This is a genomic window from Dysgonomonas mossii DSM 22836, from assembly GCF_000213575.1.
Classification (GTDB): Bacteria; Bacteroidota; Bacteroidia; order Bacteroidales; family Dysgonomonadaceae; genus Dysgonomonas; species Dysgonomonas mossii.
In genome coordinates, this window is the sequence record NZ_GL892006.1 from 82,614 (window position 1) to 313,299 (window position 230,686).

At 37.1% G+C, this 230,686-nt stretch carries 190 protein-coding genes, 6 tRNA genes, 1 pseudogene and 3 riboswitches (1 of these 200 running past the window's edge); of the genes and pseudogenes, 122 read left to right on the forward strand and 75 right to left on the reverse strand.

From position 1 onward, the window contains the following. Positions 1-33: 33 nt before the first annotated feature. Positions 34-630: an outer membrane beta-barrel protein gene (locus tag HMPREF9456_RS07250; RefSeq protein ID WP_006842846.1), complete on the reverse strand. Its 597-nt coding sequence runs from the start codon at positions 628-630 to the stop codon at positions 34-36. A gap of 299 nt (positions 631-929) precedes the next feature. Between HMPREF9456_RS07250 and HMPREF9456_RS07255 the strand changes: the two genes are divergently transcribed. Further along, a complete protein-coding gene (locus tag HMPREF9456_RS07255) occupies positions 930-1,817 on the forward strand; it encodes a helix-turn-helix domain-containing protein (protein WP_006842847.1) in 888 nt (295 codons plus the stop codon). A gap of 68 nt (positions 1,818-1,885) precedes the next feature. Here HMPREF9456_RS07255 and HMPREF9456_RS07260 read toward each other — a convergent pair whose 3' ends face one another. Continuing rightward, positions 1,886-2,179, reverse strand: coding sequence for a hypothetical protein (locus HMPREF9456_RS07260; RefSeq protein WP_006842848.1), 294 nt, complete (start codon positions 2,177-2,179; stop codon positions 1,886-1,888). Positions 2,180-2,350: 171 nt separating this feature from the next. On the opposite strand from HMPREF9456_RS07260, the gene HMPREF9456_RS07265 reads away from it, so the two are divergent. Beyond that, positions 2,351-2,623 (forward strand): hypothetical protein, encoded by a 273-nt coding sequence (locus HMPREF9456_RS07265; RefSeq protein WP_006842849.1) that lies wholly within the window; start codon positions 2,351-2,353, stop codon positions 2,621-2,623. A gap of 81 nt (positions 2,624-2,704) precedes the next feature. Here the strand turns inward: HMPREF9456_RS07265 and HMPREF9456_RS07270 are convergent, their stop codons facing one another. From HMPREF9456_RS07270 to HMPREF9456_RS07290, 5 genes are all read right to left on the reverse strand, one after another. After that, positions 2,705-4,858, reverse strand: a complete 2,154-nt coding sequence (locus tag HMPREF9456_RS07270) for a S9 family peptidase (protein WP_006842850.1) — start codon at positions 4,856-4,858, stop codon at positions 2,705-2,707. 155 nt (positions 4,859-5,013) lie between these two features. Next, positions 5,014-6,885, reverse strand: coding sequence for an alpha-amylase family glycosyl hydrolase (locus tag HMPREF9456_RS07275; protein ID WP_006842851.1), 1,872 nt, complete (start codon positions 6,883-6,885; stop codon positions 5,014-5,016). Positions 6,886-7,148: 263 nt separating this feature from the next. Continuing rightward, a complete protein-coding gene (locus HMPREF9456_RS07280) occupies positions 7,149-8,294 on the reverse strand; it encodes an ABC transporter substrate-binding protein (protein WP_006842852.1) in 1,146 nt (381 codons plus the stop codon). Between the two features lie 8 nt (positions 8,295-8,302). After that, on the reverse strand, positions 8,303-9,421 hold the full coding sequence (locus tag HMPREF9456_RS07285) for a DUF5074 domain-containing protein (protein WP_006842853.1): 1,119 nt from the start codon (positions 9,419-9,421) through the stop codon (positions 8,303-8,305). A gap of 22 nt (positions 9,422-9,443) precedes the next feature. Continuing rightward, positions 9,444-11,450, reverse strand: coding sequence for a TonB-dependent receptor plug domain-containing protein (locus HMPREF9456_RS07290; protein WP_006842854.1), 2,007 nt, complete (start codon positions 11,448-11,450; stop codon positions 9,444-9,446). Between the two features lie 93 nt (positions 11,451-11,543). Then, a riboswitch (cobalamin riboswitch) is annotated at positions 11,544-11,725 on the reverse strand. 214 nt (positions 11,726-11,939) lie between these two features. Between HMPREF9456_RS07290 and HMPREF9456_RS07295 the strand changes: the two genes are divergently transcribed. The 4 genes from HMPREF9456_RS07295 (at position 11,940) to secDF (ending at position 18,401) form a co-directional block, all read left to right on the forward strand. Beyond that, on the forward strand, positions 11,940-12,881 hold the full coding sequence (locus HMPREF9456_RS07295; protein ID WP_006842855.1) for an RluA family pseudouridine synthase: 942 nt from the start codon (positions 11,940-11,942) through the stop codon (positions 12,879-12,881). Between the two features lie 12 nt (positions 12,882-12,893). Then, positions 12,894-13,448: a helix-turn-helix domain-containing protein gene (locus HMPREF9456_RS07300; protein ID WP_006842856.1), complete on the forward strand. Its 555-nt coding sequence runs from the start codon at positions 12,894-12,896 to the stop codon at positions 13,446-13,448. A gap of 42 nt (positions 13,449-13,490) precedes the next feature. Next, positions 13,491-15,146 (forward strand): AMP-binding protein, encoded by a 1,656-nt coding sequence (locus HMPREF9456_RS07305; RefSeq protein WP_006842857.1) that lies wholly within the window; start codon positions 13,491-13,493, stop codon positions 15,144-15,146. 264 nt (positions 15,147-15,410) lie between these two features. After that, positions 15,411-18,401, forward strand: a complete 2,991-nt coding sequence (gene secDF, locus HMPREF9456_RS07310) for a protein translocase subunit SecDF (protein ID WP_006842858.1) — start codon at positions 15,411-15,413, stop codon at positions 18,399-18,401. A 181-nt stretch (positions 18,402-18,582) separates the two neighbouring features. On the opposite strand, the gene dnaB is transcribed toward secDF, so the two are convergent. Both dnaB and gldB read right to left on the reverse strand, forming a co-directional pair. Beyond that, the gene (gene dnaB, locus HMPREF9456_RS07315; RefSeq protein WP_006842859.1) at positions 18,583-20,100 is read right to left on the reverse strand and encodes a replicative DNA helicase; all 1,518 of its coding nucleotides are present in this window, start codon (positions 20,098-20,100) and stop codon (positions 18,583-18,585) included. A gap of 97 nt (positions 20,101-20,197) precedes the next feature. Then, positions 20,198-21,187, reverse strand: a complete 990-nt coding sequence (gene gldB, locus HMPREF9456_RS07320) for a gliding motility lipoprotein GldB (RefSeq protein WP_006842860.1) — start codon at positions 21,185-21,187, stop codon at positions 20,198-20,200. A gap of 173 nt (positions 21,188-21,360) precedes the next feature. On the opposite strand from gldB, the gene tsaD reads away from it, so the two are divergent. Further along, a complete protein-coding gene (tsaD, locus tag HMPREF9456_RS07325) occupies positions 21,361-22,377 on the forward strand; it encodes a tRNA (adenosine(37)-N6)-threonylcarbamoyltransferase complex transferase subunit TsaD (RefSeq protein ID WP_006842861.1) in 1,017 nt (338 codons plus the stop codon). A gap of 51 nt (positions 22,378-22,428) precedes the next feature. On the opposite strand, the gene HMPREF9456_RS07330 is transcribed toward tsaD, so the two are convergent. From HMPREF9456_RS07330 to HMPREF9456_RS07345, 4 genes are all read right to left on the reverse strand, one after another. Next, positions 22,429-23,568: a hypothetical protein gene (locus HMPREF9456_RS07330; RefSeq protein WP_006842862.1), complete on the reverse strand. Its 1,140-nt coding sequence runs from the start codon at positions 23,566-23,568 to the stop codon at positions 22,429-22,431. 108 nt (positions 23,569-23,676) lie between these two features. Next, the gene (locus HMPREF9456_RS07335; RefSeq protein WP_006842863.1) at positions 23,677-24,234 is read right to left on the reverse strand and encodes a 5-formyltetrahydrofolate cyclo-ligase; all 558 of its coding nucleotides are present in this window, start codon (positions 24,232-24,234) and stop codon (positions 23,677-23,679) included. Between the two features lie 173 nt (positions 24,235-24,407). Continuing rightward, on the reverse strand, positions 24,408-26,129 hold the full coding sequence (locus HMPREF9456_RS07340) for a S41 family peptidase (RefSeq protein WP_006842864.1): 1,722 nt from the start codon (positions 26,127-26,129) through the stop codon (positions 24,408-24,410). Continuing rightward, entirely contained in the window at positions 26,130-26,579 is a 450-nt protein-coding gene (locus HMPREF9456_RS07345) for a deoxycytidylate deaminase (protein ID WP_006842865.1), read from the reverse strand. It abuts the gene before it with no gap. 561 nt (positions 26,580-27,140) lie between these two features. Between HMPREF9456_RS07345 and HMPREF9456_RS07350 the strand changes: the two genes are divergently transcribed. Continuing rightward, the gene (locus tag HMPREF9456_RS07350) at positions 27,141-27,764 is read left to right on the forward strand and encodes an inorganic pyrophosphatase (protein WP_006842866.1); all 624 of its coding nucleotides are present in this window, start codon (positions 27,141-27,143) and stop codon (positions 27,762-27,764) included. Then, positions 27,754-28,608: a metallophosphoesterase gene (locus HMPREF9456_RS07355; protein WP_006842867.1), complete on the forward strand. Its 855-nt coding sequence runs from the start codon at positions 27,754-27,756 to the stop codon at positions 28,606-28,608. The genes HMPREF9456_RS07350 and HMPREF9456_RS07355 overlap by 11 nt, the downstream gene beginning before the upstream one ends. A gap of 20 nt (positions 28,609-28,628) precedes the next feature. Here the strand turns inward: HMPREF9456_RS07355 and HMPREF9456_RS07360 are convergent, their stop codons facing one another. Both HMPREF9456_RS07360 and HMPREF9456_RS07365 read right to left on the reverse strand, forming a co-directional pair. After that, complete coding sequence (locus HMPREF9456_RS07360; RefSeq protein ID WP_006842868.1) at positions 28,629-29,345, reverse strand: DUF4276 family protein; 717 nt, start codon at positions 29,343-29,345, stop codon at positions 28,629-28,631. After that, complete coding sequence (locus tag HMPREF9456_RS07365) at positions 29,345-30,481, reverse strand: AAA family ATPase (protein WP_006842869.1); 1,137 nt, start codon at positions 30,479-30,481, stop codon at positions 29,345-29,347. The genes HMPREF9456_RS07360 and HMPREF9456_RS07365 overlap by 1 nt, the downstream gene beginning before the upstream one ends. Positions 30,482-30,739: 258 nt before the next feature. Here HMPREF9456_RS07365 and HMPREF9456_RS07370 point away from each other — a divergent pair, with 258 nt between their 5' ends. The 9 genes from HMPREF9456_RS07370 to HMPREF9456_RS07410 all read left to right on the forward strand — a co-directional run bounded on the left by HMPREF9456_RS07370 (position 30,740) and on the right by HMPREF9456_RS07410 (position 42,096). Continuing rightward, the gene (locus tag HMPREF9456_RS07370; protein WP_006842870.1) at positions 30,740-31,984 is read left to right on the forward strand and encodes an efflux RND transporter periplasmic adaptor subunit; all 1,245 of its coding nucleotides are present in this window, start codon (positions 30,740-30,742) and stop codon (positions 31,982-31,984) included. Positions 31,985-32,091: 107 nt separating this feature from the next. After that, complete coding sequence (locus HMPREF9456_RS07375) at positions 32,092-32,760, forward strand: ABC transporter ATP-binding protein (RefSeq protein ID WP_006842871.1); 669 nt, start codon at positions 32,092-32,094, stop codon at positions 32,758-32,760. 31 nt (positions 32,761-32,791) lie between these two features. Further along, the gene (locus tag HMPREF9456_RS07380) at positions 32,792-34,075 is read left to right on the forward strand and encodes an ABC transporter permease (protein ID WP_006842872.1); all 1,284 of its coding nucleotides are present in this window, start codon (positions 32,792-32,794) and stop codon (positions 34,073-34,075) included. Positions 34,076-34,079: 4 nt separating this feature from the next. Further along, on the forward strand, positions 34,080-35,333 hold the full coding sequence (locus HMPREF9456_RS07385; RefSeq protein WP_006842873.1) for an ABC transporter permease: 1,254 nt from the start codon (positions 34,080-34,082) through the stop codon (positions 35,331-35,333). 26 nt (positions 35,334-35,359) lie between these two features. Beyond that, complete coding sequence (locus HMPREF9456_RS07390; RefSeq protein WP_006842874.1) at positions 35,360-36,619, forward strand: ABC transporter permease; 1,260 nt, start codon at positions 35,360-35,362, stop codon at positions 36,617-36,619. A 4-nt stretch (positions 36,620-36,623) separates the two neighbouring features. Next, positions 36,624-37,880, forward strand: a complete 1,257-nt coding sequence (locus tag HMPREF9456_RS07395; protein ID WP_006842875.1) for an FtsX-like permease family protein — start codon at positions 36,624-36,626, stop codon at positions 37,878-37,880. 21 nt (positions 37,881-37,901) lie between these two features. Further along, on the forward strand, positions 37,902-39,383 hold the full coding sequence (locus HMPREF9456_RS07400; RefSeq protein WP_006842876.1) for a TolC family protein: 1,482 nt from the start codon (positions 37,902-37,904) through the stop codon (positions 39,381-39,383). 41 nt (positions 39,384-39,424) lie between these two features. Then, entirely contained in the window at positions 39,425-40,792 is a 1,368-nt protein-coding gene (locus tag HMPREF9456_RS07405; RefSeq protein ID WP_006842877.1) for a sigma-54-dependent transcriptional regulator, read from the forward strand. A 5-nt stretch (positions 40,793-40,797) separates the two neighbouring features. Further along, positions 40,798-42,096: a sensor histidine kinase gene (locus HMPREF9456_RS07410; RefSeq protein ID WP_006842878.1), complete on the forward strand. Its 1,299-nt coding sequence runs from the start codon at positions 40,798-40,800 to the stop codon at positions 42,094-42,096. Positions 42,097-42,131: 35 nt separating this feature from the next. On the opposite strand, the gene HMPREF9456_RS07415 is transcribed toward HMPREF9456_RS07410, so the two are convergent. Next, positions 42,132-42,875 carry an NUDIX hydrolase gene (locus HMPREF9456_RS07415; protein ID WP_006842879.1) on the reverse strand — a complete coding sequence of 248 codons (744 nt, stop codon included), beginning with the start codon at positions 42,873-42,875 and terminating at the stop codon, positions 42,132-42,134. A 210-nt stretch (positions 42,876-43,085) separates the two neighbouring features. On the opposite strand from HMPREF9456_RS07415, the gene HMPREF9456_RS07420 reads away from it, so the two are divergent. The 4 genes from HMPREF9456_RS07420 to HMPREF9456_RS07435 all read left to right on the forward strand — a co-directional run bounded on the left by HMPREF9456_RS07420 (position 43,086) and on the right by HMPREF9456_RS07435 (position 49,380). Then, positions 43,086-45,419, forward strand: a complete 2,334-nt coding sequence (locus tag HMPREF9456_RS07420) for a glycoside hydrolase family 3 protein (protein WP_006842880.1) — start codon at positions 43,086-43,088, stop codon at positions 45,417-45,419. Between the two features lie 71 nt (positions 45,420-45,490). Further along, the gene (locus HMPREF9456_RS07425; RefSeq protein WP_006842881.1) at positions 45,491-46,276 is read left to right on the forward strand and encodes a histidine phosphatase family protein; all 786 of its coding nucleotides are present in this window, start codon (positions 45,491-45,493) and stop codon (positions 46,274-46,276) included. Positions 46,277-46,306: 30 nt separating this feature from the next. Continuing rightward, positions 46,307-48,580: a TonB-dependent receptor gene (locus HMPREF9456_RS07430; protein ID WP_006842882.1), complete on the forward strand. Its 2,274-nt coding sequence runs from the start codon at positions 46,307-46,309 to the stop codon at positions 48,578-48,580. 20 nt (positions 48,581-48,600) lie between these two features. Continuing rightward, positions 48,601-49,380, forward strand: a complete 780-nt coding sequence (locus HMPREF9456_RS07435; protein WP_006842883.1) for an acid phosphatase — start codon at positions 48,601-48,603, stop codon at positions 49,378-49,380. Positions 49,381-49,737: 357 nt separating this feature from the next. On the opposite strand, the gene HMPREF9456_RS07440 is transcribed toward HMPREF9456_RS07435, so the two are convergent. Beyond that, complete coding sequence (locus HMPREF9456_RS07440; RefSeq protein ID WP_006842884.1) at positions 49,738-52,152, reverse strand: TonB-dependent receptor; 2,415 nt, start codon at positions 52,150-52,152, stop codon at positions 49,738-49,740. Positions 52,153-52,861: 709 nt separating this feature from the next. Here HMPREF9456_RS07440 and HMPREF9456_RS07445 point away from each other — a divergent pair. From HMPREF9456_RS07445 to HMPREF9456_RS07480, 8 genes are all read left to right on the forward strand, one after another. Continuing rightward, positions 52,862-53,434, forward strand: a complete 573-nt coding sequence (locus tag HMPREF9456_RS07445) for a hypothetical protein (protein ID WP_006842885.1) — start codon at positions 52,862-52,864, stop codon at positions 53,432-53,434. A 55-nt stretch (positions 53,435-53,489) separates the two neighbouring features. Next, positions 53,490-54,086: a LemA family protein gene (locus HMPREF9456_RS07450; RefSeq protein WP_006842886.1), complete on the forward strand. Its 597-nt coding sequence runs from the start codon at positions 53,490-53,492 to the stop codon at positions 54,084-54,086. Between the two features lie 14 nt (positions 54,087-54,100). Further along, positions 54,101-54,868 carry a TPM domain-containing protein gene (locus HMPREF9456_RS07455; protein WP_006842887.1) on the forward strand — a complete coding sequence of 256 codons (768 nt, stop codon included), beginning with the start codon at positions 54,101-54,103 and terminating at the stop codon, positions 54,866-54,868. Between the two features lie 23 nt (positions 54,869-54,891). Further along, positions 54,892-55,494 (forward strand): DUF4230 domain-containing protein, encoded by a 603-nt coding sequence (locus tag HMPREF9456_RS07460; protein ID WP_006842888.1) that lies wholly within the window; start codon positions 54,892-54,894, stop codon positions 55,492-55,494. A gap of 129 nt (positions 55,495-55,623) precedes the next feature. Beyond that, a complete protein-coding gene (locus HMPREF9456_RS07465) occupies positions 55,624-56,070 on the forward strand; it encodes a MarR family winged helix-turn-helix transcriptional regulator (RefSeq protein ID WP_006842889.1) in 447 nt (148 codons plus the stop codon). 36 nt (positions 56,071-56,106) lie between these two features. Next, complete coding sequence (locus HMPREF9456_RS07470; protein WP_006842890.1) at positions 56,107-56,742, forward strand: NAD(P)H-dependent oxidoreductase; 636 nt, start codon at positions 56,107-56,109, stop codon at positions 56,740-56,742. Positions 56,743-56,774: 32 nt separating this feature from the next. After that, the gene (gene tpx / locus HMPREF9456_RS07475; protein ID WP_006842891.1) at positions 56,775-57,278 is read left to right on the forward strand and encodes a thiol peroxidase; all 504 of its coding nucleotides are present in this window, start codon (positions 56,775-56,777) and stop codon (positions 57,276-57,278) included. A gap of 599 nt (positions 57,279-57,877) precedes the next feature. After that, entirely contained in the window at positions 57,878-59,479 is a 1,602-nt protein-coding gene (locus HMPREF9456_RS07480; protein WP_006842892.1) for an ABC-F family ATP-binding cassette domain-containing protein, read from the forward strand. 38 nt (positions 59,480-59,517) lie between these two features. On the opposite strand, the gene HMPREF9456_RS07485 is transcribed toward HMPREF9456_RS07480, so the two are convergent. The 4 genes from HMPREF9456_RS07485 to HMPREF9456_RS07500 all read right to left on the reverse strand — a co-directional run bounded on the left by HMPREF9456_RS07485 (position 59,518) and on the right by HMPREF9456_RS07500 (position 65,308). Then, the gene (locus HMPREF9456_RS07485) at positions 59,518-60,945 is read right to left on the reverse strand and encodes an alpha-L-fucosidase (RefSeq protein ID WP_006842893.1); all 1,428 of its coding nucleotides are present in this window, start codon (positions 60,943-60,945) and stop codon (positions 59,518-59,520) included. Positions 60,946-60,989: 44 nt separating this feature from the next. Beyond that, a complete protein-coding gene (locus HMPREF9456_RS07490) occupies positions 60,990-62,558 on the reverse strand; it encodes an NAD(P)/FAD-dependent oxidoreductase (RefSeq protein ID WP_018074852.1) in 1,569 nt (522 codons plus the stop codon). A gap of 197 nt (positions 62,559-62,755) precedes the next feature. Further along, positions 62,756-64,171: a DHA2 family efflux MFS transporter permease subunit gene (locus HMPREF9456_RS07495; RefSeq protein WP_006842895.1), complete on the reverse strand. Its 1,416-nt coding sequence runs from the start codon at positions 64,169-64,171 to the stop codon at positions 62,756-62,758. Positions 64,172-64,324: 153 nt separating this feature from the next. After that, a complete protein-coding gene (locus tag HMPREF9456_RS07500; protein ID WP_006842896.1) occupies positions 64,325-65,308 on the reverse strand; it encodes a cation diffusion facilitator family transporter in 984 nt (327 codons plus the stop codon). 187 nt (positions 65,309-65,495) lie between these two features. Here HMPREF9456_RS07500 and HMPREF9456_RS07505 point away from each other — a divergent pair, with 187 nt between their 5' ends. The 8 genes from HMPREF9456_RS07505 (at position 65,496) to HMPREF9456_RS07540 (ending at position 74,633) form a co-directional block, all read left to right on the forward strand. After that, a complete protein-coding gene (locus HMPREF9456_RS07505; RefSeq protein WP_006842897.1) occupies positions 65,496-66,824 on the forward strand; it encodes a deoxyguanosinetriphosphate triphosphohydrolase in 1,329 nt (442 codons plus the stop codon). A 798-nt stretch (positions 66,825-67,622) separates the two neighbouring features. After that, complete coding sequence (locus HMPREF9456_RS07510) at positions 67,623-69,350, forward strand: S41 family peptidase (RefSeq protein ID WP_006842898.1); 1,728 nt, start codon at positions 67,623-67,625, stop codon at positions 69,348-69,350. A gap of 92 nt (positions 69,351-69,442) precedes the next feature. Beyond that, positions 69,443-70,054, forward strand: coding sequence for a DUF4290 domain-containing protein (locus HMPREF9456_RS07515; protein WP_006842899.1), 612 nt, complete (start codon positions 69,443-69,445; stop codon positions 70,052-70,054). 13 nt (positions 70,055-70,067) lie between these two features. Then, positions 70,068-70,586, forward strand: coding sequence for a ribosome maturation factor RimM (rimM, locus tag HMPREF9456_RS07520; protein ID WP_006842900.1), 519 nt, complete (start codon positions 70,068-70,070; stop codon positions 70,584-70,586). Between the two features lie 281 nt (positions 70,587-70,867). Further along, positions 70,868-71,944: a glutamate 5-kinase gene (gene proB, locus HMPREF9456_RS07525; RefSeq protein WP_006842901.1), complete on the forward strand. Its 1,077-nt coding sequence runs from the start codon at positions 70,868-70,870 to the stop codon at positions 71,942-71,944. A gap of 2 nt (positions 71,945-71,946) precedes the next feature. Next, on the forward strand, positions 71,947-73,200 hold the full coding sequence (locus HMPREF9456_RS07530) for a glutamate-5-semialdehyde dehydrogenase (RefSeq protein WP_006842902.1): 1,254 nt from the start codon (positions 71,947-71,949) through the stop codon (positions 73,198-73,200). Positions 73,201-73,450: 250 nt separating this feature from the next. Further along, on the forward strand, positions 73,451-73,633 hold the full coding sequence (locus HMPREF9456_RS07535) for a hypothetical protein (protein WP_006842903.1): 183 nt from the start codon (positions 73,451-73,453) through the stop codon (positions 73,631-73,633). A gap of 46 nt (positions 73,634-73,679) precedes the next feature. Then, the gene (locus tag HMPREF9456_RS07540) at positions 73,680-74,633 is read left to right on the forward strand and encodes an N-acetylornithine carbamoyltransferase (protein WP_006842904.1); all 954 of its coding nucleotides are present in this window, start codon (positions 73,680-73,682) and stop codon (positions 74,631-74,633) included. A gap of 91 nt (positions 74,634-74,724) precedes the next feature. On the opposite strand, the gene HMPREF9456_RS07545 is transcribed toward HMPREF9456_RS07540, so the two are convergent. Then, positions 74,725-75,864, reverse strand: a complete 1,140-nt coding sequence (locus HMPREF9456_RS07545) for a helix-turn-helix transcriptional regulator (protein ID WP_006842905.1) — start codon at positions 75,862-75,864, stop codon at positions 74,725-74,727. A 699-nt stretch (positions 75,865-76,563) separates the two neighbouring features. On the opposite strand from HMPREF9456_RS07545, the gene HMPREF9456_RS07550 reads away from it, so the two are divergent. Beyond that, a complete protein-coding gene (locus HMPREF9456_RS07550) occupies positions 76,564-77,934 on the forward strand; it encodes a metallophosphoesterase (RefSeq protein ID WP_006842906.1) in 1,371 nt (456 codons plus the stop codon). A gap of 209 nt (positions 77,935-78,143) precedes the next feature. Further along, complete coding sequence (locus HMPREF9456_RS07555) at positions 78,144-79,487, forward strand: TIGR00341 family protein (protein WP_006842907.1); 1,344 nt, start codon at positions 78,144-78,146, stop codon at positions 79,485-79,487. A 95-nt stretch (positions 79,488-79,582) separates the two neighbouring features. Here HMPREF9456_RS07555 and HMPREF9456_RS07560 read toward each other — a convergent pair whose 3' ends face one another. From HMPREF9456_RS07560 to HMPREF9456_RS07575, 4 genes are all read right to left on the reverse strand, one after another. Beyond that, entirely contained in the window at positions 79,583-80,047 is a 465-nt protein-coding gene (locus HMPREF9456_RS07560; protein ID WP_006842908.1) for a hypothetical protein, read from the reverse strand. A 173-nt stretch (positions 80,048-80,220) separates the two neighbouring features. Beyond that, positions 80,221-80,332 (reverse strand) — tRNA-Phe (locus HMPREF9456_RS07565). A 161-nt stretch (positions 80,333-80,493) separates the two neighbouring features. Then, positions 80,494-81,240, reverse strand: a complete 747-nt coding sequence (locus tag HMPREF9456_RS07570; RefSeq protein ID WP_006842909.1) for a hypothetical protein — start codon at positions 81,238-81,240, stop codon at positions 80,494-80,496. Between the two features lie 5 nt (positions 81,241-81,245). Then, positions 81,246-81,614: a hypothetical protein gene (locus HMPREF9456_RS07575; protein WP_006842910.1), complete on the reverse strand. Its 369-nt coding sequence runs from the start codon at positions 81,612-81,614 to the stop codon at positions 81,246-81,248. A 759-nt stretch (positions 81,615-82,373) separates the two neighbouring features. Between HMPREF9456_RS07575 and HMPREF9456_RS07585 the strand changes: the two genes are divergently transcribed. Next, positions 82,374-83,546, forward strand: coding sequence for an ATP-binding protein (locus tag HMPREF9456_RS07585; RefSeq protein WP_006842912.1), 1,173 nt, complete (start codon positions 82,374-82,376; stop codon positions 83,544-83,546). A 47-nt stretch (positions 83,547-83,593) separates the two neighbouring features. On the opposite strand, the gene HMPREF9456_RS07590 is transcribed toward HMPREF9456_RS07585, so the two are convergent. Both HMPREF9456_RS07590 and HMPREF9456_RS07595 read right to left on the reverse strand, forming a co-directional pair. Beyond that, positions 83,594-84,289 carry a radical SAM protein gene (locus HMPREF9456_RS07590; protein WP_006842913.1) on the reverse strand — a complete coding sequence of 232 codons (696 nt, stop codon included), beginning with the start codon at positions 84,287-84,289 and terminating at the stop codon, positions 83,594-83,596. A gap of 4 nt (positions 84,290-84,293) precedes the next feature. After that, positions 84,294-86,165 (reverse strand): hypothetical protein, encoded by a 1,872-nt coding sequence (locus HMPREF9456_RS07595; protein ID WP_006842914.1) that lies wholly within the window; start codon positions 86,163-86,165, stop codon positions 84,294-84,296. An 845-nt stretch (positions 86,166-87,010) separates the two neighbouring features. Between HMPREF9456_RS07595 and HMPREF9456_RS07600 the strand changes: the two genes are divergently transcribed. From HMPREF9456_RS07600 to HMPREF9456_RS07610, 3 genes are all read left to right on the forward strand, one after another. After that, positions 87,011-87,568, forward strand: a complete 558-nt coding sequence (locus HMPREF9456_RS07600) for a hypothetical protein (RefSeq protein ID WP_006842915.1) — start codon at positions 87,011-87,013, stop codon at positions 87,566-87,568. Positions 87,569-87,663: 95 nt separating this feature from the next. Beyond that, on the forward strand, positions 87,664-89,088 hold the full coding sequence (locus HMPREF9456_RS07605) for an SEFIR domain-containing protein (RefSeq protein WP_006842916.1): 1,425 nt from the start codon (positions 87,664-87,666) through the stop codon (positions 89,086-89,088). Positions 89,089-89,094: 6 nt separating this feature from the next. After that, on the forward strand, positions 89,095-89,631 hold the full coding sequence (locus HMPREF9456_RS07610; RefSeq protein ID WP_006842917.1) for a HEPN family nuclease: 537 nt from the start codon (positions 89,095-89,097) through the stop codon (positions 89,629-89,631). Between the two features lie 30 nt (positions 89,632-89,661). Here HMPREF9456_RS07610 and HMPREF9456_RS07615 read toward each other — a convergent pair whose 3' ends face one another. From HMPREF9456_RS07615 to HMPREF9456_RS07630, 4 genes are all read right to left on the reverse strand, one after another. Further along, positions 89,662-90,867 carry a site-specific integrase gene (locus HMPREF9456_RS07615; protein WP_006842918.1) on the reverse strand — a complete coding sequence of 402 codons (1,206 nt, stop codon included), beginning with the start codon at positions 90,865-90,867 and terminating at the stop codon, positions 89,662-89,664. A 117-nt stretch (positions 90,868-90,984) separates the two neighbouring features. Further along, positions 90,985-91,057, reverse strand: a tRNA-Phe gene (locus tag HMPREF9456_RS07620). 264 nt (positions 91,058-91,321) lie between these two features. Continuing rightward, positions 91,322-91,648: a DMT family transporter gene (locus tag HMPREF9456_RS07625; RefSeq protein WP_006842919.1), complete on the reverse strand. Its 327-nt coding sequence runs from the start codon at positions 91,646-91,648 to the stop codon at positions 91,322-91,324. Positions 91,649-91,699: 51 nt separating this feature from the next. Then, a complete protein-coding gene (locus tag HMPREF9456_RS07630; RefSeq protein ID WP_006842920.1) occupies positions 91,700-92,305 on the reverse strand; it encodes a TetR/AcrR family transcriptional regulator in 606 nt (201 codons plus the stop codon). A 250-nt stretch (positions 92,306-92,555) separates the two neighbouring features. On the opposite strand from HMPREF9456_RS07630, the gene HMPREF9456_RS07635 reads away from it, so the two are divergent. Beyond that, entirely contained in the window at positions 92,556-93,233 is a 678-nt protein-coding gene (locus tag HMPREF9456_RS07635; RefSeq protein ID WP_006842921.1) for an RluA family pseudouridine synthase, read from the forward strand. Here HMPREF9456_RS07635 and HMPREF9456_RS07640 read toward each other — a convergent pair. After that, complete coding sequence (locus tag HMPREF9456_RS07640; protein WP_006842922.1) at positions 93,226-94,377, reverse strand: tetratricopeptide repeat protein; 1,152 nt, start codon at positions 94,375-94,377, stop codon at positions 93,226-93,228. The genes HMPREF9456_RS07635 and HMPREF9456_RS07640 overlap by 8 nt on opposite strands. A 21-nt stretch (positions 94,378-94,398) precedes the next feature. After that, complete coding sequence (gene corA, locus HMPREF9456_RS07645) at positions 94,399-95,475, reverse strand: magnesium/cobalt transporter CorA (RefSeq protein WP_006842923.1); 1,077 nt, start codon at positions 95,473-95,475, stop codon at positions 94,399-94,401. A 140-nt stretch (positions 95,476-95,615) separates the two neighbouring features. Between corA and HMPREF9456_RS07650 the strand changes: the two genes are divergently transcribed. Continuing rightward, positions 95,616-97,247: a sulfatase-like hydrolase/transferase gene (locus HMPREF9456_RS07650; protein ID WP_006842924.1), complete on the forward strand. Its 1,632-nt coding sequence runs from the start codon at positions 95,616-95,618 to the stop codon at positions 97,245-97,247. A 19-nt stretch (positions 97,248-97,266) separates the two neighbouring features. Here the strand turns inward: HMPREF9456_RS07650 and HMPREF9456_RS07655 are convergent, their stop codons facing one another. Together HMPREF9456_RS07655 and HMPREF9456_RS07660 are read right to left on the reverse strand one after the other, a co-directional pair. Further along, a complete protein-coding gene (locus HMPREF9456_RS07655) occupies positions 97,267-97,947 on the reverse strand; it encodes a response regulator transcription factor (RefSeq protein WP_006842925.1) in 681 nt (226 codons plus the stop codon). Then, positions 97,944-99,356 carry a sensor histidine kinase gene (locus HMPREF9456_RS07660; protein WP_006842926.1) on the reverse strand — a complete coding sequence of 471 codons (1,413 nt, stop codon included), beginning with the start codon at positions 99,354-99,356 and terminating at the stop codon, positions 97,944-97,946. Before HMPREF9456_RS07660 ends, HMPREF9456_RS07655 begins: the two co-directional genes overlap by 4 nt. A 376-nt stretch (positions 99,357-99,732) precedes the next feature. Here HMPREF9456_RS07660 and HMPREF9456_RS07665 point away from each other — a divergent pair, with 376 nt between their 5' ends. Further along, entirely contained in the window at positions 99,733-101,313 is a 1,581-nt protein-coding gene (locus tag HMPREF9456_RS07665; RefSeq protein ID WP_018074858.1) for a peptide chain release factor 3, read from the forward strand. A gap of 1 nt (position 101,314) precedes the next feature. Beyond that, positions 101,315-102,073, forward strand: a complete 759-nt coding sequence (locus HMPREF9456_RS07670; RefSeq protein ID WP_006842928.1) for a lipopolysaccharide kinase InaA family protein — start codon at positions 101,315-101,317, stop codon at positions 102,071-102,073. A gap of 18 nt (positions 102,074-102,091) precedes the next feature. Here the strand turns inward: HMPREF9456_RS07670 and HMPREF9456_RS07675 are convergent, their stop codons facing one another. From HMPREF9456_RS07675 to ileS, 6 genes are all read right to left on the reverse strand, one after another. Beyond that, the gene (locus HMPREF9456_RS07675; protein ID WP_006842929.1) at positions 102,092-102,892 is read right to left on the reverse strand and encodes a glycosyltransferase family 2 protein; all 801 of its coding nucleotides are present in this window, start codon (positions 102,890-102,892) and stop codon (positions 102,092-102,094) included. 15 nt (positions 102,893-102,907) lie between these two features. Next, entirely contained in the window at positions 102,908-103,201 is a 294-nt protein-coding gene (locus tag HMPREF9456_RS07680; RefSeq protein ID WP_006842930.1) for a hypothetical protein, read from the reverse strand. A gap of 34 nt (positions 103,202-103,235) precedes the next feature. Next, positions 103,236-104,051: a DUF4296 domain-containing protein gene (locus HMPREF9456_RS07685; RefSeq protein WP_006842931.1), complete on the reverse strand. Its 816-nt coding sequence runs from the start codon at positions 104,049-104,051 to the stop codon at positions 103,236-103,238. 2 nt (positions 104,052-104,053) lie between these two features. After that, positions 104,054-104,680 (reverse strand): lipoprotein signal peptidase, encoded by a 627-nt coding sequence (locus tag HMPREF9456_RS07690; RefSeq protein WP_006842932.1) that lies wholly within the window; start codon positions 104,678-104,680, stop codon positions 104,054-104,056. A 98-nt stretch (positions 104,681-104,778) separates the two neighbouring features. Next, the gene (locus tag HMPREF9456_RS07695; protein WP_006842933.1) at positions 104,779-105,159 is read right to left on the reverse strand and encodes a TraR/DksA family transcriptional regulator; all 381 of its coding nucleotides are present in this window, start codon (positions 105,157-105,159) and stop codon (positions 104,779-104,781) included. Between the two features lie 53 nt (positions 105,160-105,212). Then, the gene (ileS, locus tag HMPREF9456_RS07700) at positions 105,213-108,623 is read right to left on the reverse strand and encodes an isoleucine--tRNA ligase (protein ID WP_006842934.1); all 3,411 of its coding nucleotides are present in this window, start codon (positions 108,621-108,623) and stop codon (positions 105,213-105,215) included. A gap of 298 nt (positions 108,624-108,921) precedes the next feature. On the opposite strand from ileS, the pseudogene HMPREF9456_RS07710 reads away from it, so the two are divergent. Further along, positions 108,922-109,740 (forward strand): annotated as a pseudogene (locus HMPREF9456_RS07710) (transposase). Between the two features lie 30 nt (positions 109,741-109,770). Here HMPREF9456_RS07710 and HMPREF9456_RS07715 read toward each other — a convergent pair. Continuing rightward, a complete protein-coding gene (locus HMPREF9456_RS07715) occupies positions 109,771-110,178 on the reverse strand; it encodes a VOC family protein (RefSeq protein ID WP_006842937.1) in 408 nt (135 codons plus the stop codon). Positions 110,179-110,438: 260 nt separating this feature from the next. Next, positions 110,439-111,683 carry a dicarboxylate/amino acid:cation symporter gene (locus tag HMPREF9456_RS07720; protein WP_006842938.1) on the reverse strand — a complete coding sequence of 415 codons (1,245 nt, stop codon included), beginning with the start codon at positions 111,681-111,683 and terminating at the stop codon, positions 110,439-110,441. Positions 111,684-111,854: 171 nt separating this feature from the next. Here HMPREF9456_RS07720 and HMPREF9456_RS07725 point away from each other — a divergent pair. Together HMPREF9456_RS07725 and HMPREF9456_RS07730 are read left to right on the forward strand one after the other, a co-directional pair. Beyond that, positions 111,855-111,930 (forward strand) — tRNA-His (locus tag HMPREF9456_RS07725). A 478-nt stretch (positions 111,931-112,408) separates the two neighbouring features. Continuing rightward, positions 112,409-113,632: a hypothetical protein gene (locus HMPREF9456_RS07730; protein ID WP_006842939.1), complete on the forward strand. Its 1,224-nt coding sequence runs from the start codon at positions 112,409-112,411 to the stop codon at positions 113,630-113,632. A 239-nt stretch (positions 113,633-113,871) separates the two neighbouring features. Here HMPREF9456_RS07730 and HMPREF9456_RS07735 read toward each other — a convergent pair whose 3' ends face one another. After that, entirely contained in the window at positions 113,872-115,923 is a 2,052-nt protein-coding gene (locus tag HMPREF9456_RS07735; protein WP_018074859.1) for a M3 family metallopeptidase, read from the reverse strand. 468 nt (positions 115,924-116,391) lie between these two features. Between HMPREF9456_RS07735 and ruvA the strand changes: the two genes are divergently transcribed. From ruvA to HMPREF9456_RS07780, 9 genes are all read left to right on the forward strand, one after another. Further along, on the forward strand, positions 116,392-116,973 hold the full coding sequence (gene ruvA / locus HMPREF9456_RS07740) for a Holliday junction branch migration protein RuvA (RefSeq protein WP_006842941.1): 582 nt from the start codon (positions 116,392-116,394) through the stop codon (positions 116,971-116,973). A 32-nt stretch (positions 116,974-117,005) separates the two neighbouring features. Further along, a complete protein-coding gene (gene sov / locus HMPREF9456_RS07745) occupies positions 117,006-124,466 on the forward strand; it encodes a T9SS outer membrane translocon Sov/SprA (RefSeq protein WP_018074860.1) in 7,461 nt (2,486 codons plus the stop codon). A 170-nt stretch (positions 124,467-124,636) separates the two neighbouring features. Beyond that, positions 124,637-126,208: a sensor histidine kinase gene (locus tag HMPREF9456_RS07750; RefSeq protein WP_006842943.1), complete on the forward strand. Its 1,572-nt coding sequence runs from the start codon at positions 124,637-124,639 to the stop codon at positions 126,206-126,208. A gap of 31 nt (positions 126,209-126,239) precedes the next feature. Then, positions 126,240-126,953, forward strand: coding sequence for a response regulator transcription factor RprY (rprY, locus tag HMPREF9456_RS07755; protein ID WP_006842944.1), 714 nt, complete (start codon positions 126,240-126,242; stop codon positions 126,951-126,953). A gap of 277 nt (positions 126,954-127,230) precedes the next feature. Then, positions 127,231-128,130, forward strand: a complete 900-nt coding sequence (fabD, locus tag HMPREF9456_RS07760) for an ACP S-malonyltransferase (RefSeq protein ID WP_006842945.1) — start codon at positions 127,231-127,233, stop codon at positions 128,128-128,130. A gap of 15 nt (positions 128,131-128,145) precedes the next feature. Beyond that, a complete protein-coding gene (gene rfbD, locus HMPREF9456_RS07765) occupies positions 128,146-129,099 on the forward strand; it encodes a dTDP-4-dehydrorhamnose reductase (protein ID WP_006842946.1) in 954 nt (317 codons plus the stop codon). A gap of 36 nt (positions 129,100-129,135) precedes the next feature. Further along, positions 129,136-129,690, forward strand: a complete 555-nt coding sequence (locus tag HMPREF9456_RS07770) for a hypothetical protein (protein ID WP_006842947.1) — start codon at positions 129,136-129,138, stop codon at positions 129,688-129,690. 251 nt (positions 129,691-129,941) lie between these two features. After that, positions 129,942-130,733 (forward strand): DNA alkylation repair protein, encoded by a 792-nt coding sequence (locus tag HMPREF9456_RS07775; protein ID WP_006842948.1) that lies wholly within the window; start codon positions 129,942-129,944, stop codon positions 130,731-130,733. 10 nt (positions 130,734-130,743) lie between these two features. Then, a complete protein-coding gene (locus HMPREF9456_RS07780; protein ID WP_006842949.1) occupies positions 130,744-132,588 on the forward strand; it encodes a fused gamma-glutamyl-gamma-aminobutyrate hydrolase/peptidase in 1,845 nt (614 codons plus the stop codon). A 169-nt stretch (positions 132,589-132,757) separates the two neighbouring features. On the opposite strand, the gene HMPREF9456_RS07785 is transcribed toward HMPREF9456_RS07780, so the two are convergent. Together HMPREF9456_RS07785 and HMPREF9456_RS07790 are read right to left on the reverse strand one after the other, a co-directional pair. Further along, positions 132,758-133,339, reverse strand: a complete 582-nt coding sequence (locus HMPREF9456_RS07785) for a non-canonical purine NTP diphosphatase (protein ID WP_006842950.1) — start codon at positions 133,337-133,339, stop codon at positions 132,758-132,760. Next, entirely contained in the window at positions 133,336-134,538 is a 1,203-nt protein-coding gene (locus HMPREF9456_RS07790; protein ID WP_006842951.1) for a pyridoxal phosphate-dependent aminotransferase, read from the reverse strand. The genes HMPREF9456_RS07785 and HMPREF9456_RS07790 overlap by 4 nt, the downstream gene beginning before the upstream one ends. A 303-nt stretch (positions 134,539-134,841) precedes the next feature. Between HMPREF9456_RS07790 and HMPREF9456_RS07795 the strand changes: the two genes are divergently transcribed. From HMPREF9456_RS07795 to aroB, 21 genes are all read left to right on the forward strand, one after another. Then, complete coding sequence (locus HMPREF9456_RS07795) at positions 134,842-135,417, forward strand: RNA polymerase sigma-70 factor (protein ID WP_006842952.1); 576 nt, start codon at positions 134,842-134,844, stop codon at positions 135,415-135,417. Continuing rightward, complete coding sequence (locus HMPREF9456_RS07800) at positions 135,411-136,331, forward strand: FecR domain-containing protein (RefSeq protein WP_006842953.1); 921 nt, start codon at positions 135,411-135,413, stop codon at positions 136,329-136,331. The genes HMPREF9456_RS07795 and HMPREF9456_RS07800 overlap by 7 nt, the downstream gene beginning before the upstream one ends. Positions 136,332-136,354: 23 nt before the next feature. Next, the gene (locus HMPREF9456_RS07805) at positions 136,355-136,879 is read left to right on the forward strand and encodes an STN domain-containing protein (RefSeq protein ID WP_006842954.1); all 525 of its coding nucleotides are present in this window, start codon (positions 136,355-136,357) and stop codon (positions 136,877-136,879) included. 263 nt (positions 136,880-137,142) lie between these two features. After that, complete coding sequence (locus HMPREF9456_RS07810) at positions 137,143-139,491, forward strand: TonB-dependent receptor (RefSeq protein ID WP_018074862.1); 2,349 nt, start codon at positions 137,143-137,145, stop codon at positions 139,489-139,491. Between the two features lie 20 nt (positions 139,492-139,511). Next, positions 139,512-140,321, forward strand: a complete 810-nt coding sequence (locus HMPREF9456_RS07815; RefSeq protein ID WP_006842956.1) for a DUF4249 domain-containing protein — start codon at positions 139,512-139,514, stop codon at positions 140,319-140,321. Between the two features lie 253 nt (positions 140,322-140,574). Continuing rightward, positions 140,575-141,369 (forward strand): thymidylate synthase, encoded by a 795-nt coding sequence (locus HMPREF9456_RS07820; RefSeq protein ID WP_006842957.1) that lies wholly within the window; start codon positions 140,575-140,577, stop codon positions 141,367-141,369. Positions 141,370-141,383: 14 nt separating this feature from the next. Further along, positions 141,384-141,905, forward strand: coding sequence for a GNAT family N-acetyltransferase (locus HMPREF9456_RS07825; protein ID WP_006842958.1), 522 nt, complete (start codon positions 141,384-141,386; stop codon positions 141,903-141,905). A gap of 227 nt (positions 141,906-142,132) precedes the next feature. Beyond that, positions 142,133-142,588 (forward strand): 50S ribosomal protein L13, encoded by a 456-nt coding sequence (gene rplM, locus HMPREF9456_RS07830; RefSeq protein ID WP_006842959.1) that lies wholly within the window; start codon positions 142,133-142,135, stop codon positions 142,586-142,588. A gap of 6 nt (positions 142,589-142,594) precedes the next feature. Then, positions 142,595-142,981 carry a 30S ribosomal protein S9 gene (gene rpsI / locus HMPREF9456_RS07835; protein ID WP_006842960.1) on the forward strand — a complete coding sequence of 129 codons (387 nt, stop codon included), beginning with the start codon at positions 142,595-142,597 and terminating at the stop codon, positions 142,979-142,981. 195 nt (positions 142,982-143,176) lie between these two features. Then, positions 143,177-144,028, forward strand: coding sequence for a 30S ribosomal protein S2 (gene rpsB / locus HMPREF9456_RS07840; protein ID WP_006842961.1), 852 nt, complete (start codon positions 143,177-143,179; stop codon positions 144,026-144,028). Between the two features lie 117 nt (positions 144,029-144,145). Next, positions 144,146-144,970: a translation elongation factor Ts gene (gene tsf / locus HMPREF9456_RS07845; RefSeq protein ID WP_006842962.1), complete on the forward strand. Its 825-nt coding sequence runs from the start codon at positions 144,146-144,148 to the stop codon at positions 144,968-144,970. A gap of 155 nt (positions 144,971-145,125) precedes the next feature. Continuing rightward, positions 145,126-146,577: a lipopolysaccharide biosynthesis protein gene (locus HMPREF9456_RS07850; RefSeq protein WP_006842963.1), complete on the forward strand. Its 1,452-nt coding sequence runs from the start codon at positions 145,126-145,128 to the stop codon at positions 146,575-146,577. Further along, a complete protein-coding gene (locus tag HMPREF9456_RS07855; protein WP_006842964.1) occupies positions 146,574-147,455 on the forward strand; it encodes a glycosyltransferase family 2 protein in 882 nt (293 codons plus the stop codon). Before HMPREF9456_RS07850 ends, HMPREF9456_RS07855 begins: the two co-directional genes overlap by 4 nt. A gap of 92 nt (positions 147,456-147,547) precedes the next feature. Next, positions 147,548-148,309 carry a peroxide stress protein YaaA gene (yaaA, locus tag HMPREF9456_RS07860; protein WP_006842965.1) on the forward strand — a complete coding sequence of 254 codons (762 nt, stop codon included), beginning with the start codon at positions 147,548-147,550 and terminating at the stop codon, positions 148,307-148,309. A 75-nt stretch (positions 148,310-148,384) separates the two neighbouring features. Further along, complete coding sequence (gpmA, locus tag HMPREF9456_RS07865) at positions 148,385-149,131, forward strand: 2,3-diphosphoglycerate-dependent phosphoglycerate mutase (protein WP_006842966.1); 747 nt, start codon at positions 148,385-148,387, stop codon at positions 149,129-149,131. 184 nt (positions 149,132-149,315) lie between these two features. Beyond that, positions 149,316-151,112: a chloride channel protein gene (locus tag HMPREF9456_RS07870; protein ID WP_006842967.1), complete on the forward strand. Its 1,797-nt coding sequence runs from the start codon at positions 149,316-149,318 to the stop codon at positions 151,110-151,112. Positions 151,113-151,208: 96 nt separating this feature from the next. Then, on the forward strand, positions 151,209-151,439 hold the full coding sequence (locus HMPREF9456_RS07875) for a hypothetical protein (RefSeq protein WP_006842968.1): 231 nt from the start codon (positions 151,209-151,211) through the stop codon (positions 151,437-151,439). A 118-nt stretch (positions 151,440-151,557) separates the two neighbouring features. Continuing rightward, positions 151,558-152,529 (forward strand): methionyl-tRNA formyltransferase, encoded by a 972-nt coding sequence (fmt, locus tag HMPREF9456_RS07880; RefSeq protein WP_006842969.1) that lies wholly within the window; start codon positions 151,558-151,560, stop codon positions 152,527-152,529. A 9-nt stretch (positions 152,530-152,538) separates the two neighbouring features. Further along, the gene (locus HMPREF9456_RS07885) at positions 152,539-153,879 is read left to right on the forward strand and encodes a Fic family protein (protein WP_006842970.1); all 1,341 of its coding nucleotides are present in this window, start codon (positions 152,539-152,541) and stop codon (positions 153,877-153,879) included. A 103-nt stretch (positions 153,880-153,982) separates the two neighbouring features. Continuing rightward, entirely contained in the window at positions 153,983-154,717 is a 735-nt protein-coding gene (locus HMPREF9456_RS07890) for an alpha/beta hydrolase (RefSeq protein ID WP_006842971.1), read from the forward strand. Positions 154,718-154,832: 115 nt separating this feature from the next. Next, positions 154,833-155,888 (forward strand): 3-dehydroquinate synthase, encoded by a 1,056-nt coding sequence (aroB, locus tag HMPREF9456_RS07895; protein WP_006842972.1) that lies wholly within the window; start codon positions 154,833-154,835, stop codon positions 155,886-155,888. 65 nt (positions 155,889-155,953) lie between these two features. On the opposite strand, the gene HMPREF9456_RS07900 is transcribed toward aroB, so the two are convergent. Further along, positions 155,954-158,314, reverse strand: a complete 2,361-nt coding sequence (locus HMPREF9456_RS07900) for an outer membrane beta-barrel family protein (protein WP_006842973.1) — start codon at positions 158,312-158,314, stop codon at positions 155,954-155,956. Positions 158,315-158,520: 206 nt separating this feature from the next. Between HMPREF9456_RS07900 and HMPREF9456_RS07905 the strand changes: the two genes are divergently transcribed. The 8 genes from HMPREF9456_RS07905 (at position 158,521) to era (ending at position 166,724) form a co-directional block, all read left to right on the forward strand. Continuing rightward, the gene (locus HMPREF9456_RS07905) at positions 158,521-159,597 is read left to right on the forward strand and encodes a hypothetical protein (protein WP_006842974.1); all 1,077 of its coding nucleotides are present in this window, start codon (positions 158,521-158,523) and stop codon (positions 159,595-159,597) included. 218 nt (positions 159,598-159,815) lie between these two features. Then, positions 159,816-162,152 carry a type I DNA topoisomerase gene (topA, locus tag HMPREF9456_RS07915; RefSeq protein WP_006842975.1) on the forward strand — a complete coding sequence of 779 codons (2,337 nt, stop codon included), beginning with the start codon at positions 159,816-159,818 and terminating at the stop codon, positions 162,150-162,152. A 35-nt stretch (positions 162,153-162,187) separates the two neighbouring features. Next, positions 162,188-163,567 carry a sugar transferase gene (locus tag HMPREF9456_RS07920; protein ID WP_006842976.1) on the forward strand — a complete coding sequence of 460 codons (1,380 nt, stop codon included), beginning with the start codon at positions 162,188-162,190 and terminating at the stop codon, positions 163,565-163,567. A gap of 61 nt (positions 163,568-163,628) precedes the next feature. Continuing rightward, on the forward strand, positions 163,629-164,177 hold the full coding sequence (locus HMPREF9456_RS07925) for a nitroreductase family protein (RefSeq protein WP_006842977.1): 549 nt from the start codon (positions 163,629-163,631) through the stop codon (positions 164,175-164,177). 6 nt (positions 164,178-164,183) lie between these two features. Further along, positions 164,184-164,522 (forward strand): LiaF transmembrane domain-containing protein, encoded by a 339-nt coding sequence (locus HMPREF9456_RS07930; protein WP_006842978.1) that lies wholly within the window; start codon positions 164,184-164,186, stop codon positions 164,520-164,522. Next, entirely contained in the window at positions 164,522-165,292 is a 771-nt protein-coding gene (locus tag HMPREF9456_RS07935) for a Rossmann-like and DUF2520 domain-containing protein (protein ID WP_006842979.1), read from the forward strand. Before HMPREF9456_RS07930 ends, HMPREF9456_RS07935 begins: the two co-directional genes overlap by 1 nt. Then, positions 165,292-165,825: a KdsC family phosphatase gene (locus HMPREF9456_RS07940; RefSeq protein ID WP_006842980.1), complete on the forward strand. Its 534-nt coding sequence runs from the start codon at positions 165,292-165,294 to the stop codon at positions 165,823-165,825. Before HMPREF9456_RS07935 ends, HMPREF9456_RS07940 begins: the two co-directional genes overlap by 1 nt. 17 nt (positions 165,826-165,842) lie before the next feature. Next, the gene (gene era / locus HMPREF9456_RS07945) at positions 165,843-166,724 is read left to right on the forward strand and encodes a GTPase Era (RefSeq protein WP_006842981.1); all 882 of its coding nucleotides are present in this window, start codon (positions 165,843-165,845) and stop codon (positions 166,722-166,724) included. 4 nt (positions 166,725-166,728) lie between these two features. Here era and HMPREF9456_RS07950 read toward each other — a convergent pair whose 3' ends face one another. The 16 genes from HMPREF9456_RS07950 to HMPREF9456_RS08025 form a co-directional block, all read right to left on the reverse strand. Beyond that, positions 166,729-167,952 (reverse strand): 3-phosphoshikimate 1-carboxyvinyltransferase, encoded by a 1,224-nt coding sequence (locus HMPREF9456_RS07950; protein WP_006842982.1) that lies wholly within the window; start codon positions 167,950-167,952, stop codon positions 166,729-166,731. Positions 167,953-168,093: 141 nt separating this feature from the next. Further along, positions 168,094-170,724, reverse strand: a complete 2,631-nt coding sequence (gene ppc, locus HMPREF9456_RS07955) for a phosphoenolpyruvate carboxylase (protein ID WP_006842983.1) — start codon at positions 170,722-170,724, stop codon at positions 168,094-168,096. Between the two features lie 154 nt (positions 170,725-170,878). After that, complete coding sequence (locus HMPREF9456_RS07960; protein WP_006842984.1) at positions 170,879-172,612, reverse strand: phosphoenolpyruvate carboxykinase (ATP); 1,734 nt, start codon at positions 172,610-172,612, stop codon at positions 170,879-170,881. A 253-nt stretch (positions 172,613-172,865) separates the two neighbouring features. Then, positions 172,866-173,081: a cysteine-rich CWC family protein gene (locus HMPREF9456_RS17055; RefSeq protein WP_006842985.1), complete on the reverse strand. Its 216-nt coding sequence runs from the start codon at positions 173,079-173,081 to the stop codon at positions 172,866-172,868. Positions 173,082-173,268: 187 nt separating this feature from the next. Next, positions 173,269-173,472, reverse strand: a riboswitch (cobalamin riboswitch). A gap of 115 nt (positions 173,473-173,587) precedes the next feature. Next, complete coding sequence (locus HMPREF9456_RS07965) at positions 173,588-174,007, reverse strand: RNA-binding S4 domain-containing protein (protein ID WP_006842986.1); 420 nt, start codon at positions 174,005-174,007, stop codon at positions 173,588-173,590. Between the two features lie 110 nt (positions 174,008-174,117). Next, positions 174,118-174,681, reverse strand: coding sequence for an aminoacyl-tRNA hydrolase (gene pth / locus HMPREF9456_RS07970; protein WP_006842987.1), 564 nt, complete (start codon positions 174,679-174,681; stop codon positions 174,118-174,120). A 16-nt stretch (positions 174,682-174,697) separates the two neighbouring features. Continuing rightward, a complete protein-coding gene (locus HMPREF9456_RS07975) occupies positions 174,698-175,276 on the reverse strand; it encodes a 50S ribosomal protein L25/general stress protein Ctc (protein WP_006842988.1) in 579 nt (192 codons plus the stop codon). 189 nt (positions 175,277-175,465) lie between these two features. After that, positions 175,466-176,749 (reverse strand): metallophosphoesterase, encoded by a 1,284-nt coding sequence (locus HMPREF9456_RS07980; RefSeq protein WP_245531006.1) that lies wholly within the window; start codon positions 176,747-176,749, stop codon positions 175,466-175,468. 271 nt (positions 176,750-177,020) lie between these two features. After that, the gene (gene leuB, locus HMPREF9456_RS07985) at positions 177,021-178,091 is read right to left on the reverse strand and encodes a 3-isopropylmalate dehydrogenase (RefSeq protein ID WP_006842990.1); all 1,071 of its coding nucleotides are present in this window, start codon (positions 178,089-178,091) and stop codon (positions 177,021-177,023) included. A gap of 259 nt (positions 178,092-178,350) precedes the next feature. Continuing rightward, entirely contained in the window at positions 178,351-179,862 is a 1,512-nt protein-coding gene (locus HMPREF9456_RS07995; RefSeq protein WP_006842992.1) for an alpha-isopropylmalate synthase regulatory domain-containing protein, read from the reverse strand. 21 nt (positions 179,863-179,883) lie between these two features. Further along, complete coding sequence (locus tag HMPREF9456_RS08000) at positions 179,884-182,364, reverse strand: glycoside hydrolase family 127 protein (RefSeq protein WP_006842993.1); 2,481 nt, start codon at positions 182,362-182,364, stop codon at positions 179,884-179,886. 100 nt (positions 182,365-182,464) lie between these two features. Next, positions 182,465-183,055, reverse strand: coding sequence for a 3-isopropylmalate dehydratase small subunit (leuD, locus tag HMPREF9456_RS08005; RefSeq protein ID WP_006842994.1), 591 nt, complete (start codon positions 183,053-183,055; stop codon positions 182,465-182,467). A 107-nt stretch (positions 183,056-183,162) separates the two neighbouring features. Then, entirely contained in the window at positions 183,163-184,557 is a 1,395-nt protein-coding gene (gene leuC, locus HMPREF9456_RS08010) for a 3-isopropylmalate dehydratase large subunit (RefSeq protein ID WP_006842995.1), read from the reverse strand. Between the two features lie 9 nt (positions 184,558-184,566). Beyond that, a complete protein-coding gene (locus tag HMPREF9456_RS08015; RefSeq protein ID WP_006842996.1) occupies positions 184,567-184,926 on the reverse strand; it encodes a hypothetical protein in 360 nt (119 codons plus the stop codon). After that, positions 184,916-186,028 carry an acyltransferase family protein gene (locus tag HMPREF9456_RS08020; RefSeq protein WP_006842997.1) on the reverse strand — a complete coding sequence of 371 codons (1,113 nt, stop codon included), beginning with the start codon at positions 186,026-186,028 and terminating at the stop codon, positions 184,916-184,918. The genes HMPREF9456_RS08015 and HMPREF9456_RS08020 overlap by 11 nt, the downstream gene beginning before the upstream one ends. Before the next feature lie 26 nt (positions 186,029-186,054). Then, on the reverse strand, positions 186,055-187,545 hold the full coding sequence (locus tag HMPREF9456_RS08025; protein ID WP_006842998.1) for a 2-isopropylmalate synthase: 1,491 nt from the start codon (positions 187,543-187,545) through the stop codon (positions 186,055-186,057). A 326-nt stretch (positions 187,546-187,871) separates the two neighbouring features. Between HMPREF9456_RS08025 and HMPREF9456_RS08030 the strand changes: the two genes are divergently transcribed. The 8 genes from HMPREF9456_RS08030 (at position 187,872) to hisH (ending at position 195,169) form a co-directional block, all read left to right on the forward strand. Next, positions 187,872-188,603, forward strand: coding sequence for an inorganic diphosphatase (locus tag HMPREF9456_RS08030; protein WP_006842999.1), 732 nt, complete (start codon positions 187,872-187,874; stop codon positions 188,601-188,603). Positions 188,604-188,727: 124 nt separating this feature from the next. Beyond that, on the forward strand, positions 188,728-189,402 hold the full coding sequence (gene rsmI / locus HMPREF9456_RS08035; RefSeq protein ID WP_006843000.1) for a 16S rRNA (cytidine(1402)-2'-O)-methyltransferase: 675 nt from the start codon (positions 188,728-188,730) through the stop codon (positions 189,400-189,402). Between the two features lie 50 nt (positions 189,403-189,452). Continuing rightward, entirely contained in the window at positions 189,453-190,325 is an 873-nt protein-coding gene (locus tag HMPREF9456_RS08040) for a Cbp1 family collagen-binding glycoprotein adhesin (RefSeq protein ID WP_006843001.1), read from the forward strand. 302 nt (positions 190,326-190,627) lie between these two features. Continuing rightward, a complete protein-coding gene (gene metA / locus HMPREF9456_RS08045; protein ID WP_006843002.1) occupies positions 190,628-191,578 on the forward strand; it encodes a homoserine O-acetyltransferase MetA in 951 nt (316 codons plus the stop codon). Between the two features lie 133 nt (positions 191,579-191,711). Continuing rightward, positions 191,712-193,544, forward strand: coding sequence for a peptidase U32 family protein (locus tag HMPREF9456_RS08050; protein WP_006843003.1), 1,833 nt, complete (start codon positions 191,712-191,714; stop codon positions 193,542-193,544). Positions 193,545-193,583: 39 nt separating this feature from the next. Beyond that, a complete protein-coding gene (locus HMPREF9456_RS08055; protein ID WP_006843004.1) occupies positions 193,584-194,003 on the forward strand; it encodes a VanZ family protein in 420 nt (139 codons plus the stop codon). Next, positions 194,000-194,524 carry a TlpA family protein disulfide reductase gene (locus HMPREF9456_RS08060; RefSeq protein ID WP_006843005.1) on the forward strand — a complete coding sequence of 175 codons (525 nt, stop codon included), beginning with the start codon at positions 194,000-194,002 and terminating at the stop codon, positions 194,522-194,524. Before HMPREF9456_RS08055 ends, HMPREF9456_RS08060 begins: the two co-directional genes overlap by 4 nt. A gap of 51 nt (positions 194,525-194,575) precedes the next feature. Continuing rightward, on the forward strand, positions 194,576-195,169 hold the full coding sequence (gene hisH, locus HMPREF9456_RS08065; protein ID WP_006843006.1) for an imidazole glycerol phosphate synthase subunit HisH: 594 nt from the start codon (positions 194,576-194,578) through the stop codon (positions 195,167-195,169). A 50-nt stretch (positions 195,170-195,219) separates the two neighbouring features. Here hisH and HMPREF9456_RS08070 read toward each other — a convergent pair whose 3' ends face one another. Continuing rightward, on the reverse strand, positions 195,220-195,459 hold the full coding sequence (locus tag HMPREF9456_RS08070; RefSeq protein WP_006843007.1) for a hypothetical protein: 240 nt from the start codon (positions 195,457-195,459) through the stop codon (positions 195,220-195,222). Between the two features lie 201 nt (positions 195,460-195,660). Between HMPREF9456_RS08070 and HMPREF9456_RS08075 the strand changes: the two genes are divergently transcribed. The 17 genes from HMPREF9456_RS08075 to arsA all read left to right on the forward strand — a co-directional run bounded on the left by HMPREF9456_RS08075 (position 195,661) and on the right by arsA (position 209,106). After that, positions 195,661-195,733: transfer RNA gene (locus tag HMPREF9456_RS08075), tRNA-Gly, on the forward strand. Between the two features lie 39 nt (positions 195,734-195,772). Next, positions 195,773-195,856 (forward strand) — tRNA-Leu (locus HMPREF9456_RS08080). 371 nt (positions 195,857-196,227) lie between these two features. Next, positions 196,228-196,383, forward strand: a complete 156-nt coding sequence (locus tag HMPREF9456_RS17060; protein ID WP_276324763.1) for a conjugal transfer protein TraO — start codon at positions 196,228-196,230, stop codon at positions 196,381-196,383. Between the two features lie 303 nt (positions 196,384-196,686). After that, positions 196,687-198,015 carry a Na+/H+ antiporter NhaA gene (nhaA, locus tag HMPREF9456_RS08090; protein ID WP_006843008.1) on the forward strand — a complete coding sequence of 443 codons (1,329 nt, stop codon included), beginning with the start codon at positions 196,687-196,689 and terminating at the stop codon, positions 198,013-198,015. Beyond that, entirely contained in the window at positions 198,015-199,409 is a 1,395-nt protein-coding gene (locus HMPREF9456_RS08095) for a TrkH family potassium uptake protein (RefSeq protein ID WP_006843009.1), read from the forward strand. Before nhaA ends, HMPREF9456_RS08095 begins: the two co-directional genes overlap by 1 nt. A gap of 101 nt (positions 199,410-199,510) precedes the next feature. Continuing rightward, on the forward strand, positions 199,511-200,209 hold the full coding sequence (locus HMPREF9456_RS08100) for a potassium channel family protein (RefSeq protein ID WP_006843010.1): 699 nt from the start codon (positions 199,511-199,513) through the stop codon (positions 200,207-200,209). 44 nt (positions 200,210-200,253) lie between these two features. Next, a riboswitch (Fluoride riboswitch) is annotated at positions 200,254-200,322 on the forward strand. Between the two features lie 146 nt (positions 200,323-200,468). Continuing rightward, entirely contained in the window at positions 200,469-201,749 is a 1,281-nt protein-coding gene (eno, locus tag HMPREF9456_RS08105) for a phosphopyruvate hydratase (RefSeq protein ID WP_006843011.1), read from the forward strand. A gap of 99 nt (positions 201,750-201,848) precedes the next feature. Further along, entirely contained in the window at positions 201,849-203,099 is a 1,251-nt protein-coding gene (locus tag HMPREF9456_RS08110) for a voltage-gated chloride channel family protein (RefSeq protein WP_006843012.1), read from the forward strand. A 7-nt stretch (positions 203,100-203,106) separates the two neighbouring features. Then, positions 203,107-203,481, forward strand: coding sequence for a DUF190 domain-containing protein (locus tag HMPREF9456_RS08115; RefSeq protein WP_006843013.1), 375 nt, complete (start codon positions 203,107-203,109; stop codon positions 203,479-203,481). Positions 203,482-203,639: 158 nt separating this feature from the next. Continuing rightward, positions 203,640-203,966: an ArsR/SmtB family transcription factor gene (locus tag HMPREF9456_RS08120; protein ID WP_006843014.1), complete on the forward strand. Its 327-nt coding sequence runs from the start codon at positions 203,640-203,642 to the stop codon at positions 203,964-203,966. A 67-nt stretch (positions 203,967-204,033) separates the two neighbouring features. Beyond that, complete coding sequence (locus HMPREF9456_RS08125) at positions 204,034-204,483, forward strand: arsenate reductase ArsC (protein ID WP_006843015.1); 450 nt, start codon at positions 204,034-204,036, stop codon at positions 204,481-204,483. Beyond that, positions 204,452-205,501, forward strand: a complete 1,050-nt coding sequence (gene arsB / locus HMPREF9456_RS08130) for an ACR3 family arsenite efflux transporter (protein ID WP_006843016.1) — start codon at positions 204,452-204,454, stop codon at positions 205,499-205,501. Before HMPREF9456_RS08125 ends, arsB begins: the two co-directional genes overlap by 32 nt. Positions 205,502-205,513: 12 nt before the next feature. Next, the gene (locus HMPREF9456_RS08135) at positions 205,514-205,951 is read left to right on the forward strand and encodes a nitrophenyl compound nitroreductase subunit ArsF family protein (protein ID WP_006843017.1); all 438 of its coding nucleotides are present in this window, start codon (positions 205,514-205,516) and stop codon (positions 205,949-205,951) included. Continuing rightward, a complete protein-coding gene (locus HMPREF9456_RS08140; RefSeq protein WP_006843018.1) occupies positions 205,951-206,649 on the forward strand; it encodes an aromatic aminobenezylarsenical efflux permease ArsG family transporter in 699 nt (232 codons plus the stop codon). The genes HMPREF9456_RS08135 and HMPREF9456_RS08140 overlap by 1 nt, the downstream gene beginning before the upstream one ends. Before the next feature lie 46 nt (positions 206,650-206,695). After that, the gene (locus tag HMPREF9456_RS08145; RefSeq protein WP_006843019.1) at positions 206,696-206,926 is read left to right on the forward strand and encodes a thioredoxin family protein; all 231 of its coding nucleotides are present in this window, start codon (positions 206,696-206,698) and stop codon (positions 206,924-206,926) included. Between the two features lie 44 nt (positions 206,927-206,970). Further along, on the forward strand, positions 206,971-207,291 hold the full coding sequence (gene arsD / locus HMPREF9456_RS08150; protein WP_018074869.1) for an arsenite efflux transporter metallochaperone ArsD: 321 nt from the start codon (positions 206,971-206,973) through the stop codon (positions 207,289-207,291). Positions 207,292-207,387: 96 nt separating this feature from the next. Further along, the gene (gene arsA / locus HMPREF9456_RS08155) at positions 207,388-209,106 is read left to right on the forward strand and encodes an arsenical pump-driving ATPase (RefSeq protein WP_006843021.1); all 1,719 of its coding nucleotides are present in this window, start codon (positions 207,388-207,390) and stop codon (positions 209,104-209,106) included. 271 nt (positions 209,107-209,377) lie between these two features. Here arsA and HMPREF9456_RS08160 read toward each other — a convergent pair whose 3' ends face one another. The 5 genes from HMPREF9456_RS08160 to HMPREF9456_RS08180 all read right to left on the reverse strand — a co-directional run bounded on the left by HMPREF9456_RS08160 (position 209,378) and on the right by HMPREF9456_RS08180 (position 217,075). Then, the gene (locus tag HMPREF9456_RS08160; protein WP_006843022.1) at positions 209,378-210,784 is read right to left on the reverse strand and encodes an efflux transporter outer membrane subunit; all 1,407 of its coding nucleotides are present in this window, start codon (positions 210,782-210,784) and stop codon (positions 209,378-209,380) included. A 2-nt stretch (positions 210,785-210,786) separates the two neighbouring features. Next, complete coding sequence (locus HMPREF9456_RS08165; RefSeq protein ID WP_006843023.1) at positions 210,787-213,957, reverse strand: efflux RND transporter permease subunit; 3,171 nt, start codon at positions 213,955-213,957, stop codon at positions 210,787-210,789. Positions 213,958-213,989: 32 nt separating this feature from the next. Beyond that, complete coding sequence (locus tag HMPREF9456_RS08170) at positions 213,990-215,108, reverse strand: efflux RND transporter periplasmic adaptor subunit (protein ID WP_006843024.1); 1,119 nt, start codon at positions 215,106-215,108, stop codon at positions 213,990-213,992. Between the two features lie 13 nt (positions 215,109-215,121). Beyond that, on the reverse strand, positions 215,122-215,595 hold the full coding sequence (locus HMPREF9456_RS08175; protein ID WP_006843025.1) for a MarR family winged helix-turn-helix transcriptional regulator: 474 nt from the start codon (positions 215,593-215,595) through the stop codon (positions 215,122-215,124). Positions 215,596-215,779: 184 nt separating this feature from the next. Further along, positions 215,780-217,075: a mechanosensitive ion channel family protein gene (locus tag HMPREF9456_RS08180; protein WP_006843026.1), complete on the reverse strand. Its 1,296-nt coding sequence runs from the start codon at positions 217,073-217,075 to the stop codon at positions 215,780-215,782. Between the two features lie 442 nt (positions 217,076-217,517). On the opposite strand from HMPREF9456_RS08180, the gene HMPREF9456_RS08190 reads away from it, so the two are divergent. Both HMPREF9456_RS08190 and HMPREF9456_RS08195 read left to right on the forward strand, forming a co-directional pair. Next, positions 217,518-218,423: a sugar phosphate nucleotidyltransferase gene (locus HMPREF9456_RS08190; RefSeq protein ID WP_006843028.1), complete on the forward strand. Its 906-nt coding sequence runs from the start codon at positions 217,518-217,520 to the stop codon at positions 218,421-218,423. A gap of 171 nt (positions 218,424-218,594) precedes the next feature. After that, positions 218,595-219,593, forward strand: coding sequence for a class II fructose-bisphosphate aldolase (locus HMPREF9456_RS08195; RefSeq protein WP_006843029.1), 999 nt, complete (start codon positions 218,595-218,597; stop codon positions 219,591-219,593). Between the two features lie 318 nt (positions 219,594-219,911). Here the strand turns inward: HMPREF9456_RS08195 and HMPREF9456_RS08200 are convergent, their stop codons facing one another. Then, positions 219,912-220,460 carry a DNA-3-methyladenine glycosylase I gene (locus tag HMPREF9456_RS08200; protein ID WP_006843031.1) on the reverse strand — a complete coding sequence of 183 codons (549 nt, stop codon included), beginning with the start codon at positions 220,458-220,460 and terminating at the stop codon, positions 219,912-219,914. A 344-nt stretch (positions 220,461-220,804) separates the two neighbouring features. On the opposite strand from HMPREF9456_RS08200, the gene HMPREF9456_RS08205 reads away from it, so the two are divergent. Further along, positions 220,805-221,233: a GNAT family N-acetyltransferase gene (locus HMPREF9456_RS08205; RefSeq protein WP_006843032.1), complete on the forward strand. Its 429-nt coding sequence runs from the start codon at positions 220,805-220,807 to the stop codon at positions 221,231-221,233. A 164-nt stretch (positions 221,234-221,397) separates the two neighbouring features. Here the strand turns inward: HMPREF9456_RS08205 and HMPREF9456_RS08210 are convergent, their stop codons facing one another. Further along, positions 221,398-222,561: an acyltransferase family protein gene (locus HMPREF9456_RS08210; protein WP_006843033.1), complete on the reverse strand. Its 1,164-nt coding sequence runs from the start codon at positions 222,559-222,561 to the stop codon at positions 221,398-221,400. Between the two features lie 285 nt (positions 222,562-222,846). On the opposite strand from HMPREF9456_RS08210, the gene HMPREF9456_RS08215 reads away from it, so the two are divergent. Continuing rightward, the gene (locus HMPREF9456_RS08215) at positions 222,847-223,764 is read left to right on the forward strand and encodes an endonuclease/exonuclease/phosphatase family protein (RefSeq protein WP_006843034.1); all 918 of its coding nucleotides are present in this window, start codon (positions 222,847-222,849) and stop codon (positions 223,762-223,764) included. Here the strand turns inward: HMPREF9456_RS08215 and HMPREF9456_RS08220 are convergent. Further along, complete coding sequence (locus HMPREF9456_RS08220) at positions 223,757-224,656, reverse strand: AraC family transcriptional regulator (RefSeq protein WP_006843035.1); 900 nt, start codon at positions 224,654-224,656, stop codon at positions 223,757-223,759. The two genes, HMPREF9456_RS08215 and HMPREF9456_RS08220, sit on opposite strands and share 8 nt — an antisense overlap. Before the next feature lie 213 nt (positions 224,657-224,869). Here HMPREF9456_RS08220 and HMPREF9456_RS08225 point away from each other — a divergent pair, with 213 nt between their 5' ends. The 4 genes from HMPREF9456_RS08225 to HMPREF9456_RS08240 all read left to right on the forward strand — a co-directional run bounded on the left by HMPREF9456_RS08225 (position 224,870) and on the right by HMPREF9456_RS08240 (position 229,375). Next, on the forward strand, positions 224,870-226,063 hold the full coding sequence (locus HMPREF9456_RS08225) for a Gfo/Idh/MocA family protein (protein ID WP_006843036.1): 1,194 nt from the start codon (positions 224,870-224,872) through the stop codon (positions 226,061-226,063). A 72-nt stretch (positions 226,064-226,135) separates the two neighbouring features. Continuing rightward, a complete protein-coding gene (locus tag HMPREF9456_RS08230) occupies positions 226,136-226,921 on the forward strand; it encodes a 3-keto-disaccharide hydrolase (RefSeq protein WP_006843037.1) in 786 nt (261 codons plus the stop codon). An 11-nt stretch (positions 226,922-226,932) separates the two neighbouring features. After that, positions 226,933-228,411, forward strand: coding sequence for a Gfo/Idh/MocA family protein (locus HMPREF9456_RS08235; RefSeq protein WP_006843038.1), 1,479 nt, complete (start codon positions 226,933-226,935; stop codon positions 228,409-228,411). 148 nt (positions 228,412-228,559) lie between these two features. Next, positions 228,560-229,375: a sugar phosphate isomerase/epimerase family protein gene (locus HMPREF9456_RS08240; RefSeq protein ID WP_006843039.1), complete on the forward strand. Its 816-nt coding sequence runs from the start codon at positions 228,560-228,562 to the stop codon at positions 229,373-229,375. An 86-nt stretch (positions 229,376-229,461) separates the two neighbouring features. On the opposite strand, the gene HMPREF9456_RS08245 is transcribed toward HMPREF9456_RS08240, so the two are convergent. Together HMPREF9456_RS08245 and HMPREF9456_RS08250 are read right to left on the reverse strand one after the other, a co-directional pair. Beyond that, positions 229,462-229,532 (reverse strand) — tRNA-Gln (locus tag HMPREF9456_RS08245). 203 nt (positions 229,533-229,735) lie between these two features. Then, positions 229,736-230,686, reverse strand: partial view of a diphosphate--fructose-6-phosphate 1-phosphotransferase gene (locus tag HMPREF9456_RS08250; RefSeq protein ID WP_006843040.1) — the 3' portion only. It continues 696 nt past the right edge of the window; only the last 951 of its 1,647 coding nucleotides appear in the window; its start codon lies off the right edge, out of view — the gene reads right to left on this strand; the stop codon is at positions 229,736-229,738.

The window sequence follows — 230,686 nt, forward strand, 5'->3', positions numbered from 1 at the left end:
GCTTTTGTTTTATTATAGAATAAGTCTAAATTCTTAGAACACAAGGTTTACACCAATTTCTGTTTGGCTAAGATCGAAATCGAATCCGAAATTATCACCTTTGATTCCAGCGTATTTTGCATGTTGATAACCTAAGAATCCGAATTTACCGGTTAAAGTAATTTTATCTGTAACATTAACTGCTACACCCGGACGGAAACCAACTTCCCAAGCATTTAATTTATACTTTTCAGCGGTAGTCTGACCTGTAGCTACCATATAATCTGTTTTTCCATAAGTATATGCTACGCCACCATCAACAAACAGGCTACCCATAGTTCCTTTTAGGAATGACATACGTAGGAAAGGATTTACTGTAAACGCGTCTTTGAAAATAATATCGGAATTTACAGAACCGTTTAATGCTGGTTTATTGTGTGCATAACCCAATCTGATACCTACTCCCATATTATTAGTAAATGCATAACCTACTTCAGGAAGAATACGGTATGATGATACTCTATCGCCACCATCAATTTTAGTACTGTTGAAACCAACGCTACCACCAACCCATATTTGACCAACATCTTGTGCTGAAACTGTTGCTGTTAGACCTAACATAATTGCAAGTGTAAAAAATAACTTTTTCATAACTTTTAATTTTTGTTTTTAATTTACCTTTATTTAATTAACTCAATCTTTTAAGATATTCTCTTATTGATGAAGACAAAGGTCTAACAAAATAGATAACGACAAAAGGTCTATTTTGGCTTAAAGATGTTCTAAAATTCTTTTTAGGCATAACTTTGAAAAATTGTTGACAACAAAAACAGTCTAAAGTTCTTATTATATGTTCAAAAGTTCTTTTCGACTTTTTCTATATTTCAATGAAAATAGACTATGTTTGCATTCATCTTAATCGACTTTTTACACAAAAAGAATTCAAAATTATGAAATTGGCAAAAATCCAACTAGAGGATATTTCAGAACATATAGATCCTTTTGCAATCAAAAATTTTATTATATCCGATAAAGCAGTATTATTTCCTCCTCTGTCCTCCAATTTTCCGTTTATACTCGATGGCGTAGCTTTTGCCATTTGTATTAAAGGGAATGCTCGTATAAAAATAAATTTCAAAGAATATAATATAGAGAAAAACATGATTATTACAATCATGCCTCAGTTTGTCACAGAATTTATCACACGTAGTGAAGATCTGATGCTTGAGTTTTTAATTTTCTCTATAGATTTTCTCACAGAAATGCCCAATATATCGAACTTCGACATATCGAGAAGTATTATGCAAAACTCTTGTATAAAAATATCAGAAACGGAAGCCAACAAATATCTCGAGTTCCACTCCTTCATTGTTAAACAATACAAGCGCAGAGATCATCCATTTAGGAATGAAATGGCTAAAAGCCTCTTATATGCAATGCTAACCGAGATAGGTAATATATATTACAATCGGATCAAAGATGTAAGTGCGCACGAATGTGATAGCATGAATACATCTTCGCATCAGGATGAATTAATCTCACGCTTTTTTAATCTATTATTGCAATATCACAAAAAAGAACGATCGTTACAGTTCTATGCGAGTGAAATGTGTCTCACTCCAAAATACTTATCAACTATTGTAAAAAACAGAACAGGCAGAACAGCCTTTATGTGGATAAATGAAGCCTTAATTGCTTCAGCAAAACATTTACTAAAAACAACAACAAACACAATTTTACAGATATCGGACGAGCTTAATTTCCCCAATCCTTCTTTCTTCGGGCGATTTTTCAAGAAACATACAGGACTAACTCCCGTACAATACAGAGATACTTAAGACATTAGGGGGAAAGGATAGAATAAAACATAAATACAAGGAAAGGGTTTCGCGATAAAATCGAAATATCATGATATAAACTTCCTAAGCAACGGGTTCTTTTTCATATCATCATATTTGCGAACTACTACCCCCAGCCTCTCGAATAGTTGACGGATAAGCGGATCAATATCCATTACATACACCTCTTTGATTCGCTTTGTTAATAACCAAAGAGCCAAATAATTGACGTCCTTTTTTACTATAATGTCTTTTTCGATCTCCACGACTGTATTACTGTCGGTATGCAAAACAATTATAGGTATTGTGTCTATATCGGAATCGTCAATCTTATCGTTTTTAAGAAATAATGCTATTTTCATAAGATTAACTTTTAGGTAAAGTTGATAAATATATATGATCGTCAAAAGTCCTATAAAGCGGTATAAGTGTCCTAAATATCGTAAATTACTATTATTTGAACAAAGTATGTCTTCGTTATGTTTAAAATAAAGAGTATACTACACATTAATATTAAATAAAAAAGAAACATTATGAAGAAACTATTAATCGGAGCAGCAGCCGGTATAGGTCTTGCTCTCGTTATTTATAAGTTGGCAGAAAGTGGTAAATTAGATTGTGTATGCGATGACTTGAATAAATTGTCAGGTCAGGCCAAGAAAAAAATAAAGGACGGTATTGATGTTGGAAAAAACCAACTGGAATATCTAAAGGAACGTGCAGCCTACAAGTCTGAACAATTAAGCGAATTAGCTGATGAAGTGGAAAAGAAAGTTTTGGACAAATTAAATAAAGCTAAAAGCTAACTCCGAAATTACTGATTTATAAAGAAACAAAAAGGAATGCTAACGTTAGCATTCCTTTTGTATGTAAAGAAAATGTCTTATTTACATATTCGTTTTTAGGAACTTAATAACCTTTTCATATAAATAAGTTCTGTTGGCAGCACCTCGTATCGAGTGGTCTTTATCCGTAAACACAAACATATCGAATTGTTTGTTGGCTTTGACCAATGCTGCGGCATAGTCCATTGTATTTTGGAAATGTACATTATCGTCGGCAGAACCATGTATTAATAATAAATTGCCCTCTAATTTGTTAGCGAGCAAAATCGGAGAGCCTGATTGGTATCCGGCTGCATTTTGCTGTGGAGTACGCATAAAGCGTTCTGCATATACAGAGTCATAAAATTTCCAATCGGTAACAGGAGCAATAGCAACTCCGGCTTTGAATACGCCATTCCCCCGGCTCATACTCATCAGAACATTGTATCCACCATAACTCCATCCCCAAATAGCGATTTTGCTTCCATCAATATAAGGCAAAGAAGCGAAATGTCTTGCAGCAGCTGCTTGATCGTCCGATTCGTATATACCCAAATTCATATATGTACACTTACGAAAGTCTTCCCCTCTGGCTGCAGTTCCTCGTCCGTCAACACAAGCGACAATAAAACCTTGAGTCGTAAGATAATCTGTCCAGTCTACACCGTACTTATCTGCTACCTGTTGCGAATTAGGTCCACTATACTGCACCATTACCAACGGGTACTTGCGGGATGGATTGAAGTCTACCGGTTTCATTATATACGCATTCAGGTCTTGTCCATCAGCCGCTTTTACAGTAATAAACTCCTTTTTAGGTAAATTGAGTCCGGCTAATGTATTTTTCAATTTAGCATTATCCTCCAATACTCGAAGCTCTTTTCCTGTAGCATCGTGTACGGTAACAATCCGAGGTGTCGAGATATTGGTATAGCTATTGATGTAATATTTTCCATTCTTGCTGAATGTTGCACCATTAGTTCCTTGCTTTGTAGACAATTTGGTTTTGATTCCTTTCACCATATCTACTTTATAGATTGCTCTTTGGAGAGGGCTGTCTTCTGCAGCTTCATAAAAAACTGTTTTAGAAACCGGATCAACAGCCAATAGGCTTGTTACATCGTAGTTTCCGGAAGTCAATTTCTTTTGCTGAGCACCATTCTTATCATAAAGATATATATGAGAATAACCATCCTTTTCGCTAACATACACAAACTGATTGCCAAAGAAGTATATATAGTTTAACAATTCAGAGTCTATATATCTGCTGTTCTCTTCATGAAGGATAGAGCGGCATACCGATGAGCGTGCATTTGCAAGAAACAGATCAAATTTATTCTGCTCTCTGTTCAATGTCATTATTGCTAAATCATCTCCGGTAGGTAAAAACTGTATACGAGGGATATACTCAACATTATCAGGTATATTCATTTTCCGTATTGTCTTCGAGTCAATATCGAATACGTTACATGTTACTTTCGAATTTTGTTCTCCGGCCTTCGGATATTTAAACGAGAATGAAGTCGGGTAAAGGTTGTTTTCATACATCTGCATCGAATACTGAGGCACATTTGTTTCGTCGAATCTTACAAATGCCAACAAACGCCCGTCTTCAGAAAAATCCATAATACTGGTTGTTGCAAACTCTTCTTCATATACCCAATCTGTTCCCCCATTGATTATTTTACCCAATGCTCCATCTTTTGTTATCTGAGATTCTGTATCATAATCAAACTTGACAAGCCATATATTGTTGTTGATAACATAGGCCAACATTCTTCCATCTTTAGAGAAAGTCGGGATTGATTGCTTTTCTTTATTTTCGGTCAGTTTTCTAACTAAATTTCGTCTAATATCGTAATAATAGTAATTTGCTTTGAATGAATGACGATAGATCGGTTCGTAATCATTATACACTACCAGGCGTTTCTCATCGGGGCTGATTATAAATCCCTGAAATGAACTAAACGTACATTCACGTGCCTTATTAACATTAAACAGAGTATCGGTAGGCAAACCTGTTTTGTACGAATACTTAATGATCATTGTATTTTTATTATCTGCCTGAAAATAAGATTCCCCATCGGCAGATGATACAACCGGCTGAACTCCACGAGCAGAGTATTTGCCAGAATTAATATCCATAAGGTCTAAACGTTGCGCACTTGCTGTTGTTAAGACAAAACAAGCAAGCAGCAATCCTAAAACATTTTTCATATCAATAGCATTTATTTTTGACAAATATATCAATTTTCGATGGGAGTTGTAAATGATATATCGTATTAAATAGAAATAACCTTTGACCAAGGCCAAAGGTTATTGTAAAAACACCTAAAGTAATACGTAGTTTTTAAAGTTCCATTTGTGTGTTTTTATTTGCTTATATATAACCGATATTCTCCCGGTTGAAGTGTAATATCTATAGAGTTATCAGATACATTTAGTTGGTTACCCGTAAAATAATCCTGCCAGTTACCTGTTTTTCCGAAATTAACCTTTTGAGTTAATTCTGTGACATCAAAATTAGCTATAGCACAGATAGACTCTGTTGATGATTTCAATAATATTTGTTTATACTGATTTGCTAAATCAATAGTATAGTCACTCGTATAAAAGGTCGTATTCGTATTACGAAGTTTGTTCATTTTAGCAAACACATCGTAGAGGTTCTTTCTTGCAGGCACATCATAATATTCCCAATGAGGAGGCTTTTCTCCTAAGCGGTCATTATTTAATTCCTCATCATAGCCCAGCTCTCCGAATTGCCAGATCATTTTAGGCCCCGGTAACGACATCAAGATAACCGCTGCGGCTTCTGTGCGTTTTAGGCCTGTAGCTAGATTTTTCACATTGTAATCACCGTAGCTTTTTCCATACGAATTATTTTTGAACATAATTCGTTCTTCATCATGGCTTTCCATATAAGCTACCAAATTTGGTTTCGACCAGCTTCTTGCTTTGTACGAAGCCCATGACACATCACCTTTTAGACCATTGTCTCCGGCTTCAGCCCCCCAACCCATCGTTACCTCATTGAAGTTATAATTCATATTACCCCATAGTTTAATTCCATAGTCTGCGAGTATTTTTTCTTCATCATTGGCTGTTAGATGCTCAAAAATGACAATTGCATCAGATTTTCGTTTCCAGATTTCGGAAGCCATTCTTTTAAGTATAGTTATACGGCTATCGTCTCTATTCCAACCATCACCTTTTGTATTGGTAAAACCTTTTGTAAAGTCGAAACGAAATCCATCTACCTTGTATTCTTTCATCCAATATGCACAAACACTGTCTACAAATGCCTGCGTGTATTTACTTTCATGATTAAAATCATATCCCCATGAGTAACTGGAGTTAGGTGATGTTTTATTGTACCAAGGATTATCGGCTGTAGGGTTTTTATCGCTACCCTGATACATCCTCACCATCGGGCTTTGTCCATAGCTATGATTCAGTACCATATCCATTATCACAGCAATACCATTAGAATGGCATGCGTCAATAAATGCTTTATAGTCGTTGGATGTACCATATGCTTTATCTGTAGCAAAATAGAATGACGGGTTATATCCCCAACTATTATTACCCTCAAACTCATTGAACGGCATTAGCTCTATAGCATTTACTCCAAGATTTTTAAGGTAGCTTATTTTTTCTTGTACAGCCTTAATTGTACCCTGCTCTGTAAAATCACGAATAAGTATCTCGTAGATAACCATGTTATCCGGCTTATCAACTCTAAAAGTATTTACTTTCCAAGAATAAGAAGCCGGAGCTGTATTTACTACCATAGCTATTTCGGAAGTCTTTCCCGTAGGGTATTGTATCAAATTAGGATATACATTATTAGAGATATAACGATCATTATCTGGATCAGAAACTTTAGATGTATAGGGGTCTGCTATCCTTATCGAATTATCTATGAGGTATTGACATATATACTCCTTCCCTTTTTGGAGATTACCTATTTTTATCCAAAAACGATCTCCGTCTTTTTTCATCTTATAGCTATCCGAAACCGTCCAATTATTGAAGTCTCCGATAAGGTGAACCGTTTGTTTTTTGGGAGCAAAAAGAACAAAAGCCAATGAGTCGTCACTGATAACAGTAATACCATCTCTAAGGCTGCCTATTGTTGGCGTTACAGGTACTTCGGGGATATCAGGATTGTTGGGACCATTATCACTGCATGATAAAAATATGCATAGTACTAGAGGGAAAAAGAATCTTAATAATTTCATGATACGAATAAGTGTATTAGGTTATTTTGGCACAATAGCCTTCCGTATTACAAATCTATGGCTTTTGATCCGACCGTTATTATCCTGAATAAACTACTTGCATAAAAAAGAATGCAAACGTTTGCATTCTAAACAATTAGTATTTCCCATTATATAAATATGTTGTTGCGTTCGATTAAATAAGATTATAAGAAGAGTAAATATAGAAAAGGCGCCGGATCAATTAAGATTCCAACGCCTTTTGCTTACCTATATATAAATAATCATTCACTAATCCGTTTATAGTATTTCGGCTTATAGTCAGGGAAGAGATCCGGATGAAATACAGAGGCCATATCTTTTAAGATATAGTCGGGATGTATTGGCAAATCTTCGTAATAACTGCTATAAGCGGTGTTGCATCCATATATGTTTTTACTTTTGAATGCTTTAAAATAGGAATATGGCTTATATTCTTTCTCAAGACTTGTATAAGTCATATCCGATGGAGTGTTGTATTTGATAATCCAGATGTCAGCCTCTCCTGCCTTGTCAAAAACTATTTCGAAGTTAAGAGGCATATATGATGTTGATTTGTCTTCATTCCATGGATATATTGCTCCAGCATCAGACAACATATTGGACATAAAGCTTCTGCCACCCGGCATATTCCATTTTCCTTGATAAGGTATATCCGGGAGTACAGAAGGTCTTTTTGTTACATTGGCTACTATCTCTTTTACTTCTTTATAATTTTTCTCTGTTATTGCAAAGAGAGAGTCGGCGTAATGTTCTTTTCCTGTAAATAAAGAGTAAAAACGAATCCATTCAGCACGCCCCAGTGGGTGAGACTCTGTATAGTCTACAGTTTCGAGTATCGGAATATTTGTTCTCTCCACATTACCGTATGTCCAACCCTGTATTGGCGTAGCAAAAATAGCATCGGGATTCAACATAATTATTTTCTCGACATCCGGCTTACTAGCCATTCCCAAATTTTCTATTTCGCCGTTTTTTACACGCTGCTGAATTACATCTAATTTTATATACTGCGGCTCACAAACTCCTTTTATAATATCTATTTGCCCCAATTCATTCAGAGATGAACAATGGATCGTAGAATATGTAGCTACATTCTGAAGTGGAACTTTCACAACTACACCCTTCGGCAAATTGACAGGCAATTCTTTTGTTCGGTCTACAAGCACATAGGTATGTAACAACCGAGTAGTGTCCCACGGGTCACGTACAGTAACAAGGGTATAATCATTATACTTTTTCACTTGAAATCCTTTGGAATAATGGACTGTATAAACAGAGTCCGCCTGTTTATGCAGAGCACTCTCATCTTGTCCGACAGGCTTCTGTTTGTTGCAGCCCGTCAAGACAAGAATGATAGTGAAAAGTAGCGTGATATTGAATGATTTCATCAATCAGTTTATTTCTTTACTTCTGTTGTTACAAAATAAGCACCCATCGGATTTATTCCTTTGGTTTTAAATGACTTTACATATCCGCCATTACTATTGTAGATATGCATTCCCCCTTCATTTTTGTAATCGGATGTAGCAATATAAATATCCTCTGTTATTGGATCTACAGTTATATTATATGCACGTTTTATATCAGCTTTATCAGCCTCTACAAAAGCTTGATCTACTATTTTATTTGTTGAAATATCATAGTATGACAACTTGGTTGACATTGTTGTATAATCTTCCTTCATCAAATATATCTTGTCTTTTCCTGCTTCCAAATTAGATGCAACATCAGTACCTAGTACTGTTACCTTATTGTCTGAAGTGCTAATCTTTTGCAAGCTTGATGGGATTGTAGAATAGTTACCATTAGATATAACATACAAGTTACCATTCTTATCGCTTCTTATTTTAGTAGGATTCACGACGACTTCTATTTCTCCTGTTTTTGTAAAAGAACTTAGATCGATTATTGATAGTTTCTTTCCGGCTCCGGTACCCATATAGTCAGAAATAGTAACATATGCCTTGTTGTTTACAATTGCAAACTCTTCTGGATAAGTACCGTCAACAGAAGCAAGCTTGTCAATCTTCATAGTTGTAGTATCTATGCGTGCCAGATTTCCATCATAAAGAGTCACATATACTTTACCATTATAAGCTTCTATTGAACGAGGTTTGCGAGGTTGTTCGCTATCATTCAAAGGCTTTATGATAGTATTGGTTCCATCAGTATATTTTAATAATTTACCTGTTTTATCGGTAATATAAATACAGTTTGATTGTGTTACGGTTATATACATTTTAGAACCATAAATTACCATATCCTGCCCACCGTTTCCGAGGCTTATCTCATTTTTATTCAGAAACACATCACCTGAAGTAATATTCTTATCATTATCATAATATGTTAATGCGGCATCTATTTTACTTGACATACTACCGGAATTCAGCACATAAACACCTGTAGTCGCATATTCAGGCTCAACCCAAGGCTCATCTTTTTCACTATCGCTACATGATATTAGCGAAAACATTAATGTAGAGAATAAAATACCTTTTAATAAAATCTTTTTCATGTTTTATAATACTTTTTTTTAATTAATATTTTAGTGTCGCAGTTATGCTGAACGACCGACCAGGCATTGGATAATTTTTAATCACCTGATATTGCTTATCCCAAACATTTAGTAAGGTGGCTTGCAATAATAGCTCACTGCTCTTTATTTTTAGTTGTTTATTCATGCTGATAGTATGTTCAGAATAACTATCCATTTTATATTTAGCGATATTCTGATACCAAAAATAGCGTTCTCCGGTAATGATAACAGAATATGAGAAATTCACCCATGGGTTCTTTATCACAGCTGAAGCAGCACCTGAATGTTTTGGTGTATATATTATTTGATTTTTGTATACGTCTTCTTTGGGATTAGTAATATCTATTGCTTTCATGTAGCTGTAAGAGCCGGATAAATCTATTCCCATAGCTGATGAAAAGTCGAAGCCACAGGCTACCTTTGCATCTATCCCTGTAATTTCAACTTTACCTAAATTTGTAGTATAGGGATAAAACGTAGAAGGCTGTATGATAATTTTATCTTTTATTCTATTATAATAACCATCTACATTCACACTTATATAATTTGATTTTTCAGAAGTTATAGAGCCTATCCATGTCATACCTGCATTCAGTTGTTTTGCAGATTCGGGTTTCACTTGAGATAAAGACCGAGTATAGAAAGCCTCGGTAAAAGTTGGGATTCTAAATATATCTTTGTAAGATGCTCTTAATCGGAATTGATTATAATCTTTAATAGGAACAAAAGATAAGCTTACCGCTGGCGAAATTTTCTTATATGTTTTGTTATTTTGCTCACTCCTTGTCTTTTCTGATATATATATGGCTAATAAACTAGTGGTTACAGTGAACCTATCGGTCATATATTTTCCAGCAAAGGCACTCAACGAACTATACCTTTTAGGACGGGAGGCTTCCCCTCCAAACTTAGTTGTTTCATCAAATAGTTTATTGTAAGACAAGTCTTCGACTAAAGATAAATTGATCTTTTTATTTACTTTATACAGCATTGCATTCGACCAATAAACCTCTTGTTGTTTGTATATATCGACTCTTTTTCCATTTTCATAAGCATCATACAAATCTCTATAACGTGTATAATTATAATCGTATTTAGCTTGGGATTTATATTCAAAGTTCTGTCCTAACTTTTTATTATATACAGTCTGAATAAAAAAGTTTTTATTCCACAATCTTTCTACATGGTAATCATTCTGAAAATCAACAGCATCAGGAAGACCTCTTTCCGAATCGAAATAGTATATTTTAGTTTTTAACTTTCCTAGACTACCAAAATCATTATAGAGGTTTACCTCTGTCCTGTAGATATCAACATCACTATTTTTTCTTTTATTATGGTATGGTGTTTTTCCATTCAACATACTGAATGGGTATTGTCCATCTGCTCTTTGCCAACTTCCATTTGCTGACAGGATAAATTTATTATTTATTTTGTGTGCATAATCTAAAACCGGATTAAATAATCCAAAAGATCCGGTTGCTATTTTAACATAACCTCTGTAGTTTTTGGTTGTAAATTGTGGTGTAATTGTTTCCAGATTAAGAACTCCTACAGATGCAAAACTTCTGGCTGTTTGAAAAATATTATCCGACTGTCCTATATTTAGCGATATCATTGAAATATTATCCAAAGAAAAACGACCAATATCCACTTGCCCCGACTGCATATTACTAACCATGATTCCATCATAGCTAACGGCTGTATGTTCAGTCCCCATCCCTCTAATGGCTATTGTCTTTAAACCTCCTATACCTCCATAATCTTTAAGAACAATTCCATTAAATTGCCTTACTGCATCGGAAACAGTTTGTATTCCTCGCTGCAAAATCTCTGTATTATCAATCACTTGAAGTGGAGTTGTAGATCGTGAGACAGAAGGTTTGATCTGTGCAGAAATTTCTATCTCTGACAGTTTCTTTGCATTGAGACTATCATTAATCTGAGCCTGTATGTGAATACAGCCTGTTACAAATAAAAATATAAGGGAGAGTAAAAAAGTCCTCATCTTCACAAATTATTCAATAAAATGCTTTCGATAAGAACAAAGAAAAGACTATATAATCTTGACACTGTTTCTTAAGCTCTATTCCTCGAAAGCTGTCCGAACTATTACTTTGCAGGTCTTCTGACTTACTCCAACTTGTACAGCCTTCCCATTACGAATAACAGTGGCTATGTTGCACAAGCTTTAAAGAGCTTACAGCAGCGGGTCTGTTCAGGATTTTCACCTGATTCCCTTTTAATTCGTTAACAAACGAAACAAAGTCCTGCAAAGGTAAGGATAAATTATATTGAAAGACAAAATATAAATGTTAATTTCACTCGCATACTTCTTGCGAAAGATATTATCCTGTGTTTTATGCCACTATGCCTTGAAAGTTCTTTAACCTTGAGTAACGATGAATTAAATTAATATTTATAAATCCACGTCTAATGTTGTGTTTATCTTAAAAGAAAAACGCTTACCTTTGTTTCATATTCATATATAAATGAAATGAGGAATACGACCAGAGATAAAGTATTGCAGGAAATAAAAGTTGACCAACCGACTCAATTGCTAGATTTCCTTGTCCAAAAAGAAGTACGTAAAAGCCGCAACGCCGTTAAATCGCTTCTTGCACATAAACAAATCAAAGTAAACGGAAAGCTTATCACTCAATTCGATTTCGAACTGAAGGCAAAAGATAAGGTCTCTGTTATGAAATACGATCAGTCTCGAAAAGAGAAAAGATTGAAGGGATTAAAGATTGTATTTGAAGACGACGACCTACTCGTTATCGAAAAAGAAGCCGGGTTCCTATCTGTAGCTACAGATAAGGAAAAATCACGCACTGTATATAACTCTCTGAATGAATACGTAAAGAAAAAAGATAAAAAAGCACGTGTTTATGTTCTGCATCGCCTCGACAGAGAAGTTTCGGGACTTATGATCTTTGCGAAAGATATGGAGCTACAGGATATTTTCCAGAAAAACTGGGACAACCTTGTGCCTAAGTATTCATACATGGCAATTGTAGAAGGACGCCCGAATCCTAAAAATGGAACTGTAACATCGTGGCTTACCGAGAACAAAAACTTTGTAATGATGTCATCTCTTATCGATAACGGTGGACTGAAATCTGTTACTCATTACAAGACACAAAAATCGAAAGGTGGCTATTCATTATTGGATTTTGACCTCGAAACACGACGCAAGAATCAAGTAAGAGTACACATGCAACAGATCGGACACCCGATTGTTGGCGATAAAAAATATGGTGCTTCAAATAATCCGATCAAAAGAATTGCCCTTCATGCCGGGGGACTAATTTTGAAACATCCAAGAACAGGGGAATTGCTTGAATTTAAAGCCGGCATCCCTAAAGCAATGCAAATACTAATATCCGAAACACAAAAAGAAAGAAAGGATAAGCCCGAAAAAGAGGAATCAATTTAATACATTTTAGGTATGAATGAAGATATTAAGCAGATAGGTCAGCGTCTGAAAGGTCTCCGTGAGGCTTTGGATATGACGACCGAAGAGTTCGCTTCATCATGTGGTATCGATCCTGTGGTATACCTCGAATATGAAGAAGGCAGAAAAGATTTGACTATCAGTACACTGAAAAACATTGCGTCGAAACATAATATAGATGTTTCTGTACTGATGTTTGCCGACGAACCTCGCATGAGCAGCTATTTTTTGACGCGCAAGGGAAAAGGTTTAGCTGTGAAGCGTGTTTCAGATTACAGCTATCAGACGCTAGCCGGTGGATTTAATAATCGAAAGGCTGATGTGTTTGAAGTTACAGTAGAACCCAAGCAAGATAGTGTAAGGATACATCATAGCACACATACCGGGCAAGAGTTTAACCTTATCCTTGAAGGACGGATGCTTTTACAAATAAATGGGAAAGATTTAATATTGGAAGAAGGTGATAGCATCTACTTCGATTCAAGCCTGCCCCATGGAATGAAAGCTTTGGACGGAAAGCGAGTGAAGTTTATTGCTGTTGTGCTGTAAGCTTGTATTTTCATTTACTAAAAGATTAATCACCATTATATAATGTTGGAAAAATTTGTAAAACAAATTCATTTTACTTCAACTGAAGATTTTGCAAAGCATTATCACGTTGAGATTCCTGATAATTTTAATTTTGGATATGATGTAGTTGATGAATGGGCAAGAATAAACCCTACCAAGAGAGCTATTTGTTGGGGAAATGACCAGGGAGAACACATCGATTTCACATTTGCAGACATCAAAGAACAGAGCGACCGTACAGCTGCTTATTTTCAGTCCTTAGGCATAGGACATGGAGATATGGTAATGCTTATTATGAAACGACGCTACGAATTCTGGTTTGCTGTTATAGCTCTGCACAAGATAGGTGCTGTTGCGATTCCGGCGACTCACTTATTGACAAAAAAAGACATTGTTTATCGCAATAACGCGGCAAGTATAAAAGCAATCCTGAGTGTAAATGACGAAACAGTCATAAGTCACATAAATGAAGCAATGGCGGAGTCGCCAACAGTGAAGTGCCTTATTGCATGCGGAGAAAATATACCTTCGGGATGGAACGATTTCCATAAAGGAATAAAAGAAGCGAAACCTTTTGTACGTCCCGATCATGTAAATACCAATGATGATATTTCTCTGCTGTATTTTACTTCAGGTACAACAGGAGAACCGAAGATGGTTATTCATAACTTTGCTTACCCTTTAGGGCATATTGTAACGGCTAAATATTGGCACAACCTGCACGAAAATAGCCTGCATCTTACAGTTGCCGATACGGGATGGGCAAAAGCCGTTTGGGGAAAACTATACGGGCAGTGGATAGCCGGTGCGGCTGTAATGGTATTCGATCATGAAAAGTTTACACCACAATTGGTATTACACCTTATAGAGAAACATAAAATCACTTCTTTTTGTGCACCACCGACAGTATTCCGCTTCATGATTCGCGAAGACCTGTCTCACTACGACTTATCTTCGCTAGAGTATGCCACTACAGCAGGAGAAGCTCTCAACCCATCTGTTTTCGAAGCATTCTATAAAGGTACAGGGATAAAGATGATGGAGGCTTTCGGTCAAACTGAAACAACTCCTACTATTGTTACTTTCCCGTGGATGGAACCAAAACCCGGAGCAATGGGTGTACCCAATCCGGCGTATGATATAGACTTGATAGCAGCAGACGGTCGCTCGGTAGAAGATGGCGAAGTAGGTGAAGTTGTTATTAAGACCGACAAGTGGAAACCGCTAGGTCTATTTATGGGTTATTATCGTGACGAAGCACTAACCAATCAGGTATACCATGACAATGTTTATCATACCGGAGATATGGCTTGGCGCGACGAAGATGGTTATTATTGGTTTGTAGGACGCATAGACGACGTTATCAAGAGTTCGGGATACCGCATCGGACCTTTTGAGGTAGAAAGCGCATTGATGACGCATCCGGCTGTTGTAGAGTGTGCTATTACCGGTGTACCCGACGAGATACGCGGGCAGGTAGTAAAAGCCACCATTGTATTAGCTATGGACTATAAGAACAAGGCCAATGACCACCTGAAGCGTGAGATACAAGACCACGTAAAAAAGGTTACAGCTCCATACAAATACCCTCGCATCATCGAGTTTGTTGAAGAACTACCTAAAACAATTAGTGGAAAGATCAAACGAGCCGAAATAAGAAAACAGGAAGAAAATTAATAATACATCAGTGCAAGAACATGTTTATCTGCATAGAGTATAAAACTATTATCTACCGATTTGCATATTTGCTTAATCTCTAATTTCTTTATATTTATTATGATTTGTAAAGAATAAAAGATTATATTTGCACGCCTAAAAGTGTGCATATATCTCCATCAGGCCTCATTTTATTGAAAAGAGGCGTCCGGGATATATGTGTATTTTATTAATTTTGAAGAAAATAGAAATAATATAATTAAATAACAAAAAGTAAAATCCAAAATGCAAAACAAAGGCTTTGTAATTACTTTTGCAATACTCCTAACATTAGTTTGTTTGTTTTACTTGTCTTTTACGTTTGTAACAAGAAGTTACGATAAGAAAGCGGAAGAATACGCAGCTGCATACGCTACGGAGCATGCAAAAGGCGATCAACTACTCTATGATGAGTTGTATAATAAGCAATATACTTTCTACATAGACTCAATGTCTACAGAGAAAGTTTGGCCTAAAAGTATTCTCTTTGGCTTTGGAGATAGCATCGGCTATACTCTGAAAGAATGCCGTGAGAAAGAAATTGGCCTCGGACTAGACCTCAAAGGTGGTATGAGTGTTATTGTGGAAGTAGACGCTGCCGCAGTACTTCGTTCACTTGGAGATCCCGACAATGAGGCGTTTCAAACAGCTTTAGGACAGGCTTCGGACGAAAACAGAAAAGGAAGTAACCGAGACTATATCTCTATTTTTGTTGATAAATTCAAAGCTAGTAACGGCAATAACAAATTAGCATCGATATTCAGTACAAAACTGAGAGATCAGGTATCTCCTACCGATGATGATAATAAAGTAGTAGCTGTTTTAAGAACAGAATTGCAAAGCGTTGCTGATAACTCATTCAATGTATTGCGTACGCGTATCGACCGATTTGGGGTAGTTGCTCCTAACATTCAGAAACTAGACCGTGCAGAACGTATACTAATCGAATTGCCGGGAGTTAAAGAACCTGAACGTGTGAAGAAACTATTGCAAGGTAGCGCAAACCTTGAGTTCTGGAAAACATACAACCTACAGGAAATCCAAAACTATATTGAGTTGATGGATCAGCGTTCGAAAGAAGTGTTAGCTGCAAATGGTACTACTGCACCTGTAGCTACAGATTCTCTAGCTGCTGCGACCACAGACTCTGTAAAAGTAGAAAGCACCGATAATCTAGGATTTACAAAACCTCTTCGCTCCTACTTTACAACCTTTGCAGGTGGAGCTATCGTAGGCTTCGTAAATAAAACAGATACAGCTGCCGTAAATAAAATTTTACACAGATATCAAGATTTGTACCCTGGCGACTTAACGTTTGCTTGGGGCTTCAAAGCTGAAGATGCAAAAGAAACACAATTCGCACTATATTCACTTCGTGGTGATGGTATTAAAAAAGGTCCGGCTCTTGACGGAGATGTTGTAATCTCGGCTAAAGCAGACCAATCTCAACACGGCTCTGCATGGGAAGTAGATATGCAGATGAATACTACAGGAGCACAACGTTGGGCTACTATTACAGGAGCTGAGCAAGGAAGAAGCATCGCTATCGTTCTTGACGGTTCTGTATATTCAGCACCAAACGTTCAAAATAAAATTGAAGGTGGTCGTTCTCAGATCACAGGTCGTTTTACTGTAGATGATGCAAAAGACTTAGAAAACGTTCTTAAGTCTGGTAAGATGAAAGCAGGTGTACATATCGTACAAGAAGATATTGTAGGGCCATCTCTCGGACAGGAAGCTATTACTGCCGGTATATTCTCATTCTTATTAGCCTTGGTATTATTGATGATCTATATCTGCGTTATTTACGGATTGATTCCGGGATTAATCGCAAACTCGGCGCTAATTGTCAACTTGTTCTTCACGATAGGCATCCTAGCTGCTTTTGGAGCCGTAATGACACTACCGGGTATAACAGGGCTTGTATTGGCACTTGCACTTGCTGTGGATGCTAACGTATTGATCTATGAGCGTACAAGGGAAGAATTAAGAGCAGGCAAAAATGTGAAAGTTGCCATAGTAGATGGTTACAGACATGCATTTTCTGCTATCTTCGACGGTCACGTGTCTCAGGTAATTACAGCTATAATTCTTGCATACTTCGGAACAGGTCCGATACAAGGATTTGCTACAACGTTGATAATTGGTATCATTGCTTCGTTCCTTACTTCTGTATTCCTCACACGTATATTCTATGAATATATGCTCGAAAAAGGTAAATTCAGAAATCTTACATTCTCTACAGCTCTTTCTAAGAAACTGTTCTTGAATACAAATATCAATTTCTTGGGAATGACCAAAAAGGTTGTTATCTTCTCTGCCATCATTTTGGTGTCAGGATTGGCTTCACTGTTTATCAATGGATTGAACGGAGGTATTGACTTTACAGGTGGACGAAACTATTTGATTCGTTTCGATAAGAATGTAAATGCTGATGATATAGAAAAACTACTAGTTCCCGAATTCCAAGGTTCTACGGTTCTTGTATTGACTAGTGGATCAGCAACGCAATCTTCTACAACAAGCCAGGTGCGTGTTACTACAAACTACAAAGTAGAAGAAGCAACAGATGCTGTAGAAACAGAGATCAGAGCTAAAATGACTAGTGCATTGAAAGAATATTTGGCACCAAATACAACAATCGACAACTATATACAAAGTTCTCAACGTGTAGGGCCAAGTGTTGCCGACGACTTGAAGACCGCTGCTACAATCGCAGTTGTGATTGCCGTAATATGTATGGCTGTCTATATCCTTATACGTTTCCGCAACATAGCGTTCTCGGCAGGTACATTCTTCGCAGTAGCACATGATGCGGTATTGGTTATTTTCTTATACTCTTTACTATATAAGATAATGCCATTCTCGATGGAAATCGACCAGTCGTTTATTGCTGCGGTGTTGACAGTAGTAGGTTACTCTATCAATGACAAGGTTGTAATCTTTGACCGTATCCGCGAAATCAGAAACATGTATCCAAAACGCAATATAACCGAAACTATTAATGAGGCATTGAACTCAACATTAGGACGTACAATGAATACATCATTAAGTTCTATGTTGGTTGTATTCTGTATCTTCTTATTGGGTGGTGATACTATCAGAAGCTTCACATTTGCGATCTTCATCGGTATTATTATCGGTACATATTCTTCCGTATTCGTTGCTACCCCAATAGCTTGGGCTATCTTCAAGAAAGAAGAAAAGAATAAGGATACTGCAATTGAAGCGAAATAAAACTAAATAAATTGTCTTTTCGATATAGAGGCTGATTAAACAATGTAATCAGCCTCTATTTTTTTGTAGAAACTTAAAGATTATGTCTTTAAACGGTCAGAAAGATTATCAATAAAAAAATCCTTTCATTACAAAGATGAAAGGATTCTTATTATATACTAAGATGTCTATTCTGTTCGGGCTAGAAAGGAACAAAGTCATTGCCCCCTCCTTGCATAGGGTGTGGTGGCTGATCTGCCACAGGGTGATTGTTGATCTTAGACGAGAATTGTTGACCTGCTCCAAAATTATAATCATCATCAATATTCTGAAAACGGGCAAACTCGCTCTTGAAGCGTAACAATACATCGCCTGTAGCACCATTACGATGCTTTGCTATAATAATTTCGGCAAGACCTATCAAGGAGTTACCTTTATCATCTTCTAATATTTTATAATACTCAGGACGGTGGATAAAACATACCATATCGGCATCCTGCTCGATAGCTCCCGATTCACGGAGGTCAGACAATTGCGGACGCTTACCTTCTGCTCCCGTACGCCCCTCAACCCCACGGTTAAGCTGCGAAAGGGCAATAATTGGGATGTTTAATTCTTTAGCCAATCCTTTCAATGAACGGGATATCATACTCACCTCCTGTTCACGGCTACCGTAATTCATACCACTGGCATTCATTAACTGCAGGTAGTCAATTATAATAATCTTAACGCCATGCTCACGTACCAGACGGCGAGCCTTTGTCCTCAATTCGAATACCGACAAACTCGGGGTATCATCTATAAATAACGGTGCATCGTAGAGCTCTTTTATTTTAAAATCGAGCTGTTCCCACTCGTATGGTAGCAACTGCCCATTCTTAATCTTTTCACCCGGTATTTCGCATGTATTTACGATCAGACGGTTTACGAGCTGTACGTTCGACATCTCGAGAGAGAATAATGCTACCGGATATTTATAAGACACAGCCATATTTTTGGCCATTGACAACACGAATGCGGTTTTACCCATCGCCGGACGGGCAGCTATAATTACCAAGTCGGAGTTTTGCCAACCCGAAGTTATCTTGTCTAACGGAGTAAACCCTGTTTCCAGACCGCTTAGCCCTTCAGGACGATTTGCCGCTATTTCAAGTAAATGTAAGGCTTCTTTAATGACCGGGTTGATCTGCGTCACATCCTTCTTCACATTGCCCTGTGAGATCTCGAATAGCTTACTCTCTGCTTCCTGCATCAGGTCGTCAACATCCACTGTTTCATCAAATGCTTTACTTGTAACATTTGAGGAAAAAGAGATAAGTTCGCGAGCAAGATATTTTTGAGCTATAATACGGGCATGGAATTCGATATGGGCAGCAGATGCCACTTTCTCAGTCAACTGAGCTATATATACAGGTCCTCCCACTGTCTCCAATTCTCCATCTTTGCGTAATTGTTCGACCACGGTAAGCATATCGATCGGAGCCTGACGTACAGCCAGATCTACAATCGCTCTGTATATAATCTGATGAATGGAATCGTAAAAACTCTCTGGTTTAAGAATATCACTAACAACCGAATAAGCATCTTTCTCTAGCATTAGGGCCCCGAGTATGGCTTCTTCCAACTCTCTGGCCTGTGGTTGTATTTTTCCTATATCTGGAACTAAAGTTGTTTCCTTTGGTTTGCGTTTTCCTTGATTCCTAAAATTTGACTCTGCCATTTATCTGAACTCCCCTTTCCATAAATTTTATTCAAAGATAAAATAAATAATATTGAATGGAGACTTAAGTTTTGAACAAGGGGCTGTTAATAACTTTTTACGGGTTATATTTGGCGCCTTTCAAAATTGTTTGCGCATCCATAGATAATATATCTTCCAGTAAAAACCCTTTCTTATTGGCATACTGATTTACAATCTGCCAACCGATCCATGCGCCTACACGCCCCGGGGATTGAGGAGATACTACGGTTGTAGAAGCGGCATCATTAGTGAGACGAGTGATAAGCATGTGGTCGGTAGAATAAAGGTAATTTTCTTTTACTATCTTTTGCCAAATATCTTTTTCGTTATTCTTGCACCAGGCTGATTGTTGGAATGTATATCCTATCAGATTATCGGCATCCTCACCGGGAAGCAGAATGGATAGTGCATACAAAACCTTACCTTCATCTATCATGGCAGACAGAAGAGTTTCATTATCGGCAGGCTTTATAACATCACTTATCAGCCAAGCTTTGATATAATCCTTTACAATATCCTCAGGCTGCATTTGAAGGCGTTCGTATGGTTGAAAGAAACTTTGATAAGCCGGATAGTCACTACCCAAATACTTATCAATGGATAGAGATATAAGATTGTTTACGATAATTACATTTGCCCTGAAGCCTGAAACATGCATCGCTAACCGAGGTAGTTTTTTACCGGGAAAATTTTCTTCTACCAAAGCGTTTACCGCAGTCAACTTATCTTCGTATGCAGAGACGTCTGCATATTTAGTTGCTACATCCTGATATATTTTGAGTAGGTCTTCATTCGCAAAGTAATCTCTAAGTTGAGAGAAAAGCGTCGCTTGATCATTCGTCTTTATTGCAATTTGTCCAAAAGCAGGGAGCAACAAGGGATATTTTTCGGTCAGAGACTTTTCCTTTACGGCATCAGGGTTTTGTATATAATTGTATATATCTTTATCGAAGCGTATAATGGTTACTCTCTCTTGTGCCGAATGTCTGTTGTCGCTTTTCACTGTGCCCGAACAACCGATGAAAGATATTATAATAAAACCTAATAAGTAAGTTATATTTTTCATTTATTCCCTTTTAAGATTTCTTCTTTGCGAAGATAATTTATATTTTTTAATTTTGTTCCGCTTTATAAACAAACATATATGTATAATGTTATAACTAAGAATGTAACAATATATTATATATTTGGGGACAAGTAATAAGCATAGTCTATTATAGAAAAAAATAAATCCAACGAATGATAACTATATTAGGAATAGAATCTTCCTGTGACGATACTGCAGCAGCCGTTATACAAGACGGGGTGCTTTTGTCAAATGTAATATCCAGCCAGAAGGTTCATGAAAGTTACGGGGGCGTTGTTCCCGAATTGGCTTCACGAGCACACCAGCAGAACATTATACCGGTAGTAGATCAGGCTTTAAAAAAGGCCGGAGTCAACAAAGAAGATCTCTCTGCAATCGCATTTACCCGAGGTCCGGGACTTATGGGTTCGTTGCTTGTGGGTACATCATTTGCCAAAGGTCTATCATCTGCATTAAACATCCCTATGGTTGATATTAACCACCTGCACGGACATGTTTTAGCTCACTTTATCAAAGAGAATAAAGATGATGACAACCAACCACAGTATCCGTTTTTGTGTCTACTGGTTTCGGGTGGAAATTCACAAATAATTCTTGTGAAGTCATACAAAGAAATGGAGATAGTAGGACAAACTATTGACGATGCAGCAGGCGAAGCTTTTGACAAATGTGCGAAGGTAATGGGACTGGGTTATCCCGGAGGACCTGTTGTTGACCGATTGGCAAAAGAAGGTGATCCTACCAAGTTTAAATTGAACAAACCGCATATACCGGGTTATAATTACAGCTTTAGCGGATTGAAAACTTCTTTTCTATACCTCTTGAGAGATGAACTGAAAAAAGACCCAGACTTTATTGATAAGAATAAAGAAGATCTTTGTGCGTCATTACAAAAGACAATCATCGATGTACTGATGGAACAACTCAGACGAGTAGCCAAAGATTACAATATAAATGAGGTTGCCGTAGCCGGAGGAGTATCTGCAAACTCGGGGCTTCGTGCAGCTTTCGAAGACCATGCAAAACGTTATGGCTGGAAAATACATATCCCTCCGTTTGGATATACAACAGATAATGCGGCAATGATAGCCATTACCGGTTATTTTAAGTATTTAGACAAAGATTTTTGCTCTATGGATGCTGCTCCATACTCGAGGGTAGTAATGTAAACAGAGATAGAAAAAGAAAAGGATTGCCTACCGAGACAATCCTTTTTCTATTTATATACTTTTCTTATACGCTCTTCTTTTCTTATGATTCTCGGCATTAAATCCATCCCAAAGAGAAGCAACCTTGTTGTTCATCTCCAACTCGGGATTTGATTCCGCAAACTTGAAGCCACACTTATACGCAGATGGTATAAAATCGTTAAAGATTATAGCATTTACACCTTTCCCTTGATATTCGGGTGAGATACCAATCAGCAGAAGGTCTACGACAGGATTTTTCTTACTTTTGAGATCCCTCAAAAGATTTATCCAACCAAATGGAAGGAATCGTCCCCGAGATTTAATCAGTCCACGAGAAAGGCTCGGCATAGCTATACCAAATCCAACCACCTCATCGGTATCTTCTTTAATTATTATCGATACCAGATCCCAGCGAAGCAATGGCACATACATTTTCACATAGTAGTCTATCTGACGTTGTGTCAATGGAGCAAAGCCATATAAAGGCTTATAAGCAACATTCAACAGTTCAAATATCTTACTTACGTACGGCGTTATTTGTTTTAGGCTTTTAAATTTAAGTACCTTCAGTCCATATCGCTGCATCACCATGTTAGCGATACGCTGATGCCTTTCAGGAACAGAATCAGGAACAGGTATCCGATATTCATTCCAGTCGGCATCCTTCTCAAATCCGAGGCGTTCTATCTGATATCTGTAATACGGATAACTATATGTTGTAGACATTGTCGACTCTCGGTCGTAACCTTCAATCAGCAAGCCTTCGTGATCTAAGTCGGTAAAGCCCATAGGCCCTACTATAACATTCATACCTTTGGCTTTCGCCCACTTCCCTGCCGCATCGAATAAAGCATCGACAACCTCGTTGTCGTCTATAAAATCAACAAATCCGAAGCGTGCATTTTTTTGATTCCAGATTTCATTCGCTGTGTGATTTATAATACCGGCAATACGGCCAACGATCTCGCCATCTCTATATGCCAAGAACAATTGTTTTTCACAAAAATCGAATGCGGGATTCTCTTTTTCATTCAACGTACCCAGTTCATCCAGAACAAGAGAAGGTACATAATATGGAGAATTTTTATAAAGAACATCGGTAGGAAATTTAATAAATGCTTTTTTCAAAGCTTTATCATCTTCTTTAACCTCCTTAATGATTATAGACATAGATTAAATAATATGGAGAATAAACTTATTTTCAGAACGCAAATATATGGATTTTTTATTTATTTAATATATCCCCTTAAACTCATAATTAAATGAAATAATATTTCTTTATTTCCAAATAAATTCATTTTCAGAGACAATATAATCCATCTTTATATCATTCGTATCAACAGGAATAGTATCCAGAAGCTGAAATTCGAAACATATACCCATTTTAGGAGCCGAAATGAGAGACAAGAAGCGATCATAATACCCTCTGCCTCTGCCCAGACGCCCCATCTTTCGATCGAAGGCTACACCGGGAACAATAATTAAATCCACCTTTTTATAATCGGTAAAATTATCACCCAATGGTTCCATTATACCATACGAAGATTGCTTCAATGTGGTATCCTGAACATATTTTCTGAAAACAATATCATCCTTAACCACAACTGGCAAATAGAAATTCTTTTCAGCACTCCAACGGTTGATAAAATCGAGGGTCTGCACCTCATCGTCCATGCTATTATAAATAAATATAGTTTTTGCCTGCTGAAATGCTCCTGTTATTTCCAAAACCGATAATACTTCTTCCGAACGATTGTATAAGTCGTCAGCTGAATATTGTTTCTTTAACAAGGATATTTCTTTTCTCAGTTTTTCTTTTTGCTGTGCTATATTCATCCTTTATTTTCTTTGTTCCGTTGGAGATATTTTGTTTGTATAATTAATTCCTTCAACAAAAATACATTTCTTTTTCTAATTTCTACTTAAATAGAACGAATACAAGAAAAAAGGATAAAAGTAGAGTTCTACTTTTATCCTTCTGTTTTATATTATATCATAACCAATCCACATTATTTATATGCTCCTTTCTTTATGGCATCGGGCGTAGCCTTATTCGCCTTGAGCAATCTTACCGCTTCTTTTATCATCTGCTCATCTCTTTGGAACATTTCATAGAAATTGTCTTCGCTGAAGAAATTGCGTATAATAAATGCTTCGAGCTGTGTTTGAAGAAGCTTGCGCGATTCATCTATCAAATATGGCTGTTTACGGATTCCCTTTGTATAGGCATAGTCTGCAAAATTATCGACAATAGGCTGTGTTGATAAATATTTTGCAGCATCAGTCCATGTTTTAAAGCTCTTCAGTTTATCTCTGTTCTTTTCGGTGTACACATAGCTAAACTCTCTGAGCAACCCTTTATTCGCTACTCGCATGTAGTACGAATTGATACCTGTCGTATCGCGAGGAACAAAAACATCGGATAAAACGCCATCGTCACCATACACCGGTCTTCCCGAAAGAGTATGGAAAAGAGGTAGATTATCGAACTTGATACTATCTCTATTGTCAAATTCTCCTCGGCTATATCTGTTATACAGATCCATACTATATGTCTGACGGTCTCCCTTTTCGTATGCCTTCTGTACACATCTACCAGATGGTGTGTGATATCGGGCTATTGTGAGTCGCATAGCAGAACCATCGTTGAACTTATATTGAGCCTGTACCAATCCTTTACCAAACGAACGGCGACCGACGATCAATCCTCTGTCGTTGTCCTGTATAGCTCCGGCAAATATCTCACTGGCTGATGCGCTTGTTTCATCGAGAAGAACTACAATCTGGCTTTGCTTGCATGTACCCGAATTATCAGCATAATAATTTTCACGAGGATAAGCTCTTCCTTCAGTATACAAAATAAGCTCTCCGTTGGCAAGGAATTCATTCACCATCATTATGGCAGCTTCCATGTACCCTCCTGTGTTTTGTTGCAGGTCTACAACAAAAGATTCACAACCCTGACTTTTCAATTTAGCTATTGCCGAAATAAATTCGTTATACGTTGTGCTGCCAAACTTGCTTACCTTTATGTATCCTATCTTATTATCAAGCTTGTACGATGCATCCACACTCTTCACAGGCACAAAGGCTCTGGTTACTACAAATGGAATCAACTCGTCACGACCTTGTCTCTTCACTCCTATTTTGATCTGGGTCTTTTCAGGCCCTTTGAGTGTGCTGTAGACTTTATTTTCATTTATTCCTTTGCCTACAAACAGAGAATCATTGACAGTTACAACTCTGTCTCCGGCCTGTATACCGACAGCTTCAGAAGGTCCGCCCGGTATGGCTTTTACAATTGTCAGCGTATCATTCAATATAATAAACTCAACGCCGATACCACTAAAATGACCTTCCAGTTCGTCATCTTTGCGGTTCATAATATCTGCACTAATATAATCTGAGTGCGGATCTAATCCGGCCAATACGGTTGGTATAGCATTTTCGATCAGCGCATCTACATTTACCGTATCTACATAAGACTTATTGATATAGTCGAGTACAACGTCGAGCTTATTGCCTTTTCGCCCTAAAAATCCGCTTCCCGAACCAAATATAGAATAAGCATTTCCTATAAAGATACCAACAGCAACACTTACAGCAATGCACAACGGAAGCCAGATATAAATACCCCTTCCTCCTTTTTTAGTTTTACTACTATTATTGTTCTCTGTCATTTTGCTGTTTGTCCCTTCCCAATTGTTGTTCAAGTTCTTATCGCTTTCCATTTAATCTTCCGATCCCTCTGTGTTAGTTTCTATATCTATAAATACGACCTCTACTCCCGCACGTTCGAGAAGAGAAGCTCCATCTGTACGCCGATATTTCTGATTATACACAACCCGCGTTATGCCCGCCTGAATTATAAGTTTTGCACATTCTATGCAAGGCGATGTAGTCACATACATTGTAGCCCCAAGACTACTGTTATGCGAACAGGCTACTTTCGTGATTGCATTAGCTTCGGCATGCAGAACATATGCTTTGGTTTCGTTGTTTTCATCTTCGCAAATATTCTCAAATCCTGAAGGAGTACCATTATACCCATCGGATATAATCATTTTATCTTTTACAATAAGGGCACCTACTTTTCTGCGCTTACAGTACGAATTTTCGGCCCAAATAGCCGCCATCCTCATGTATCGCTCGTCGAGCAACCTTTGTTTGTCATCGCTCATGAAATTACGTTCTAAAAATTCGAACACAAAGATAATGAAAAGTTCACGATTTAAAGTATTTAGTTAATTTTTATATAATCCACAAATTCCCTTTTTGACCACTGTAGAGGCATATTAAATTTTATTTATAAATGATAGATAAAAGAAGGTCGACACCATTGCTTTTTCTTCTAAGAATTATCTCTTATAGAGATCTTTGAAATAGTTGAAACAGATTGTGAGCTAAAACGTCGCTGTTATAAGAACCCAAGGAACAAACTGAGCCAAAGAGCAAAGGAGGATATAAAGTGACAGTGAAATATGGTTCGAAAGGTGTTACTTTTGTCACCTTTTGATAGCAGACACACCGTCAAGACATATCATATCAATAGGTTACAATAAATAATCGGTAAAGCAGAATATTGTAAATATTGTTACCTTTTTATAGATAGTGATTTGAATTTGGGGATTCGTAACCGAAAGGTCTTGAGTTATAAAAGTCGGTATTTTAGGTGAAACAAAAATATTGCTTTAAATTTGCAGCAAAAATAAGATACACATTATAAGTTTTTAAGATTTGTTATGAACGACCATCAATTTAAAGCACATCCATGGCATGGAATAAATGCCGGAAGCAATGCACCTCACGTAGTAACATGCTTTATCGAAATAGTACCTACCGACACAGTTAAATACGAGGTTGACAAAGAAACCGGTTACCTTAGCATCGACAGACCACAGAAGTACTCAAACATCATCCCTGCCCTTTATGGGTTTATCCCTCAAACGTATAGTGCCGACCTTGTAGCAGAGCTTACAAACAATGAGTTGGGAAGAACTGATATAGAAGGAGATAACGACCCTGTAGATATTTGTGTTCTGACAGAGAAAGACATCACACATGGAGATATAATAGTGAAAGCCAGACCCATAGGAGGTTTCAGATTACTAGATCACAACAAAGCCGACGATAAGCTTATTGCTGTACTCGAAAATGATGCTATCTACGGTGCATACAAAGATATATCGGACGTACCGCCAATGGTAATAGACCGTCTGAAACACTACTTTACTACCTATAAGGATTTACCCGGAGACAAGTCTCCTCGCTGTATTCTTACAGGCACATACGATGTAAAAACAGCACACGAGGTTATACGCCGCTCGATAAAAGACTACGATAACAAATATAGGAGTGACAAATAAGAGGAAGAAATATCTGGCTTATTTTTCGCTGGCAGCCGTAATGATTGCCAGTATCTGTCTTATATATGGATATCTGGAAGCACGGAATATAAAGCTGAAAGAACTGACATTCCGAAGCAAAGATATTCCCGATGCTTTTGTAGGAAAGAAGATAATCTTTGTATCGGACATTCACTCCGGAAAATACTTCACGGGTAAAGACGTGGCACGGCTGGTAGAGAGAATCAATGAACGAAACCCCGACATGGTGTTTATCGGAGGGGATAATACCTTAAAAGACACAACATACTCACATCCTTTCTTTAAGGAAATAAGAAAGCTGAAAAGTAAATACGGAGTATACACAGTATTGGGCAATCATGACCACTGGGAAGATGCCAAGCTGATACAGCAAGGCTTTAGTAATTGTGGCTTTCATATCTGCGACAATGAGTCATACTGGATAAAAGAAGGCAATGACAGTATAAAAATCGGAGGTGTAGGAGATCTTTGGGAAGATGTGCAGATTATAGAGAATACAATCGGTGATGTGAAGCAAAACAACTTCTGCATATTACTGTCTCATAACCCCGACTATATGGAATTGCTAGACACAGACCTTGTAGACCTCATGCTGTCGGGTCACACACATGGAGGACAAATAACACTTCTTGGACTGTATGCTCCCATTATGCCGGCGACCAGTCATCCCGAATATATGCAAACGGGACAAAAATACAGGTATGGTTGGAAAGAAAAGGATAAAACAAAATTATACGTTACTTCGGGCGTTGGTATGGGTGGATTTCCATTCCGTTTTTTCGCACAACCCGAGATTGTGGAAATAACCCTAGAGCAGGAATAAAACCAGAAGTAAAAAACTAGTTATTTCTTATTTCCTTTGAAAAGATCAATTACGCTTAACAGCCTGTCCAAAGATCCGACATCGTAGCGTACCTGATGCCTGATACGATTAAAGTCTAATTTATTTACAACCCTCACAGTAGCGTTATATTTCTTTGTATACGACTTACCTACAAGCCTATAGATATTATCCAGATCTTTAGCCGGATGCACTCTCGACTCTGAGTTTATGACATAAGGATCAAACCCAAGCCTATCTTTTATAAATCGTCCTGTCAGCCGTTTGTCTATTCTCTTGAAGTGATTTGTTTCTGCCATAAACCAGGCTTCTATCTCGTGTATTGCAATTACAATATCAAAATATGGAGCATCAGCTCTCAGTTTATTCGGCAAGAAGCGCAAACCTTTTTCCAGCTTCTCCAAATCATCTATCGGTATAGGATAAAGATCACGGACACCTATTATCATCTCATATCCTCGTTGTCGAAGGTTAGAAATGTTATCCAATATCTCCGATTTTACCCTGTTGTCTGAGCCACAATCAAAAATAAGCACTTCGTACTTCGGATTTCGAGAAAATAACGAGTTCCGAACAATCTCTTGTTTGGGTATATTAGATCCTCCACGAAATTGTTTCTGAATAATATTAATCTGTTTATAGCCAAAGACTTCCTTTATCAAGCGATTTATAAAAATCTGCTCAGTCTGTCCTTCAACGAAAAAAGCAATGCGTCTCATCAAACGTTATTATCCTCATCCATAATGCCAAAACCTTTCTGGTAAAAGTCTGTGGCCAAAAAATCGAAGTTATTAAGTCCCGTATATTTAAAGTCTTCAAAAGTATCTTTCGAATTTGTATAATCGTAGAATATTGATTTGCTATGATCCCTACCTATTACAGACCAATAGCGAAGCGGTATTTGGTTCATTATGTAGCGATCGTTGGTGGTCATGAAGAATTGCATATTGGATTTATTCACCTTCTTAATAACAATGTCTGTTATTTTCTTCGAGCTTTCAAAATCAAGACCTTCTCCAATATCATCAATCAACATACAAAATGAAATATTCTTTAATTTCGCATAATGCAACAATATCAATAAAGACAGAGCCCGATACATGCCCTGAGACATTTCACGTTGGGATACAGTATATTTACAATCTTCTTCAACGCATAATCCATAAAGTCCGTCAACCTCTTCTATATCGATTTTAGAAATATCATAGCCCAAATCCTGCATGCTCGAAAGAATCTCTGATATGAAGTCTTCACCGAACAGCTCTCTCCCCTTGTAGAAAGCGTGAATCAAAGTCTCCGGGTCATCAATATCTTTATTGTTTTCCCCCCCGACGTAATCCTTCACTAATCTCTTTTTCTCCAACTGGTTTGCAAACATATAGTTTCGGAGGGACCTCCCCCACTCTACAAAACTTTCGTAATAGGATTTCCCTTCGTCGTTTTGCAAAGTAATAGCCAGTTGATTATCGGATACATCCGCTTCAAGTCTATTATTATCAAGATCAATGAATATCTTCTTTTCTCTATCTAATAAGACTTTATCATCAAATATCAGAACCTCTTTCGTGACAACCCTGTTTTTGAAGCCAAGTATATATTTATATGTATTCTCACCTTCAGTGAAAATAATTTCAAAGTCTTCGCTAGGACTAACAGTCTGCTTTAAATTAATCTGTCCCGAAAATAAGTTTGCAATCTGTCTTATCAGATTTAATGTTCGGCTTTTTCCGGATGCGTTTTTGCCCACCAAAAGATTTAGATTATCAAAGTAAGCATAATCATCATTACTGCCTACGATACTCCATTCGCGAGGTTCACCCGCATAACGAATATATTTTAATGCACGAATTATCATTTGGTTATATATTTTACAAAGAGTATAAAATTTACCTCCTCAAATATACACTTTTTCTCTCTGTAAATAATCTTCGGTAGAGAATTCAATTACAGATTCATCAACTGATTCTTTATAAGTAGGCATTTAAGAATGATTACTTCCGAACAAGTCGTCCGATATCGGACATTTACAAAAAGCATAAACGATTGATTATATATAATTTACATTTTCGGCATACGACTTGATATAAATAAGTAGAATAATAAAACATTAGAAATGGACAGAGAGATACCATTAAGTGAGCAACGCAAAGAAAGACGCAAACAGATCATACGATATGGTGCTATTATAGTAGGTTTGGCAATAGTAGTTATTATCGTAGTAAACTTTCTGCAAGGTTCGATTTCTTCGAAAAATGTAATTATAGGAACTGTTGACAGAGGAACGATCGAAGTAACGGTAAATGCATCGGGCAAAGTGATTCCTCTGACCGAAGAAATTATTGTATCTCCTATCAATAGCAGGATACTGGAGGTATATAAAGAAGCGGGAGATTCGGTTAACAAAGATGAACCGATCTTAAAGCTCGAACTGGCGTCGATAGAAACAGACTACAAACAGAAGCTGGACGAAAAAGAAATGAAGAAAAGCAAACTGATCCAGTCTCAAGTGAGTCTCGACAATACAATTTCGGATCTTCAAATGCAGCTGCAAGTAAAGGATATGAAGCTCAAGCAACTACAAACCGAGCTTAAGAACGAAAGATATCTGGATAGCATCGGGGCAAGTACCTCAGACAAGGTACGCCAAGCTGCATTGAACTATGAAGTGGCAAAACTTGAGTTCCAACAGCTAAAACAACAAATAGTAAATGAAAAGAAAAATGCATCAGCCGAGGTCAAAGTCCAACAACTTGACCTGAGTATATTCGAAAAGTCGCTGGCTGAAAGTGCCCGTCTCTTAAAGGATGCTCGTATATTATCACCTCAGAAAGCAACGCTTACGTATGTAAATAACCAAATTGGTTCGCAAGTTTCTGCCGGAACACAAATAGCGATTATCTCAGACCTAAGTCACTTTAAGGTATTGACCGAAATAGCCGATAGCTATGCCGAGAAACTGAGTTCGGGAGCTAAAGCAATAATAAAAATCGGACAATTGCAGCTGGAAGGAACGGTCGTGAATATAACCCCTTCGGTAAAGAATGGCGTAATTAATTTCACTGTCATGCTAAAAGACTCGGGTAATTCACGCCTCAGGAGTGGTCTGAAAACAGATGTATATGTTACTCATGGAATACAGGATGATGTATTACGAATTCCGAATTCGACCTATTATATAGGAGCCGGAGAGTATGAGCTCTGGGTAGTGAAAAACGGAGAGGCGGAAAAGAAAAAAATAAAACTAGGCGAAAGTAGCTTCGAATATGTAGAAGTGATAAGCGGTCTCGAGAAAGGCGAGCAGGTAATTATATCAGATATGAACCAGTATAAAAACAAGCAGAAATTAAAAATAAATTAATTCTATAATAGGTAATATAATTTTAGGGAGATCTTTTATACTCTTCCTAATCGAAGGAAGAGTATAAAAGTAAATAAAAAAATAATCATACATAAAATATCAGCACTATGTCAATAATCAATTTACAAGGGATTACAAAAATTTATCGGACGAAAGAAGTAGAAACAGTAGCATTGGAAAATGTAAATCTAGAAGTCGAGAAAGGAGATTTTCTGTCCGTTATGGGACCATCAGGTTGTGGCAAAAGTACTATGCTAAATATTATGGGGCTACTCGATGTTGCAACCAACGGTAAGGTACTCATCAATGGTACAGAAACAAACAAGATGAAAGATAAAGAGATGGCTGAGTTCCGCAATAAAACACTTGGGTTTGTTTTTCAAAGTTTCCATCTTATAAATTCACTAAACGTACTCGACAATGTGGAACTCCCTCTTCTTTATCGCAAGTCTGGAGACACTAGCCGCCGCGAATTGGCAAAGCATGTGTTGGAGAAAGTAGGTCTTTCGCACCGTATGAAACACTTCCCGTCTCAACTATCCGGAGGGCAGTGTCAGCGTGTAGCCATAGCTCGTGCCATTATCGGCAATCCACAAATCATTTTGGCCGATGAGCCTACCGGAAACCTTGACAGCAAGATGGGTACGGAAATTATGGATCTACTGTTTGAGTTGAATAACGAAGGTACAACAATAGTAATGGTAACACACGACGAGCTGATAGCAAAAACGACTAAACGCATCGTTCGTTTCTTCGACGGAAGACGTGTAGAATAGAATTAATATGAGCTAAGCTAGAAGGGAAAAAATGAAAATAAGCTACTTCAAACAAGCCATAAGAACAATTAAGGACAATCCTTATTCGGCTTTTATATCCATCATGGGTGTTGCTCTTTCTATCGGCATAATTATATCGTTACTTGTTGCCATACGAGCTAAAACAATGGATATTGAACCGGAGACCAACCGCTCGCGATCTTTATATGTAAAATGGGTTGGGGTGAAAGAAAAAAACACAGGAAATTTTGTCATTAACGGTTTTATGTCTTTAAAAACAATCAAGGAGTGCTTTCAGTCATTAAAAACACCCGAAGCTGTTACCATATCATCATTTATTCATTCTCATCTGGCTACTTTACCGGGAGGAGGCAATCAGAAAAGATGTTATGTATTGTATACAGATGATGTTTTCTGGAAAGCATTTGACTTTAAGTTCATTGATGGAAAGGGATATAATAAAGAAGATTTCGATTCGGGTATAAGGAAAATCGTTATCAGTGAAAAATTGGCACGCACAATTTTTGGAAGCATAAAAAATGTGGTAGGAAAACAAATGCAGCTAAACTTTATTACATACACAGTATCTGGCATAGTAGAAGATCTCTCACCGATAACGGTAGCCACTTATGCTCATGCATGGATTCCCCTCACATCTATACACAAAACACAAAGTGCAGATATGGAAGGAATAACAGGGATGTATAAATGTCAGATTATAGCGCATTCTTCGAAAGATTTTGATGCCATACGTACAGAAACAAATCAACAGGTGAGCCGCTATAATACCACATTAGCCAACTATAGTGTAGAGTTTTACGGACAACCGGACACCCGGTATGTAGAGGATCATCGGTTTGGACCGGGATATCCCGATATGCAAAGGTCATATTTATCGGATATCGGATTTATATTGATCCTTCTAATTGTACCCGCCATTAATTTATCTGGTCTCACATTGTTTCGCATGAGAAGAAGAATCGTCGAATTGGGAGTTCGAAAGGCATACGGTGCTACTAGAAAAACCCTCATCTGGCAAGTATTGAGCGAACAAATGGTATATTCTCTTATTGGCGGCGGTTTAGGTTTATTACTATCATTCATTACAGTTCATTTTATAAGCGACTATGGTTTTAATTATAATAATTACTTTGGTTTGGATATTGAGCCTCATTTTAACCCTTCTGTTTTTATAACTCCGGGTACCTTTCTTTTGACGTTTATCTTCTGTGTAATTATAAACCTTTTAAGTGCAGGAATACCCGCATGGAGAGTGTCATCTGCATCGATTGTTAAATCTTTAAGAGAAGACTAAAGCTATGTTGAAACAAATTTTCAAGATAATAATTAATCAGCGCAAAAGTAATTATTGGATACTAGCCGAATTACTCTTTGTTTCGATATGTCTTTGGTATATAGTTGACTATATGGCGGTGCTGAGATCAGTTAGAAATATACCCTTCGGTTATAATATAGAAAACACTTATCGCATCGATTTGAATGAACGCCTTGAAGACAGTGAAAATTATATCTCTCCCGATGAAAAAACAACGACTAGCGGAGAAGATCTATTAAGCATAATGGAGCTGATACGTCAGTATCCACCGATAGAATCAGTATCGCTGTCTATAGCGTCACAGCCTTATGCGGCTACACCTTATAGTCAGGCATATTATAAAAAACTGTCTTATAATAAAATGGGTGTATCAGCTCAGGAATATAAAGTTACCCCTTCTTTTTTTGACGTTTTTAAAACACAATCTATCACTCAAAAAGATTTAAAACAAGCGTTGAATAGGCATTCTGTGATAATATCTGCAAATGCTGCAACTGAGTTATTAAAGGGAGAGGAAGCTATTGGCAAGAATATCATTGTAGGAGAGAATGGCGAAGAAAAACAGATTACAGGGGAGTATGTACCTGTAAGATGGACTGAATACTTTAAAGCTAACCCCTCATTCTATACACTTTTGTCTGAGGAGGAAATCATAAAGAATGTAAACTCTGACAACCTATCTCAAATTGAGCTGTGTATACGTGTGAAACCGGACATAAAAGATGATTTCATCGACAAATTTATAAAAGATATGGCATCTAAGATTATGGTTGGTAATATTTATCTGATGGATGTACGCCCAAGTTCCTATATCAGAAAGGCTGCAGTAGGGCCTGAAGAGAGTACGATGTTCGTCAGAACTTTTCTTTTAGGATTTCTTCTTATCAATATTTTTTTAGGTGTATCGGGTGTATTCGGTCTTCGTACACAGCAACGAAAAAGTGAACTCGGACTACGTATCGCCTTAGGCTCATCAAAAATTAAACTCCAACTGCTGGTTATCACAGAAGGTCTGTTATTACTATCTGCAGTCATGATACCTACTATAATTATAGCGCTCAATTTCGGACTATTTGAACTTGTACATCTCGATTGGGTAGCATTCACTTTTTTACGCTTTATAATCGGCATATCGATCACCTATTCTATTATGGCTCTAATAATCCTTGTTGGTGTATGGTATCCGGCATACAGGGCTACAAAAACAAATCCGACAGAAGTATTGCGAAACGAATAAGAATTTTGAATAAAACAGAATAATATATGTATAAAGTATATTTCAAACAGGCTTTGGGAATGCTGAAACAAAACAAGTTTATCAGCATAATCACTATCACAGGTACAGCATTGGCTATAATGATGGTTATGGTCATCATAGTGACCGACTCCATTAAGCATGTAGATATAGCACCTGAAGTAAACAGAAGTAAGACCTTCTATGTGAAACGCTATACCAAAAAGAGTAAGGATCAAACTAAAAGCAGGATATGGCAAAGTACAATCAGCTACGAATTGTATAAAAATTACCTCTCGGAATTTAAAACGCCCGAATATACTACTGCTGTTGACAAAGCATGGAATGGCAATCAGTTTATGGTAAAAAAGGAGAATGCGAACGAACGTTTCTTATCGGAGATCAAAATGGTAGACGCTAGTTACTGGAAAGTACTATCCTTTACTTTTCTGGATGGAAAACCATTTACAGAAGAAGACTTTAAATCGGGCATACGCAATGCTGTGATATCCCAAAATCTTGCAAAAAAAGTGTTTGGGAACAATGAAGCTTTAGGCAAAAATATAGAAATAGACTTTAAGCTATACAAAGTGATCGGTATTATAAAAGACGTGCCCCAGACCTTTACATACGGATACGGAGAAGCGTATATACCATATACCTCGAAGAATGGGTACAACAACAGGAGCTATCACATTCTATACCTATTGAGGGATAAAAAAGACGCAACAGCATTAACGGAGGAAATACAGAAAGCTCAACGAAAATTTGATAGTGGCGACCCCGAAAACAATATAACGTTTCATGGGCCTTACAATCAGAGACAACTATTAATGCAAGAAACCAGGGATATGAAACCGGATGAAAAAACAGCCAATAGAAAAATGATATTCATTTTTACCGTTTTACTTCTCATTCCGGCAGTTAACCTATCCAGCTTTAGCATGTCTCAAATAAAAAGACGAATCGAAGAAATAGGAGTAAGAAAAGCTTTCGGAGCGAAAAAATATATAATACTGATTCAGATTTTGTTCGAAAATCTAATTACAACTTTCATAGGAGGTATTATAGGATTGATATTGTCATACTTCATTGTAATGTGGCTCAAAAGCTGGCTACTCGATGTAGGGGCAGAGAGTGCTATACCAATTCATGCTTTGATATCATACCCTGTATTGATCGGTGTATTCTTAGCATGCTTTGTGCTCAACCTTCTTTCGGCAGGCATACCGGCATACAGAGCGTCAAAAGCAGCCATAGTTGATTCTTTGAACAAAAAAAACATGTAACAATATGATAAAGCAAATTTTTAAAATAATATGGAGTGAGCGAAAAATCAACGTTTGGATATTGTTCGAGCTCGTATTGGTCTTTTGCATCCTTTGGTTTTGTGTAGATTATATCTATTTTTTCACAAAACGTTACTTAGAGCCGACAGGCTATAATGTAGAACACGTTTACAACATCAATATGGGTATAAAAGAAGAAGGTCATGTACTTATAAATAATGGAACGGATGCTCAAAAAGATTCATTAGTCAACATCGTATGGACTATCGTAGATCGTATAAAGAAATATCCTGATATAGAATATATAAGTCTCTCTTCGGCTGCTGTTCCCTATTCGGGTTCATTTATGAGCAATAAAGCCTCTTTGGATACAATGGTTGATTACATTCAGTTCAAATCGGTTAGTCCTGACTATTTCAATGTTTTTAAAATCAACTTGCAACAAGGACAAGTAGAGAGCTGGAATAGCACGGATAATATAGTTATCAGCGGTAATAAAGATAATCAATTTTTGAAGCACGATGCCAAACAAATAAAATCGCTCGTAACCGGAGATAACGAAAACAAACAAGTAATAGGAGTTGCAGCATCTTCCAAGAGGAGTGAGTTTGACGAACACAATCCAATAGTTTACACATTATTATCCACAAACGACAGGGAAACAGTCTATTTTGATGGAATCGAAATTTGTGTACGGGTAAAAGCCGAAGCCGATAAAAATTTCATTGAACGATTTACAAAAGATATGCAAGAACAAATTGCGATGGATCCTTATTTTTTATCGTCTGTGACATCTATCAGTGATCTTAGAAAAGACTTTATGAAATGGAACAAATACGATAATAACTTCAAAAGTATCTTTTCTATATCATCGTTCCTTTTCATAAATATCTTTCTTGCTGTGGTAGGCACATTCTGGTTTAGGATACAGACCCGACGTAATGAAATTGGATTGAGAGTAGCTGTAGGATCAACCCGAATGAATATAAAAGCTTTATTCATTCTCGAAACTCTCTTCTTATTGCTATTAGCCAGTCTTATAGCCACGCCGATATGCATAAACATCGCTTTGGCGGATATTCTAAGAGATATTGGCGTACCATCCATAGATAGAGGTGAAGAGCCAATACAGATAAGCCAATATTTTATCAATTATTTATTTACTGCTTTGATCCTGATCACAATATCAATATCGGCAGTACTTTATCCATCGTGGAGGGCATCAAGGATACAACCGGCAGAAGCTCTGCGAGACGAATAAAACAGAAACAAAACAAAGAGTATGAAAAAGATTTTTTCCTCTATACTATTGCTGGCTTTATTTACAGGTTTGAGGGCACAGGATACGATTACAGTAAATCTTCCTGATGCTATTCAACGAAGTGTCTCTATTTCGGTAGATGCTGTTGTAGCCCGCAACCAATTTAAATCAAGTTATTGGGGATATAGAACATATAAAGCCGAATTGTTGCCCGAAGTAACACTAAATACTACCCTGCCCTACTATTCTAAATCATACAATCCATTTCAGAATTCGGACGGAACATACACATTTGTTAGCAACGACTATAGTAAAATAGACGCAGGAATATCCATATCCCAAAATATCCCATTAACAGGTGCTACACTCTCCGTAGAAAGCAGTTTTCAAAGATTAGAGCAATACGGAGGCAACGGTTCTACAAGGTATATGGCAATTCCCGGATCGATAACACTCCAACAACCTATTTTTGGGTTCAACCGTGTGAAATGGTTACAAAAAATAGAGCCGGTAAAGTATCAGGGAGCAAAACAGCAATTGGTCGCAGATATGGAAGATGTATCTAATACCGCAATCCAATACTATTTCAATTTGCTCTTGGGACAAATAAATATGGAAATAGCACAGCAAAATCTAAAAAACACAGAGAAGCTCTATACGATAGCCGAAGCAAGAAGAAAAATAGGACAAATTTCAGAAAATGATTTATTGCAACTGAAAGTCTCATTACTAAAAGCGGAGTCATACCTCACAGATGCGCAAGCCTCTTTAAGTTCAAGAATGTTTCAGTTGCGTTCCTTCCTTGGGTATGGAGAAGACATTATCATTAAGCCCGCTATACCGGAAGGGCTTCTAAGTAGAATGCCGATTTTGTCTTATCCGCAGGTGGTAACATTGGCACGAGAAAACAACCCCTTTACGCAGAATATCCAGAAAAGAATGCTGGAAGCGTCTCGCGATGTAAGCCAGGCAAAAGCAGACCGTTGGAATGCGACATTGTTTGTTTCATTTGGAATGTCGGGACAGGAAGACCGTTTTGCGCAAGCCTTCAACAGCAACAACTGGAGAAACAACCAAGTCGTTAATGTTGGTATCAAAATACCGATCTTGGATTGGGGCAAAAGCAAAGGAAAAGTAAAAATAGCTGAAGCTAATCGTGAAGTGGAAAACTCTAAGATAGAAAAAGAGCAAATAGATTTCAATCAAAATGTATATCTTCGTGTACAGAACTTTAATAGTCAGTCGAAGCAATTGGAACTGGCAAAAGAAACAGATATAATTGCACAGCAACGTTACAATACCTCTATCGAAGCGTTTGTATTAGGTAAAATTGATGTATTAAACCTGAACGATTCCCAATCTTCGAAAGATGAAGCCAGACGTAATTATATCGAACAGATGTATCTGCTATGGTCATATTATTATCAGATAAGAAGTCTGACCTTGTACGATTTCTTAAGCAATAAAGAAATATCTGCTGATTACGATAAGATTGTTGATTAACTTCAAAATCATTATTTTTATCCACTAGAACGAAAATTTTTATGATACTGATCTGTGACGACGATGCTGCTATACGTTCATCCCTTTCTTTAGTATTAAAAAGGGCCGGATATGAAACAGCTAGTGCAACATCCCCTCAAGAGGCAATAGCTTTTGTAAAAGCAACGTCTCCCGATCTTATACTGATGGATATGAATTATACCAAAGGGACAAGCGGAGAAGAAGGTCTTACTTTACTGAAGCAAGTAAAAATTTATTATCCTCACGTACCTGTTATACTTATTACGGCATGGGGATCGATCAACCTTGCAGTAAGGGGGATACAAGCCGGAGCTTTTGATTTTGTCACTAAGCCTTGGAACAATATGGCGTTACTGAACACCATTCAGACAGCTATACAGTTAAAGGAGGGAAGTGAAAAAGAGGCAGCCGGAAACAATTCACAGATCAGTAGCGACGAAGCTTTCCGAAATGATAAAATCATAGGCAAATCTCCCCTCTTACAAAATGTATTCAATACAATTTCACGGGTAGCCAAAACAAATGCCTCTATCCTTATTACAGGCGAAAGTGGTACAGGAAAAGAACTTATAGCTGAGGCTATTCACGAGAACAGCGACAGAAAGAAGAATCCTTTTGTGAAGGTAAACCTAGGGGGTATTTCACAATCTCTTTTCGAAAGTGAAATGTTTGGTCATAAAAAAGGAGCATTTACCGATGCTCATTATGACAGAATTGGTCGCTTCGAATTAGCAAATAAAGGAAGTATATTCCTCGATGAAATAGGAGAATTAGATGCGGCATGTCAGGTGAAATTATTAAGGGTGTTGCAGGATAAAACGTTTGAATCGTTAGGTGACAGCAAGCAAAAGCAAGTTGATGTACGTGTCATTAGTGCAACCAATCGCAATCTTGCCGACATGGTCTCTAAAGGCACATTCAGAGAAGACCTGTTCTATCGGATCAACCTTATCACAATAAGAGTTCCGGCTTTGCGTGAGCGGATAGATGACATTCCACTACTTGTAAAACATTTCGCAAAAAAACAAGTCGAAATAAACGGATTAGAAAATATTGAATTTACATCAGAAGCAATCAGCTTCTTGAAAAGATTACCATATCCCGGAAATATAAGAGAATTAAAAAATCTGGTAGACAGAGTTATTCTCGTCTCAGGTAAAAACATACTTACCGATAGCGATTTCAAAGATCAATATATAGCAATCCCCAATTCATCGTCTACACTCCCCGACTCTATCTATCCTTTAGACGAATTGGAGAAAAAGATGATAGAAAAAGCAATGGAACTATATGGTGGTAATCTCTCGAAGGTGGCAACAGCACTAGGTGTAAGCAGACAAGCATTATACAGAAGGCTGGAGAAATATGGAATAAGCACAAATGATTAGGGGCTATGAAATCAAAAATCTTATTCTGGATATTAGCCGTTCTTGTTTTTGGCTCTCTATTGACTGTAGGGTTTGTTTTTTTTAGAACAGACTTATATAAATTTCTACTTATAGAAGGAATCGCTATCCTTGCTATTATATTTTTTATCACCCTTTACTACCGACTTATAAAACCATACCAGATTATTAGCGATGGTATGGAACTACTAAAAGAACAGGATTTTTCGACTCGTCTGCGTCCCGTTTCCGATAGCGAAGCCAACAAGCTGATTGAGATTTTCAATAAGATGATGGATCAATTGAAAGACGAAAGGCTGCAAGTGAGAGAGAAAAATCATTTTCTTGATTTGCTTATACAAGCATCCCCACAGGGGGTTATCATTTTAGATTTTGATGATAAAATCACAGAGGTTAACCCATCCGGACTACGGCTGTTGAGTATAAACAATATCAATGACGTAAAAAACAAAAAGCTGGATGAATCGGGAATAAATATAGGAGATCAACTAAGCAAACTAAAGCAAGGAGAAGATGTAGTGATACGCAGTTCGGGTATAACAATGTATCGTTGTTCCCGCTCTTCGTTTATAGACAGAGGGTTTGCGCATCCTTTTATCCTCATCGAAGAGTTGACACATGAACTATTGAAGATTGAGAAAAAATCATACGAAGGCATTATCCGTATGATGGCACATGAAGTAAACAATTCGGTGGGTGCAGTAAGTTCTACCCTTAATGTTATCTCGGATATATTACAGCAGAATGAAAACAGCGAATTGATCGATGTTTTACCAGCTGTAGATGCATCATTCGATAGATGTAAGCATTTGGGACATTTTATCAGCAATTTTGCCGAAGTTGTAAAAATCCCTGAACCGTCGGTATCCGATGTAAGCATAAATGAATTGGCACGGTCTGTAGAATCTCTCTCCCGAGCAGAATGCTTAAAAAGAAATATAAATCTTAATTTGAATCTGACTACCGAAAAAGACTTAGCATGTATCGACAGTATACAGTTCGAACAAGTACTCGTCAATATTGTAAAAAATGCCTACGAAGCAATAGATAAAAATGGAGATATAAATATCATCACTACCTCACAGCCTCTTTCCATCACCATTGAAGATAATGGGCCGGATATACCGGAAGAAACAAAACAAAAACTATTCACACCTTTCTTTACTACCAAGCAAACAGGTCAGGGAATCGGTTTAATGTTTGTTCGTGAAGTCTTGCTTAATCATAATTGCAAATTTGATTTGAAATCGGAAAATGGCCGGACAAAATTCGAGATCTTTTTCTAACAACAGCCATTTGTATTTTTATTAGAGAGAAACTATCACATCGTATCCTTGATATCGGGAGAAATAAAACTATATAAAATAGGAGCATTATACTCTTTGCCCTCTTTTCGTTCGTCCAGTTGAATAACAAATCCTTCCTGAAGTATTTTTCGTTGAAAGTTGCGCCTGTCAAGCTTCTTGTTTAAAAATATTTCATGAATCTTTCTCAATTCGGTCATCATGAATTTCTCGGGAAGCAGCTCATATCCGATTGGTATTATTGGCATTAAAAGTTTGATTGACTCTTGTGCTTTTTTTATAATAAGCTCATGGTCTGAATACATAGCAGGCAATTTATTTATATCATACCAATGCAATTGCTTTTTTTCGGATACAAAGTCATTTACCTCATCATACCTCACCAAAGCAAAGTAGCCCATTGTTATAAATCGCCTTAACAGCCATTTACCATCATTCCTTACCGAGCTATATTGAGCTACATAGTCTAAGTTTTGTTTCATGATAGTTCTGTTGGGATCACTAAACAATGCAAATTGCTTTAGGAAAATATTGCTCAACCCGGTATACAGTTCTAGTATCCTGTGTGCCGCTTGATCTGCACTTTCGTCATTAAAAACAAAACCGCCTAATAGAGCCTTATAATTGTTTATGCCAAAATCTCTCAGCAGAACTTTTATTTTTCCCTTGTGAAAAGCTATTATAACACAATCTACCGAAAAGCCTGGGTGTGAGTTCTCTGCGGTATGATCTTCATACGTCAACTTCGTTAAATCCTTCATAATCTAGGTATCTATATCCTATTAAAATGATGAGTCAGCAAAATTAGAGAATATATTCCGAATAAAAATATGTTTACTAAAGCCAAATTGTGTTATTAAACATAATTGCGTACAAAATACGCATATTTATTTTTTTTATCAAAATCTATAAATACATTTGCAAAACTAACATGCGTTAATAAAACGCACATAAATATAAATATCAATATTATGAAAAAGAAGTATATTCCAATATTCTTACTCGGAATATTGAGCTTGCAATGTACACAGCCAACTAAAATGAATGATTATACCTTTGTAGAAAATAAGGGTGGGCCAACACTTGGATACTCTGAATCGTCTGGTGTAAAAATCATTACGGTTGACGATCTTAAGTTTAAAGACCTCAACAAAAACGGAAAGTTGGATAAGTATGAAGATTGGCGCTTGCCTGTTCAAGAAAGAGCAGAGAACCTCGCTTCACTGATGTCTATAGAACAGATCGCTGGTCTGATGCTTTACAGTGCACACCAATCGTTACCGGCTAAGGAAAGTGGTTTTCTAGCAGGAACATACAATGGAAAGCCTTTTGCTGAAAGCGGAGCAAATGCTTGGGATCTGACGGATCAGCAAAAGAAATTTTTAAAAGAAGATAATCTGCGGCATGTATTAGTTATGGGCATCGAAAATCCTGAAGTAGCTGCCCGATGGAACAATCAGATGCAAGCTTACATCGAAAGTCTTGGATTAGGTATTCCGGGAAATACAAGTTCAGACCCTCGACATTCGGGGCAATTGGCAGGATCACCAAATCCTGAATTTAACGCAGGAGGAGACCGCATATCTATCTGGCCTGATGGATTAGCTATGGCAGCGACTTTTGACCCTTCGATCGTAAAAAAATTTGGTGAGATAGCCGCTAAAGAATATAGAGCTTTAGGTATAGCTACCGCACTTTCACCTCAAATAGACCTAGGTACCGAACCTCGCTGGTTCCGCATCAATATGACATTTGGCGAAAGTCCTGAATTGGCAACTGATATGGCACGCGCTTATATCGATGGATTCCAAACTTCGGAAGGAGATGCAGAAATTAAAGACGGATGGGGATACAACAGTGTAAATGCGATGGTAAAACACTGGCCTAGTGGAGGACCTGAGGAAGGTGGCCGTGACGGGCATTGGGCATTCGGAAAGTTTGCCGTCTATCCGGGAAACAATTTCGAAACACATCTAAAGCCATTCATCGAAGGAGCCTTCAAGTTGGAAGGTAAAACAAACGAAGCATCAGCCGTTATGCCATACTATACAATATCATACAATCAGGCAAAAGACGGAACAAACTATGCCAATGGTTTCAGCAAATATATCATAACAGATCTTCTGCGCGAAAAGTATGGTTATGATGGAGTAGTTTGCACCGATTGGCTGATTACAGGGGATGAAGGAAAATCTCCCGGAGATTTTGCAGGAAAACCATGGGGAGCAGAAAAACTTTCTATTCCCGAAAGGCACTATCTAACCATCATGGCGGGAGTTGATCAGTTTGGAGGAAACAATGATAAAGAACCTGTATTAGAAGCTTATCGCATGGGTGTGAAAGAACATGGAGAAGAATTTATGCGCAAACGCTTCGAACAGTCAGCAGTTCGTTTACTAAAGAATATTTTCAGAGTAGGACTTTTCGAAAACCCATACCTCGATCCGCAAGAAAGTAAAGCAACAGTTGGTTGCGAAGCATTTATAAAGGCAGGTTATGAAGCTCAACTGAAGTCTATTGTATTACTCAAAAACAAATCGACAGTATTACCGATAAAGGATAACAAAAAAACGGTATACATCCCTAAGAAAATTAATCCTTCAGTTAGAGACTGGTGGGGCAATACGATTGCAGAGACTGAAGTTATACCGGTAAATCTTGACTTAGTAAAACAGTATTACAATGTAACAGACAATCCTCAAAACGCAGATTTTGCTCTTGTATTTGTAAACTCTCCGCATAGCAATAGCGATGGTGGAGGCTATGATAAAGAAGATAGAAAAGCCGGAGGAAATGGATACGTTCCCATTTCTTTACAATATAGTCCTTACACTGCAACAGAAGCAAGAAGCCACAGTATGGCGGCGGGAGACCCTGTAGTAGATCCATCTATAACAGACAGATCATACAAAGGAAAGTCTACAACCGTAGTTAACACCAAAGATTTGAATACGATACTGGACACAAAAGCACAGATGGGTGATAAGCCTGTTGTGGTGGTTGTAAATGCCACCAGACCGATGGTATTTAACGAATTCGAAAACAAAGTAGAAGGTATCGTTATTCGTTTTGGTGTATCAGACAAAGCTGTAATGGATATTGTTTCGGGTAAAGCAGAACCTTCAGGCTTGCTTCCTGTGCAAATGCCGGCTAACATGGTTACTGTAGAAAAGCAGAAAGAAGATGTTCCTTTCGATATGGAATGCCATACAGATACAGAAGGTAATACTTATGATTTCGGATTTGGACTGAACTGGAAAGGAGTTATAAAAGATGCACGCAATCAGAAATATATAAAGAATTAATACAGATACAAAACTATTAGTCACCTTAATATACATATTATTTACTAACCTATTTAACCTTTAAAATTTTTATGAGCAAATTGAAGATTCTCTTTGCTGCTATCTTACTATGCATAACACCGTACGTGTTTGCTCAAGATGCAAGTAAAGATAACACTGTTACTTTTTATGTAACAAGACATGGCAAAACTATGCTGAACACCTTGGTGCAGGCTCAAGGGTGGGCAGATACCCCTCTGACTCCACCCGGAGTAGCTGTTGCCGAATATTTGGGTATCGGAATGAAAGACGTTCCTCTGAAAGCGGCTTATTCCAGTGACTTGGGTAGAGCCCGCCAAACAGCCCGTATCGTTTTAGAGAAAAAGGGGCAGAAAGGCCTTCTTTTGCAAGAAGATGAAGGGTTGCGCGAAGCATGTTTTGGTAGTTACGAGGGCAAACCTGATGAGAAAATGTGGGGAGACGCTGCCCTTAGAATCGGACTACGCAATATGAAAGAGTTTTTTGAAGCGATGAAAACCGACAACCAGGTATACATCAATGCTATGCAGGCACTGAAGGACTTGGATGAATTGGGCATGGCTGAGAACTACTACGACGTAAAAAAGAGAGGTCAGGCTGCATTTAAAGCAATCGCAGAGAAAGAAGCAAAGTTAGGTGGAGGAAATGTATTAGTAGTTGTTCACGGCATGTTTATTGGAATACTTCTATCGGACTTAGATAGCTCGGGTAAATTTATCCAACCTACCCACCTTGGAAACGCATCTGTAAGCAAGGTGATCTACAAAGGTGGCAAATTTACTGTAGAATCGGTTGGTGATATGAGTTATGTCGAAAAAGGCAAAGCTGCCTCCAATTAGTAAAAAAATCGAAACACTAAAACAAACAGAATGAAGACAAATAAATATCTTTTCTTAGCTCTATTTCTTGCCTTTACAGGTGTAGGAATGAATGCCCAAGAAAAAAGTAAATCGAAAAAAGAAGCCACTAGCGAATCCAAAGAAGGCGATCGCAATGTGATGCTTAATGCAGCAAACAATACCGGGCCGCGCGATGTTAATATCGGATTACCGGCTAGTACTGGAGGTACAACAGTGTTAGAGAATGGTATACCAACTGTATTCTTTTATTGGCCCGAACTACCACCACGAGCATGGCGTAATGATGCGTCAATTGCAAAAAGAAAAATGCTTGACTTAGGGCAAACAGCCGTTCGTGTGGGAGAGGTTGGCGTTTCGTTAAGTACTTTCAACAATTTGGGTACTGATAAATTTCAGGGCAAAGGCTCGTTGAATTCAAACCATTTCGGATTGATGCGTGGAGATATTAATCTTAGCGGACCTATAAACCAGAAAGGACTTAAATTCTCTGTCGGTGCATACGGGAGTTTCGACCCGGGGACGTTCAAACCTAAAGGTATCACAAAATACTATAACGACAAGGCTCAGTTGTATAAGGCAGCTTTGACGCAGGATTACAAGAGCGAGAACATAAAAGGATCTATAACTGCATTCTACAAGTATGTTAATATCGACAACATTAACAACAAGTACAGTCCATTCCGTTTCGATAAAAATGGAAAGGTGTCAGAACTTGATAATTTTAGATTAGGTCGTGATTCCTATATCGAGCAAAGCGGTGTACTCACTCTTAATGATGCTTATACAGGACAAGCCGTAAAAAGAGATCCGGTTAAAGATTATGGAACAGCATCTCATACTTTTGATATTATCGGGAAAAACACTCTTTCGAATGGCCTAAACATTGACTACATCCTCCGTTATCGTTATGCAAAAACAGGTATGTATACTGCTGTAATGACAGGAGTTGAGAATGTTGCCAACCTTTCCGGCAAGTTGAACTATGTAGATGACGGAAGTGCCTATGCCGGAGAAAATGTACAAAGTGTAATGAACCTGGCTTCGAGAAGAACTCCGATGAATACATTAATGGGTACAGTAGAAGTAGGAAGAAAATCGGGTAACCACAAATGGTCTGTTGGTATTGATCAGTGGTATTTTGAGACTCATAATTTCCTGACCGAATCATCTCAATATTATCAAGAAGTAGCTCCTAATCCTAGGAAACTAAAACTAATCTCCAATACAAATCCAAATGGAGATATGAGGTTAAATGCAAACTATGAGTACTATGATGGCAGCGAGAACAAAACCGCACTGTTCTTCTTAGACAAATGGGATGTATCGAATGTAGTTACTTTAGACTTTGGTGCTCGCCTGCAATACTTCAACTTAAGAGGTAATTATATAAAAAGCGGCGATAGAAAAGATCAAAATGGCAATATACGTTTGATTGGTGATGCACCGAAATCAGATATTAAACACGATTGGTTGACTAAGGCTGTAATGGTAAATGCTGTAATCAAGTTGACAGACAAATTTGGTTTGCTTGGAGAAGCTGTTTACAATGAAGATGGAGCCCACTTGAACAAATATTCATCGGGCAAAGATCCTCAGTTAGAAATATCGAAAGTTCCCGAAGCGGCAATAGGAGTATTTTACAATCACAAGTTTGTTAGCTTGGTATCAAAGGCAACATACATCAATAGAAATAATTACCGTACCACTGTGAATTTCTCAAATCCGAATAATAGCTCCGATGTTGAAAGAGCGATGACACAGTACGATGTACAGACATTAGGATGGACTACAGATGTATTGTTTACTCCTGCAAAAAGCTTCAATTTACATTTTCTATTGACATTGCAACAACCAAAATATAAAAACTTCAACGGAGATCTTAAATTCTCCGATGGAACGGTTTCTTCTTACGATTTTGGAGATAAGACAGTGACGGGAGTTCCAAAGGTATTGATAGAGATAGACCCGAGTTATACTTGGAAAGATTTAAGAGTTTGGGCTAGTGCAAGATACTTTAGCAAACAATATTTCAATAAACCGAACACTCTATACTTTGATGGACGTTGGGAAACATTTGCAGGTGTAAATTACAAAATCTCTAAAAACTTTGACGTAAGTGCTACTTTCGTAAACTTGCTGAATCAACGTGGTGTTTCGGGTTCTATTCCTGATGCAGACCTGATCGTTACCGATGCTGATGTGAAGAGTAAAGAAGGTACTGTAATGTCGGGTACATACATCCGTCCTTTTACAGCCGAATTTGGAGTAAAGTATAAGTTCTAACTATTTAAAATTATCAAGTTATGAAAACAAGAATTACATTAGCCATCTTAGTTTGTTCTTTAATTTCGCTGAATATATTTGCGCAAGACAAAAAGATCAGAGATAAGAGAACAAATCCTGATTTATATTACTTGGAAGAATCGGAAGTGGCAAATAGTCTGGAGCTCTTACCTCCCCCACCCGAAGCGAATAGCATACTTTTCTTATACGATAAAGCTCAACATGACTGGGGAAAGCTGCAAAGAAATACCCCAAGAGGAGAGCAAGCGGTAAGTGATGCACAGATAGGGGGTAATGGTGTACCATTGGCTTTTTCTGAAGCATTTGGTATTGAAATCACCAAAGAACAGACTCCTGAAATATACAAACTTATAATCAATATGCGTGAGGATGCCGGAGACTTGGCTACTCGTCATGCTAAGGTGCATTATATGCGGGTTCGTCCTTTCAGTTTTTACAATGAGCAAACTTGCTTGCCTGAGCACCAACACGCACTGTCAACCAATGGCTCATATCCATCAGGTCATACAGCAATCGGTTGGGCAACGGCACTTGTTTTGGCTGAAATAAATGTTGACAGACAAAATGAAATTTTGAAACGTGGATATGAAATGGGACAAAGCAGAGTTATCTGTGGATACCATTTCCAGAGCGATGTTGATGCTGCCAGATTAGTATCGAGTGCAGTTGTAGCACGCTTACATGCGAATGATGCATTTATGGCACAACTAAAAAAAGCGAAAGATGAATTTGCAGCTCTTCAAAAAGCAGGTAAGGTAAAGCCTAGCGATAAGAAGTAAGTTCGAAGAATTGGGTACACGTTCAGTATGAAGACAATAATACAAATGTGTAACTAAATAAAATTAAATATTTATTACGGAGAGAGGCTACTGTTTTAGTAGTCTCTCTTTTTGTTGACTCACTAGATAACAATCAACTATAATTAATTTTATTATTTATCTATATACAAACCGATAGATGAAAAAGTAACAGAAAAGTTACAAATAAAAAGAATGAAATAACTGTTACTTTTGTCACCTTTTTCATTAAAAGGTATATAGATCAGAATTATGTGAAGTGTATAATAAAAGCAGCCCGATGATAATCACTATCACTCGTGCTGCCTTCATTATAAATTGATGTTATAGTCTATCTGTTCAGAATGACAAAGGGATCAGCAGTTTCAAACTGAAGTTTCGTCCCATATTATACACTCCTTGTCTGCCTGTCACGGAATTTTCATCGGCATACTTCAATCTGCTCAAATGGTTCTGATAGGTTTTATCTGTCAGATTATTCACAGCGAAGAAGAGTGAAGCTTTCGTTTTCCCCTTGTGGACGAAGTCTGTACCTATCGCAGCGTTGAAAAGTGTATAGGCTGCTGTCGGAGTCTCGGTTCTAAAAGCTGAATAAACTTTGCTCTGCTTCAAGTTGCTTTCTATTCCGAAAGAGACATAAGTATTGTTCAATAACTTCTTGCCGTGACGTATCAGATCGTAACGGATATCAGAAATAAGCTTCGGAGCCGGCGTAAACGGAAGATACTTTGTAGAATCAGGCTGGTTTAGCTGTACAGAACTTACATACGAAAATGAGTTCTGAAAATGCAACTGCTCCACAGGATGTATATCAACGCTGATTTCACCTCCCATGATACGAGCATCACCTGATACAAACTGATATGTCTTATAGCCATCGGTAAGCAAGTCTTCTCCATTAGTGTCCAACAGTTTATGAGAAAAGATATAGTTATTTATCCTATTGGCAAACAAAGATAATTCGCCGGAAATAAGCGGAGAAGAATAACCTAGGCCCCAGTCAGCCTGCCAGCTATTTTCTGCCTTTAGGTCACTGTTTCCTTTTTCATAACGAATTGTACCTTCGTGAGCACCATTAGATGCGAGCTCACTCATATTTGGAGCACGAAATCCATGTGACACATTCAACTTTGTATTCCATTCGTCCGAAAACTGATAAGTCAATCCTAAACTGGCACTAACACCTGTAAAGTTTCGGGAAAAGGCGTGAAACTTTTCTTCAGCATCGGGGCTTGATGGGGTAACAACCTCTTCTTGTTCATTCAAGAACAATGCTTTAGCCTTATTATAACGGCGATCGATACGTAATCCGCCACTAATATCAAGAGCTCCTATATTTTTACTTACCAGTGCAAAAGCTCCTATATCAAACAGATTATACTCAGGTATCAGAAACTCCGATCCTTTGTTTAACGATCGTTGATACATACCGTTTATGCCTGCTACAAATTTATAACCCGCGATATCAGGCAGCGTATAGCGAATGTCATAGTTTACTGTATGAAGTTGAAAATACAAACCGTAAGTATCAGGTTCTGCTATTTCTTCAAACTCCTGCCTCCTGTTTTGTTGATAACCAATAATTGTTTTCAAATTCCCCTCTCCCACTATAATACTATTATTCAGTACCGCTTTGTAGTGATATATCTGCTGATAAGGCATCTGCTTTCCGTATGATTTGCTATCACTATCAGATGCTACAACTTCAGTCTCTTCACCGTTTACAATTGCTGGTTTCAGGAATCTTCCGGTTTCTTCGTCTCGCTCACCTTCTACTATTCCGGGGGTTAAGTGATAATAGTCCAGGCTAAGATGCGAATAGCCCCAGCTTCGGTTAATACCAAGCAACCCGGACACAGCCCGTTCTCTAAATCCTGAATTATAGACATAGCCGTCGTACTTGTTTTTATACGAATGAGCCATTTTATCGCTATAACGCCAGTTCCAAACAAACCCACTATTATTGCCCGCTGCATTTACCGAATAGTTGAACAGTCCGTTATTAGTTTGATATTCACTCATCAGATTGGCCTTTATTGTTCCTTCGGGGAGGATAGGTTCGGGCAAGAAATTAATAACTCCCGCTAAAGCATCAGAACCGTAAATCAGACTGGCAGGGCCTTTCAGTATTTCAACAGAGTTCACGCTTTGTGCATCTATCTCTATACCATGCTCATCTCCCCACTGTTGCCCCTCCTGACGGATACCGTCATTGACAACTACAACACGGTTGTATCCAAGACCTCTCACAACCGGCTTTGATATGCCATTCCCTGTGGTTATCTGAGCTATGCCCGGCTGCTTCGATATAGCATCGATAATATTCGATGAGGATTGTTGCATCAGCTCTTTTTTAGAGATATACGAAATCGGTGAGGGTGTGCGTTTTATTAGCGAGTTACCCGTAAGAGCTGTGATGACCACTTCGTTAATCTCCGCATTCGATTCTTTCATTACAAAATCAAGAGTAGAAGTATTTTTAAGATCAACAGTTTCTACAATTGTTTGATGTCCGACATAATTGACCTGTATCGTTGTTTTTATAGCCGGCAGATTGGCTATAGTATAATTTCCGTTTTCATCACTGATTGCTCCCTTTTTTAGTTCGGGGAGGTAGATGCTTACTCCGATAAGAGGAGCGCCATCGATACCGTCAGTTACCTTTCCTGCTAATGTCCTGCTGTCTATAGGAGCATTTGCGAATACTGAAGTAACCGTAAAAAGGAAAAGAATGAATGTATATATTGTTCTCATAATTATATACGAATGGGAACTATTTATCTTGTATACATAATACAGATAAACAGTTATATGGAGTTAATAAATATATAATATAAAATTGATCTTCGTATCAGGCTTTACCAAATACGAGAATAATGTTCTCTGCTAAAAGAACACTCTGCTGAAAAGTTAGTATGTATATGAAAGAGTATAGATAGGAGGACCACGTGTGGATATATCGGAGATGAGTTGAGGTAAGACTATAACCCGATCTGAAATAATAAGCGTTGTGACATAAACAGTAATTAACTGCCTAATATTTCCAAACTTCTGAAGAGTAAAATTGAAAAATGAGAAAAGGCAAATACTACAATCATGATGTTGGTCAGATAATTCCTGTTGCGATGAGCATGAGGCCTCTGCGCAATAGTGGCTATGGTCGGTAAATATAAAGTGTAAAGGCTTCATCAGTATCATACTGACGAAAATACTTACAAACACAATTGCTATTTTCCGAGGGGATATCATCTAACTCTATTCCTTTTGAGGAGCAAAAGTAGTATTATAAATTAAACTACTACTCGTCCTTTTATTTTTAAATAAGAGAGTTAACTTTTATTTGGTAAAAAGATCTGCATTATATTGATATTCTAGCAATAAAAAGATCATAGAGATATCCATAAATAGAATAATTTAATATTTATCATGTACATTTGTATCTGGAAAATTAATAATAGAACGAATGAGAAATCTGTGTATAACATTGATAATTGTACTTGTAGTTCCTGCCGTATGGTTTTCTTCATGTGCTAAAGTTAATGACTATGAAGGAGATGGAAAACCGACGGTTTCCGACGTCAGATTCAACGCCAATGATACATTACTTCTTGAAAATGGAGAGGTTATAGTTTTAAATGATTCTGCAAAAAGAGGTCCATCACATATTGACACATTAATTATAGGCAAAACACTCTACCTGAATGCCCGTTTTAGAGACAACATTGGTTTATCAAGTTATAGAGTGAAGATGGAAATAAATAGTCAAGCAGGCGAGCCATATAAACTTTGGGCTCTAGGAGAAGATGTTTTCAGTACAAAAAGACATAAGGTGACAGACACTATAATTATTCGCAATTCTTTATTTTCGATTCCTTATTATGTTCTTAGTAAAGACACTATATATATGAAACAAGGTGAACATGAGCTACAAATCGCTTATGGAAATATAGCAAACAAAAGAGACTCTTCTTATTATAAGGTTTTGCTTCTTTCCAGAGACTCAATACTTTCAATCAGAAAGAAACAAAATATATAATCCATTTGTTTTATAATCGAAGTAAAATATTAGTAACACTAAAAATACACTCACAATGAAAAAAAGCGTAATTGCAATTATCGTAGTAGTACTTATTCTTCTGATCGGATACTTTTTCAGTAAATCGTCTTATAATGGGATGGTAGCTCAAGAAGAAGGGGTATCTTCTCAATGGGCTCAGGTACAAAATGCATATCAACGTCGTGCCGATCTTATACCAAACCTTGTGGCAACAGTGAAAGGGTATGCTACTCACGAACAGCAGACTCTGACAGAGGTAGTAGAAGCTCGTGCTAAGGCCACACAGATGCAAGTAAATGCAGATCAGTTGACAGAAGAGAATATCAAAAAATATCAGGAAGCGCAAGGGCAACTAGGTTCTGCTTTGGGACGATTAATGATGATTACTGAAAATTATCCAGATCTGAAAGCGAACACAAATTTCATACAGCTTCAGGATGAACTTACAGGCACAGAAAACCGTATCTCTACAGAAAGAAATAAATTTAATGAAAGAGTAAAGGATTATAATACAACTATCCGAATGTTTCCTAAAAATATATTTGCAGGACTTTTCGGCTTCGAAAAGAAAGCTTATTTCGAAGCAGATCAGACTGCACAAACTCCTCCAAAAGTAGATTTCTCTAAATAACAGTACATAAAGACTTGAAATATACATATAAGATATTGCTTCTATTATTGCTTGTGCCAGTATTACTATTGGCACAAGACGATGATTTACCCAACCCCATCACCAGCCCTTCACCCAGACTGGTAAACGATTTCAGTAATACATTTACGAGTGAACAGAGAGAAGACTTGGAGAGAATACTTCTCGCCTATAATGATTCTACTTCTACTCAAATTTATGTGGTTACTGTGGATGATCTAAAAGGTTACGACATATCTGATTATGCAGCCCGATTGGGACAAAAATGGGGAATCGGACAAAAAGACAAAAACAATGGTGTGCTCATACTTATCAAGCCTCGAATAGGTAATGAACGAGGCAGAGTATTTATCGCTACAGGGTATGGGGTAGAACACATCTTAACCGATGGTCGTGTAGGGCGCATTATAGACCAATATATGATCCCTTACCTTCAGAACGGGGATTACTATAATGCAACGAAAGGGGCTATCGGAGCCATAATAAAATATCTATCGGGAGAGTTCCAAGCTGATGAAGATAACGGAGATAAAGGTTCTCTTGTCGGACAAATCTTTATCATATTATTCATCCTCTTCATCTTGTATATTTCGTACCGAAACAATAAGGGAGGCCCATCTTCGGGAGGACGCAACCGTGGAGGCGGTGGCTACTATGGTGGTTGGGGAAGCGGACGATCGGGAGGCGGCTGGAGCAGCGGAGGTGGCTTTGGTGGCGGTGGAGGCGGAAGCTTCGGAGGCGGTGGCGCCGGAAGAGGTTTCTGAAAAATCCTATAAAATATACACTTATGGCAATCAATATAAGACCTCAGACATTAAGATCACAGATTTTTATACTTGCTACAGGAATCATTCTGGGTATAATGGTGATGTACCTCATTAATACAAGAAAGAACGCTACGGTACAGATATCCCACAATATGATACTTCAAGAAATAGAAAGTCTTGGCAACCTTGAAGTAACCAAGTATAGTATTCAGGATATGATGGAGTATAAAAAAATTCGAAGATGGCTGCCTAACGCAAAAACAGGACTGATTATATATGGAGAAGTGATATGCTGCGTAGACCTCACCAAACTAAAACCCGAAGACATAACTGTTTCAGACAAAACAATACACCTACAACTCCCCTCTCCCGAAATATGCCATGTAAAAGTTGATCATTCCAAATCGAGAGTATACGACATGGAGTTCGGCTTATGGGAATCTACTGATATAGTTGACGAAGCATATACCTTTGCAGAACAACAGCTCAACGAAAAAGCTAAACAACTGGATATGCTGGGCCAAAGCAGAGACAATGCAGTAAACCTATTGAAACCTATCCTAAAAGCGATGGGATTCGAAGAGGTGGTTATTACATTCAGATCTAAATCGGGCAAAGGATAAGCCTCTTTTCATCAACAACCTCTATGCCTCATACTTTAATTCTATATCTATTTTATTTAACATTAGAAGCCCTCAATTATATTTTATAATATTTAATTTTACACAATCAAATTTAGGGAAACTAAAATAATGAATGATAGTTTAAAATTAAATAATCAATTATGCTTTCCGATATATGCTTTATCGAGACAAGTTACTGCAATATATCGTCCTTATCTCGATAAGATCGGGCTCACTTATCCACAGTATCTCGTCATTATGGTTTTATGGGAATATAAAACAGTAACAGTAAAGCAACTAGGCGAATTACTTTGGCTCGATAGCGGAACTCTTACCCCACTCTTGAAAAGAATGGAAGCAAATGGATTCCTTATCCGCAAGCGTTCTTCCGAAGATGAAAGAGTAGTTGATATTCTTATCACAGAAAAAGGTGAAGCTTTGGAGAAAGAAGCAGAATCTATCCCTCCGGCAATGAAGAAAGCATTGGAGATTGGAGATGAGGAATTGGTAACACTTCGGGAGCATCTTAAAAAAATACTGAATATAACGAGTAAATGCAATGCCAAATTGCTATAATTATTTTCTAATTACAATAAAACAACAAAAAACAATATGAGCTTAATAGAATCTTTGGAATGGAGATATGCAACAAAAAAATTTGATTCTTCAAAAAAAGTAGATCAAAAATTAGTCAACGATATTATTGATGCAGCTTGGCTTGCCCCTACTTCATCGGGATTACAACCTTTTGAAGTAATAGAAATCACAAATCAAGAATTAAAAGAAAAGATCGTTCCGATTGCATTCAACCAAAAACAAATAGCCGATGCATCACACCTATTGGTGTTTGCGGCATGGGACAATTATACAGAACAACGCATAGACACAATATACAAACACACCACAGACGGCCGGAAGCAGGACCCCAACCAGTATAAAGATTACACAGATAGACTAAAAAATGCGTATTTACAGCGTCCGGCCGAACTGAACTTCGAGCATGCAGCTCGTCAGTCATATATTGCATTTGCATTCGCAATGGCAATGGCTGCAGAGCTTAAAGTAGATAGCACACCAATGGAGGGTTTTGATAATGAAGCACTAGATAAATTATTAAATTTGAACGAACGTGGCCTCAAAAGTGTTACAATACTACCATTAGGTTATCGTGACGAAAATAATGACTGGCTCGTAAATCTAAAAAAAGTGCGTCATCCTAAAAAAGATTTTCTTATCGAAATAAAATAATAATATTAACTAACGCTTAAAAACAAAAAATTATGGCAAAAATAACATTTAAAGGATCTCCGGTTAATACCAGTGGACAATTACCGGCAGTAGGTTCAGTAGCTCCGGCTTTCACTCTTGTGAAAAAAGATTTATCAGACGTTACATTGAAAGATCTTAAAGGTAAAAATGTAATTCTAAATATTTTCCCAAGTATCGACACCGGAGTATGTGCTGCGTCAGTTCGCAAATTTAACAAAGAAGCTGCAAGTCTTCCTAACACTGTTGTATTGGCTATCTCTGCAGACCTTCCATTTGCTGCCGGACGTTTCTGTACAGCAGAAGGTATAGATAATGTAGAACCAGCTTCTGTTTTCAGAAATGCTGAATTTGCAAAAGATTATGGAGTATTAACTGTTGACGGCCCATTGAAAGGACTGTTGGCTCGTTCGGTAGTAGTACTTGATGCTGAAGGAAAGGTTCTATACAACGAATTAGTAGAAGAAACTACAAATGAACCGAACTATGAGGCAGCTTTAAGTGTTCTAAAAAAATAAAAAAATCGGATAGCTGTAAAGCAATAAGAAGTATTTTTCAATCAAGGCTTTTGCATTATATGCAGAAGCCTTGTGCTTTTTTTATCTACTAGGCTGTAAAAAAATTACATCTTTCATTTACGATTAAGTAATTGAAAAAAATAATGACGTATTTGTTGTATTACAAAAAAACTCTGTGCCACTCTTTTTACTCTGTGGTTTAAGAAAATGGATAAGAGCAAATGCAACAACAATTCCTTTTTATAACTTATATACCTATGCTTTATTGAATTCACTAAAAGATTCTTACCTTTGCAATACTATTAACGAATAAATACTCCAATGAGAATATCTAAGTAATACGATGGTTGTAACAACCATTTTGTCAAATCCGGATCATCCGGTACATTTTGGTTAAATCAGTATTCAACTATATCAGGCTATCCACAGTCTGCTAAACTTAGATATCATGTAATCCTATATTTTAAAGAAGAAAAAGTATCAAACGATACTCTTATGCAAGTTGCATTTTGTTCATACGTTCGAACAAAGTCCTCAACTATTATGGCATATGCCATAAAACACAATTACCTAATTATTTATTACAAAAAAATAGGTTTATGAGTATTATCGTAAAACAATTATCATATATACACCCTGATAAAGAGCCTTTATTTCATAATATTAATTTTTCTGTTTCTAAAGAACAAAAGGTCTCATTGATAGGCAGTAATGGGTCTGGAAAGTCGGCACTCTTAGGAATCATTGCAGGAAGTATGCAACCATCAGAAGGAGAAGTTATCTATCAGGATGAACGCCCCTACTATGTACCTCAACATTTTGGACAATATAATCACTACACCGTTGCTGAAGCTTTACAAATCAGTGAGAAATTGAGAGCACTTCATGCTATATTAGAAGGAAATACAGACACGACCAACTTTACACTCCTCGCAGATGATTGGAATGTAGAAGAACGTGCGTATAGTGCTCTGTCAAAATGGGGCTTATCACATATTCGGCTATCTGAGACAATGAAAAACCTTAGTGGAGGAGAAAAAACAAAAGTATTCTTAGCAGGAACTTACATCCATTCTCCCGTTAATATTTTATTGGATGAACCATCAAATCATCTAGACAAAACAGGTCGGGAGCTATTGTATGATCTGATAAAAAATAGTAATGCGACTATAATTGTTGTAAGCCACGATCGCACTTTACTCAATTTGATTGATCTGACGTTTGAACTCACTCATAATCAAATTGAAGTCTATGGTGGGAACTATGAATTTTATAAAATCCAGAAAGCTGAACAGCAAGAAGCATTACAATCCCAATTTGAAGAAAAACAAAAAAAACTCCGCAAAGCCCGAAATATAGCCAGAGAAACAGCCGAGAGAAAACAAAAACGTGATGCACGAGGTAAAAAGGACTTGGGAGATAAAGGTATTCCACGCATCATGCTGAATACGATACGCAACAGGGCGGAATCGAGTGCAGCAAAGTTGCAAGAGACTCATGCCAATAAAATGGAGAATATTGCGGATGAAATGAAACAGTTACGCCAACAGCTACCCGAGAAAAGAGACCTCAAATTAAATTTTGATGATGCGAATCTCCATATCGGGAAAATATTGGTAACTGCCCAAAATATCAATTTTGGCTATAGCAATGAGATGCTATGGAGCAATCCTCTCAATTTCGAAATAAGAAGTGGAGAAAGGATAGTTATAAAAGGAGAAAATGGAAAGGGGAAAACAACCCTGCTTAAAGTTATATTTGGAGATTTAGAACCTAAGCAAGGGCATATTATCCGATCGGATTTTCAGTACTTATACATCGATCAAGATTATTCCATTATAGATAATGAACTTACGGTTTTTGAACAATTACAGAAGTTCAATTCGTCTCATTTGAGTGAAGATGAATTACGCATTTTACTGCATAGATATTTGTTTACATATAATACATGGAACAAGCCTTGCAAGATTTTGAGTGGTGGTGAGAAAATGAGGTTGGTGTTTTGCTGTATGCAAGTTGATAACAAAGCTCCTGATATGTTTATTCTGGATGAACCCACAAACAATCTAGACATTCAAAGCTTGGATATTGTGACTGATACAATAAAAGATTACAAAGGAACACTTCTTGTGATATCACATGATGCATACTTTGTAAAAGAGATAGGTATAACAAAAGAAATAGAGCTGAAGGATCATTAAACCCTTCAGCTCCTATTCTCAGTAATTACGTTCGATTCTTATTTTACAAAAGAAAAAGCTAATGCAGCCTGATCTTTAGGAAGTCCTGTCGGAATTGACACTTCAATTCCTTGTGCTGTTTTCTTCCATTTTACAGTTTTACCTGTCTGCAAGAATTTCATTTTACTCCCTTTCGCTGGTTCATTGCCTTTCCATACAACAGTAGTAGGCAGAGGCTTTCCTTCTTCCAAGCACACAATAGCATATATCGTTTTGCCATCTTTACTTTGAGTAAACCACGTTTTACCATCATTATAAACAGGAGTGGTGCGTGTGTTATATATCGCTTCTCCATTCTTGATTGTCCAATCACCTATTTTCTCCAGTCGTTCAATGACCTGATCAGGCAATGTTCCGTCGGGTTTTGGACCGATACCCAATAATAAATTTCCTCCTTTCGCTACAATCTCCACGAGGGTATGTATTACAGCAGCCGGTGATTTATATTGATCTGTTGGAACATATCCCCAATCCCAACCTAGGGTAATACAGCTCTCCCAAGGATGATCCAGTTGTGTTTCGGGAATCCCCCTTTCGGGTGTCTGATAATTTTCATTTTCTCCGGGAACGGTACGATCTACAACCAATATACCGGGCTGATAACGTCGTGCCATCGCAGCTATTTTAGGCATATCAATATCTTGAGCTCCTCTATAATTTTTACCGGCACGCTCGGCATCTCCGCTACGTGCAGGACGTACCCAGCCACCATCGAGCCACAATATATCAATATTACCATAGTCGCCGTTCATAAGTTCCTCTATCTGGTTATAAGTAAACTCTTTGAACTTGTTCCATCGCCACTTATTTTCTTCAATATTGTAATTATTATTACGGTTAGGAGTCGGATATCTATCCCACCAATAATATTGAGAATGCCAGTCGGGTTTTGAATAGTAAGCTCCTATCATATAACCTTCGCTACGAAATGCATTGAACACTTCTTTAGCAATATTACTACGTGGATCATTCTTAAATGCGCCCTTTGTTACCGAAAAATCGGATTGCTTTGTATCAAACAGGTTGAACCCATCGTGGTGCTTTGTTGTGAAAACAACGTAATTCATCCCTGCCTTTTTTCCATACTTAGCCCAAAAAGCCGGATCTAGTTTTTCAGGTTTAAAGCTATTTATCGTATTCCAATAGTTTCGTTTATAGGCATCATAAGTAATTGTAGAATCGCGAGGAATCCAATCTTCTTCTTCACCGCAAATAGACCAAGACTCTACAATTCCGAGCTGAGAGTATAATCCGTAGTGAATAAGCATTCCAAACTTCTGGTCTTGCCACTTGTCGAGTTTATCCAATACTTTTTCATCCTTAGGCCATGTGTACGACTCTGACCTGCCGTGAGCAAAAGTTTGGGCAAACGTATTTGACGTTATCAATATCGACAACAATAAAAGAGTAATGATTTTTCTATTCATGCTATATTGAGATTTAAAATTTCTATTTTTCTGAGTTGCTCATCTTATATTTTTTCCTTTTTCATCTTCTCTGCGAGTGCTTCAGCACATCGTTCACCATCCATTGCTGCAGAGACAATGCCTCCGGCATACCCGGCTCCTTCCCCACATGGGTAAAGCCCCTCTATTTCTATATGCTGCATCGTTTCACGATCTCGGATAATACGTACAGGAGAAGATGTGCGGCTTTCTACCGCCAGAAGTATTGCATCATTTGTCAAATATCCTTTATAGCTCTGCCCCACCTTTTTGAAGGCTTCTTGCAAGCGCGATGCAACAAATTTCGGCATCCATTCGTGCATCGAAGAAGACACAACTCCTGGAGCATACGATGTTTCGGGCAAAGTAGAACTCTTCTTTCCGTTTACAAAATCATACAATCGCTGTGCCGGAGCCACCTGAGTCTTTCCTCCGTGTACCCATGCCGATTCTTCCAGATCTTCTACAAACTTGAGCAAAGCCAGTTCGTTATATTTTTCATATTCAGGAAAATCTTCAGGATGGATCTCAACCACTACACCTGAGTTAGACCAACGAGAGCCACGGTTAGATGGAGACATACCATTCACTACAACCTGTCTAGGGCCACTTGCCGATGGTACGATTGTTCCTCCCGGACACATACAAAATGAGTATACACCTCGCCCTCCTGCCTGAACTACAAAGCTATACTCTGCTGCAGGCAAATATTCTCCTCGTCCTTCTTCACAATGATATTGTATTTGATCGATCAGATGAGAGGGATGTTCTACTCTAAATCCAACAGCTAATCCCTTGGCCTCTATTTTTATTTTCTGGTCGTATAGCATATAATAAACATCTCGGGCTGAGTGTCCTGTTGCTAAAATAACCTGACCATGAAAAACTTTTCCTATATTAGTTTCTATTCCTTTTACACTACCGTCTTCTATAATCAGCTTATCCATCCGTGTTTGGAAGTGAACCTCTCCGCCTGATAGTATAATTTGCACACGCATTTTTTCTATTATACCCGGTAGTTTATCTGTACCGATATGCGGATGTGCATCAACAAGCACAGATGCATCAGCACCATGCTGGCAAAAAACATTTAGAATTTTTTCTACATTACCACGTTTCTTACTTCGGGTATAAAGTTTTCCATCCGAATAAGCCCCTGCTCCCCCCTCACCAAAACAATAGTTGGACTCTGGATTCACAACATGCTCACGATTCATCAGTGCTGTATCACGTTTACGATCACGAACATTTTTACCTCGCTCTACTACTATGGGACGAATACCCAGCTCTATAAGGCGTAATGCTGCAAACAGACCTGCCGGCCCTGCTCCTACGACAATAGCCTGCGGACAATGCTTTACATTGGGGTAATAAGTAGTTTGGAAATCCGGATCATTTTGTTCTTCATTAATGTAGCCTCTTACTTTGAGATTCACGAAAATATTTCGTTGGCGGGCATCAATAGAACGGCGAAGAATACGAACCGAATTTATATCTCTTAATGGAATACCTGTCTGGGATGAATAGATGCGTCTGACTTTCTCGATATCTGACGCCTGCTCTGGCGTAATGCGTAAGTCTATATCTTTTTGCATGATTAATTGTAATTGAAGCACAAAGATAAAATATTTAGAGCATAAAGAAAAGCACAAGTAGTGATACTTGCGCTTTTGTTACTCAGTTACATTTTCAATGTTTATTTTAAATCAATTACTGCTAAACAATAATAAAAAGCTATTGACATCTATATAATATACGATTGGAAATAATAAAAAGCTGCATGAAAATATTTTTATCCTGCGTTCCGATCTCTTTTCTTCACACGAACAGCGTCTCCGGCATCGGGTGTTAACTTTGTGAAACCATATAGAGAAACAATACCGAGTATTGCCACAAAGATGAAAGCCAAACGGAAATCTGCAACAGTATAATGTTCAGAATATCCGTTTATCATATTGGAGAATCTCAGGAATACTGCTCCCATTGCAATCCCCATTCCTGTAGACATTTGTTGCACGGTACTGTATAATGTGTTAGCCGCAGTCATCTGCTGCTGTGGTATTTCTGCAAAGGCCAACGTTGTAATAGCACTAAACTGCATGGAGCGAAACATTCCCGACAGAAACATTACCACAACAATCAATACGACAGGAGTAGTTGGCAACAACAATGCCGTGAAAAAAGAAAATAAAGCGACAAGAAAACCATTCACAACTAGCACTGTTCGGAAATTATAGTGACGCATCACCCATATAGTTGCGGGTTTCATTGCCAGATTGCCTGCCATGGTAGCCAAAAATAATGATCCTGACTCAAATGGATTTAGCCCAAATCCTTCCTGAAACATCAATGGTATAAGATATGGCGCCACCCCTATCACCATACGAGAAAGAGAACCTGTAAATATAGTTACCTTATAAGTAGGAATTCGTATAACAGAATAGTCTATCAGAGGATTTGATATATGTTTCGAATAGCGAACATTAAACAGGAGCAAACAGATACTAACCAGTATAAGTAGTACAGATACATAGTACGGCACCTCCCTGCGGCTAAGTAGTTCCACCCCATACATGAACCCGACTAAGGCTGAACCACTGAGGACAAACCCAACTAAATCGAACCGTTTCTTAGGAGAATTGTTCTTCTCTTCTTCAGGAATAAAACGCCAGGCGAGAATCACACATATTATACTAATAGGGATATTGAGGTAAAAAATCCAATGCCAAGTCCAATAAGTTGTAAGATACCCTCCTACTACAGGTCCTAAAATAGGAGCGACAAGCGCAGGCCATACAATGTATGCCATTGCCGTCACCAGTTTATCTTTCGTGACCGATTTAAGTACAGCTAGCCTTCCCACGGGAGTCATCATTGCACCGGCCATACCTTGAAATATTCTGAATAGAACAAACTGTGTCAATGTCTGAGACATACCACACAGAGCTGATGCAGTGATAAACAAGACAATAGATGTACAAAAAACTTTACGAATACCATACCTATCGGCAATCCAACCACTTACAGGAATAAAGATAGCTAATGCAATCAGGTAGGATGTAATACCTGCACTCAGATGTACAACATCTGTATTGAAAGACCGAGCCATAGCGGGAATCGCTGTATTTACGGCAGTAGTATCAAGCCCTTGCATAAAAAAAGCAATGGCAACGACTAATGATACTGTATAAGCCTTATCGATTTTCATCGGCGAAGAGTTACTGTATAAAAACGAATGCAAAGTTAGTTTTTTTAGTAACTATCAGGTAAGGAGTAAATAAAAAGACTGGAATACTAGACACACAAATACCTAATAAACAACAACTAAACGGAGATAAATAAAAATAAAATTTATGATCCATTAACTTTCCTCGGCAGTTGTCAATGCCTCTTTTGTAAAAGGTGTTATTTCTTTAAAAGCTTCTTTTCTATATGGACAGTCTTTAACTCGGCAAACTGAACAATATTTCTCCAAGCACGAATCGGAGTGTATAGATATCAACGTATGCTGAGGGAATAACTCGATAAGACTCAATCTTAATTCTTCACACGAAGAATGCCCCTGATCTATATTATAATACCATGGCAGAGTGAGATCACAATCTATAAAAAAATCGCTTCCCGATTTCAACACCTTCAGATTGTGAATATCAATCCAGTCATCCTTTCTATTCTCATTTATCGATTTGGTTATTTTCTCCAATGCTGCAATATCTGCCGTATCGATCAGATTTTGTATCGTTTTACGTAAAATGCCTATTCCTGTAAAAACAATTATTCCACCGAAAATGATTGCAAGCGCACTATCAATCCATACCAAACCGGTGAAATAGAGGATCAACAAACCTGCAACAAGGCCAATAGTAGAATATGTATCCGATTGGAGATGCTTTCCCCCCGCAACAAGTGCTATAGAATCATATTTTTTCCCCTGATGAATACTATAATATCCAAGAATATAATTTACAATACCCGCAGCGGTAATAACAACAATACCAATATCTAGCTTTTCTATAACAGAAGGTGTAAACAATCTTGCGACACCTTCATAGATAATCAATCCTCCTGCCAAAATGATTAATATTCCTTCTATCGAAGCAGATATTAGTTCTATCTTACCATGCCCAAATGGATGATCCTGATCTTTGGGTTTGGCTGCTTTATGTATAGCATATAAGCTTATAAAGCCGGCAACTATATTTACAATACTTTCCATTGCATCGGTAAGAATCCCAACAGAATTAGTCAAAATATAAGCCGTAAATTTGCCTATCATCAGAACAATACCACAAGCAACAACAAGAGTTTGTACTCTTTGTTTTATTTTATCCGGATTTGTTTTCATTATTAAAGCTAAGATAAAGTGCCTAATTAAAAGAGCCCTCTGAAATGGTTGAATTTAACTTCAAATATACCTTTTTTTTCTAAAACCAGAACAAAACAATCCTAAGACTTAAGAAGTATTATAACTTATGTTCGTACATTAAAATAACTGAAAAAACTTTATCTTTGATTCTCAAACTAATTAAAGTATGAACTGGCAACAACTGCTTTCGGCGAAACGATTCGGGATGGAAGAATACCATGATGACAAACATCATGATAGAACTGATTTTCAAAGAGATTATGACAGGCTAATCTTTTCAGCACCTTTCCGTCGTTTACAAAACAAAACACAAGTCTTTCCTCTTCCGGGTAGTATATTTGTGCATAACAGGCTCACCCATAGCATCGAGGTTTCTTGTGTAGGGCGCTCTTTAGGTGTCATTGTCGGTAAAGAACTGAGAAAAAAGTATCCAAATTCGCCGGCCGATTTCGAAGAGATAAACTCTATCATTGCTGCCGGTTGCCTTGCTCACGATCTGGGCAATCCTCCTTTCGGGCATTCAGGTGAAACAGCCATCACGAGCTATTTTTCTGAAGACAAAGGCATGCGGCTAAAGGAAAAAATAATAAAAGAAGGTGGACGCTGGGAAGATTTTATAAACTTTGAAGGCAATGCGAACTCGATACGTCTGCTTATACATCAGTTTAATGGCAGACGAAGAGGCGGTTTTGTTATGACCTATTCTATGCTAGCATCCATCGTTAAGTACCCCTACTCTTCCATCTCTGCAAATGGAGCCGGCAAATTCGGATTCTTTGAAGCGGAAGAAAAAGATTTCAAAAGAATAGCAAATGAATTGGGCATGCACTGCATTCAAGAAAATCCGTTAAAATACGCCAGACATCCCTTAGTATATCTTGTAGAGGCTGCCGATGATATTTGTTATAAAATAATGGATTTAGAAGATGCCCACAAGTTAGGACTATTAACAACTGAGCAAACAATAGAACTCTTCTTGAATTTCTTTCCGGAAGAAAAGCAAAAGAAAATGCAGAAAACGCTGCACGTAGTCAGCGATATTAATGAGCAAATTGCATATCTTCGTTCAAGCGTTATCGGTTTACTTGTAGATGAATGCTCTAATGTATTTCTGGAAAACGAACAGCGTATTCTGGATGGTAGGTTTGAAAAACCATTAATAAAATGTATTTCTCCATTGCCGAACAATGCTTACCAAATAGCTACAGATGTTAGCTATAAAAAAATATATAAAACAAAAGATGTAGTAGACATAGAGCTGGCCGGACATCGTATCATTGGATTCCTTCTCGACACATTTATATCAGCTGTGGAAGAGCCTAATGCAAAATACTCCAAATTGATTCTTAGTCGCATACCCGAACAATATGAAAAAGATGCACCAACATTATATCAACGAATTCTTGCCGTTTTAGACTTTGTATCGGGTATGACAGACGTATATGCCCTCGACTTGTACAGAAAGATCACAGGAATGAGTTTGCCAACGGTTTAACATCTCTAACTTTATCGTTAATAAAGATTAACAACAACACAACTATATAACAAACAGACTATTACATTAAATAAAAAGAATAAAATAGGGCAAAATCAAATAAAAAATTGCAATATGAATTATAAATAATATATTTGTAGCAACAAACGATACAACTTAAAAAACTACAGCAATAATCAATTACATTGCTATAAAAAATGTCATTTTATTAGAATAAGATATATAGCATATTGTATCATATTGTCATATATTCACGTAAAACATGAAATTTTAGTTGTATTCATCCGAAAAGCCCGGAATGAGGAGTTACGCAAACTAATGATGTCTATAGCTCTGTCGCCCAGAGTCATTATATTGCACGTATGAATTATAAAAAAACGAAAACGAATATTCTGCCCGGAAGGATTGTGCTAAGAAATTATTGGTAATACTAAAAATATACTCACATTAAATAGAAATAAAGATTAAATTCAGTGCCTGATGATATGCGGAGATGTAATAAACTATTCACATTTGTATTTGTCTTCAATGTTTGTCCCTCCTTTTTCATTCTAGAGCTTGTGAAAGTATTGAAAGAAAAATCTCAGGCGCTGAATTTTACTTTAATAAGCAAGTAAACCAAAAGAAGTATAACGCTCTGTGTGTTTATTTAGTTCACTATCCCGAAATTTCTACACTTTTACGTTTTTTGTTAAAAATAAGAGATATATAACCATCGTAATTTTATTTATTTATAAAAAAAGTATTTCCTTTGCGTAAAATAATGGAATACAAAACATTTTATATAATTACAGTCTAATGAGAAACCGTTTAATTGCATTTTTCACATTCTCAGTACTTTTGGGGACTACTTTTACCTATGCACAAAGTAATCAGGGAAAGAACCAAGAGCAACAGCGCTATTTTGATATAAATAAGAACATCGAAATATTCAACAGTGTAGTCCGCGAAATGGATATGTTCTATGTCGATAGCCTCGACATCAATAAAACTATACGCACAGGTATAGACAATATGCTAGGCACACTTGATCCTTATACAGAATACTACAATGAGGATGACATGAAAGAGTTTAGCACCCAAATAACAGGTGAATATGCGGGAGTTGGAGCAATCGTATCTTTCAAGGATGGACGAGTTACTATTATAGAACCATACGGTGATAAGCCCGCCGCAAAAGCAGGATTGAAAGCAGGAGACGTAATCTTAGAGATAGACGGAAAAGATATGACGACCTGCGACTCTGTACCGGGAGAGGTATTTGGACGCACATTAAGTAGTTTTGTAAGCAATAATCTAAAAGGACAGCCGGGAACAACAATAGAGGTAAAGGTAGAACGCAAAGGCGAGAAAAAACCTATAACGCTCAAGGTTGTACGCGAGAAAGTTGTTATGGATCCTATTACATACTATGGTATGGTAACTCCCACTATAGGATATATAAGTTTTAGCACCTTTACCGACAAGAGTGCTGCTGAAGTAAAAAATGCATTCCTAGAGCTAAAGAAACAGGGCGCTAAATCCCTTATATTCGATGTACGCCAAAATGGTGGAGGAATCATGGAAGAAGCTGTTCAGATTGTAAATATGTTTGTACCGAAAGGAAAAGTTGTGCTATCTACCAAAGGAAAACTAAAACAGACAGATAGGACATATCGCACGACATTGGAACCAATAGATACAGAAATACCTATTATCGTTTTAACGAATAGGGGCTCTGCTTCTGCTGCCGAAATTGTAGCCGGATCATTACAGGATATGGATAGAGCTGTACTTCTTGGCGAACGTACATTCGGAAAAGGATTGGTACAAGTAACGCGTGAAGTACCTTATGGAGGCGGAATAAAAGTAACTTCGTCTAAGTACTACATCCCTAGTGGCAGATGTGTGCAGGCAATCGATTATTCCCACAGAAATGCTGATGGAAGCGTGGGACGTATACCGGATAGCCTCACTACTGTATTTTACACTCAGGCAGGGCGTCAGGTAAGAGACGGCGGAGGTGTTACTCCCGATATTGTAATGAATGAACCTAAAACCCCAAATATCACCTATTATCTCGAAAATCAATACATTGTATTCGATTGGGTTACAGATTGGGTTGTAAAACATAAATCGATCGAATCACCCGAAAAGTTTTCTATATCTGACGAAGATTATGAAAGCTTTAAGCAATTCGTTAAATCCAAAGATTTTCAATACGATCGCATGAGCGAGAAATCAATGGCTTCACTAAAAGAGGTGATGGAGTTTGAAGGCTATATGAAATATGCCAATGATGAGTTTAAGGCTTTGGAAGCAAAACTTATCCCGAACCTTGATCGGGACTTGGAAACCTTCAAAGAAGATATAATGAAACAGATAAACTCAGCCATCGTTAAACGTTATTATTACCAGCGTGGGGAGAAACTTTATTCTCTTAAACATGATGCTGACGTAGATAAAGCAATAGAAGTTCTAGGAGATACAGAATTGTACAGAAAGACATTGGCTGCTCCCGAAAAAATAGCAGAAACTGCGAAGTAAGAAAATTAATTTATAGAGGTAAGTAATTATTTCGTATCTTTGTGAATATCTAATTACTTACCTTTTTATTTATACATATATTACATTTACAAATGGAGTATAACACTCAGTTAAAAAAACTTACTCTTCCTGAATATGGAAGGAATATACAAAATATGGTCGACTATTGCCTTGCAATACCTGACCGGAACGAACGCAAACGCTGTGCAGATACTATAATAAACATTATGGGAAATATGTTTCCGCATCTTCGTGATGTAAACGATTTCAAGCACATCTTATGGGATCATTTGGCTATTATGTCCGACTTTAAGCTGGATATAGATTATCCTTACGAGGTAGTGAAGAAAGAGGACTTGAACACCAAGCCGGGAAAAATAGAATATAGCCGCCCCGATATGCAATACCGTCATTATGGCAAAACATTGGAAAAGATGGCTAAGATGGCTGTATCGATAGAAGACACTAAAGAAAAAGAACAATTTATTTTGCTGGTTGCCACTCATATGAAAAAATCATATATACAGTGGAACAAGGACGTTGAAGATCATAAAATATTCCTTGACCTTTATGATTTATCGGGTCATAAGATTGATATCAGGAACTCAAACATCAAACTTCCTGAAATGAAGGATCTCGGTCAGAGAAATACGCCCAACAACAATGGTGGAGGGAAAAAAAGCAACCAACAAAAGAAAAAATAAACAAGCCTGAGCTATGATAAAAGATAGCGAAGTATTTAAAATAGGGAAACTTATCAAACCTCATGGAATAAAAGGTGAGATAAGTTTTGCTTTTGAGAACGATATATTCGACCGGGTCGATTGCCCATACTTGATATGCCGCATAGATGGCATCTTTGTACCTTTTTTTGTAGACGAATATCGGTTCAAAGGAAGCGAAACCGCTTTAATAACATTTGAGGGTGTCGACAGTGAAGAAAAGGTAATGCAAATGTCGGGGCTGGAAGTATTTTTCCCTCGTAAATACTTTGAAGAAGAATCGGATGATGATATAGACTATTCGTGGAATTTCTTTATTGGATTTTCGGTAGTAGACAAAGTTGCCGGCAATTTAGGAACGATTGAAGAAATAGACGACAAAACGATTAACACACTATTCCTCGTGAAGAACGACGATGAAGATCTGATAATACCCGCAACAGAGGACTTTGTCGAAAAAATTGATGCTAAAAAAAGAATATTATATCTAAATCTGCCAGAAGGGTTGGTATAAGCATACAATTTTTCAATAAATTTTATCATATATAGTATAAAGTCTACTACACGAGTTTGTAGCAGGAAAGTGACAATATAAACAACGTCAAAACTGTTACTTTTGTCACCTTTTACAAATAAATATCTATATATTAAATACTTACCAAAACAGACAAAATCATTTTAGAGCATTACAAGCGCAAAAAGAAAAGATAGCAAGCAATTTAACGCCTATTTTCTATTTTATCTATCATTTTACCTGAAATAAAATTTTAACTTTGTTTTTTTGATATTCTTCTAATGAAAGAGCGTATTACTGTAAAAATAGGAAGTCAGATATTAACCCGAAAAGACGGGACATTAGATGTCACACGTATGTCTGCATTGGTAGACCAGATTGCAGAGCTGCACAAAAGTGGTGTCGAGGTTATTCTTGTATCATCGGGTGCTGTAGCATCAGGTAAATCGGAGATTAAAGTCAAGTCTAAGTTAGACACGATTTCTGCCCGTCAGTTATATTCCTCCATCGGGCAGGTAAAACTGATAAATCGTTACTCTGATTTGTTTCATCAACAGAACATTACCTGTGGGCAGATATTGGCTACGAAAGAAGATTTTTCAACCAGACGACATTATCTTAATCAGCGAAATTGCATGTCTGTGATGTTGGAAAATAAAGTCATACCGATAGTCAACGAAAACGATGCCATTTCTGTTACCGGACTTATGTTTACAGACAATGATGAGATGTCGGGACTGGTAGCCACAATGATGGGCTGCGAAAAGCTGATCATACTGAGCAATATCGACGGTATATATAATGGCAATCCGTCTGACCCTAAATCGGAGATATTTAAGAAGATAGATATTACGAAAGATAATATAGAAGACTGTATACAGTCTTCCAAATCATCTACCGGACGTGGCGGGATGACTACCAAGTATAATATTGCACGCAAAGCTGCAGAAGAAGGAATTGAAGTAATAATAGCCAACGGGCGTAGAGACAATATACTTGTAGACCTTATAAAAGGGAAAGATGTGATTTCCACGCACTTTATCCCCTCTACAAAGAAAACAACAAGTATAAAAAAATGGATTGCTCACTCCGAAGGGTTTACCAAAGGAGAAATATACGTCAACCAAAATGCTAAAGAGGTACTTTTGGGAGACAAGGCTGTCAGCTTACTTCCTGTTGGTGTAACCCAAATTATTGGTAACTTCGAAACTGACGATGTAGTACGCATCATGGATGAAAAAGGCAAATTGATTGGCATTGGAAAAACTGCATATAGCAGCGAAAAAGCCAAAGAAGTAATAGGGAAAAATAATAAAAAAGCAATAATTCATTACGACTATTTATATATTGAAAAATAAAAATGGACGATTATCACCAGAATACGTTCCAGTTAGTTGCAGAGGCTAGCAAGAGTCTTAACTTATTGGAAGAAAAAGAAATAAACGCAATACTGGAAGCTATTGCAAAAGAAACCGAATCGAAGATGTATTACATTCTTGCAGAGAATCAGAAGGATTTGCAAAGAATGGATAAAAGTAATCCAAAATACGACCGCTTGCTACTTAATGAGCAACGCATAATGGATATTGTGAAAGATATCCGCAATGTAGCATCGCTCCCCTCCCCTGTAGGAAAAGCATTAATGCAGGAAACACTGCCCAACGGGCTGAAGCTATCAAAGGTGACTGTGCCATTCGGAGTGATAGGTATCATATACGAGGCACGTCCGAATGTCAGTTTCGACGTATTCTCGCTTTGTCTCAAATCAGGAAATGCCTGTATACTAAAAGGGGGCTCTGATGCCCGTTTTTCGAATGAAGCCATAATTGATTTAATAAGAAACGTACTGGACTCAAATGGAATCAATCCGAATGTTTGTACGCTATTACCGAACGACAGGACTGCAACAGAAGCATTAATGAATGCTCGCAACTATGTAGACCTTATTATTCCTCGTGGCGGGCAAGAGCTGATAAACTATGTTCGTGAGAATTCTCGAATTCCTGTGATAGAAACAGGTGCTGGTGTTTGTCATACGTATTTCCATAAAGATGGGGATATCAAGAAAGGGAAGAATATTATTACCAATGCTAAAATCAGAAAAGTGAGTGTCTGCAATTCCCTCGATTGCCTTGTTATAGATAGGGAACGACTGGATGACTTACACTATCTGTGTGAAGACCTGGATAAGAAAGACGTTATTATCTATGCCGATAAACATGCATACGAAGCACTGTTCTCTTATTATTCGTACGACCAATTAAAGAAGGCTGACGATAAAAGTTTCGGTACAGAGTTTCTCGACTATAAGATGTCTATCAAAACAGTGACTGATATAGAAGAAGCAATCAGCCATATATCCAAATATAGCTCGAAACATAGCGAAGCCATTATAAGTGAGGATACTGAAGCTATCAAGCTTTTTGAGAAAATGGTGGATGCTGCTTGTGTCTACTCCAATGCATCTACGGCATTTACCGATGGAGCACAATTCGGACTGGGAGCAGAAATAGGTATCAGCACCCAAAAGATGCATGCACGTGGACCTATGGCATTAGAGGAACTATGCACCTATAAATGGCTGATAGACGGTAATGGACAAACCAGATCGTAAGAGGGATTAGGCTTTGATTTAGTACCGATAATGGGAAGAAACTACATTTATAGACAATATTTAAATCAAGAATATCACCTAGACAACTCTTATTGTATTAAGTATTATCACATTATGTATCTATGGGATATAAGTATGCCTTATACGATCATCCGTTTCGGAGTTATTTTATTTTTATCAATTATTTTATCCGTTTTTATCTATATATAAATAAACAGAGAAAATATTCCTGTAACAGTTAAATTCAGTCATGAAGAAAAAGAAGAAACCAGCCGGCAAAATATCTATAGAAGATTATATAAAAGCTGTAAAAAAAGCAGATCGGGAAGATGAATTATCTCAATCGCCTGGATGGAAACGTACAACAAATGTGCATAAGAGTAAAAAGGTATACGACAGAAAAAGAGTAAAAAGAGATATATCCAAAGAATAAGATTTAACTTTGTACCTTTAATTTGAATACAATAACAAACAACATAATGAAAACTTATACCAATGTAAAAGACTTGGGCGACCTAAACGCTGCAATAAAGGAAGCTCTGGAGATAAAGAAAAATCGTTTTGCTTATAAGAAGCTTGGAGAAAACAAAACCCTGCTAATGGTTTTCTTCAACTCAAGTTTACGCACCCGCCTAAGCACACAAAAAGCCGGAATGAATCTGGGTATGAACACGATGGTACTTGATATTAATCAAGGAGCGTGGAAGCTGGAAACAGAACGAGGTGTGATTATGGATGGTGACAAATCGGAGCATATATTGGAGGCAATTCCTGTTATGGGCAGTTATTGTGATATCATTGGTGTACGTGCATTTGCACAGTTCGAGAATAAAGAAGATGATTATCAAGAGAAGATTCTCAACCAGTTTATAAAATATTCGGGAAAACCTGTCTTCAGTATGGAAGCTGCTACAGGTCATCCGCTACAAGCATTTGCCGATCTAATTACAATCGAGGAATATAAGAAGACAGCTCGCCCAAAGGTTGTTTTAACATGGGCTCCACACCCCAAAGCATTGCCACAGGCAGTACCCAACTCTTTCGCCGATTTCATGAACGAGGCGGATGTTGATTTCGTTATCACTCACCCTGAAGGCTATGAATTGGATTCTAAATTTGTACGTGGTGCTAAAGTTGAATACGATCAGGATAAGGCTTTGGCCGGAGCAGACTTTGTGTATGCTAAAAACTGGGCTGCGTATACTGACCCGAACTACGGAAAAATATTGAGCAAAGATATGTCGTGGACAGTAACCAGTCAGAAAATGTCACTTACTAACAATGCTTATTTTATGCATTGCCTACCAGTACGCCGCAATATGATTGTAAGTGACGATGTTATAGAAAGCCCTCAGTCAATTGTTATTCAAGAGGCGGCGAACCGTGAGATATCAGCACAGACCGTTATAAAGAGAATGCTTGAGAGCTTGTAATAAAGTAATAGAAAATTTATTATAAGAAAAATATAAGGAAGTGTTTTCAACTACATGAATAACACTTCCTTATATTTCTAACACGTGAAAATCAGTAATGATGGATCACATTACCTTCGTTTATCTGAATATTTTTCTTTTGAAAATACTCGGAAGGAATCATTCCTGTCAATTGTCTGAAATTACGCAAAGCGGTGCTACGAGAACGAAATCCGACAAAGAAGAAAGCTTCTTGATAATTAACATATTGTCCTGATTCTATTTGTTGCAAGAAATCCTCAATGCGCAGCTTATTAATATAGTGAGTATAACTTTCATACCCATTTTCGCGCATAACTTGCGCCAAAGTTGTACGATTCGTAAAAAGCTCTGAAGCTAACATATTAAGAGATAAATAAGGATCTCGCCATGCATATTTTTTCTTCATATATGCATCTAATCTATCAATCAATATCGTGTTTTTTTGCTCAAGACATAAAGATGACCGTACATCTTCTACTGTAGCTTCTTCAGGCTGTGCATTCTTTTCTTCTGCATTTGTTTCAATAACTGATTTTCCTATCAGACGGTCAAACAGCTCCATGTAAACAATATAGAGGCTACACCCAACACTAATATAATAGTACGAAATATTCATTATAGGGTGATTAAACATCAAGATGAGAACATATGCCAGAATATTTATAAAAAGTGTAATCGAGTACTTCTTCAACCAGATATAATCGGTGTTATTGTAGCGCCTTGTACGATGAACAAAAAAGACAAACAGTCCCGGGAGAAATATAAACAATGCAAGTAAAAGACGAAACCAGACCTCAAATCGGTGAGCATCGGGCAACATCTCCAGAAGCGTATTATATGGAGTATAGTGCATACCTGAACGAGAGGTAACAAGATACACCCCCAGCAAAAATAACCAAAGAGAATAGAGCTTTATAATCCGCCAAAGATTTAAACAGCCGGGAGCAATAACCTCTATAGGATACATAATATAAGACACAACCATAAAGTTTGCCACCAATAACAATTTCGCAGAAACTACGAAATCTGGAACTTCTCCGTTGCAAAGTGCAATAAAACGTGGAATATAATTAAAAACAGAGAAAAAAACGATGACCGCAAGAATTACACGTGAACGTTCTCCGGTCTTACGGCGAAGGACTAACAATAGCGAGGCAAGCAAACATACAAGCGCACCAGCAAAGACTGTAGCTATATATAGATATTGCATTATGCGTAATAATTAAATGTAATAAGATAAGGATATGAATGAAGTTGCATTCATTAACTTGTTTTTCACTTTTGAGCCAGATCGTCTTTTTCACTTTAATTGTAAAAAAGAAATCCTAATAATGTAAGCAAATTTGAAATATTACAGGTCTGGTAATTTAAATAGTCTCATCTTCAAAATACTTTCTGGACCTTTCTTCTGCAAAAGTAAGTTTTAATTTTAACTTTTTACACCAACAAAGCGAATAATTATAGGATATTGAAAGGGAAATTTCGTTAAAAACACAAAATATGTTATCGGATATATCTTTAACTGTAATTTTTATAAAATAGCTTCCTATAGGGAATATAGATCTAATATTATCTAAATACAGAGCTCTTTAAGGAATTTTCATATTGCCAATCAACAAAATTAAACTATAAAATTTGTAAATATAAGACAGCGGTTTTGTAAATATGAAACATCGCAAGTTTTGATATTGCATAGATTTGCATATCCAATTACATGCCGCCACTTATTATCAATTGCATGCATTGGGTATATCAACAATACAGAAATTAGAGAAGATTAATATTAGAAAACACCTGAAATAATTAGACCTCTTAAAAACTTTTATATCTGTCTGTAATAACTTGCGAGAAATTATATATCCGCTAATACGATTGAGAAAAAATAGTTATCACTAATATTTATTATACGATGAAAAAAATTTATTATTTACTTTTACTGATTGCAGTAACCTTTCCCTTTAGTTTGGTTTCATGCAATAATACTGACGAAGAGATTACCTCAAATCCATTTGACAGTATCAGCGAGGGGAACATCAACGGACGAAACAAGATTGTAGTCATTAGCGACTTGCATCTAGGAAACGATTTGTCGTACTCGGAGAATGTGAAACATCTCAAACGTCTGGAAGAATTCTTAACTGAAGTAAGGTCGTCAACCACCATCAAAGAGCTTGTTCTTAATGGCGATATATTGGACGAGTGGTATATCCCTACGCGTGTAAATCCTTATGGTGGTGGTTCGCAGGCAGACTTTATCAGAAAATGTGTAGCAGCCAATAAGACTGTTTTTGATATTTTAAACGGAATAATTAAAGATGGTAAGATAAAACTCACCTATATTCCGGGTAATCATGACATGGGATTCACGGCAGAGAATATCGATATTGCAATGCCGGGAGTGAATCAAGCTCGCGATGCAGGAGCTAAATATGGAATCGGAACTTATCACCCAGAAGGCTACCCTCAGATAGCGATAGAACATAGCCATCGGTACGATTTCTTTAATGCGATAACACCAAATGCGAATGAGAGCGAAGCTCCGGGTGCGACTTTGCCTCCGGGTTATTTCTTTGCTCGTATTGCAGCCAACTCGTTTACCGATCCCACTACTCCGGAAGCAGCAACCAAAGTTCCTGATGTAATACAAAATAACGCAGGTAATGCTGAACAAGAAAGTAAATTTATTTATTATAACCTGTGGAAGGAAGTGATGGAAGGGCTTATTTATGTGAAGGACAATTTCAGCGACCCCATTATTACAACAAATGTAGGGAACTACACAAAGACCTATTCGATAAACGACATTCTGCCATATAACAGTTCAACTGATGGAAGTATCCAAATGAAGTTATACAATAATTTGTTTACACAGGCCAATTGGAATCGTCGATTAAAATACAACAATGCTATTGTTATGACAAATATCGACGAAGCAATAGTAGGTAGTCTGAGAACAGAATTTATCGACAAGCAAGCAGATGTACAGTATTTTAGCAATGCTCTATCGAACGTTCGTATTGTCATCTTTGGACACACTCATATCCCGATGATAAAGTCTTATACTAATCTCGACAAGCAACCTTGTATATATGCAAATTCGGGAACATGGGAAGACCAAAAGACCCGAGACAAAAACGAAGTGATCGACCAGGATGCAAAAAAGATGAACTTTATAGTGATTGCTCCGGTAAAATCAGACAAGACAAAAATACAAGTGGAATTGTACCAATATCGTTATGGTAAGCACATCTTAGGAGATAAAAAAGAGATAGAATTATAACACCCCCGATCTCAAAATTCTATTGTCCCGATGACAACTTCTCTCAAAAGAAAGATGTCATCGGGACTAATTTTAAACCTTTATAATAAAGAATGATTAGATAACAGAATAAAAATACGAGTGAATAATATATAATTAATTAAAAAAGAAGTACCTTTTCGGTAAAAATAAAATTGGGGAATAAGAAGTAAAATCTAATAATATGCATTATGTACAATTCAATTAGAAAGATACTTACCTATGTCAGCTTACAAAAGCAAACAGAGGATTTTGAAGAAATCCACAATTCCATAACACAAGGAATTTCTTTCAAGGGAACTAACATCTGGGTATTAGTTTGTGCTATTATTATAGCATCAGTGGGGCTTAATACCAATTCAACGGCAGTGATAATAGGAGCCATGCTTATCTCTCCATTAATGGGGCCGATTAACGGAATGGGCTATAGCATTGCGATTCACGACTTTGGTCTGCTTCGCCAATCTTTAAAAAACTTTGGATTTGCAGTATTAGCAAGTATCATAGCCTCAACTATATATTTTACGATTACACCTGTTCATACAGCCCACTCCGAATTATTAGCTCGTACCAGCCCAACTATCTACGATGTGTTGATTGCTCTATTTGGTGGATTTGCTGGTATAATCGCAATCAGCAGTAAACAAAAAGGAAATGTCATCCCTGGCGTAGCCATTGCAACAGCCTTAATGCCTCCTCTGTGCACAGCAGGATATGGTTTGGCAACTTTTCAGTTCTCGTTCTTCTACGGAGCGTTTTATTTATTTACTATCAATACTGTCTGTATTGCTTATGCTTCGGTTTTGATTTCTCAAATGCTGAAATTTCCAATCAGAGATATCAATATAAGTGAGACTAAAAAAAAGCGTATCAATCAAGCATTATCTATTATTCTAATCATAATCATATTACCTAGTATTTATTTAGGCTATCGCATGTCTCAGAATGAGAAATTCAGGTCGAATGCAGAAAAATATACACGTTACGTTGGAATATATAAAGGAAATTACCTGCTCAACAATGAGATTAGTGCCAATAAAAAAGAAATTAATTTAGTATATGGCGGATCATCATTGACGGAAGACGATAAAAAAGCTATTATTGATCAGGCAAATTTATTCTCTTTAATTGATGCTAAAATAACAATTGAGCAAGGACTGGCTATAGACAATGACATGGCTAAAGATCGCTTGAAAGCACAATCGGAAGAAGAAAGGTTAAGACAACAAATAGCTCTTCTTAATTTGGAAGTCACTGGCTATAAACAGAAAATAGATAGTGTACAAAATCAATATTTTATAGGGAAGCAATTATTGTCTGAATTGGCTCCTCTATATCCTCAGATACAGAGTTGTTCATACTCTGATGCATATATCTATCAAGAAAGCGATACTTTGCCTCGTGAGAAAACAGGTATATTTATGATTACATCGAAGAACACCCTTTCGAAAAGTGAACAGGAAAAGATAAAGAATTGGTTAATGAAAAGATTAAATAAAAAAGAGGTTAAGGTGTATTTTAATAGAGGGAGGTAGTCATTAATAGACACCGTTCCAACCAAAAATAGATATTTAGTTTTACATTTTTTTTGACCAAATAAAGCGTCTTGCTTGTGATGAGTGAGGCGGTTTTAATTTTCTCTTTTGGCGTAACGCTTTAGTAACCCATCTTTAAACGTAAATTCACACCTTAAGTCTTCACATATTATGCTCCCATTAGGATCTATGATAATACCAAGTACAGACGACATAAAATCAACTGAAAAAACACCTCTATTTATACCTTCTATCAAATCATCTTCAAACATAAAATAATCCTCATAGATATCTAACAGGCTCACAGATTTGATATATTTATTTATTATTTGTGTAACATCCTGATTCGAATAGTGAGCATCCATAAAGGCAAATAATACCTTTTTAGAGAACACCTCAAACACAATAACAGGTATGTTATACAATGAACTACTAATAGGGCTATATACTTGACAATGGTCGTAACCTAAATACTCAGTTATACCATTGATGGAAGCATTTTTTATATTTGAGACATCGAATTTTATATAGGTTTCTCCCTCTGGTATATATACCTCCATAATTTTAAACTTTAATTTAACAATCATCAAATCTATAAAATAGTATCGGAAAAGTAATAATTCGAAGGCTTTTTTTTAACTTACGTACATGCATACGTGCACACTTGAAGATAAACAAAAAAAGCTAAATAACTATTCACTGTTACTTAGCTTTATTTTATTGCTTTTAAAAGTGGTGCCACCAGGAATCGAACCGGGGACACAAGGATTTTCAGTCCTTTGCTCTATCCTGCATTAAAAGCTCGGCAAGCCTTCGCTTTCAATGCTCCAACTGAGCTATGCACCACCGTTTTGCGTGTTATTCAATCTCTTATTTCGAATATTATTCTATCTTTCATTATACTCGGTTTACACACTGGTTTACACAAATTACTTGATTAGTACTAATTTTAATTATTTCTAAACTAAAACGGTAAACAATATTTCATACTTACCGTTAATTCGTTTCATTGTATTTCATAAGATACAATTTCTGTCTTTAACACCTGCTTCCATACAGGTAAGCCTGCTTTCATTTGCTCTAGCATAAACCTTTCTTCTTCTGTAAAAAGTGAGTCATTCTGACTAGCATCTTTAATTGCTTGACCGATAATATTAAAAGCCAGATTATTGTAATAATTACCATCCTTCTTATATTTTCCAAAAGTACTCTTATTAAACTCGCCTGTAGACTTCAGGTGAGCAAATTCAGGGTCATTAAAAGAATAAGCCCCATTTGCATTAACTTTTAAACCTCCTTTGTTTATAAGACGAATAATATCTGAGACTCTTTTCATTATCTCATTTTGGTCTTTATCATCAGCACCTGTATTTAGAAAATATAAATCTTTATTTCTTGCAACATTTGATGTGATTTCGTTTGCACTAATCTCACCTATACCCTCATAATACAATGTTGCTCCTTTTGTTTTTTTATTTTCTATATTTATCTCATATTCGACTAAATATAAACTTGTTTCTGTACTATATAGCTCAAACATCCTTTTTTTTCCATTCAGAGTACAATGTATATTAAAACCATTTTCGATTTCTTCGGATTTTGTATAAATGTATGATACCTCTCTAAATACTATTCTATTTGTTATATCATTTAAAATAAAATCTCCGTATAATTTAGTCTTATAAACATATTCTTTCGCTTCAAGATTAGAAATAAAAAGTAAACAAAGACAGGTAAACAATATTTTCTTCATAATAGTTAATAATTAAAATAAACTGTACCGCCTGTAAGATTTACGTAATACGAGAACTCACTTTCCTTATCATTAATTGAACCCGCTATTAAGGGTTGAATATCCTTCCAATATTTATCTTCTCTTATTCCAACAACTGATATAATATCAGCTCTTCCAAGACCTTCTTTCACAGTGATTTTTAAACCAATCCTATACCATTTCTTTGCATACGAATCATATTGATATCCTGTCACTTGTGTTGTCTGTGGAGAACGTTGTTGATTTCGACTAGGTAAAGTCACACTAGGTGTTGTTTGTGGCGTATAAGTTGCCCATTGAGCTGATGCGCCAACACTAATCAGCATAAATAAACCGATGAATAATTTTTTCATAATAGTATTATATAAATTATGTCTTTCCGTTCTCCTCAAAAGACGATTAAATAAAAAAGCATGAGAACGATTGCCAAATACCTGATTTGAAGGGTCTCGACTCCCTGCCATTCAAGATAAATAGACAACCGCCTCATGCCATTATCTTATATAATACCAAATAGGTTTATACATTCCAAATGACATGAAAGCGAGTTGCTATTATTCCCTGATGGCTAAAAATTGTCGAGATTTTCAAATCAAGAATAATGCTTTTATGCTTTCACTAATATGTCTCTCCAATATCAACACTTTGATAAATAGGAGTTGGGACAAAGTTAAATAAAAGCGTTTCAGTTACAAATAGTTGGATTGAGAATTTTTGAAAAAGAGGTATTTTATTTTTATTCTGCTTTATCGGTAAAACAATCTGATTTGAAGTAAAATAAAGAAGTTATATATTGAACTTTAATAAATCGGTTTTCACGAGAATAGATTTTTTCTTGGGACTCCGATTGTTTTTTACAGTGCCTTTGTGTGTTTTTAAAGCATTCTTTTTCTTATCGAACTTTGCGGGGGTCATAATTGGAACTGTGCTGGCTCTTATGTATAAAGTTGCTTCTGAAATAAGAGAATTTGCGTGCATTAATAATATTTTCCCTTTTCGAGCCATAGTATATCGCTATTTATTAATAATAAATTAGGAGAAAAAGCATTAAGTAATTGTATTATTTTATTAGTCAATTATTTATATATTTGCAAAATTATAAAACAATAATTATGGGACTCGAAAAATTGAGAAAAGAAGCATTAACTATAATAGAAAACATAAGAAATGGAAATGGATTTCTTAAAGAAAATTCTCGAATAGATTATAAACTAAAATTAAATATTGACACAAAAAAGTCTCCTGTAATAAACTTCTTGATAAATTTCGCTAAAGACATTATTTCTTTTGTAAATGGGGATGGAGGTATCATTTTGATTGGATTTAAGGAGGAATCATCAGGAGATATTTCAGATGAGGGGCTTGACTCTGATAACATTGAGTTGTTGAAAAAAATTGACTTAAATGATCTATCTCAACAATTTGAGAAGATTATAGGAGTTTCGCTCTTTATCGATTTACAAAGTTTCAAAATGGGAGCGCGTGAATTCTATTATTTATTGATGGCGAAACATGATAATGTTGTAATTCCAAAGTCTGATAATTTAGACTATAAATTAAAACAAGGCGAAATACTATATAGAGTGGCAGGCAAAAATGAAACAGCAAATCAATCAAGCGATCATTTTAATAAATTTCTAACTGTCAAATCTAACGAAAGAAATAAAATTTTTATGGAAATTTGGGCAAAATTGTTTCCTGAGATGATTGATATAAACCCAAAAGAAATATTAATTATCAATCCTATTTCTAATAGGATTTATGGGTATAATGGAAAAGATGATATCCTATCAAGTAGTGAAATAGAAATAGATCGATCAGAAAAAGGAGTTTTTAATGTCATTTTAAAAGCAATTTCAGCAGGAGAAATTGGAAAAATAACAGACAATGAAGGTAAGCCTTTATATAAAATTATAGGAGAAATTAAAACTACCGTTCCTAGAGAGTTTAAGTATATATCCTCTCTTAGAAAAGAACTTCTGAACACATGTAATTATAAATTTTCAAATGTTCAACTTAAAGAAGTCATTCATCACTTAGGGTGGGTTAGTACAGCCTCTTTTCAAATAGAAAATCCTGAGCAAAATGTTGTTAATAATGACTTTTCTCAATATATATGGATAGAGCAATTAGATACAACAACTAAAGTTGTCTTTGCGGAAAAAGCAATAACACCTTTATTGGAGACACTAAATAACCCAGAAATACATACGGCTATATGGGGAAAGCTATTAGCAAAAAGTAGTAATAAGACAGCCATAGCGAGTCCTCAACTGCCAGATTAAAGCGTTCAAGTTAAGCCACCAACATCTTTATGTCAGTGGCTTTTCATTTATAACAACCTATCTAAATTACTCTTTCTTACAACTTGAGTAAATGTATTCAAATCATTTATCAATCGAATTACTTCGTCCTTTGAGGGCTCAGGAAGTACAATATCTGTATTGGAATTTGCCCCGATATTAACTTGATTAGGTTTACATCTTCTTATATATTCCACTAATTTGTCATGATTAAACTGCATAATTGGTTCAACGGTCACATAAGTCTCAATTCCGAATTTATTAATTTCTTCCATAGCTAGAACTCTGTCTTCTATTTTGGGTGCATAACCCATTATGTCTTTATAAAACAAATCCGTTTCAATAGTAGTGCAGACAACTGAATTTTTAAATACAGGATGCTTTATATGTTTTACTATGCCTTCGGGGTTCTTTGATTGGAAAAGAAATTTATTCGTTGCTCCAAATAAAGTATTATTTGCATTATAACAATGATTTAAAGACCTGTTTACCCATTCCTCAGGAATATTACTTGCAAATAAATCTGTTCCGCTTCCAACGAAAATATAATTGTCATATCCCATATTTGTTTTAAACTCTGTTTCATCTATATATAAAATTCGATCTTCTTTATTCCATTTCTTCATATAACAATAACTGCAATTATGCTTGCACATTCCTTTTATTGGATTCCATGTATGGGTAATAAATTCATACATATTTCCGTCTCGCTCTATTAATCCCATTCTTTTACTTATAAATTAATTTACTCCTAATTATTGTATAACAATCCGTTGTTTTACCTTTTATCTTTGGCGTAGTTTTTTTCACCTCAAACCAATTCTCTAAATCGGTAGCCTTTGCTTTCTTTATCTTGCCGTATGAATCTTTTATTCCTAAAGCTGTATAAATATCTTGAAGCTCTTCTTTCCATTTCTTAACCGTTCCTGTTGTTCCTTCGGTTACTCCCTTTTCTTTTAGACAATCGACAATCTTTGCATCCAGAGAAATGTCTGTTCTCATATTGCAGATCGTTCTTTTAATATTGGTTACATTGTGGTTTAGTTCTCTTACTTTCTGAACTCCTAATTTCTGATGAGCTTCTTTTACTAATGGTTTCAATTCTTCAATCAGGCTTTTCCTATCGTCAATATTCCCGAAATAGAAATAATCAGGGCTTTCACCAACTATTGAAACATATTCCTCAAACAAATCTTTAAACAATATTTTAGCTTTTGGATTCTGGGCTAATTCATCTGTATAAATCTTTTCAACTGCCTGCATAGGCTTAAACCCATATTTCGAATATTCATCTGTTAGAGTTATCCTGTTTTGGTATAAATGATTGGTAATTTTGAAGTTTACAATATCAAGATTTATCAAGTTTTCATCAATTTCCAATCTGTCATTCTCTTTATGAATATACATTTCATTCAATCCAGACTTGTTATTGCGTTCTATCAGATTAATTGTTTTCTTCCTGTTATCATCATTCATTCGGTTTATCTCATTTAACCAATCCTTTGTTTCTGCAAGTTGTCGTTGTGTACTTTCTTTAAATTCTTCGTAGGAAATAGATTTGTTATATCTGGTTTCTCCAAATATATGTCCTATTCCAGTCTTATAGCGAGAATTTCTTATCCGTCCGCATATCTGAATAATCAGAGTAGATATATCAAGTAATGTATGAGATTTAGTTTTATCGCTGACAATATAGGTTTTTCCGTCTTCGTCATATATATCACATCCTTCAAATGATGTAGATGTGTAAAAATTAATTTTCTTTGACTGCGTTGTAGTATCTTCAATTATATAATCATCACCTAATTTCTTTTGATTCGATTTTTTTCCTTTACCTAGTTTTTCATTTTTGGAACATACGACTCTGACTTGTTCTGGTTTTAACCCTGTTTTCTTGATAGCATCTGCAATAAATTCAACACTGTTCACAAAGAAATGAAGATTGCCAAAGACCTTTCCTTCAATACAACCTTTAATCAGCTTAGAAACTGCCGTGATAGGTTGATTAGTCGCTATTGGTTTTATATCGACTGTTGTAACATTATCCCATATTACTTCCTTAACTGGCAAATCTTTTAATTCCGTTAATATAAACTCATCTTCTATCGGCGTGGCTGTCATATAGGTTACTTCTTTAAATTCCTTAGCATGGTGTAGCACTCTTTTTACCGCTTTATTTCTGAAAGCATAGGAGTTAAACAGTATATGCCATTCGTCAACTAATAAAAAGAAGTCTTGGTAAACATTGATAGTCGTTTTCTCATTTAAAAGATTAATTAATCTGTCTAAACTGTCATAGGTAACAGCAAATTTCTTTATCTGGTTATTTTTAATGTAATCTATAATTTGTTCCTCTGTAACACCGTCATGTATTCCGAACAATACATTACTGCATTTTTCAGTCGGATATTGAGCCACTTTGTTTTTAATGACATTTACATAAGGCATTGCAATAATGGTGTCTTTGTCGTTCTCGATTGCAATAGTAGTTCCACCGCAACCAGTTTTTCCTTTGTCAAATAGGCAATTAACAGGTAATTCAGTCATGAATTCATTGAGATAAGCACAGTTTTTTTTTGCTTGGATAGTTCTTTCATCCATGAATAGTAAAATTTAAACGTTTTATATAGTTTAATCTGGAAAAGTACAGGACGGAAAAATTGTATATTCTTTCTTTATAGTAGTTTTCTTGTGTTGCGAATATAAAAATCCGTCTTGGGAATCTGATTTTTTGCAGACGGATTTTTTAGAATTTGTTTCTTTGTAGAGGTTTTACTATTCCAGAATCAAAAAATCCGTTTTATTAGTCTTGGTGTAATCTGGAATATCAGAAGTAATGTATCTATTTATTGAGCAAAAGTATAAATCAAGTTAATATAAAATGTAATCTCGATTCAATATATGTTCATAAAGAGATATTTTCTGGAAAGTGTAATCTGGAGAGATGAAATCAGGCTAAAAACTGAAGTTTAACAAAACTGTTTTTATCCTAAATTTCTTATACAAAGATACTTATTTTCACAAAGAAAGAAAAATGGCAAAATAACGAACCTTGTATTTTTGCCTAGTTTTAGGTCATTTTCATCTATGTACCCCTGTCTTTAGGTAAAGATTTTGCATTTATGGCTAATATTAGAGTAAGTTCATATGATCTGAATCTATTTAAAGCTTATATTTTTGTGAAAATTGTTATAAAAATAACAGTAGTGAAAAATATTTAATTGAAATTAATTTACTAATTTGGCAAAACCAATTTAGACAGTATGTCAAATCAACATATCTGTGGCTGGTTAGTTCTTTGATGTATTTCAGTATCTAAAATTTCTTAACAGTATTTATGTTCTCCATCTTATTAAATAGTTTTTTTCTTGGTTTGACATGAAAGGTATTAGGGTAGTTTCTATCCTATTTTAATTTTTATCATAAACTATTTAATTAAAAAAAAGATGAGTAATTTAAATTTTTCGCCAGAAAATGGCATCGTGAAAACAGGAGCAAAAGCTTCTAATCAAAAACCTCGTACACTTAAATCGCCTTTCTACAAAGTCAATGAGAAATTCGAGTCTAAACTTGATAATCAAGGGGTAATAGAAGGTGTTAGTGAGGAGACTGTACGGAAATCTGTAATTAAACTTTGCGTCAAGCAGACTAAAGATATTGCGGAAACTCAATATCAAAAAGAAATGCGAAGTGCAATTTTTAATCTTCTATCTAGGTTTTCTTTTTTAAGGGAATGTCGTAATTTAGGATTTAAAGATGACCAAGTTTTTGGTGTAGCACAAAATGTTATACTATATAATAAACTAGGTGGTGTTCTAAAAAAGGGCGTTGAAATAACTTTTAAAGATAGACTAGATGTGTTGAAAAAAGAGCCAGTATATTCGGAAGCGGATTTAGCCGAAGCTGAATTTGGAAGTATTGACAGCATAACCGAAGAACAAAAAACAGAACTATCACGATTCGTTAAGGGGGCTATGGCTTTAATACCAGCTATTAATAGTTAATATTATGGACATAGGAAGATACTTACAAAACCAAACCAAGTGCATTATCCTGACCAGCTTTTTTTCTTTTCTTTTAACAAATTAACTAATATACGATGAAACTATTTGTATCCTATAGTTGGACAGACAAAACACATGAAGATTGGGTATTAACATTGGCAACAGAGCTTAGAGAGAAGGGTGTTGATGTTATTTTAGATAAATGGGATTTAAAAGAAGGACAAGATTCAGTTGAATTTATGGAAAGTATGGTTACAAATCCCGATATCAATAAAGTATTAATTATTTGTGATAAAAAATATGCAGAAAAGGCAGATAAGCGTAATGGCGGTGTTGGAACAGAAGCTCAAATAATTTCCCCTGAAATATATAATAATGCAAGTCAAGAAAAATTTGTAGTAGCAGTTACCGAATGTGATGAAAAAAATCTCCCTTACTTACCAACATATTATAAAACAAGAAAATATATAAACTTCATTAAAGATGAAGAGTATTTAAATAGTTTCGATCAATTGTTAAGATGGATTTATGATAAACCTTTATATGTAAAGCCCTCTCTCGGTTCTAAACCAGATTTTTTAAATGAATCTAATATTACTTTAGGAACATCATTTGCATATAAAAGAGTAATAAATGGATTCAAAGATTCTAAACCTTTTGCAGAAGGAACTCTAACTGAATATTTGTCTTTATTTTCCAAGCATCTTGAAAATTTCAGAATAGCAATAAAGGAAGATAATATTTATGATGATGAGTTAATTAAAAATATAGAATCATTTGTACCATATAGAGAGGAGTTTATTGAAGTAGCTAATACTGTTTGCCAGTACTCATTAAACGATAATTCACTAGATAAATTTCATCCTTTTTTCGAATCCCTGATTCCATATATGTATCGCTCTGAACATTTTATATCGTATAATGATACAGATTCAGATAACTTTAAATTTATTATTAATGAGTTGTTTTTATATTTTATTGCTGTATGTTTAAAATATGAAAAATTTGATTTTGTAAATAAGTTTTTAAATACTGAATTTATAAATGAAGGCTATTCTTATTATAGAGTAGACCAGATGGTGAATTATACTCAATTTAACAAACACCTAGAAAGTTTAGAGTATAGAAATAAGCGTTTAAGATTAAATAAGTTGTCTCTCCATTCATTTTTATTATTTGAACGAAATAAACACTCTGCTATTGAATTTAAGTATTTAATACAGTCTGATTTCGTATTATTTATTCGCTCTGATATAAAATATGATAATGATTTTATTAGATGGATTCCCAATACCTTGCTATATACAGAATATTATCGTAGACCTTTAGTGATATTCCAAAGAGCACAACTAAAAGACTATTTTGAGAGAATGAAATCTATAATTAGTATTAATGCTGCGAGTGAATTAAATACGTTGTATGAAAGATATTATAGCGGAACAAAATATTTCCCTCGTTGGCAACATCAGTCTTTTAGTCCTAAATTATTGTCGAATATAGACAATTTAGCAACAAAATAAAGTAATATGGCTTCTCCATCTATTCAATATTTTGATATATCTTTTATAGAAAGAACATTAGAAAATCTAAAAAAATATGAGGGTAAATATGATTTTACAATGCTTCTTAATAGTCTATTAGGTCTTTTGGTCGTACCCAATGAGTATAATATAGCGAAGAAAAGAAGGTTTAAATATCCTTTTCTAAATGAGAAAATTAGTAAATTTAGTAGTATAAAAGAAATCTTTAAAAACAAGTCCTATTCTTTTCTAGATAAAGATAAAAAAGAAATTAACCAATATAAATTCAGATGGTTAGATGATAATAAAAACGTATTAACTATTAACAATATAACGTTAGAATCTTTTCTTAGACGAATTCGTAACGGAATAGCCCATTTTGGTATTACTCCAGTCAAAGAAGATTCTCTTTGGATCGGTATTATTATCAGGAATTATAAAAATAGAGAAATGAATATGGAAGTTTATTTTGAAGAAGATGAATTGAGGACATTTGCTCTTTTTATTGCTGAAAAATATCTTGAAACAGTTGTAAAGAAATAGCCCCAACCAATGAAGCTATTTCCTTCAATTTCACAACAAATTTTTCATTGCTTTATCAATCTGACTATTTTCAAAGCTATCTAAATAAATTTGAGTAACCTTTTCTGAACTATGCCCTAATGATTCACTAATAATAGAAATATTTACCCCAGAACGTTTTAAAACAGTTGCAAAACTATGGCGAGCAACATATGTTGTTAAGTCAATTGGTATGTTCAATTCTTTACCAATGTCTTTTAACCGTTTATTTACTTTAGTAATTACTTTATGAACTCGATTTGCTTTTTGTTGCTCTGTTTTATGGAAACTGTTTAAAATGGAGAATAGATAAGGATTTTCGGAATTAGAATATTTATTGATAATCTCCATTGCTTTAGCCTGTAATGGCGTTTTTATCAACTTATTTGTCTTTCTTCGAAAGTATATTAATCTATCCTCAATTATATTATCTCTGGTTAAATAAGCCATATCAACAAAGTTTATCCCTGCCATTAAATAAGAGAATGTAAATAATTCAATAGCAAGCATTTCATATATGTTATTACCATCATAAGGGTAATTTATAACAGAAATAATATTCCCTTTTGAAATAGAACGCTTTACAGTTTCCTGCTTTAGTTTAGAAACATTATATTCCTTAAATGGATAATGTTCCGTTTTAGCTATATTCTCTTTAATAGCCACATTGTAAACGGCTCGTAACGTCCTAAATCGGATACCTATTGTATTTGTTGATATATTATTACTCTTTAGCCAAGTTTCATATTTATTGAGCCAAGAAGCATCTATATCCGAAAAGTAAATATCAAGGTGCGTATTATACTCTAATAACGAATTTAGAACTTGTAAATGAGACAAAGCATAACCACGTCGTTTTTCCTTAAACAAACGCTCTATCTGGTCTTCAAACACCTCTTTTACTGTTTTCTTAATTGTTGGATTATGCACCTTTTCAATTAGAGATTTAGCCGTAAACTCCTTATTTGTAATTTTATATTCAATTATTTGCTCTCTGTATTCTTTTGTTCTCTCTGAAATGAGGGTTAATATTTGCTCTTTATTGGGACAGTTCCGTTTCGGTTTGTTTTTGGTAAAATCCCAATACTCTGGATTGATTGAAATTCCGAGGCTTAAATATCGCCTTTTTCGATCTTTCGTTACTCTTAGCATTAAAGGATTCTCATTGTTTTTCAACACTTTAGATTTGTAACAAATCACATCAATTGTTGCACTCATGGTTTACACATCGGTTTACACAACCTATGTAAAACAGTGTATCTTCGTATATAAAAGATAGGGAAGTTATATTAAACGAAAAAGCCGTAATTCAATGAATTACAGCTTTTCTTTTCGTGGTGCCACCAGGAATCGAACCGGGGACACAAGGATTTTCAGTCCTTTGCTCTACCAACTGAGCTATGGCACCTTAACCGTTTTGCGTGTGCAAAGATAGTACATAATTTATATTCTCCAAAAAATATACAAACTAATTTGATAATATTTTTACAATCCTTAGAGCCCTGCAAGCTGCAACCAGCCTAATTATTGAGCTTTCTACCCTCATTATCAGAATCTATAGACTAAATAAAGTCGGCTGAAAAATATTAAAAAAATAGGTGATATTTTTCATATCAAATCGTATTCAGGCACGAAAGCTGATTCACTTTACTTCAAAACAAAAATAGCAGTCTTAATTCGATACTACTTTCAATCCAATAATTGAACAGACAAGCGTAAAAATAAAGAATAACCGCCAAAAGCTAGAAGGCTCTTTAAACACCAAGATTCCTAACAATACAGTACCAACTGCACCAATACCTGTAAATATAGCGTAAGCAGTGCCCATTGGTATTGTCTGAACGGCTTTTATCAACAAATACATACCCAAAGTAAGACAAATACCAAAACCAATATACCAGTAGTATGAATGAGGAGCAATTGCCTCTTTTGCTTTTGATATGCAAAATGTAAACCCAACCTCAAACAAACTCGCTAATAATAAATAAATCCATCCCATAATACTATACATTTACTGAACAAACGTTCAATATATTTAAAAAAAATAATACTACTTCAATAAAAAAATATAATGCAATAAAGCCTTTTCCAGATTCTGAACGATCGAATTGCCATCTGTACTGAAAATACTTTGAAACCAAATACCATCAGTCAGAGTGAACAATTGCATCGCCGAAACTTCAATATCTGTATCCTCCTTTATCTCTTTCTTCGATACACTATTTCTGAGGGCACTCTCCCACCCGATTTTCTCTTTTTCGATTGTAGCCTGATATTTATTTCTAAATATGGCATCACGTTGCATCACTTGATAGAAGAGAAAATGATAGTTTAGCATCGACACTTTTGTATTCTTAGATGCACCTCCAACAATATCAGAGACTATTCTAGCGATCTTCTTAAAACGCTTACACATAAAATCAACAAACTCGAGAACTGTGTAATTTGCCGTGCGTCGAACTTCAAAATCAAATATTCTTATAAAATACTTTTCAGTAACCTGTATGAACAGATCCTCTTTATTCTTGTAATAATGATACAGAAGACCTCTGGATAGACCCGTAGCTTGCTGTATATCAGATATTGACACAGCATCAAAGCCTTTCAAGAGCAATAGCTCAAATGTTCTTTCTAATATTAATTCTTCTGACATCATAATTGAACAATCATTCAACAAAGATATATTTTTATATCAAATCAGACAAGATCAAATATATAATTATAGAAATTTTATAGAATAATAGTCTTTATAAACCAATCGTAAAACAACCAGGTAATAATCCAATTAAGTGAACCATAATAGAGCAGCACGGGATAAAGATGACAATAGATACAAAAACGATGAAAAGTTCTTACCTTTGAGCTTTCTTTATTTAGATCGAAATATAACAAAGGCATCGAGAAAAATGACTGTATTATACGAAGACAACCATATCATCATCATCAATAAAACAGTATCTGAGATTGTACAAGGAGACAAAACCGGAGATAAGCCACTTTCAGAAATTGTAAAAGAATATCTAAAAGAGAAATACAACAAACCCGGAAATGTATTTTGCGGGGTAACACACCGTCTCGACAGGCCGGTAAGCGGCATTGTTATCTTTGCGAAGACGAGCAAAGCCCTTAGCCGTTTGAATGAGATGTTCAAAAACAAACAGATAGACAAAACTTACTGGGCAATAGTAAAAAACATGCCGAAAGAACCGGAAGGAACACTTAGAAACTATCTGGTTAGAAATGAAAAGCAAAACAAATCGTATGCTTACGATGTGGAAAAGCCAAATTCGAAGCTAGCCATACTGCACTATAAGTTGATAGCACGATCCGACAGATATAATTTACTTGAAGTTGGCCTTGAAACAGGCCGCCACCACCAGATACGTGTACAACTGTCTAAAATGGGATGCCCTATAAAAGGCGATCTGAAATACGGCTTCGACAGGTCTAACCCCGATGGAGGTATCAGCCTTCATGCACGTAAAGTATCTTTCCTACACCCGGTTTCAAAGGAACTGATCGAGGTCACTGCCCCTCTACCTAAAGATACCCTTTGGCAAGCTCTGGAAAAAACAATTAGTTAGAACTTACAGGAACTTCCTTTCCCGAAATGATATCCTCTATATATGAACGTAGAGAGGCATAATCTGCATCCTTAGAAAAAGTACGTCCATAAGTATAACGTGTTACTCCTTTTATTTTAGAAATTTTATATTCCCCTCCAGACTGATTATCAATAGATGGTGTGTATTCAACGAAAATAGAAGAGTCCACTTCTCCCGAGTCATTCATCACATAGAATATATTTTTAACGAAAGGCTGAGATGAGCTCTCTTCATAACGCTCATATGCATATACATCAAAAGAACCAACTTTAAACTGATCTATACAAAAATTATCAGAGATGGAAGTCGAAGCCAACTGGCCTTCTTTATATGCATTATATAGCTTAGTCTTAGATGTAGCCGCCTTGTTATACTCCCCAAGCTTAACATAACAATGAACCAGTTTTTCATACGAATAATAATCGTCAGGAAGATAGCCGACTAATTCCTCATAGGCTTCTGCAGCTTTTGTATATCTACCAAAATCATATTCTATTCGTGCTATATTATAAAGAACTGTAACCAACAATTCCTTATCCTTCTCTATTTTGTCTTTGGCAGTATAAAATACATTCAATGCATCAGACAGATCGTCTCGGCTTGCATATATTACCCCTATCATGTAAAACGCTTTCTCTGAAGGAGGATTAAATGATGTAGCCTTCTTATAGTTCTCCAAGGCTTTATCGGTATCTTCTTTTGCTAAAAACACATCACCCAATCCCACGTATGCGTCTGCAAAATTAGGAGAAATAGCAATAGCCTTTTCAAAACTACCTTTTGCATCATCTGCACTGCCATTTGCATTCTGAACTAATCCTTTCACATAATAAGCTCGGGCACATTTCGCACTTTTCTGTACAGATAAGTCTATATATCGCGACGCATTGATCAGATCGTCCAAGTAAAAATAAGCCTCTGCTACATAAGCAAGATTATCGGCCGAAAGGCTGCGTGGCTGAGCGGCATATTGTTCTACAACCTCTTGATAAAGTCCTTTATCAAACAATGATTTTATATCCTCTGTTGGTTTTACGACTTGTAGCTGTGCAGAGAGCAATGACTGTACCGAAAAGCACATTAGAAACGAGATAAAGAACAACTTAACAATACTCTTTTTCATACTTAATTTTCTTTATTTTTCTTAAAACCATTTCTGTCTTCTTATCCAAAGGTAAGAAAGAACCGCAATCAATATAAGAGTTATCCAAGCTCCGAGATAACCATATTTCCAATCCATTTCGGGCATCAGCTTGAAATTCATACCCCAAACACCTACCATAAATGTCATTGGAATAAATATGGTAGACACTATCGTCAATCGCTTTATAATATCATTCATTTTAAGGTTATTGTTATTATAATACAAGTCCAGAAGGGAAGTCAGCGACTCATGGAAAGAAGCCAAGTTGCCCAAAATAGAACGCATACGATCATCAAAATCATTATAATAAACAATATTTTCCTCTTCTATCAACTTATTGGTGTTATGCAAGAGATTGACAAATTCCTCACGCAGAGAAGTGATAGTACGCTTTATATGCATATAATCGACACGGCATTCGTGCATCAAACGCAGGATATCGATAGACCCTTTGCCTTCTATCAAATGATCTTCTACATCAGCCAGCCTGTCTTCAATATCCATTACGGTATTCACATTCGCCTGATTCACGGCGCTCATCAAAATGTATAGAAGAAAGTCAGCTCCTTTCTGACGCACCACAACATTATTCTCTTCTATATTTCTTTTTACATCATCAAAAACAGGGATTGCTGCCTCCTGAAAACTGACTACAAAGTTCTTTCCAAGAATAAACCCGATCTGCATATCGTCAATATCTGTAGTATCTTTTACCTGATAAAAGAGAGACATCAGAACAAATGAGATAGTTTCATACCCAACAGCCTTTACAACTTGTCTGTTTCCCAGAAGGTCTTTAATATCAAAACCGTGTAGTCCAAGCTCTTTACAAATTCGGTATACAGTATTAGCATCAGATATCCCTACTATCTTTATCCAATTTACCTTCGTTGTATCTATCTTATCCTTAATAGATTCTTGCAATTGAATATTCCTAACCTCCAAACGTGTCGTATCATATTGAACGAGTTCAATAGCCATCGGTATATCCTTATCGCCAAGATATACGGGTTTGGTTAATAGATAATTGTTTCGTGAAACCTTATTCTTCGATTTTCTGGTGGTTCGTTTACTCATACTGCAAAATTATGTTTTGAGTGATATTAAACAATATCAAAAGTAAGAATAAAATACTATATTTGTCGACTCTAAATCCGTATTATTTAAACTAAGGCAGATTTACTGACGATAAATTATTAACACTTGTGATGTAACCAATGAACGAAATATACAGCATATTAAAGAAAAAGAAAATGCAATTCTTTTTCTTATTTTATATACTACTTCTACTGCCTATACTGTGCCCTTTAGCTCAAAATTTTACTTTTTTAGACAAAGTTGCTGTTTTCTTGGTCTGTGGTTTATTCTTTGCTGCCATCTGGATCTTATCGCTATTTATCAGTTCCAGATCTGAAAAGATCATATACTCTATCATGTTGGCTGTCTCAATTATTCCGGGATCAATCTATCTGGCCTACCTACTGTTTGCACACGTTATGCTTGAGCAAAATAGCGTGACAAGCCTATTCGAAACCAATCCCGAAGAGAGTAAAGAATTTATAGCGCATTATCTGAGCATGTGGGTTATAGCAGGAGTTGTAGTATATGCTGCGATACCTATCGTGATGATCTGTAAAATGCGATCGTTCAGAAAGCTCAAAATAAAAGAATATAAAACGCTGTTTATATTGAGTATAATAACAATAATAGCCATTGTTGGCATAGGCAGGGTATCACGGTCTGTATATTTCATCAATTTCTACAGAACATTTATCAGCTATAAGATCCGTACAACCCATGAGGTAAAAGAGATACAAGCACGTCAAAGCTTAGATTATGAAGTAAAAACCAATCATAAAGATTCCATTCCTCAGATAATGGTATTGGTGATTGGCGAATCACTGAACAAACATCACATGTCTCTCTACGGCTATCCAAGAAATACAAATCCCTTGTTGTCACAATACGGAGACAGCCTTGTTGTATATAATGATGTAGTAGCTCCACATGTGCATACGATTCCTGTGGTTCGTTCTTTATTATCGATGAACGAAGTAGATCATTCGGAATACTTCACAGAGAAACCATCTATGTACGAATTATTCAACCGTGCGGGGTATGAAACATATCTCATAAGCAACCAAAGATTTAACGACGAAATGCGGGCAAGCTACGACATACTGCTATCGCTTGCCAAGAAAAGATACAATCTGGCATCTTACAGGCAACACGATGATATTGTCCTTCCCATATTGAATAAAATACTGGAAAAGAATGACAAGAAAGATAAATTGATTATCATACATCTCATAGGAAACCACATGGCCTATGAATTCAGATATCCAAAAGAATACATCGTCTTCAACAGCCAAAAAGATGGCTTGGTGAAAGATGCTCCATACAGAGACGAAAAAGCAAAAAAAGCAATAGATGCTTACGACAACTCTGTTCTCTATAACGACTATATAGTAAACAGCATTATTGGTTCCCTAAAAAAATTACAGCATCAGGATGCTGCCATGATCTACTTATCCGACCACGGAGAGGAAATGTACGATTACAGAGATTTTGCAGGGCATGCTTATGAAAAAGTATCGCCAACAATGAGCGAAGTCCCTTTCCTCGTATGGCTATCGCCTTCATACAGAAAATTCAGGAAAGATCTTGTGTTTGACAAAAACAGAATTTATTCGTCGGCAGACTTTATTTATTCGGTATCCGATTTGGCAGGAATAAATTATGTTGATTATGATGACTCGAAGAGCATATTCTCCACCCATTTTGTTCCTCGTGAGCGTTATGTGGGAGAAAAAAAGTATGAATACATAAAAGAGAAGTTTGAGAAATAGAAACTATCTGCCGGTGTAATCAAAAAATCATTTTATAGCCTATTCCTCTGATATTTATAATTTGAATTGTAGGGTCTAAAGCTAACTTCTTACGCAGCTTTACGATAAACACATGCAGGCTGCGTGTATTAAAGAAACTGTCATCGCCCCAAAGCTCAATCAGTACAGCTTTATTCTCTACGATATTATTCTGGTTGGAACAAAGACGCTCCAATATAGCAGCTTCACGGTGAGAGAGGATTTCAGTACGTTGGGTGTGAACCAATTTCTGCATCAAAGGATCGAATGTATATTTTCCTATCTCATATGTTTTATCTTGAGGGATCTCTGTTTGTGCTCTGTTCAATAAAGACTTGATGCGAACAATAAGTTCATCCATTCCGAAGGGCTTTTTCAAGTAATCGTTTCCTCCTATTTCAAATCCCTGAACTACATCGTCTGTCCTCGACTTAGCGCTCAAGAACAAGATTGGAGTTTTCTTGTCACTCTTACGTATCAGTTGAGCCATTGTGAAACCATCCATCTTTGGCATCATTATATCTGCCACGACGATATCAGGCTTCAACCGATGAAAAAGCTCGAGTCCTTTTTCCCCATTAACTGCTATGCCAACAACAAACTCCTTTTTCTCTAAAGCATCTTTAATGATCATAGACAAGGCCGGTTCGTCCTCTACTAACAATACATTGATCTTATTCATCCTATCATTATTTCGAAACAAGTTCCTTTACCTTCCACACTTTTTGCTTTAATATTCCAGCCATGCTTAACGACAATCGTCTTTACATAAAAAAGCCCTAAGCCATATCCTTTAACATCGTGAACATTACCAGTATGAACACGATAAAACTTATCGAATATTTTATCCAGAGACCCGTCCGGAATACCGATTCCGTTATCACATACAGATAAAACAATTTTACTTCCCGACTTACGTGCCGACAAACGAATCTCTACCGAATCGTTGGAATACTTGATTGCGTTTTCAATCAAATTACTTACTACATTACCAAAATGCAATCGATCGGCTTCGATACTCAATCCTTCAGGCTGTATATCTATTACAAAAGAGGTTGGTTTTACAGTGTTCAGCAAAAACTTATTTTTCTGACTCTCAAATATGCTGCCCACTTCTATATTTTCTAAATCGAGTTTGAGGTTTTTCCGCTCCTCTACCGACATCGTTAGTATCTGTTCCACAAGGCTATTCAGATACATTAACTGCTCACGTGAAATATCAAGATATTCTTTTCTTTTTATAGGGTCATCGCCAAATCCAAAGTTTTGAAGAGCATCTACAGCCGCGTAAGTAACTGATATCGGTGTTTTAAGCTCATGTGTCATATTATTTACAAAGTCAGTCTTTATTTCATCTATTGTTTTTTGTCTTAATATGATTTTAAGCAAATATATAAAAGTGACAATAAGTAAAATAACCATCAATACAGAAACAGAAGTCAAGCCCCACATATCTTTAAAGATATACCACTTAGGATTATCCATATATAAATAATAAGTATGTATCTCGGTTTTGAGACCTTCTAAAACATATTCCTTACTATTCTTAAAATCGAAAGTTCCTTTAGGCGTTTGAGCCACCAATGTGTCGCCAGTAGATGTTCTACACTGTATAACATGAGGTATATCGAATCCTTGTGCAGACAAATCGGCACTCATAATACTATCCAAACGTACTAAGTCGAGTGGGGTTATTTCTCCAATAGCAGACAAAAGTCCTTTCTTGATTAGTATCGTTACCTCTTGCAAATCTGCGTAAATAGAATCAGAGCTACTTTTTTCGCCTCCTCGTTCTTTGGAGAAACTCATACTAATCGTCGTCTTGCCTTTGCCGGAGTTATAAGTCTTTGTTTCTACAGAAGCAGGAATATCATCTTTTGCTTCTCCCTCCTCTGCATCCTTGGTAGATATGGAAGACATTCTGATTGCCAATTCTTTGAAGGAACTGCTCTCTGCCGTATTGTTTATTACTGTATCTAACTTCTCATATTGCTGATTATAGAAATTGACCAACCAATAAGCCTGATAAGAGCAAACCAGAATTAACAAACTAAAAATAACGATCGCTATGGATTTAAATCTGAACTTCATACATGAATTCATTATCGATAAAGCAAATGTAAACAATAGCTTAGAAACAAAAAATAGTGATAACACTAAATAACACTAGACAAGTAAACTTCTGTACAAATCATTTTTATAAAATTATCTTATATAAAGGCAGTTATAGTAATAAAGAAATAAAATACTGAGGCTTTTGCAACAGAGAAAAGGTGACAACAAAAACAGGTCGAAAAGGTGTTACTTTTGTCACCTTTTATTAGCTATTTCATTGTTTACTAACGCTTAACGAAATATCTATATTATGTCACTTTTTTAACTAACATACAGTTCTCTATTGCTTGCTGGGATAGGCATATTATATCCGCTTTTTTTAGTACTTTTGCAACTTATTACGGAAAAATCAATGAGCGAACTTAAGAAAGAAATACAGAAAAGACGCACTTTTGCTATTATAAGTCACCCCGATGCGGGTAAAACAACCCTTACAGAAAAGTTATTACTATTTGGAGGGGCAATACATGTTGCCGGAGCAGTAAAGTCAAACAAGATAAAGAAAACTGCTACCTCGGACTGGATGGAGATAGAAAAGCAACGTGGTATTTCTGTTGCCACCTCTGTTATGGGATTCGAATACGATGGGTATAAAATCAACATACTCGATACTCCCGGTCACCAGGATTTTGCCGAAGACACTTATCGTACTCTGACTGCAGTGGACAGTGTGATCATTGTTGTGGATTCTGCGAAAGGCGTTGAAGCACAAACACGCAAGCTGATGGAAGTCTGCCGCATGCGTCATACTCCTGTCATGATATTCGTCAATAAGATGGATAGAGAAGGTAGAGATCCATTTGAATTACTAGACGAATTGGAAGCCGAATTACAAATCGGGGTTCGTCCTTTGAGTTGGCCAATTGATAGCGGGCAACGTTTCAAAGGAGTTTATAATATATATCAGGAAAAATTAGACCTATACACTCCAAGTAAACAAACTGTTACAGAGTCGATAGGTTTTAAAGATATAAACAGCCCAGAGCTGGAGACATACATTGGTGTACCTTTGGCTGCAAAACTGAGAGATGATATTGAGTTGATTGACGGAGTATATTCCGAACTGGATATGGATACATACCTCAAAGGACAAATTGCACCTGTATTCTTTGGGTCGGCTCTCAACAATTTCGGAGTAAAAGAACTGTTGGATTGCTTTGTAAAGATAGCACCATCTCCACGTCCTGTGGAAGCAATCGAGCGTGAAGTAAAACCTGACGAACAGGCTTTTACAGGTTTCATATTCAAAATACATGCCAATATGGACCCTAATCACCGTTCATGTATTGCCTTTGTTAAGATATGCTCGGGAAAGTTTGAACGAAATGTAAACTATAAACATATGCGGTTGAACCGTTCGATGAAATTTTCCTCTCCTACTGCCTTCATGGCCCAAAAGAAAGAGACCGTAGATGAGGCTTATGCAGGCGACATTGTCGGTTTGCCCGATACCGGGAACTTTAAGATTGGGGATACACTCACATCGGGAGAAGACTTGCATTTCAAAGGTTTACCGAGCTTCTCTCCTGAAATGTTTAAGTATATCGAAAATGCTGACCCGATGAAGTCGAAACAACTTCAGAAGGGAATAGACCAATTGATGGACGAAGGTGTTGCCCAGTTGTTTACAAACCAATTTAACGGACGCAAAATCATTGGGACAGTTGGTCAACTGCAATTTGAGGTAATACAATATCGTCTATTACATGAATACGGTGCTCAATGTAGATGGGAAGCTATCAACTTGTATAAAGCTTGTTGGGTAGAAAGTGACAACAAGGAACAACTAGCTGATTTTAAGAAGCGTAAGGCTCAATATATAGCAATAGATAAAGAAGGTAGAGATGTCTTTCTTGCAGACTCTAATTATGTATTGATGATGGCTCAACAAGATTTCAAGGATATAAAATTCCATTTCACTTCTGAGTTTTAAGATGATAGAAATTGTTATTAATCCCGAATATAAATATCTGGAAGGTTTTGTAGAAAATCTTCCTGCCTCTTTTGCCAATGAAGGTGAAACACTATATGCCGCTCGAAATATTATAAAACTATTTGATGTAGATGGGTTTAAGGTAAATGTAAAGTTCTTTAAAAAGCCTATTTTTATCAATCAGATAGTATACAGGACATTTAGAAAGTCAAAAGCCCGACGCTCATACGAATATGCTTTTAAGCTAAAGGAGAAAGGGCTTCATACTCCCGCCCCCATAGCTTATATAAAAGAGACTAAATTCGGGTTACTTAAAAACAGCTTCTATATATCAAAGCATGAGTCTTTTGATGGCACAATGCGTGAACTAAAAACATCACTGCTCTCAGAAAAGGAAGAGCTGATAAAGCAGTTTGCCAAATACACAGCTAGTCTGCATGAACAGCAAATACTTCATTTGGATTACTCTTCCGGGAATATCTTATATAAAAAGGATGGAGACAATTATATCTTTTATCTGGTAGACCTCAATAGAATGGAGTTTGATAAACCTATCAGCATGGATACGGCTTGTTTTAACTTCAGACGATTATGGGGAAGCGATGATATGATTTTCTTATTTATTAAAGAATATGCCCAAAGCAGAAACTTTGATGTAGAAGATTGTCTTAAACGAACGTTATACTACAGAAAAAGATTTTGGGATAATTTTACAAAAAAGCACCCGGGATCAGCACCATTCGCAACTGATTATAAATAGATTACAAAAAAATACCTATTAATATTTATCTAAACCATTTTGGCAATAGGTTCCTTCACTATTTATAGTTTCCAAGAAGGTTTTGTGATTCTGATTGACTTTGTCTCTACTATTCACAGGGTGATCGATATGATATTCTACAGCACCCATCTTTAAGAATTGCCTTTTTATTCCGGCAAAAGCAAGGCGTGCAGCGATCTCGGTGTCTTCGTATCCCCAACCTATAATATCTTCGTTATATCCATTTACCTTCAGCAAATCTTCTTTCCAGAAAGCGGCATTACAACCTCGAACAAAGTAAGGATGATCTGCTTTATATCTGAATCGGAAATAGTTTTGCAAGAACTTTGACCTTAATCTATTTGGTTGAAAGAATGATGACCATGAAAAAGGAATATCCACTGTGCCATTCCTCAATACCTCCGCACTAGACTTTGGTGATAATTTCACTCTACTTCCTGATGTGAAGCAACCCTTTTGAGCAAAAGAGTGGTGATCTTCGACAAAATGCTTTTCTAAGATGATATCCCCATCTATTTGGATAATATAATCACCCGAGGCTTTCATTATAGCTTTATTTCTTATCTCAGACAATCTGAAACCATTGTCTTCATGCCATACGTGGATAAGTTTGCATGGGAAAGACTTTTGCATCTCTTCTATCAGTTCTCTTGTATCATCTCTTGAGCCATCATCCGCTACGATAACCTCTATTGGTAAATATGTTTGGTGGGTGACACTAAGCAATGATACTTTAAGAGCTTCAGGCCAATTATACGTTGATATAATAAGTGTGATAGAAAAGTCATTATTATTCATGAATACTATTTGAAATTAATAGATATAAGATGTTAAGTCCTCTATATGTGTTATATTATATTTCTTGCATGTAAATTCCAATGATTTATTGGGGTTGATAAATAAATCACTTTTAACTCGATCCCGTAAATTTACCTCTATACCCTCCGGATGGAATAGTAGCAATCCCGAATAAAATTCCGTTTTCTCAATCTCACTAATAAATGGGAAAGCATTAGTAATCTGACCACTATCATCTACCTCTACGATATAATTTTTCAGATATATATTCGGATATATAAACGTATAATGCGAATAATAGCGTTTCATTTCAAAACTTTGATGGTATAGGAATTTCGAGTTTTTAATTAGGTTCCGGACGACCTACACTTTCCTTACGGATATTATCTGTTGATCGGTTCGGTTGCCGTGTAGAAAGATCATCTTTATGCCTTGCAACAGCTACAGAATCTATATAGCTTATATTATGTATCAAGACATTTGATCCACTACTCGTATTATTTTTAAGGTGTATATACCCTGATATGCCGTTCAGTAAGCTATCAGGTAACGAAGGTTTACTTATTGAATAATGACTATTACTTTCGATAGGAATCCTTGTTTTAACTAAAGTATCCTTATAATTAAAATAGATTGCAGCCTCAACTTTTTGCTTGGCACTCAATCCTTGTATATCAAATTTTAGGTGAAAATCAGATATATTGTTTATACTCTTCATCTTCAATGTATCTATATTGAAAGAAAGAGTTGGAGTATAACTATTCAGATAGTAAAATGTAGGTATTATCAAATTACTGCGTGATCCCCTACTTAGCATCGCAGATCTAGAATTTATAAGCGATTCATTTCTGAATTTGAGACGTGCCGCTACGGTATCATTTATTGCCGCATAGTATTGTATATTATCCGAATACCACAAAAGGGATGTATCCAGTTCGGCTTGAGTTATATTATGCTTTTTAAGCACTCCGGCCACTAGCGCATCTTTCATATCATCAGACCTGAATTGAGGATCGTCATTGAAAATAGATTGAGCTAGCCTTATATCGTATAAGACATCTGTCATCTTATCGGGAGAGATTACATACCCCGGTCTTCTTCCGCAAGAGCTAAGCAGAATAAGGATAGAAATAATGATATAAATAACAGATCGTTGCATAATTATGCTTTACCGTTTTTTTCTAAAGATAGCGCAAGAGTCTTGCGATAGAAAAGAAGAAGGATAAAAATACCAACAGTAATAGCTGAATCAGCGATATTGAATATAGCACTAAAGAAAACAAATGGTTGTCCGCCCCATACAGGCACCCATGAAGGGAAAGTGCTTTCAATCAAAGGGAAGTACAACATGTCTACAACTTTGCCATGCAGCCAGCTCGAATATCCGTCTCCCAAAGAAACAAACGACGCCACATGACCGGAGTAGCTAGCCGAAAATATTTCGCCGTAGAACACACTGTCTATGATATTACCAAATGCTCCGGCTAATATAAGCGATATACAAATAATATACCCTGTTTTGTATCTCCCGTTAATCAGCTTGTACAAGTAATAGCCTATAAAACCGATAGCTACGATACGGAATATGGAAAGAAACATCTTACCGATAAATTCCATTCCGAAAGCCATTCCGTTGTTTTCTACAAAATATATCTTGAACCAGCTTGTTATTTCAATACTCTCAAAAAGAGACATGTGGGTCTTCACCCAAATTTTAGATGCTTGATCTATTACAAGAACGAGTACTATTACTAGGATTGCTATCAGTCCTTGATTCTTTTTCTCCATATATCAGCTGATTCCTGTAAAGAAAGCGAAGAAAAAACAGGCATAATTCCCCCTTGCTTTTTCTTCCTTTCTTCTATGCTTTTTTATTTAATTACTACTTATTTTACTCCGCTATTCTTAGCCTCAATACTTAATGTAGCATGAGGAACAGCACGCAATCTTTCTTTCGGTATCAATTTACCTGTTTCGCGACAAACGCCGTATGTCTTATTTTCGATACGAATAAGAGCCGATTGAAGATTTTGAATAAACTTCATCTGGCGTTGTGCCAAACGGCCGGCTTCTTCTTTCGACAATGTAGATGCACCTTCTTCCAGGACTTTGAATGTCGGTGAAGTGTCAGTAACATCATTCCCATCGGCATTTGTTATAGCCGCTCTCAACTCTTCATATTCCCCTTTAGCTTTATTTAGCTTCTCAAGAATAATATCGCGGAATTCATTTAATTCCTCATCAGAATATCTTGTTTTTTCTGCCATAACCGTTAGTTTTATAATTCCTGTTTCTTATTTTACTTAAAGATAATACATTTTCAGACTTTTTCAACAGATATCTGTAAAATATAATCATCCATATCAACATTTTGCCCATCTACAGACTCCAACAGTTCTATTTTGTCAGCAAGTACCTGTGACGCTATGTAATTATTATATTCCGAGACAGTTTCTCTTATCTGCTCCAAGTCTGTCAATTTTATATTTATTCTGTCAGTTATTTCCAGTCCGCTGGATTTACGTATATTTTGTATACGGTTTACCAGCTCGCGGGCTATACCTTCTTTTCTCAGATCGTCTGTTATTGTCACATCAAGAGCAACAGTCAACTTTCCGGCATTAGCAACCAACCATCCCGGTATATCTTCGGATATGATTTCCACGTCAGCCAATTCTATAGTAGCTGCTTGTCCATCAATATCGAATGTATATTTTTCTTCTTTTTCGAATGTAGCGATAGCTTCCTGACTCATCTCCTGTACCTCTGCGGCAAGCTGCTTCATGATCTTACCATAACGAGGCCCAAGTTTTTTGAAATCGGGTTTCACTTTCTTCACCAATATACCCGCAGCATTATCTACATGCTTAAGCTCTTTGACATTTACTTCATTCAATATCAGTTCACGCACAGCATCCAAATCTTTTCCTTGCTGATCGTTCAACACCGGTATCATGATTTGTGTCAATGGCTGACGCACCTTGATATTGGTCTTACGGCGCAAAGCCAAAACAGCGGATGATATATCCTGCGCTATCTGCATGCGTTCTTCCAGATTCTTATCTACGACAGATGCGTCATAAGTAGGAAAATCCGAAAGATGTACCGACGCTACTTTTTCATGCTCTGTTACAACAATCAAATCACAGAAAAGTTTATCGGCATAGAATGGAGATATCGGAGCCATAAGCTTGGCTATTGTCTCCAAACATGTATACAAGGTCTGATATGCAGATAATTTATCTTTTGTCATCTCTCCTCCCCAGAAACGTTTTCTGTTGAGGCGCACATACCAGTTGCTAAGATTATCATTTACGAAATCAGATATAGCACGTCCGGCCTTTGTTGGTTCGTATGTATTATAATACTCATCCACATCCTTGACTAGGGTATTGAGTAATGATATTACCCAACGATCGATCTCCGGTCTTTCCGAAACAGGTATCAAGTCTTCCTTAAAGGAGAAGTTATCCACGTTTGCATACAGAGCAAAGAATGAATAAGTATTATAAAGTGTTCCGAAAAATTTACGGCGCACCTCTTCTACTCCCTCAATGTCAAACTTAAGGTTGTCCCACGGCGATGCATTGGTTATCATATACCAGCGCAAAGGGTCTGAACCATACTTATCTATTGTCTCAAAAGGATCGATAGCATTGCCTAGGCGTTTCGACATCTTTTGTCCGTTCTTATCTAATACAAGTCCGTTGGAAACAACATTTTTAAACGATATGCTATCTTTGAACATGGTAGATATAGCATGTAGAGTAAAGAACCATCCACGAGTCTGATCTACCCCCTCTGCTATAAAATCAGCCGGGTATACTTTTGAGAACTCATCTTCGCTGATATTTGGATAAAATACCTGAGCGAAAGGCATTGCCCCCGAATCGAACCAAACATCGATCAAATCTTTCTCACGTGTCATTGGTTGTCCCGAATCGGATACAAGTATTATATCATCAACATACGGACGGTGAAGATCTATTTTCTCATAGTTTGCCTTATCCAGATTCCCTACTTCGAAACCTGTCCAAGGTATTTCTTTCATCACACCGGCATCTACGGCTTTTTGCATTTCGGCATAAAGCTCTTTCATCGAACCGATACATTTTTCTTCTTTTCCGTCCTCTGTTCTCCATATAGGAAGAGGCGTTCCCCAATAGCGGCTACGGCTTAGATTCCAGTCCTGTAGATTTTCGAGCCATTTTCCAAAACGGCCTGTACCTGTCGATTCCGGCTTCCAGTTTATTGTCTTATTGAGTTCTATCAAACGTTCGCGACAAGCAGTGGTACGTATAAACCAGCTATCGAGCGGATAATATAACACCGGTTTGTCGGTACGCCAACAGTGCGGATAGTTGTGCACATGACGTTCTATTTTGAATGCGCGATTTTGTTGTTTCAACATCACGCAAAGATCGATATCTAAAGTTGTTGCATCAGCAGGAAGCGTGTCGTCGTATTCGTTTTTCACATAACGACCGGCATAGTCCTTATATAGCTCAACATTTACATTATCATTAACAAAGCTAGGATCTAAATCCTCTAAGTTGAAATACTTACCGGTGAGATCTACCATCGGACGTTGATTCTCGTCTTTGTCGAGTAGAAGCAATGCAGGTACGTTATTTGCTTTTGCTACACGGGCATCATCTGCACCAAATGTAGGAGCTATATGCACAATACCTGTACCATCTTCTGTAGTTACGAAATCGCCTGCAAGAACTTTGAATGCGCCTTCTCCCGGATTAACCCATGGGATAAGTTGTTCGTATTCCATTCCTGCTAAGTCTTTACCTTTCCATTCTCCTACAATCTTATAAGGTATAAGCTTATCTCCTACCTTATAATCTTCAAGAGCTATGTCTTTGGCTTTCTCATTGAACATACTGAACACAAGAGACTGCGCCATTACGGTAGTTATCTTATTTCCTGTATACGGATTGTAAGATTGTACCGCTACATAGGTTATCTCGGGTCCTACTGCTAAAGCCGTATTGGATGGAAGAGTCCAAGGGGTTGTCGTCCAAGCTAAAAAGAAAGCCTCTCCAAACTGAGACATTTCAGGCTTGGGAGATTTTATCTTAAACTGTGCAACACAGGTTGTATCTTTCACATCACGATATGCACCCGGCATATTCAGTTCGTGTGTGCTAAGTCCTGTTCCGGCAGCCGGAGAGTATGGTTGTATTGTATAACCTTTATAAAGGTAGCCTTTGTTGTATAGCTCTTTCAGTAAGAACCAAAGTGTTTCTATATAACGATTGTCGTATGTGATATATGGGTCGTTCATATCTACCCAATATCCCATTATGCGGGTAAGGTTTTCCCATTCCCCGGTATATTTCATTACCTCTTTGCGACATGCGTCGTTATATTCTTCTACTGTTATTTTCTTGCCGATATCTTCTTTGGTTATACCCAGTTTCTTTTCTACAGCAAGCTCCACAGGCAAGCCATGAGTATCCCAGCCTGCCTTACGGTTTACAAGAAAACCTTTCATAGTCTTGTAACGGCAGAAAATATCCTTAACCGATCTAGCCATAACATGGTGAATACCCGGCATACCATTAGCCGACGGAGGTCCTTCATAGAAAACAAATGATGGTGCTCCGGTGCGTATTTCCAAGCTCTTTTGAAATATGCCTTCTTTATCCCATTTTTCTAATATCTCTTTGTTGACATCAGATAAGTTAAATCGATTATATTCTGAAAATTGTTTACTCATAATGTAAAATAACCTGCTTAAAAAATTGAGGACAAATATAATGAAAAAATCTATACGGTATAGTGTACGATTTTACGTTAGTTAATATAATAAGGTAAAAAAAGATAATTCACAATGATCACGACTGATTGTAAATAAATACAAAACTCATGCCAAAGAATAAAAACAAAAAAAGTAACAAAAGTAACAGATTCGCATCTGTTTTTTGATGAAGTGGTCTAGACTTTTTTAAGATTAAAAAAGAAATAGGAAAGCGTTAATTTTGTAATCGCTAAAAAACAAATAACCAACGCTTCCTATGTACAAAGTACTAGACAAATATACAATTGAAAATGAAATATTACCTCATTTATCAGTTGCAAAAAGAGGATTTAAGACAAAGAGTTGTCTTATCGAAATAGTCAACAACATTCTTTATAAGCTAAAGACAGGTATCCAATGGTATATGCTGCCCGTTAAGAGCCTATTCTCGGATAGAGTTTTGAGTTATAAGACAGTCTTTTGGCATTTCCGCAAATGATGCAAAAAAGGTGATTGGCAAATAAGTTGGATTCAAATATTATCCACTCACAAGAAAGATTTGGACTTATCCAGTTGCGATATTGATGCTAGCCATAGTCCTGCTCTTCGTGGAGGAGAACAAGTCGCTTATCAAAGTCGTAAAAGTAAAAAGACAACCAATGCTCTTTATTTTAGGCTCCCATTAGCGATATCTTCTCCTATTGCAGGTAACCATCATGATTTGTATAACATTAAAGAATCATTGAATGAGTTATTTACAACATTGAAGCTGGTTGGTCTAAATCTCGATGGATTATTTATAAATGCAGATTCTGGTTTTGATTCCAAAGAATTTAGAGATACTTGTAATGAGCATAGAATATTCGCTAATGTTAACTTTAATTCTAGAAATGGGAATGTAAGTGATACTGATTTATTGGATAAACGACTTTATAATGAAAGATATAGTATTGAAAGAACAAATGCGTGGATAGATTCCTTTAGGACGCTGCTAAATAGATTTGAAAAAACTGTTTCCAGTTGGAAATCTTTTAATTACATTACTTTTATAGTAATCTTTCTTAGAAAAATAAATAATAACAAAAAGTCTAAATGACTTCTAAGTTACCTTTTGTATCTTCTTTCATTATTTATCGTGATTCAGATACCAGTGGATTCCGTACTTATCAATCAATGTAACCAGCATCGAATCCGTAGAAGTTTCGGTAAAGTCCATTGTCACACTTCCGCCAACTTTTAATTTATCAAAGACCGTTTTTTGTTCTTGCTCATTATCGAATGATATAGTCATTGCTATATTATCGCCAACTGTTACTTCCTGTCCTTCAAAACCATCCGATGCATAGAATTTAATACCCTCTGCTATAAATTCGGCATGTGCAATTTTGTCTTTGAATTGTTCTGAAACATTATATTTACTAGCTTCAGCGTATCTCTGCATAAAAGAGATTTCGCCACCAAAACAGCCTTTATAGAATAAAAGAGCTTCTTCACAATTATTGTAAATAATTAGATAAGGAGTTAGATTTTTCATATTATTGGATATTATAGAAATGAAGTGTTTCCAACCGCATCTTTTGCAACCGCTAGCAACACAATTTCTAGTTCACGTTCTTCTTTAAATACGAAAATACTATTTAAGGATCAGATTTGCAAATTATGATCTCGTTTCTTCATATCTGGATATAAGAAGTCATTGTATACTTTGCGTAGCTCTATGGCTAAAAGTCTAGATGACTTTGATGTCACTTTTTCATTTCGAATGTAAACGCCCTATACAATTAAGAGATAAATTTAGGATGCATCGATAAACTGTTTCTTTACCCAATCCTTTCCCTCCGCCAAACGGGTTACCATCATTGCACAAACCACATTACCCGTAGAGTTGAGCAATGTAGCCGGAACATCAATTATAGTACTTATAATCATCAATGTAGCAGCAAACTGAGGTGAAAATCCAAAAATAGAACAAATTAGCAATTCGCCCGTCATACCTCCGCTTGGGATAGCACCTACAACAGCAGCAGACAATACGGCAACACCTATAATCATAAACATATTGGAAGAAGAGGTTATCTCTTGTCCGAAAATCGTAAATAGAAATATGATCTTAAGAACACCGCCTATGATAGAACCGTCCTTGTGCATATTTGTACCTAATGGAATCACAGTCTCGGCAATACCCGAAGGAATACCCATTCGCTTAGAAGCTTCTATATTGACAGGAATACACGCTGCGCTAGAAGATGTGGCAATGGCAGTAAGTGATGGAGTCAATATGTTCTTCCAAAATGAAACAAAGCCTTTTTTCCCTCCCGCCCAACACACATATATAGAGTTGAGCCCGAAAAAGCTAATTCCTGTAAGGATGAGGAAAAGAATGAAAACATGCATATACCCATTCAGTATCTGCCCTCCCAGACTCCCAACCGTATCGGCAAAGTAACACCCTAGTCCGATAGGAGCCGCCTTCATTATGATATCCATCATTTTCATAATTACATGAGTGGAAGCATTTAAAAAGTCTGCCACTATTTTTCCTTTCGTACCCGAAAAAGAGGTTGCCAAGCCAAAGAAGATAGAGAATATAATAAGAGGTAGCAGATTCGCTTTTGTAAATAACTGCTGAAAATCGGAAACAGTAAAAATATTCACAAATATTTCGGCAGAAGTCAATTGTTTTACAGTTTGTTGGGGCAGTCCTAACAAGAATTCAGACTGATTAACTCCTCCAAGAGGATTATACAAGAGTGTAAAAAGATAAGATACGGCAGCAGCCACAACCCCGGTAAAGAGAAATACAAAAACAATACTTCCTATCACTTTACCGACCATGTTAGAGTCGCGCATGTTGTAAATAGATGATGCTACACTAAAGAAAACAAGCGGCACGATAAGCACAAACATCAAATTGAGAAAAATATCCCCCACAGGCTTTACAACACTAGCCCCTTCTCCAAAAATAATACCGCAAATACCACCAATCAGAATACCGAGAAGCAAAAAGATCGTAAATGCGTAGTTCTTCAAAACATTCATTAATCAAACTCTTATATAAGTCGACAAAAATACACTTTCATTTCGAAATATCTGTATTAAAAGAACATAGATTTTATAAGCGAAAAATCTAAATAAAAAAGATTAAGATTTTTCACCATACCCCTTGCTAATACAAGAAAAATGCATATATTTGCACCGCAATTGCAAAACGGTGGTTGTAGCTCAGTTGGTTAGAGCGTCGGATTGTGGTTCCGAAGGTCGCGGGTTCGAGCCCCGTCTTCCACCCTAGAAAAGAAACTGTTAAATTAACGGTTTCTTTTTTTATTATATCATATATCCAAACTTGGAAAACTTCCTCTTTAATCCATGATCCACTCTCATTCAATACAATAACAAAATCTCTTTTCAAAAAAAGATCGAAGACTTATTCAAAACAATCAATATTCTTTTATTAAATTTGAATATTGTATTTATAAAAAATAAACATTACATTTGCAAACAAACTTTGACACGAACTCATTTAATATAACAAACTTTATAAAACAAAATTTAAACCGTTCGATATAAGGAAATTTTACAAAATTAATACCCAGAGAAAATCAAACTATAGTCTTTAACACTAATAGATAATAAAGTATTACGCTTTTATCTATTTAGTAATTTGTTTGCACAAAGCATTTTGGGCATACCATACACACAAACATATTATATTGAAATGTCAGGAATTTCAGACTTAAATACACAAACAATTAACTTTTACATTTATGACAACAAACAATTTACTTAATTACTTTTTAATTCACCTTAACGGATTAAAGGAAAAGACAAAAACAAGGAAAACCAAAAATTTCGCTTACCTGTGTATAGCCTTTGCTTGCTTTATGATCACCAGTAATGCTACGGCACAAGTAACAATAGGTTCGAACGTCTCACCGGAGGGAGGTTCTGTTTTAGACATCAAGGAGTTTATACCAAAAGGAAATAACCAAACATCAGAGAAAGGTGTGGTTCTTCCGCGCGTACTACTTACAAATAAAAATGAGCTATACCCGATGTATTGGAACACCGCTGCAGGTTCTGAGGTGGCTGAATACACAAATAACAAAGCGGATCTAAAGAGAACGCATATCGGAATGACAGTATTCAATGTAACAAATACCGGCGATTTCGTAAGTGGCGTACACACATGGACTGGTACAGAATGGAGAAAAATAGACGACAGCCCTGTAATACAACCTCAAATTACATCACTAATATGCAGTGGTTCTCAAATGACGCCTAATACCTACACGGCAAGTGTTCCTTTTGAGGGAATACTAAAAGTACCTTATTTAGGAGGAAATGGAGGATCATACTCAGGAACTGCCGCGGAATCAATAGGTAATGGTCTATCGATGGAACGAATTGGGGGCAAACTCGCCTACGGAGGAGGAGAAGTTATGTACCGAATATTTGGGATACCATCAGTATCATCACCAACAGCAACAACTATACCTTCTATCGATTTTTTGGGTCAGAGCTGTAGTAATATAAAAATTGGTGACGGTATGATCGGTATAAACCTCAAAAATTTAACCAGTGATGTTACTATCAGCACAGCTTATAACAGTGTAAATGGTGACCCCTCTCTGGCAGATCAGCTCCCATTCGGAGATATAACAATAACTGAATCTGGTAGTTATGCATTCTCCCTGCGACTTTACGGGCGAATTGGAACAACCTCCCAGAACCGTTTACCATTCTATATATATCTTCAAAAAAATAATAAATCGACACTTATCGATGCTGCTGAAATTGATGTAGTAGTTTTAGGGCTACCAACTAACCAACAAGACTATAGCTATAGTGTAACATTAGGAGGAACATTTGATGCAGGAGATAAGGTTATTATTAGTATGCTTAGACCGGATTTATCGAACTGGACATTAAGACAAGGACTTAGTTCAACTAGTGCTATACGCACCAGCCTTATTTACTGGAAGCTTTAAACATAAAACATTATTAAACAGCAAAATATCGAATAAAGCATATCGATTAACACATTAAGATTAAAATAAAACTACTTAAATAAAAAACTCAGAAAGTTTGTAATACATTAAGTCTATAACTGGAGTTGTCTCTTTCGATGACAACTCCTTTTTTATTGATACAATAAGATTTAACCCTTCCATAAAAAAAAGAGTCATCAGAAAATCCGATGACTCTTTTTGTAATATTTTCTTTGGCTTTATTTCTTTATACCGTTTCTTTCCAACAATGCATTTACAGTAGGTTCTTGTCCTCTAAATTTAACATACAAAGTCATTGGTTCTTCGGTATTCCCTTTCTCTAAAATGTTTTCACGGAACGAACGAGCTGTATCTTTGTTGAAAATACCCGTTTGTTTGAACAATGCAAAAGCATCTGCGTCCAATACCTCCGCCCATTTATAACCATAATATCCGGCAGCATATCCTCCGGCAAATATATGACTGAATGATGTAGACATATTAGTACCTTCTACCACTGGCAACAGAGCCGTTTTATCCATTGCTTTACGCTCAAATGAAATCACATCACCTGTATATGGTTGCTGCAATGTATGCCATGCCATATCAAGGTATCCGAATGATAATTGACGGTAACATAGATATGCCGCATTATAATTGGCTGCATCTACAAGTTTTTTTACAAGATCAGCAGGAATTTTTTCTCCTGTTTTGTAATGAACGGCAAACTTATCAAGATATTCTTTTTCTGTCAACCAGTTTTCCATTATCTGAGAAGGCAGTTCTACGAAATCATGTAAAACGTTTGTTCCTGACAGCGTTTCGTAAGTGCATTTGGTTAGCATACCATGCAAAGCATGCCCAAACTCATGAAGAAATGTTTCTACTTCGTCGAAAGTAAGCAAAGCCGGTTCTGTTTCTGTTGGACGTGTAAAGTTCATTACAATCGTAACAAACGGACGAGAGTCTTTTCCTTTTTCCACATACTGTCCTTTAAATTCAGACATCCATGCTCCCTGACGTTTTCCCTCACGTGGATGAAAGTCTGTATACAGAACAGCCAAAAAATTACCATTCTCGTCTAACACATCAAAGGCTTCTACTTCGGGATGATAAACCTGTATTTTAGTATTCTTTTTAAATGTGATTCCATATAGATCTGTTGCCAGACCAAAAACACCTTTCTTTACATTTTCTAATTCAAAGTAAGGACGTACCAATTCATCGCTTACACTATATTTAGCATCTTTAAGTTTTTCTGAATAGAAAGACCAGTCCCAAGGTTGTAGGTCAATTGCTTTCCCTTCCATTCCTACGGCAAAGCCTTCTACCATCTTCACATCTTCACGAGCCGCCTGTGCATAAGCACTGAACAAGTCGTCCAGCAGACCGTAAACATGCTCCTTATCTTTTGCCATCTTGTTACGTAATGTATAAGTAGCATAGTCAGTATAGCCCAAAAGATTCGCTATTTGCATTCTGGTTTTAGCAATTTCTTTCACATTCTCCTGATTGTCGAACTCTCCTCCGGCTACGCATTTTGTATTATATGCCATATACAGTTTCTGACGAAGATCGCGACGAGTAGAATATTTCATAAATGCGATATAGCTAGGCGCAGAAAGATCGAAGATATATCCCTCTTTTCCTTTAGCCTTTGCTTTTGCAGCAGCAGCATCTTTTACCATCTGAGGTAACCCGGCCAAGTCTGCCTCATCTGTCAGAAGCATCTCAAATTTATTACTTTCTTTCAAAGCATTCTGTCCAAAATCTAAAGTCAATTGGCTCAATTTGGTAGACAGCTCTTTGTATGTATCTCTATCTTTTCCTACGAGTGTAGCCCCGCTATTTTCAAAGCCCCGGTATGTCTTTTCTACCAAACGGATTTGCTCGGGTGTTAGATTTGATTCCAGACGTTTATCATAAACAGCCTTCACTTTTTGAAACAAACCTTCATTCAATGTTATTGAATTGGAATGTTCCGAAAGTTTTGGTTGAATACGCTGTGCTATTTCCATCATCTCATCATTGCTCTCTGAGCTGAGTAGATTAAAGAACACAGACGTTACTCTACTTAACAATTTTCCGGACTCTTCCAAAGGAACGATTGTATTCTCAAAGGTAGGAACCGCCCTGATCATTACTATCTTGTTTATTTCAGCCTGATGCTCTGCTATTCCTTTTTCTATAGCAGGTTCGTAATGCTCGTTCTTGATTTTATTGAACGGCGGTGTATCGTAAGGCGTTTTATACGCCGAGAAAAACGGGTTTTGAGCTTGAATTGTAGTCATAGCTATTGTTAATAATAAAACGAAAAAACACTTTTTTTTCATATAATTCAAATATTTGAGGTTATCAATTATTCTTTATTTAACTTCCATTATCAATTTTACCGATGCATAAATGATTTGCTTGATTGAGTACTCTATTTATCGGTATAGTTTTTAATTAAATAATTCAATGGAAACAGACAAAGGTACAAAAAGTAACACAAAAATCTTACCTTTGCCCATTAAATAAGAAGCCTGAATGGCAAACACGAACAAGAAAGTTAGAGTATTTGATTTTTCCTTTTTAGATTATTATTCAATGGCATACTCAACAGGGCGTGATATAAGAATTTGGATTTGATGGCAAATATCCTTAATTTATTATGCGTATGCTATATAAGACAAAAGTTAAACAACCTCTAAATCGTCTTGAAATATACTTTTTTTAATATTTACACGTTATAAATTAGTAAAATTTACGAACCGATTATGATAGATTATATAAAAGGGGATATTGCTGAACTGACCCCTACTTCCGCTACACTCGAAACACATGGTATAGGTTATTTTATTAACATAAGCTTAAATACATATACCAGTATATCAGGACAAAAGAGTGCCAAATTATACATATATGAGGCAATAAGAGAAGACGCTTACCAGCTATATGGTTTCTCCGAAAAACAAGAACGTGAGCTATTCATCTTATTGATAAGTGTCTCGGGCATAGGAGCAAGCACGGGTCGTATGATTTTGTCGTCGATGACTGTACAGGAATTAACAAACGTGATTGCCTCCGGCAACTCGGATATACTAAAAACCGTTAAGGGCATAGGCACTAAGACCGCCCAACGTGTAATTGTTGACCTGAAAGATAAAATCAAGGTCAGTGGGATTGAATCTGTAGAGATGTTTGCAAAAACAAGTCAGGCCGGAGAAGAAGCCATCGCAGCACTGGTAATGTTAGGCTTTCCTCAGCAGGCTTCGCAAAAAGCAGTATCCAAAATATTGAAGGACAAACCGGACAGCACTGTTGAGCAAGTAATAAAGACGGCACTAAAAATGCTCTGAACATTCACTCTATTTATATTTACCTTGTCGGATTGAAGAAGAAACTTACAAAATATTTGTTTTTTATCACGCTTTTAGTAAGCTCGATCAGTTTATTTTCCGGTATTTACGGAAAAAAGGAAATTCATATTGCCCAAAAAGAAAGCTCTTTCTTAGAAACAAATGATACTGTTCCTCTCTTTCCGGTAAAGAAAACACAGATAGAAACTTATAAAGACCTCAATGCGAATCCTCCGGCAGACCTCAAAGACCCCGACAACCTGAAGAAGTCTGTAGAATATGACCCTGCCAGCGGACTGTATATTTTCCGCACAAAAATCGGAGATCAGGAAATATCCACTCCTTTTTCTTTAAGTTCTGACGAGTATATGGATTACACCCTCAAGCAATCCATGAGTAGATATTTCAGATCTAAAAATGCAGAAGCATACGACAAGAAGGATGAAAAAGATGAGTTTTCGCTGAAAGACATAAAACTAAACTTAGGCCCGGCAGAGCGGCTTTTTGGACCCGGTGGAGTAAAGGTGAGAACACAAGGATACGTTGAAACTACAATGGGCTTTAAGCGAAGTAGTACAGACAACCCTACCCTTTCGGAACGCAACCGAAGTCACACTACCTTTCAGTTCAAAGAAGATATCCAGATGAACGTTACAGCTTCGGTTGGTGACAAAATCAACTTCGGCATGAATTATGACACGAAAGCCTTATTTGATTTCGACTCTAAAAAGCTGAAATTGGGTTACGATGGAAAGGAAGACGAAATAATAAAGAAGATAGAGGCCGGAAACGTAAGCATGAGCACAACAAACTCACTCATCAACGGAGGAACAGCCTTATTCGGTATCAACGCAGAGCTTCAGTTCGGAAAACTACGGATAAATACAGTTATCTCTCAACAGGAGTCTCAGTCGCAGACGGTGAATACAAAGGGAGGAATACAAACAACCGAATTCTCTTTTAAGGCTGATCAATACGACGAAAACAGACACTTTTTCTTGGGATACTATTTCCGTGATAATTACGATAATGCAATGAGTAGAATCCCTTATATCAACTCACCTGTATCAATTACTAAAATGGAAGTGTGGGTTACGAATAGGAGAAGCGACTTTATGCAGTCGAGAAATATTGTTGCCTTTGCCGATATTGCAGAGCGTGACAATATTAAAAACCCAAAATGGATAGGCACAGGCTCTGTAAAGACACCATATAACGCAGCGAATAACCTATATGCTACAATGACCACAGCACACACCAGGGCTAGGGATATTTCGCAAGTAACCAGCGAGTTTAACGGTTATATAGAAAGCGGGCTCGACTATGAAAAAATAGAAAGCGCACGAATGCTTAGTTCTTCGGAATATACATACAACGCTCAACTAGGGTACTTATCTCTAAACTCTGCATTACAAGCCGACGAAGTACTTGCAGTAGCCTATCAGTACACTGTAAATGGAACTACGTATCAAGTGGGAGAATTATCAACAGACATATCTGCCAATTATGAATCGAGCAACCCGAAGTCAGGTGCTTTGTTTGTAAAGTTATTGAAGCCCATCTCTCTGTCTCCACGTTCATATACATGGGACTTGATGATGAAAAACATTTACTCCCTTGGTGCAAGCAATATACAACAAGACCGTTTTAGACTCAACATAGCCTATCAGTCAGACACTTTAGGTACATACATAAACTATCTGCCTGAGGGAAACATTAAAAATCAACTTCTGATAAAGGTGATGAACCTAGACAGATTGAACTCTCAGAATAAAGAAGTTACCCAAAAAGACGGAACAAAAGGCGATGGTATCTTCGACTATCTTGAAGGATATACCGTTCAGTCTCAGAACGGACGCATTATATTCCCTGTGGTTGAACCGTTCGGAAAGCATCTGGCGAATAAAATAGGCAGTCCTATTATTGCAGAAAAGTATGTTTACCAGCAGTTATATGACTCTACACTGACCGTAGCCAGACAAACCGCAGAAAAAAACAAATTTAAGATATACGGTTCATTCAGAGGATCATCGAACAGTAGAGCTGAAATAGACCTGATGTCAACAAACATACCACAGGGATCTGTAAAACTTACTGCCAATGGTATGCTCCTCACCGAAGGAACAGACTATATAGTTGACTATACATCGGGTATAGTCACTATCATAAATCAGAACCTGATAGATTCTGATGCCAACATACAGACTTCGTTAGAAGAACGGTCGCTAGGTATGCAACGAAAAACAATGATGGGGCTGAATCTGAGCTACGATATCTCAAAGAATTTCAACATCGGCGGTACAATTATGCATCTATACGAAAAACCGCTAACGACTAAAACCGTTATCGGTGAAGAATCGGTCAATAATACGTTATGGGGGGTAAACACATCATATAAGACCGAATCGATGTGGCTCACCAACCTGATTGACAAGATACCATTTGTAAATGCAACACAGCCTTCTCAAATCAGTTTTATGGGTGAGTTTGCGCACATGATACCGGGGCATTACCAAAATAAAGATACGGGAGGATTTTCTTATCTCGATGATTTTGAGTCGTCACAATCACGCATCGAACTCAAAAGCCCTTATGCATGGAATCTTGCGTCAACACCAAAAGAGCTGCCTAGATTTGTATACCCACCTACAATCTCAGGGAATAAGCCTTCGGACAGTATCCAATATGCAAAAAACAGAGCCATGTTATCTTGGTTTACCATCGATCCGCTATTTACACGCAAAGGGTCGTCGCTTACACCAAGTTATATAAATAGCGATTCTTTATCAGATCATTATGTCAGGGAAATTGGTATCACCGAGATATACCCGAACCGAGATATCAGACAAACAGAGTCGGCTACAATACCAACATTAAATCTATCGTACTACCCTAACGAAAGAGGCCCTTACAATCTGGATGGAGACAAAATAGATTCGGATGGAAAATTATTAAATCCACGAGATCGCTGGGCGGGCATTACACGCAAAATGGATGTGCGTGACTTCGAAGCGTCAAATATAGAATACATTGAATTCTGGCTGATGGACCCATTTGTTAAAGATTTTTCAAGCTCCCACAAAGGAGGAGACCTTTATTTCAATTTGGGAGAAATATCGGAAGATGTCTTGAAAGATGGGAAAAAGTTTTACGAAAACGGACTACCAGTCAATGATGATCCTACAGCATATACAAAAACTGTGTGGGGAAAAGTGCCGACACGCCAATCTACCGTATATGCATTCGATGATAATCTGGGAGCTATTGCCCGCGAGAAACAGGATGTCGGGTTAAATGGATTGAATCAAGAGGAAGAAAAAACATACGGTGTATATAAGAGTTTCTTGGACGATCTGAGGGCAAAGTTATCCCAAAGCACACTTAATGAAATGACAAACGATCCTTTCTCTCCGCTTAATACGCCATCGGGAGACTTATATCATTTCTATCGAGGCTCAGACTACGACCGCGAGCGAAAAGGGATCCTCGACCGCTACAAATACTATAATGGTACTGAAGGAAATTCGAAACCGACAGATCAGAGTGGTGAAAGGTATTCTACCGCAGCACGTGGCGTTCCCGATGTAGAAGATATAGATCAGGATTACACGCTGAATGAAAATGAATCATATTACCAATATCGTGTATCGCTGAAGCCGGATAGCATGAATGTTGGTCGCAACTATATTGTAGACGAACGGGAGGTAACAGTTCCTCTCCGAAACGGAAAAGAAGAAAAGGTAAAATGGTATCAGTTCAAAATTCCAATTCGCCAAGGGAAACGAATTGGAAATATCAACGATTTCAAGAGCATCCGTTTCATGAGAATGTTCCTGACTGATTTTGAACAACAAACAGTGTTGCGATTCGGAACCTTACAGCTTGTAAGAGGCGATTGGCGTGTGTACGATCAGGACTTAACAAGTGGGGCTAAGATGGGAAATGGTTCTATTGATATTTCGACAGTAAATATCGAAGAAAACTCTGAGAGAAAACCCGTAAATTATGTATTGCCTCCGGGGCTAAGCAGATCCTTAGATCCTGACCAAACACAATTGACCAAAGAAAATGAGCAATCACTATCAATGCGTGTGACAAATCTCGATCCGGAGGATGCACGGGCCATATACAAAAATACATCTTACGACCTGAGACGCTATAAGCGCATACAGTTATTTACACATGCCGAAAATCTTATAAATAGAACGGAACTGGCAAATGGAGACATATCTGTATTTATGCGTTTAGGCTCTGACTACAAGAACAATTACTATGAATATGAAATACCTTTAACAATAACACCCGAAGGTAGTTATGGCAATGGAGACAGGGCTGTGGTATGGCCTAAAGATAATATGTTTGATTTCCCTCTCGAGTTACTGAAAAATATAAAACTAAACAGAAACAGAGAAAAAAGAAAGTCGGGCTCAACGGTATCTTATACAACTCTATACCATGAGTACGATCCTGATAAGCCTAACAACAAAGTAAGTGTAATGGGTAATCCGTCTTTATCGGATGTTTACGTAATCATGATTGGTGTCCGCAACAATTCCAGGTTAACCAAATCGGGTGAGGTGTGGATCAACGAGCTTCGCCTAACCGATTTCGACGAGGAAGGAGGATGGGCGGCTCAGGGTAGCCTGAATGTAGCTCTTTCGGACCTGGGAAACGTAAGTGTTTCGGGACGGAAGGAAACGGCCGGATTTGGGGCGCTGGATCAAAGCCTGATGGAAAGACGACAAGATGACTATCATACATACAGCATAGCTGCAAACATAGATTTGGGACGGTTTTTACCTGAAAAGGCAAAGGTGAGCTTGCCGCTGTATTATTCATACTCCAATCAGACAACAACGCCTAAGTACGATCCGTTCGATCAGGATGTAACGCTGAAAGAATCATTCAGCTTGGTAGAAACGAAAGCCGAAAAAGACTCGATAAAAAGTCTTGCTCAAGAAAAGTCTACCACAAAGAGTATTAGCCTCAACAATATAAAAGTGAATATACAAAGTAAGACACCAATGCCTTACGACCCGGCCAATTTCAATATCGGATATTCATTTAATCAGACTGAGATTAAAAATCCAAGTACAGTCTACGATGTTACTAAAAATTACAACCTGACTTTTGGATATAATTATAGCCCGATAGTGAAAACGTGGGAGCCTTTCAAGAATACAAAAAGTAAATCCGGTGCAGCTAAGTATGCCAAATCACTTGGGTTCAACTATCTGCCAAGTAATATTGCCCTCAATTCAAGAATTACCCGTTATTATAGCGAGACGCTTTTACGTGACATAGAAAGTTACTCATTGGGCGGAAGTAATAATAATGAGTTCTTGTCGTGGAGCCAATCTTTCTTATGGGACAGAGATTTTAATATCAATTGGGATTTTACAAAAAATCTGAAATTCTCATTCCAATCGGGAACAAGAGCCGAAATAGAAGAACCTTACTTACAAGTAAACAAGAAACTTAATAGGAACGACTATGAGATCTGGAAAGATTCGGTTATGCACAGTATCAGAAACTTAGGCAGCCCCCTATCCTATCGCCAGATAGCCAGAGTTACCTATCAATTGCCATTCAAGAACATTCCGGCTACCGATTGGCTGACATCCAATGCCAGCTACACAAGCGGCTATCAGTGGGATCGTGGAGCACAAGTAGAAGGGATAGAGGTAGGAAATACCATAAGCAACAATGTAACCCTAGACTTTACCAATCGCATCGACATGGTTTCTCTATACAATAAATGGGGATTCCTGAAGAAAGTAAACGATCGATTCGATTCGAGGAGAAGACAGTCTCCAAGTCAACGACAGCAAGAAAAGAGACAGCCTGAGAGAAGACGCTTTACACAAGAAATTACGTTGCGAAAAGATACAACATACACCCTAAAGCATGGACTGAATACAAAAAATATACAGGTATCAGCAAAGCTAGACGGTAAGCCATATTCTGTAAAGTTCAAAAAAACAGATACAAATACAATATTAATAACGAATAAGGATTCGGCAAATATCCAGATCATCGTTGAGAGTAAGGTCAATGACCCTAATAGCTCGCAGCTTCTGACTGATATCCTAGATTATTCGGCTAGAGGTTTAATGTCATTACGCACTCTGAATATTAATTACTCGAAACGAAGAGAAACACATCTTTCAGGATTTATCCCAACCATTGGAGATATGTTTGGACAGAAAGATACAAATGAGTACGGGCTTGTTCCAGGTTTGGGTTTTGCATTCGGTCTCGAAGGTGGAGAGAAATTCATCAATAAATCGTTGAGTAGAGATTGGTTGGTGATGGATACTATGAATATCTCGCCTGCGGTATATAACAGTGCTGAAAAGCTGGAACTAAGGGCGCAGATAGAACCTATCAAGAACCTTAAAATAGAGCTTAATGCCAATTACGAAAATAACAAAAGAACTGAAATTCAATATATGTCGAAAGGGATGCCACGCACACTGGGCGGAAACTTCTCTATGACGACCATTGCTCTAAAATCATCTCTTAGAGGCAGCAACTCAAAAAATGATTATCAATCCGATACATTCGACAAATTCTTAGCTTATAAGGAAATAATTAAAAACAGGCTACAAAAACAGTACAACAATGTAACCCTACCCGATGGCTTGGCAAGTGGAAATGCCGCGACAGTGAATGCAAACTCGGGAGACGTACTTATTCCTGCTTTTATAGCAGCCTATACAGGGCGCGATGTAAACAACATCTCCATGTCGGCATTCCCATCTATATGGTCTATCCTGCCGAACTGGAACATAACCTACGATGGCTTAAGCAATATACCTCTTATTAAATCTAAGTTCAGATCGTTGAGGCTGAGTCATTCCTATAGCTGCTTTTATCAGGTAGGAAGTTACAGCTCTTTCTCTGGCTGGCAACAAGCCATAGGCGGAGGTGATGACTTGGGGTATATACGTGATGTACTCGGAGGTAACCCTATCCCATCATCGCCATACAATATATCATCAGTAGGTATTACGGAATTGTTCAGACCATTGATCGGAGCCGAAGGAATACTCAACAATAACATGAATATCAACGCTCAGTACAATAGCGGACGTACACTTACGCTGAACATGTCGTCTTATCAGATCATCGAATATCTCGAAAAAGAATTTGTATTGGGATTCGGTTACCGTATCAATGAATTTAATAGGGTAATAGGATTAACATCCAGAACACCGAAGAATTTCAACAACGACCTGAATATAAAAACAGAGGTATCTTACAAATCATCAGAAGCCTTGTTGAGAAAAATAGAAGAATATTTTACCCAAGCCACCAGTGGGGTTACAGTTTTTACATTAAAGATATCAGCCGACTATACTTTGAGCCGTGCGCTCACCCTAAGAGCATTCTATGACAGGATTTTAAATAAACCGTTGATTTCAGCCTCATCTTATCCAACAACAAACAGTAATTTTGGAATAAGTTTAAAATTTACACTTGTACAATAAAAAATATTGATAAGTTTGCATAAGAAAAAAAAATCATATAAGTTTATTTCCTCAAATGTTAAACAATATCTTACTCTCAATTGTTAAATAGTTGTTCAGTGCAAAGGTTAATGTTTGATAATTATCGCATTATTTAATTGACTAGAGAAGACTGAGGATATTAAGAGAAAATGAAAAAATCGACAATTTGGATACTCGCAGCAATAATGGCTGTAGCATTCTTTGGTCTGTTGTATTTACAAATAACCTATTTACGCGAATCAATAAGATTGAGGAGCGATCAGTTTAATGAAGCGGTAAACCGTAGTTTGGCTCAAATTTCAAGAAATTTGGAACTCGATCAAACAAAAAAATATCTGGATGAAGCGTTCATTGAAACACAGAAGAAGGATGCAGCGGCTTACAATCGCTCTATGGCATTAAGAAATCAGCCACAGGAAGAAACTGTTACACAGCAGCAAAGAACAAAGATGACAGCGCCCGACGGTACAGTCATATATATGGAACACAATGTGACTACGGTACAAACAACACCGCCTAAACAGGTATTCCAGTCGCCCAAAAGCGGTACAAATGCAATCTCTAAAACATTCTTCGACCTACAGGAAGAGCAGATAAAGAGATACCTATATGAAAAAGATATCATGAATGATGTCTTGAACAGGATATTCAAATCGGCAAGTGATGTACCCATAGAAGAAAGGATAAACTTTAAAGATCTGGAGACTAAGATAAAGAATGAATTAAAAAACAATAATATAGAGTTACTTTTCCAGTACGAAGTTGTAGATAAAAATGATAAACCGGTTTATAGGCAACCACGTTTTCTGGATAGAGACAAGAAATATGCATATCAACAAGTACTATTTCCGAATGATCCGCCCAATAAAGTCACCTATCTGAAAGTTTACTTTCCCGATAAAGGGCACTATCTATCAAGCGAGGTATCATTCTTGTATCCGGCCATAATATTTACTTTTATCTTGTTGGTTACATTTATAATAATAATATATATCACATTCCGACAAAAGCGTTTATCGGAAATGAAGAATGACTTTATGAACAACATGACCCACGAATTGAAAACACCGGTATCGACTATATCTTTAGCCGCCCAGATGTTAAAAGACGGGGCTATTACAAAATCACCCGAGGTATTTAAACATATATCCGGTGTAATAAACGACGAAACGGAACGATTGAGTTTTCAGGTAGAAAAAGTTCTTCAGATGTCGCTATTCGAAAAACAAAGAGCTACACTAAAACTCAAAGAGCTGGATGCCAATGACATTGTAGTAAGTGTTGCAAACACATTCCAGATCAAAGTTGAAAAATTTGGAGGAAATCTCGATATCGATTTAGAAGCTACCGAATCTGCAATCGAAGCAGACAAGATGCACATTACAAATGTGTTGTTCAACCTGCTCGATAACGCCGTGAAGTACAGAAAAGAAGATGTTCCTTTGCAACTGATGATTCGAACGTGGAACAGCAATAATAAATTGTACATCGCTGTAGAAGACAATGGTATCGGAATAAAAAAGGAATATGTAAAGAAAATATTCGAACGGTTTTATCGGGTATCAACAGGTAACAGGCATGATGTCAAAGGATTTGGACTAGGACTTGCATACGTAAAAAAAATAATAGAGGATCATAAAGGAACAATAAAAGCCGAGAGTGAGCTGGGGAAGGGCACCAAATTTATAATTTGCCTGCCTATAATGAAGAGTAAAAGTTAGTTAAGCAAAATAAACTGTAAATAAGTAAGTTATGGAAGAGAAATTAAAATTATTTTTATGTGAAGATGACGAAAATCTTGGTATGTTGCTAAGAGAATATCTTCAGGCCAAAGGGTACGACACAGACCTCTACACCGATGGTGAAGTTGGATACAAAGGCTTTGTTAAAGAAAAGTATGATTTGTGTATATTGGATGTTATGATGCCTAAAAAAGACGGTATCACTCTTGTGAAAGAGATCAGAGCAATCAATACAGAAATACCTATCATATTCTTGACAGCCAAAAATATGAAAGATGATATTCTGGAAGGATTCAAAGCCGGAGCAGACGATTATATCACGAAACCATTCAGCATGGAAGAACTTGTTCTTCGTATCGAAGCAATCTTCCGTCGTGTGAAAGGTAAAAGAAGTAAAGAGCAACAGCTTTACCAGTTTGGTAATATGAACTTTGATACTCAAAAGCAAATTTTGACCATCAATGGCGAAAGTACTAAACTTACAACAAAAGAAGCAGAACTTCTTGCTCTATTATGTGCTCATGCCAACGACATTCTGGAAAGAAATCATGCCCTAAAGCAAATTTGGGTGGACGATAACTACTTCAACGCTCGTAGCATGGATGTTTACATCACGAAGTTGCGTAAGCTATTGAAACCTGACCCAAGTATTGAGATCATCAATATACACGGTAAAGGTTACAAACTGATAGCTCCGGTAAACGAAGAAGAAAGCGCAGAGTAATAATTGCAATTATATATGAGAGGCTAGTGATAAAATATTATCATTAGCCTTTCTTTTTTAGCTAGGCTTTCATTAATTCTATAACCATTGCAAGAGGCAGCAAAAGCATTATCTACATCAATCCAAAGGACTAAAATTAACAAGTGAATAAAGATGGAGAGTATGTCTTTTTAACTCATACTTTTTTTATTTGTGCATTATCAGTGTCTTATATCTCATTTTTTTACTAATTTTGCACCCTGAATTGAATTGCTTATATAAATTATAAATATTGAAAATGAAAGCATTTGTATTCCCAGGGCAAGGAGCTCAGTTTGTAGGAATGGGTAAAGACCTGTACCAAACATCTCCTGTTGCTAAAGAAATGTTCGAAAAAGCGAATGAGATTTTAGGGTTCCGCATAACAGATTTAATGTTTAACGGTACTGACGAAGATCTCCGTCAGACTAAAGTTACTCAACCGGCTATTTTCCTCCATTCGGTAATATTGGCTAAAACAATTGGCGATGAATTTAAGCCAGATATGGTTGCGGGTCACTCTTTAGGAGAGTTCTCTGCTTTGGTTGCTGCCGGCGCCATGTCTTTCGAAGATGGTTTAAATCTTGTTTATAAACGTGCTCTTGCTATGCAGGAAGCATGCGAAATGAATCCGTCTACAATGGCTGCAGTGTTAGGATTGCCAGACGCTAAAGTAGAAGAGATATGTGCATCTATCAAGAACGAAGTAGTTGTACCGGCTAATTATAACTGTCCCGGACAGGTGGTAATATCAGGTTCTAATGCAGGTATTGATGCTGCATGCGAATTGTTACTTGCTGCCGGAGCAAAAAGAGCTCTTAAGCTGAAAGTAGGAGGAGCATTCCACTCTCCATTGATGGAGCCAGCAAAAGTAAAATTGTCGGAAGCTATAAACAATACAATTATCACAGTCCCTACATGTCCTGTATATCAGAATGTGTCTACAGTAGGAGAAACAAATCCTGCCGTTATAAAGGACAATTTGATAGCACAATTAACAGCACCTGTAAAATGGACTCAATCTGTAGAACATATGGTTGCAGATGGAGCTGTTGAATTTGTAGAGCTTGGACCAGGTAATGTTTTACAAGGTCTTGTGAAGAAGATAGCACCACAGGTATCAGCAACAGGCAAGCAACAATTGGTTAGCTGCATTTAAAAAAAATAAATCAAAATGGCTTTTTTTTCAGGAAATAAACAAGCCGACGATCAAGATGAAACAGCTAAGAATATTTTTCTGTTCGAACTCGTTCAGAGAAATATTCTTGTTACAGGATCTAACGGACAGTTGGGAAATGAGATAAGACGAATATCGGCTAATCATGAAAACAACTTCCGTTTCTTCTTTACAGATGTAGCAGAGCTGGATATCACCGATCTTAGATCTGTAGATTTCTTTATAAAAGAAAATAATATAAAGTATATTATCAACTGTGCAGCTTATACAGCTGTAGATAAAGCAGAGGATGATGTAGATTTATGTTATAAAATCAATCGTGACGCTGTTGCCAATTTAGGGCAGGCAGCAACAAACAACAAAGCTAAAGTTATACATATATCCACAGACTATGTGTATGATGGCACAGCAAACAAACCTTATGTTGAGACTGATACGGTAAATCCTCAGTCTGTATATGGTAAATCGAAGCAAGAAGGTGAAGCTGAATTATTGAAAGCTTGTGCTGATAGTATTATCTTACGAACTGCATGGTTGTATTCCATTTTTGGAAACAACTTTGTGAAGACAATGATAAAGCTTGGCAAAGAACGCGAAACACTAAACGTTGTAGCCGACCAGAGAGGAACACCTACCAATGGAACAGATCTGGCCAAAACAATTGTAAAAATACTTGATTTCAGTGAAGCCAACGGATTTAAACCCGGTATATACCATTACTCCAATGAGGGGGCTACTACCTGGTACGATTTCACATTAGCAATCCACAAAGAAGCGGGTATCAATACATGCAAGGTGAACCCTATAACGACCGAACAATATCCGGTAAAAGCCACAAGACCTAAATATAGTGTACTGGACAAAACCAAGATAAAATCTACATTCAACCTTACTATCCCTAAATGGGAAGAAAGTTTAAACAATTGCATCAAAGAATTGTTATCTATTTGAACTTATTTAATATACAATCACATTCTAGCTACTAAAATGAAAAAGATTTATCTTTTCAGTTTTATATTTTTTGTCACAATCGTATCCTGTCAGAATAAACAGTCTGAAAACAAGCAAGCTCAGTTGGATACCTTAAATGTTGAGCTTTCAGAAACCCAGTTAAGCAATAAGGCCGATAGCATGGATTTGACGAATATCGCCCGACTGACCGAAAAAGAGTATACCGATCTGCAATTGTTCAACGTTAAAGGTTTAGAAGGTTACAGTGCCGAAGATTTATCGATGGGGCGCATTTTACTGGCGAATGATAATGGTAAAATATTGACCGTACTAGTGATAACAGATGGTGAAATAACCGAATATTTGTTAAGCTACGACAAAAGCGGAAACCTGCAAGATAATCTACTTGTCGCTTACGAAGATATGGTAGAGTATTACAGCGAAGTATCAACAAAGATAAACAGTAAAGAGATTATTGTTCAGACTATAAATTTCACCTATAGTGACAGCGATGATGACCAAGTGGAGAAATCAGATACTGCTTTTGTGAAATATCAAATCACTCCCGAGTTTAAATTTATAGCGAATTAGCATTTCTTATATTAAAGAATAAAATCAACAGAGGTTTTCGTACAAAGAGAACCTCTGTTTTTTATTTATAGGTAATCAATAATATTGTGCTCTGACGTTTGACTATCGATATCAGAACCTTGTATTTTCTAATTATTAAATTGTCTTATATTAAAGTTCTTTAGTATTATTGAATAAAGAAAAAGGTGACAACAAATAATATACTTAAAAGTGTTACTTTTGTTACTTTTTCCGTTTAATTTGTTTTATATATGGAAGTTAAGAGAAAGGGAGTAAAATCCTTAAAAGATATACCGGCCGAAGTATTGCAACAACTGAATCTAGGTACAATAGAGTCGGTTAATCTAACAGAGTGGTTGGCTGTTGACCAAAATGAGCTTTTGAAAAACGTTTTGCCTGAAAAATATGCGACGGCTTGTTTATCAGAACTTGATGTGTTGGAAAAAGCGAGCACAATGCAAACAATACGCAGGATCGGAGAAACACTTTTGAGAGAAACGCTTCGAGAAACAGATAAGAAGTTGTTCAAAGAACTTAAAAGTCACATATCCGATAATGTACGCTGTTGGGCTGCCTATATGATAGGCTTAGACAAGTCAATATCTTTTGCCGATAAACTGGAAGCAATCAAAGATTTTGCCGCCGATGGTAATTTTGGGGTAAGAGAGATTGCATGGATGGCCGTTCGTGAAGATATGGATCGCAATATAGAAAATGCTATACCGATATTATTAGCATGGACTAAAGACAAAGATCATAACATTCGCCGATTTGCATCAGAAGCAATACGCCCGAATGGAGTGTGGAGCAAGCATATCGATAAACTGAAGCAACAGCCCGAAATTGCTTTACCAATTTTAGAAGCACTAAAGTCGGACTCTGAAAAGTATGTACAGGATAGCGTAGCCAACTGGTTGAATGACGCAAGTAAAACCCGTCCCGATTTTGTAATTGCTGTTACAAGCAAATGGGAAAATAATAATCCGACCAAGGAGACAAAATATATAATCAAGAAGGCACTTAGAACGATTAACAAGAAATAAGAGATTAAAAATGAAAAGAACTACATATAATATAGTCATTATATTATTGTTTCTGAATATCCTTTCGCTAAGAGGGCAAGAGGCAATAGTTCCCGATTTGCAAAAATTGTATGAATATACAGACTCACACTTTGTTGATCTGAGAGCAAAACAGCAACCATTGATCGGAGTCTCTGCAAGCCGGACAAGCAACGGAGGATCGAGTGTGCCCGGAACATATATAGAAGCTATTCTCAAAGCCGGAGGACGCCCTCTTATCATTCCTGTGATGACAAAAGGAACAGTACTGAGAGATATCGTAAAGGATCTTGACGGATTAGTAATGACCGGCGGTGAAGATTTCAACCCGCTATACTACAAAGAGCAAGCTATCCCGGATATGAATGACATAGATTCTATCCGCGACATTTACGATTTGGTACTTTTAAAGTTGGCGACAGACCGCAACGTCCCTGTATTGGGAATATGTAGAGGAGAACAGGCAATCAATGTTGCCTTTGGAGGAACACTCTATCAAGATATTCCCACACAGCATCAGAATAAAAGTGTAAAACATAGGCAAAGTGAGCCGAGGGAAATAGGAACACATAAAGTTTCTATTGCAAAAGATTCTCAGTTGAATAAGATACTTGGAGAAACAGAAGTATTTGTCAACAGCTTCCATCATCAAGGTGTAAAAGATGTAGCTCCCGGATTCAAATTAGTAGCAACAGCAGAGGATGGCATCGTGGAAGCGATAGAAGCCTATCCGGATAGAAGAATAATAGGCGTACAATGGCATCCCGAAGGACATGTAGCCGGGGGAGATACTACGATGCTGAAATTCTTTAAATTCATAGTTTCTGAAGCCGAAACTTTCCGAAAAGCAAAAGAACTACATCAACATATATTTTCTATTGATACTCATTGCGACACTCCTTTAGAATTCAAAAAAGCAGGATTCGATATCGGAAAAAGAGAAAACAATCAGGTGAATGTTTCTAAGATGGATGAAGGTATGCTAGATGCTATTTTCTTTGCAGCTTATACAGCTCAAGGAAAACGGGATAAGGTTTCATCACAGGCTGCCATCGACAAAATAGAAGGATTGATAAAGAGTATTCATTCACAGGTAGAAAAAAATAACGATATCTGTGAAATAGCTTATACGACAGATGATCTTGCTAGAATAAAAAACGGAGGCAAGAAAGCCATTTTCATAGGAATAGAAAATGGTTATGGAATAGGAAAAAATATTGAGAATATTGCCCGATTCAAGAAAATGGGAGTGAATTATATTACGCTTTGCCATACCAAAGACAATGATATATGTGATACATCGAGTGATACTACACGTGAATGGAACGGGTTAAGCCCCTTTGGGAAAGAGGTAATAAAAGAAATGAACAGACTAGGTGTCATTATTGACATATCACATGTGAGTGAAAAGACTTTTTGGGATGTCATCAAACTGTCTACTCAACCTATTATCGCTTCTCATTCGTCAGTACAAACACTATGCTACCATGACCGAAACCTTACGGACAAGCAAATGCTGGCTTTAGCCAAGAACGGAGGTGTTGTGCAAATATGCTTGGTCGATCTCTTTGTGAATAAAGACAGAAAGAAAGCATCCCTCACTGATGCTATAGAGCATATCAATTATGCCGTAAAGATTGCCGGAATAGATCATGTAGGCATTGCTTCCGACTTCGATGGTGGTGGCGGGCTTATGGGTTGCAATGGCAGCAATGATATGATTAATATTACGATGAAGCTTTTAGAGAAAGGTTACTCGGATGAAGATATCGCTAAGATATGGGGAGGTAATGTCCTTAGGGTAATGAATGCTGTTCAAAAAGGAGCACAAAAGTAAGTAAGGATAAATAGAACTGCCTGAAAGGAAATAAAGGATTTACTCTTCACTGTCATCCTGAGTTGAAACGAAGGATCTCATCTCTTATATACAAGATGTTTCGCTTCGCTCAACATGACAAAAGACTTCGAAACTCCCTTTCAGTCAGTTCTATTTAGTATCTAATTGTTCAAATATTTTTTAAGAACTCACACAAAGCCTTTGTAGCTAATGCTCTGTGACTTACGCTATTCTTCACGCCTGACCCCAGTTGGGCAAATGTCTGATCGTATCCATCAGGCTGGAAAACAGGATCATAACCAAACCCTGCGTCTCCCCTTTCTTCGGTGATAATACTACCCTTCACCTTTCCTTCGAACAGATATTCTTTGCCATCCAATATCAGTGCTATCACAGTTTTGAACTGTGCTTTCCTATTAGTAGCACCATCAAGCTCTTTAAGCAGCTTTTTCATATTTGCCTTCGAGTCATGATCACCTCCTCCATAACGGGCAGAGTATACACCCGGAGCACCATTCAAGGCTTCTACTTCCAGTCCGGTATCATCTCCGAAGCAGTCATAGCCGTATTTATCTTTTACGTAGCGGGCTTTTATCAGAGCATTTTCCTGCAATGTTTCTCCCGGTTCTTCAATATCTTCGTGGCAGCCGATATCTTTTAGGCTGAGTATATCAAAGCTGCTTCCAACAACTGCTTTTACTTCTTCGAGCTTATGACTGTTGTTGGTAGCAAAAACTAATTTTCTTCTCATTTTTTATCTTTTGAATTATAAGCCTCTAAAGCTTTTTCTAATACAGTAAGTGCCTTCGCTAAATCTTCTTTATTAAGTACATAAGCAATACGCACTTCATTTTTCCCAAGTCCCGGCGTAGTGTAAAAGCCGGAAGCGGGAGCCATAAATATAGTTTGTCCTTCGTATTCGAAATCGGACAAACACCATGCGCAAAAGTCGTCAGAATCTTCGACCGGCAATCGGGCAACAGTATAGAATGCACCCATAGGTATAGGAGAATATACTCCCGGAATACGGTTGAGCCTATCTATTAAGAACTTCCGTCTCTCTACATACTCTTCGTATATGTCGCGTATATATTCCAGAGAAGCATCCAGAGAGGCTTCCGCTGCTATCTGACCGATAAGTGGCGGACTAAGACGAGCTTGACACAGCTTCATTACGGTTTTGCGAAGCTCCTTGTTCTTGGTAATCAAAGCACCGATACGGATACCGCATTCGCTATATCGTTTCGAAACAGAGTCGATCAGTACGACATTCTCCTCAATTCCAACAAGGTGGCATGCCGAAACATAAGGTGAGTTGGTATATATAAAGTCACGATATACTTCGTCTGAAAACAGATAGAGATCATATTTTTGAACCAAATGTTTTATCTGATTCATTTCGGTACGAGAATACAGGTAGCCAGTCGGATTATTCGGGTTACAAATAAGGATACCTTTAGTCCGCTCATTAATAAGCTCTTCGAATTTCTCTACAGGAGGTAGTGCAAACCCCTCATCGATAGTAGAAGACACAGTACGGATAACTGCTCCTGCTGATGCTGCGAACGCCATGTAGTTGGCATAAGCAGGTTCGGGAACTATGATTTCATCCCCCGGATCGAGACAGGCCAAGAAGGCGAACAATACCGCTTCCGAGCCGCCTGTGGTAATAATAATATCATCGGGAGATACATTAATATTATATTTTGCATAATATCCTATCAACTTTTCACGATAAGAACGGTAACCATCACTGGGACTATATTCTAAGATCGTGCGGTCTATATTCCGAATCGCTTCGAGAGCTTCTTCCGGTGTCGGTAGATCGGGTTGACCGATATTCAGATGGTAAACTTTTAGACCTCTAGCCTTTGCAGAGTCTGATAAGGGAGCCAATTTTCTGATTGGCGAATTTGGCATATCTATTCCTCGTTGCGAGATACTTGGCATAATCGAATATGTTATTTATACAATTTTACAATGAAGCACAAATATACGAATTATAGGAAAACTTATACCCGGAATGCAAAAATAGATTTTTGGTTCTGTGAGTTAGATATATACAACGTTATGCATTGAATATCAAACAATGTTAATAAGCTTATTCTATTCAAACAACAAAAAGGCAGGTATTTACCAGAAAAAGAAATATATTTGCTTTTCACATAGTGGAAGACCCGGAAAAAATTGTCATATATCATATAGGGAAGTAGAATTGACCCGAAACGACCCTATCAAAAGCAATGTAAAAAGGTGGAGCTTATTCAAGAGACAGTGAGGTTAACAGATAAAGAAACTCACGAAAACCTATTCAAAAGGTGGTATGAGCCTTTATGTAAATACGCTTATAGTATCCTCAAAGATCAGTTCGAGGCAGAAGATGCCGTTCAGAAAGTATTTTTTAAACTATGGGACGACCGCCTCAATACGAGTATAACCGTGTCGATAAAGTCTTATCTGTATATGGCAGTGCATAATATCTGTCTGAACCGAATTAAACAGATAAAGCTGCAACAGAAGCACAATCAACAAAGAGCCTTAGACGAACCGGTTGGGCATAACGAAGTATATGAAGGCATAGTAGAAAAAGAACTGAATTATAAAATCACGATGGCAATAGCTCAATTACCGCCCCGATGCAGAGAGGTATTTGAACTTAGCCGATTCGAAATGATGAGCTATAAGGAGATTGCTCAAGAACTGGCGATCTCTCCAAACACAGTAGAAAACCAAATAGCTAAAGCATTGAAAATATTGAGAGAAAACCTGAAGGAATTTATTTCCATCGTAGTGTTATATTACTTAATAAAACTGATTGAGCTATGGTAACGAATGACACTGACAGATTATTAGCACGATATTTTGCAGGAGAGTTGTCTCCTCAAGATAAAATACGCTTGGAGAAATGGCTTGCCGAGTCGCAGGAGCATGAAGACTATTTCTTCGAGCTCACTTCGCTCTACCAGAATATGGGAACTGCCGAATATCCTCCCTTCGATATACAAAAAGCGATTGAAATACTAGAAGAACATATTAGTAAGCCTTCTCTAAAAACATTACCTGACCAAAGTGACAAAAGAAAGCCTCTAGTTTGGATAATAAGTGCAGTTGCTGCAATAGCAATACTATTTATTATCTTCAATAGAAAGCAAGACAATCCTATCACGACCATTACCGAGAAAGGGTTGTATTCTTTTACCGACAGTACTAAGATTAATTTGATAGAAGGTGAAATCTCTTTTTGTAAAAACGGTACAAGAGATACAATTTATCTAAAAGGAAAGGCTTCTTTTGAAATGCAATCGGAAAAAGCGGAAAGCAAAATTGTAAAAGCAGGGAATGTATATGTAAAAGATATCGGTACAAAGTTTACAGTTGAAGCAAATACTCCCGACTCCATTTATGTGAGTGTTACCGAAGGTGAAGTCTTGTTTTATTCGGACAACAACACCGGCATAAATCTTAAGATGAGTCAAAGTGGATATTACTTGTCTAAAAACAATAAATTCTATACGGAAATAATGAGAGGTAATTTCCAGTTTAAAGGAACACCTCTAGGAGAAGTTATCACCCAACTAAATACATTCTATGGGCAACAGATAGAGCTAAAAGATAAAAGCATCCAAGATCTTCCAATTACAGTAACATTCACAAAAGAAGATTTGTCTACGATATTGGATGTAGTAGCTATTACATTAAATTTGGAAGTAGACCATATAGGCGATGGCTATACAATTGAATAGGGAAAGATCTTAATTAAAGACGAATGAAGAAAATAATATTTATATCATTATTTATCCTTATCACTGCTAGCTTGCACTCTCAGAAAATGGTAAACATAAAATTGCAGAATGAGAGAATAGGTGTAGCGATGAAACTTATAACTCAACAAACGGGAGTCGAGTTTTCGTACAATCCGAAGGTTGTTGATACGCATAAGAAGATTTCTATCAACATTGTCAACAAAGAGGTAACCGAAGCGGTTTACCTACTCCTTCACGACAAATATTTTTTTTATATTATAAAAGGTAAATATGTAATAATAACATCAGCCAAAGCAACCCCTAAGGGAATCGCTAATTATGAACCAATTACAGAAGACGATAAAAATATTATAGATAGGAGTAGTGGAAACAACGGACATAGTGGTCTTAGTAGTATAGGAAACGACAAAATTGCTGATGAGCGGATAGAGAAAAGATTTCCTTTAACTATAAACAATCAAACAAATAGAATCACTATGTCAAAAAAAACGCGAGAATTTTCACACTATATTCGAGAAGAAGGATAGTGACTATAATTAATGTATATTTAGAGTCAGTTCATCGAGAAAAATTATGCATTTATCGATTTCAGCTTGTTGGTTAATATGGTCTGGTCTAACTTTGCATTATAAAAAAAGAACACCCTCATTTATTAAATTGTGGATGAATAGATACAATAAACATAAATTTTAATGGTTCAATTTTCTAAAATCATTAAGATCTCAATAAATAAAAAACTTATACATTAATATAAACAAATTGAACTTTGTTTAAAAATTTAAACCTACTTATGTTAGTACATGCAAATATTTTACCCAAAAAGAATTGGGTTTCATTTCTATGGCTTTTACATTTATTCATAACTCCGGTTTTGTCAAGTGCACAAACCTATAAAATTAGCGGGACGGTGGTAGACTCTCGCACAAAAGAAACCCTGATAGGAGTTCCAATTATAATAGAAAACCGAAATGGTAGCGGTGTATCGTCAGATGAGAATGGGAAATACGCCCTTACTCTTCCGAAAGGAGAATACACACTGAAAGTTGATTATATCGGCTTCGAAAAAAAGACCTTGAAGATTTCTCTTAACCAAAATATAAAAAAAGATATAGAACTTGTACAAACTACCATTGGTTTGAGCGAAGTTGTTGTATCTGCCGAGCGTCCCGATGCAAATGTATCTGCGCCACAAACAGGGATAGAGAAAATGGAGATACAAACAATAAATAAAATCCCGGTATTACTCGGTGAAAGAGATATCATAAAATCGATACAGTTAATGCCCGGAGTACAAGGTGCAGGAGAAGGTAGTTCAGGATTTTATGTCCGCGGAGGTAGTGCCGATCAGAACCTTATCTTACTGGATAATGTATCGCTATACAATGCATCGCATCTGATGGGTTTCTTTTCTACGTTCAACTCGGAAGTATTACGTGACGTAACGCTGTATAAAGGAGCTATGCCGGCGCAGTATGGAGAACGCTTAGCGTCTATCTTAGATGTTCAACAGCGTAATGGCGACAATCAGAAATATCATGTAGCCGGTGGCATCGGGCTAATTTCTTCTAATGTGAACGCCGAAGGGCCTATACAAAAAGGCAAATCATCTTTCCTGATAGGGGCAAGACGCACCTATGCCGATGCATTGGCACGCATGTCGGGAGTAAAAGATGCAAAAAATGCTTATCTGTATTTTTATGACCTGAATATGAAGCTGAACTTCGCTTTGTCTGATAAAGATCAGATATCGATTTCGGGATATTTGGGACGAGACAAAATGGTATTAAAAGATGCAGCCGAGGTGAATTGGGGAAATAGCTTTCTGATAGCTAACTGGAGTCATACGTTCAACAACAAGTGGACTTCTCGTACATCACTATCTTATAATCAGTACGATTACTACTTTGGGATGGAAGTCGGTATGAACTTGAATGGAACAGCTAAAATCAAAGACTATGGCTTAAAACATGAGTTTATCTTTCAGCAAAGTAGAAACAGCCAATGGCGCTTAGGGGTCAGCTCTACATACCACGATTTGGCTCCCGGAAACTATAATCTGGACTCGGAGCAAAAAAACTCGGTAGATCTATATCATCGCTATTCGTCAGAAAATGCAGCCTACATATCCAATCAGATCAAGATAACAGACAATCTGGAGGTAGTATATGGACTTCGTGCTTCGGCATTCATGGCGTTGGGCAAAGGACAATATTATACGCTAGATCAGGAGAATAATGTATTAGATAGCACATGGTACAAATCGGGAAAAGTAGTAAAAACATATATAAATCTCGAACCCCGGTTTTCAGCGGCTTACAAACTAAATGAAGTATCTTCTATAAAAGCCGCTTATGCACGCACAACACAGAATATGCACTTGCTGTCATACTCGGCACAAGGTACTCCCTTCGATCGTTGGGCATCGAGTTCCAATAATGTAAAGCCACAGATAGCAGATCAGGTATCGCTTGGATACTTTAGAAACTTCAACGACAATATGTTCGAATTCAGCATCGAAGGTTATTACAAAGATATGAGAAACCAGCTCGACTTTAAAGACAATGCCGACATACAAGGATATGATGTCATAGAGACCGAGCTTTTATCCGGAAAAGGAAAAGCATACGGAGTAGAACTTTCGCTGAAAAAGCGTCAGGGAAGGCTTACTGGATGGATAGCATACACTCTTTCGAAATCGGAGAAAAAGATTGATGGCATAAATGAAGACAGATGGTATAGTGCATTCCAAGATCGCACGCATGATTTATCAATTGTGGGCATGTACGAACTCAATCCGAAATGGTCGTTATCTGCGGCTTGGGTATTCTATACAGGGAATGCGATTACTTATCCAAGCGGAAAATACCAAATCAATGGTAAAGATGTGATGTACTATGCAGAGAGAAATGGTTACAGAATGCCAAATTACCATCGCCTCGATTTAGGCGCAACCTGTCTGCTAAAAAAGACCTCTAAATTTCAATCGGAATTGGTATTCGGTCTATACAACGCTTATGGACGTGAAAATGCTTATATGATTCAATTCCGTACCAACTCGAAAGATCCGAGCAAGACAACAGCTTATCAATATTCACTATTTACATTTGTTCCATCCGTTTCTTGGAACTTCAAGTTTTAAACTAAAAAAGCAAGGAAATTATGAAAAGTATAAAAAACAAATATATAATAGTGCTTTCGGCTTTAGCTTTAATGCTTGCAGTAACCTCTTGTGAAAAAGAGATAGATGTAGATCTTAATTCGGTTACACCACGCATACAAATAGAAGGTATTGTAAAGCAGGATCAATTGGCTAAAGTAAGAGTAAGCCATACGCTCGACTTTAATGACAATAGTGGCTATCCTTTCTTAAAAGGAGCTATTGTGAAAATTTCAGATGATGCAGGAAACACGGAGACATTGGAACAAGACAATACAGGCTGGTATGTTGCACAAAACACCAAAGGAGTAATTGGTCACACCTATAATTTATCAGTGACGTATGAAGGGAAAGAATATACATCTACCTCCAAAATACCACCATTCGTGAAGCTCGATTCATTGTCGATGTATAAAATTCCGGTAATGAAATATGCTATTCCGATGATTCACTTCTCCGATCCTAAAGGAGAGACCAATCAGTATTACCGCTGCCTTGTATATATCAATGGAAAACAATTGCCGGATGTAAATGAAATGGTGCTGAGTGCTGAGTTTATGGACGGCAGCCCGATACATCAGTTTTTACCAGTATTCATCAACGATGATGACGTAGACCCGATCAAGCAGGGAGATGAGATTGAAGTAGAATTTCAATGTATCGATAAAGGAGCTTACACTTTCTTTTATACATTAAGCAGAATTGAAGATTCGAAGACAAACCCAACCTCCAATATCAAAGGGGGGGCATTAGGGTATTTCTCCGCTTCTACTGTAGATAAAATGACTATTACTGCCGAGTGGAAAGAATAGAAGAATAAGGATGAGTCAAAAGTAATTTAGACTTCAGATTGTCACTCTCCGTTTGACATGACAAAGAGAAAATCTAAATTACTTTTGACTCTCTCTTATTTATGTATGAAATGAAGTACTTCAGCATCTAAAGCCAAGACACAACACCAATAAAGCCAACGTAAAGATATAGTTTAGAAAGTTAAGAAGTCACCTTATACCCATTTGTCCTATATTTTGACTATTTTTGTACTTAATATCACTATATTTTGCAATGAAACAATATCACGACTTACTGAAACGTGTGCTAGCTGAAGGCACATTCAAAGAAGATAGAACAGGTACAGGTACAATAAGTGTTTTCGGACATCAGAGCCGCTATAACTTGGCAGAAGGATTCCCTGTGCTGACCACAAAAAAATTACACTTAAAATCAATCATATACGAGCTCCTTTGGTTTTTGGCTGGTGATACCAATGCCAAATATCTGCAAGATCACGGGGTACGCATCTGGAACGAATGGGCTGACGAAAACGGAGACCTCGGACATATCTATGGATACCAGTGGCGTTCGTGGCCCGACTACAATGGCGGTTATGTAGACCAGATAACCAATGCTGTAGAAACAATAAAGAACAACCCCGACTCGCGTCGTATTATTGTGAGCGCATGGAATGTTGCCGACCTGCCGAATATGAACCTCCCACCCTGCCATGCTTTTTTTCAGTTCTACGTGGCTGACGGCAAACTAAGCTTACAGCTATATCAACGCAGTGCCGACATTTTCCTTGGCGTCCCTTTCAATATTGCATCCTATGCCCTACTCCTAAAGATGATGGCTCAGGTAACAGGATTGCAAGAAGGCGAATTTGTTCACACATTGGGTGATGCTCATATTTATACGAATCATTTAGACCAGGTAAAACTACAGCTCACCAGAGATTTTCGTCCCCTGCCTCAGATGATAATCAATCCTGAGGTAAAAAGCATTTTTGATTTCAAATATGAGGATTTCCAGCTTGAAGGGTACGACCCGCATCCACATATAAAAGGAGAAGTTGCTGTATAAGTGATTCCCATGATATGAACATAAGGAAAGGACTAATCTCCGACATAGATAATTTAGAAAATCTGTATAACAATTTAAATGATTATCTGGAAGCTAATATAAACTATCCGGGATGGATAAAACATGTATATCCCATTAGAGAAACGGCCATAAAAGGAATTGAAGAAAAGAGCCTTTTCGTAGTAGAAGACAACGATATAATCCTCGGAAGTATTATTCTCAACCATACGCCGGAAGATGCATATAATCAGGTCAAATGGAAAGTTGATACGGATTACAAAAACATTATAGTCATTCATACACTTGTAACAAACCCTGACTTTATGAATCAGGGAGTCGCATCCGAGTTGATAAATTTCGCAAAACAACATTCATCAGCTTTGAATATGAAAAGCATACGTCTGGATGTTTCCATAAATAATACAGCAGCAATATCCTTATACGAAAAACATGGATATGAGTACATAGGAACAGTCGATTTAGGGCTCGGGTACGAGCATTTGAAATGGTTCCGTCTTTATGAATTAACCTTATAATATGGTAACTCCCTGCAAATACAGTTTATATACTATTAATTCATCAAAAATACTCTATTATATTTTGTTAATTCCGTGAAAAATAGTAATTTTGCGAGCCGATTATTACGAAATAAAACGTAAAAAATTGATTAACAAACGATTATCGTTTATCATATCTTAGCTCGATGAACGGATGATAGTTGTGTGAATCAAAAAAGTCATTAACCAAATTAATTTTTAATTAAGTGGATACTTTAAGTTATAAGACCATTTCTGCGAACAAAGCAACTGTACAAAAAGAATGGGTTGTGATTGACGCAACAGGCCAAACCTTAGGGCGTATGGCCTCTAAAGTGGCAAAACTTCTGAGAGGGAAGTACAAACCAAGTTTTACTCCACATGTGGACTGTGGCGACAATGTAATCATCATCAATGCTGATAAAGTTGTACTTACAGGAAATAAATGGAACGATCGCGTTTATCTGAGATATACAGGTTATCCTGGAGGTCAAAGAGAAGCAACTCCTGCAGTTTTGCTGGAAAAAGGAGCTGACCGCTTAGTGCATAAAGTAGTAAAAGGAATGTTACCTAAGAATCGTCTTGGTGCTGCCCTTCTTAAGAACCTTTATGTATATGCAGGAACTGAGCACAAACATGATGCTCAACAACCAAAAACAATAGATATTAACGCTCTTAAATAATTATTAATGGAAGTAGTAAATGCAATAGGAAGACGTAAAGCTGCTATAGCTCGCGTATTCGTAAGCGAAGGAACCGGAAAAATAGTGATCAACAAACGTGAACTAGACAATTACTTCCCTTCAACTATTCTTCAATATGTTGTAAAACAACCTCTAAGCAAACTTGCTGTAGATGGTAAGTACGACATAAAGATCAACCTTAACGGTGGCGGATACAAAGGACAGGCAGAAGCTGCACGCCTAGGTATCGCTCGTGCATTGGTTAAGATCAATCCAGAAGATAAGGCTGCTCTTAGAGCTGAAGGATTTATGACTCGTGACCCACGCGTTGTAGAACGTAAGAAACCGGGACAACCGAAAGCAAGAAAAAGATTTCAATTCTCAAAACGTTAATTTGGATATTATCTTACCCAATTACACTTTGTCGGCATACGCCGCTTAAAAGTTATAAGTTGGTTAATATATAATGATGAGTCGGCCTCATCTCTAAAATTACGTTTAGTATCTAAATTGCCGGGACTTCTGAATATGAGCTACCCGACAATTCGCTAACAGAAAAAGAAAGTAAACGAAACAAAAAAACTAAAAATGGCAAAATTAGAATTCGACCAATTATTAGAAGCTGGTGTACACTTCGGTCACTTAAAGAGAAAGTGGAATCCGGCTATGGCTCCTTACATTTTTATGGAGCGCAACGGTATCCACATTATCGACCTTTATAAGACAATAGCTAAGACTGAAGAGGCTGCTGCTGCATTGAAGCAAATAGCTAAATCAGGTAAAAAAATATTGTTCGTTGCTACAAAAAAACAAGCAAAACAAGTTGTTACAGACTTGGCTCAATCAGTGAATATGCCATACGTGGTAGAACGCTGGCCAGGAGGTATGTTGACAAACTTCCCTACTATCCGTAAGGCTATTAAGAAAATGTCAACTATCGACAAGATGATCAAAGACGGTACTTTCGATACTTTGTCAAAAAGAGAAAGACTTCAAGTAACTCGTCAACGTGCTAAACTTGAAAAAACATTGGGTTCTATCCAAGACTTAACTCGTCTTCCATCTGCTTTGTTTGTGGTAGACGTAATGAAAGAACACATTGCTGTAAGAGAAGCTAATCGTCTTGGTATACCTGTATTTGCTATGGTAGATACAAATTCTAGCCCTGAAGATATCGACTTCGTAATCCCTGCTAATGACGATGCTGCAAAATCTATCGAACTTATCTTAGGAAGCCTTTGCGAAGGAATCAAAGAAGGTCTTGAAGAAAGAAAGATCGAAAAAGCAGATAGCGCTGCTGCTGAAGCTCAAGATGAAGAAGGAGCTCCAAGAAGAGAACGCAAAGCAAAAGCAGGTGCTAAAAAAGCTGTAACTAAAGAAGACCAAGAAGCAATCAATGCGGCTGTAGCCAGCAAGTTTGCTAAAGAGGACGAAGAGTAATAGTATAAAGACTAAATAAATAGCCTCTAAGAAAGCCTTCTTAGAGATTATTTATTTGGTCTTTTTTCTTTAAATCAATAGAGAATAATTATAAACCAAAATAAAAGGAGAAAGAATATGGCAATTTCTATGGCTGATATCCAACATCTACGCAAAATGACAGGTGCTGGTATGATGGATTGTAAAAATGCTTTGAACGAGGCTGAAGGAGATTTCGACAAAGCTGTTGAGATAATTCGCAAAAAAGGACAAGCTTTTGCTGCAAAACGTGAAGATCGTGAAGCTGCTGAAGGTTGTGTACTTGCTGCTACTCAAGGTGATTTCGCTGCAATCGTAGCAGTAAACTGTGAAACAGACTTCGTAGCAATGAATGCTGATTTTGTAGGAATGACTAAATCTATCCTAGATGCTGCACTAGAGAGCAAACCGGCTGATATAGACACACTGAAAGCTGTTGAAGTTAGCGGTCGTGCTATCACCGATCTTGTAACAGACAGAATGGGTGTTACAGGTGAAAAAATGGAGTTCAGCGTTTACAAACAAATTACAGCTCCTACAGTTGTTGCTTATGTTCACCCGGGTAACAAACTAGCTTCTATCGTAGGTTTCAACAAACCAAACGTTGACGAGCAAGTAGCAAAAGACATAGCGATGCAAATTGCAGCTATGAACCCTGTAGCCCTTGTTCCTGAAGAAGTATCTGAGGAAATCAAACAAAGAGAACTAAGCATTGCAAGAGAAAAAGCAATCGAGGCTGGCAAACCAGAAAACTTGATTGACAAAATTGCAGAAGGTGCACTAAATAAATTCTACAAAGAATTTACACTTCTTCAACAAGAATTCGTTAAGAATCCAAAACTAACAATAGCTCAATATCTTGCTGCGCACGATAAAGAACTTACTGTTGTTGCTTTCCAACGTTATACGTTGAACGCTGAATAATCAGAGATTCTAAAGAATCATATATAGAAGAGAGTAGTTTTCAGAACTGCTCTCTTTGTTTTTATACGCATACGATATTAAATTGATATAGCTTTTTTTAGTAGCTTTGCGTTCAAAATAAAGTATTAAGATAAACTGTTCCTTGACAGGAGTCTATGAAGGAAAAATCATTAAAAGATAAAACCGTATCCGGACTGAGTTGGAGTGTATTGGATAAGCTACTCCAAAACGCGTTTGTATTTGTTGCCGGAATATTACTTGCGCGCCTAATAGATAAAGAAGGCTACGGGCTAATGGGCGTGCTTGCCATATTTGTAGGGTTAGCTAATATCTTACACGAAAGTGGCTTTTCGAGCGCTATTATTCGCAAGAAGAATATTACTCAGGCTGACTACACCACTGTCTTCTTTCTGAATATATCTATAGGTATATTCTTGTATCTGCTCCTATTCTTTCTGGCTCCACTCATTAGTAACTATTACGACAAACCTATTTTGACAGACTTGTCAAGATTTTTATTCTTATCCTTTCTGTTTAACTCTTTTGCTGTAGTACAGAATGCCAAACTCATCAAAGAAATAAATTACAAACTGATCACCAAGATTAATGCATTTTCAGTATTTACATCATACTCTGTAACACTATTGCTTGCCTATTTGGGCTTTGGTGTATGGGCATTAGCTACACAAGTGGTACTGTGGACATTCCTTAAAGTTTGTTGCTTGTGGATATTCAGCAGATGGAAACCATCGGGATCATTTAGTAAAGAGTCATTCAAAGACCTATTCGCATTTAGCTCGAAGTTGGTTTTGGGAAGTATTATAAATTCTGTAATGGTAAACATTCCCCAAAACATATTAGGGAAGTTTTACTCATTAAGTATCGGAGGGCTATACAATCTAGCTTACCGAAATTATAATTCGGCCAACGATGTCTTAAACGGATCGATATACAGCGTCTCCTATCCTATCCTATCGTCGATACACGATGATGACCACCGATTAAAATATATATTCAGAAAATTTATCAGAATCAAAGCATTTGTCATATTCCCGATGTTTATGGGCATAATATTGGTAGCACAATCATTTATGTACATACTGGGAGAACAATGGCTCTCAGCAGCACCCATCCTGCAACTGCTATGTATTGGCGGTATATTTGCAGGCCTTGAAACTACAAATGGAGATATATTAAGGATAAAAGGTAAATCGGGTTTGATCCTTATTCTGACAATTATGCATGCTGTATTGATTTTCAGTTCTATATGCATCCCTTTTATTTTCGGACTCAGTTACCTATATTACATTGCAGGTATTTCGGCAACCTATATTATCAGATACATTGTATCATCCATTATGTCTAACAAGCTGATAAATTACAGCTTGTTTGAACTAATAAAAGACCTATTGCCTTATTTTGGAATATCATTTATTTGTATACTATGCGGCTTCATGCTGCGATTTGTAATAGCACAGCCTATCATACTGATGATATGCCAAATAGTATTTGTAGCGGCTTTGTATATAGGAACTTTATATTTTTCAAAAGCCAGAATATTAAGAGAAGCCATCGAATATGTTACCAATAAAAGGATAAAGAAATGAAAGTCAGCATCTGTATCCCGGCTTATAAACATATTGATTTTCTGAGACGTTGCCTCAACTCTATTTTAGAGCAGCGTTTTACAGATTACGATGTCGTTATCACAGATGATTCTCCCGATGACTCATTAAAAAAACTAGTTGAAGAATATTCGGACGAGCGAATAAAATATTTCAAAAACGAAAAACCTTTAGGCTCTCCGCTGAATTGGAATGAAGGAATAAAAAAAGCGCAAGGAGAATATATCAAAATTCTTCACCATGATGATTGGTTTTCTTCACCTGACAGCTTAGAGAAGTATGTCCGTCTGTTAGATGAAAATCCAAGTGCCGACATTGCTTTTTCGGGAAGTTGTGACTTAGATAGCAATAATAAGCCAAAGCCACATGTAGCAAGTAATGAGTTTATTTCAGAGCTTCAGAATGACGCTACAATAATATACACCGGCAATAGGCTGGGTGCTCCGAGTGTATGTATATTCAGGAATAAAGGCTATCTTTTCGACTCGAATCTGATATGGCTGGTAGATATGGATTTCTACATGAAGGTGATTATGGCTAGAGATAATACATTTGCATTTACACCCGAAATATTGGTTAATATCGGAATCAGTGAATTTCAAATCACACAGCAATGCCTTGCAGAAACGAAGGTGAAAATATCAGAGAAAATATATCTTTACAAAAAATACAGCTTAGAAAACAAACCGGCCAAATATAGAAAAAGCCTTCTGAAATACATGGGACGAGAAAAAATTCGAAGGACATCCGACCTTAGAGATATTCTACCGGATTCAGATTTTACCTTCTCAAGATCAGATACTTTCCGAGCATATATATACTATATAAGAAAGAAGATTAGAAGTCTTCTTCCTCGATAAGCAACAAAAACCTTAGTATAAGTGTTTTAACAATGCGATATCTGCTCCTACAATAAATTTACATTATTACGAACTTATAAAGAAATAGAAATATGATTATAATAATGTCTCCTGCAAAGCTGCAGGATTTTGAAAAACCGGCTCCAATAAAGGAGTCTACTACCCCACTCTATGCAAAAGAAGCTAAAGGATTATACAAATCTATGGAAGGTATTACTCCCGGAGAAATAGCTTCTCTAATGAGCATCAACCCTCAGCTGGCACACAATGTATACCAATACATTCACGCATATCCTCTAAGTAAAACACCACAAAAACAGGCAGCGTTTGCTTATAATGGAATAGCATACAAGGGACTGGACGCACAATCATTTTCTACACAAGATATTGATTTTGCTCAAAAGCATTTATTACATATTTCAGGACTGTATGGCGTGCTCCGTCCTTTAGACCTGATTAAACCATATCGTCTCGAAATGCAAATTCCGATAGTGAACGATAAAGGGAAGGATTTGTATGCGTTCTGGTCCGACACTATCAGTAAGTACATAGCCAAACAAATGAAAGCAGACGATAATGTTCTTATCAATCTAGCTTCGAAAGAATACGCCAAAGCTGTAGACAAAAAGCTCTTGCCCAAAGGACATAGGATCATAACTCCGATCTTCAAACAGCAGACAGATAAAGGATATAAACAAATAGTAGTTTACGCAAAAAAAGCACGGGGTATGATGACCCGCTTTATTATACAAAATCAACTGAAAGATATAGAACATCTGAAGGGTTTCGATACCGAAGGATATACTTTTGCACCACAGCTTTCGGATGATAAGGAGTGGGTATTTATTCGATAAGATCGACTTGCTATTCCGCTATAATTTAACTAACTTTGCGTAGTTGGAAAATAATAATTAAAACAGTAAATAAAGATGAAAAAAGTAGTATTAATTCGCCACGGAGAAAGCGTTTGGAACAAGGAAAACCGCTTTACGGGATGGACAAACGTTGACTTGTCGGAGCAAGGAGTACAAGAAGCTATAAAAGCCGGAAAACTATTGAAAGAAGAAGGTTTCAAATTTACATTAGCTTATACTTCTTATCTGAAAAGAGCTGTTAAAACGTTGAACAATATCCTTGACCAAATGGACTTGGATTGGATTCCTGTTGAAAAAACATGGCGTTTGAACGAAAAACATTACGGTATGCTTCAAGGCTTGAACAAAGCTGAGACTGCTGAAAAATATGGTGACGAGCAAGTACTTGTTTGGAGACGTAGCTACGATGTCCCACCTGCTGCACTAGAGCCAACAGATCCTCGTTCAGCTTCTCAAGACCCTCGTTACGCAGACGTACCGAAGGCATATATCCCTGAAACAGAAGCATTGAAAGAAACAGTAGACCGTATTCTTCCATACTGGCAAGAAGTTATCTACCCATCATTGATGTGTCACGATGAAATTATCGTTGCTGCACATGGAAACAGCTTACGTGGTATCATCAAATATCTAAAAGGTATTTCGGACGAAGATATCGTAAGCTTGAACCTGCCTACAGCTGTACCTTACGTTTTTGAATTCGACAATGACTTGAACCTTGTGAAAGACTATTTCCTTGGCGATCCGGAAGAAATTAAAAAACTGATGGATGCTGTTGCTAATCAGGGAAAAAAGAAATAAGATAAACAATTCGGCCCTCATATAGGCGAAGAAGTTTTAGAGTAACTAGTCTGACTAGCTTAAAAAACGAAAGAGGCTGAACCTACATTTTGGTTCGGTCTCTTTAGTTTTAACACTATGGTGTGAAAATAATTTATTTCTGTAGCCATTTTTTTATACTTTTGGAGTTCAATCCTAAAATTAAATGTCACGCAAAAAACTTTATAACAGATTCCTTGTCTGGAAGACCCAGAAAGTAGAAGAAAAACAAATGGTTTTGTTCGTAAGTTTCCTGATCGGAATATTTACAGCACTAGCAGCTTTCATTCTTAAAAGTGCAATTCACTTTATACAACATCTTCTTACTTCTCCCTTCCTGACAGAAGGAGCTAACTATATGTACCTCATATATCCTATAGTTGGTATTTTAATTGCCGGATTGTTTGTTCGCTACATCGTGAGAGATGATATCAGCCATGGTGTTACAAAAATATTGTACGCTATATCTCAGCGCAAAAGCTTTATAAAACTCCATAACGTATATACCTCCATCGTAGCCAGTTCTATTACAATTGGTTTTGGGGGATCGGTTGGGGCGGAAGCCCCTATTGTACTTACAGGGTCGGCTATCGGTTCTAATCTGGGACGTTTCTTTAAGGTAGAACAGAAATACCTGATGCTACTGATCGGATGTGGTGCTGCAGGTGCTATTGCCGGTATCTTCAAAGCTCCTATTGCGGGATTAGTTTTTGTGGTAGAGGTATTAATGCTCGACCTAACGACGTTCACAGTGCTTCCATTGTTGGTAACGTCTGTAACGGCAGCTACGATTTCATATCTAACGATGGGTACATCGGCAATGTTTAATTATGCCTATACAGAACCCTTTGCGCTCGAACGGATTCCTTATGTTATTTTGCTGGGTATTTTTTGCGGACTGGTTTCCCTCTATTTTACCCGTGCTATGGGATGGACAGAAGGAATCTTCCGCAAGATGTCATACTGGCAAAAGTTTGCGTTTGGTGCAAGCATATTGAGTATATTAATATTCTTGATGCCTCCTCTTTACGGAGAAGGATATGATACGATAGAGGCACTAATCAGTGGAACAAAGAACTACACCGGTCTATTAGACAACAGTGTTTTCTTTGAATTTAAAGATACCCGTTGGACTATCGTCTTATTCCTTGCGGGGGTTTTGCTGATGAAGGTATTTGCTACCAGTGCAACCAACGGTGCAGGAGGAACAGGGGGGATATTTGCTCCATCCTTGTTCTTGGGTTGTATTGCCGGATTTGTATTTTCTTTTACTATAAATCACTCACGACTAACAGGCTTCGCACCTTTATTGCCCGAAGAGAATTTCGCTTTAATGGGAATGGCGGGTGTAATGGCGGGTGTAATGCATGCCCCTTTGACGGGAACATTCCTGATTGCAGAGCTGACGGGTGGATATGAACTGCTACTCCCGCTAATGATTGTTTCTATCTGTTCTTACGTCGTGATCAAGTTTTTTGAGCCACATAGTATCTATTCGATGCGTTTGGCAAAGAAAGGAGAACTTATAACTCACCATAAAGACAAAGCTGTACTTACACTGATGAATATAGAGAAACTCATAGAATCTAATTTTCAGACAGTGAACCCTGACATGTATCTGGGTGATATGATAAAAGTTATATCGCGCTCATCTCGCAATGTTTTTCCTGTTTTAGACGAGCAAAACAGATTTCTTGGTATTGTTCTTATGGACAATATCCGCAACATTATGTTTCGTCCCGAATTGTATAACCGTTTCAAAGTATCACGCTTTATGACATCACCTCCGGCTATTGTGGTTGTAGGTATGACTATGGAGTCTATTATGAAAAGCTTTGATGAAACGAAGGCTTGGAACTTACCTGTAGTAGACCAGAATGATGTATATCTCGGATTTATCTCCAAGTCGAATATATTGGATGTATACAGAGAGGTATTAGCAGAAAACTTTGTGGAAGAATGACACGGCTTTTTCCTAAATAATATTTATAAATACACAAAGTTTGCTAGAGTTTTATATCTTTGCTTTTTAGAGTAAAACTTAAACAATTAGGTATTTATGAGACTGTTTATAGGTATTCTGTCGGCTGTAATTATTCTTACAGGTGCTACTTTAACTGTTTTGGCTCTCTGGGGAATTAAACCCATCGAGTGGAGCATTATCTGGCGTTCGGGGGCAACAATCGCTATAGCTTGTATTACATTTTTGGTTATGTGGCTTGTTAAGGCATTGTTTTTCAAGAAAGACCCTTTTAATATAGATAAGAATAACAGAAAAAATCAATACTGATAATATCTATATCAAAATAAACGAAGCGTAGAGATTGTTTGATTTATCAATCTTTACGCTTTTGCACTTTTAGGAATAGCGTTTTATCCTTAAATTTGCATTAAACAATCAAAAATAAATGGATAAGAAAGATTTGCGTATCGTTTTCATGGGGACACCGGATTTTGCAGTAGAAAGTCTGAAAAAACTCGTTGAAAACGGATATAATATAGTGGGGGTGATAACCATGCCCGACAAACCAAGCGGCAGAGGCTACAAAATACAGTATTCTGCTGTAAAGAAATATGCGTTGGAACAGAATCTACCTCTACTACAACCAGAAAAACTAAAGGATGAAACTTTTCTAAGTGAGCTAAAGGCGTTGGAAGCCGATCTACAAATTGTAGTTGCATTTCGTATGTTGCCCGAAGTAGTATGGGATATGCCCCGATTGGGAACATTCAATCTTCACGGCTCGTTGCTACCGCAATATCGGGGTGCAGCACCTATCAATTGGTCTATAATAAACGGGGATAAAGAAACAGGTGTCACCACATTCTTCCTTACTCATGAGATAGACACAGGTAAAATAATCTTACAAGAAAAGATCAAGATAGGAGAAAATGACAATGCAGGAAAAATTCACGATGAATTGATGGTTGTCGGAGCAGAGCTCGTACAAAAAACAGTTGATATGATCTTGGAAGGTAGTGTAGATGCTGTAGATCAAAAGCAGTTCTTTTATGATGAAAAAGAGTTGAGACATGCACCCAAAATATTCAAAGAAACTTGCCGTATCGACTGGAATAAACCTGCGGGAGAAATACATAATTTAATTCGAGGTATGTCACCTTATCCTACAGCATGGACAGAACTTCTTAGTGACGGAAAAGAGCCTCAGATGGTAAAAATATATCGTTCGAAAGTTATTTCTTCTGCAAACACTGTAGTTCCGGGAGCTATTCTGACAGACAATAAAACATACTTGCATATTGCATGTAGCGATGGTCTTATCAGCGTGGAAGAGATTCAGTTTGCAGGAAAAAAAGCGATGAAGACAGACGAAGTGTTGAGAGGATATAAAATAGAAGAAGGAGCTTATTTTAAATAAAGATCTACTATGAAAAAGCAGTTAGAGAAGCTTATTAAAGAATATAGAGACTTGCAGCCTCTGGATGAAGATTGTAAGAAGAAATTGGATAAGAAATTCAGGTTAGAATTTAATTACAACTCAAATCACCTGGAAGGAAATACTCTAACTTATGGAGAAACAGAACTCCTTTTGCTTTTTGATCAGACTAAAGGCAACCATGAACTTCGTGAACTGGAAGAAATGAAAGCTCATGATGTTGCTCTTATGCTGATAAAAGAAGAAGCCGCTGATAAAGAAAAGCCGCTGACTGAAAAATTCATAAAAGATTTAAACCAGACAATATTAGTACGACCATTTTGGAAGGATGCAATTACTTCGGAAGGTCAATCGACACGTAGGCAGATTAAAATAGGAGAATATAAAGAATTCCCGAATAGTGTTATTCAGGCAAATGGTGAAATATTTGAATACGCTTCGCCCCAAGAGACTCCTATACTGATGGCAGAACTCTTGCAATGGTATAATGATGAGGTTACGAAAGGAGAGTTTTCGGCTATTGAACTTGCAGCATTACTACATTATCGATACATCCGTATTCATCCATTTGATGACGGAAATGGACGTGTTGCCCGATTATTGGTGAACTATGTATTATATTATAATGATTTGCCTCCTGTTATAATTAAAACATCGGATAAGAGAGAATATTTACGTGCACTACAGCAAGCTGACACCGGCGATTTACAGGCTTTCATTAATTATATGATTCAACAATTGGCATGGAGTCTCGATTTGTCGACAAAGGCTGCTAAAGGTGAAAGTGTAGAGGAGCAAGATGACTGGGAGAAACAGTTAAGCTTGTTGAAGAAAGGATTGGGTGATAAAAATGGAAATGTTACAAAAAAAACAAAAGTAACTGTTTCTAAAATTTATGATGATATTATAATTCCTTTTATCTCGTTGTATGAAAGTAAACTTGAACAATTTGACAATCTATTTTTAACACGAAACTCAGGTCTTGAATATAATCAAGATGGAAATCCTTTTATAGCAAATAATCTTAATGATTCTTTAAAATTACTATTAGAGTGGTGTTCTCGAACAAATGAACTAAATAGAAAAGAATATACGACTAACTTATCATTAAGGAATACATTTTCTATATTAAGGAATCCATATAAAGAAGTTTATATAAACACTTTCAATATTCAAATCCTATTAGGAGAAAACGCCTATGCTATAAAATATAATAATAAAACAACAACGAAACTTTATTCTGAGTTTTTAACAACAAGTGAGATGAACTCTATTATATCGGATATAGGCAAAGATCTTCTAAAAAAAATAGAAACAGCTATAAATTCGTAAATAATTATCTTATTATTAAAATAACGAAGGGAAATAAAAGGTGACATATAAAACAAGCAAATAACTGTTACTTTTGTTACTTTTTGTTGAAATTCGAAGCTAGATGAAGACCTCAAAACTCATATTTTTGTTACTTATACTTCCTGTCCATTTATTCTGCCAGACGATTACAGAATATACAATGGATTTATATGACCAATCACGTGAGCGATTGATCCCTCTTGCTATTTATTCACCCATTGAGCACACAAAAGAATGTGAGGTGATTATAATGAATCATGGTTACGACCAAAATAGAGGTGGGGCATATAAAGATTACTCGAGTATTACCCGAAAATTAGCTTCGGAAGGGTATTTTGTAATAAGTATTCAGCATGAGCTAGCGAGTGATGACTTGTTACCTCTGGAAGGTAAGCCGTATGAAGTCCGTATGCCTAATTGGCAAAGAGGCGTTAAGAATATTCTTTTTACCATAAATGAATTAAAGCAAATACGCCCCGATCTTGATTGGGAAAATGTAACTCTGATTGGTCACTCTAATGGTGGAGATATGACAATGCTTTTTGCAACGGAATACCCTCAATATATCAAACGGGCAATATCTTTAGACCACAGACGAATGCCTATACCTTTAGTATCCAGCCCGAAGTTATACTCATTGCGAGGATGCGATTTTGAAGCTGATGAAGGTGTGCTTCCTTCGCCTGAAGATCAGATGAAGTATTCGATAAGAATAATTAAGTTTGATGACATTAAGCATGGAGATATGGATGATAAAGGGACATCGTCTCAGCTTGCACAAATTAATGATCTTATTCTTCAGTTTTTAAGAGACTGATATTTGTATAACAAATTTATCTTAATATAGTAAATATAAGAACAAAAGGTAACACAAAAAAACAGAGATAAACCTGTTACTTTTGTCACCTTTTAAGAAAATAAAATAACGACAGATGCAGAAAGTTATAAAGTCTACAGACCTGAATAAAGATTTGTCTGATATCCTAAGCCGATTGTCATTCGACAAATTGTTTTTGCTAACGGACGAAAATACCGAAAGGTTGTGTTATCCTCTGGTTAAAGATAATGCACAGATTGCAAAAGCCGGGAAGATTATAATAAAGGCGGGAGACGACAACAAGAATATAGAAACATTGTCTTCTATCTGGAAGTATCTTTCAGAAAATGGAGCTACCCGCCACTCTTTGCTTATCAATCTTGGTGGTGGAATGCTAACAGATATCGGAGGGTTTGCTGCGGCCAGTTTCAAACGAGGCATCAAGTGTATCAATATACCCACTACCCTACTCGGTGCTGTTGATGCTGCCGTAGGCGGGAAAACAGGGATAAACTTCAACGGATTGAAGAACGAAATAGGAGCTTTTGCTCCTGCCGAAACAGTACTGATTGATTCCGCCTTCTTCAAAAGCCTCGATCATCAGAATTTCTTGTCGGGCTATGCAGAGATGATAAAGCATGGATTGATAGACAGTGATAAAGAATGGCTGGCAACTATGTCGTTTGACACAGAGGAAATTGACTATGAGAAGTTGAAACAGTTGGTTGTAGACTCTGTTGGGGTGAAAGAACGCATCGTCGAAATCGATCCTTTCGAAAAAGGATTACGCAAAGCTCTTAATCTGGGGCATACCATCGGGCACGCCTTCGAAAGCATGTCTTACGAACTAAATAAGCCTGTCCAACACGGCTATGCTGTTGCATGGGGTATCATTTGCGAATTGTATCTTTCTCATCGATTCTGTGGTTTTCCGAAAGAGAAAATGTACAAGACCATTTATTTCATCAAAGACAACTATCATGGTTTCTACTTCGATTGCGACCATTACGAGCGGCTCTATGAATATATGAAGCATGATAAGAAAAATGAATCGGATACAGTAAATTTCACTTTCCTTTCGGATGTGGGTAGGATAGAAATCAATCAAACAGCAAGCAAAGAGGATATTTTCGATGCTATCGATTTCCTTCGCGAGAGTGTAGGGCTATAATAAATCCCCAAGGAATAATATATTCCCTGAGGATTTATAAAAATAGTGTCTAGTATGAAGAGTTGTTATCTGCCAAATCGTGAAGTATCCACCTCATCTACTTTCGGCTTTTTGTAATTGCCAAACCGATAAGTAAATGATAGTTTAAATACGGGAGCATTCGGATGTAGCTTCATCGTACTATACTGTGTCATATAATCGATCTTTGTTGTTGCACCATTGCTCTTAAATATATCTTCAACCTGTGCCATGAGTTCGGCTTTGTTATTTAAGAATGTCCATTTGGCACCGGCTGTTATATCCCACATGCGCTTGATATCATATATCCCTTGCAGAGCTCCATTCATATAAAAACCTGAAACATCGATCTTTATATTTGGTTTGGAAGATATATTGAATGTATTACGCAACTGTGCTACAAAGGAGTACAGACTTCTCTTGTAAGGAACATCATAGAACTCATCGTCTTTTTCTTCTTGTCTGAAGAAGTTGATCGTTGCTTTAGTATCCCACACCCTGTCTATTGCAAAAGGGACAACGAGGTATATTCCAAATTGCTTTTCGTAATCGAGATTTACCATCTGGAATATATTCTCCAGACTGCTCTGAGACTGGTATGGCAATTGTATAAATCTATCGGGAGTATATTCATAATAAGCCCCAAGAACATATTTCTGCTTATAAATTACATTCAGTTGGCTTCTGTATTCTCTCGAGAATTTAAGCTCAGGATTCCCCTCTGCCGATGAATAGGCATTGATCTTAAACCGATCGGTGCTTAACGCCCAATATGGAGGATAGTTGATGTCAGAAGAGAACGATAATTGATACATTAGCTGCGGGCTATGAGTATAAGTCAGGTTTGCATTTACAAATGGCTGAAAGTCATTCCACAATGTTTTCTTCTCGCCCATAATGTTTATCGCCGCACGAAAATAGTTACCGGATATTGAAGCCTGAGCAGATAGCTTTTCGCCAAACTTCTTAGAGAATCCGGCAAATACAGATGCATTGTACTCCTTCTGTTTAGTATCATTTATTGAGTCTACTACGGTGTTATCGGGGTTCTTATAATAGTCATAACTATTGTTATTTTCCGAGAATGAGAAATTGCCTCCATAATTAAAATCCCAGCCACTTTTGGTTGACACTGTATGATTTGCAAATAACAGGATTTTGTTTACACGCTGCGCTGTCTTGGTTTTAAAAGAGGTTTTTAATGTCTGACCATCTTCATAGTCATAATACTTGGTTGTTGACGGGTCGTTATAGAAGGTATAATCAGCTCCGATATTTAGCTTCTTGTGAGAGTTGTATTCCGCTTTTAGATTATGTAAATAATCATTCCCCACTACATCGTCTTTCGAATCTATGCTTGTGTATGAATTACCATCTTTTAGATATTTTGTTTGCGAAGTATGACTTGCATCATATTTGTCGAAGTTACCGGTATATACGACCTTTATCTTATCCTCATTCTTCAGATTAAAACCAAGTCCAAGTCGGGTATTCAAACTTTCGGGATTGGGCATAGAATAGTTCTTCTGAGAAATATCATATGCATGACCATCAAACTGATGTATTGCAAACATATCGCTGATGGACCAACTCTTAGCCTTGTCTGCACCAATAGAGAAATCAATATTATATGAAGGTTTGGTATATAACAAGCTTCCTCTTACACCAAATCCCGCATAGTGTGCTTGCTTATATTCTGCACTTCCTTCTCCTTGTAAAGTTGGTAAGTCTGCATTCTGATCTTTGAGTACAATATTTATAGCAGCACCTCTTACATTGTATTGAGGTGGTGCACTATACATAATTTCAATATTGGATATACGAGATGCCGGCATCGATTTGAGCATGCTTATTATTTGCTCTTTACTCATACTGGTCAGTTGCCCATTGATCAGAATAGTATAGTCTGATGTTCCGATTAGGCTGAGATCGTCACCAACTCCGGTAATGCTTGGCACATTCTGCAAAGCTTCGAATGCATTTGATACTACTTTATTCTTGATCAGTAAAGGAGCATCATAAATCAGTTTTCCCGCTTCCGATTTTACGATAGGGCGCTCGCCGCTTACTACAATCTCTTTCAGTTCTTTGTTTAACGAAAGAAGGACGTATGGCGGAATTTCTATGTCAGCATCCTGTATCTTAATAGGGTGTTCTTCCTTTTCGTATGTCATGTGTTGCAGGGTGAGTGTATACTCTCCATTAGGAATATCCTTGAATTCAAACGAACCGTGTGTATCTGTAATCGTTGTTTTCAGCCAAAGGCTATCCTTTGAATTTCGGAGAATACATGTCACAGCTTCTACCGTTTGGTTCGATTCATTCATTGTTGTGCCTTTCAGCATATATCCCTGTGCATTGGTTACAACGGCGATACTTAGTAAGAGTGATAGTAAAAATGGCTTCATAGTTTTATTATATTCGTTTTGTATAGCAAAAGTAGATAACAGCAAGCTGATGATGTGTTTCCGTTTTACTACTTAGTGTTACCAAGTGTTATCAAGAGTATTTGATAATGAGTTTTATTATCTATCTTTGATTTATAGTCTATATTTACGTAAATATAATAACATTACTAAATAATAGTAAATATATATAATAAAAACTTAACTACATGCAAAATTCATTCAAAAGTAGAGTTACTAAATTCTGGAGTTCTTTTTCGGAAGAAGAAAGTCAGATAAGAGAAATGATGAATAACAAAGTAGAAGGAGAAACTCTACTCAACTTTGTGGACAGTATATTACAAATCGCTTTCCATAAAATCTATTTCGAAATGGGCATAAACAATGAAGGCAAATATGAATTAATATTAACGCCTGAAGGAGATCGCTCTCGATTAATGCAATTACACTACTGGTTACAACATGCTCCACAAGAACTGTGCGAGAAATGGAATTTCTATTCATCCAAGCCTGCACATGCTAAAGCTGGTTCTACACTTACAATGTATGGCATAGAAATCGGAGAAAATGATATTGAAATCTATCCCGAAATTGAGAACGAAAGACCCAAAGTGAATATTGAAATATATTCATCGAAACTGATGGCTCTTGACGAAGACCAACGTTACTCTATGCTCTTTATATATTTAGATCAGTTTATCGGAGAGCTATATACAATGGAATATATTGGTTCTATTACGTTTGTGAATGAAAGAACTAAAAAGCAAACTGTAAAAATAACCGAATTAAGGTCTTTTATAAACAAAACAATAGAAGAAAACAGTTGGCCTAAATTTGATAATCCAACCGAAATATATACCGGATATCGTATAGAACCAAAAGAAAATAGTGATTGGACTTTGCGAGAAGATATTTTTTCGGGATACACCTCTTGCTCTTCCATCCTCAATGATTTCTATGGGAAAAAGACCGTGCGTTTTAATAAAGCAAAGCAAGACGGAGTGGTATTTGGCTTCGCATTCTTTGAAAATATAAATGTGCCTCGCGCAGATATAATAAATTTCAGAGGAGAGATAGAAGACAAGATCGTTGAAGAAACTGTACCCTATGGTATTGCCAATACGATAGGCGGTGCTACAGGCTTTCACTTTTCGTATATCGACTTCATTATATATGATTACGCCGCATTTATAAATATAGTAAAGAGAATTTTATCCACATACAATTTTGAAGAATTCGGCTATTCAGACTTTTCTATAGAATCAAAACCTGTTTTGTTCAACTAAATGGTTAAGATAACTCTGGATAAAAGCTTAAAGAATTTAGCGATAGCTCTTTTTTTATTGATTTTCAATCCAAAAAATCACAAAATTACGGCATTAAAATTGTTTTTATTCTGCTATTTAAAACAAAATCACTACTTTTGCCGTTCAAAAGAGAATGTATTATTCGAGTACACTGCGTTTAGTATGCTTGAATATAACACAAGCCTTGATTTAATTGTATGCAGAAAAATTTAGTTATTGTTGAGTCTCCGGCGAAAGCCAAAACTATCGAGAAATTTTTAGGGAAAGATTTTAAAGTTATGTCTAGTTACGGACATATTAGAGACCTAAAGAAAAAAGATTTAGGCATAGACCTGGAGAACAATTATACTCCCATATATGAAATACCCTCCGACAAAAAGAAAGTTGTCGATGAATTGAAAAAAGCGGCAAAAGAAGCAGACCTTGTATGGCTTGCTTCCGATGAAGACCGTGAGGGAGAAGCTATATCATGGCATCTGTATAAGACGTTAAAGCTTGAAGAGAATAAAACAAAAAGAATTGCTTTTCACGAAATTACGAAAGATGCAATTCTGAACGCAATAGAAAATCCCCGAACAATAGACATCAATCTGGTAGATGCGCAACAAGCACGTCGCGTACTAGACCGCATTGTAGGGTTCGAATTGTCGCCCGTACTATGGCGCAAAGTAAAGCCGGCACTATCAGCAGGGCGTGTTCAGTCGGTAGCTGTAAGACTGATTGTTGAGCGTGAACGAGAGATACAACAGTTCAAAACGGAAGCATCATATCGAGTGATTGCCATTTTCACAAAAGAAGACAATGGCTCTCAGTACGAAATCAAAACAGAACTAAGCAAGCGACTTAAAACCAAGCAAGAAGCTCTAAACCTTCTTGAAAAACTTAAAGAGGCAAGCTTCAAAGTAGAAGAAGTAGAGACGAGGCCGATGAAAAAATCTCCGGCAGCTCCCTTTACTACTTCAACCTTACAACAGGAAGCATCTCGCAAACTAGGTTTTCCGGTTTCGTTGACAATGATGGTTGCTCAGAAATTATACGAATCGGGAAAAATTACTTATATGCGTACCGATTCGGTTAATTTGTCCAGTTTGGCAATTAACACTACAAAAAACGAGATTGAATCTGAATATGGTAAGCAGTATTCAAAAGTTCGCCATTTTTCAACAAAATCGAAAGGAGCGCAAGAGGCACATGAGGCCATCCGTCCTACATATATAAATGAACACTCAATATCTGGTACTGCACAAGAGAAGAAGCTGTACGACCTGATATGGAAAAGGACTATTGCATCTCAAATGGCTGATGCCGAATTAGAAAAGACCACAGTGACAGTTAGTATCTCTAACGAAAAAAACATGAAATTTTCGGCCGTTGGAGAAGTTATCAAGTTTGACGGATTCTTACATGTGTATCTTGAAGGTACTGATGATGAAATTATAGATAATGAAACCAGTTTGCTTCCTCCTGTAAAAGTTCAGGATGCGCTGCAAATGAAAGAGGCAACAGCCACAGAGCGATTTACACAGCGTCCTAGTCGCTATAGTGAAGCATCGCTTGTTCGCAAGCTGGAAGAGCTTGGTATAGGTCGTCCGTCTACTTATGCTCCAACTATCTCTACAATACAGAATCGTGAGTATGTAGAAAAGTCGAATATAGAAGGAACAGAGCGTCAGTATAATATCCTATCGCTCAAAAAAGAAAAAATTACGGATGTACAGAAAACTGAAATCACAGGTACAGATAAAGGCAAGCTTATCCCTACTGATACAGGAGTGGTTGTAAATGATTTCCTTATCGAATATTTTCCGGGAATATTAGACTATAATTTTACTGCCAATATAGAAAAAGAATTTGACCAGATCGCCGAAGGTGAAGAAAACTGGACAAAACTTATAGATAAATTTTACAAAGTATTTCATCCTATTGTAGAATCTGCAACAAATACTCAAACAGATCACAAGGTAGGTGAACGCATACTGGGTGTTGATCCAAAATCGGGACGTCAGGTATCTGTAAAGATCGGACGTTTCGGGCCAATGGTACAAATTGGCGTTCAGGAAGAAGAAGAAAAACCTCAGTTTGCAGGATTACAAAAAACACAATCTATTACAACGATAACACTAGAAGAAGCTTTGAAATTATTCGAGCTACCTCGTTCGGTTGGAGAGTTTGAAGAGAAGGATGTTAGCGTTGGTACAGGAAGATTTGGTCCGTATATAAAACATAACGGAAAGTTTATATCTTTGCCTAAAGGATATGATCCTTACAGTGTTGATTTAGATAGTGCGATTTCTTTGATTGAAGACAAGCGCAAAAAAGACGCTGAAAAGATAATAAAGACTTTTACAGAGGACGCAGATTTGCAAATATTAAATGGCCGATACGGTCCATATATTGCGTATCAAAAAACAAACTATAAAATTCCGAAAGGTACAGTGCCTGCTGATCTAGATTTTGACGCAGCAATGAAAATAGTGAAGGCAACCGGAGAGAAACCTGCTACTAAAACAAAAGCAAAATCGAAGAAGAAGTAGCATTTTTTCCTTGAAAAAATATTATATTCAGTTGAATGAATAGATTTTTGGAAAAAATATTTGGATACAGGGGATTAAAGATATTAATACCTTTGTTGGATTTAGCCATCGTATATGGTTCGATAATTTGGTCTTTTTACATTTTTAAAGATAGCCTTGACAACTTCTCCGAAAACTGGTTTTCATTTGTTGCTATTTGGCCCTACATAGGTATTTGCTATCTAATCTTAAGCCATATATTTGAATTAGATAAACCTAAAGATTTTTCTTTTTTGGGTATAGGGTACACCATATTTTTGGTTATAGTCTCCCTACTGTTTTGTACTATGGCTATAAGTTTCCTCGCCAGAGAATTTGCTTTCCCCCGAAGTATCCTTCTTACTGCCTATGCCATGCAGATCGTAGTAATCACGTTTTGGCACTTCTTTGCCAATAGAATGCACTTCCGCCTGAATAAAGGAAAATCGGTACTCGTTATTGGCTATGAGAAGTCGCAACCTCTAGCATACAAATTACTAGAGGCGAAAGGAATATGGTCTAATCTGAAACATGTTTGCTCTCCCGATCATCTTAATTTATATAATTATATCAACGAATGTGATATAACGTTCATTACCGAAGATGTTTCCGAAGAGCGGAAACAACATATTATCTTATATTGCATAGAGCGTAACCGTACGGTATTATACCAGCCTAAAAATTCGGAAATACTCCAATTTAATGCGAACTTCCTGCAAATAGACGATTCACCAGTTTTGGATGTCAGGGAGTTAGGACTGGGACAAAGTAATGAAATTTTCAAGCGGCTGACAGATGTCTTCTTAGGAATCTTGGGGTTGATTGTTTTATCTATTCCATTCATATTTGTCTATTTGACTTTAAAAATAGGTGGAGGATCAGCATTTTATGCGCAAGAACGTATAACGCGTGACAATAAAATTTTCAAGATATATAAATTTCGGACAATGATCGAAAATGCAGAAGCTGTTTCGGGCCCTGTATTAGCCCAAGATGTTGACTGTCGGATAACAAAACTCGGGCACTTCTTACGTGCTACCAGATTGGACGAAATACCTCAGATTTACAATATACTCATAGGTGACATGAGCATAGTAGGCCCACGCCCTGAACGACCATTCTTTGTAGAACAGTTCTGTACCGAGATGCCTGAATACAACTTGCGTCATAGGGTTAAAGCAGGTCTTACAGGTTTGGCACAAGTACAGGGAAAGTATAATACATCGGTAAGGGATAAACTAAAATATGATCTGCTGTATATCAACGGCTATTCGTATGCTTTAGACATAAAACTGATCATGCAAACACTGAATATACTCCTTAGAAAAAGTAGTACAGAAGGTGTAAAATCTGTCAGTGAGATTGAAAAGGAAGTTGAAGAATTGACTCGCCGCTAATTTATATATCCGGAGAGTAGAATCAATTAATAAAATAAGAATTTATAAATCATATTGACTTATGAATAATTTTCAAGATTTGGTAACAAATCGTCGGAGTATTCGTAAATTTACAGATGAACCATTGAAGCCTCAGCAGGTAGAGACTATTCTCAAGGCGGGGCTAAAGTCACCTTCATCAAAAAGTAAAAATCCTTGGCAGTTTCTATTAGTTGAGGATAAAGAAATGCTAAGAAAGCTGTCGCTATGCAAAAAGTCGGGTAGTAAACCGATAGAAGGTTGTGCTTTAGCTATTGTAGTTATGGCAGATCCATTAACAAGCGATGTGTGGATAGAAGATGCGTCTATCGCTTCCATTATGATGCAGCTACAAGCCGAAGACTTGGGGTTGGGTAGCTGTTGGATACAAATCAGAGAGCGATATACAGAAGAAGAGGAAGCTTCTAATGACTATATCAAGAGCTTGTTTGATATACCGATACAGCTGCAGGTTCTTTCCGTTATAGTATTTGGCAATAAAGCGCAAGAGCGTTCCCCTATCGACGAAGAAAAGTTACAATGGGAGAAAGTGCATATCGGAAATTTTAATATAAATCAAATAATAGAATAGCTACTTATGGCAACTAATAATAGCAAGTCAAACGACCGTTTGTCCTATGGGATAACCATACTTATCTTCGGTATTTTATTTATGCTGGACAAGTTAGACGTATTAAGTAAAATTCCTTATGCTGATAGACTGATAGGAGTAGGTTCTTTTTTGCTTATAGCAGGGATTGTGTTCTTATTCACTCAGCCTAAGAGAGTTTTAGGTTGGATATTCCTAGGTATAGGAGTATTGCTTAATGCTGATACGTTCTTTGGTTGGATGCATAATTATTCTAATCTTATTGTTCCGGGCTTATTAATCGTTGCCGGAGTGGCAATGGTATTGAGTGCCAAAAAGAAGAACTAATGAAAGTAGTATTGATAGGAGCAGGAAATGTTGCTACGCAATTCGCTAAGGAGCTGTACAGCAAATCTTTTGATATTGTACAAGTCTATAGCCGAACATTCGTTTCTGCATCCGCTTTAGCCAAGGAAGTGGATGCTGCACCTATTACAGATATAACATCAGCCGTGGATGATGCTGACTTATATATATTTTCTGTAAAAGATTCTGTTTTAGAAGAATTGATTGCTAGTCTTCCGTCAAATAATGGCTTATGGGTACATACCGCAGGTAGTATGTCTATAGATGTCTTTAAAGGACACGCTTCCCGGTATGGAGTAGTATATCCGTTTCAGACGTTTAGTAAAGATAGAAAAGTTGACTGGGCTGATATTCCAATATTTCTGGAGGCTTCGGATGATCAATCATTAGAGCAACTAAAAAGCATAGCATCCCAGTTGTCAACCAAAATAGAAGAATTATCGACAGAAGAGCGAAAGTATCTTCACCTTACAGGAGTATTTGCTTGCAACTTTACGAATCATATGTACACCTTATCGAAACAAGTTTTGGCTAAAATAAACTTGCCGTTCGATATCGCCTTGCCGTTGATTGACGAAACAGCATCGAAGGTACATTCTTTATCTCCCGAAGATGCTCAAACAGGTCCGGCTGTGCGCTTTGATGAAAATGTGATGGAGAAGCATTTGTCGCTGATTGATGATAATAAAGTAAAACAAATTTATAAACTGATGAGCGAAAGTATTCATCGGTTTGGTAAAAAAGGTATATAATGAGTACAATAAATTACGATCTGAAGAAAATAAAAGCATTTATATTTGATGTTGATGGTGTTTTATCTCCCGATTCAATACCTTTGTCTTCAGATGGGTCACCTGTAAGAATGGTAAATATAAAAGATGGATATGCTATCAATCTTGCAGTAAAAGCCGGCTATAGTGTGGCCATTATCACAGGAGCAGATACAGATAATATCCGTCTTCGCTTCAACAGGTTGGGAGTTAATGACATTTACCTCAAATCGAGAGTTAAAATAAATGACCTCAACGACTATATGAAAAAAACAGGCTATAAAGCCGAAGAGATAATATATGCAGGCGACGACTTGCCAGACTATCAGGTAATGCAGGCTGTTGGGCTGGCTGTAGCCCCGGCAAACGCTGCGCCTGAGATAAAAAGTGTAGCCCAATATATTTCGCATAAAAATGGAGGAGATGGTGTTGCCCGTGATGTGATAGAGCAAGTGATGAAGGCGCAAGGTAAATGGATGACACCCGAAATGCTAAGTTCGACAGCCGTATTCTAAAAACATAAAAAATAAAAATGCATAAATCAGGATTTGTAAATATAGTAGGCAACCCCAATGTAGGTAAATCAACGTTGATGAACCTGTTGGTAGGTGAAAAAGTATCAATTATTACTTCTAAGGCTCAGACCACTCGTCATCGTATTTTAGGTATAGTGAATACCGATGAATATCAGATTGTATATTCTGATACTCCGGGTGTTTTGCGTCCCAATTACAAGTTGCAGGAGTCGATGCTTAACTTCTCAGAATCGGCATTAAGTGATGCTGATGTCTTACTATATATGACTGATGTTGTCGAAAAAATAGACAAAAACGAAGAGTTTCTAAAGAAAGTACAGGGTGTACAAGCACCTGTTTTACTTTTGATTAATAAAATAGATCAAACAAATCAAAAAGAATTGGAAGCCTTGGTCTTGAGGTGGAAAGAACTGCTTCCGAATGCAGAAATATATCCAATTTCGGCACTGAACAAGTTTAATGCAGATGTGGTCAAGAAACGCATCATAGACCTTATTCCCGAATCACCGCCCTATTTCGAGAAAGATGCATTAACCGATCGCCCTGCCCGATTCTTTGTAACAGAGATTATTCGTGAAAAAATACTTCTTTATTACCAGAAAGAAATTCCATATTCGGTAGAAGTCGTTGTTGAAGAGTTTAAAGAAGAAAAAGATATAATAAACATAAGAGCTCTTATCATTGTAGAGCGTGACACGCAAAAAGGAATTGTTATCGGACATCAGGGTGCAGCCTTGAAGAAACTGGGAACAATGGCTCGGAAAGATATTGAGCGATTTTTTGATAAAAAAGTATTCTTGCAAATATTCGTCAAGGTAGAAAAAGATTGGCGAAGCAGGGATAACATACTTCGCCAATTCGGATATCGTTTAGATTGATATATTATTTCTCCTCTATGGTAAATCCTACAGTTTTCAGGTCATTCCAATAATTTGGATATGACTTGGTAACTACATTCGGGTGAGCCATATTGATATGATCTATCTTTATTGCAGCCGGAGCGAAAGCCATCGCCATACGATGATCTTCGTATGTGTGGATAACAGCTTCTGTTTCTGGCTCGCATCTTTCACCATTCCATTCGAGAATACTGTTTTGACTGTCATAAATAAGATATCCCAGTTTTTTCATTTCAGCTTTTAATGCTTCTATGCGGTCTGTTTCTTTTATCTTTAGGCTTTGCAATCCTGTAAACATAAAAGGAATATTCATCATACAACAAGTTACAACAAAGGTTTGTGCCAAATCGGGCTCATTCACAAAATTATGGAACATCTTCTTTGTTATCCTATCCGATTTAGTCAATATAACCCCGTTTTCAGTGAATTCGGTATTAACACCTAAATCCAAAAATAGCTCGGATACTTTAGAGTCGCCTTGCATACTTTCTTTAAACAATCCTTTCAGTTCTATATGCGCATTGTCTGTTAACGCTGCCATTTCGTACCAATATGAAGCAGCAGACCAATCAGACTCTACTACATAATGAGTAGGCCTGTATTCTTGTGGATGGATACGGATTATTTTATCTTCCCAGTGTGCTTTTACTCCAAACTGAGACATCATACCCAATGTCATTTTTATATACGGGATGGATATAATATCGCCTTCCAAATGGATTGTCAACCCTTTACTCATTGTGGGAGCAATCATCAGAAGTGCCGATATAAATTGAGAACTAACATCTCCCGACAAATATATGTCTCCTCCATCCAATGCTGTACCCCTTATTTTTAGCGGAGGATATCCAATATTGGCAATATATGATATGCGGGCTCCCAATGAGGTCAGAGCTTCTACTAGAATATTAATAGGACGTTCCTGCATACGCTCTGTACCTGTTATTATCCATTCTCCGGGTGTTATAGCTAACAGTGCAGTAAGGAAACGCATCGATGTGCCGGCAGCCTTTACATCAATCAGGCTGCTGCCTGAACGGAAGGCTTCTATCATAACTTGCGTATCATCACAGTCGGAAAGATTTTCCAGGGTTGAGGCATTTAAGCTCAGACCGTTCAGAATAAGAGCTCTGTTGCTTATGCTTTTAGATGCAGGCAGTGCTATTGTTGAATTTATGGCCTTTGGAGCCATTATTTTATATTGCATGATATAATTATTTATCTATACGAAATTAAAGTAAAAACCCATAAAGATCAAATTTTTAAACATGGATTAAGCATTTTCTACGAATAAAAATATTTTGATTTTTATGAGCTTTTACAATCTATATATTTTATCAGAATGTTATCATCCCGTGTTTCGCATTCCGGCAGCAATACCCGATATTGTGATCATCAGTGCCAGTTCCAGTTCGGGAGAATGTTCACTGTCTTGTCTCGAACGATGAAGTAATTCTACCTGCAACAGATTCAACGGATTGGTATATATATTTCGCATTGCAATATTCTCTGCTATATCGGGTAGGCTCTCCATCAAATATTCATCCTGAGATATTCTCAATGTAGATTTCATTGCACCCTCTAACTGTGCTCTAAGCCTTTTTCCTAAATCTTGCAACCTGTCTTCCACTAACCTTTCGTCATAATATGCCGATATACGAGGGTCTGCTTTGGCAAATACCATTTCCAACATATTAATCCTTGTTCCGAAGAAAGGCCAATCTTTATACATGGTTTTCAATGTCTCTATCTGGCCTTCATCTATAACTTGCTGAAGGGCTTCTCCCGCTCCAAGCCATGCCGGAAGCATTAACCTGTTTTGAGTCCATCCAAATATCCAAGGAATAGCACGCAAACTTTCAACGCCACCATTGGGACGACGTTTTGCTGGTCGCGAACCTAATGGCAAACGAGCAAGCTCAGCCTCAGGGGTTGCCTGATAAAAATACGGAATAAAGTCAGGATTTCTGTGTACTGTATCTTGATATATAGTACAAGAAATATCCGACATCTTATTCATAAGATCTCTCCACTCCTGCTTTGGTGCAGGTGGCGGAAGCAAGTTAGCTTCCAAGATTGCATCAGTATATAAAGCCAGCGTTTTTATAGCCAGGTCGGGTATACCTAATTTGAAGCGGATCATTTCGCCTTGTTCTGTTACACGCAAACCACCCTTTAATGAACCTGGAGGCTGAGAGAAAAGAGCTACTTTGGCAGGACCTCCACCACGTCCAACAGTGCCTCCACGTCCATGGAATAAGGTCAGACATACTCCGGCTTCTTGACAGCTCTTGATCAATGCTTCTTGTGCACTGTATTGTGCCCATCCGGCAGCAATAGAGCCTGCGTCCTTAGCTGAGTCTGAGTAACCGATCATTATCATTTGTTTGCTCTTGATTACACCTCTGTACCAACTAATATTAAACAATTGCTGCATAATACCATTGGCATTATTGAGGTCATTCAGTGTTTCAAACAATGGCGTTACAGGTAATATATAAGGACACTCAGCTTCTTTCAACAACAAATAAACCGCCAATATATCGGATGGAGTACGTGTCATCGATATAATATAAGTAGGTATTACCCCTTCAGGAGTTTCTGCAATAACTTTACATGTTTGCAGCACTTCTTTTGTTTGAGGGCTTGGCTCCCAATTTTTTGGAAGCAAAGGACGTTTTGAATTTAGCTCTCTGATGAGAAAAGCTTGCTTCTCATCTTCCGACCACGTTTCATAATCTCCCAGTCCTAAATAACGGGTAATTTCTGAAATAGTTTCGGTATGAATTGTACTTTCCTGACGAACATCTATTTGAACAAGAGTAAGCCCAAAACATTTAACCCTGCGCATGGTATCCAATAGCTTATCATCGGCTATAATATCCATCTTGCAAGCCACCAACGACTTATAAGACTCATGCAAAGGTTCCCACAATTGCTCATTATAGTAAAGAATATCCTCGGTAAGCTCAGGATTTTTCCCTGCTATGCGAGCATCAAGGTAAGCTATAGTATTACGAAGCTGTGTACGTAACTTTTTCATTAGCTCACGATATGGCTCTTGTACTTCATAGTTCCCTATGTAATTTCTGAATTCGAGCGTACAGGTTGCCATTGACAGTTCCTTCACCAGTATTTCTATATCTGATAAGAAGAGAGTTGCAGCACGGCGGCGGCTATCGAGTAGTACATCATGTGTAACTTTGGCTGTCACATTAGGATTCCCGTCACGGTCGCCCCCCATCCATGATGAGAAATGTATAGGACGCGCATCGATCGGAATACGATATGCGAGTGTATTTCTTATTTGCTCGTCCAGTTCACGGATGTAAGCAGGTACAGCAGCCCAAAGGCTATTCTCTACTACATCGTATCCCCATTTTGCTTCTTCGTTGGGTGTCGGACGATTCTGACGTATTTCATCAGTATACCAATATTGAGCGATCAGTTGTTTGAGTCTGCGCAATATTTGTACTTTCTGATGTTCGATCAAATCATCGTGATCCAGTAGCTTAAGGCATTGATCTACTTGATTCAGATTGTTGATCAACGAGCGTCTATTTATTTCTGTAGGGTGAGCGGTTAAAACCAAATCGATAGATATATCTTCTATTGCTTTGATTATATCGCTATCGCTATAGTTAGCGGCTTTAAGCTTTTCATATACTGCAGAAAAATTAACCGGATTCTCAGCACCTTGTGCATGGGGAGAGATACTGTTATATTGTTCTGCCGTATTTGTGAGGTTAAGAAACTGATTGAAAGAGCGTGCTACAGGCAAGAACTCCTCATCCCTCAGATTTTGCAATGTCTTAACCAACGATTTATGTGCTTCAATGTCACCCGAGTGTGATGCTTTAGATAGCCTGCGGATTGTTTCTATGAGGTCGACCATATCTTGTCCTTTCGCCTCGTTGATCGTTTTTCCGAGCAAGTGGCCAAGCATCTTGATATTGTCGTGCATCAAGGATTGTTGCATATTGTTCATAGGTTTATTCTAATTATTAGTTGTATTTTTCTCCGTTATAATATTTAACGCCATACATTATCAAAAGTTTAAGTAAGCGTTGAGTAGTCAGGCAAATTTTATCGAAGAAAGAGACGAGCTAATACTTAACTCATCTCCACTCCACTTAATCATTATTTATCATTGTAAACAACTCTTCTGCGGCCAATTGAGGTCCATCCTTAGTATGTCCGTCAATAGCAAGCGAGGTGTATATCTCTCCGATTTTTACACCATTGTTATTCATATCATTAAAGAACTCTTTGATCAGCTTACCGGCAAGCTCTTTTTCTTGTACAGGTCCAAAAGGGTTAGCAAAATAAGATGTCACCAAACCATTTTCGGTAGTAGTACCTTTTGCTTTGCGGGCTCCGGCTTCGAATATTTTAATCGCTTCGTCGAGATTATCAAAAAACTCAATCTTCTGAGCAGATTCAGTATAGTTATTCGCATACAAGATATAATCTACTTTATATCCTTTAGAGATAACATCGTATGTTGCAGCAGGAATCGTAATGCGAGCATTTATTTTGTCAGGATTAGAATATATACCCCTCTCTAATTGCTGGAAGGCATACATAGGATCGAGGTCATCGATACGGACAAATGCTCCGATTTCGGTTCCATACCCCTTAATCGTACCATCTTCTTCTTTTTTGAGGTAACCCATATCATCAAATACGATACGCATATGACGTATATATTTCTCGTTAAGCGTACGGAAAGCTTCCAGACTTTCAGATTTTCCGGCACCACTATCTCCTATAATAACGATATTGGCTTCTGTTCCATTCTTGAGTAATATGTTTACCATAGCTCCATGCAGTGGCAATCGGCCTTGCTCCATTTGCTTCACGTTATGAAGTGTAAGAAGCATTTTTTTCATGTAGCCAAAATAGTCGATATCGTCGCAATGATTAGCGTAACCGATAAGAATATCATTTTTCTTATCCTTATAATAGAAAGTACGTTTCTCTTCTATTCCATCAGGATATCCGAACACGTATATTATATCGGGTTTTTTACCGATATATTCCCCGGCTTTAGCCAATTCAAAAAGATTGGATAAGGCAAATCCGTGAACCATATAGTCCTTGTGGAAATAAACAAAGGTCAGCATATTCCCTACTTTAGCAGGAAATAAGAACCAGTCATCTTCATTCAGTATAATATTTTCTACCGGATTTGTTGTATGTTCTTGAAAAATGCCGTCGCGTGTATTTCTTTTTGTATACGAAATAAACGGAGGTTTAAACATAACAGAAGTAATGAACGGAATAGAAGTCAACCCATTGTATTCTATTGGGCAGTTCCAAGTAATGTCACTAAGAGTTAACCCTGCATTTGCACCTGCGGTAAGCTGGCGATACACAAGATGCTGATACCCCATTACAGTTTCTTGAATGCGGCGGTAGATAGAAAGTACCAATTCATTGAACAACTCGTTGGCATGCAAAAAACGCACACTTTGCAACCCGCTGCTGATGGAATTGTTATGCACTATAGTATAACGCTCCATTCTGCGCCAAAAGCCATATAGAAGTTCTATTAATTCTATAAATAAGTCTTTATCGTTAAAGAAGATAGCATACTTATTATGTACATTCTGCACCTCGTCGGGATTACATACTGTAAGTAGCTTAAATGCTTCTATCAATGTTTTTTGAAATTCTTCGTCAGTCTTGAATTCTTTGATATAATAATCGTAGATTATGACATCATTCTTTTTGAGTCTTTGTATAAAAGCTTCAACAACCCGATGAAAACCGTAACTATTTAATATTTTTTGCCTCGTGTCGCAAAACTTAAGAGTGAAGTTGATAATCGCCTTACCTTCGCCTAAAGTAAACTCTTGTAACATGTTTAATTTTATTTATTATAGTTATTATTTTATCTGGTCCTATATCATTTACAATCTCCTATCTCCATTTGTGACAGGAGATTGCAAACTTCAATACTTGATTTGAAAACATTCAAACTGCGTTGTTTTCCAACATCAAATTTAAGGAAACTTACCTATACAATTAAACGAATTAAAGACTAAATTTATAATAAATTGTAAATTAAAAATAAGTTTTTGCTATTACCTTGTATTGGTGTTGCTTATAAATACTTTATTTTTTGTCTTTTATGAATTTGGGATTAACATCGAAGGCAAAAAAGCAAGTATTTGTTTCACGTAAACACTTAGGACAAAGGCAATCACTATAGTTATCTTTTATATAATCACGTACTCCTGAGACTAAAGAAACTCTACGGCAGCTACACAATTCTACCCGGTCTTCTCTACAGCTGAAAGAAGCCGAACATCTTTGACATATCTTTTTCATTGTTGTAAGTTTTTATTGTTATTGAATATATAATAAGATCAGGAGAAAGTTTATTTAAAATATACAACCTCATTTGCAGATACCAGAATATAGCATCGCAAGAGATGATAGTATAAATACTTCAACCAAAATCAATTTTCTATAATCAGAGAAAAATCTCTTGAGCTTTCTATCCTTTTTCGCGAAGGATGAACTTATTTTTTTGGCAGGTCTTCTGACTTACTTCCGTTTTATACGACCTTCCCGTTTATGAAAAACAGTGGCTTTGAGGATTTGTATAAACGTTTAGCGAAGCTTACAGCAGCGCGACTGTTCAGGATTTACACCTGATTCCCTTTTCATTATATATCCAAGACTTCGAATATATAACACCAATTATGGTAACAAAGATATAGAATTATAAATAAGAACAAATATAAATAGGAAAGTTTTTGATGGTATAATGAATTACTATTTCATAAGAGTGTGTTCTGCTAGGAATAAGTTTCGAACAATAATTTCTGCTTTTAATCTTCCAAATCCCAATCATCAAAGAAGGAGTGATCCTCTGTAAACTGATCTAACTCCCGACGGTCTTTTTTTGTTGGCCGACCCGTTCCTCTAGCTCTATCGACAAAGCCGCTCACCTTAGATATTTCCAATATTTCAAGTTGAGATGGTGATGTCACATCTTTCATAAATTCGGGCACAAGCTTCGCTCCCATTCTGTTTTCGGAAAGATTGAGAACTTCAAAGGAGTAAGTAACCGGTGGACGTCGCACTTCTATTACATCACCTATCTTAATAGATCGTGATGGTTTTATAGTAACTCCTTTGATAGAGATACGTCCTTTTTTACAGGCTTCTATTGCTATAGAGCGAGTTTTGAAAAGACGAACAGCCCACAGCCATTTATCTATGCGTACTTCGTTTTTAGGTTCTTTCATAATAAAATCAGAATTTTACCAATGTCCGCAAACAACATCGGCTTCACATCATTTCATTTATCAAAGTTATATATTAGAAGCGAAAGATGTTCGTTTCTAATTTCTTTGGTTTACTTATTATTGTATTGGTTCATGGTATTGTTGATACCTGCCAAACAAAAGCTTTTGATTATCTCGCCACAAGTTTCCAATTTCACAGGAAGCTCTTTTTCTTCTTCGTCTGTAAAATTATTGAGCACATAGCCTACCTGACCACCCCGAGCGAATTCACTACCTATACCAAAGCGTAAGCGAGCATAATCTTGTGTTCCAAGAACAGACTGTATATTACCCAGTCCGTTATGTCCGGCATTACTTCCTTTTCCTTTAAGGCGTAAAGAACCAAAAGGCAAAGCAAGATCATCTACAACAACCAGAAGATTCTCAATCGGTATCTTTTCTTGGTTGAGCCAATAGCGAACAGCATTTCCGCTAAGGTTCATGAAAGTAGATGGCTTTAGCAAAATAAGAGTGCGTCCTTTGACCTTTAGTTCAGACACAAAGCCATAACGCCTGTCAGCAAAAACAATATTGGACGCTTTAGCTAAAGCGTCCAATACTCTGAATCCTATATTGTGGCGGGTATATTCGTATTCTCTACCAATATTACCGAGGCCGGCAATCAAGTATTTCATTCAATATATCCTATTATTAGCCGTTTTTAGCAGCAAGACCTCTTGCAGCACGAGTCAATTGAACGCGACAAACAACAGCATTTTTAGCATTTAGCAGTTCAAGTCCTTCGAAGTGTAGTTCACCTACCTGGATAGATTTTCCAAGAGCAAGGCTTGTTACGTCAACATGTACTTTTTCAGGGATCTTATCGTAAAGAGCTTTTACTTTAATCTTACGCAAGTCAAGAGAAAGTTTACCCCCTGCTTTTACACCTTCTGCAAGTCCGTCCAAAATAACAGGAACGTCCATTACGATTGGTTTGCCTTCAAATACATGAAGGAAGTCAAGATGTAAGATAGCATCTGTTACCGGATGTACCTGTACATCTTTCAATATAGCTTTATAGCTGTCTTTTCCTATTGTAAGGTTTACAAGGAATATCTCAGGAGTATAAATAAGTTTGCGAACATCGCTGTTTGTTACAGTAAAGGCAATTGCTTCGGTTTGATCTCCACCATAAATTACAGCAGGGATTTTGTCTTCTTTACGGAATGCTTTTGTCGCTTTTTTGCCAAGATCTGTTCTGGCTTCTCCTTTTAATTCAAACGTTTTCATCTTTTAATTTTAAATTGTGTTACTCAAATTAAGGATTGCTTCCTTATTCCCATCACACGTACGGGCTTATAAAAGCGGTGCAAAGATAAATATTCTACATCTTTTTTCCTAATGTTTATGAAAGTAATATTTTGAAGAAGACTACAATCTGCAAATATTAAATGGAAAAAGCGCAGTGAAAGGAGCCTATTATATACTATTGGTTATAAACTCAGCACTTGTTATTTCCGTCGACTTGTTTTTGTACGAATCTACTGCTATCACTTTTATTGTATACTTTGTAGCCGGTTGCAAGTCTGTAATATTCGCATCAAGGCTCTCGGGCATATCACTATTGAGATAAAAGCGAGAAAACAGTGTCATTTGCTTATATATGTTTCCGTCACTATTCACAACTTTTAGAATATAATGATGCACAACATCATTGTCGGTAGCTTGTGGAAATATCGCCTTACAACTATTCGTTTTTATCTCACTTATTGTCGGCTTATCAGTATTTTTGAACGAAGGAGCACTTCCTCCATTACGGTTGGCATAAGTAAACATTGTACCATTGTGCGGAGCCCATAAAATCCAATCTGGAAGTATTGCTTCATTTCGGTACGTATCCAATCTTTGTAGTTTTACACTCATGTCTTTATTTACGGAAACTATAACTGCTTCTGTCACATAATCGTTCCCCGGAGGGTGCTCTCCTTCGGAGAAGCCTGCTTCGATTTCACTATAGGCAACACTCCCTAGGTTTACAGATGTGAATTTTGATTGATGGATAGACCGAGGGTCTCCTATCGGAAAGTGAGAGTGTCCGGAAAATAAAACAACCTGTGGATATTTTTCAAGTACCGAAGCTAAATGTGAAACGCCCCATCCTTCGTTCCAACCTGTACCATATACTGTATTAGTAACCCCCACATGGGCAAACACGAATATGGGGCTGTTTGGATACTTCTTACTGGCATCTTCCAATGCAGCAGATAGGAAATCAACCTCTTTCTGAGTATAGAATAAATATGGAGTTATACTCCTAACGCTTATTGTAATAAATGGAAATCCTTTTATTTCTACATATTGATGTAAAGGTTGTTTCAGTTTACTTAAATATCGAGCTTCGGGATCACCGTCCAGCCATACCTGATCGTGATTGCCGAGCATATAATAAACCGGTGTTGATTTGGGCACGTGAGCATCAAAGAGTTGTATTAGTCCGTTGTATTGGTTTTCTGTTGATTGATCTGTAATATCCCCTACCACAAATATTGCGTCCAGCTGCTTGTTACCACTCTGAATATGCTGCAGCGTTTTGATTATTTTTTCTTTAGAATCGGGACGCCCAACATGTATATCGGATATAACAGCAAAATAAGGATATAAACTCTGTTCCTTAACAACTGAAGATTCTGTATCACTAGTACAAGATGTCATAGCTAGAAATGCAGCCATGACATATCCTAAATATCTCAATGTCTTCATCATATTAAAAAGAATAAATTAATAACTCTAAATTGTATATATTGTAAAAATTGCATCTACCTATTATGTATTTTAGACACAATACAAGACAAATATATAAAAGCTTTTGAAAGAAGCAATAATATTGATGAAGAATTGTGATTAATAAACGAATTTAGAAGTCTCTTAACCTAAAAATACACTCACCATTATCAAAGTTTTGAGTTCCTTACTTTATATAAAAAAGAGGCTATCCGCAACGGATAGCCTCTCCACAGTATCTTAGAAAAAGATTTTATCTCTTCAAGTAATTTACAATCCAGTCGCCTACTTGTGATGTAGAATAAGCTTTTCCTTCTTTCGATGCAATATCCTCAGTTACTACTCCTGCATCCATTGATGCATTAACAGCCTCACGAATGAGTTTACCTTCTTCTTTGAGCTCGAATGCATATTCGAACATCATTGCTGCCGAAAGAATAGTGGCTAATGGATTTGCAATATTTTTGCCTGCTGCCTGAGGATATGAACCATGTATCGGTTCAAACACAGATGTATGAATACCAATAGATGCCGATGGCAACATGCCTAACGATCCGGTAATTACAGAAGCCTCGTCAGTAAGTATATCTCCAAACAAGTTTTCTGTAACAAGTACATCAAAACGCTTAGGCCATTGAATAATCTGCATCGCTGCATTGTCTACAAACATATATTCAGTTTCCACATCAGGATATTGTTTTTCAATTTCCTGAGCAACCTGTCTCCATAGACGAGAAGTAGCCAATACATTCGCTTTATCTACTACTGTCACTTTTTTGCGACGCATCTGAGCATATTTATATGAAAGATGAAGAATACGTTCTACTTCCTCACGAGTGTAAACGCAAGTATCATAAGCCGTATCTCCGTCTTCGCTACGTCCTTGCGGGCGACCAAAATACATACCTCCCGTTAATTCACGCACACACATAAAATCAGCACCATCTACCAAATCGGAACGAAGAGGCGATTTATGTACTAACGTAGGAAATGTACTTACAGGACGAAGGTTAGCATACAATCCCAACTTTTTGCGCATAGCCAGAAGTCCTTGCTCGGGACGGACTTTTGCTGAAGGGTTGTTGTCATATTTAGGGTCTCCTATTGCACCAAACAGCACAGCATCAGAAGCCATACACAATTCGTGCGTACCATCAGGATACGGATTACCTACCTGATCGATTGCCGAAGCTCCAACAATTCCATATTCATAAGAAAGTTCGTGACCAAATTTTTCACAAACTACTTCTGTCACTCTCAATGCCTGTTCTATAATTTCAGGACCTATTCCGTCTCCGGGGAGCACTGCAATGTTTAATTTCATCAATCTATATTTTAAAATTGTAATTATTTTTGAATCTGTTTACTCTTATATTTTCCTAAAAAAAGTATCTGCGTAACTTTAAATCTATTAAAGATAAGATAAAAGCAATAAAGAAAAGAGGCATATGAAACAGATATATTATCTTGTGTGCAAGCATCTGCGATTGAAATATATGTCCCATCACAACACATATTATTCCGAGACCTTTTGCTATATCAACCCATTCAATCCGCTCTTCTTTCATTTGCAGGAAAGTCATTTACAGATCTTCGATCATATTCAGCATCTTTTCGGTAGCCTTTACCGCTGCTTCTGTCTGGTCGGCATCAAGACCTCTTGTCTTGAAAGTCTTACCATTAAATTCCCACGTAATTACCGTTTGCACCAAAGCATCGGTACGCCCGCCGGGTGGTATATAAACAGCATAGTTAACAAGTGTAGGCGTAGGCTTATTCAAGCGTGAATATATCTTATACAAGGCTTTCGAAAAAGCGTGATACTGTCCATCTCCCGGTGCAGTCCATTCATGTTCCTGCCCATCAATTTCAACTTTTACCGTAGCTGTAGGACGTAAGCCCTTTGTCAATAAAAATGCAAACGACAATATCTTGATTTTTCTTTCCTTCTCGTTGTTTTTCAACACATCCGAAATGATATATGGCAGATCGTCTTGCGTAATAATTTCTTTTTTATCACCCAATTCTATCACTCGGTTTGTCACTTTAGTCATATCATCCTCATCAAGTTCGATACCCAAAGCTTCAATATTTTTTCGTATATTAGACTTACCGGACAATTTACCTAATGCGTATTCACGAACACGGCCAAAACGTTCCGGAAACAGATCGTTATAATACAAGTTATTCTTGTTATCCCCATCAGCATGTATCCCGGCACACTGTGTGAAGACATTATCTCCCACAATTGGCTGATTCGCGGATATTACCTGTCCCGAGTAGGATTCTACTACACGGCTAACCCTATTTATATTTTCTTCTTTTATTGAAGTTTTCAATTTCAATTGGTCGTGAAAAACGGCAATCACACTCGCCAAAGAAGCATTTCCAGCTCGTTCGCCGAGTCCATTCATCGTCAGATGTACACCTCTCACTCCCACTTCTGCTGCCACCATTGTATTCGCTACAGCCAGATCATAGTCGTTGTGAGCATGAAAGTCAAAATGAAGATCTCTGTAACGGTTTATCATCCGGCGACAACAGCGCCATACGCTATGTGGATTCAATACCCCTAAGGTATCGGGAAGCATAAATCGCTTTATCGGCAAATCCTTCATTCCATCCATCATATAATAGACGTAATCTTCGGATTTCACAATTCCGTTTGACCAATCTTCGAGATACACATTAACTGTGATACCCAACTTCTGAGCCAATTCCACTTCAGCCCTAATATCATCAAGATGCTGTTCGGGCGTTTTGCGCAACTGTTCGGTCACGTGCTTATACGAACCTTTCGTCAGCAGGTTTATAGTTTTACATCCTGTGTCTTTTATCCAATTGAGCGAAGCACCCTTATCTATAAATCCTAATATCTCAACATTATCTATATATCCTGCGGATTTTGCCCAATTGGCAATTTTTTTTACAGTTTCAAACTCACCATTCGAAACACGTGCCGATGCTACCTCGATACGATTTACACCGAGATCGACCAGCAACAAGTGAGCTATACTCATCTTTTCCTGAGCCGAGAACGAAACACTCGATGTTTGTTCGCCATCTCTCAGGGTTGTGTCCATTATTTCTATCATGGTAATCTTTAATTTTCTTAATTACTTAATATCAAATCGCACCTGCAAGATACCAACTGCACTATCGACTTTTGGCGTTACGTTCAATCTGATACTTTCTACAACAAAAGAATCTCCATCAGAATGCACAAGATTAAATTGATCTTTGAGCAAACTATATGAATCGGTACTGTATAATGGGAATGGCTTCCAAGAGCCACTATCATCTTTATATTCCAAGTTCCAAACATCCGGCAAACGAACTCCGCCATTGTCGTCATACCAATAAACCGAAAAAGCTTTTATATCCGTAGGATTTTCAAAGGTGAAATCGACACTTTGCTTTTCCCCTTTTTTATTCCACGAAGTCCATCGATTGATTTCTGTATCGTGAGAATTCTTCGGATGCTTGCCGTTAACAATAGAGAGTACATGTTCGCCTTCGTTTGTATAAGCCGCTTTTATATCTTTTATTGATACGGGAAGAATAGCAACACTTTCACGCACCTTCTTTTCATTCTCAGCAAACCAAATATTCATTGTTGAAACACCTCGATTGTTCCATGCATAATATGGAATAAGATTCAGTGAAGCCTGATGAACATTCCCTTTTACATCTATATAATCCGCCGAAACATTTTTTATTAGGTCTATCCCCTTCAATATTCCTGTATCATCTCTCTGTACCTTAGCATCTGCTGATACTCTAGTCAGATAATACCTGTTCACATCCTCACTATTATCAACACCCTCTGCACAATAGACTAACGGGCCTCTGGTGATAGCTACCCTGTCATTGTCTGCTTTTACTTCGTTTATAGCATGAGAATAACGAACAGGCATAGGTAGTTTAAGCTCTACTTTATCCCCTTTCTTCCATTTTCTGGAGATAGAAACAAAACCTTTATCAAGAGAAACTTCACCTTTCTTAAAAGACAAATTTCCGACCTTCTTATCGTTTATATATAATTCCCACGCTTTCGAATTATTATCAACATAGCTATACAATTTACCCGGTACAAACTGAGAACCAACCCACGTAGGGATTCGCATTTTTATTGAAAATGTCTGATCATTCTTTTCGGGGTTTACTGTTAGTACGATACTTTCATCGAACGGATAATTCGTTTTTTGCTCTAGTGCTACTTTTCCGGATGTAAGAGCAAAGTCTACTTTACTTCCCGTGTAGAAAGAACAGAAAATTTCGTTATCGGTATGCGCATACATCAAACCCGAAATTTGAGGAATAAGCCTCGCTAAATTTGTCGGGCAACAAGCAGTTCCAAACCAATATGAACGATCTACCGTACCATCCGAGGCAAGAGGATTAACATAGAAAAACTTGTTTCCCTCAAGATTTACTCCCGCTAAAACATTGTTCAACAGTGACACTTCGGCAACGTCCATGTATTTTCCATCCTTTTCGAGAAGGAACATACGATGGTTAAAGAATACATTGCCTACAGCGGCACACGTTTCATTATATGCTTCCTTATTTGGCAATTCATATTCAGGACCAAAGCCTTCGATACCATGTATAGCTCCCAGCCCGCCTGTGATATGCATCCGTGTGTCCACAATATTGCCCCATATCTTATCCAAAGCAGGCGAGAGAGTAGTATCCCCCGTCAATGTGCCGACATCAGACATACCCGAATAAAGATAAACCGCACGCACGGCATGCCCCACGGCCTTATCCTGCTCACGTACAGGCGCATGCTGTTGTGCATATTCGGGCGACATGGTTCCTTTACCATCCGGTACGTAGGTTACACCTCGTATATCGATAAACTTTTTCGCCATATTGAGATATAGCGGATCTCCGGTCACACGATAAAGCTTCACCAATGCGATCTCTATTTCTTCATGTCCGGGAGCTTGGTTTACAGGTTTACCACCATTGTAATTCCGATCCCCATCAAAGAAGACTTTATTGATATGCCTAGCACTCTTAGTCGCAATATCCAGCAGGTTCTTTTTGCCGGTAGCCTGATAGTATGCAGCCGCAGCCTCGTAAAGATGGCCCATGTTATACAACTCATGGCTATGCACTACCCACGAATAAGGCTTATCGCCCATTCCTGCCCCACCCCACAATGGTGCGGTCTTATAAGACCCGGTAATATGAGGAGGGTACAAATAGCCGTCGGGTTGCTGAGCCTGAGCTATAATATCTGCTATATCATCTATCTGCTTCTCTAATTTTGGATCACGCTCCATCTTTAATAGATAGGCTGCACCTTCGATAACCTTAAACAAGTCGGAAGTGCTGAATCTGCTATCAGATGGTAAAGACCCTTCGATTCCTTTCAGATAATTTGCTGTGCGTCGAAGATCTTCTACGGCAATTTCTGTCCGTTCGAATGCCACAGGAACCAATACTTCTTTTTGGATCCTCATTCTATTGTTCCAGAAATTATCGGTAAGAGTCACTTGCTCAAACGACACAGGAGTTAAGATATTCTGAGAATAAATATTCACAGAAGCCATAATAAAAATGAATATATAAATACCTTTTTTCATTTGGGGGTATATCTCTTCTTATTCAGAACCATTTAGCATCTCAACAATGATGACAGACGTAATCCAATAGCAAATAGCTGCTTACTAAATTGTTACAAAATTACAAAGGACGTTCCGTTTCGTACTTTTCTGTCAATTCTTTTTTAGATAACAGATAGTCAATATCATCAAGTCCTTTCAATAGACATTCTTTCTTGTAAGGGTTGATTTCAAAGCTTTCTGTTTTCCCCGTTACATTGTTTGTTATGGTTTGCTTTTCCAGATTGATTGTCAATGTAGCTTTTGGATCAGCATTTACACAAGCAAATATTTCGGAAAGAAACTCGGGTGTAACCACAACAGGAAGTACTCCGTTGTTTAGTGAATTGTTTCTAAAAATATCGGCAAAGAAGCTTGAAACAACAGCTTTGAATCCATATCCGGCAACAGCCCACGCTGCATGTTCGCGACTAGATCCGCTACCGAAGTTTTTTCCGGCAACAAGTATTTGTCCGCTATATGTAGAATCGTTGAGCACAAAATCAGCTTTGGGACTTCCATCTTTATTGTAACGCCAATCGGCAAAAAGATTATCACCAAAACCTTCTTTATCTGTCGCTTTCAAAAAGCGAGCCGGTATTATTTGGTCTGTATCCACATTCTCAATGGGAAGTGGAACGTATGTTGATGTAAGTGTTTGAAATTTTTCCATTGTTATTTATATGTATAATGAAAGAATATTTTATTGTTGCTTATCAGTCTAATCGATGTAAAAAATCATTTTAATAAGGAATCATTTGTTTCAGTTAGTCTAACAAATCAGAAATTTCTAGGATCTGTAATCTTTCCTGTCACAGCAGCGGCAGCAGCCACAAGCGGACCGGCAAGAATAGTACGAGCTCCCGGACCTTGACGCCCTTCAAAGTTACGATTTGACGTAGACACTGCATATTTACCTGCAGGAACCTTATCATCGTTCATCGCAAGACATGCCGAACAACCCGGTTGGCGAAGTTCAAAGCCAGCTTCTTTAAGAATATCATACAATCCTTCGTCTTTGATCTGTTGTTCTACTTTCCAACTTCCCGGAACTAACCAAGCAACTACATTATCAGCCTTTTTCTTTCCTTTTACAAAGTTTGCAAACACACGGAAATCTTCGATACGTCCATTGGTACAACTACCAAGGAATACATAATCTATCGATTTGCCTTCTACCTTTTCTCCGGGTTTGAAGCCCATATAATCCATAGACTTTTGGAAAGAAATACGTCCCGCCTCATCTATTTCGTCCAATGTAGGGATCGATTCATCAATACCCATACCCATACCCGGATTAGTTCCGTAAGTAATCATTGGTTTAATATCTGCGGCATCGAATGTCAATTCTTTATCAAATTTAGCACCTTCGTCAGTCTTTAATGTTTTCCAGTATGCTAATGCCTTATCCCACTCTTCTCCTTTAGGTGCAAATTCACGACCTTTCACATAAGAGAAAGTAGTCTCATCGGGAGCAACCAAACCTCCACGAGCACCCATCTCGATACTTAGGTTACATAGTGTCATGCGCTCTTCCATAGACATGTTGCGGATAGCCTCACCCGCATATTCTACGAAGTAGCCGGTAGCACCGCCGGTAGTCAACTTAGAGATCATATATAGAGCTAAATCTTTAGCAGAAACACCTTCACCTAATTTTCCGTTAAACGTTATACGCATTGTCTTCGGACGTGTCTGAAGAATACACTGCGTAGCCAAAACCATTTCCACTTCACTGGTACCAATACCAAATGCAATAGCTCCAAAAGCACCATGTGTAGAAGTATGGCTATCTCCGCAAACAATAGTCATTCCGGGTTGTGTAAATCCGTTTTCCGGACCTATGATGTGTACTACTCCATTTTTTTGATGCCCCAAAGGATAAAACAATTTAATGCCAAAATCCTGGGCATTTTTAGACAACGTATCCAACTGATTTCTGGATATAGGATCTTTTACAGGTTGATCCTGGTTGATAGTCGGCGTATTATGGTCGGCCGTTATCGTTGTTTTTTCGGGACGGTAGACTTTCAGCCCCCTCGCCCTAAGTCCATTAAATGCCTGAGGACTTGTAACCTCATGACAAAAATGGCGATCTATATACAATTGAGTGGGGCCATTTTCAACGGATGACACCACATGTGCATCCCAGATTTTGTCGAATAGAGTTTTCATTTTTCAAGTTTATTTTTGTTGATTCAACTTTTGAATAATTTCTCGTTCCAAGTTTTGTCCCGGAACTTCAATAAATTTATGAGTAAAGATCGAGCATATATAGCCCGATGTGAATATATACAAATATGCTAATATAAAGTAAAATGCTGTAGATCTATCTAAAAAGTCATATTTTATAGAAACGTAACAATAGATAAGGATTGTCAGAGCTAAATAAGACAATGTCTTTGGTCGACGAAAGTACCCGTTAGAAGCATATTTACAACATGATGAAACTAATCCCTTTACAAAAGGAATATGAACCAGAATAACCATCAATATAGCTATTCCGCGAAGGCTGTCAATATATTCATATTTTTTAGTTTCCATTTACTGCTTTAGTATGAGAAATAGGATCGAAAGACAATTTTTTTATTAGTCTCTTTCCCAAATTTTGCCCCGGCACTTCAATTATCCGATATGTTATACTGGATATAGCAAAAGCTACCCCTGCAACAACAATATACATCAATAGAAAATTAAGAAGCGATGTTGTAAAATCAGTAACCTCTATAATTCGATAAAAACCAAATCTATTGAAAAGATACACAACGGCAAAATGTAAAAGATACATGCTGAAACTTACTTTTCCGACCTCTGCCAGAAAGCGATTAGAGAACAGCCTGAAGCTATATCTAGCCTGAATAATGAGTAATAACACAAACACAAGACTAAACAAAATATGCTTCGGAACTGAGATATAACAAAATACAATCATCATTCCCAAGAGGTACACCCATGTAAAAGGTTTTATTTCATGCTGTTCTCTATTCAAAAAGAAATAAGCTAATATCCCTAATGGGAATACCGGCAGTTGAACAAAGAAGTTATATTCATGGAAATACGGATATATTGTATTCGCCTTTATGAAGGGATCAATAATCAACGCCAATGTCAAAGTAGACAGGAACAATAGTAGAGCAGCATTTACTGTTTTTATTTTACTGCATATAAACGGTAACATAAAGTAAAACAAAAATTCCACCGAAACAGACCATCCTCCAGGTACATAATTGTTGGTATGCTCAGGGATAAGTGCATTGGTAAAGAAAACGTTACTCAACATAGACCGAATTGGTATTGCCGAAAAATCAGGGTTTACAAAATTGAATTGCAGATATTTATCTAATGTAAAATAAATAATAGCTATATAATACATAGGTGCTATCCTGAAAAAACGACGAATAAAGAAATTCCGGTTTTTGTGTGGCTCATCCAGTCTGTTGTAATGTGACATAGTCAATGTATATGCACTTACAATAAGAAATAGCTGTACGCCATATGCTCCATTCCCTATTATCGACAACAACAAACTATCTTTTGGAAAATAGTCGATCATGTTATCCAAAACTATACCAACATGAACAAGCACAACCAAAAGAATTGCTATTCCTCTCAAGCTGTCTATATATTGGTATTTTTTGGGTTCCATCTATTTTGACTTTGTCTGTGCCTTTTTTACTTTACAAATTTGTTTACTGCATTTATAAATGCTTCAGCCGAAGCTGTTACAATATCAGTATTTGCAGAAAAGCCGTAGTAATTTACTCCTTCATGCTCTACCTGCATATGTACCTTTCCAATATCATCGCTACCTCTGTTTATTGCCTGAATCAAAAATTCTTCAATAACCATCTGACGTCGTATGATTTGCTTGATCGCTTTTATGGCAGCATCTACTGGCCCATTGCCGGAAGCCGAGGCTTCAAATTTTTCGCCGGCAATATCAAGTCCTACATTTGCCACATTGCGTATTCCCAGCCCTGAGATCACCTGTAGATAATCCAACTTGATACGATGCATTTTATCTGTTTCTCTACCCGCTAAGATTAGAATATCCTCATCGGTAATATCTTTCTTCCTATCTGCCAAGTCAAGAAAACGTTGATAATACTCAGCTAATGTATCATCATCAACTTCTATACCAAGCAAATTTAGTCTATTTTTCAATGCGGCACGTCCACTTCTGGCAGTTAAAACGATGGCGTTATCATCAATACCGACGTCCTTAGGGTCGATAATTTCATAAGTAGAAAGATGTTTCAGTACTCCGTCCTGATGAATACCCGATGAGTGAGCAAAGGCATTGCGCCCTACCACAGCCTTGTTTGGCTGAACAGGCATATTCATCAGATTAGAAACCAAACGACTGGTTGGATATATCTTTTGCGTATTGATATTTGTCTCTATTTTCAATTCTTTATGACTATGAATAGCCATAACAACCTCTTCCAAAGATGTGTTTCCTGCACGCTCACCTATACCGTTTATCGTCACTTCTACCTGACGAGCTCCATTCAGTACTCCCATTATAGAGTTTGCCGTAGCCATACCCAAGTCTTGATGACAGTGTGTAGAAAGAATCGCATTCTTCATATCCACATGGTCAATCAGATATTTTATTTTAGCGCCATACTCTGTGGGCAAACAGTACCCTGTAGTATCGGGAATGTTTACAACAGTAGCTCCGGCATTAATTACGGCTTGTACCACACGTGCAAGATAAGCATTGTCGGTACGCCCTGCATCTTCGGCATAAAATTCAACGTCTTCCACAAAACGCTTCGCATATTTGACAGCAGCAGCAGCCCTTTCTATAATTTCGTCTTGTGTCGAATTAAATTTATGTTTAATATGATATTCCGAAGTTCCAATACCTGTATGTATACGTTTTTTCTTGGCATACTTTAAGGCTTCGGCAGCTACTTCTATATCTTTTTCCACAGCACGTGTAAGAGCACAGATTGTAGGCCAAGTAACAGCCTTGGATATTTCAACCACCGAGTTGAAATCTACAGGACTGGAAACAGGAAAACCAGCTTCGATTACATCAACACCGAGCATTTCGAGGGCTTTGGCTACTTCAATTTTCTCGATTGTGTTCAACTGGCAACCCGGAACTTGCTCTCCGTCTCTCAATGTGGTGTCAAAAATAAATAACTTGTCCATAACTGTTTTTAATTAAATCCTGATTATTTTACATAAAAAAAGCCTTTCTCATCTACTTTACAGTGAGAAAGGCTCTAGTTTTTTCTTTATCGTTTATACTACATAGCAATGCTCACTCTAAATTTCTCCAGAGCAGAATGAGTGAACTAATAATAATACTATGTAAATTCATATTCAATATTTACTTTATTGGCTGACAAAGTTATTTTATTTTTTCAGAAAAACAAATAAAAAGTTTCATCTTTTGATTTTTTTATGACATTTACACATTATAGGTAATTAAATCGATAAAACGTATCTTTGCACATATTTTACTAAATAAAATCATGATCACCACTTTTAACGACTATCTAAACAAACATAACTATTCTAAATTTGATCTCAAAGCCATCCTTTTCGATATGGACGGAGTTCTGTACGACTCGATGAAATGGCATGCCAAATCGTGGAAAGAAACAATGGACGAGTTTGATATACCAAGTACGCCCGAAGAATTCTACCTATACGAAGGAATGGTGGGTAGCCATACAATAAACCACCTGATGAAAAGGGAAAAAGGAAGAGAAGCTACCGAAAAAGAAGTAAATGCAATATATAAGCGTAAGACCGAGCTGTTTTCGGAATATAATGACGGAAGCCTGATTCCATACGCTTACGACTTCGTAAAAAAAGTCCATGAAGAGGGATTGATCTGTGCCGTTGTAACAGGATCGGGGCAACCAACTCTGATAGATAAACTGGAGCATAATTTCCCCGGATTATTTAAGAAAGAACGAATGGTAACAGCCTTTGATGTGAAACATGGTAAGCCACACCCCGAACCTTATCTGATGGGGTTGGAAAAAGCCGGACATCTGAAGCCAAACGAAGCGATTGTTGTAGAAAATGCACCTAGAGGAGTAGAAGCAGCGGTTGCCGCAGGCATCTTTACTATTGCTATAAACACAGGTCCGATGCCTGACAAAATATTAGTCGATGCGGGTGCAAACATCGTACTGCCATCGATGAAAGCCTTATATAAAAAATGGGATGAGTTATACAAATTAATAAAACCATAAAAGAAATAAGGGGACAAAAGAACCGATAATACAACAAAATGACATTATTTACGTTTTTTAATTAGCGGTTCATTTTTTTTCTATCTTTGTGAATCGATATGTATTGTATACAGTGGGAAAGGAAATGGGGAAATTATATGTTATACCTACCCCAGTAGGTAATTTAGAAGATATGACCTTCAGGGCAGTCAGGCTATTAAAAGAAGTGTCTCTTATACTGGCTGAGGATACCCGAACAACAGGTATTCTGTTGAAACATTTCGAGATACAAAACAAGATGCAATCGTATCACAAGTTTAATGAACACAAGGCTGTAGCTCATATTGTAGAACGTATAAATGCAGGTGAAGATATGGCACTGGTCTCAGACGCCGGTACTCCGGGAATTTCTGATCCGGGATTTCTGATTGTCAGAGAATGTATTGCTGCGGGTATTGATGTAGAGTGTTTGCCGGGAGCAACGGCTTTTGTTCCGGCTCTTGTAGCATCGGGTATTCCTTGCGACAGATTCTGCTTCGAAGGTTTTTTACCTCAGAAAAAAGGGAGAATGACCCGCTTCAAGGTATTGGCCGAAGAAACAAGGACTATTGTATTATACGAATCTCCGCATAGGGTATTAAAAACGTTAACACAATTAGCAGAATATATGGGTGAAGAACGATATGTGGCAACATGTCGCGAAATCTCCAAAAGATATGAAGAAGTCTTAAGAGGCAGCCTCAAAGACTTAATATTACACTATACAATGAACGAACCCAGAGGAGAATTTGTTATAGTGCTTGCAGGTAAAGAAGAATAAATTTTTAAACTATAATAGAAAAAGAAATCTAACAACTTAAATATTAGTTTATGAAAAAATTAGTAGTTGGATGTCTATGCTTATTAGCATTAGCATCGTGTAACGTAAAAAATTCGGATGAATATAAAGCTTTACAGGCTCAACGCGACTCTCTACTTCAAGTTACGAGCAAAAGTAATAGCGAATTGGAGGAAATGAATACTTTGATTAACGATGTGGAGGAAAATTTCAGACAGATCCGAGAAGCTGAAAAATTCCTATCTATCGAATCGAAGTCTAAAGGGGAAATGTCTAATGATACAAAAACACGTATCAAAGACAATTTTGAAATGATCAATGAAATATTGAAAAAGAACAAAACTGATATCGACAAACTAAATAAAAGGCTAAAAAGCAACTCGGGACAAATGTCAGGCTTGAAAGCAACTATCGAACGTTTGAATTCTGAGCTAGTAGAAAGAGCTAACACTATTTCGGAACTTCAAAAATCATTATCAGCACGTGACGAGCAAATAGCTTTATTGCAAACAGATGTACAATCATTAACTTCAAATGTAGAAACGCTATCGTCTCAGACTGCAGAACAAGCATCTAAGATTAAAGAACAAGACAAGGAGTTGAATACTGCTTATTATATGTTCGGCACAAGCAAAGAGCTTAAAGAAGCTAAAATTGTTTCGGGCGGATTCCTTGCTTCTCCTAAGATTTTGAAAGAAAGCATCGAGAAGAGTAAGTTCATAAGGATTGACATCCGTGATACTCACAGTATTCCTGTTTATGACAAAAAAGCAAAACTATTGTCAGATCACCCTAAAGACAGTTATACTTTAGACAAAGATGCAAAAGGAACTATAGTTATCAAAATTACAGACTATAAGAGATTCTGGAGTTTAACTAAATTCTTAATCATCGAAGTAGGTTGATAATAACAACGATATAATATCAAGAAGCGCTATCTATAAAAGATAGCGCTTCTTTTTGTAGCTAAATTCAAAAGCTAAAACACTTTTTTCTATTATATTATTACTAAGAAGTGAAATACTCTCTAAATTTTGATAGAAAATAAATATTCCTGTTATTTTTGTAACTTTGCATTATAAATGCATATCCCTTTGTTATGTCAAAATAACGGAGCTTCTCGTATCACTATTGATAAGGGATGTTTTGCTTCGTTTAACATAACAAAACAACAACTTATTTTATCAATCACTTATACTTAGCGACAATGCCAGTAAATATCCCAAATAATCTTCCGGCCATAGAGATTCTAAAAAAAGAGAATATATTTGTTATGAGTCAGTTAAGAGCTGACGAGCAAGATATCCGCCCTTTGAGAGTACTCATACTAAATCTCATGCCGATAAAGATTATGACCGAAACGGATCTGATCAGATTATTGTCGAACAATCCGTTGCAAGTAGAAGTTGACTTCTTGATGCTCGAAACACATGTATCAAAAAATACATCGGAAGAACATTTGCAGATGTTTTATAAAAGTTTTAGTGACATCAAAGAAGATTTCTACGACGGGATGATTATTACAGGAGCCCCGGTAGAACTCTACGAATTTAAAGAAGTAACATACTGGTCCGAGATATCTGCAATATTCGACTGGGCACGTACGCATGTTACATCTACACTCTATATTTGCTGGGCGGCTCAAGCAGCCATGTATCACTTTTATGGCATAAATAAATATATTCTTCCTGAAAAAATGTTCGGGGTATTCAAGCATGTAGTACATGACAAGAAGTTTCCACTATTCAGAGGCTTTGATGATGAATTCTACATTCCACACAGTCGCCATACTACGGTAAGAAGAGATGAGATACTAAATAGTGGCGAACTTAAAATACTGTCCGAGTCTGACGATTCGGGAGTAGGCATCGTGATGTCGCGCGGAGGACGTGAGTTTTATCTGACAGGTCATTCAGAATATGCTCCTTACACCTTGAATAACGAATATATAAGAGATGCAGAGAAAGGATTACCAATAAAAATTCCAAGTAATTATTACAAAAACGACAATCCGGCAAATCCTCCCGTAGTGCGTTGGTCGGGACATGGAAATTTATTGTTTAATAATTGGCTTAACTACTTCGTCTATCAAGAAACTCCATACGATAAAACTCAAATTAAAAATTTGGGAGATCTTGATTTAATGAATGAAAAATAAAAAGGTCAGATCCTATTTGTAGATTTATCTATATATAAGAAAGTTTCCACAACAAAAAGGTAACACTCAAAAACAGTAAAAAACGTGTTACTTTTGTTACTTTTTATTCAGAAACATAAAAGAAGACAATCACTTGCTTAAAATACGAAAAATAGAATTACTCGCTCCTGCCAAAAACCTTGAATGTGGTATCGAGGCAATCAATCATGGTGCGGATGCAGTATATATAGGTGCGCCAAAGTTCAGTGCACGGGCTGCTGCCGGCAATACACTCGATGACATTAAGGCTCTAGCCGAATATGCACACTTGTACAATGCGAAGGTATATGTAGCTCTCAACACAATACTGAATGATAATGAACTGAGAGAGACAGAAGCACTGATATGGCAGCTATACAATGATGCCCGAGTAGATGCTCTGATTATTCAAGACATGGGCATTACGATGCTCAACCTCCCTCCTATAGCCCTACATGCAAGCACACAGATGGATAACCGAGGGGCTGACAAAATAAAATTTCTCGAAAAAGCAGGTTTTCAACAAATAGTACTACCCCGAGAGTTGACAATAGACGAAATACACGATATAGCAGCACAAGTCACCACACCTCTCGAAGTTTTTGTACATGGAGCATTGTGTGTATGCTATAGTGGGCAGTGTTACCTCAGCCAGGCTTTATCGGGACGAAGTGCAAATAAAGGAGCATGCGCACAATATTGTCGCCTACCTTATACGTTGACTGATGCCGAAGGAGAAGAGATCATGGCAAAAAAGCATTTTCTATCGATGAAAGATCTCAATTTATCGGAGAACTTGGAAGAGCTGCTTGAAGCCGGAGTGAGTTCTTTAAAAATAGAGGGGCGACTCAAAGACATTTCGTATGTAAAGAATGTTGTGGCTTATTATCGCGCCAAACTCGATCATATTATAGAAAGACACCCGGAATATATAAGATCATCGTCGGGAAAATCCAGTTATACATTTGAGCCAAATCTTGAGAAGAGTTTTAATAGAGGTTTTACAAAGTATTTCCTGCACGAACGCACAAATAATATGTGGTCGCTAGACTCACCAAAATCTGTAGGTGAACCGATTGGCAAAATCAGTGAAGTTACAACAAAATACATCAAGATAAATAGTGCCAAAAAGTTGCATAACGGAGACGGACTTTGTTTTTTTAACAACAAAAAAGAACTCGAAGGTATTAATGTAAATCGTGTAGAAGAAGATACTATATATCCAGCAACTATTCCCGAACTAAAAAAGGGAACTTATGTGTATAGAAACTATGATCATGAGTTTGAGAAATTATTATCAAAAAAGTCTGCCGAACGTAAAATAGAGACATCAATAATAATAAAAGAAATAGCATTTGGCTTTTCTCTTGAAATTAAGGATGAGGATGATAATCACGTAACTATCAACTTTGAAGTAGAAAAACAACCTGCTCAAAAAGATCAAACAGAAAATATACGGAACAACCTAAGTAAAACAGGAAATACAATATTTAGGGTCAATGATGTAATCTTTGACTTCCAAAACAGTTGGTTTATTCCGGCCTCTGTTTTATCGGAGTGGAGAAGACAACTCATAGACAAGCTATTGTCTGTTCGAAAGATTAAATATCGTCAAGAGATTATCCCTCATAAACAGACCTCTCATACCTTTCCTATTTCCAATATTACATATCTCGGAAATGTGATGAATGAGAAGAGTAAGCAGTTTTATGTTCAGCATCAATCTGCAGTAACACAGCCTGCTTTTGAGAAACAAGTACAGAATGATGTTCCTTTGATGTTTACCCGTCATTGTATCAAACAGTCATTAGGCTGGTGTCCTAAAGAAGGCAATGAAAAACATCCGTATAAAGAGCCTTTCTATCTGGTGTACAACAATACGAGACTGAGACTTTTTTTTGATTGTAAAAATTGCGAAATGAAGGTATTCAATGACTCCATTAATTAATATTTTATCTATCTTTAGCCCCCATAAACGTGGAACTCTATGTTAAGAAAAATATTCAGGTATACATGGCCACCGGCAATAGTTGCCATTATTATATTTTATTTATGTTGCCTTATCGCTCCAAAAGATGTTCCCGAGATCGATTTTTGTCTTTTTATCCCCACAGATAAGATTGTTCATTTTTTGATGTATTTTGGGCTGTCCGGAGTGGCTTCGTTTAATTATATCTATGATAAGCGAGGTAAGATAATTATACTAAAGCTTATCCTTTTTGCGCTATTGGTTCCTATTATATACGGAGGACTGATTGAGATACTTCAGAGTAAATACTTTCCCGGAAGGACTGGAGATTGGTACGATTTTTTGGCTGATGCCTTAGGAGCGATTGCCTCCCTTCCTTTCTCGTTTTGGTTTAGACGATTTTTATTAAATAAAGAACTAAGAGAACAAGAAATATGAAAAAGCTTTCAATTATTTTATTTGTATTATTTACATCCGTAAATATATTCTCGCAAGAAAACGCTGACTATCAATACAAAGTAAAAGTTGGTGATATAGCTCCAGACTTTGAGATGAGCTTACCATCGGGCAAGACAATCAAACTGTCATCTCTCAGAGGGAAAGTTGTAATGCTACAATTTACAGCCAGCTGGTGTGGTGTATGCCGAAAAGAAATGCCACATATAGAAAAAGATATTTGGCAGAAACATAAAAGCAATCCGAATTTCGCTCTATTTGGAATTGACAGAGAAGAACCCGCTGAAACAGTTCTAAAATTTGTGAAAGCAACTGGTATCACCTACCCTATCGGACTTGATCCTAAAGCAGATATATTTGCAACCTATGCAGAAAGGGAAGCGGGCATCACCAGAAATGTTATTATAGACAAGGATGGTAAAATTGTGATGTTGACAAGGCTTTTCAAAATGGAGGAGTTCAACGAAATGGTATCGTTAATAGATTCGTTACTAGCAAAATAAATACGGATATACAATATAAAACCGTATGACTTTTATTTAGGACTATAAGCAATGAATATAGTAATCATTAAATATAACGCAGGTAATATATTCTCGGTAGAACATGCTTTTAAGCGACTTGGCATCGAAGCTGTTGTTACAGGAGACAAAGAACTGATACAGAAAGCTGATAAAGTAATTTTCCCCGGTGTAGGCGAAGCCAGTTCTACGATGCAACATTTACAACAAACAGGGCTGGAAAAACTTATTCCCAACTTAAAGCAGCCTGTATTAGGTATATGCTTGGGGATGCAACTTATGTGCTCTCACTCGGAGGAAGGGAATGTAGACTGCCTGAATATATTCGACACAGAGGTCAAACGATTTGTACCACAAAAACATGAGGATAAAGTACCTCACATGGGATGGAATACGATTTCAAATGTAAAGAGTGACTTATTTGATATCTCTTTAGAAAACCAATTTGTGTATTTTGTTCACAGTTATTATGTGGCCATTAGCGAACATACAGCTGCTGTAACCGATTATATACATCCCTTCAGTGCGGCGATGCACAAAGACAACTTCTATGCAACGCAGTTTCATCCCGAGAAAAGCGGTAGCGTAGGCGAAAGTATATTAAAGAACTTTTTGCAAATAAAATAGGTTTTCCCCCTCATGAAAAGGAACTATATATTTGAGGTTAACTTTACAATTTATTGAGTATAGTAGTTTCTCTTTATATACTCTGATATCTTATTGATATCCACCGATGTTTGCCCCATTATATACATACACACGAGTTCACATTCTTCCATTTCGGTCAACTCATACTCCTTATGAGGACTAGCTGCACGCCGCCTGATTATTTCTATGATTATTTTCTTTCTCAACTTCTGCATGACTATTTCGTCTTGCTTTGTCTTTTGATTTATGGTTCCATTCAGCGTGCTCATAATAGTTGTATTAGTTCATTCAGGTTCGGATTTGGCTAAGATAATGTAAAAGTTAATTACTTAAAAGAGATTGGAAGATGCTTTCCAACATAAAAGGAACACAGAAAAGAGATATGATGTGATTCGTGCATAATTTGCATGAAAAAAGACATTATAAATTTTGAAAAAATAAAAATTGCCTCTATATTTGCAGTCTCAATTGCGAAAGTAGCTCAGTTGGTAGAGCACGACCTTGCCAAGGTCGGGGTCGCGGGTTCGAATCCCGTCTTTCGCTCAAATGTGACAAAGGTCGCATTTTTTTGTTTTAAAGCATGCGCACGTGGTGAAATTGGTAGACACGCTACTTTGAGGGGGTAGTTTCCGTAAGGATGTGCGAGTTCGAGTCTCGCCGTGCGCACACTAAAGAAATTGTAAAGCTTACATTATTGCACGCTTTTCCTTTTATACAGAGGATTTCAATACAATTATTTCCACTCTACTTTCACGCAAATTCGCACACAAGGAACAAAGACTGAACGTGATATATTCTATAAAATTCAGAAGTTTGAACTTTAGTTCTACCATCTGCGACTATTTTTAACAAAGAAGATTTTTTCATTTCTACTGTGATAATAGTTTCGCCATCATAAAAACCTCTACTCCTTCGGCTATTTTATAGTTTCCATTAGGTAAGATGGTATATGCATCTAGGTTTCGAATAATTTGTTTTTCGTTAGCAATATGTTTGAGCTCTTCATCGGATTCTGATATTTCAATGAAATAAGTAATATAGCGACTTGTACCAAGAACAGCAACAAATGGATGTTCGGTGCAGAGTCTCTGGAACGCTATTACCCTTATCGGGAGAAACAATTACAAATAGCACAGTTCAGTACTGAAGGTGGTTATTACTACAATTTTCTGCCAGATTCGACCATTAGATAGTGCTATTGTTTATTAATAATATTGCGACAACCTAGAATTTAAACCTTATCGTCATCTTTACACTAGACTTAGCATAAATATTTTATTAGAATGTTATCTTTAAGATATATCTCCGTCCTCAAAGCTTAACTCAATATCATTATAAAATGAAAGACCATAATTCTATAAAAATTGACATTATTCCTGTTATATCAAACATCGATAAATGTTAAAAAAACATCCTAGTAAAAAAAATATCTTTATTTTTGGCTTTCATTTAGATTTATGTTTAAAGGTCTAGAACATATTATAAAGTTTACATAGATGACAGGAGAAAAGAAAGAAGCTATCGACAAGGTGGTTCAACCCATCCAGCGATTTATATTACAAGAGAAGGCCGGAGGTATAGTCCTCGGACTGAGTGTTATCATCGCTATGATTTTAGCTAACTCCCCATGGTCGGAAGATTATTTCCATGTGTTAGAACATAAGCTAGGATTTATATTTGATGGTATTCCATTCTTTGAATATAGCGTTCACCACTGGATCAATGACGGGCTGATGGCTGTTTTCTTCTTCGTTGTGGGCTTAGAACTCAAAAGAGAGATTGTAGGAGGAGAATTATCCAATCCACGGAAAGCCCTTTTGCCTATCGGCGCTGCAATAGGCGGCATGCTGGTACCTGCGCTTATCTATATCGGACTAAATCCATCAGGAGAAGTTCATCACGGATGGGGGATACCGATGGCAACTGATATTGCCTTTGCTTTAGGTGTTTTGTATTTGTTGGGAAGTAAGATACCATTATCTCTGAAGGTATTTCTTACAGCACTGGCTATTGTTGATGATCTGGGGGCTGTCTTGGTTATTGCATTTTTCTATACATCCGATATCTCTTTCATAAGCCTTGCCACAGGCTTTGCTTTTGCATTTATCATGTTCGTTGGTAATAAAATGGGAGTACGGAGCATTTTGTTTTATGCTATATTTGGTATTCTCGGCGTGTGGACTTCGTTTCTATTATCAGGAGTTCATGCAACGATAGCTTCTGTTATTGCCGCCTTTATGATTCCTGCTGATGTCAAAATAAGAGAGAATCTATTTGTAGAAAGGATAAAAGACTATCTGAATAAGTTTAGGGCGGTTGATCCTAAAAACGAAATACCGACACTGACAAACGATCAGTTACATCTGTTGGAAGAAATAAAAATAGATACCAATAAAGCGATCCCTCCGTTACAACGCTTAGAACACCGGATGCATCCTTTAGTGACATTTGTTATTATACCGATATTCGCTTTAGCGAACGCCGGAGTTTCACTCAATATTGATGTTGAACAACTATTCAGTACGAATGTAGCTTTAGGTGTCGCTTTGGGATTACTGTTAGGTAAAGTACTAGGTGTTGTGGGTTTTACTCTTTTATTGATCAAACTGAAAGTTGCTCCCTTCCCACAAGGAATGAATGTACGTAACCTTTTTGGTTTAGGTTTGCTGGCATCTATTGGTTTCACCATGTCTTTATTTATCACATCACTGGCATTTTCTCATCCCGAATATATGGTGCAGGCCAAGATTGGTATTTTTGCTGCATCTATTATCGGTGGGATCTTAGGATATATAACGTTAAGCCGTTCAGTAAAGCATAAATAATGTTGTCCCGAATAAAATATATAGGATTAAATCCGGCAAGATTGTTTGTTCTTAGTTTTTTAGGACTGATTCTTATCGGAACCATTTTACTGTTATTACCGATATCCACAACAGGGAGTATCAGTCTGATCGATGCTCTTTTTACAACAACGAGTGCAGTTTGTGTAACAGGTCTGGTAGCACTGGATACAAGTAAAGATTTTACCCTGTTCGGACAAACAGTCATTATGATTATGATTCAAGCGGGAGGTTTGGGCATACTAACTTTTGCCAGTTATTTCAGCTACTTCTTTAAGGGAGGTTCGTCTTATGAGGATCAATTAACGATGGGTAATATCTCTAACATAGAGAAGATTGACGAAATCTTTAAGACGTTAAAACGGATATTGATTATAACAGTTGGCATTGAAGCTGTCGGGGCACTCTTTATTTTCACTAGTTTAAGCTCTTCCCTAATACCGGGCTTAGGTGACAGGGTCTATTTCTCAGTATTCCATTCCATATCCGCTTTTTGTAATGCAGGCTTTTCCACATTGCCGCATGGCATCATTGAAAACGGATATGTGGACAACTATGGATTCCAATTAAGCCTGATATTTCTTTTCGTTTTGGGAGGTTTGGGTTTTCCTATTGTGATTAACTTGTTGAAATACCTGAAACATTTAATTCGCAGAACATTCTTACAGGTTTTTAATCATAAGAAAGACGTTTACAAACCCTGGGTGATGAAACTGGGAAGTAAAATTAATCTGATAACAACATTCTCTTTAATCGTTATAGGAACAATCCTTATTTTTATAAACGAATACAACAATATACTGTCTTCTCATCAGGGATTCGGAAAATTCGTCACAGCATTGTTTACTGCAACAACTCCGCGCACAGCTGGATTCAACTCAATTGATTTTAATCAACTGCATTTATCATCTTTGATTATAGTAATTATTTTGATGTGGATTGGTGCTTCTCCTGCTTCTACGGGAGGAGGTATAAAAACCAGCACATTTGCGATATCCGTTCTCAATTTTATCAGTTTAGCCAAAGGGCGAAAGAATATTGAAGTGTATAGCCGAGAGGTCTCTGAGACTTCAATACGACGTGCTTTTGCCGTCATGACGCTCTCTATTGTCGTATTAGCAATAGGATCAATACTTATTTCTTATTTTGATGAAGGCTTGCGATTATTAGATATTATCTTTGAGTCCGTTTCGGCATATAGTACGGTTGGTCTAAGCTTAGGAATAACTCCCGAATTAAGTTCTGCCAGTAAACTGGTGCTGATAATACTGATGTTTATAGGCCGTGTTAGTACACTTACTCTACTTATCGCCTTCTTTAAGCAAGTGAGGATGTCTAATTATACTTATCCATCAGAGGAGATATTGATTAATTAAGGTCTCAGACCTATTTGTTATTTTGGGAATATAGTAACAATAGGTAGTTATAATTCAATTATAGATTGTTAAAGTCTTACTGTTACTTAAAAAAAGAAAAGATGAAATATATTATTGTAGGACTCGGAGTCTTCGGATCTTCACTTGCTGAGAAGTTAGCATCACAGGGTAATGAAGTAATCGGAGTAGATACAAAGCTCCAACGGGTAAATGAACTGAAAGATAAGATAACGCATGTTGCATGTTTGAATGTGACAGATGCCGTAGCAGTAGAAACATTACCTTTGAAAAATACAGATGTAGTTATTGTATGTATAGGAGAAGATCAGGGAGCTAATATAATGGCTACAGCCATGTTTAAAAACCTGAATGTGAAACGACTTATCGGAAGATCTCTTAATCCTTTGCATGAAAATGTTTTACAGGCAATTGGCGTGCATGAGATTGTCCGCCCGGAAGAAGAAACTGCTGAAAGATGGGCTAAGAAGCTTACACTTCGGGGGATGGTCGATTCTTTCGAATTAAATGAAAACTACAGTATTGTAGAGGTCTTAGTTCCTGAGATTTTTATCAGTAAGACAATTGAAGAAATTGGCTTTCGTAAAGAGTACAATATCTTAGTATTGACCGTTGTCAAGAATGTAGAAAAACAGAGTATTATTGGCAAAACTAGAGTTGTAGCCGATGTTCAGGGTATACCCAATCCAGATACGATATTAGAAAAAGATGATATTTTAGTTATATATGGATCTAATAAAAATATTAAGCAGTTTATTAGCAAGAGTAAAAAAAATAAATAGAAGGCGATGTTATTTGTGAAAATATTTATTATTTTTGCACTACTCGAAATTAAGGGAATGGGACTTCCCTGTTATAAACCGCTAATAAAGTAGCTGATAGTTCCTGCTTAACTTAATCAATAACTGGTTATGAGCGGGTTTTCTTTTATATTAATTACTATCAGTGATATTCTACCCAAAAGGAATTCTTGAATATGTCTGCTCATGCAATAGCCGCATGGGCTTTACTAGTTTCTATAAATCGCTAAAAATATGAATTATGAAAATTTCAAAAGTAGAAGCATTGGAAATACTCGATTCAAGAGGTAATCCAACAGTAGAAGCCAATATAATATTGGAAGATGGAACACAAGCACGGGCAATGGTACCCAGTGGAGCATCGACAGGTGAACGCGAAGCAACAGAACTCCGCGATGGTGATAAAAAACGCTACGGAGGTAAAGGAGTATTAAAAGCTGTTGAAAATGTGAATACTATAATAGCTAAAGAAATTGTTGGTAAAAGTTTTAATAGCCAACGTGAGATAGATTATTTAATGATTGATTTGGATGGTACTCCGAATAAATCGAAGCTGGGTGCAAACGCAATCCTTGCTGTTTCAATGGCGTATGCAAGAGCTAAAGCATTGAGTAAAGACACACCACTTTACCAATACTTAGGTGGCAGTAATGCTTACATGCTTCCTGTTCCTTGTATGAATGTTATAAACGGAGGTAAACATGCTGACAATAATGTGGATTTTCAAGAATTTATGATTGCTCCCCATAATGCCCCTTCTTTTCGGGAGTCTATCCGTATGGGTGAAGAAGTTTTTCACACTTTGAAATCTGTCTTAAATAAAAAAGGATTAAGCACTGGTGTTGGGGACGAAGGTGGTTTTGCCCCTAATTTGAAATCGAACGAAGAAGCAGTGGAGGTAATCCTTGAAGCAATAGAAAAAGCTGGATACAAATCAGGCACAGATATAAGCATTTGCCTTGACCCTGCAACGAGCGAAATGTGGGATAGCGGTAAGTACAAAATGTTTAAAAGTACAGGAAAACTTCTAAGTAGTGACGAAATGATTAAATTATGGGAAAGTTGGACCAAGCAGTATCCTATTGTTTTGCTTGAAGATGGTTTAGCTGAAAACGATTGGTCTGGATGGCAAATGCTTACAGAAGAATTAGGTGACAAAATAGAACTTGTTGGCGATGATATTTTTTGTACCAATAAAAAGATATTGCAGGAAGGTATTAGCAAAAAAGTAGCAAACTCTATACTCATCAAGCTTAATCAAATCGGAACAGTTACTGAAACATTGGAAACAATGGAACTGGCTAATAAGAATGGATATAATACTTTTATATCGCACCGAAGTGGAGAAACAGTTGATACTTTCATTGCCGATCTGACAGTCGGATTAAATGCTGGTCATATAAAAACAGGCAGTGGTTGCCGTGGCGAACGTATTGAAAAATTCAACCAGTTCATGCGTATTGAACATGAATTAGGTAAAAACTCATTATTTGCAGGCTTAAAAACATTTAAAAACATTTAAAAACAAGTAAAGATTCTATACTGAAAGGTGGTTAAGACAATCACCTTTCTTTATGTATTACAACAGTTTATGCACAAAATAAATTCATACAAACGATTAATGCTAAATGTAGAGCAGATCCCGTTACTCTTTTATCTGCTCAAATGGTTATTTATAACTTTAATCGCAGGAGCGTTAATCGGTTCAGCGTCGGCGTTATTACTGGTTTCTCTTGATTTTGTAACCAATTATAGAGAATCCCATTTGTGGATTATAGCCCTATTACCTGTCGCTGGATTAGTGATAGGATTAATCTATCATTATTTAGGAAGCAGTATTGTAAAGGGCAACAATTATCTGATAGAGGAAATACATAGTCCTAAAGACATTATTCCCCTCAAGATGGCTCCGCTTATATATATCGGAACAGTGATAACTCATTTATTCGGAGGTTCAGCTGGGCGTGAAGGTACTGCCGTGCAAATGGGAGGGGCTATTGCTGATCAGTTTTCCCGTATCTTCAAATTAAAGCAACGCGACCATAGGATTATGATTATGGTTGGTATTAGTGCTGGTTTTGCTTCCGTTTTTGGTACCCCTTTGGCTGGAGCTGTTTTTGCACTCGAAGTTATTATTGTAGGAAGAATGAGGTATGAAGCCATATTGCCAAGTTTTCTTGCCGCCATTTTTGCTCATCTAACTTGCCACACATGGGGTGTAGCCCACACTCATTACAGCATTCCGGATGTTCCTTCATTAAGTGTGTTAAACATTTTATTGGTAATTGGGGTGGGTATTCTTTGCGGATTAGCAGCCATGCTGTTTTCTCGTATGGTTCACTTTTGGTCAGAGCAGGCTAAAGATAAAGTGAAATATGCCCCTTTGCGACCTTTTCTTGGTGGAATTGTTATTGCTGTTACGATATGGTTACTGGGCACTACCAAGTATATTGGCTTAGGAGTACCAACGATTGTAGAATCTTTTTCTGTTCAACAGGAGTGGTATAGTTTTCTACTGAAAATACTGTTGACTACTTTTACTATCGGTGTGGGATTCAAAGGTGGGGAAGTAACACCTTTGTTTTTTATTGGAGCTACATTGGGTAGTGCCTTATTTTGTATTATTCCGCTGCCAATGGCTCTATTAGCAGGAATAGGCTTTGTTGCTGTGTTTTCAGGAGCTACAAATACACCTATTGCTTGTACACTAATGGGGATTGAATTGTTTGGCGCAGAAAGTGGTATATACATTGGTTTGGCATGTGTGGTAGCCTATATGTTCTCTGGTCACACAGGCATTTATGCTTCTCAGATAGTAGGAAGCCCAAAGCATCTTATTTATGGAAAAATAAAAGGTCGACACATAAAATAGAATAATTATGAATAATATAATAACAGTACGAGTATACTTCGAGCATGGGGAAAAGATAAAAGGATTAACTTTCAGGCAAAGATTATTTCATGGTGGTTTTGCCCATTATATGCTTAAAGCAGCAAAAAAAGATGGTATTAAACAGGCAATATGCTTTCCTGTAACATCCGGATATTTATCACATCAAACAAGAATACATGTTGAAAATACAGAATCAATCTCTTTCCGACATCCTCAATGTATAGAATTAACAGATGAAGAAGATAAAATTAAATCCTTTATTGATGCTTATAAAGATCATTTTACTGATACAGATGTTTTTATTGTAAAAAATGAGATTGTCTTAAAGTTCCAAAAAACCGATAGAAAGGAAAAATTATAAAATACTAGGACTCGATCCAACAATGAGAAATTTTATATTTACAACTAAAAGTTCAAAAAAAATTCGAGTCTGAAATAAACTAATACTAAAAAAAATAGTTCGCAAACTTACGAATTTCAAATTAATTCGTATATTTGCGAACGTAAATACAAATAGATATGTCAAAGAAAGAACTTACAGCTCAACAAGAGCAACTTGCACGTTTTGCAAAAGCAATGGGGCATCCTATTCGCATCGCTATATTAGAAATGCTGGCAAACGAATCATGTTGCTATCATGGCGATATGTCGGAAATATTGCCCATTGCCAAAAGCACGCTATCACAGCATCTCAATGAATTAAAAGATGCCGAGTTAATCAAGGGTACAATTACGTTGCCGACAGTCAAGTACTGTATAAACGAAGAAAATTGGGAGAAAGCTAAAAAAATGTTTTCTGAATTATTTGTAGAAATTTGTAATGAAGACAATTGCAATACGAAGTAAAAAATTTATACACAACATTCGTATTTCCACGAATAACGAACATATTAACTTTTAATAAATATAAAATATGAAAATACTTATCCTTTGTACTGGTAATAGCTGCCGTAGCCAGATGGCACATGGTTTCCTACAATCTTTCGACCCTAAACTATTGGTCTATTCCGCAGGAACAAAAGCAAGCGGAAAAGTAAACCCCAAAGCAATAGAAGTGATGCACGATGCAGGAATAGATATTTCGCACCATACATCCGATAGCATAGACAGATACATCAATGATGAGTGGGATTATGTGATTACCGTTTGTGGTGGAGCAAATGAAAGCTGCCCCGCATTTTCGGGCAAAGTAAAGACCCGTTTGCACATCGGATTTGATGATCCGTCCGAAGCCATTGGAACACCCGAATTTATACAATCCGAGTATGTCAGGGTAAGGGACGAAATCAAAAAAGCATTTTACGAACTATACATTAACAAGATAAAGAGCAATGAGCAAAAGAAAAATGAGTTTCTTAGATAAGAACTTAACTCTTTGGATATTCCTGGCAATGACTGTCGGTGTGGGATTGGGGTATTTTGTACCCTCTTTCAGCGGCCATATAGATTCCATGTCGAGCGGAACAACAAATATCCCTTTGGCAATCGGTCTTATCCTTATGATGTACCCGCCATTGGCAAAAGTAGATTATAAGCTGTTACCCAAAGTATTTACCAATGTGAAGATATTAGGTACATCGTTATTTCTAAACTGGATTGTCAGCCCTGTTCTGATGTTCATTTTAGCCATTACCTTTTTGCAGGACTATCCCGAATATATGGTCGGTGTCATTCTTATCGGTTTGGCACGATGTATTGCGATGGTGCTTGTATGGAATGATCTGGCAGAAGGCAACAGGGAATACGGGGCAGGACTCGTAGCTCTGAACAGCATCTTCCAAGTATTTTTTTACAGTTTCTATGCGTGGCTGTTTATAACCGTATTACCCCCTTACTTCGGTTTTGAAGGTGCTATCGTAGATATATCTATTGGTACGATTGCAGAAACAGTCGCTATCTATCTGGGTATTCCTTTTCTTATGGGTATTCTTAGCCGTTTTATTTTTGTCAAAGTAAAAGGAGAACAATGGTATCGGGACAAATTTATCCCCGCTATTTCGCCCATTACATTAATCGCATTACTACTTACCATTGTACTCATGTTCAGTCTCAAAGGAGAACTGATCGTACAAATACCAATGGATGTGGTACGCATCGCCATTCCTTTACTGATTTACTTCGTAGCCATGTTCTTTATCAGCTTCTTTGTCAGTAAGGCAATGGGAGCAAGCTATGATAAAAATGCTTCTATCTCGTTTACCGCAGCAGGAAACAACTTTGAACTCGCTATTGCGGTAGCTATCGGTGTATTCGGCATTCATAGCGGACAAGCTTTCGCAGGCGTAGTTGGTCCGCTTGTCGAAGTGCCTGTACTGATTGCATTGGTGAATGTCGCTTTTTGGTTGAGAAAAAAGTATTACAAAACAGAAAAACAACTTTAAAATAATCTCACAATGAAAAAATCTATTCTTATCGCACTATTCGCAGCCTTTCTGGTTTCATGCGGAAGCAAGAACACAGAAAACAAACAGGCGGTAAAAGCCGATACAAAGGAACAATGCCTATCAATGACTGAGACTTCCATCGTAAACGTATATTACTTTCATGGCAAGCAACGTTGTAAAACCTGTATAGCTATCGAGAATGTAACTAAAAACACAATAGCAGATAACTACAAGGACAATCCGAATGTCAGATATGTAGAAGTAAATATTGACGAAGCTCAAAATAAAGATCTAGTAGAAAAGTACGAAATTGCTTTCAGTTCTTTAATTATAGTGAAAGCTGATAATGCAACGGATCTGACCGAACAGGCTTTTGCCAATGCCGTCAATTCGCCTGATATACTAACGAAGCTTATCAAGGACGAAGTAAATAAACACATTGATTAATGGAGTTTTTACAACAAATAGTAGACAATTCGGATATCCCTGTACTAACAGCCTTTGTATTGGGGCTTATGACAGCAATAAGTCCCTGCCCATTAGCTATGAATATAACGGCAACAGCCTATCTGAGTAAAGATATAGCCGATAAAAAGCGTGTTTTTCTCAATGGTATATTTTATACATTGGGACGTATATTCAGCTATACGGTATTAGGGTTGGTATTCTATTTTGGAGCCAGTAAATTCTATATAGCTAAGATGTTGCAGAATATAAGCGGATTGTATTTGGGAATTTCTTTGGTTATCATAGGTATATTAATGCTCGACGTTATCAAGTTTAACATTCCCTTACTCAACAAGTTTACAGCGAAAGTTAGTGAGAAAAAGATGAAAAACAACTATCTCAATGCTTTCCTGTTGGGAGTATTATTTTCTTTAGCTTTCTGTCCGTATAGCGGAGTGTTGTATTTCGGGGTACTTATTCCTATGACAATAAGCAGTGCAACGGGATTGATTTTACCGCCTGTATATGCTATTGCAACAGGATTACCCGTACTCATTACTGCTTATCTGATAGCTTACAGTATGTCAAATGTAGGTAAGTTCTATAACCGAATGAAAAGTTTTGAAGTCTGGTTCAGGCGTATCGTATCGGCGGTATTTATCGTAGTAGGAATATATTATATTGTAATTAATATTTAGGTCGCAGACCTTTCTATTATCAAATCAGAATTAAAACTAAAAAGATATGGAAATAATAGTATTAGGGACAGGATGTGCCAAATGCAAGACCACTTATGACAAAGTAGCCAAAGTGCTTGCGGAAAACAACAATACGGCTACATTGAAAAAAGAGGAAGATATTCTGGAGATAGTAAAATATAACATCATGTCACTGCCTGCTGTGGTGGTGGATGGCGAAGTGAAGATAAAAGGATATGTGCCGACAGAAGACGAAATAAAACAAGTAATCAATTAAATAAAAAGGTTATGTTGGATTTGAAGTTAGATAACCGTAAAATAATGAAAATATATGATTCCGCATTATGTTGTCCGACTGGATTATGCGGTGTAAATATAGACCCTGAACTGATGCGTATAGCTATAGTTGTGGAAACCTTGAAACGAAAAGGTATCCCCGTAGTACGCTATAACCTCAAAGATAACCCACAGGTATATATAGATACAAAGGTGGTTAATGAATGCCTGATGAAAGAAACTGCTGATGTACTGCCTATCATAACATTAGATGATGAAGTAGTATTGACAAAACAATACCCCTCTAACGCACAGATAGCCGAATGGCTCAATGTAAAAGAGGAAGAACTTACCGTAAAAAAATAAAATAAATATCCCTCTCTTATACAACAACTTAATCTGTTCTACAGGAATAGAAAGGGATGCTATTATCTAAATAAAACAAATAAATACATTAGAAATATGAAAAAGTACAATCCCTCAGTAATAGACTTGACAAAGTATATATTCTTTACAGGTAAAGGCGGAGTAGGAAAAACATCTATCGCTTGTGCAACAGCCGTAAATCTCGCCGATAGTGGTAAGAAAGTCTTGCTTATCAGTACCGACCCTGCATCCAACTTGCAGGATGTCTTTAATATGGACTTGGATAACAAAGGCAAACAAATAAAAGAAGTACCTAACCTCACCGTTGTAAACCTTGATCCCGAACAGGCAGCAGCCGAATACAGGGAATCGGTTATCGCACCCTTTAGAGGTAAACTGCCCGAAAGTGTAATCACGAATATGGAAGAACAGCTTTCAGGCTCATGTACCATTGAAATAGCAGCATTCAACGAATTTTCGGACTTTATTACCGATGAGAGGAAACGTAAAGATTTTGACTTCATCATCTTCGACACCGCACCTACCGGACACACACTGCGCATGCTTCAATTACCATCTGCGTGGGATACTTTTATTGCAGAAAATACAACGGGAGCATCCTGCTTAGGGCAGTTGTCTGGATTAGAGGACAGAAAAGAGGTGTATAAAAATGCGGTTAATACCCTTTCCGATAGCAAACAAACCACCCTGATATTGGTTGGCCGACCCGATGAAAGTCCGTTGAAAGAAGTCGAACGTTCTTCCAAAGAACTACTGGACTTGAATATCATATCTCACAATCTGATAATAAACGGTGTGTTGGAAAATTATGATGACAACGATACAGTTTCCAAACAGATATATCAACGCCAGCAAAATGCGCTCAACAGCCGTTCCGAAGTGTTATTAAAACTCAAGACTTATTTTGTACCCCTTCGCTCATATAACATGACAGGGATTGACAATATCCGTAATATGCTGAATAGTGACATGCAAATTGAGACAAAATTCGCAGAAATAGATACGAAAGGTTTCCAGACAATTGACAATATCATTGACGATCTCTATAATTCAGGCAAACGGGTAATCTTTACAATGGGCAAAGGTGGTGTAGGAAAAACAACCATTGCAGGCAATATAGCGAGGGGGTTAGCACAAAAAGGTGTAAAAGTGCATCTGACAACTACCGATCCTGCCAATCACCTATCTTTCATCGAGACAAAGGTAGAAGGTATAACAGTAAGCCATATTGACGAAAGAGCAGTATTGGCAGCCTACCAGAAGAATGTACTGGAGAAAGCAAGGGAAACAATGGGCGATGCCGATTTAAGTTATATCGAAGAAGATTTGCGTTCTCCATGTACGCAGGAAATAGCCGTTTTCAATTCCTTTGCTGAGATTGTAGCAAAAGCAGATAATGAAGTCGTAGTAATTGATACCGCACCGACAGGACATACTTTATTACTTCTGGATTCAACACAAAGTTATCATAAAGAAGTAGAACGTACACAGGGTAATATAACACCTGCTGTTAAAAATTTGCTCCCACGCTTGCGTAATGAGAAGGAAACAGAAGTCGTTATAGTTACTTTACCGGAAACAACGCCCGTATTTGAAGCGCAACGTTTGCAACAGGATTTGGGACGTGCAGGAATTAAAAACAAATGGTGGCTGGTAAATTCAAGTTTATTACTTACACCAACAATCAGTCCGTTTCTGAAAGCGAAGGCACAAAGCGAGATTCAGTGGATTGAGAAAGTAAATGAAATTTCTAACGGTAATTTTGCCGTGATTGAATGGAAAGATAAAGTATAAACTTTTACAAATTATTCACCCTTATCATTCGAATCTCAAAATCAATATATTTATTCCCTTTCTTTAGAATTTCAGTATCAACAATAGTCTTACGAATAAGCTTGTCATTAAAGCCATATTTCTTGCTTAAGATATCTTGAGTAGGTTTTACAGGATTGTCCCAATCCGAATAAGAATACTTTTTGGGTTAAATTAAGGAAATATCGGCACAAAAAAATAAGGATATTCATCACGAATATCCTTATTAATATTTGGTATGTATCAGATTGTATTACTCTACACCTCCTCCAAGCGCCCTGTATAAATTAACAGTTGCCTGAAGCTGTTCGAGCTTATCATTTACCTGTCCAAGTTGTGCTTGCAACAGATTTTGCTCCGCGTTTAGCACTTCTGTATAATTCGCCTCTCCGGCTTTAAGCAACACTTTAGTATCATCCACTGCAGTAAAGAGGGCTTCCACTTGTTTTGCTCTATCTTCGTTTTTACGTAACGAGGATTCGTAAATATACATTATATCAGAAACTTCTTGTCCTGCTTTTAAGACTGTTTGCTCAAATGTCAACAATGCTTCTTCCTGTTGAGCTTTAGCCACTTTATATTGTCCTCTCAGCTGATTTCCGGCAAAAATAGGCTGCGTTAAACCTCCTACTATATTAGCTAATATATTGGCTGGTTGAAAAAACTGAGACAATGTGTTAGAAGCATAACCTATTGTTGACGTACCCAGTGTCAATGAAGGATATAAAGACCGCTGAGCAACATTCCTCATTTCAAATGCATATCTGAATCCCATTTCAGCTTGGATTACATCCGGACGCTTCGCCAACATTTGTGCAGGAACACCATATTGTAATTGTGTAGGAACAGACTGATCTTTGATAGCAGTTCTATATATCGGACCAGGTTTGCGACCAACAAGAACAGAAAGAGAATTCTCTAATTGTCTTATTTGACTCTCTAGTGTAGGTACGCTAACTTGCGTATTATATAGCAATGCTTCACTCTGTTTAACCCCTGCACGGTTAAGCAACCCGGCCTGCATCATATCCGTCATAGTAGCAGTAGATTCTTTAAGCAAACCTATGGTCTCCTTCGTAATCTTTAATTGCTCGTCTAAAGCCAATAGAGAATAATAAGTAGTTGCGATATTGGCTACCAATGATGTTTGTATCAAGTTGCGATAGGCATGAGTACTTACTAAATTAGCGTACTGAGCTCTCGACTTGCTACTAAGTTTCCCCCAAAGATCGGCCTCCCATTGTACGGCGAAGCCCAATCCAAACTGAGTACCTGTTTCATATCCTAATACTCTTTCTTTTCCGTTTTTGATACTTCCCCGAGTGTGCGTCACCTGACCGGCTAAAGCTATAGTTGGGAAATACGCAGATTTAGCAACGACCAGACCTGCTTCCGCTTGTTGAATTCGGGTATAAGCTATTCTCAGATCAAAGTTATTAGCCAATCCTTCATCAATAAGAGCCTGAAGGGCAGGATCTGTAAAATATTCCCTCCACGGGATATTTGCAATCGTAGTTGTATCTGTGGGATTTTCTCCCCTAAACATATCTTGCGAGTCTATTTCAGGAGCTTTATAGTTACTTACTATTCCGCAGGAGGTGAATCCCATTGAGAGTATTACCCCCAACAGAACCACACCTTTTATATATTTTCTCTTCATTGTTATTGGTTTTTATTAATAAACTCATCATTAGAGTTAATCATACCCGATTTACTTATCTTATCCTGTATTGTCTGGAATATAATATATAGGGAAGGAATAACCAGTACCCCAAGCATAGTCCCAATAAACATACCCCCTACAGCACTAATACCAATCGATCTGTTACCGATAGCTCCTGCTCCTGAAGCAAACATCAGAGGCAATATACCTGCAATGAAAGCAAAGGAAGTCATCAAAATCGGGCGAAGACGTGCTACAGCTCCGTTTACGGCAGCTTCCACGATACTCATACCTTGCTGGCGTCGCTGCAATGCATATTCCACAATAAGGATAGCATTCTTAGCCAGCAACCCAATTAACATAATCATCGATATTTGGACGTATATGTTATTTACAATCCCTCGCGAAAGACCGAATATCATCAAGAATATAAATACTCCGGCAAGTCCCACCGGCAAAGAGAATAATACAGCCAATGGTATAATGTAACTTTCGTACAAGGCCGACAGCAATAAATAAACGAATATCAAACAAATACCAAATATTAATACTGTCTGACTTCCACTATTAGCCTCCTCTCGAGTCATACCTGAATACTCGAAGGTATATCCATCAGGGAAAATAGTTTTATCTTGAGACCATTCTTCCAATAGACGTAACACGTCACCGGTGCTCTTTCCGTCAATTAAGTTAGGTATAACAGTCAAGTCGATAGATGAATACATATTGAATCGGCTCAATGTTGGAGGAGCTACAATATCTTCTACATGAAGAAATTCTGTAATTGGAGCCATCTCTCCGGTCTTTGTTTTTACAAACAAACCACTCAGATCATCCCATTGTCTTCTATATTCAGGAGATGCTTGCAGTACTACCCTAAATTGTTTTCCATACAAGTTGAACGTTGAAGCATATGAACTACCAACATAAGCTTGTAATGATCCCATTACTTCGCTAAGAGTAAGACCAGCTGCTTTAATCTTTGGTAAATCTGCCGATATCTCTTTTTGAGGGAAAGCAGGATTAAAGTTGGTCATGGCCATAAGAACAACATCATTCCTAGCCCGCAATTTTTGAATAATATTTTGAGCAACGTCATTAAATTTGTTGATATCGCCACCCGTACGGTCTTGCAATTGCATCTCAACGCCTGCTCCCAAACCAAAACCTTGAAGGGTTGGAGTGGCCACAAAGAAGAAGGTAGCACCCTTTATCTTGCTTGTCTTTTCTTTAAGGATTGCAGACACTTCATTCGTTGACAATTTACGGTCATTCCAAGGCTCCATTTTCACGACTAGAGTACCGTAAGAACTGTTCATACCAGCCATAAAGTTAACCCCTGTAATGTTTGTAACACTCTTAACACCTTCTATATCATGAGCTATTTTAACAACTTCGCTAACAACAGAATCTGTTCTTTCCAATGAAGATCCGGGAGGTAATGTTACAAAGGCAAGTACACCACCACTATCCTCATTAGGCACAAAACCTGTAGGTAACAGCTTCATCAACCCGAATAAAACAACTGACGATACAATGATTATAGCTACTGTAATCCAACGATGCCCTTTTCTTCCAAGGAAGTGAAGACTCTTCTTGTACTTTTGAGTAGCACTGTTGAAAGTCATATTAAAGTAATAATAGAAGCGTTGGATAAAACCTTTGCTCTTATGCTCCTCATCATGTGGCTTCAAAAAGAGAGCACACAAAGCCGGACTCAAAGTCAATGCATTGACCGCCGAAATAAGAATTGCAATAGAGAGAGTTAGTCCGAACTGCTTGAAGAATATACCTGAAGTTCCTCCAATAAAGCTGACCGGAATAAACACCGCCGACATCACAAGCGTAATAGATATAATAGCAGGTGCAATTTCTTTCAAGGCTGTCATTGTAGCTACTTTAGGATCTTTTTCTCCGGCATCGAGCTGCGCATGTACCGCCTCGACGACGACAATAGCATCGTCGACCACAATACCTATAGCCAACACCAAAGCAAACAGTGTCAATAGATTTATAGAGAACCCAAACACCTGCAAGAAAAAGAACGTACCTATAATGGCAACAGGAACTGCTATAGCGGGAATAAGAGTAGATCTAATATCCTGTAAGAATACAAACACTACTATAAACACCAATATAAAGGCTTCAATCAACGTATGGATTACTTTCTCTATAGATGCATCCAAAAACTCACTGGAGTCCATTATATAATTGATCTTAACTCCAGAAGGCAATGTTTTTTCAGCATCATTCAATACAGTCTTAACATTCTTAATAACCTCCTGTGCATTTGATCCTGCAGTTTGGTAGATCATTATAAATACAGACTGATTTTTGTCTGTTTCAGAAACAACGCTATAGCTCAACGAACCCAACTCAACTTTAGCAACATCCTTCAATCTCAAAATTTGTCCATCTTGAGAACGTAATATGATATTTCCAAATTCTTCTTCGGTTTTCAGCTTTCCTGTATATCTCATCGTATATTGGAACGACTGATCACTATTTTGGCCTAATTCACCCGGTGCTGCTTCTATATTTTGATCTGCTAATGCTGCAGAAATCTCTTGTACAGAAATCTTGTAAGCAGCCATTACGTCAGGCTTTAGCCAAACACGCATCGAGTAGTCTCTTGCACCGAACACACTGGCATTACCAACACCGTATACACGCTTTATCTGAGGTAAGATGTTAATGTTAGCATAATTCTGAAGGAATTCTCCATCATAGTCAGGGTTATTGGTACTCAAAGTCAAACCTAACAATGTACTATTCTGCTGTTTTGATACAATTACCCCTAACTGTGTCACTTCTTGGGGAAGCAATGGTGTTGCACGTGCTGCTAGATTTTGTACGTTCACCGATGCAATATCAGGATTAACTCCTTGCTTAAAGAGTACCTTAATGGTAGCCGTACCATTACTTGCTGACGATGTCATATATGTCATCCCTTCCACTCCGTTTATCTGCTCTTCGAGAGGAATAACCACACTATTCAATACCACATCCGCATTTGCACCCGGATAGGTAGCCTGAACCTGTACTGTCGGAGGTGCAATATCAGGATACTGTTCTACAGGCAACGTTGCCAACCCAATAATACCTAATACTACAATGATGACAGAAATAACAGTAGAAAGCACAGGTCTTTCTATAAATGTTTTTAACATTATTTCCTTATTTTATTTATTAAATAAATTATCTATTTCTTGACAATAATCCTAGCACTGTCAGACAATGTTGCAATACCGTCTACTACAACTCGGTCGTTAGGCGCAAGTCCGTTTGTAACAACGTATCTTTTGCCATCAGGAGTAGCAGTAACATCTATAAGTGTTTGAACAGCTATAGAATCACTAACAACTTTATAGATGAGCAATTTATTTTGCTTGGTCAATGTAGCTGCCTGCGGTACAACAAGGGCTTTTTCAATATATCTAGGAATCAAAAGATTTCCGCTGAAACCACTACGCAAAAGACCTTCAGGATTAGTAAATTCGGCTCTCAAGTTTACAGATCCGGTAGTTACATTCACCTGACCTGATATCGTTTTAATAACCCCTTTTTCCGGATACATTGTTCCATCAGCCATTCTCAGCGATACCTTAGGTAGATTTTTGATCTTTTCAGCCTGATTTTTCCCCGGCAAGTTAGCTAACAAGGATACAAGATCCTTTTCATTCAATGAAAAATACGCAAAGACATTCCCTATGCTCGAAACTGTAGTTAAAACATTTGAGTTATTAACCAAACTTCCCTGACGGAAGGAGATGGTTCCAACAACTCCGTCAACAGGGCTTGTCACGTTTGTCCAACCTAACGTTGCATTTGCATTTGCCAAAGTTGCTTCTGCCTGGTTCTTTGTAGCCAGAGCTACATTGTATGCGTTTTGATAAGTTGCCAACTGAGTTGTACTAACAATTCCTTTGTCTGCCAATGGTTTAATTCGGTCTACATTCAGCTTCGCTGTTTGCAACTGAGCTTCGGCACTGGCTACCGCAGCCTTAGCTGTTGTCACAGCCTGAATAGCTGATGGTGAGTTAATCTTAAACAACGCCTGTCCTTTTCTTACTACAGAGCCCTCGTCTATATAAATGGCATCAATAAATCCATCTATACGAGGTCTGATCTCGATATCTTCCTGGCCTTTGATAGTAACCGGATATACAGTCTCAAGTTCTACACTTTCTTCACTTAGTACGGCTGTTTTATATTCTTGCGGTGCCGTATTAGTCTGCGCAAAAGGATTGGCTCCTCCACCACAAGATGATGTTATAACCATTAGAGCTATTGCTCCAAAAACAATCTGTCTTAAATTCATACCTAATCAATATTTAATTACCTGTTGTTACTTTATTAAATCGTTCTATTTCTTGTAAAAGAATCTGCAATTGAGTTTTCAGTGCTTCACAATCAATATTCTCAAATAATAAGCTTTGCCCTTCCCTTACTTTAGCAATAGCTCTTTCGAAAAGCTCCGAGCCTGATTTGGTTACTTCCACAATTCGGGCCCTAGTATCTGTTACACTTTCCCTCCTACTTATAAGACCTTTCTTTTGAAGATTTCTTAATATAGTAGAAGTAGTCATAGGATCAATACCTGTCTCTTGCGACAGAATAATTTGTGTAGCTTCAATATTTTCTCTCGACATATGATAGATAGCTCCAAGCAACTCCAATTGTGAACCTGTTAGACCAAACTCTCCTAACAGGCGGAGCTTCCCTCTCTGCCAATATTTAGAAACTTTCCAAATTAAATAACCTATATCATCATTGGAATCTTCTAACTTATTACAATTTCCCACCATTCAATAGTTTTTATATTTCGGGACAAAAGTAATAAGCGCACTTATTATAAGCACACAATACAGCCAAATTAATTTACAATATTAACGTTTTTTAAAAAATAAATAACATTCATTTACAAAAAAAATGCCTTTTCGCTATTATTATTTACGAAAAGGCACTGCCAGTAAGAGAATACAAAATTTACTATTTTACATTTTCTTTGATATATACATCAAAAATATCACTTCCCGAAGACTCTTCAAATATCGTGAGATCAAAATATTTGACGATACCAATAAAGTGATTTACTATTTCAGATAATATAAGTTCATAATCAGCCCATACAGTAGTATTAGTAAAGGTATATAGTTCTATTGGTAACCCTTGAGGTCCGGGAGGCAATTGTCTTACCAGCAAAGTGAGGTTCTTATCAATCCTCGGATGGTTGCGTAAATAATATATCCCATACTGAAGAAACAAATCGCTATTTGTTATCCGATACATATTCGACAACAAGCCCTCCCGTTTTGGCATCTTCGAAAATTCCTTTTGTTTAGCTGTGATATACTCTTTTAATCCATCAATCTCCTTATACCGCTCTAGTTCATCATCGGTTAAGAATCGTATTGTATTATGTTTTATGTTCAGAGCTCTACGAAAACGTCTCCCCCCCGAATCTTGCATTCCTCTCCAGTTTTGGAACGAGTCGGAAATCAAGGCATAAGTAGGTACGGTTGTTATTGTTTTATCAAAATTCCTGATTTTGACGGTTGTAAGGTTTATCTCTTCTACATTGCCATCTGCTCCATATTTGTTCATTGTAATCCAATCTCCGATTTGAACCATATTGTTAGTCGTAACCTGAATACTCCCCGCAAATCCCTTTATTGAATCTTGGAACAATAACATCAGAATAGCAGAAGCCGCTCCCATTGCTGCAAAGAATGTAGTAGCCGACTTGCCTGTGAGGATAGAGTAAATAACAACAGCTCCAAAAATAAACAATACGATTTGAACAACCTGAAAATAACTTTTCATAGGTTTATTATGGAAAGCCGGTTTTTCTTGCAAAACACCGCCAAATGACCTAACAATTGACATTATAATCCAGATAACCATGAACACCATATATACATCCGTAGCTTTAAGCATCGGGGTAATCATAGTATGGAAATCATAGAATACTACGGGAATCGTTCCTCTTACAAAAGAATAAGGGCCTATCAGCGCAAGGTAATGTGGCAACCTGTTTTCTATTGTATAATTAATAAAAGATAGTTTTGTTATATTAACCGCTCTATGAAAAACAAAAAGCAAAATTCTCCTTAACAAATATTGCAAGCACAATACTATTATTACAACTAATGCAAATAACACAATCAGCTTAGTATATATTATACCCTGTTCGGGAACGCCCAATCCTATCAAAAAGTCTTGTATCCATAGAGCAATTGTTTTGGTTATCGAACCTGCTTCAGTCTGTATCTCCTTTGAATCCATTTCTATCATTTTATTACTTCATTTGTATTAAAATCCACCTTCATACTTCGAAACATATAAATATATGAAATAATTCGACTTCTTCTAAAACTATTATCTCCTAAATTTTATAAAATTGCATGTTCACAACAAATATAAAAAGCCTAAATCTAACAAAAGTATATAGTATAAAAACTAAACAAACCTTAACCTTTTTTAAGATCGAACAAGAGATAGGCAAAGAAACAAAATTCATCAAATTTTCGTTAAGATTGTATTCTCCTTTCTTCGCTCGATCTATAATCAGACGATCTTCTATAAATCTTTTCCGAAAGAATAAAGCAAAGACACAGATAAGATTACACAACAAATGTGAATACAATATATCGCATCACTATTCTTATTAAACTATAAATAAACTATCTTTGCGCCTGAAAATTACTAATCGAAAAACAATATACTTATGAAACCAACCTTGTACGTACTTGCTGCAGGCATGGGAAGCCGTTATGGCGGATTGAAACAACTTGACGGTCTTGGTCCCAATGGCGAAACCATTATGGACTATTCGATCTACGATGCTCTTAGAGCCGGATTTGGAAAAATAGTCTTTGTTATCAGAAAAACATTTGATAAAGAATTTCGTGAAAAGATTATATCCAAATACGAAAAGCATATACCGGTAGAAGTAGTATATCAGGAATTGGACAACCTACCTGAGGGTTTTACACTACATCCCGACAGACAAAAGCCTTGGGGTACAAATCATGCTGTAATGATGGCTAAGGAGGTAATACACGAACCGTTTGCTGTGATCAATGCTGATGACTTCTACGGACGCGAAAGCTATGAAATACTAGCGAAACAATTGATAGCGATGAACGGCACAGAAAACCATTATTGCATGGTGGGATACCGATTAAGTAATACCTTGTCGGAAAGTGGAGCTGTGGCAAGAGGCGTTTGCGAAACAAATGACAATCATTTCCTTACCAGCATTGTAGAACGCACCCACATCGAACGCAAAGACGGTGTTATTCAGTACAAAGACGCAGAAAACTATTGGTTCGAATTACCCGAAAACGCTCCTGTTTCGATGAATATGTGGGGCTTCACTCCCGACTATTTCGAACATTCTGACAAGTACTTTGTTAAGTTCTTAGAGGCGAACGAAGGAAACCACAAAGCCGAATACTTTATCCCGTTGGTAGTAGATCATTTAATTTTGAACAAAACAGCAGACGTTAAGGTATTGGATACTCCATCCAAGTGGTTTGGTGTGACGTATGCAGAAGATAGAGATGGAGTAGTTGAGAAGCTTCAAAAGTTAGTAGAAAAAGGTGAATATCCGACTCCTTTATGGAAATAAACCTAAAAGGTTATTTTATACTATTTTGAAATCTTTTATCACTATTTTTTGTTACTTTTGCATAGTAATCTATAGGTGGGAACACGAATTAACGAGATTTGTACACCTTGGATAGCAAAAAGGCATGAATTTCAATAAATATTACATTATATAATAATAAATTTAACAACAATGGTAAGTTATAAAGACCTAGGATTAGTAAACACTAAAGAGATGTTTGCAAAAGCTGTAAAAGGAGGATATGCTATCCCTGCTTTCAATGTAAATAACATGGAACAATTGCAGGCTATCGTTCAGGCTGCTTCTGAAACAAAATCTCCGGTAATTGTTCAAGCATCAAAAGGTGCTCGTCAATATGCTAACCCTATTTTATTACGTTATATGCTACAGGGTGCTGTAGAATATGCTAAAAGTCTAGGTTGGGAAAAACCACAAATCGTGCTTCACTTAGACCACGGTGATACTTTCGAAACATGTAAAGACTGTATCGATTCAGGATTCTCTTCTGTAATGATAGACGGTTCTCACCTTCCATACGAAGAAAACATTGCTCTAACTAAGAAAGTTGTAGAATATGCACATCAGTTTGGTGTAACAGTTGAAGGCGAACTTGGAGTATTAGCAGGTGTAGAAGACGAAGTTGTTGCAGAACACCATACTTATACAAGACCTGAAGAAGTAGTAGACTTTGCTACAAGAACAGGTTGCGACTCTTTGGCTATCTCTATCGGTACTTCTCACGGAGCAAACAAATTTACTCCTGAACAATGTACAAGAGATGAGAAAGGTCACTTAGTTCCACCTCCATTGCGTTTCGACATCCTTGAAGCTATCGAAAAAGAACTTCCTGGATTCCCTATCGTTCTTCACGGAGCATCTTCTGTTCCTCAAGAAGAAGTAGCAACTATCAACAAATATGGCGGTGCACTTAAAGATGCAATCGGTATCCCGGAAGAACAACTTCGTAGAGCTGCAAAATCAGCTGTTTGCAAAATCAATATCGACTCTGACAGCCGTCTTGCTTTGACTGCTGCTGTTCGTGAAGTATTTGCAACTAAACCTGCTGAATTTGACCCACGTAAATATCTTGGACCAGCTCGCGACAATATGAAGAAACTATACAAACACAAAATTGAAGCTGTGTTAGGTAGTGCAGGAAAAGCTGAATAAAAAGACTTTTATATAGTAGAAAAAAGGTTGTCTATATTAGACAACCTTTTTTGTTTTGATCGACCTTGTACAAAATATTGTTTAAATATGAAACTACAGATTACAAAATTTGTAGTTTTTTTATTTATGTATAATTTTATCAAAAGCCATTATTATGAACATACAATAATACTCATTAATCAACAATTTCAGGCACAGGTATTTTCTTTTACCAACTCATTCAATAATCATAAGACGATCAACCGGGTGAATACGCTCTATTAAGTTAATAAGATGTCATAAAAATAACCTTTAAGAAGTAGTATCCCAATAATAAGCCTACTTTTCCATCCACTTGGGATTATGCTTTCCTATCTCACAAAATATCGGACAGTCTTCATCATGAGCTCCCGGTAAATAACCCGTACTCATCAGAAATTCATTTACAATTTCTCCTCCTGTAAATTTAAATGTCTTTTTGAAAAGCTTCACCCACTCTTCCTTTGTTTTGGGGTGATGTAAATCTAACCAGCCTTTGAAAGAGCCGAACTCCTTTTGCAACAGTAGAATCACATTCGCATTGTGTATAGCAGCATCTATTTTCAGTCGGTTTCTTATTATACCTGCATCATTGAGCAATCGGGTTCGCTCTTCATCTCCATAGCTTGCTACGGTAGTGATATCAAAGTTATTATAAGCACTCCTGAAGCCGGATTGCTTATTTAGTATTGTTTCCCAACTTAGCCCTGCTTGATTGATTTCAAGCACCAAACGCTCGAAAAGTTCATTATCATCATCGATAGGAAAACCATAGTGGTTGTCATGATACGTCCTATGCTGATCTTTTTCTCCGTGGGCGAGCCCTTTTATATAATCACAATAGCTCATTTTATTTCTTTCTATATTTCAACAAAAGTTCAGAATTGCTTATTCAGGCTGCAAAATAAGGATTTTCTTTGTTAATCCGTTGCGCTAGTATTAAATATTGAAATTTCGGTTCTCCAAATATATAAAAGTGACATATTCGCAAAAACACAAACGCTTAACTACACACAAGTTACAGCTAAAAAGTAACAAAAGTAACACTTTTCACTATATTTTCTCATGTTACCTTTTGGTGCTTCATCATACACTCAAGTGTACGAATCATAATATGTCAAAGACCCCTTATAATAGACAATTTTAGCATTAAAAAATAAAGATGCTATATTTGTAATACAACTGAAATAGAGATGGTAGAAATAAAACAAATAAAAGAAGTAACACCGGATATAGTATCAGCCTTCTCCCGACTGATGCCACAACTTGCTCCGCATTTGAAAGCTCCTCAGATGGAAGACTTAAGCCATATAGTTAATGATAAAAACAAATATATTTTTATCGCTTCCAATCCTCAGATAGTGGGAACAATCACTTTAGTAATCGTAAAGATACCATCGGGGACAAGAGCCTGGATAGAAGACGTTATTGTAGACCAACATGCCAGAGGACAATCCATTGGAGAAAAGATGCTACAGTACGTCATCGACTTTGCTAAAAAGCTGAATGTAGCAAGTATCAATCTCACTTCGAGCCCAAGCCGCATAGCAGCCAACAAGCTGTACCAGAAATTAGGGTTCAACCTCCGTGAAACAAATGTTTACAGAATAGATGTAGATTAAAGCTAGTTGACTTAAAAGGCAACTATAATTTCTATTAAGTAATTGGCAAAGAATAAGGACGTATTTGTTGTATTGCAAAAAAACTCTGTGTTACTCTTTTTACTCTGTGGTAAAAAATAAAGAAGAGCGATTGCGGCAACAATTCTGTTTTAGGACTTAAATGCTTATATCTTTATATATATACGTTTTTTATACAAGACATTGCCTACCAACCATGCTATAAAAACAAAAAGCACTGCAAAAATTAATGATCCGAAGTAATCACCCAATACAGGTTGCAAGAGATCGTTATATAAATAATATTTAGGATTAGTAGTTACTCCGTTGCTACTGAAATGTATACCATCGGCAATAGTAGCCATAACACCCGCTAAAACATAGATAAACAAAGGGTTTACTCCAAACGATTCGAAAAACACCGACCACTTCTTATACCCCTTCACATCGATAATCCATATAAGCAGCGATAAGAAAGTAGCACCCAATCCACATGTTGTAAGCTCAAATGTCGGAGACCATATCTTTTTATTTATAGGACAGCCGTAACTCAACAGAAAGCCCGAAAAAGTAAGTATTGCACCTATTATAAACAGGTGAAGCATCCTTTGTTGATTATCTTTTGTTTCCATCAGTATTTTCCCGCAATAAAAACCAATCAATACATGACACACAGCAGGAATAGTGCTTAAAATTCCTTCGGGATCGAGACCGAACTCTGTATACATATGATTCAGTCCCAGAATACTCTGATCTGTCACCGCAAGGATATTGTACCCTTCGGTAGCAAATCCGTTCCCGAAAAGTAAAAGCAAGAAATAGCCAACCAAACCAACTACAATTATATACGGTATATACTTATGTTTTATAAAGATAGCGATCAGAGATGTTATACCATAGGTAAGAGCCAATCGTTGCATTACGCCCAGAATACGCAGATGTTCAAAATTGGTGACGGATCTACCCAGCCGTTCCAAAAACCCTAGATTATCGGCAGCTAAAGCATGATATGTACCGAATGAAACACCCAACCAAGAAAGTCCCAGACCGATAAGAAATATAACGAATGTACGTTTCAGTATTTTTCTTAGCGTGGGCACAGAAAACTCAAAGTTGAACTTTCGTAACGAGATAAAGGTAGAAATACCCATAATGAACATGAAAAACGGAAAGATAAGGTCTGTAGGAGTTAATCCATTCCACTCGGCATGTCTTAACGGAGCATATATATGTCCCCATGATCCGGGGTTGTTCACAAGTATCATTCCGGCGATAGTTATACCCCTCAAAACATCGAGAGATAAAAGACGACTGCTAGCTTTTGCTTCCATTATATAGTTATTTCTAATAGTTTAGATCTAAAACAGCACAAATATAATAAACGAACAGAGTATACGAACAAAAGTCTATTTATTTTATGAACTGTTCCAAACTTTTCTTTTTTGTATCTCTTTGTCCTTTTGAACGTAGTAAAAATTATCGAGAACCTTCATTAACATTCAGAATGACAAATACATTAAAAAATATACAAAAAGAAAGTAATTTTATATACCTTTGAATAGCATTGATTTTACTTAAAATCATTCAATAATTTATTAACCTAAGCCCAATTCCAAATGAAATTTTCTCACAAAGCACTATTGATTATACTCTTCATTTTCATTGTATGCTCACACAGTAAGGCACAATCTGTTGCGCCTATAGAACTGAAAGTCATGAGTTTTAACATCTGGCATGGAGGAGGCTCTTCCATTGGTGCAACTGGCAAAGTTTTTGTAGAAAGCCAAGCCGATATAATTGGTATTCAGGAATCAACTCATAAAGAAAAAAATACAGCCGTTCATCTTGCCGATAGTCTGGGTTGGCATTCATACGTTTTCGAAGGACGAACCATCATTACAAAATATCCGATTGTAGATACCTCAGCAAACAATCATGGAGTAAAGATAAAGATCGATAAAGACCATTTTGTTTGGATGTTCAATGTTCATCTTATGTACTGCCCTTACGAACCTTACCAACTGAATGGCATAGAATATTGTGGCGGCCCTATACTCCACTCTGCCCAAGAAGCGATAGCCTCCGCAATTAAATCGAGAGGAAGCACTGTAGACTCAAATATTGCTGATATAATAGAAGTTAGAAAAGAGGGTTATCCGATATTTCTTACAGGCGATTTCAACGAGCCCTCGTATCTCGACTGGACAGCAAAAGCTGCTGATGCAGGACTCTGTAAAACAGCAGTTGAGTGGCCTTCTACAAAGGTATTTTCAGAAAAGGGCGGCATGAAAGATTCATATCGCACATTCTATCCTGATGAAGTGAGAAAGCCGGGACACACCTGGACTACACTGCCTGAAACTACTGCATATAAAGAAGTTCTCGACCGTATCGATTTCGTTCTTTTCTCGGGTGAAAAAATAGAGTTGAAAAATTCTCAGATTGTAGGAGAAGAAAGCCCTCTGAGTGATATCCGATTTAAAAATTATCCTTCAGATCATAGAGCTGTTTTAAGCACTTTTGTACTTAAGTAAGTTTAACGGGTTGTTTGTTGGCAGCCAGATATTTTACAGGAGATACTCCCATTATCTTTTTGAAAAGGCGAGAATAATAGTAAGGATCATCAAAACCAACCATAATTGATATCTGATTCACCTTCATTGTACTATTCAGCAAATAGTAACAAGAACGTTGCACCTTGAGTTGATTGAAATACTCCATCGGAGCAATACCCATGTTTTTATAAAACAACCGATAAAAATAAGAAACAGAATATCCAAAATGTCCTGCAATATCGGACAACTTCAGTTTATTCCCTATATTTTCGTTCATATAGTGCGTTGCCAAATGTATTAGAGAAGTTCCGTATTTGTTTTCCGTTGTAGGATTTCTATCTGTTTTTACGTACAAAATAGAACCCAGAAAATAAGCCAATCCAAAATTTGCATATTGCAGTGCACTATCATCATGCGCATCGAGCAAAACATTATATATATCCTCAAATAGTTTGACACGCTCGTCAATACGTAACGTATTTTCGGAATCCAAAGAAATTACCTTCCCATATATTTTCGAGAATAATTCAGATTTATAACCTTTGAAATGTATCCAATAAATTGACCATGAGTTCGACTCACTAGCACCATAGCTATGTGCTTTATTTGGGGGCAATATAACAAACTGATTCTCGCTCACAGCTTGTATTTTTCCATCCAGTTCGATCCATCCTCCACCCTTGGTACAATATATAAGAATATTTTCGGGACATCCCTCGGGCCTGTTTATATAATGATATTTTGCATTGGGAAAATATCCTAAGGAATGAAAATACAAATCATTCATCATTTGATTCTTACCCATCCTATCGACAATAAAGTATGGTAGTATTATACTCCATTGTCCCTGAAATCCATGTTTTATCTGCATCACTTCATTCTATTTTAGATATTAGATAAAAATAGCAATAATAATCCATCTTTTTAGCAAAATTAGTCTATCTTTTTTATTCTCAGCATTCACTATTTTTGTTTTAATATAATGAAAAATCAATTTTTAGATAAAACAAGCAGCAATTGTTCGAGACCTTAATTATCCATGAATTTTCATTTTCCTATTGATTAATTATAAACAAAATAAGCTATGAATCGCAAACAGTTTATTTCCCGCTTAGGTTCAATTGGCGTTGCTACAGTCGCCGCACCCATTATAGGAACATCACCTTTGGATGCTGCAATTTCGTCGGCTAATGTGAATGTTCTTTCTTCCGACAAAAAGATACGTGTAGGAATTATAGGATGTGGGAGTGTTTCGGGCATGTATCTGCCGCATTTAACAAAGTGTCCTTATGCAGAAGTAGTAAGTCTATGTGATATTATACCACAAAGAGCACAAGATGCAGCAAAAAAACACAACGTAAAAAACTGGTATCCACATATAGATAAGATGTTAGCTGGTGTACCATTCGACTTATTTGTGAATCTGACCGATATGCAGGAACATGGACGCCTAAATCGCATGGCGTTAAAGAGAAAGATAAACGTATGGAGCGAAAAACCAATGGCAAATACATACGCCGAAGGTCGTGAGCTATATGATCTAGCCAAAAGTCAAGGCGTACGTATTTGGGGAGCCCCTGCCGTTGTCAACAGCCCACAGTTTGCTTTTATGGCTAAGCAGGTCAACGAAGGGAAATTGGGGCGTATTGCTGCCGCACATGCTCACTATGGGCATCAAGGCCCTAACTGGTCAGCATTCTTCTTCGAAGAGGGAGGAGGTAGCCTTCCCGATCTGGGAGTGTATAATATATCTACGCTTACAGGACTTTTTGGCCCGGCTAAATCCATCGTTGCAATGACCAATATAGTAGACCCTACACGCAATACAGGAAACAAAGGACATATACAGGTTGTAGCCGAAGACAATGCCATGATTATTATGGAACATCAAAACAATGTATTATCACATATACAGTGCGGATTCAACTATTTTGATCCTTACGGACATGAAGGTACGGGACAAGAACGCCCTACAATATCTGTAGTAGGCTCTACCGGTAATATGCACATGATTGGTTACGACTGGAAGCCTTTTGGCATAGACATGGCTACAGTAGCCAATGAAAAAACACAACGTTTTGCTACCGAACGTGGTACATTCCTTTGGGAAGAAGGAGCTTCCGTTATTTGTGAATCCATAGCCACAGGTAAAGAACCTCTAATAGATGCCGAACACGCTTTACACGTACTAGAAATCATAGAGGCAGCTCGTTTATCTCAGGAAGAGGGTAAAAGAATTTCGTTAAAATCATCTTTCAAATGGCCTATTATCAACTGATGCACAATCCATTAAAACAAATACAATTATCTAAAAAAGAAAAAAACAATATATAAATTTGACAGAAGAACCATGAAAAATACTTTCTATTTTTTATTTGTATCTGCTCTTATGCTATCATTCGCATGTAGTAATAAAAAATCAGAGCAGTCTAACGAAAATACAAGTGCTACCGATCCGATGACACTGTACAGTGAAATTGATAGGACTTCTGCTCCTAATACCATTTCAGAAAAAGAAAAATCGAAGGGTTGGCAATTGCTTTTTGATGGAGCTACCGATAAGGGTTGGCACGGATACAACCAGAATGGCGTTCCTGAATGCTGGGCTGTAGAAGATGGTACGCTTACAATGAAAAGTACAGGAGGACAAGAAGAACAAGACCTTGTAACCGACAAAGAGTACAAAAGATTTGCTTTATCATTGGAATATAAGTTAACGAAGGGGGCAAATAGCGGAGTACTATTCCAGATAAAAGAAGATCCTAAATACAAATATGCGTATGAAACAGGCCCCGAGTTTCAGGTTATAGACCATGAGAATTGGCCTGACCGATTGGAAGGATGGCAAATAAATGGCTGCAACTATGCAATGTATGCACCTATGGAAACACCATATAAGACTTTAGGAGAATGGAATCAATTGATGCTGGTGGTAAAAGGCAATGACGTTACTCAGATTTTAAATGGAGTTGTAACCGTGAAGTACACAAAATATTCCGACGAATGGACAAAACTTCGTAACAGTGGAAAATGGTCAGACTTTCCGGACTACGGAAAATTCGATGAAGGGCATATTTCGCTACAAAATCACGGAACAAAAGTATGGTATAGAAATATTATGATCAAAAATCTTTAAACACCTGTGATATGACTTCTCGTAGAAATTTTATTAAAAAATCAGCCATAGCTGCTGCCGGTTTATACATTTTTCCATCAAACGTTATCAGCGGATTGGGACACAAAGCCCCTAGTGACAAACTTAATATAGTAGGTATAGGCGTAGGTGGAAAAGGACATCCTAACCTTGTAGGAATGAATACTGAAAATATAATAGGTCTTTGCGATGTAGACTGGGCTTATTCTAAAAACTGTTTTAATGACTTCCCGAAAGCCAAGCGTTACAAAGATTGGCGCAAAATGTTTGATGAAATAGGAAAAGAGATTGATGGTGTAATGATATCTACACCCGACCATACACATGCCATCATAGCAGCAACGGCATTAACGCTGAACAAACATGTTTACTGTCAAAAGCCATTAACACACTCAATATATGAAAGCCGTCTGCTAACACGTTTGGCTGCCAAACATAAGGTAGCTACTCAAATGGGAAACCAGGGAAATTCGGGCGATGGAGTACGTCAGGTCTGCGAATGGATATGGAATGGAGAAATAGGTGAAGTGCGCGAAGTGCATGCTTGGACAGACCGTCCGATATGGCCTCAAGGGTTACAACGCCCGAAAGAAGTAGTAAAAGTACCTTCAACCTTGGACTGGGACAACTTTATAGGGCCTGCTCCTTTTCGCCCTTACAATCCTGTATATACTCCTTGGAATTGGCGTGGTTGGTGGGATTTCGGTACGGGAGCTTTTGGCGATATGGCTTGCCATGTGCTCGACCCTATTTATCAATCGCTGAAACTCGGTTATCCGACGAAGATACAAGGCAGCTCTTCCCTTATTAATACCGAATCTCCACCTCAGAGCGAACAGGTAGAGTTTACATTCCCATCACGAGACAATATGCCTAAAGTAGCGATGCCCGAGGTAAAGGTGTATTGGTATGATGGCGGGCTTTTCCCTCATCGCCCCGATCTGCTCCCCGATGGAACCGATCTTATGAGAGACGGGCTTGGAGGCTGCTTATTCGTTGGCTCGAAAGATACGCTACTAACTGATTGCGGTGGATTTAATCCTCGCTTGCTATCGGGACGTACACCAAATGTTCCTCAAACCCTTCGACGTGTTCGGGGTGCTACAGGATATTCTGACGGATATCATGAGCAGGATTGGATCAGGGCGTGTAAAGAATCTGCAGACAGCAGGGTTGAAACATCAAGTAACTTCGGATACGCCGGGCCATTCAATGAAATGGTCTTACTAGGTGTTCTTGCCATACGCTTACAAAGCTTGAATAAAATTTTGAAATGGGATGGAGAAAAAATGATGTTTACAAATATAGGTGCAAACGAAGAATTGAAAATTGTCTCAAAAGACAGTTTCCGTGTAGAAGAGGGGCATCCACACTTTGAAAGAGAATATATAACATCAAATGCACAAGCCACCGCTGCTGAATACATAAAGCATACATATAGGGATGGATGGGCTTTGCCTGCGATGCCTTAAACTTAGACATCAAGAGTATGCCAAGTATGATTTAATCCGATAATATTCATATCTTTGGTATACTCTTATATTCTTTCATAAAAGAATATTATACGTACGAATCGAGAAAGTCCCAAATTATAACTACTTATTTTTAATACCAAACAATATGAAAAATTTAAAGCTATTATTATTACTCTTCTCATTATGTTTTATCGGATGTAAAGAAGGGGCAAAACAACCCGAATGGAAAATGGGTATTCAGACATATACATTTCACAAATTCACGCTGATGGAGACGCTCGACAAAACAAAAGATCTAGGTATCCACTATGCCGAAGCATTCTTCTCTCAGCCTTTGGGAAAGAATTTCCCTGATACAACTTATCTGAACTTTGATTTGTCGGAAGAAACAAAAGCACAACTAAAAAAGGAATTTAAAGACCGGGATATTACCTTATATGCCTTCGGTGTAGCATCGTATGACACGAATGAAGAATGGGAGCGGTTTTTCAGTTTTGCAAAAGATATGGGAGTACATACCGTAACATGTGAACCAAAATTGGAACAACTTGACTTTGTTGAACAACTTGCACTCAAATACAATATCGAAGTAGCCATACATAACCACCCCGAGCCTTCTGTCTATGCTAATCCGCATGTACTTGTAAAAGCCCTCGAAGGAAGAAATAAGATGATGGGCGTATGTGCCGATATCGGACACTGGAAAAGGACAGGAAACGACCCTATAGAGGCCCTTAAGAAGTTTGATGGACGAATAAAGGTTGTACACATGAAAGACCTGAACGAAGCAATGGAGGATACAACATGGGGAACAGGAGTATTGCAGGTAAAAGAAGTAATTAATGAACTGAAAAGACAAAACTTCAATGGGCTTATTTCTACCGAGTATGAAAGTTTTGGAGATTCTCAAATAAATGATATCAAGAAAAGTCTGGAATACTTTATGCTGAACTCAAAATAGCAGTGACAACGCAAAAGAAACAGTAAGGGTAAAAATAAGAAAAGAGCTGTATATTTTAACATACAGCTCTTTTCTTATTTTTGTAGTTGTCTCACAAGGATTCGAACCTTGAACGACTGAACCAAAATCAGTTGTGTTACCATTACACCATGAGACAATACCATTTGCTTCAAAAGCAGTGCAAAAGTAGAAGTTTTTTATTAATAAACAAAGCTTTTCGATATGTTTTTGTTGAATTTCTTATAAAAGAAGACGGGTCTCACTGGATTATTGACACAACAACATCTCTAATCATTTCATAGCCAATAAAAAAGAGGCTGCAATGAAATTACAGCCTCTTGCTAAAATATTTTGAATATTTTATCTTCCTTGTTCCAGTCTTAATGTAACTGTAGGTTGGTCGCATACTTCTGATGGTCCGAAAAACTGAATTGGTCCCGGATATACAAACTCTGTTCCAACAGCCCACTCTTCACGATGTGCAGCAAAATATTGGAATGGTGCTCCATCAAGTTTCACTAAAGCTTTCTGGATTACAGGTTTCATTTCGCCATGACGACGCTCCATATTCATCATCATTGTTACAGGCACACCTCCGGCAATCCATTCGCTAGCAGGCGCTGTTGTGTTGCGCACAGAAGACATATAACCGGTCTTACCTGCAGCGATAAGAGCAGCAGCAGTGTATCCTAACGAATAACAATAATCTGAATCGTAGTTTGACGGAGTTGCACAACGTCCTTCGTAACCGAAGAAGTGCTCCTGAGCAGCAAACTTACCTTTATATTTACCGGCAGCTTTCATTTCAGCCAGTTTATTACCTACCATTTCAGCTAGTAGCTTTTCTGTTTCGATAAGAGAAACCTGTACGTTTCCGTGAGGGTCACGATCTAAAGTCAACTGACGAGCTACACCCGAAGGCAGGCTTGCGAATATTTTCGCATTTTCGGCAGACAGGTTCTTTTGGATATATGCAAGCTGATCATCTTTAGGCACAGCATTGAATTCACGTTGATGATGTGCCAAGAAGTCATTCAATTCTGAAATAAGACCTTTCATTGCAGGAATAAATTCGATAAGACCTTCAGGAATCAATACTGTTCCGAAGTTATTACCATTTTCTGCACGTTTAGCTACAACATTTGCTATATCTGTAACGATATCATCCAAAGACAATTTTTGAGCTTCTACCTCTTCTGAAATAATACATACGTTTGGTTGTACCTGAAGAGCACATTCCAATGCGATATGAGAAGCAGAACGTCCCATTAGTTTGATAAAGTGCCAGTATTTGCGAGCAGAGTTACAGTC

Excerpts from the sequence above, each read along its gene's own strand:
- HMPREF9456_RS07250 (WP_006842846.1), bottom strand. The coding sequence starts at position 630 with ATGAAAAAGTTATTTTTTACACTTGCAATTATGTTAGGTCTAACAGCA.
- HMPREF9456_RS07255 (WP_006842847.1), top strand. The coding sequence starts at position 930 with ATGAAATTGGCAAAAATCCAACTAGAGGATATTTCAGAACATATAGAT.
- HMPREF9456_RS07260 (WP_006842848.1), bottom strand. The coding sequence starts at position 2,179 with ATGAAAATAGCATTATTTCTTAAAAACGATAAGATTGACGATTCCGAT.
- HMPREF9456_RS07265 (WP_006842849.1), top strand. The coding sequence starts at position 2,351 with ATGAAGAAACTATTAATCGGAGCAGCAGCCGGTATAGGTCTTGCTCTC.
- HMPREF9456_RS07270 (WP_006842850.1), bottom strand. The coding sequence starts at position 4,858 with ATGAAAAATGTTTTAGGATTGCTGCTTGCTTGTTTTGTCTTAACAACA.
- HMPREF9456_RS07275 (WP_006842851.1), bottom strand. The coding sequence starts at position 6,885 with ATGAAATTATTAAGATTCTTTTTCCCTCTAGTACTATGCATATTTTTA.
- HMPREF9456_RS07280 (WP_006842852.1), bottom strand. The coding sequence starts at position 8,294 with ATGAAATCATTCAATATCACGCTACTTTTCACTATCATTCTTGTCTTG.
- HMPREF9456_RS07285 (WP_006842853.1), bottom strand. The coding sequence starts at position 9,421 with ATGAAAAAGATTTTATTAAAAGGTATTTTATTCTCTACATTAATGTTT.
- HMPREF9456_RS07290 (WP_006842854.1), bottom strand. The coding sequence starts at position 11,450 with ATGAGGACTTTTTTACTCTCCCTTATATTTTTATTTGTAACAGGCTGT.
- HMPREF9456_RS07295 (WP_006842855.1), top strand. The coding sequence starts at position 11,940 with ATGAGGAATACGACCAGAGATAAAGTATTGCAGGAAATAAAAGTTGAC.
- HMPREF9456_RS07300 (WP_006842856.1), top strand. The coding sequence starts at position 12,894 with ATGAATGAAGATATTAAGCAGATAGGTCAGCGTCTGAAAGGTCTCCGT.
- HMPREF9456_RS07305 (WP_006842857.1), top strand. The coding sequence starts at position 13,491 with ATGTTGGAAAAATTTGTAAAACAAATTCATTTTACTTCAACTGAAGAT.
- secDF (WP_006842858.1), top strand. The coding sequence starts at position 15,411 with ATGCAAAACAAAGGCTTTGTAATTACTTTTGCAATACTCCTAACATTA.
- dnaB (WP_006842859.1), bottom strand. The coding sequence starts at position 20,100 with ATGGCAGAGTCAAATTTTAGGAATCAAGGAAAACGCAAACCAAAGGAA.
- gldB (WP_006842860.1), bottom strand. The coding sequence starts at position 21,187 with ATGAAAAATATAACTTACTTATTAGGTTTTATTATAATATCTTTCATC.
- tsaD (WP_006842861.1), top strand. The coding sequence starts at position 21,361 with ATGATAACTATATTAGGAATAGAATCTTCCTGTGACGATACTGCAGCA.
- HMPREF9456_RS07330 (WP_006842862.1), bottom strand. The coding sequence starts at position 23,568 with ATGTCTATAATCATTAAGGAGGTTAAAGAAGATGATAAAGCTTTGAAA.
- HMPREF9456_RS07335 (WP_006842863.1), bottom strand. The coding sequence starts at position 24,234 with ATGAATATAGCACAGCAAAAAGAAAAACTGAGAAAAGAAATATCCTTG.
- HMPREF9456_RS07340 (WP_006842864.1), bottom strand. The coding sequence starts at position 26,129 with ATGGAAAGCGATAAGAACTTGAACAACAATTGGGAAGGGACAAACAGC.
- HMPREF9456_RS07345 (WP_006842865.1), bottom strand. The coding sequence starts at position 26,579 with ATGAGCGATGACAAACAAAGGTTGCTCGACGAGCGATACATGAGGATG.
- HMPREF9456_RS07350 (WP_006842866.1), top strand. The coding sequence starts at position 27,141 with ATGAACGACCATCAATTTAAAGCACATCCATGGCATGGAATAAATGCC.
- HMPREF9456_RS07360 (WP_006842868.1), bottom strand. The coding sequence starts at position 29,345 with ATGAGACGCATTGCTTTTTTCGTTGAAGGACAGACTGAGCAGATTTTT.
- HMPREF9456_RS07365 (WP_006842869.1), bottom strand. The coding sequence starts at position 30,481 with ATGATAATTCGTGCATTAAAATATATTCGTTATGCGGGTGAACCTCGC.
- HMPREF9456_RS07370 (WP_006842870.1), top strand. The coding sequence starts at position 30,740 with ATGGACAGAGAGATACCATTAAGTGAGCAACGCAAAGAAAGACGCAAA.
- HMPREF9456_RS07375 (WP_006842871.1), top strand. The coding sequence starts at position 32,092 with ATGTCAATAATCAATTTACAAGGGATTACAAAAATTTATCGGACGAAA.
- HMPREF9456_RS07380 (WP_006842872.1), top strand. The coding sequence starts at position 32,792 with ATGAAAATAAGCTACTTCAAACAAGCCATAAGAACAATTAAGGACAAT.
- HMPREF9456_RS07385 (WP_006842873.1), top strand. The coding sequence starts at position 34,080 with ATGTTGAAACAAATTTTCAAGATAATAATTAATCAGCGCAAAAGTAAT.
- HMPREF9456_RS07390 (WP_006842874.1), top strand. The coding sequence starts at position 35,360 with ATGTATAAAGTATATTTCAAACAGGCTTTGGGAATGCTGAAACAAAAC.
- HMPREF9456_RS07395 (WP_006842875.1), top strand. The coding sequence starts at position 36,624 with ATGATAAAGCAAATTTTTAAAATAATATGGAGTGAGCGAAAAATCAAC.
- HMPREF9456_RS07400 (WP_006842876.1), top strand. The coding sequence starts at position 37,902 with ATGAAAAAGATTTTTTCCTCTATACTATTGCTGGCTTTATTTACAGGT.
- HMPREF9456_RS07405 (WP_006842877.1), top strand. The coding sequence starts at position 39,425 with ATGATACTGATCTGTGACGACGATGCTGCTATACGTTCATCCCTTTCT.
- HMPREF9456_RS07410 (WP_006842878.1), top strand. The coding sequence starts at position 40,798 with ATGAAATCAAAAATCTTATTCTGGATATTAGCCGTTCTTGTTTTTGGC.
- HMPREF9456_RS07415 (WP_006842879.1), bottom strand. The coding sequence starts at position 42,875 with ATGAAGGATTTAACGAAGTTGACGTATGAAGATCATACCGCAGAGAAC.
- HMPREF9456_RS07420 (WP_006842880.1), top strand. The coding sequence starts at position 43,086 with ATGAAAAAGAAGTATATTCCAATATTCTTACTCGGAATATTGAGCTTG.
- HMPREF9456_RS07425 (WP_006842881.1), top strand. The coding sequence starts at position 45,491 with ATGAGCAAATTGAAGATTCTCTTTGCTGCTATCTTACTATGCATAACA.
- HMPREF9456_RS07430 (WP_006842882.1), top strand. The coding sequence starts at position 46,307 with ATGAAGACAAATAAATATCTTTTCTTAGCTCTATTTCTTGCCTTTACA.
- HMPREF9456_RS07435 (WP_006842883.1), top strand. The coding sequence starts at position 48,601 with ATGAAAACAAGAATTACATTAGCCATCTTAGTTTGTTCTTTAATTTCG.
- HMPREF9456_RS07440 (WP_006842884.1), bottom strand. The coding sequence starts at position 52,152 with ATGAGAACAATATATACATTCATTCTTTTCCTTTTTACGGTTACTTCA.
- HMPREF9456_RS07445 (WP_006842885.1), top strand. The coding sequence starts at position 52,862 with ATGAGAAATCTGTGTATAACATTGATAATTGTACTTGTAGTTCCTGCC.
- HMPREF9456_RS07450 (WP_006842886.1), top strand. The coding sequence starts at position 53,490 with ATGAAAAAAAGCGTAATTGCAATTATCGTAGTAGTACTTATTCTTCTG.
- HMPREF9456_RS07460 (WP_006842888.1), top strand. The coding sequence starts at position 54,892 with ATGGCAATCAATATAAGACCTCAGACATTAAGATCACAGATTTTTATA.
- HMPREF9456_RS07465 (WP_006842889.1), top strand. The coding sequence starts at position 55,624 with ATGAATGATAGTTTAAAATTAAATAATCAATTATGCTTTCCGATATAT.
- HMPREF9456_RS07470 (WP_006842890.1), top strand. The coding sequence starts at position 56,107 with ATGAGCTTAATAGAATCTTTGGAATGGAGATATGCAACAAAAAAATTT.
- tpx (WP_006842891.1), top strand. The coding sequence starts at position 56,775 with ATGGCAAAAATAACATTTAAAGGATCTCCGGTTAATACCAGTGGACAA.
- HMPREF9456_RS07480 (WP_006842892.1), top strand. The coding sequence starts at position 57,878 with ATGAGTATTATCGTAAAACAATTATCATATATACACCCTGATAAAGAG.
- HMPREF9456_RS07485 (WP_006842893.1), bottom strand. The coding sequence starts at position 60,945 with ATGAATAGAAAAATCATTACTCTTTTATTGTTGTCGATATTGATAACG.
- HMPREF9456_RS07490 (WP_018074852.1), bottom strand. The coding sequence starts at position 62,558 with ATGCAAAAAGATATAGACTTACGCATTACGCCAGAGCAGGCGTCAGAT.
- HMPREF9456_RS07495 (WP_006842895.1), bottom strand. The coding sequence starts at position 64,171 with ATGAAAATCGATAAGGCTTATACAGTATCATTAGTCGTTGCCATTGCT.
- HMPREF9456_RS07500 (WP_006842896.1), bottom strand. The coding sequence starts at position 65,308 with ATGAAAACAAATCCGGATAAAATAAAACAAAGAGTACAAACTCTTGTT.
- HMPREF9456_RS07505 (WP_006842897.1), top strand. The coding sequence starts at position 65,496 with ATGAACTGGCAACAACTGCTTTCGGCGAAACGATTCGGGATGGAAGAA.
- HMPREF9456_RS07510 (WP_006842898.1), top strand. The coding sequence starts at position 67,623 with ATGAGAAACCGTTTAATTGCATTTTTCACATTCTCAGTACTTTTGGGG.
- HMPREF9456_RS07515 (WP_006842899.1), top strand. The coding sequence starts at position 69,443 with ATGGAGTATAACACTCAGTTAAAAAAACTTACTCTTCCTGAATATGGA.
- rimM (WP_006842900.1), top strand. The coding sequence starts at position 70,068 with ATGATAAAAGATAGCGAAGTATTTAAAATAGGGAAACTTATCAAACCT.
- proB (WP_006842901.1), top strand. The coding sequence starts at position 70,868 with ATGAAAGAGCGTATTACTGTAAAAATAGGAAGTCAGATATTAACCCGA.
- HMPREF9456_RS07530 (WP_006842902.1), top strand. The coding sequence starts at position 71,947 with ATGGACGATTATCACCAGAATACGTTCCAGTTAGTTGCAGAGGCTAGC.
- HMPREF9456_RS07535 (WP_006842903.1), top strand. The coding sequence starts at position 73,451 with ATGAAGAAAAAGAAGAAACCAGCCGGCAAAATATCTATAGAAGATTAT.
- HMPREF9456_RS07540 (WP_006842904.1), top strand. The coding sequence starts at position 73,680 with ATGAAAACTTATACCAATGTAAAAGACTTGGGCGACCTAAACGCTGCA.
- HMPREF9456_RS07545 (WP_006842905.1), bottom strand. The coding sequence starts at position 75,864 with ATGCAATATCTATATATAGCTACAGTCTTTGCTGGTGCGCTTGTATGT.
- HMPREF9456_RS07550 (WP_006842906.1), top strand. The coding sequence starts at position 76,564 with ATGAAAAAAATTTATTATTTACTTTTACTGATTGCAGTAACCTTTCCC.
- HMPREF9456_RS07555 (WP_006842907.1), top strand. The coding sequence starts at position 78,144 with ATGTACAATTCAATTAGAAAGATACTTACCTATGTCAGCTTACAAAAG.
- HMPREF9456_RS07560 (WP_006842908.1), bottom strand. The coding sequence starts at position 80,047 with ATGGAGGTATATATACCAGAGGGAGAAACCTATATAAAATTCGATGTC.
- HMPREF9456_RS07570 (WP_006842909.1), bottom strand. The coding sequence starts at position 81,240 with ATGAAGAAAATATTGTTTACCTGTCTTTGTTTACTTTTTATTTCTAAT.
- HMPREF9456_RS07575 (WP_006842910.1), bottom strand. The coding sequence starts at position 81,614 with ATGAAAAAATTATTCATCGGTTTATTTATGCTGATTAGTGTTGGCGCA.
- HMPREF9456_RS07585 (WP_006842912.1), top strand. The coding sequence starts at position 82,374 with ATGGGACTCGAAAAATTGAGAAAAGAAGCATTAACTATAATAGAAAAC.
- HMPREF9456_RS07590 (WP_006842913.1), bottom strand. The coding sequence starts at position 84,289 with ATGGGATTAATAGAGCGAGACGGAAATATGTATGAATTTATTACCCAT.
- HMPREF9456_RS07595 (WP_006842914.1), bottom strand. The coding sequence starts at position 86,165 with ATGGATGAAAGAACTATCCAAGCAAAAAAAAACTGTGCTTATCTCAAT.
- HMPREF9456_RS07600 (WP_006842915.1), top strand. The coding sequence starts at position 87,011 with ATGAGTAATTTAAATTTTTCGCCAGAAAATGGCATCGTGAAAACAGGA.
- HMPREF9456_RS07605 (WP_006842916.1), top strand. The coding sequence starts at position 87,664 with ATGAAACTATTTGTATCCTATAGTTGGACAGACAAAACACATGAAGAT.
- HMPREF9456_RS07610 (WP_006842917.1), top strand. The coding sequence starts at position 89,095 with ATGGCTTCTCCATCTATTCAATATTTTGATATATCTTTTATAGAAAGA.
- HMPREF9456_RS07615 (WP_006842918.1), bottom strand. The coding sequence starts at position 90,867 with ATGAGTGCAACAATTGATGTGATTTGTTACAAATCTAAAGTGTTGAAA.
- HMPREF9456_RS07625 (WP_006842919.1), bottom strand. The coding sequence starts at position 91,648 with ATGGGATGGATTTATTTATTATTAGCGAGTTTGTTTGAGGTTGGGTTT.
- HMPREF9456_RS07630 (WP_006842920.1), bottom strand. The coding sequence starts at position 92,305 with ATGATGTCAGAAGAATTAATATTAGAAAGAACATTTGAGCTATTGCTC.
- HMPREF9456_RS07635 (WP_006842921.1), top strand. The coding sequence starts at position 92,556 with ATGACTGTATTATACGAAGACAACCATATCATCATCATCAATAAAACA.
- HMPREF9456_RS07640 (WP_006842922.1), bottom strand. The coding sequence starts at position 94,377 with ATGAAAAAGAGTATTGTTAAGTTGTTCTTTATCTCGTTTCTAATGTGC.
- corA (WP_006842923.1), bottom strand. The coding sequence starts at position 95,475 with ATGAGTAAACGAACCACCAGAAAATCGAAGAATAAGGTTTCACGAAAC.
- HMPREF9456_RS07650 (WP_006842924.1), top strand. The coding sequence starts at position 95,616 with ATGAACGAAATATACAGCATATTAAAGAAAAAGAAAATGCAATTCTTT.
- HMPREF9456_RS07655 (WP_006842925.1), bottom strand. The coding sequence starts at position 97,947 with ATGAATAAGATCAATGTATTGTTAGTAGAGGACGAACCGGCCTTGTCT.
- HMPREF9456_RS07660 (WP_006842926.1), bottom strand. The coding sequence starts at position 99,356 with ATGAAGTTCAGATTTAAATCCATAGCGATCGTTATTTTTAGTTTGTTA.
- HMPREF9456_RS07665 (WP_018074858.1), top strand. The coding sequence starts at position 99,733 with ATGAGCGAACTTAAGAAAGAAATACAGAAAAGACGCACTTTTGCTATT.
- HMPREF9456_RS07670 (WP_006842928.1), top strand. The coding sequence starts at position 101,315 with ATGATAGAAATTGTTATTAATCCCGAATATAAATATCTGGAAGGTTTT.
- HMPREF9456_RS07675 (WP_006842929.1), bottom strand. The coding sequence starts at position 102,892 with ATGAATAATAATGACTTTTCTATCACACTTATTATATCAACGTATAAT.
- HMPREF9456_RS07680 (WP_006842930.1), bottom strand. The coding sequence starts at position 103,201 with ATGAAACGCTATTATTCGCATTATACGTTTATATATCCGAATATATAT.
- HMPREF9456_RS07685 (WP_006842931.1), bottom strand. The coding sequence starts at position 104,051 with ATGCAACGATCTGTTATTTATATCATTATTTCTATCCTTATTCTGCTT.
- HMPREF9456_RS07690 (WP_006842932.1), bottom strand. The coding sequence starts at position 104,680 with ATGGAGAAAAAGAATCAAGGACTGATAGCAATCCTAGTAATAGTACTC.
- HMPREF9456_RS07695 (WP_006842933.1), bottom strand. The coding sequence starts at position 105,159 with ATGGCAGAAAAAACAAGATATTCTGATGAGGAATTAAATGAATTCCGC.
- ileS (WP_006842934.1), bottom strand. The coding sequence starts at position 108,623 with ATGAGTAAACAATTTTCAGAATATAATCGATTTAACTTATCTGATGTC.
- HMPREF9456_RS07715 (WP_006842937.1), bottom strand. The coding sequence starts at position 110,178 with ATGAAAAATCTAACTCCTTATCTAATTATTTACAATAATTGTGAAGAA.
- HMPREF9456_RS07720 (WP_006842938.1), bottom strand. The coding sequence starts at position 111,683 with ATGAATGTTTTGAAGAACTACGCATTTACGATCTTTTTGCTTCTCGGT.
- HMPREF9456_RS07730 (WP_006842939.1), top strand. The coding sequence starts at position 112,409 with ATGACAACAAACAATTTACTTAATTACTTTTTAATTCACCTTAACGGA.
- HMPREF9456_RS07735 (WP_018074859.1), bottom strand. The coding sequence starts at position 115,923 with ATGACTACAATTCAAGCTCAAAACCCGTTTTTCTCGGCGTATAAAACG.
- ruvA (WP_006842941.1), top strand. The coding sequence starts at position 116,392 with ATGATAGATTATATAAAAGGGGATATTGCTGAACTGACCCCTACTTCC.
- HMPREF9456_RS07750 (WP_006842943.1), top strand. The coding sequence starts at position 124,637 with ATGAAAAAATCGACAATTTGGATACTCGCAGCAATAATGGCTGTAGCA.
- rprY (WP_006842944.1), top strand. The coding sequence starts at position 126,240 with ATGGAAGAGAAATTAAAATTATTTTTATGTGAAGATGACGAAAATCTT.
- fabD (WP_006842945.1), top strand. The coding sequence starts at position 127,231 with ATGAAAGCATTTGTATTCCCAGGGCAAGGAGCTCAGTTTGTAGGAATG.
- rfbD (WP_006842946.1), top strand. The coding sequence starts at position 128,146 with ATGGCTTTTTTTTCAGGAAATAAACAAGCCGACGATCAAGATGAAACA.
- HMPREF9456_RS07770 (WP_006842947.1), top strand. The coding sequence starts at position 129,136 with ATGAAAAAGATTTATCTTTTCAGTTTTATATTTTTTGTCACAATCGTA.
- HMPREF9456_RS07775 (WP_006842948.1), top strand. The coding sequence starts at position 129,942 with ATGGAAGTTAAGAGAAAGGGAGTAAAATCCTTAAAAGATATACCGGCC.
- HMPREF9456_RS07780 (WP_006842949.1), top strand. The coding sequence starts at position 130,744 with ATGAAAAGAACTACATATAATATAGTCATTATATTATTGTTTCTGAAT.
- HMPREF9456_RS07785 (WP_006842950.1), bottom strand. The coding sequence starts at position 133,339 with ATGAGAAGAAAATTAGTTTTTGCTACCAACAACAGTCATAAGCTCGAA.
- HMPREF9456_RS07790 (WP_006842951.1), bottom strand. The coding sequence starts at position 134,538 with ATGCCAAGTATCTCGCAACGAGGAATAGATATGCCAAATTCGCCAATC.
- HMPREF9456_RS07800 (WP_006842953.1), top strand. The coding sequence starts at position 135,411 with ATGGTAACGAATGACACTGACAGATTATTAGCACGATATTTTGCAGGA.
- HMPREF9456_RS07805 (WP_006842954.1), top strand. The coding sequence starts at position 136,355 with ATGAAGAAAATAATATTTATATCATTATTTATCCTTATCACTGCTAGC.
- HMPREF9456_RS07810 (WP_018074862.1), top strand. The coding sequence starts at position 137,143 with ATGTTAGTACATGCAAATATTTTACCCAAAAAGAATTGGGTTTCATTT.
- HMPREF9456_RS07815 (WP_006842956.1), top strand. The coding sequence starts at position 139,512 with ATGAAAAGTATAAAAAACAAATATATAATAGTGCTTTCGGCTTTAGCT.
- HMPREF9456_RS07820 (WP_006842957.1), top strand. The coding sequence starts at position 140,575 with ATGAAACAATATCACGACTTACTGAAACGTGTGCTAGCTGAAGGCACA.
- HMPREF9456_RS07825 (WP_006842958.1), top strand. The coding sequence starts at position 141,384 with ATGAACATAAGGAAAGGACTAATCTCCGACATAGATAATTTAGAAAAT.
- rpsI (WP_006842960.1), top strand. The coding sequence starts at position 142,595 with ATGGAAGTAGTAAATGCAATAGGAAGACGTAAAGCTGCTATAGCTCGC.
- rpsB (WP_006842961.1), top strand. The coding sequence starts at position 143,177 with ATGGCAAAATTAGAATTCGACCAATTATTAGAAGCTGGTGTACACTTC.
- tsf (WP_006842962.1), top strand. The coding sequence starts at position 144,146 with ATGGCAATTTCTATGGCTGATATCCAACATCTACGCAAAATGACAGGT.
- HMPREF9456_RS07850 (WP_006842963.1), top strand. The coding sequence starts at position 145,126 with ATGAAGGAAAAATCATTAAAAGATAAAACCGTATCCGGACTGAGTTGG.
- HMPREF9456_RS07855 (WP_006842964.1), top strand. The coding sequence starts at position 146,574 with ATGAAAGTCAGCATCTGTATCCCGGCTTATAAACATATTGATTTTCTG.
- yaaA (WP_006842965.1), top strand. The coding sequence starts at position 147,548 with ATGATTATAATAATGTCTCCTGCAAAGCTGCAGGATTTTGAAAAACCG.
- gpmA (WP_006842966.1), top strand. The coding sequence starts at position 148,385 with ATGAAAAAAGTAGTATTAATTCGCCACGGAGAAAGCGTTTGGAACAAG.
- HMPREF9456_RS07870 (WP_006842967.1), top strand. The coding sequence starts at position 149,316 with ATGTCACGCAAAAAACTTTATAACAGATTCCTTGTCTGGAAGACCCAG.
- HMPREF9456_RS07875 (WP_006842968.1), top strand. The coding sequence starts at position 151,209 with ATGAGACTGTTTATAGGTATTCTGTCGGCTGTAATTATTCTTACAGGT.
- fmt (WP_006842969.1), top strand. The coding sequence starts at position 151,558 with ATGGATAAGAAAGATTTGCGTATCGTTTTCATGGGGACACCGGATTTT.
- HMPREF9456_RS07885 (WP_006842970.1), top strand. The coding sequence starts at position 152,539 with ATGAAAAAGCAGTTAGAGAAGCTTATTAAAGAATATAGAGACTTGCAG.
- HMPREF9456_RS07890 (WP_006842971.1), top strand. The coding sequence starts at position 153,983 with ATGAAGACCTCAAAACTCATATTTTTGTTACTTATACTTCCTGTCCAT.
- aroB (WP_006842972.1), top strand. The coding sequence starts at position 154,833 with ATGCAGAAAGTTATAAAGTCTACAGACCTGAATAAAGATTTGTCTGAT.
- HMPREF9456_RS07900 (WP_006842973.1), bottom strand. The coding sequence starts at position 158,314 with ATGAAGCCATTTTTACTATCACTCTTACTAAGTATCGCCGTTGTAACC.
- HMPREF9456_RS07905 (WP_006842974.1), top strand. The coding sequence starts at position 158,521 with ATGCAAAATTCATTCAAAAGTAGAGTTACTAAATTCTGGAGTTCTTTT.
- topA (WP_006842975.1), top strand. The coding sequence starts at position 159,816 with ATGCAGAAAAATTTAGTTATTGTTGAGTCTCCGGCGAAAGCCAAAACT.
- HMPREF9456_RS07920 (WP_006842976.1), top strand. The coding sequence starts at position 162,188 with ATGAATAGATTTTTGGAAAAAATATTTGGATACAGGGGATTAAAGATA.
- HMPREF9456_RS07925 (WP_006842977.1), top strand. The coding sequence starts at position 163,629 with ATGAATAATTTTCAAGATTTGGTAACAAATCGTCGGAGTATTCGTAAA.
- HMPREF9456_RS07930 (WP_006842978.1), top strand. The coding sequence starts at position 164,184 with ATGGCAACTAATAATAGCAAGTCAAACGACCGTTTGTCCTATGGGATA.
- HMPREF9456_RS07935 (WP_006842979.1), top strand. The coding sequence starts at position 164,522 with ATGAAAGTAGTATTGATAGGAGCAGGAAATGTTGCTACGCAATTCGCT.
- HMPREF9456_RS07940 (WP_006842980.1), top strand. The coding sequence starts at position 165,292 with ATGAGTACAATAAATTACGATCTGAAGAAAATAAAAGCATTTATATTT.
- era (WP_006842981.1), top strand. The coding sequence starts at position 165,843 with ATGCATAAATCAGGATTTGTAAATATAGTAGGCAACCCCAATGTAGGT.
- HMPREF9456_RS07950 (WP_006842982.1), bottom strand. The coding sequence starts at position 167,952 with ATGCAATATAAAATAATGGCTCCAAAGGCCATAAATTCAACAATAGCA.
- ppc (WP_006842983.1), bottom strand. The coding sequence starts at position 170,724 with ATGCAACAATCCTTGATGCACGACAATATCAAGATGCTTGGCCACTTG.
- HMPREF9456_RS07960 (WP_006842984.1), bottom strand. The coding sequence starts at position 172,612 with ATGTTACAAGAGTTTACTTTAGGCGAAGGTAAGGCGATTATCAACTTC.
- HMPREF9456_RS17055 (WP_006842985.1), bottom strand. The coding sequence starts at position 173,081 with ATGAAAAAGATATGTCAAAGATGTTCGGCTTCTTTCAGCTGTAGAGAA.
- HMPREF9456_RS07965 (WP_006842986.1), bottom strand. The coding sequence starts at position 174,007 with ATGAAAGAACCTAAAAACGAAGTACGCATAGATAAATGGCTGTGGGCT.
- pth (WP_006842987.1), bottom strand. The coding sequence starts at position 174,681 with ATGAAATACTTGATTGCCGGCCTCGGTAATATTGGTAGAGAATACGAA.
- HMPREF9456_RS07975 (WP_006842988.1), bottom strand. The coding sequence starts at position 175,276 with ATGAAAACGTTTGAATTAAAAGGAGAAGCCAGAACAGATCTTGGCAAA.
- HMPREF9456_RS07980 (WP_245531006.1), bottom strand. The coding sequence starts at position 176,749 with ATGATGAAGACATTGAGATATTTAGGATATGTCATGGCTGCATTTCTA.
- leuB (WP_006842990.1), bottom strand. The coding sequence starts at position 178,091 with ATGAAATTAAACATTGCAGTGCTCCCCGGAGACGGAATAGGTCCTGAA.
- HMPREF9456_RS07995 (WP_006842992.1), bottom strand. The coding sequence starts at position 179,862 with ATGATAGAAATAATGGACACAACCCTGAGAGATGGCGAACAAACATCG.
- HMPREF9456_RS08000 (WP_006842993.1), bottom strand. The coding sequence starts at position 182,364 with ATGAAAAAAGGTATTTATATATTCATTTTTATTATGGCTTCTGTGAAT.
- leuD (WP_006842994.1), bottom strand. The coding sequence starts at position 183,055 with ATGGAAAAATTTCAAACACTTACATCAACATACGTTCCACTTCCCATT.
- leuC (WP_006842995.1), bottom strand. The coding sequence starts at position 184,557 with ATGAAAACTCTATTCGACAAAATCTGGGATGCACATGTGGTGTCATCC.
- HMPREF9456_RS08015 (WP_006842996.1), bottom strand. The coding sequence starts at position 184,926 with ATGGAAACTAAAAAATATGAATATATTGACAGCCTTCGCGGAATAGCT.
- HMPREF9456_RS08020 (WP_006842997.1), bottom strand. The coding sequence starts at position 186,028 with ATGGAACCCAAAAAATACCAATATATAGACAGCTTGAGAGGAATAGCA.
- HMPREF9456_RS08025 (WP_006842998.1), bottom strand. The coding sequence starts at position 187,545 with ATGGACAAGTTATTTATTTTTGACACCACATTGAGAGACGGAGAGCAA.
- HMPREF9456_RS08030 (WP_006842999.1), top strand. The coding sequence starts at position 187,872 with ATGATCACCACTTTTAACGACTATCTAAACAAACATAACTATTCTAAA.
- rsmI (WP_006843000.1), top strand. The coding sequence starts at position 188,728 with ATGGGGAAATTATATGTTATACCTACCCCAGTAGGTAATTTAGAAGAT.
- HMPREF9456_RS08040 (WP_006843001.1), top strand. The coding sequence starts at position 189,453 with ATGAAAAAATTAGTAGTTGGATGTCTATGCTTATTAGCATTAGCATCG.
- metA (WP_006843002.1), top strand. The coding sequence starts at position 190,628 with ATGCCAGTAAATATCCCAAATAATCTTCCGGCCATAGAGATTCTAAAA.
- HMPREF9456_RS08055 (WP_006843004.1), top strand. The coding sequence starts at position 193,584 with ATGTTAAGAAAAATATTCAGGTATACATGGCCACCGGCAATAGTTGCC.
- HMPREF9456_RS08060 (WP_006843005.1), top strand. The coding sequence starts at position 194,000 with ATGAAAAAGCTTTCAATTATTTTATTTGTATTATTTACATCCGTAAAT.
- hisH (WP_006843006.1), top strand. The coding sequence starts at position 194,576 with ATGAATATAGTAATCATTAAATATAACGCAGGTAATATATTCTCGGTA.
- HMPREF9456_RS08070 (WP_006843007.1), bottom strand. The coding sequence starts at position 195,459 with ATGAGCACGCTGAATGGAACCATAAATCAAAAGACAAAGCAAGACGAA.
- nhaA (WP_006843008.1), top strand. The coding sequence starts at position 196,687 with ATGACAGGAGAAAAGAAAGAAGCTATCGACAAGGTGGTTCAACCCATC.
- HMPREF9456_RS08095 (WP_006843009.1), top strand. The coding sequence starts at position 198,015 with ATGTTGTCCCGAATAAAATATATAGGATTAAATCCGGCAAGATTGTTT.
- HMPREF9456_RS08100 (WP_006843010.1), top strand. The coding sequence starts at position 199,511 with ATGAAATATATTATTGTAGGACTCGGAGTCTTCGGATCTTCACTTGCT.
- eno (WP_006843011.1), top strand. The coding sequence starts at position 200,469 with ATGAAAATTTCAAAAGTAGAAGCATTGGAAATACTCGATTCAAGAGGT.
- HMPREF9456_RS08110 (WP_006843012.1), top strand. The coding sequence starts at position 201,849 with ATGCTAAATGTAGAGCAGATCCCGTTACTCTTTTATCTGCTCAAATGG.
- HMPREF9456_RS08115 (WP_006843013.1), top strand. The coding sequence starts at position 203,107 with ATGAATAATATAATAACAGTACGAGTATACTTCGAGCATGGGGAAAAG.
- HMPREF9456_RS08120 (WP_006843014.1), top strand. The coding sequence starts at position 203,640 with ATGTCAAAGAAAGAACTTACAGCTCAACAAGAGCAACTTGCACGTTTT.
- HMPREF9456_RS08125 (WP_006843015.1), top strand. The coding sequence starts at position 204,034 with ATGAAAATACTTATCCTTTGTACTGGTAATAGCTGCCGTAGCCAGATG.
- arsB (WP_006843016.1), top strand. The coding sequence starts at position 204,452 with ATGAGCAAAAGAAAAATGAGTTTCTTAGATAAGAACTTAACTCTTTGG.
- HMPREF9456_RS08135 (WP_006843017.1), top strand. The coding sequence starts at position 205,514 with ATGAAAAAATCTATTCTTATCGCACTATTCGCAGCCTTTCTGGTTTCA.
- HMPREF9456_RS08140 (WP_006843018.1), top strand. The coding sequence starts at position 205,951 with ATGGAGTTTTTACAACAAATAGTAGACAATTCGGATATCCCTGTACTA.
- HMPREF9456_RS08145 (WP_006843019.1), top strand. The coding sequence starts at position 206,696 with ATGGAAATAATAGTATTAGGGACAGGATGTGCCAAATGCAAGACCACT.
- arsD (WP_018074869.1), top strand. The coding sequence starts at position 206,971 with ATGAAAATATATGATTCCGCATTATGTTGTCCGACTGGATTATGCGGT.
- arsA (WP_006843021.1), top strand. The coding sequence starts at position 207,388 with ATGAAAAAGTACAATCCCTCAGTAATAGACTTGACAAAGTATATATTC.
- HMPREF9456_RS08160 (WP_006843022.1), bottom strand. The coding sequence starts at position 210,784 with ATGAAGAGAAAATATATAAAAGGTGTGGTTCTGTTGGGGGTAATACTC.
- HMPREF9456_RS08165 (WP_006843023.1), bottom strand. The coding sequence starts at position 213,957 with ATGTTAAAAACATTTATAGAAAGACCTGTGCTTTCTACTGTTATTTCT.
- HMPREF9456_RS08170 (WP_006843024.1), bottom strand. The coding sequence starts at position 215,108 with ATGAATTTAAGACAGATTGTTTTTGGAGCAATAGCTCTAATGGTTATA.
- HMPREF9456_RS08175 (WP_006843025.1), bottom strand. The coding sequence starts at position 215,595 with ATGGTGGGAAATTGTAATAAGTTAGAAGATTCCAATGATGATATAGGT.
- HMPREF9456_RS08180 (WP_006843026.1), bottom strand. The coding sequence starts at position 217,075 with ATGGATTCAAAGGAGATACAGACTGAAGCAGGTTCGATAACCAAAACA.
- HMPREF9456_RS08190 (WP_006843028.1), top strand. The coding sequence starts at position 217,518 with ATGAAACCAACCTTGTACGTACTTGCTGCAGGCATGGGAAGCCGTTAT.
- HMPREF9456_RS08195 (WP_006843029.1), top strand. The coding sequence starts at position 218,595 with ATGGTAAGTTATAAAGACCTAGGATTAGTAAACACTAAAGAGATGTTT.
- HMPREF9456_RS08200 (WP_006843031.1), bottom strand. The coding sequence starts at position 220,460 with ATGAGCTATTGTGATTATATAAAAGGGCTCGCCCACGGAGAAAAAGAT.
- HMPREF9456_RS08205 (WP_006843032.1), top strand. The coding sequence starts at position 220,805 with ATGGTAGAAATAAAACAAATAAAAGAAGTAACACCGGATATAGTATCA.
- HMPREF9456_RS08210 (WP_006843033.1), bottom strand. The coding sequence starts at position 222,561 with ATGGAAGCAAAAGCTAGCAGTCGTCTTTTATCTCTCGATGTTTTGAGG.
- HMPREF9456_RS08215 (WP_006843034.1), top strand. The coding sequence starts at position 222,847 with ATGAAATTTTCTCACAAAGCACTATTGATTATACTCTTCATTTTCATT.
- HMPREF9456_RS08220 (WP_006843035.1), bottom strand. The coding sequence starts at position 224,656 with ATGCAGATAAAACATGGATTTCAGGGACAATGGAGTATAATACTACCA.
- HMPREF9456_RS08225 (WP_006843036.1), top strand. The coding sequence starts at position 224,870 with ATGAATCGCAAACAGTTTATTTCCCGCTTAGGTTCAATTGGCGTTGCT.
- HMPREF9456_RS08230 (WP_006843037.1), top strand. The coding sequence starts at position 226,136 with ATGAAAAATACTTTCTATTTTTTATTTGTATCTGCTCTTATGCTATCA.
- HMPREF9456_RS08235 (WP_006843038.1), top strand. The coding sequence starts at position 226,933 with ATGACTTCTCGTAGAAATTTTATTAAAAAATCAGCCATAGCTGCTGCC.
- HMPREF9456_RS08240 (WP_006843039.1), top strand. The coding sequence starts at position 228,560 with ATGAAAAATTTAAAGCTATTATTATTACTCTTCTCATTATGTTTTATC.